General features: G+C 42.6%; 199 protein-coding genes, 4 tRNA genes, 1 other RNA gene, 1 pseudogene and 4 riboswitches (2 of these 209 only partly in view). Of the genes and pseudogenes, 162 read left to right on the top strand and 43 right to left on the bottom strand.

Features of this window, described 5'->3' with window-relative positions:
• From AC0MXB_RS12590 to AC0MXB_RS12560, 7 genes are all read left to right on the top strand, one after another.
• On the top strand, positions 1 to 249 hold the final stretch of the coding sequence (locus AC0MXB_RS12590) for an LrgB family protein (protein WP_474040033.1). It extends 447 nt beyond the left edge of the window; the window shows 249 of its 696 coding nt (coding positions 448-696); its start codon lies beyond the left edge, outside the window; the stop codon is at positions 247 to 249.
• 157 nt (positions 250 to 406) lie between these two features.
• Positions 407 to 904: a peptide-methionine (S)-S-oxide reductase MsrA gene (gene msrA, locus AC0MXB_RS12585; RefSeq protein WP_474040032.1), complete on the top strand. Its 498-nt coding sequence runs from the start codon at positions 407 to 409 to the stop codon at positions 902 to 904.
• Between the two features lie 127 nt (positions 905 to 1031).
• Complete coding sequence (locus AC0MXB_RS12580) at positions 1032 to 2267, top strand: molybdopterin molybdotransferase MoeA (protein ID WP_474040031.1); 1236 nt, start codon at positions 1032 to 1034, stop codon at positions 2265 to 2267.
• Positions 2268 to 2356: 89 nt separating this feature from the next.
• On the top strand, positions 2357 to 3586 hold the full coding sequence (locus AC0MXB_RS12575; protein ID WP_474040030.1) for an aminopeptidase: 1230 nt from the start codon (positions 2357 to 2359) through the stop codon (positions 3584 to 3586).
• Positions 3587 to 3607: 21 nt separating this feature from the next.
• Positions 3608 to 4468, top strand: a complete 861-nt coding sequence (locus AC0MXB_RS12570) for an arginase family protein (RefSeq protein ID WP_474040029.1) — start codon at positions 3608 to 3610, stop codon at positions 4466 to 4468.
• 12 nt (positions 4469 to 4480) lie between these two features.
• Positions 4481 to 5590, top strand: coding sequence for a GNAT family N-acetyltransferase (locus tag AC0MXB_RS12565; protein WP_474040028.1), 1110 nt, complete (start codon positions 4481 to 4483; stop codon positions 5588 to 5590).
• Positions 5591 to 5595: 5 nt separating this feature from the next.
• A complete protein-coding gene (locus tag AC0MXB_RS12560) occupies positions 5596 to 5958 on the top strand; it encodes an EamA family transporter (protein ID WP_474040027.1) in 363 nt (120 codons plus the stop codon).
• Positions 5959 to 5961: 3 nt separating this feature from the next.
• Here AC0MXB_RS12560 and AC0MXB_RS12555 read toward each other — a convergent pair whose 3' ends face one another.
• Together AC0MXB_RS12555 and AC0MXB_RS12550 are read right to left on the bottom strand one after the other, a co-directional pair.
• On the bottom strand, positions 5962 to 7401 hold the full coding sequence (locus AC0MXB_RS12555) for an FAD-dependent oxidoreductase (RefSeq protein WP_474040026.1): 1440 nt from the start codon (positions 7399 to 7401) through the stop codon (positions 5962 to 5964).
• Positions 7402 to 7667: 266 nt separating this feature from the next.
• Positions 7668 to 7814, bottom strand: coding sequence for a hypothetical protein (locus tag AC0MXB_RS12550; protein ID WP_474040025.1), 147 nt, complete (start codon positions 7812 to 7814; stop codon positions 7668 to 7670).
• Positions 7815 to 8040: 226 nt separating this feature from the next.
• Here AC0MXB_RS12550 and AC0MXB_RS12545 point away from each other — a divergent pair, with 226 nt between their 5' ends.
• The 3 genes from AC0MXB_RS12545 to AC0MXB_RS12535 all read left to right on the top strand — a co-directional run bounded on the left by AC0MXB_RS12545 (position 8041) and on the right by AC0MXB_RS12535 (position 13283).
• Positions 8041 to 8877: a hypothetical protein gene (locus AC0MXB_RS12545; protein WP_474040024.1), complete on the top strand. Its 837-nt coding sequence runs from the start codon at positions 8041 to 8043 to the stop codon at positions 8875 to 8877.
• Positions 8878 to 8920: 43 nt separating this feature from the next.
• A complete protein-coding gene (gene tkt / locus AC0MXB_RS12540; RefSeq protein WP_474040023.1) occupies positions 8921 to 10921 on the top strand; it encodes a transketolase in 2001 nt (666 codons plus the stop codon).
• A gap of 163 nt (positions 10922 to 11084) precedes the next feature.
• Positions 11085 to 13283 carry a DNA topoisomerase III gene (locus tag AC0MXB_RS12535; protein ID WP_474040022.1) on the top strand — a complete coding sequence of 733 codons (2199 nt, stop codon included), beginning with the start codon at positions 11085 to 11087 and terminating at the stop codon, positions 13281 to 13283.
• A 66-nt stretch (positions 13284 to 13349) separates the two neighbouring features.
• On the opposite strand, the gene larAH10 is transcribed toward AC0MXB_RS12535, so the two are convergent.
• Positions 13350 to 14657: an NPN-dependent 2-hydroxyacid racemase, LarAH10 family gene (gene larAH10, locus AC0MXB_RS12530; protein ID WP_474040021.1), complete on the bottom strand. Its 1308-nt coding sequence runs from the start codon at positions 14655 to 14657 to the stop codon at positions 13350 to 13352.
• A 164-nt stretch (positions 14658 to 14821) separates the two neighbouring features.
• On the opposite strand from larAH10, the gene AC0MXB_RS12525 reads away from it, so the two are divergent.
• The 4 genes from AC0MXB_RS12525 to AC0MXB_RS12510 all read left to right on the top strand — a co-directional run bounded on the left by AC0MXB_RS12525 (position 14822) and on the right by AC0MXB_RS12510 (position 18672).
• Positions 14822 to 15379, top strand: coding sequence for a lytic transglycosylase domain-containing protein (locus tag AC0MXB_RS12525; RefSeq protein WP_474040020.1), 558 nt, complete (start codon positions 14822 to 14824; stop codon positions 15377 to 15379).
• Between the two features lie 84 nt (positions 15380 to 15463).
• On the top strand, positions 15464 to 16159 hold the full coding sequence (locus tag AC0MXB_RS12520; protein ID WP_474040019.1) for a TVP38/TMEM64 family protein: 696 nt from the start codon (positions 15464 to 15466) through the stop codon (positions 16157 to 16159).
• A 128-nt stretch (positions 16160 to 16287) separates the two neighbouring features.
• Positions 16288 to 17007: an aldo/keto reductase gene (locus AC0MXB_RS12515; protein WP_474040018.1), complete on the top strand. Its 720-nt coding sequence runs from the start codon at positions 16288 to 16290 to the stop codon at positions 17005 to 17007.
• Positions 17008 to 17070: 63 nt separating this feature from the next.
• Entirely contained in the window at positions 17071 to 18672 is a 1602-nt protein-coding gene (locus AC0MXB_RS12510) for a DUF4127 family protein (RefSeq protein WP_474040017.1), read from the top strand.
• A 19-nt stretch (positions 18673 to 18691) separates the two neighbouring features.
• Here the strand turns inward: AC0MXB_RS12510 and AC0MXB_RS12505 are convergent, their stop codons facing one another.
• Positions 18692 to 19885 carry a pyridoxal phosphate-dependent aminotransferase gene (locus tag AC0MXB_RS12505; RefSeq protein WP_474040016.1) on the bottom strand — a complete coding sequence of 398 codons (1194 nt, stop codon included), beginning with the start codon at positions 19883 to 19885 and terminating at the stop codon, positions 18692 to 18694.
• A gap of 157 nt (positions 19886 to 20042) precedes the next feature.
• Here AC0MXB_RS12505 and AC0MXB_RS12500 point away from each other — a divergent pair, with 157 nt between their 5' ends.
• From AC0MXB_RS12500 to AC0MXB_RS12460, 9 genes and pseudogenes are all read left to right on the top strand, one after another.
• Positions 20043 to 21938 (top strand): sigma 54-interacting transcriptional regulator, encoded by a 1896-nt coding sequence (locus AC0MXB_RS12500; RefSeq protein WP_474040015.1) that lies wholly within the window; start codon positions 20043 to 20045, stop codon positions 21936 to 21938.
• Positions 21939 to 22045: 107 nt separating this feature from the next.
• Positions 22046 to 23314: pseudogene (locus AC0MXB_RS12495) on the top strand (four-carbon acid sugar kinase family protein); the annotation flags it as partial.
• A 63-nt stretch (positions 23315 to 23377) separates the two neighbouring features.
• Positions 23378 to 24385, top strand: a complete 1008-nt coding sequence (gene pdxA, locus AC0MXB_RS12490; protein WP_474040075.1) for a 4-hydroxythreonine-4-phosphate dehydrogenase PdxA — start codon at positions 23378 to 23380, stop codon at positions 24383 to 24385.
• 22 nt (positions 24386 to 24407) lie between these two features.
• Positions 24408 to 25283, top strand: a complete 876-nt coding sequence (gene dapA, locus AC0MXB_RS12485; protein WP_474040014.1) for a 4-hydroxy-tetrahydrodipicolinate synthase — start codon at positions 24408 to 24410, stop codon at positions 25281 to 25283.
• 17 nt (positions 25284 to 25300) lie between these two features.
• Positions 25301 to 26464, top strand: a complete 1164-nt coding sequence (locus AC0MXB_RS12480; RefSeq protein WP_474040012.1) for an iron-containing alcohol dehydrogenase — start codon at positions 25301 to 25303, stop codon at positions 26462 to 26464.
• Positions 26465 to 26600: 136 nt separating this feature from the next.
• Positions 26601 to 27998 (top strand): sodium:solute symporter family protein, encoded by a 1398-nt coding sequence (locus tag AC0MXB_RS12475; protein ID WP_474040011.1) that lies wholly within the window; start codon positions 26601 to 26603, stop codon positions 27996 to 27998.
• A gap of 23 nt (positions 27999 to 28021) precedes the next feature.
• Entirely contained in the window at positions 28022 to 29206 is a 1185-nt protein-coding gene (locus AC0MXB_RS12470) for a sialidase family protein (RefSeq protein ID WP_474040010.1), read from the top strand.
• 87 nt (positions 29207 to 29293) lie between these two features.
• Complete coding sequence (locus tag AC0MXB_RS12465; RefSeq protein WP_474040009.1) at positions 29294 to 30040, top strand: SDR family NAD(P)-dependent oxidoreductase; 747 nt, start codon at positions 29294 to 29296, stop codon at positions 30038 to 30040.
• 20 nt (positions 30041 to 30060) lie between these two features.
• Positions 30061 to 30540, top strand: coding sequence for a NanQ anomerase/TabA/YiaL family protein (locus AC0MXB_RS12460; RefSeq protein ID WP_474040008.1), 480 nt, complete (start codon positions 30061 to 30063; stop codon positions 30538 to 30540).
• Between the two features lie 99 nt (positions 30541 to 30639).
• Here the strand turns inward: AC0MXB_RS12460 and AC0MXB_RS12455 are convergent, their stop codons facing one another.
• The gene (locus tag AC0MXB_RS12455) at positions 30640 to 31809 is read right to left on the bottom strand and encodes an iron-containing alcohol dehydrogenase (protein ID WP_474040007.1); all 1170 of its coding nucleotides are present in this window, start codon (positions 31807 to 31809) and stop codon (positions 30640 to 30642) included.
• A 205-nt stretch (positions 31810 to 32014) separates the two neighbouring features.
• On the opposite strand from AC0MXB_RS12455, the gene AC0MXB_RS12450 reads away from it, so the two are divergent.
• A complete protein-coding gene (locus AC0MXB_RS12450) occupies positions 32015 to 32716 on the top strand; it encodes a flagellar brake protein (protein ID WP_474040006.1) in 702 nt (233 codons plus the stop codon).
• Here AC0MXB_RS12450 and AC0MXB_RS12445 read toward each other — a convergent pair.
• Positions 32708 to 33103 carry a thioesterase family protein gene (locus tag AC0MXB_RS12445; protein WP_474040005.1) on the bottom strand — a complete coding sequence of 132 codons (396 nt, stop codon included), beginning with the start codon at positions 33101 to 33103 and terminating at the stop codon, positions 32708 to 32710. The genes AC0MXB_RS12450 and AC0MXB_RS12445 overlap by 9 nt on opposite strands.
• A 176-nt stretch (positions 33104 to 33279) precedes the next feature.
• Between AC0MXB_RS12445 and AC0MXB_RS12440 the strand changes: the two genes are divergently transcribed.
• From AC0MXB_RS12440 to AC0MXB_RS12420, 5 genes are all read left to right on the top strand, one after another.
• The gene (locus AC0MXB_RS12440; protein ID WP_474040004.1) at positions 33280 to 33990 is read left to right on the top strand and encodes an MBL fold metallo-hydrolase; all 711 of its coding nucleotides are present in this window, start codon (positions 33280 to 33282) and stop codon (positions 33988 to 33990) included.
• Positions 33991 to 34022: 32 nt separating this feature from the next.
• Positions 34023 to 34652: a PAQR family membrane homeostasis protein TrhA gene (gene trhA / locus AC0MXB_RS12435; RefSeq protein ID WP_474040003.1), complete on the top strand. Its 630-nt coding sequence runs from the start codon at positions 34023 to 34025 to the stop codon at positions 34650 to 34652.
• A 127-nt stretch (positions 34653 to 34779) separates the two neighbouring features.
• On the top strand, positions 34780 to 36159 hold the full coding sequence (gene bioA / locus AC0MXB_RS12430) for an adenosylmethionine--8-amino-7-oxononanoate transaminase (protein ID WP_474040002.1): 1380 nt from the start codon (positions 34780 to 34782) through the stop codon (positions 36157 to 36159).
• 97 nt (positions 36160 to 36256) lie between these two features.
• Positions 36257 to 36805, top strand: coding sequence for a gamma carbonic anhydrase family protein (locus AC0MXB_RS12425; RefSeq protein ID WP_474040001.1), 549 nt, complete (start codon positions 36257 to 36259; stop codon positions 36803 to 36805).
• A gap of 14 nt (positions 36806 to 36819) precedes the next feature.
• The gene (locus tag AC0MXB_RS12420) at positions 36820 to 37260 is read left to right on the top strand and encodes a universal stress protein (RefSeq protein ID WP_474040000.1); all 441 of its coding nucleotides are present in this window, start codon (positions 36820 to 36822) and stop codon (positions 37258 to 37260) included.
• A 56-nt stretch (positions 37261 to 37316) separates the two neighbouring features.
• On the opposite strand, the gene mgsA is transcribed toward AC0MXB_RS12420, so the two are convergent.
• Positions 37317 to 37691, bottom strand: a complete 375-nt coding sequence (gene mgsA / locus AC0MXB_RS12415) for a methylglyoxal synthase (RefSeq protein WP_474039999.1) — start codon at positions 37689 to 37691, stop codon at positions 37317 to 37319.
• Between the two features lie 85 nt (positions 37692 to 37776).
• Here mgsA and AC0MXB_RS12410 point away from each other — a divergent pair, with 85 nt between their 5' ends.
• A complete protein-coding gene (locus tag AC0MXB_RS12410; RefSeq protein WP_474039998.1) occupies positions 37777 to 38523 on the top strand; it encodes an HD domain-containing protein in 747 nt (248 codons plus the stop codon).
• Between the two features lie 136 nt (positions 38524 to 38659).
• On the opposite strand, the gene AC0MXB_RS12405 is transcribed toward AC0MXB_RS12410, so the two are convergent.
• From AC0MXB_RS12405 to AC0MXB_RS12385, 5 genes are all read right to left on the bottom strand, one after another.
• Positions 38660 to 39892 carry an LL-diaminopimelate aminotransferase gene (locus AC0MXB_RS12405; protein WP_474039997.1) on the bottom strand — a complete coding sequence of 411 codons (1233 nt, stop codon included), beginning with the start codon at positions 39890 to 39892 and terminating at the stop codon, positions 38660 to 38662.
• A 96-nt stretch (positions 39893 to 39988) separates the two neighbouring features.
• The gene (locus AC0MXB_RS12400) at positions 39989 to 41050 is read right to left on the bottom strand and encodes an HD-GYP domain-containing protein (RefSeq protein WP_474039996.1); all 1062 of its coding nucleotides are present in this window, start codon (positions 41048 to 41050) and stop codon (positions 39989 to 39991) included.
• Between the two features lie 201 nt (positions 41051 to 41251).
• On the bottom strand, positions 41252 to 41674 hold the full coding sequence (locus AC0MXB_RS12395) for a HutP family protein (RefSeq protein WP_474039995.1): 423 nt from the start codon (positions 41672 to 41674) through the stop codon (positions 41252 to 41254).
• Positions 41671 to 43104, bottom strand: a complete 1434-nt coding sequence (locus tag AC0MXB_RS12390) for a sodium:solute symporter family protein (RefSeq protein ID WP_474039994.1) — start codon at positions 43102 to 43104, stop codon at positions 41671 to 41673. The genes AC0MXB_RS12395 and AC0MXB_RS12390 overlap by 4 nt, the downstream gene beginning before the upstream one ends.
• Before the next feature lie 102 nt (positions 43105 to 43206).
• A complete protein-coding gene (locus tag AC0MXB_RS12385) occupies positions 43207 to 44760 on the bottom strand; it encodes a glycoside hydrolase family 26 protein (protein ID WP_474039993.1) in 1554 nt (517 codons plus the stop codon).
• Between the two features lie 122 nt (positions 44761 to 44882).
• Between AC0MXB_RS12385 and AC0MXB_RS12380 the strand changes: the two genes are divergently transcribed.
• On the top strand, positions 44883 to 46097 hold the full coding sequence (locus tag AC0MXB_RS12380; RefSeq protein ID WP_474039992.1) for an SGNH/GDSL hydrolase family protein: 1215 nt from the start codon (positions 44883 to 44885) through the stop codon (positions 46095 to 46097).
• 65 nt (positions 46098 to 46162) lie between these two features.
• On the opposite strand, the gene AC0MXB_RS12375 is transcribed toward AC0MXB_RS12380, so the two are convergent.
• Positions 46163 to 47779, bottom strand: coding sequence for a glycoside hydrolase family 26 protein (locus AC0MXB_RS12375; protein ID WP_474039991.1), 1617 nt, complete (start codon positions 47777 to 47779; stop codon positions 46163 to 46165).
• Between the two features lie 196 nt (positions 47780 to 47975).
• Here AC0MXB_RS12375 and AC0MXB_RS12370 point away from each other — a divergent pair, with 196 nt between their 5' ends.
• The 4 genes from AC0MXB_RS12370 to AC0MXB_RS12355 all read left to right on the top strand — a co-directional run bounded on the left by AC0MXB_RS12370 (position 47976) and on the right by AC0MXB_RS12355 (position 52673).
• Entirely contained in the window at positions 47976 to 48809 is an 834-nt protein-coding gene (locus tag AC0MXB_RS12370) for a methyl-accepting chemotaxis protein (protein ID WP_474039990.1), read from the top strand.
• A gap of 33 nt (positions 48810 to 48842) precedes the next feature.
• Positions 48843 to 49979: a M20/M25/M40 family metallo-hydrolase gene (locus tag AC0MXB_RS12365; RefSeq protein WP_474039989.1), complete on the top strand. Its 1137-nt coding sequence runs from the start codon at positions 48843 to 48845 to the stop codon at positions 49977 to 49979.
• Positions 49964 to 50944 (top strand): tRNA glutamyl-Q(34) synthetase GluQRS, encoded by a 981-nt coding sequence (gene gluQRS, locus AC0MXB_RS12360; protein WP_474039988.1) that lies wholly within the window; start codon positions 49964 to 49966, stop codon positions 50942 to 50944. The genes AC0MXB_RS12365 and gluQRS overlap by 16 nt, the downstream gene beginning before the upstream one ends.
• A gap of 85 nt (positions 50945 to 51029) precedes the next feature.
• Positions 51030 to 52673: a putative polysaccharide biosynthesis protein gene (locus tag AC0MXB_RS12355; protein ID WP_474039987.1), complete on the top strand. Its 1644-nt coding sequence runs from the start codon at positions 51030 to 51032 to the stop codon at positions 52671 to 52673.
• Positions 52674 to 52776: 103 nt separating this feature from the next.
• Here AC0MXB_RS12355 and AC0MXB_RS12350 read toward each other — a convergent pair whose 3' ends face one another.
• Entirely contained in the window at positions 52777 to 53409 is a 633-nt protein-coding gene (locus AC0MXB_RS12350; protein WP_474039986.1) for a YigZ family protein, read from the bottom strand.
• A gap of 90 nt (positions 53410 to 53499) precedes the next feature.
• On the opposite strand from AC0MXB_RS12350, the gene AC0MXB_RS12345 reads away from it, so the two are divergent.
• The 13 genes from AC0MXB_RS12345 (at position 53500) to AC0MXB_RS12285 (ending at position 69539) form a co-directional block, all read left to right on the top strand.
• Positions 53500 to 54252 carry a YdcF family protein gene (locus AC0MXB_RS12345; protein WP_474039985.1) on the top strand — a complete coding sequence of 251 codons (753 nt, stop codon included), beginning with the start codon at positions 53500 to 53502 and terminating at the stop codon, positions 54250 to 54252.
• 16 nt (positions 54253 to 54268) lie between these two features.
• On the top strand, positions 54269 to 54916 hold the full coding sequence (locus AC0MXB_RS12340) for an HAD family hydrolase (protein WP_474039984.1): 648 nt from the start codon (positions 54269 to 54271) through the stop codon (positions 54914 to 54916).
• A 179-nt stretch (positions 54917 to 55095) separates the two neighbouring features.
• On the top strand, positions 55096 to 56499 hold the full coding sequence (locus AC0MXB_RS12335) for a DASS family sodium-coupled anion symporter (RefSeq protein WP_474039983.1): 1404 nt from the start codon (positions 55096 to 55098) through the stop codon (positions 56497 to 56499).
• A gap of 69 nt (positions 56500 to 56568) precedes the next feature.
• Complete coding sequence (locus tag AC0MXB_RS12330; protein ID WP_474039982.1) at positions 56569 to 58149, top strand: ATP-binding protein; 1581 nt, start codon at positions 56569 to 56571, stop codon at positions 58147 to 58149.
• Between the two features lie 6 nt (positions 58150 to 58155).
• Complete coding sequence (locus AC0MXB_RS12325; protein ID WP_474039981.1) at positions 58156 to 58833, top strand: response regulator; 678 nt, start codon at positions 58156 to 58158, stop codon at positions 58831 to 58833.
• Complete coding sequence (citG, locus tag AC0MXB_RS12320; RefSeq protein WP_474039980.1) at positions 58830 to 60215, top strand: triphosphoribosyl-dephospho-CoA synthase CitG; 1386 nt, start codon at positions 58830 to 58832, stop codon at positions 60213 to 60215. The genes AC0MXB_RS12325 and citG overlap by 4 nt, the downstream gene beginning before the upstream one ends.
• Before the next feature lie 189 nt (positions 60216 to 60404).
• The gene (gene citD, locus AC0MXB_RS12315; RefSeq protein ID WP_474039806.1) at positions 60405 to 60677 is read left to right on the top strand and encodes a citrate lyase acyl carrier protein; all 273 of its coding nucleotides are present in this window, start codon (positions 60405 to 60407) and stop codon (positions 60675 to 60677) included.
• Between the two features lie 10 nt (positions 60678 to 60687).
• Positions 60688 to 61572 (top strand): aldolase/citrate lyase family protein, encoded by an 885-nt coding sequence (locus AC0MXB_RS12310; protein WP_474039979.1) that lies wholly within the window; start codon positions 60688 to 60690, stop codon positions 61570 to 61572.
• The gene (citF, locus tag AC0MXB_RS12305; protein WP_474039978.1) at positions 61572 to 63122 is read left to right on the top strand and encodes a citrate lyase subunit alpha; all 1551 of its coding nucleotides are present in this window, start codon (positions 61572 to 61574) and stop codon (positions 63120 to 63122) included. The genes AC0MXB_RS12310 and citF overlap by 1 nt, the downstream gene beginning before the upstream one ends.
• Before the next feature lie 290 nt (positions 63123 to 63412).
• Positions 63413 to 64117, top strand: coding sequence for a GntR family transcriptional regulator (locus tag AC0MXB_RS12300; protein WP_474039977.1), 705 nt, complete (start codon positions 63413 to 63415; stop codon positions 64115 to 64117).
• Positions 64118 to 64268: 151 nt separating this feature from the next.
• Entirely contained in the window at positions 64269 to 65540 is a 1272-nt protein-coding gene (gene dcuC / locus AC0MXB_RS12295) for a C4-dicarboxylate transporter DcuC (RefSeq protein ID WP_474039976.1), read from the top strand.
• Between the two features lie 35 nt (positions 65541 to 65575).
• Positions 65576 to 67882: a hydratase gene (locus AC0MXB_RS12290; RefSeq protein WP_474039975.1), complete on the top strand. Its 2307-nt coding sequence runs from the start codon at positions 65576 to 65578 to the stop codon at positions 67880 to 67882.
• Between the two features lie 301 nt (positions 67883 to 68183).
• Positions 68184 to 69539 (top strand): pyruvate carboxylase subunit B, encoded by a 1356-nt coding sequence (locus AC0MXB_RS12285; RefSeq protein ID WP_474039974.1) that lies wholly within the window; start codon positions 68184 to 68186, stop codon positions 69537 to 69539.
• Positions 69540 to 69601: 62 nt separating this feature from the next.
• Here the strand turns inward: AC0MXB_RS12285 and AC0MXB_RS12280 are convergent, their stop codons facing one another.
• Positions 69602 to 70024, bottom strand: coding sequence for an EVE domain-containing protein (locus AC0MXB_RS12280; RefSeq protein ID WP_474039973.1), 423 nt, complete (start codon positions 70022 to 70024; stop codon positions 69602 to 69604).
• A gap of 164 nt (positions 70025 to 70188) precedes the next feature.
• Between AC0MXB_RS12280 and speE the strand changes: the two genes are divergently transcribed.
• The gene (speE, locus tag AC0MXB_RS12275; protein WP_474039972.1) at positions 70189 to 71022 is read left to right on the top strand and encodes a polyamine aminopropyltransferase; all 834 of its coding nucleotides are present in this window, start codon (positions 70189 to 70191) and stop codon (positions 71020 to 71022) included.
• 143 nt (positions 71023 to 71165) lie between these two features.
• Here the strand turns inward: speE and AC0MXB_RS12270 are convergent, their stop codons facing one another.
• A complete protein-coding gene (locus AC0MXB_RS12270; RefSeq protein WP_474039971.1) occupies positions 71166 to 72278 on the bottom strand; it encodes an aminopeptidase in 1113 nt (370 codons plus the stop codon).
• Positions 72279 to 72519: 241 nt separating this feature from the next.
• Here AC0MXB_RS12270 and AC0MXB_RS12265 point away from each other — a divergent pair.
• The 3 genes from AC0MXB_RS12265 (at position 72520) to AC0MXB_RS12255 (ending at position 72753) form a co-directional block, all read left to right on the top strand.
• A tRNA-Asn gene (locus AC0MXB_RS12265) sits at positions 72520 to 72595 on the top strand.
• Between the two features lie 6 nt (positions 72596 to 72601).
• Positions 72602 to 72676, top strand: a tRNA-Glu gene (locus AC0MXB_RS12260).
• A 1-nt stretch (position 72677) separates the two neighbouring features.
• Positions 72678 to 72753: transfer RNA gene (locus AC0MXB_RS12255), tRNA-Val, on the top strand.
• A gap of 125 nt (positions 72754 to 72878) precedes the next feature.
• On the opposite strand, the gene AC0MXB_RS12250 is transcribed toward AC0MXB_RS12255, so the two are convergent.
• On the bottom strand, positions 72879 to 73523 hold the full coding sequence (locus AC0MXB_RS12250; RefSeq protein ID WP_474039970.1) for a lactate utilization protein: 645 nt from the start codon (positions 73521 to 73523) through the stop codon (positions 72879 to 72881).
• 154 nt (positions 73524 to 73677) lie between these two features.
• Here AC0MXB_RS12250 and AC0MXB_RS12245 point away from each other — a divergent pair, with 154 nt between their 5' ends.
• The gene (locus AC0MXB_RS12245) at positions 73678 to 74667 is read left to right on the top strand and encodes a potassium channel family protein (protein ID WP_474039969.1); all 990 of its coding nucleotides are present in this window, start codon (positions 73678 to 73680) and stop codon (positions 74665 to 74667) included.
• 12 nt (positions 74668 to 74679) lie between these two features.
• Positions 74680 to 75192, top strand: a complete 513-nt coding sequence (locus tag AC0MXB_RS12240; RefSeq protein WP_474039968.1) for a 3H domain-containing protein — start codon at positions 74680 to 74682, stop codon at positions 75190 to 75192.
• Positions 75193 to 75219: 27 nt separating this feature from the next.
• Here the strand turns inward: AC0MXB_RS12240 and AC0MXB_RS12235 are convergent, their stop codons facing one another.
• Positions 75220 to 76413 carry an MFS transporter gene (locus AC0MXB_RS12235; protein WP_474039967.1) on the bottom strand — a complete coding sequence of 398 codons (1194 nt, stop codon included), beginning with the start codon at positions 76411 to 76413 and terminating at the stop codon, positions 75220 to 75222.
• Between the two features lie 138 nt (positions 76414 to 76551).
• On the opposite strand from AC0MXB_RS12235, the gene AC0MXB_RS12230 reads away from it, so the two are divergent.
• From AC0MXB_RS12230 to AC0MXB_RS12215, 4 genes are all read left to right on the top strand, one after another.
• Positions 76552 to 77904, top strand: a complete 1353-nt coding sequence (locus AC0MXB_RS12230; protein WP_474039965.1) for an MFS transporter — start codon at positions 76552 to 76554, stop codon at positions 77902 to 77904.
• Positions 77905 to 77981: 77 nt separating this feature from the next.
• On the top strand, positions 77982 to 78371 hold the full coding sequence (locus AC0MXB_RS12225; RefSeq protein WP_474039964.1) for a zinc ribbon domain-containing protein: 390 nt from the start codon (positions 77982 to 77984) through the stop codon (positions 78369 to 78371).
• A 118-nt stretch (positions 78372 to 78489) separates the two neighbouring features.
• Positions 78490 to 78564: transfer RNA gene (locus AC0MXB_RS12220), tRNA-Arg, on the top strand.
• Positions 78565 to 78900: 336 nt separating this feature from the next.
• The gene (locus AC0MXB_RS12215; RefSeq protein ID WP_474039963.1) at positions 78901 to 84252 is read left to right on the top strand and encodes an AAA domain-containing protein; all 5352 of its coding nucleotides are present in this window, start codon (positions 78901 to 78903) and stop codon (positions 84250 to 84252) included.
• A gap of 372 nt (positions 84253 to 84624) precedes the next feature.
• On the opposite strand, the gene AC0MXB_RS12210 is transcribed toward AC0MXB_RS12215, so the two are convergent.
• The 5 genes from AC0MXB_RS12210 to dmpI all read right to left on the bottom strand — a co-directional run bounded on the left by AC0MXB_RS12210 (position 84625) and on the right by dmpI (position 86036).
• Positions 84625 to 85005, bottom strand: a complete 381-nt coding sequence (locus tag AC0MXB_RS12210; RefSeq protein WP_474040074.1) for a nitroreductase family protein — start codon at positions 85003 to 85005, stop codon at positions 84625 to 84627.
• 51 nt (positions 85006 to 85056) lie between these two features.
• The gene (locus tag AC0MXB_RS12205; RefSeq protein WP_474039962.1) at positions 85057 to 85272 is read right to left on the bottom strand and encodes a hypothetical protein; all 216 of its coding nucleotides are present in this window, start codon (positions 85270 to 85272) and stop codon (positions 85057 to 85059) included.
• Positions 85250 to 85327, bottom strand: coding sequence for a 4Fe-4S binding protein (locus AC0MXB_RS12200; protein ID WP_474040073.1), 78 nt, complete (start codon positions 85325 to 85327; stop codon positions 85250 to 85252). Before AC0MXB_RS12200 ends, AC0MXB_RS12205 begins: the two co-directional genes overlap by 23 nt.
• A 59-nt stretch (positions 85328 to 85386) precedes the next feature.
• Positions 85387 to 85740, bottom strand: coding sequence for a winged helix-turn-helix transcriptional regulator (locus AC0MXB_RS12195; RefSeq protein WP_474039961.1), 354 nt, complete (start codon positions 85738 to 85740; stop codon positions 85387 to 85389).
• A gap of 95 nt (positions 85741 to 85835) precedes the next feature.
• Complete coding sequence (dmpI, locus tag AC0MXB_RS12190) at positions 85836 to 86036, bottom strand: 4-oxalocrotonate tautomerase DmpI (protein ID WP_474039960.1); 201 nt, start codon at positions 86034 to 86036, stop codon at positions 85836 to 85838.
• A 600-nt stretch (positions 86037 to 86636) separates the two neighbouring features.
• Between dmpI and AC0MXB_RS12185 the strand changes: the two genes are divergently transcribed.
• Positions 86637 to 87152 carry a GNAT family N-acetyltransferase gene (locus AC0MXB_RS12185; protein WP_474039959.1) on the top strand — a complete coding sequence of 172 codons (516 nt, stop codon included), beginning with the start codon at positions 86637 to 86639 and terminating at the stop codon, positions 87150 to 87152.
• Positions 87153 to 87156: 4 nt separating this feature from the next.
• Here the strand turns inward: AC0MXB_RS12185 and AC0MXB_RS12180 are convergent, their stop codons facing one another.
• Both AC0MXB_RS12180 and AC0MXB_RS12175 read right to left on the bottom strand, forming a co-directional pair.
• Positions 87157 to 87534: a carboxymuconolactone decarboxylase family protein gene (locus AC0MXB_RS12180; protein WP_474039958.1), complete on the bottom strand. Its 378-nt coding sequence runs from the start codon at positions 87532 to 87534 to the stop codon at positions 87157 to 87159.
• Positions 87535 to 87604: 70 nt separating this feature from the next.
• Complete coding sequence (locus tag AC0MXB_RS12175) at positions 87605 to 88192, bottom strand: Crp/Fnr family transcriptional regulator (RefSeq protein ID WP_474039957.1); 588 nt, start codon at positions 88190 to 88192, stop codon at positions 87605 to 87607.
• A 336-nt stretch (positions 88193 to 88528) separates the two neighbouring features.
• On the opposite strand from AC0MXB_RS12175, the gene AC0MXB_RS12170 reads away from it, so the two are divergent.
• Positions 88529 to 88948, top strand: a complete 420-nt coding sequence (locus AC0MXB_RS12170) for a hypothetical protein (RefSeq protein WP_474039956.1) — start codon at positions 88529 to 88531, stop codon at positions 88946 to 88948.
• A 293-nt stretch (positions 88949 to 89241) separates the two neighbouring features.
• Here AC0MXB_RS12170 and AC0MXB_RS12165 read toward each other — a convergent pair whose 3' ends face one another.
• On the bottom strand, positions 89242 to 89613 hold the full coding sequence (locus AC0MXB_RS12165) for an ArsR/SmtB family transcription factor (protein WP_474039955.1): 372 nt from the start codon (positions 89611 to 89613) through the stop codon (positions 89242 to 89244).
• 192 nt (positions 89614 to 89805) lie between these two features.
• On the opposite strand from AC0MXB_RS12165, the gene AC0MXB_RS12160 reads away from it, so the two are divergent.
• The 11 genes from AC0MXB_RS12160 to AC0MXB_RS12110 all read left to right on the top strand — a co-directional run bounded on the left by AC0MXB_RS12160 (position 89806) and on the right by AC0MXB_RS12110 (position 106706).
• On the top strand, positions 89806 to 90027 hold the full coding sequence (locus AC0MXB_RS12160; RefSeq protein WP_474039954.1) for a cation transporter: 222 nt from the start codon (positions 89806 to 89808) through the stop codon (positions 90025 to 90027).
• 13 nt (positions 90028 to 90040) lie between these two features.
• Positions 90041 to 91909: a heavy metal translocating P-type ATPase gene (locus AC0MXB_RS12155; protein ID WP_474039953.1), complete on the top strand. Its 1869-nt coding sequence runs from the start codon at positions 90041 to 90043 to the stop codon at positions 91907 to 91909.
• A 279-nt stretch (positions 91910 to 92188) separates the two neighbouring features.
• Positions 92189 to 93862: a sensor histidine kinase gene (locus AC0MXB_RS12150; protein ID WP_474039952.1), complete on the top strand. Its 1674-nt coding sequence runs from the start codon at positions 92189 to 92191 to the stop codon at positions 93860 to 93862.
• 25 nt (positions 93863 to 93887) lie between these two features.
• On the top strand, positions 93888 to 95342 hold the full coding sequence (locus tag AC0MXB_RS12145; protein WP_474039951.1) for a DEAD/DEAH box helicase: 1455 nt from the start codon (positions 93888 to 93890) through the stop codon (positions 95340 to 95342).
• A gap of 61 nt (positions 95343 to 95403) precedes the next feature.
• Positions 95404 to 96561: a CCA tRNA nucleotidyltransferase gene (locus AC0MXB_RS12140; RefSeq protein WP_474039950.1), complete on the top strand. Its 1158-nt coding sequence runs from the start codon at positions 95404 to 95406 to the stop codon at positions 96559 to 96561.
• A gap of 13 nt (positions 96562 to 96574) precedes the next feature.
• Positions 96575 to 97234: a hypothetical protein gene (locus AC0MXB_RS12135; RefSeq protein WP_474039949.1), complete on the top strand. Its 660-nt coding sequence runs from the start codon at positions 96575 to 96577 to the stop codon at positions 97232 to 97234.
• 120 nt (positions 97235 to 97354) lie between these two features.
• Entirely contained in the window at positions 97355 to 99391 is a 2037-nt protein-coding gene (locus AC0MXB_RS12130) for a PAS domain-containing sensor histidine kinase (RefSeq protein ID WP_474039948.1), read from the top strand.
• Between the two features lie 183 nt (positions 99392 to 99574).
• Positions 99575 to 99946, top strand: coding sequence for a hypothetical protein (locus AC0MXB_RS12125; protein WP_474039947.1), 372 nt, complete (start codon positions 99575 to 99577; stop codon positions 99944 to 99946).
• A 247-nt stretch (positions 99947 to 100193) separates the two neighbouring features.
• Complete coding sequence (locus AC0MXB_RS12120) at positions 100194 to 102962, top strand: beta strand repeat-containing protein (RefSeq protein ID WP_474039946.1); 2769 nt, start codon at positions 100194 to 100196, stop codon at positions 102960 to 102962.
• A 470-nt stretch (positions 102963 to 103432) separates the two neighbouring features.
• Complete coding sequence (locus AC0MXB_RS12115) at positions 103433 to 105901, top strand: HD domain-containing phosphohydrolase (RefSeq protein WP_474039945.1); 2469 nt, start codon at positions 103433 to 103435, stop codon at positions 105899 to 105901.
• A complete protein-coding gene (locus AC0MXB_RS12110) occupies positions 105873 to 106706 on the top strand; it encodes a nitroreductase family protein (RefSeq protein WP_474039944.1) in 834 nt (277 codons plus the stop codon). The genes AC0MXB_RS12115 and AC0MXB_RS12110 overlap by 29 nt, the downstream gene beginning before the upstream one ends.
• Positions 106707 to 106836: 130 nt before the next feature.
• Here AC0MXB_RS12110 and AC0MXB_RS12105 read toward each other — a convergent pair whose 3' ends face one another.
• On the bottom strand, positions 106837 to 107601 hold the full coding sequence (locus AC0MXB_RS12105) for a GntR family transcriptional regulator (protein WP_474039943.1): 765 nt from the start codon (positions 107599 to 107601) through the stop codon (positions 106837 to 106839).
• Positions 107602 to 108199: 598 nt separating this feature from the next.
• On the opposite strand from AC0MXB_RS12105, the gene AC0MXB_RS12100 reads away from it, so the two are divergent.
• From AC0MXB_RS12100 to AC0MXB_RS12005, 20 genes are all read left to right on the top strand, one after another.
• Positions 108200 to 109597, top strand: a complete 1398-nt coding sequence (locus AC0MXB_RS12100) for an amino acid permease (protein WP_474039942.1) — start codon at positions 108200 to 108202, stop codon at positions 109595 to 109597.
• 256 nt (positions 109598 to 109853) lie between these two features.
• Positions 109854 to 110540, top strand: coding sequence for a helix-turn-helix transcriptional regulator (locus AC0MXB_RS12095; protein ID WP_474039941.1), 687 nt, complete (start codon positions 109854 to 109856; stop codon positions 110538 to 110540).
• A 166-nt stretch (positions 110541 to 110706) separates the two neighbouring features.
• Positions 110707 to 111093 (top strand): RidA family protein, encoded by a 387-nt coding sequence (locus AC0MXB_RS12090; RefSeq protein WP_474039940.1) that lies wholly within the window; start codon positions 110707 to 110709, stop codon positions 111091 to 111093.
• A gap of 12 nt (positions 111094 to 111105) precedes the next feature.
• The gene (gene ilvA, locus AC0MXB_RS12085) at positions 111106 to 112314 is read left to right on the top strand and encodes a threonine ammonia-lyase (RefSeq protein ID WP_474039939.1); all 1209 of its coding nucleotides are present in this window, start codon (positions 111106 to 111108) and stop codon (positions 112312 to 112314) included.
• A gap of 31 nt (positions 112315 to 112345) precedes the next feature.
• Positions 112346 to 115852 carry a pyruvate:ferredoxin (flavodoxin) oxidoreductase gene (nifJ, locus tag AC0MXB_RS12080; RefSeq protein ID WP_474039938.1) on the top strand — a complete coding sequence of 1169 codons (3507 nt, stop codon included), beginning with the start codon at positions 112346 to 112348 and terminating at the stop codon, positions 115850 to 115852.
• 273 nt (positions 115853 to 116125) lie between these two features.
• Positions 116126 to 117334: a sensor histidine kinase gene (locus AC0MXB_RS12075; protein ID WP_474039937.1), complete on the top strand. Its 1209-nt coding sequence runs from the start codon at positions 116126 to 116128 to the stop codon at positions 117332 to 117334.
• Between the two features lie 13 nt (positions 117335 to 117347).
• On the top strand, positions 117348 to 118085 hold the full coding sequence (locus tag AC0MXB_RS12070) for a response regulator transcription factor (protein WP_474040072.1): 738 nt from the start codon (positions 117348 to 117350) through the stop codon (positions 118083 to 118085).
• Between the two features lie 269 nt (positions 118086 to 118354).
• Complete coding sequence (gene eutM / locus AC0MXB_RS12065; RefSeq protein WP_474039936.1) at positions 118355 to 118639, top strand: ethanolamine utilization microcompartment protein EutM; 285 nt, start codon at positions 118355 to 118357, stop codon at positions 118637 to 118639.
• A gap of 18 nt (positions 118640 to 118657) precedes the next feature.
• The gene (gene pduB / locus AC0MXB_RS12060; protein ID WP_474039935.1) at positions 118658 to 119449 is read left to right on the top strand and encodes a propanediol utilization microcompartment protein PduB; all 792 of its coding nucleotides are present in this window, start codon (positions 118658 to 118660) and stop codon (positions 119447 to 119449) included.
• Between the two features lie 30 nt (positions 119450 to 119479).
• Positions 119480 to 120076, top strand: a complete 597-nt coding sequence (locus AC0MXB_RS12055; protein WP_474039934.1) for a BMC domain-containing protein — start codon at positions 119480 to 119482, stop codon at positions 120074 to 120076.
• Positions 120077 to 120112: 36 nt separating this feature from the next.
• Positions 120113 to 120742 carry a phosphate propanoyltransferase gene (locus AC0MXB_RS12050; protein ID WP_474039933.1) on the top strand — a complete coding sequence of 210 codons (630 nt, stop codon included), beginning with the start codon at positions 120113 to 120115 and terminating at the stop codon, positions 120740 to 120742.
• A 79-nt stretch (positions 120743 to 120821) separates the two neighbouring features.
• Positions 120822 to 121589: a hypothetical protein gene (locus AC0MXB_RS12045; protein ID WP_474039932.1), complete on the top strand. Its 768-nt coding sequence runs from the start codon at positions 120822 to 120824 to the stop codon at positions 121587 to 121589.
• 33 nt (positions 121590 to 121622) lie between these two features.
• The gene (locus tag AC0MXB_RS12040; protein WP_474039931.1) at positions 121623 to 123077 is read left to right on the top strand and encodes an acetaldehyde dehydrogenase (acetylating); all 1455 of its coding nucleotides are present in this window, start codon (positions 121623 to 121625) and stop codon (positions 123075 to 123077) included.
• A 14-nt stretch (positions 123078 to 123091) separates the two neighbouring features.
• Positions 123092 to 123355, top strand: a complete 264-nt coding sequence (locus AC0MXB_RS12035; protein WP_474039930.1) for a EutN/CcmL family microcompartment protein — start codon at positions 123092 to 123094, stop codon at positions 123353 to 123355.
• 12 nt (positions 123356 to 123367) lie between these two features.
• Positions 123368 to 124489: a 1-propanol dehydrogenase PduQ gene (locus AC0MXB_RS12030; protein WP_474039929.1), complete on the top strand. Its 1122-nt coding sequence runs from the start codon at positions 123368 to 123370 to the stop codon at positions 124487 to 124489.
• Between the two features lie 20 nt (positions 124490 to 124509).
• Positions 124510 to 127044 (top strand): glycyl radical protein, encoded by a 2535-nt coding sequence (locus tag AC0MXB_RS12025; RefSeq protein WP_474039928.1) that lies wholly within the window; start codon positions 124510 to 124512, stop codon positions 127042 to 127044.
• Positions 127045 to 127087: 43 nt separating this feature from the next.
• Positions 127088 to 127876, top strand: coding sequence for a glycyl-radical enzyme activating protein (locus AC0MXB_RS12020; RefSeq protein WP_474039927.1), 789 nt, complete (start codon positions 127088 to 127090; stop codon positions 127874 to 127876).
• A gap of 22 nt (positions 127877 to 127898) precedes the next feature.
• Positions 127899 to 128204 (top strand): BMC domain-containing protein, encoded by a 306-nt coding sequence (locus AC0MXB_RS12015; protein ID WP_474040071.1) that lies wholly within the window; start codon positions 127899 to 127901, stop codon positions 128202 to 128204.
• A gap of 125 nt (positions 128205 to 128329) precedes the next feature.
• Positions 128330 to 129487, top strand: coding sequence for a helix-turn-helix domain-containing protein (locus tag AC0MXB_RS12010; protein WP_474039926.1), 1158 nt, complete (start codon positions 128330 to 128332; stop codon positions 129485 to 129487).
• Positions 129488 to 129750: 263 nt separating this feature from the next.
• The gene (locus AC0MXB_RS12005) at positions 129751 to 130980 is read left to right on the top strand and encodes a pyridoxal-phosphate-dependent aminotransferase family protein (RefSeq protein ID WP_474039925.1); all 1230 of its coding nucleotides are present in this window, start codon (positions 129751 to 129753) and stop codon (positions 130978 to 130980) included.
• Between the two features lie 124 nt (positions 130981 to 131104).
• Here the strand turns inward: AC0MXB_RS12005 and AC0MXB_RS12000 are convergent, their stop codons facing one another.
• Positions 131105 to 132784: a PucR family transcriptional regulator gene (locus tag AC0MXB_RS12000; RefSeq protein WP_474039924.1), complete on the bottom strand. Its 1680-nt coding sequence runs from the start codon at positions 132782 to 132784 to the stop codon at positions 131105 to 131107.
• Positions 132785 to 133186: 402 nt separating this feature from the next.
• Between AC0MXB_RS12000 and allC the strand changes: the two genes are divergently transcribed.
• From allC to allD, 7 genes are all read left to right on the top strand, one after another.
• Positions 133187 to 134425 carry an allantoate deiminase gene (gene allC, locus AC0MXB_RS11995; RefSeq protein WP_474039923.1) on the top strand — a complete coding sequence of 413 codons (1239 nt, stop codon included), beginning with the start codon at positions 133187 to 133189 and terminating at the stop codon, positions 134423 to 134425.
• Positions 134426 to 134704: 279 nt separating this feature from the next.
• The gene (locus AC0MXB_RS11990; protein WP_474039922.1) at positions 134705 to 136300 is read left to right on the top strand and encodes an L-lactate permease; all 1596 of its coding nucleotides are present in this window, start codon (positions 134705 to 134707) and stop codon (positions 136298 to 136300) included.
• 5 nt (positions 136301 to 136305) lie between these two features.
• Positions 136306 to 136464: a hypothetical protein gene (locus AC0MXB_RS11985; protein WP_474039921.1), complete on the top strand. Its 159-nt coding sequence runs from the start codon at positions 136306 to 136308 to the stop codon at positions 136462 to 136464.
• Between the two features lie 412 nt (positions 136465 to 136876).
• Positions 136877 to 138253: an allantoinase AllB gene (allB, locus tag AC0MXB_RS11980; RefSeq protein ID WP_474039920.1), complete on the top strand. Its 1377-nt coding sequence runs from the start codon at positions 136877 to 136879 to the stop codon at positions 138251 to 138253.
• Positions 138254 to 138328: 75 nt separating this feature from the next.
• Positions 138329 to 139681, top strand: coding sequence for an allantoinase AllB (gene allB, locus AC0MXB_RS11975; RefSeq protein ID WP_474039918.1), 1353 nt, complete (start codon positions 138329 to 138331; stop codon positions 139679 to 139681).
• A 52-nt stretch (positions 139682 to 139733) separates the two neighbouring features.
• Entirely contained in the window at positions 139734 to 141131 is a 1398-nt protein-coding gene (locus AC0MXB_RS11970) for an NCS1 family transporter (protein ID WP_474039917.1), read from the top strand.
• Positions 141132 to 141377: 246 nt separating this feature from the next.
• Positions 141378 to 142457 (top strand): ureidoglycolate dehydrogenase, encoded by a 1080-nt coding sequence (gene allD, locus AC0MXB_RS11965; RefSeq protein ID WP_474039916.1) that lies wholly within the window; start codon positions 141378 to 141380, stop codon positions 142455 to 142457.
• 50 nt (positions 142458 to 142507) lie between these two features.
• On the opposite strand, the gene AC0MXB_RS11960 is transcribed toward allD, so the two are convergent.
• Together AC0MXB_RS11960 and AC0MXB_RS11955 are read right to left on the bottom strand one after the other, a co-directional pair.
• The gene (locus AC0MXB_RS11960; RefSeq protein WP_474039915.1) at positions 142508 to 143371 is read right to left on the bottom strand and encodes an alpha/beta hydrolase; all 864 of its coding nucleotides are present in this window, start codon (positions 143369 to 143371) and stop codon (positions 142508 to 142510) included.
• The gene (locus AC0MXB_RS11955; RefSeq protein ID WP_474039914.1) at positions 143364 to 144992 is read right to left on the bottom strand and encodes a PucR family transcriptional regulator; all 1629 of its coding nucleotides are present in this window, start codon (positions 144990 to 144992) and stop codon (positions 143364 to 143366) included. Before AC0MXB_RS11955 ends, AC0MXB_RS11960 begins: the two co-directional genes overlap by 8 nt.
• Before the next feature lie 148 nt (positions 144993 to 145140).
• On the opposite strand from AC0MXB_RS11955, the gene AC0MXB_RS11950 reads away from it, so the two are divergent.
• From AC0MXB_RS11950 to AC0MXB_RS11925, 6 genes are all read left to right on the top strand, one after another.
• Positions 145141 to 148140: a bifunctional FdrA/YlbE family protein gene (locus AC0MXB_RS11950; protein ID WP_474039913.1), complete on the top strand. Its 3000-nt coding sequence runs from the start codon at positions 145141 to 145143 to the stop codon at positions 148138 to 148140.
• Entirely contained in the window at positions 148133 to 149005 is an 873-nt protein-coding gene (locus tag AC0MXB_RS11945) for an oxamate carbamoyltransferase subunit AllH family protein (RefSeq protein WP_474039912.1), read from the top strand. The genes AC0MXB_RS11950 and AC0MXB_RS11945 overlap by 8 nt, the downstream gene beginning before the upstream one ends.
• Positions 149006 to 149028: 23 nt before the next feature.
• On the top strand, positions 149029 to 149814 hold the full coding sequence (gene allE, locus AC0MXB_RS11940; RefSeq protein WP_474039911.1) for a (S)-ureidoglycine aminohydrolase: 786 nt from the start codon (positions 149029 to 149031) through the stop codon (positions 149812 to 149814).
• A 14-nt stretch (positions 149815 to 149828) separates the two neighbouring features.
• Complete coding sequence (arcC, locus tag AC0MXB_RS11935) at positions 149829 to 150767, top strand: carbamate kinase (RefSeq protein WP_474039910.1); 939 nt, start codon at positions 149829 to 149831, stop codon at positions 150765 to 150767.
• A 144-nt stretch (positions 150768 to 150911) separates the two neighbouring features.
• A complete protein-coding gene (locus tag AC0MXB_RS11930) occupies positions 150912 to 151334 on the top strand; it encodes a MarR family winged helix-turn-helix transcriptional regulator (RefSeq protein WP_474039909.1) in 423 nt (140 codons plus the stop codon).
• Between the two features lie 188 nt (positions 151335 to 151522).
• Positions 151523 to 151924 carry a pyridoxamine 5'-phosphate oxidase family protein gene (locus AC0MXB_RS11925; RefSeq protein WP_474039908.1) on the top strand — a complete coding sequence of 134 codons (402 nt, stop codon included), beginning with the start codon at positions 151523 to 151525 and terminating at the stop codon, positions 151922 to 151924.
• Between the two features lie 90 nt (positions 151925 to 152014).
• On the opposite strand, the gene AC0MXB_RS11920 is transcribed toward AC0MXB_RS11925, so the two are convergent.
• On the bottom strand, positions 152015 to 153409 hold the full coding sequence (locus AC0MXB_RS11920) for an aminotransferase-like domain-containing protein (protein ID WP_474039907.1): 1395 nt from the start codon (positions 153407 to 153409) through the stop codon (positions 152015 to 152017).
• Positions 153410 to 153515: 106 nt separating this feature from the next.
• Between AC0MXB_RS11920 and AC0MXB_RS11915 the strand changes: the two genes are divergently transcribed.
• The 8 genes from AC0MXB_RS11915 to AC0MXB_RS11880 all read left to right on the top strand — a co-directional run bounded on the left by AC0MXB_RS11915 (position 153516) and on the right by AC0MXB_RS11880 (position 162253).
• On the top strand, positions 153516 to 154247 hold the full coding sequence (locus tag AC0MXB_RS11915) for an AzlC family ABC transporter permease (RefSeq protein WP_474039906.1): 732 nt from the start codon (positions 153516 to 153518) through the stop codon (positions 154245 to 154247).
• Positions 154237 to 154554 carry an AzlD domain-containing protein gene (locus tag AC0MXB_RS11910; protein WP_474039905.1) on the top strand — a complete coding sequence of 106 codons (318 nt, stop codon included), beginning with the start codon at positions 154237 to 154239 and terminating at the stop codon, positions 154552 to 154554. Before AC0MXB_RS11915 ends, AC0MXB_RS11910 begins: the two co-directional genes overlap by 11 nt.
• A gap of 225 nt (positions 154555 to 154779) precedes the next feature.
• Positions 154780 to 156456 (top strand): methyl-accepting chemotaxis protein, encoded by a 1677-nt coding sequence (locus tag AC0MXB_RS11905; protein ID WP_474039904.1) that lies wholly within the window; start codon positions 154780 to 154782, stop codon positions 156454 to 156456.
• A gap of 62 nt (positions 156457 to 156518) precedes the next feature.
• Positions 156519 to 157235: an L-2-amino-thiazoline-4-carboxylic acid hydrolase gene (locus AC0MXB_RS11900; RefSeq protein WP_474039903.1), complete on the top strand. Its 717-nt coding sequence runs from the start codon at positions 156519 to 156521 to the stop codon at positions 157233 to 157235.
• A gap of 83 nt (positions 157236 to 157318) precedes the next feature.
• Entirely contained in the window at positions 157319 to 159175 is a 1857-nt protein-coding gene (locus AC0MXB_RS11895) for a sigma 54-interacting transcriptional regulator (RefSeq protein WP_474039902.1), read from the top strand.
• Between the two features lie 171 nt (positions 159176 to 159346).
• Entirely contained in the window at positions 159347 to 160195 is an 849-nt protein-coding gene (locus AC0MXB_RS11890) for a fumarate hydratase (RefSeq protein WP_474039901.1), read from the top strand.
• Between the two features lie 28 nt (positions 160196 to 160223).
• Positions 160224 to 160766, top strand: coding sequence for a FumA C-terminus/TtdB family hydratase beta subunit (locus tag AC0MXB_RS11885; RefSeq protein WP_474039900.1), 543 nt, complete (start codon positions 160224 to 160226; stop codon positions 160764 to 160766).
• A gap of 83 nt (positions 160767 to 160849) precedes the next feature.
• Positions 160850 to 162253 (top strand): anion permease, encoded by a 1404-nt coding sequence (locus tag AC0MXB_RS11880; RefSeq protein ID WP_474039899.1) that lies wholly within the window; start codon positions 160850 to 160852, stop codon positions 162251 to 162253.
• 399 nt (positions 162254 to 162652) lie between these two features.
• Here AC0MXB_RS11880 and AC0MXB_RS11875 read toward each other — a convergent pair whose 3' ends face one another.
• Complete coding sequence (locus AC0MXB_RS11875; protein WP_474039898.1) at positions 162653 to 164521, bottom strand: sigma 54-interacting transcriptional regulator; 1869 nt, start codon at positions 164519 to 164521, stop codon at positions 162653 to 162655.
• A 238-nt stretch (positions 164522 to 164759) separates the two neighbouring features.
• On the opposite strand from AC0MXB_RS11875, the gene AC0MXB_RS11870 reads away from it, so the two are divergent.
• From AC0MXB_RS11870 to AC0MXB_RS11860, 3 genes are read left to right on the top strand one after another with little or no spacing between them, the layout of a single operon-like run.
• Complete coding sequence (locus AC0MXB_RS11870) at positions 164760 to 166163, top strand: anion permease (protein WP_474039897.1); 1404 nt, start codon at positions 164760 to 164762, stop codon at positions 166161 to 166163.
• Between the two features lie 33 nt (positions 166164 to 166196).
• Positions 166197 to 167450, top strand: a complete 1254-nt coding sequence (locus AC0MXB_RS11865) for a 3-isopropylmalate dehydratase large subunit (RefSeq protein ID WP_474039896.1) — start codon at positions 166197 to 166199, stop codon at positions 167448 to 167450.
• An 11-nt stretch (positions 167451 to 167461) separates the two neighbouring features.
• Positions 167462 to 167965: a 3-isopropylmalate dehydratase small subunit gene (locus tag AC0MXB_RS11860; protein ID WP_474039895.1), complete on the top strand. Its 504-nt coding sequence runs from the start codon at positions 167462 to 167464 to the stop codon at positions 167963 to 167965.
• A 137-nt stretch (positions 167966 to 168102) separates the two neighbouring features.
• Here the strand turns inward: AC0MXB_RS11860 and AC0MXB_RS11855 are convergent, their stop codons facing one another.
• Entirely contained in the window at positions 168103 to 169008 is a 906-nt protein-coding gene (locus tag AC0MXB_RS11855; protein WP_474039894.1) for an alpha/beta fold hydrolase, read from the bottom strand.
• A 143-nt stretch (positions 169009 to 169151) separates the two neighbouring features.
• On the opposite strand from AC0MXB_RS11855, the gene AC0MXB_RS11850 reads away from it, so the two are divergent.
• From AC0MXB_RS11850 to AC0MXB_RS11835, 4 genes are all read left to right on the top strand, one after another.
• Positions 169152 to 170024 (top strand): LysR family transcriptional regulator, encoded by an 873-nt coding sequence (locus tag AC0MXB_RS11850; RefSeq protein WP_474039893.1) that lies wholly within the window; start codon positions 169152 to 169154, stop codon positions 170022 to 170024.
• A gap of 90 nt (positions 170025 to 170114) precedes the next feature.
• Positions 170115 to 170921: a MerR family DNA-binding transcriptional regulator gene (locus AC0MXB_RS11845; protein ID WP_474039892.1), complete on the top strand. Its 807-nt coding sequence runs from the start codon at positions 170115 to 170117 to the stop codon at positions 170919 to 170921.
• Positions 170922 to 170966: 45 nt separating this feature from the next.
• A complete protein-coding gene (locus AC0MXB_RS11840) occupies positions 170967 to 172298 on the top strand; it encodes an MATE family efflux transporter (RefSeq protein WP_474039891.1) in 1332 nt (443 codons plus the stop codon).
• A 330-nt stretch (positions 172299 to 172628) separates the two neighbouring features.
• Positions 172629 to 174656, top strand: a complete 2028-nt coding sequence (locus AC0MXB_RS11835; protein WP_474039890.1) for a methyl-accepting chemotaxis protein — start codon at positions 172629 to 172631, stop codon at positions 174654 to 174656.
• Positions 174657 to 174743: 87 nt separating this feature from the next.
• Here the strand turns inward: AC0MXB_RS11835 and AC0MXB_RS11830 are convergent, their stop codons facing one another.
• From AC0MXB_RS11830 to AC0MXB_RS11820, 3 genes are all read right to left on the bottom strand, one after another.
• Entirely contained in the window at positions 174744 to 177203 is a 2460-nt protein-coding gene (locus AC0MXB_RS11830) for a CoA-disulfide reductase (protein ID WP_474039889.1), read from the bottom strand.
• Positions 177204 to 177228: 25 nt separating this feature from the next.
• On the bottom strand, positions 177229 to 177510 hold the full coding sequence (locus AC0MXB_RS11825) for an ArsR/SmtB family transcription factor (RefSeq protein WP_474039888.1): 282 nt from the start codon (positions 177508 to 177510) through the stop codon (positions 177229 to 177231).
• A gap of 105 nt (positions 177511 to 177615) precedes the next feature.
• The gene (locus AC0MXB_RS11820; RefSeq protein WP_474039887.1) at positions 177616 to 178497 is read right to left on the bottom strand and encodes a LysR family transcriptional regulator; all 882 of its coding nucleotides are present in this window, start codon (positions 178495 to 178497) and stop codon (positions 177616 to 177618) included.
• A 126-nt stretch (positions 178498 to 178623) separates the two neighbouring features.
• On the opposite strand from AC0MXB_RS11820, the gene AC0MXB_RS11815 reads away from it, so the two are divergent.
• From AC0MXB_RS11815 to AC0MXB_RS11800, 4 genes are all read left to right on the top strand, one after another.
• Entirely contained in the window at positions 178624 to 179961 is a 1338-nt protein-coding gene (locus tag AC0MXB_RS11815) for an aspartate aminotransferase family protein (protein ID WP_474040070.1), read from the top strand.
• Between the two features lie 81 nt (positions 179962 to 180042).
• Positions 180043 to 180279, top strand: a complete 237-nt coding sequence (locus AC0MXB_RS11810) for a hypothetical protein (RefSeq protein WP_474039886.1) — start codon at positions 180043 to 180045, stop codon at positions 180277 to 180279.
• A 117-nt stretch (positions 180280 to 180396) separates the two neighbouring features.
• Entirely contained in the window at positions 180397 to 180906 is a 510-nt protein-coding gene (locus tag AC0MXB_RS11805) for an HD domain-containing protein (RefSeq protein ID WP_474039885.1), read from the top strand.
• Positions 180907 to 180929: 23 nt separating this feature from the next.
• A complete protein-coding gene (locus tag AC0MXB_RS11800; protein WP_474039884.1) occupies positions 180930 to 181265 on the top strand; it encodes a nitrous oxide-stimulated promoter family protein in 336 nt (111 codons plus the stop codon).
• A 110-nt stretch (positions 181266 to 181375) separates the two neighbouring features.
• Positions 181376 to 181461: riboswitch (cyclic di-GMP riboswitch) on the top strand.
• Between the two features lie 310 nt (positions 181462 to 181771).
• Here AC0MXB_RS11800 and ygiD read toward each other — a convergent pair.
• Both ygiD and AC0MXB_RS11790 read right to left on the bottom strand, forming a co-directional pair.
• Positions 181772 to 182557, bottom strand: coding sequence for a 4,5-DOPA-extradiol-dioxygenase (gene ygiD / locus AC0MXB_RS11795; RefSeq protein WP_474039883.1), 786 nt, complete (start codon positions 182555 to 182557; stop codon positions 181772 to 181774).
• 70 nt (positions 182558 to 182627) lie between these two features.
• Positions 182628 to 183515, bottom strand: a complete 888-nt coding sequence (locus AC0MXB_RS11790; RefSeq protein WP_474039882.1) for a LysR family transcriptional regulator — start codon at positions 183513 to 183515, stop codon at positions 182628 to 182630.
• Positions 183516 to 183624: 109 nt separating this feature from the next.
• On the opposite strand from AC0MXB_RS11790, the gene AC0MXB_RS11785 reads away from it, so the two are divergent.
• The gene (locus AC0MXB_RS11785; protein ID WP_474039881.1) at positions 183625 to 184605 is read left to right on the top strand and encodes a YeiH family protein; all 981 of its coding nucleotides are present in this window, start codon (positions 183625 to 183627) and stop codon (positions 184603 to 184605) included.
• 8 nt (positions 184606 to 184613) lie between these two features.
• On the opposite strand, the gene AC0MXB_RS11780 is transcribed toward AC0MXB_RS11785, so the two are convergent.
• Entirely contained in the window at positions 184614 to 186107 is a 1494-nt protein-coding gene (locus AC0MXB_RS11780; RefSeq protein ID WP_474039880.1) for a sensor domain-containing diguanylate cyclase, read from the bottom strand.
• A gap of 411 nt (positions 186108 to 186518) precedes the next feature.
• Between AC0MXB_RS11780 and AC0MXB_RS11775 the strand changes: the two genes are divergently transcribed.
• The 9 genes from AC0MXB_RS11775 (at position 186519) to lpdA (ending at position 196861) form a co-directional block, all read left to right on the top strand.
• Entirely contained in the window at positions 186519 to 188162 is a 1644-nt protein-coding gene (locus AC0MXB_RS11775; protein ID WP_474039879.1) for an amidohydrolase, read from the top strand.
• A 120-nt stretch (positions 188163 to 188282) separates the two neighbouring features.
• Positions 188283 to 188370: riboswitch (glycine riboswitch) on the top strand.
• A 171-nt stretch (positions 188371 to 188541) separates the two neighbouring features.
• The gene (gene gcvT / locus AC0MXB_RS11770; RefSeq protein ID WP_474039878.1) at positions 188542 to 189642 is read left to right on the top strand and encodes a glycine cleavage system aminomethyltransferase GcvT; all 1101 of its coding nucleotides are present in this window, start codon (positions 188542 to 188544) and stop codon (positions 189640 to 189642) included.
• 2 nt (positions 189643 to 189644) lie between these two features.
• A complete protein-coding gene (gcvH, locus tag AC0MXB_RS11765; RefSeq protein ID WP_474040069.1) occupies positions 189645 to 190034 on the top strand; it encodes a glycine cleavage system protein GcvH in 390 nt (129 codons plus the stop codon).
• A 1-nt stretch (position 190035) separates the two neighbouring features.
• Positions 190036 to 191382, top strand: coding sequence for an aminomethyl-transferring glycine dehydrogenase subunit GcvPA (gene gcvPA / locus AC0MXB_RS11760; protein ID WP_474039876.1), 1347 nt, complete (start codon positions 190036 to 190038; stop codon positions 191380 to 191382).
• Entirely contained in the window at positions 191379 to 192830 is a 1452-nt protein-coding gene (gene gcvPB, locus AC0MXB_RS11755; RefSeq protein WP_474039875.1) for an aminomethyl-transferring glycine dehydrogenase subunit GcvPB, read from the top strand. The genes gcvPA and gcvPB overlap by 4 nt, the downstream gene beginning before the upstream one ends.
• Positions 192818 to 193636, top strand: coding sequence for a radical SAM protein (locus AC0MXB_RS11750; RefSeq protein WP_474039874.1), 819 nt, complete (start codon positions 192818 to 192820; stop codon positions 193634 to 193636). The genes gcvPB and AC0MXB_RS11750 overlap by 13 nt, the downstream gene beginning before the upstream one ends.
• Positions 193633 to 194622: a radical SAM protein gene (locus AC0MXB_RS11745; RefSeq protein WP_474039873.1), complete on the top strand. Its 990-nt coding sequence runs from the start codon at positions 193633 to 193635 to the stop codon at positions 194620 to 194622. The genes AC0MXB_RS11750 and AC0MXB_RS11745 overlap by 4 nt, the downstream gene beginning before the upstream one ends.
• On the top strand, positions 194603 to 195427 hold the full coding sequence (locus AC0MXB_RS11740; RefSeq protein WP_474039872.1) for a lipoate--protein ligase family protein: 825 nt from the start codon (positions 194603 to 194605) through the stop codon (positions 195425 to 195427). The genes AC0MXB_RS11745 and AC0MXB_RS11740 overlap by 20 nt, the downstream gene beginning before the upstream one ends.
• Before the next feature lie 15 nt (positions 195428 to 195442).
• Positions 195443 to 196861 carry a dihydrolipoyl dehydrogenase gene (gene lpdA / locus AC0MXB_RS11735; protein WP_474039871.1) on the top strand — a complete coding sequence of 473 codons (1419 nt, stop codon included), beginning with the start codon at positions 195443 to 195445 and terminating at the stop codon, positions 196859 to 196861.
• An 84-nt stretch (positions 196862 to 196945) separates the two neighbouring features.
• On the opposite strand, the gene AC0MXB_RS11730 is transcribed toward lpdA, so the two are convergent.
• Positions 196946 to 197884, bottom strand: a complete 939-nt coding sequence (locus tag AC0MXB_RS11730; protein ID WP_474039870.1) for an AEC family transporter — start codon at positions 197882 to 197884, stop codon at positions 196946 to 196948.
• A 144-nt stretch (positions 197885 to 198028) separates the two neighbouring features.
• Here AC0MXB_RS11730 and AC0MXB_RS11725 point away from each other — a divergent pair, with 144 nt between their 5' ends.
• The 8 genes from AC0MXB_RS11725 (at position 198029) to AC0MXB_RS11690 (ending at position 207491) form a co-directional block, all read left to right on the top strand.
• Positions 198029 to 198928: a LysR family transcriptional regulator gene (locus AC0MXB_RS11725; protein ID WP_474039869.1), complete on the top strand. Its 900-nt coding sequence runs from the start codon at positions 198029 to 198031 to the stop codon at positions 198926 to 198928.
• Between the two features lie 100 nt (positions 198929 to 199028).
• Positions 199029 to 199190 carry a hypothetical protein gene (locus AC0MXB_RS11720; RefSeq protein ID WP_474039868.1) on the top strand — a complete coding sequence of 54 codons (162 nt, stop codon included), beginning with the start codon at positions 199029 to 199031 and terminating at the stop codon, positions 199188 to 199190.
• 129 nt (positions 199191 to 199319) lie between these two features.
• Positions 199320 to 200477 carry an iron-containing alcohol dehydrogenase gene (locus tag AC0MXB_RS11715; RefSeq protein WP_474039867.1) on the top strand — a complete coding sequence of 386 codons (1158 nt, stop codon included), beginning with the start codon at positions 199320 to 199322 and terminating at the stop codon, positions 200475 to 200477.
• 393 nt (positions 200478 to 200870) lie between these two features.
• Positions 200871 to 201854 carry a 2-keto-3-deoxygluconate transporter gene (gene kdgT, locus AC0MXB_RS11710; protein ID WP_474039866.1) on the top strand — a complete coding sequence of 328 codons (984 nt, stop codon included), beginning with the start codon at positions 200871 to 200873 and terminating at the stop codon, positions 201852 to 201854.
• 118 nt (positions 201855 to 201972) lie between these two features.
• Positions 201973 to 202058, top strand: a riboswitch (cyclic di-GMP riboswitch).
• A 102-nt stretch (positions 202059 to 202160) separates the two neighbouring features.
• Positions 202161 to 203906, top strand: coding sequence for a methyl-accepting chemotaxis protein (locus AC0MXB_RS11705; protein ID WP_474040068.1), 1746 nt, complete (start codon positions 202161 to 202163; stop codon positions 203904 to 203906).
• Positions 203907 to 203965: 59 nt separating this feature from the next.
• Entirely contained in the window at positions 203966 to 204361 is a 396-nt protein-coding gene (locus AC0MXB_RS11700) for a hypothetical protein (RefSeq protein ID WP_474039865.1), read from the top strand.
• Between the two features lie 105 nt (positions 204362 to 204466).
• The gene (locus AC0MXB_RS11695) at positions 204467 to 206485 is read left to right on the top strand and encodes a SpoIIE family protein phosphatase (RefSeq protein ID WP_474039864.1); all 2019 of its coding nucleotides are present in this window, start codon (positions 204467 to 204469) and stop codon (positions 206483 to 206485) included.
• Positions 206486 to 206561: 76 nt separating this feature from the next.
• The gene (locus AC0MXB_RS11690) at positions 206562 to 207491 is read left to right on the top strand and encodes a methylenetetrahydrofolate reductase (RefSeq protein ID WP_474039863.1); all 930 of its coding nucleotides are present in this window, start codon (positions 206562 to 206564) and stop codon (positions 207489 to 207491) included.
• A 51-nt stretch (positions 207492 to 207542) separates the two neighbouring features.
• Here AC0MXB_RS11690 and AC0MXB_RS11685 read toward each other — a convergent pair whose 3' ends face one another.
• Positions 207543 to 208391, bottom strand: coding sequence for a methyl-accepting chemotaxis protein (locus AC0MXB_RS11685; RefSeq protein ID WP_474039862.1), 849 nt, complete (start codon positions 208389 to 208391; stop codon positions 207543 to 207545).
• A 166-nt stretch (positions 208392 to 208557) separates the two neighbouring features.
• Between AC0MXB_RS11685 and AC0MXB_RS11680 the strand changes: the two genes are divergently transcribed.
• The 11 genes from AC0MXB_RS11680 (at position 208558) to AC0MXB_RS11630 (ending at position 217281) form a co-directional block, all read left to right on the top strand.
• A complete protein-coding gene (locus AC0MXB_RS11680) occupies positions 208558 to 209112 on the top strand; it encodes an HPP family protein (protein WP_474039861.1) in 555 nt (184 codons plus the stop codon).
• Positions 209113 to 209190: 78 nt separating this feature from the next.
• Positions 209191 to 209601 carry a DUF3842 family protein gene (locus tag AC0MXB_RS11675; RefSeq protein ID WP_474039860.1) on the top strand — a complete coding sequence of 137 codons (411 nt, stop codon included), beginning with the start codon at positions 209191 to 209193 and terminating at the stop codon, positions 209599 to 209601.
• A gap of 12 nt (positions 209602 to 209613) precedes the next feature.
• On the top strand, positions 209614 to 210027 hold the full coding sequence (locus tag AC0MXB_RS11670) for an acyl-CoA thioesterase (protein ID WP_474039859.1): 414 nt from the start codon (positions 209614 to 209616) through the stop codon (positions 210025 to 210027).
• A gap of 45 nt (positions 210028 to 210072) precedes the next feature.
• Positions 210073 to 210618, top strand: coding sequence for a hypothetical protein (locus AC0MXB_RS11665; RefSeq protein WP_474039858.1), 546 nt, complete (start codon positions 210073 to 210075; stop codon positions 210616 to 210618).
• A 21-nt stretch (positions 210619 to 210639) separates the two neighbouring features.
• On the top strand, positions 210640 to 211296 hold the full coding sequence (locus tag AC0MXB_RS11660; protein ID WP_474039857.1) for a coenzyme F420-0:L-glutamate ligase: 657 nt from the start codon (positions 210640 to 210642) through the stop codon (positions 211294 to 211296).
• Positions 211297 to 211415: 119 nt separating this feature from the next.
• On the top strand, positions 211416 to 212393 hold the full coding sequence (locus tag AC0MXB_RS11655) for a 2-hydroxyacyl-CoA dehydratase family protein (protein ID WP_474039856.1): 978 nt from the start codon (positions 211416 to 211418) through the stop codon (positions 212391 to 212393).
• A 9-nt stretch (positions 212394 to 212402) separates the two neighbouring features.
• Positions 212403 to 213161, top strand: coding sequence for an acyl-CoA dehydratase activase (locus tag AC0MXB_RS11650; RefSeq protein WP_474039855.1), 759 nt, complete (start codon positions 212403 to 212405; stop codon positions 213159 to 213161).
• Positions 213162 to 213179: 18 nt separating this feature from the next.
• Positions 213180 to 214850, top strand: a complete 1671-nt coding sequence (locus tag AC0MXB_RS11645; RefSeq protein ID WP_474039854.1) for a hydantoinase/oxoprolinase family protein — start codon at positions 213180 to 213182, stop codon at positions 214848 to 214850.
• Positions 214843 to 216150, top strand: a complete 1308-nt coding sequence (locus tag AC0MXB_RS11640; RefSeq protein ID WP_474039853.1) for a histone deacetylase family protein — start codon at positions 214843 to 214845, stop codon at positions 216148 to 216150. The genes AC0MXB_RS11645 and AC0MXB_RS11640 overlap by 8 nt, the downstream gene beginning before the upstream one ends.
• A 46-nt stretch (positions 216151 to 216196) precedes the next feature.
• The gene (locus tag AC0MXB_RS11635) at positions 216197 to 216802 is read left to right on the top strand and encodes an XTP/dITP diphosphatase (RefSeq protein ID WP_474039852.1); all 606 of its coding nucleotides are present in this window, start codon (positions 216197 to 216199) and stop codon (positions 216800 to 216802) included.
• Between the two features lie 11 nt (positions 216803 to 216813).
• Complete coding sequence (locus tag AC0MXB_RS11630; protein ID WP_474039851.1) at positions 216814 to 217281, top strand: metallophosphoesterase family protein; 468 nt, start codon at positions 216814 to 216816, stop codon at positions 217279 to 217281.
• A gap of 92 nt (positions 217282 to 217373) precedes the next feature.
• Here AC0MXB_RS11630 and hsp18 read toward each other — a convergent pair whose 3' ends face one another.
• Positions 217374 to 217817 (bottom strand): heat shock protein Hsp18, encoded by a 444-nt coding sequence (hsp18, locus tag AC0MXB_RS11625; protein ID WP_474039850.1) that lies wholly within the window; start codon positions 217815 to 217817, stop codon positions 217374 to 217376.
• Between the two features lie 276 nt (positions 217818 to 218093).
• Here hsp18 and AC0MXB_RS11620 point away from each other — a divergent pair, with 276 nt between their 5' ends.
• The 6 genes from AC0MXB_RS11620 (at position 218094) to ssrS (ending at position 224041) form a co-directional block, all read left to right on the top strand.
• Complete coding sequence (locus tag AC0MXB_RS11620) at positions 218094 to 218537, top strand: metal-dependent transcriptional regulator (protein WP_474039849.1); 444 nt, start codon at positions 218094 to 218096, stop codon at positions 218535 to 218537.
• An 89-nt stretch (positions 218538 to 218626) separates the two neighbouring features.
• A riboswitch (Lysine riboswitch) is annotated at positions 218627 to 218797 on the top strand.
• A gap of 84 nt (positions 218798 to 218881) precedes the next feature.
• On the top strand, positions 218882 to 220171 hold the full coding sequence (locus AC0MXB_RS11615) for a diaminopimelate decarboxylase family protein (protein WP_474039848.1): 1290 nt from the start codon (positions 218882 to 218884) through the stop codon (positions 220169 to 220171).
• A gap of 307 nt (positions 220172 to 220478) precedes the next feature.
• Entirely contained in the window at positions 220479 to 221999 is a 1521-nt protein-coding gene (gene pap, locus AC0MXB_RS11610) for a polyphosphate:AMP phosphotransferase (protein ID WP_474039847.1), read from the top strand.
• 144 nt (positions 222000 to 222143) lie between these two features.
• On the top strand, positions 222144 to 222773 hold the full coding sequence (locus AC0MXB_RS11605) for a DUF47 domain-containing protein (protein ID WP_474039846.1): 630 nt from the start codon (positions 222144 to 222146) through the stop codon (positions 222771 to 222773).
• Positions 222766 to 223761, top strand: a complete 996-nt coding sequence (locus AC0MXB_RS11600; protein ID WP_474039845.1) for an anion permease — start codon at positions 222766 to 222768, stop codon at positions 223759 to 223761. The genes AC0MXB_RS11605 and AC0MXB_RS11600 overlap by 8 nt, the downstream gene beginning before the upstream one ends.
• A gap of 103 nt (positions 223762 to 223864) precedes the next feature.
• Positions 223865 to 224041: non-coding RNA, 6S RNA (ssrS, locus tag AC0MXB_RS11595), on the top strand.
• Between the two features lie 126 nt (positions 224042 to 224167).
• Here ssrS and AC0MXB_RS11590 read toward each other — a convergent pair.
• Positions 224168 to 224722 carry a rubrerythrin family protein gene (locus AC0MXB_RS11590; RefSeq protein WP_474039844.1) on the bottom strand — a complete coding sequence of 185 codons (555 nt, stop codon included), beginning with the start codon at positions 224720 to 224722 and terminating at the stop codon, positions 224168 to 224170.
• Positions 224723 to 224961: 239 nt separating this feature from the next.
• Between AC0MXB_RS11590 and AC0MXB_RS11585 the strand changes: the two genes are divergently transcribed.
• From AC0MXB_RS11585 to glmS, 4 genes are all read left to right on the top strand, one after another.
• The gene (locus AC0MXB_RS11585; RefSeq protein ID WP_474040067.1) at positions 224962 to 226092 is read left to right on the top strand and encodes an efflux RND transporter periplasmic adaptor subunit; all 1131 of its coding nucleotides are present in this window, start codon (positions 224962 to 224964) and stop codon (positions 226090 to 226092) included.
• Positions 226089 to 229184, top strand: a complete 3096-nt coding sequence (locus AC0MXB_RS11580; RefSeq protein ID WP_474039843.1) for an efflux RND transporter permease subunit — start codon at positions 226089 to 226091, stop codon at positions 229182 to 229184. Before AC0MXB_RS11585 ends, AC0MXB_RS11580 begins: the two co-directional genes overlap by 4 nt.
• 204 nt (positions 229185 to 229388) lie before the next feature.
• The gene (locus tag AC0MXB_RS11575; protein WP_474039842.1) at positions 229389 to 230348 is read left to right on the top strand and encodes a GntR family transcriptional regulator; all 960 of its coding nucleotides are present in this window, start codon (positions 229389 to 229391) and stop codon (positions 230346 to 230348) included.
• A 46-nt stretch (positions 230349 to 230394) separates the two neighbouring features.
• Positions 230395 to 230686: the 5' portion of a methylaspartate mutase subunit S gene (gene glmS / locus AC0MXB_RS11570; RefSeq protein WP_474039841.1), read on the top strand. Its footprint extends 122 nt past the window's final position; only the first 292 of its 414 coding nucleotides appear in the window; it begins with the start codon at positions 230395 to 230397; the stop codon falls past the right edge of the window.

Below are 230686 nucleotides of genomic sequence, written 5' to 3'. Positions count from 1 at the left end.
ATTCTTACGGGGATTATTGGGATCCTTCTTGCACCGCCCTTATTTAAGCTAGCCCGGATTGAAAATCCCGTAACGAAGGGGATGATGCTTGGCGCTGCTGCTCACGGCACAGGTACTTCAAAAGCCCATGAAGGCGGTTCGCTACAAGGCGCTATGGCTAGTCTTACCATGATTTTCATGGGATTAATTACGACGCTTTTAGCACCGTATCTTGTTCCGCTTTGTTTGGGGTCCTTAACGTTGTTTTAAGTTTCATTATTTTAGCTTGTATAGTTCCTCCAGTTTGACGCCAGAAATATTTCGTGTTATATTTACAGAAAAAGATAATTTGTATTTGTAGATAGTTAATATTAATTTATAAACGCAATTTGTTTAGCTGGTAAGTTTAGGCGAGGAGGGAACTCATATGAAGAAAATTTGGCTTGCTGGTGGTTGCTTTTGGGGCGTGGAAGCCTATTTTCAACAGTTTGCCAAAGTAGTTGATACTACTGTCGGCTATGGTCAAGGGGGAATACCAAATCCTAGCTATGAGGCTGTTTGTACGGGAACTACAGGCCATGCTGAAATCTGCGAAGTTGTCTATGATGAAAAAAAGCTGCCTTTGGATCAACTGCTGGAAGCTTTTTTTCGCATTATTGATCCGACAGTAAAAAACCGTCAAGGCAATGATGTGGGAACTCAGTATCGGACGGGGATTTATTATAATGATCCTGATGAACAAGCTGTGATTGAACAGTTCTTGCAGAAGAAGCAGATTGAGTATGCAAGACCCATCGTGGTCGAAGTAAAGCCGCTACGCTCTTTTTATCCAGCCGAAGAGTATCATCAAGACTATTTGAAGAAAAATCCTAGCGGTTATTGTCATATTGACTTGGATCAAGTTACAGAACAAGAAAAAAACTGATTTGTTATGCTGCCGGAGCTTTATGGAGAAAGCGCGGCGGCTTCTTTTTTTCGCAGGAAATAGACTGACTGATGTTGAATTGATCTTTATAAGACAAGTAGCTAGAAGACGGTAAAGGAGGAGTAGCATGAAGCCTGATCATGGAGTGGCTTTAGAGGAAGCTCTCAAAGTGATATTGCAATCACTGGCCCATTTGGAGCCTGAAGTAGAAGAAGTGGCTTTAGCAACAGTACTAGGACGGATTGCCGCTGTTGATATGGTTGCTAAAGAAGACTTGCCGCCCTTTGACCGTGCTGCCATTGACGGTTTTGCCATACATAGTTCTGATGTAAAAGATGCATCTTTGGAACAGCCTGTTTCCTTAAGAATTAGCGGGGCGGTTCGAATGGGAGAGGCAGCAGGTTTTGTTTTGCAGCCAGGCGAAGCAGCCCTTATTCCGACTGGCGGCATGTTGCCGCCAGGAGCTGATGCGGTACTGATGCTACCTACAAGCAGTAGCGTGGTAGAGGATCGATTGTTAGTACCATATCCGGTAACCGCGCAGGAAAATGTGATTTTGCGCGGCGAGGATTTTAAGCAGGATGTTCTTGTGGCCAAGCGAGGCGAGGTTCTATCACCCCAGCTTATTGGCGCTTTGGCCGCTTGCGGCTATAGTTCAGTGAAGGTCAATAAAAGAACGCGGGCAGCTATTTTATCAACAGGGGATGAAGTCGTCGATGTGGGTGGAACTGTCGGTGAGGGACAGATTCGCGATGTCAATTCCTATGCATTAGGAGCTGTGTTGGAGCAGGTCGGCTGTCAGGTTGAGCGGTGCGGCATTGTACCAGATGAATCTGAAACCCTCTATGGAGCTATGGAAAAAGCGCTTGTAAGTAGTGACCTGATTCTAATTTCCGGTGGAAGTTCTGCTGGCGCGCGGGAGAAGACGCTAGAAGTTTTGCAACGTTTTGATACGCAGGGCGTTTTGCTTAAGGAAATTGCCGTAAATCCTGGTAAGCTTACTATTTTTGCCATGATTGGCCGTACTCCCGTATTTGCTCTGCCGGGTCAGCCTGTAGCAGCTATGACGGTTTGTAATGCTTTAGTCAAGCCAGCCGCAGCTTTGTTACTCGGACAAAAGCCACCAGAAGCGGTACATCGTATTTTAGCGCGTCTGACACGCAGTGTTGCTTCGGTCATGGGACGTGATGATTTTATTCGTGTTCGCCTTGTGCGGCGCGGCGGTGATTATTGGGCAGAGCCAATTGATGGCAAGCCGGGATTAATTAGTACTTTATTAAAAGCGGACGGAATTGTGCATATTAGTGAAGTGAAGAGCGGCTTATATGGTCAAGAATGGGTAGAAATTGAACTATTGAATTAAAAAGTCGCTTGCTTCAAATTTGACAAGACAGTTTCTGGATCGCCGGAATCTGTCTTACTTTTTTACCGGTAGAACAAGGAGGGGTATACATGAACGAAATTTATTTACAGCGCTACGCCCAGTTGATTGTACAAGCTGGAGTGAATTTGCAAAAGAATCAAACCGTCGTTATTACCACACCCATTGAATGTGCGTCTTTTGCTAGGCTGATTGCTCAGGAAGCTTTTGCGATTGGGGCCAGAGATGTGGTAATGAACTGGAAAGATGAATTGTTTGCCAAAATCCGTTACGAACAAGGGCCGGAAGTCATTTTTTCTGAGTTTCCCCAGTGGCAGCAGGATTTTTATCTGTCATATATGAAGCAGGGGGCCGCTTTTATCAGCATTGCCGCCAATGATCCAACTTTATTAAAAGATGTGGAGCCGAAGCGGCTCGCTTTGGTCCAAAAAACAAGCAGTGAGGCGCTCAGAGAATATCGGGAAAATATGATGAATAATCGCAATACCTGGACTGTCGTATCAGTGCCTACGGTTAGTTGGGCTCGAAAGGTTTTTCCAGAGGATACGGAAGCGACAGCGGTAGAAAAGCTGTGGCAAGCGATTGCCAAAAGTGTACGAATTGATTGCGCTGACCCTGTAGCCGCCTGGGATCACCATAAGAAACAGCTGAAAAAACGTCTTTCCTTTTTAAATGAGCACCAATTTCAGTTTTTGCACTACACAAATTCATTAGGAACTGATGTAACGATTGAACTTCCCGCACATCATTTGTGGCTTGGCGGTTCCGAACTGACGCCTTCCGGGCTTGAATTTATGGCGAATATGCCGACGGAAGAAGTTTTTACTTTGCCAAAGCGAGACAGTGTGAACGGTAAAGTTGTCAGTTCCCGCCCACTTAACTATAATGGAAATTTAATTGAGGACTTTTATTTCGTCTTTAAAAACGGTAAAATTGTAGAAGCTGCAGCACGCGTCGGTGAAAAAGTTTTGCAAAATTTGATAGCTACCGATGACGGGGCTTCTTATTTAGGCGAAGTTGCTTTGGTACCTTATGATTCGCCGATTTCTAATATGAATCTCTTATTTTATAATACACTCTTTGATGAAAATGCATCCTGTCATTTGGCCATCGGCAAAGCCTATCCTGTTTGTCTGTCTGAAGGCGAAACGAAGAGCAGAGCAGAGCTTGCTGCTGCTGGGGTAAATGATTCTTTGATTCATGAGGATTTTATGATTGGTACGGCTGATCTGACGATTACAGGAATTCAAGCCGACGGGACAGAGATTCCTGTATTTAAAGCCGGAAACTTTGCTTTTTAGCTGTAGCGAAGGAGGCGCCTTGTGCTTGAACCGATTATTCTTGACACGGACGGAAGCCTAGATTTTTTCCGTCGTGATATAAAACGGATTTATTTGCGGGACCTGCAGGCAAGCTTACAGTATTGGGCTGACCAGGAAGCGATTCGTCGTTTTCAGGCTAAACTTTTACAAGAGGCTTCACCGGCAGGATTCTGCCGTTTTTTAGGGTCTGGTGATTTTCATCATTTAACATTAGCTACGCTGGAGAAACTAACAGATCCTTTTGCTTTACTTGTATTTGACAATCATCCAGACTGTTCCTATGCTTTGCCGCGTTATGCTTGCGGTAATTGGCTGTATCATGCCGTGAAGCTGCCTTTATGTCGGCAGGTGGTCCACGTAGGAGCGACCGAAACATATGGTTGGTTGCGTCGTGCGCTAAGTTTGCATAGCTTACAACAATCTGGTAAGTTATTGTTTATTCCAGCTGAGATCGGCAAGGGAAAAAAATATTATTGCCAGGAAATTATGACCTTGTTGGAGCCGAGCCTTAAGGAAGAAATGCCTTTATATCTCAGTCTTGATAAGGATGTCATAAACGCGCAGGAGTCGCCAGGAGATTGGGATAATGGTATTTTGACACTGACTGATGTAGTCTATCTTATCGAAGCAGTCGGTTCGTCTTTTTCTTATATTGGAGCTGATATAACCGGCGAGGCCAGTTTTCCTTGCAATTATCAGGGATATTTTTTAAAACACTTGTTGGCCGATTGGGATCATCCTAATCCCTGCGACAAGCTTTCCTTGACAGCTAGTTGGCAAAAGCAGGAGAAGGTCAATACAATCCTTTTGTCTCTGTTAGCGAAAGGAGCCGACGGTGATACAGCCGGTGGGAATGAATGAGGAGATAGTAGGATGGATGATAAAAATTTTTTATTTCAAATGGAACCGAGCTCGCTAATTACTGCTTTTCAAGATAATCCGCCAGAGGGCTTTACTCCAGAAGCGATTTCTCTGGGGGAGCGGAAGCTGCCTGCTTTTACAACTCGATTTGACTTACTGCTTACGGCTGATGAAAGCCTACAGCAAAAAGTTCAGGCTGTAAGCTTTCTCTTGCCACAGCGGCTGCGTCAATCACTGTTGCAGCCAAAGACTTTGTTTATTGGTACAACTGTCTCGGAATTTTGTCTGTTTCCGGCGGGGTTTGCGCTGGAGGAACTTGCCGGTGTTTTGCAGCAAACTATGGATCGGACTGGCGCCAGTTATTTAATTGCTAAAGATTTAGCTGCCGATGCCCCTTTTTTTAATGACGCGGAAAGAAAAGCGGCACAGGCCATCTGTGATACTTTGGTAAAGGCTGGTTTTGTTTTGCTAGAAGGGCAGGCTGCTGCCTATGTTCCCATAGATTTTGCTTCCGAAGCGGAGTTTTTAGAGCGATTTTCGAAAAATCGTCGCAAAAATTTTCGCCGAAAATTAAAAAGTCGCAGTGAAGTTACATTGCGGCTGTTCCGGACAGGTGATTCATTTTTTCAAGATAAACAAAATCTAGACCTCTTATATCTTCTTTATAAAACAGTCTATGATGCTAGTGAAATTCATTTTGATTTATTGTCACGCGAGTTTTTTACCGCGGCATTTCAGGACAGTCGGTCAGGTGGAGTTGTTTTTACGTACTGGCAAAAGGAGCAACTCGTTGGCTATTTTCTTGCTTATGAGCAGGGCGATTGTCTCGTTGATAAATATATGGGCGCCCTTTATCCAGCTTATCGTGACTGCAATCTCTATTTTGTTAGCTGGTTCGATTTTCTTGAATATGCTAGGCAGACAGGTAAGAAATATGTGGTTTTTGGCTGGACAAGTCCTGAAATTAAAGCAGAACTTGGCGCCGAGTTTACCTTTACGAAGCATGCCGTATATCCGAAAAACAAGTGGATGCGTAAGCTGCTTGGGTTTGTGGCCGATTCTTTTGAATCAGATCGCAAAGTTTTGGAAGAATGGCAAAAAAAACATCAAGAAAAGCGGTGAGCATTATGAAGCGACTACTAACTCTTATTTTACTATGGTGTGGTGTTAATACGGCAGGCGAGATTCTTATTAAGTTTGGATCGAAGAATCTGATCGATCCTCATTCGCCTTATGAAATATGGCTTTTGATTTTGCAAGTAATTCAAAACCCTTTAATTATGTTCGGTGTGATTATTAGTGCCTGTGATTTGTTGTTGTGGATTTACATATTAAAAAGCGGCGACCTCGGTGTCGTGGTGCCGCTTACATCTTTAAATTATATTTTTGCTTTAGCTGTAGGCTGTTTGATTTTTCAGGAGCCTTTTACGTTACATCGGTTTATTGGCATTACCCTTATTTGCAGCGGTACATATTTTTTAAGTCGATAATTTTTATAATTTAAGTAAAGCAAGACGCTTGGCCCGTACTTCCGGCGGAGTTGAAGAAAGATTTTCCGGTACGTTTTCTAGCGGAATACCTAGCTCTCTAGCAAGCAGGGCTTTCACGCGAGGACGGCAAAACGCTCCTTGACATTGCCCCATACCAGCTCGGGTCCGGCGTTTTACGGCATCGACCGCTGTGACAGGAATCCCGCGGTGGAGGCTGTCAATAATTTCTGCCTCAGTAATCGTTTCGCAACGGCAGATAATATTTAATTCTGGCGAGTCGCCATCAATTTTACCAGCAAAATCGGCTGGTTTTTTATGAATAATTGCTTCGCGATAAGGATTAAAATCCGGATTTTCCTTGAGGACAAGACCAATAGAGGCTAAAATGCCGCGTACCTTCAGGGCAATCGCTGGTGAAGCTGTAAGTCCCGGCGAATCGATGCCGATTAAATGAATATAGCCGGGGATTTCTGTCGCTTCAATGGTCCAGCCGCCGTCATTACAGACAGGACGATTACCAGCGAAAGAAGTAAGTGATTGTTTGAAGTCTAGTGTGGGCAAGGATTTTCTCGCCGTTGCTGCAATAAAAGCTAAGGTAGCTTCATCAGTGCTTACATCATCTTTGTCGTCAATTTCTTCCGCGTTAGGGCCGACCATGATATTGCCATGGTAAGTGGGGGTTACGAGAATGCCTTTGCCTAATTTACTGGGAACTTGAAAAATCACTGATGAGACAAGATGATTTTGATTTTTGTTTAAGAGAACATATTGGCCGCGCCGGGGATGAATCTTAAAGCCAGTGATGCCTAGCAGGGCTGAAATGGCGTCGCTGCCAGCGCCTGCTGCGTTTATCACATAACGAGCCCTAAGCTTTTCGGTTTCATTAATCGTTATTTCAAAGCCATCTTGCTGACGTGCTAAGGCGGTAACAAGGGAGCTTAAGCGTAGCTCAACGCCATTGGCGATGGCATTTTCGACTAGGGCAATGACGAATTCATAAGGAGAAGTAACACCAGCCTCTGCGCAGTAAAGCGCTCCTTTGATGGCTGGATTTAGATGGGGTTCTCTTTGTAAGACCTCTTCGCCGGAAAGTAGCGCAAGGCCATTGACGCCGTTGGTCAGTCCTGACGCTTCTAGCGCTTTGAGGCGGGGAATGTCTTCCTCTTCTAAAGCAATTACATAGGAGCCTGTTTCGCGATAACCAAAATGCAGTTCTGCTTCCAATTGGGCATACAGACGATTTCCTTTTACGCACAGCTCAGCAGCTAGTGTGCCCGGTTTGTCGGAATAACCGCCGTGAACAATGCCACTATTTGCTTTGGAACAGCCACAACTTACATCAGCGGCTTTTTCAATAAGGCAGATGCGAAGCTGATATTGGGATAATAGTCGGGCAATATTCGCGCCAATCACTCCCGCGCCGATGATACAGACGTCATACATAAAGAAGCCTCCTTATAATTCTTAAAGATTATTTATTAGGAATTTCTTTCTTTTTCCAAACGAATCCTGCTTAGCTTACAGGAAAAATTCTTATTGTTTCAATCTGTTTTTGAATGTTTTTTAAAAGATAAAAATTTTTTCTTAAGGCTCTTGCTTTTTTATAGGAAAGGCTTTATAATTAAATCAAGCACCATCCTTATAGTGACTACAGATTCTCCGATTTGCAAGTGCATGGAATTTCGATTCTTGGTTTTGCAAGAGGTTTGCTAGGTCGAAAAGGGTTGTGTTTTTGTTTTACCCGCTTCAAATGCTTCAAATGCTTCAAATGCTTCAAATGCTTCAAATGCTTCAAATGCTTCAAATGCTTCAAATGCTTCAAATGCTTCAAATGCTTCAAACGTAATATCCTCCATCTGATATAACTCCCGTATGAATTTTTGGTTTTGAAAAGAGGCTGCTTTACCATTTTGTTAGAAAAACAAGTTTTACGAAGCTATAAGGATGGTTGCTTTGCATAGAAAAAGAAGAAGGACTTGCGCCTTCTTCTTTTTTTTGTTTTTGCCCAGGAAAGGTTTTTTGCTTTAAAAGACGAATACTACTATTACATTTTGTTGCTAAAAAGCTGCCGGAGGGGTAATCATGTCAGAGGCTTCTAGTAAACGCGTCCGCTTAGAAGTTGCACAAATTTATTTACAAATGCTTTTCGACGGCAAAGCTGAATTTATGGCTGCTTTCCAACAAGCGCAGGACGGCGAGAATGCAGTGATTTATGATCCTCATTTTGGTGAAATTCGCGGCACGGAGGCTATCAGCCAGTACTATGATCATTGCCGCGCTTGGCTTTTAGGCGAAAATGCTGTTGTCGAGCTGAAACGAGAGTGGGCGCAGACGACCGCTGATAGTACAGTTATGGAGTCAGCTGAATTTATTCTTTACTTAGATCACGGTGGCGATGTTCCTGTTCCTGTTTTATTAATTCGCGAAATGACGCAAACAGAGACGGGTCCCCATGTGAGTCTGCGCATTTATTACAGTCATTGGCCGATGATCGGAAAGCATTGTTGGCGTAAGCCTTTTTTGCCCCAGAAAGAAGTTGTTTTTACAGGGGTGTTGCAGCAGTATACAGAGGCGCTTAGTACGGGGAGTATGGAAAAGCTTTTTGCTTGTTTTGATGAAACGACCTTTACGTTACAACAGGCCACGGGAAATGTAATGACTGACCGAGAAACACTGCAACATTTTTATGGCGATTTTTTACAGCTGGCTCAGGGTGGCGCCTTTGTTCATTATTGCTCAGCTGTTGATGATGGAATTCATTGCGCTTTGGAGTATTACATTGACAGACTTGGCAAAAAAAATTGTCTGCCTCAGGCCGGCGCTGTCGTCTATGAGCGGTCTAGTACGGCCGATAAACTGATTTCAATCCGTCTTTACGATGATTTTGATCCTTTCTTGCAAATTTCAATAGAGTATTAGCGATATAATAGATAGCTGTTTTACATTGGAGGAGGAGAGACTTATGACAAGTAAATTTTCTGTAGAAGAATTGGCGATTCAAACGATACGGACGCTTTCCATTGATGCCATTGAACAGGCAAACTCAGGTCATCCTGGTTTACCACTCGGCGCCGCGGCTTTTGCCTATAAGCTTTGGACAGATCACTTGAATCATAACCCGAAAAACCCGCAGTGGTTTAATCGGGATCGTTTCATTTTGTCGGCGGGGCATGGCTCGATGCTGCTTTATAGTTTGTTACATTTATCAGGTTATGATTTGTCCCTGGAAGAATTAAAGAAATTTCGTCAATGGGGCAGCAAAACGCCAGGACATCCGGAATATGGTCATACGCCAGGCGTAGAAGCGACCACTGGGCCATTAGGACAGGGAATTGCTATGGCTGTAGGCATGGCAATGGCTGAACGTCATCTGGCTGCTACTTATAATCGGGAGAATTACCCTGTTGTTGATCATTTTACTTATGCGCTGTGCGGCGACGGCGATCTGATGGAAGGCGTAGCCGCTGAGGCGATCTCTTTGGCTGGCCATCTTGCCTTGGGGCGATTGATCGTTCTTTATGATTCCAATCAGATTTCCCTTGACGGGAAACTAGACAAGTCCTTTTCTGAAGATAGTCTAAAACGGTTTGATGCTTACGGTTGGCAGGTACTGCGAGTTGGCGATGGCAATGATTTGGCAGCTATCGGTCAGGCTATTGCTACAGCGAAAAAAGATTTGACTCGACCAACTTTAATTGAAATCAATACAGTCATTGGTTTTGGCTCTCCGAATAAGGCCGGATCTTCGGCTGTGCATGGTTCTCCTCTGGGACAAGCTGAAACGACGCTTACTAAAAATGCCTATGGCTGGACTTATGATGAGCCCTTTACTGTACCTAAAAGTGTTTATGAACATTTCGGCGAGAAGGTTTTATTACGGGGTTCGGCCCAGGAAAAAGCTTGGCAAGCTTTATTTGAGGACTATAAAGAAGCTTACCCGGAACTGGCCGAAGAACTTTCTGAACGCATTGAAGGTCGCTTGCCGAAAGACTATGATGAACTCTTACCTCACTATGAAGCAGGCAAGAAGATTGCGACACGTTCTGCTTCAGGGGAAGTGATGCAGGCTTTAGCAAAAAAAATTCCGGCTTTATTCGGCGGGTCAGCTGATTTGGCCAGTTCCAATAAAACTATGATTAAGAACGGCGGCGACTTCCAACCTTTTTCTTATGAAGGGAAAAATATTTGGTTTGGCGTAAGAGAATTTGCCATGGGAGCGGCGCTCAATGGTTTGATGCTTCATGGCGGCGTAAAAAGCTACGGAGCGACCTTCTTTGTCTTTTCCGATTATTTGCGTCCCGCTGTTCGTCTCGCTGCTTTAATGGGGTTGCCGACTACCTATGTATTTACTCATGACAGTATCGCTGTCGGGGAAGACGGTCCCACCCATGAGCCAGTGGAACAGCTTGCCGCTTTTCGGGCGATGCCCAATCTGAATGTCATTCGTCCGGCTGATGGGAATGAAACAAGGATTGCTTGGCAGATTGCGCTAGAATCAGAGAAAACGCCAACAGCGCTAGTGTTATCGCGGCAGGATCTTTTAGTTCAGCCTGCCGATTCGACAGCGCAGGAAGCGGGCGTACGATCTGGCGCTTACGTTTTGGCGGGATGCGACAACCCGGCCGCGTTGATTTTGGCTTCCGGTTCTGAAGTAGAACTGGCTATGGCCGCGCGCGACGCACTGATAGCAGAGAATATCTCTGTAAATGTTATTAGTTTTCCCTCCTGGCATCTTTTTGCCAAGCAGCCGAAGGAATATAAAGAAAAAGTTTTACCGCCTAATGTAAAAGCCCGTGTTGCTGTAGAAATGGGGTCTTCCTTAGGATGGGAACGCTATACTGGCGACGCAGGGTCGATTATTGCGATTGATTCATTTGGCGCCTCGGCTCCGGCTGAGACGGTGTTAGCAGAGTATGGTTTTACAGTCGAACGAGTAGTGGCTGCTGTCAAGGCTTTGCTATAGAGAGTATCTTCAAAATGGAGTAGCGGGTTTTGCCTAACAAGCAAAAGCCGCTCTTTCCTTTTTATGCTTTTTGCTGCACTTATTCCCTGCTGCATATTTTCATTTGCAGGCGAACAGTCTATAATAAAAAAGTTAAGAGTTTAAGTAAACGTGAGGAATGAATATGAGTAAAATCGTCGTATTAGCTGAAAAACCTTCAGTAGGTCGTGATATAGCCAGAGTATTGCAATGCCATAAAAAAGGCAACGGTTACTTAGAGGGAGACCGTTACATTGTGACTTGGGCTTTAGGCCATCTTGTGACTTTAGCTGATCCAGAAGTCTATAATGATCAATATAAATCGTGGCGACTAGAAGATCTCCCCATGCTGCCGCCGCAAATGAAGCTCACTGTAATCCGCCAAAGCGCTCGTCAGTTTCAATCGGTAAAGGAACAACTGTTACGCAAGGATGTGACAGAAGTTATTATTGCTACGGATGCTGGCAGGGAAGGGGAACTGGTAGCACGCTGGATATTGGCCAAAGCTTCTGTGCATAAACCGCTAAAGCGGTTATGGATTTCCTCGGTAACTGATAAGGCGATCCGTGAGGGATTTTTGAAACTCCGCCCTGGCAAAGACTATGAAAATCTCTATGCTTCAGCCGTAGCTCGGTCGGAGGCCGATTGGCTTGTGGGCATCAATGCGACCCGGGCGTTAACTTGCAAGTTCAATGCGCAGCTTTCTTGCGGGCGCGTACAAACACCTACGTTGGCAATGATTGCCCGGCGAGAAGCGGAAATTACAGCATTTCAGCCGCAAACTTATTATGGCATACAGGCTAGAACTGGCCAAATTTCGTGGCAATGGCACGAAAAAACGCAGAAAAACAGTCGCATTTTTGATGAAGCAAAATGTAAAAATATTTTTACTGGATTGCGCGGCCAAACTCTAAAAGTTCTAAAAATCGAGAAGAAAGAAAAGCAAATGCCAGCGCCGCAGTTGTATGACTTAACAGAACTGCAGCGTGATGCGAATCGCCTGTTTGACTTTTCGGCTAAAGAGACGCTCAGTCTTATGCAGAGTCTCTATGAAAGTCATAAGCTATTAACCTATCCCCGTACGGATTCGCGGTATTTATCAGCGGATATCGTGGAAACTTTACCAGAACGCATGAAAGCTGCCGGTGTAGGGCCTTATACGAAATTTGCGTTTCAATTGTTAAAACAGCCACTTAAGATCCATAAGAATGTTGTTGATGATAGTAAAGTATCTGATCATCATGCGATTATTCCTACGGAACAGTATGTAAATCTCAGCAACTTGTCAGATAAAGAAAGAAAAATTTATGATCTGGTAGTAAAACGGTTTTTTGCCGTGTTTTATCGGCCTTACCGCTACGAACAGACCACGCTAAATGGACAGATTGGGCAGGAAGCTTTTAGCGCTAAGGGGAAACGTGTGACAGATTTGGGCTGGAAGGAAATTTACGGTTCTAGCTTAGTGCATGAGCAGATGGAGGAAAGTGATGATGAACGTAGCGATCAAGAACTTCCTAGTGTGACAGAAGGCGCTTCGTTTTCTGTAGATCATTTGGCGGTTACGACAGGCAAGACGAAACCGCCAGCTCGATTTACTGAGGCTGCGCTGCTTTCCGCCATGGAAAATCCTGTTCGCTTCATGGAAGGCGAGGCCGAAGCGTTGAAACAAACAATTGGTGCAACGGGCGGCTTGGGAACCGTGGCGACACGAGCTGATATTATTGAAAAATTGTTTAATAGTTTCCTGCTTGAGCAAAAAGGTAAAGAGATTTTGTTGACGGAAAAGGGACGTCAGCTACTGTCGCTTGTGCCAGAAAAATTACGTTCGCCAGCCCTTACGGCCGAGTGGGAATTGCGGCTTGCCGCTATTGCTAAAGGCGCTCTTTCAGAGCGGCAATTTGTTGCTGAGATGCGCCAATATGCCATGGAAGTGGTTACGGAAATAAAAAACAGCCAGTCTCGGTTTCATCATGATAATATGACGCGGACAAAATGTCCTGAATGCGGCAAGTATTTGCTGGAAGTAAAAGGGAAAAAAGGCAAGATGCTGGTCTGTCAGGATCGAGAATGCGGCTATCGCAAAGGGCTTGCCAAAGTGACGAATGCTCGTTGTCCTACCTGTCATAAAAAACTAGAGCTTCGCGGCGAAGGGGAGGGGCAGCTATTTGTTTGCTCTTGCGGTTATCGCGAAAAATTGTCAGCCTTTAAAAAACGGCGGGAAGAAACTGGCGGTAAAGTCGATAAAAAGGCAGTGCATCAATTTTTAAAGGCGCAAGATAAACAAGAAGCACCGGTGAATACCGCTTTGGCTGATGCCTTAGCCAAGCTGAAACTGTCTAAGTAGCGAGGCAATAAATAAGAGAGAGCTTTCGCTCTCTCTGCTTTTATTCGCATTATTATTGCCGAATTTTTAGTTGTTTTTACTCGTGAGCATCGGTGCTGTATTCGCGCCGTGGGTCATGCAGGTAATCGTATAGTCGTCGCGACCTAGTTTCTCTTTGGCAAGGCGGAGTGCTTCATCGCCTGTAGCTGCAAAGATCATGCCTGTTTTCTTAATAAAGGCTTCATTTTCTGGTTTGGTTACGAGAATCACGGTATTCTTTTTGGCAATATCGGCAAGCTTAAAGGCGATAAAGCCAGGAATGGTGAAATGATCGCGCACAGCTTTTTCGAAAGTCAGCGTATCATCAAAGCGGAACCAGCCGCTGAACTCTTCCGGCTCATAAATATCACGGCATTCTAAGAAGCAAATGATTACACCGCCTGGTTTTGTGGCCATAAAGGCGTTATCAATGGTTTTAGATCCTTGATAAAGATTAATATCTTTGGGGAAGCCGCCAGCTGAAGCAATGACTAGATCGGCCTGCTCTTCGATGGGGATGCCGTAAATTTGGTTTACTGTTTGGCAACCTTCTTGCCAGGCTTTTAGCCAGTGACCTGCTAAAAAGCGAGCAAATTTGCCTTCTGGTGTAAATACGGCATTGAGTAGAAACGCCGGATTTAACATAGAAGTAACCTCAGCCATGTCTTCATGTACGGGATTTTCAACGAGCTTGCCTGAGAGACATTCTGGGTTGGAGCCGAAGCCGATTTCGGGATGCAAGGCGAGGCAGTGGTTAGCTTGAATCGTTTTATCACCGCTGATGCCAGGCATAACGCTCTTGCGGCCACCGCCGAATCCGCCCATTAGATGGAAGACAATACCGCCTGTAAGAATGACCTTATCAGCTTCGGCAACGCGTTTATTGAAGTAAACGGGAGTGCCCCGTTTGGTAGTTCCTTTGTAAACGAGTTCTGCCTCGTTGCGGCAGTCATGCTGATAAATTTTGATACGGTTGCATACTTCTTGGCCGCAGACGGCCAGATCTTCCTCTGGCGTATGAGGACGATGGGTTCCTTGGGCAATGACAATAGAAATTTGGCTGTCAGGGACACCGGCGCCATTCAGTTCATTGAGAAGTGTTGGCAAAAATTCATAAGATTTAATCCAGCCGCGTGTAATATCGCTGACAATGATAACGACCGAATCAGTTTCCGTTACAATTTCTTTTAAGGGAGCTGTGCCGACTGGATTGCGAAGGGCTTCTAAAACGGCGGCGGGAATATCAGTAATAGCTGACGCCGGAGCTCCTTCAATTTCATAAATGATTTTTTCTTGCGGCAGTGAAAGTGAGATCGTGCTGTCGCCAAAACCAAAAGCAACTTTTTTTTCTGTCATGGAATATCCTCCTGCTGCTAGGGGCTGTTTGTATTTAGAATACGTATCCCTATCTTTTTTACATTATTACAAAGAATTAGGGAAGAGTCAATGCGAGAGTGCAAATCCTTGTACGCAATTTTACTTGATTTGAGGACTTTTGTGGTAACTTATCGGGAAAGGCTGTGGTTTTTATTATTTTTCGTAAATTTACGTTTATCCTTTGTTGCTTACTAATTTTTTCTGGGGCCGTAGAAGCGGCGCCGAACCAAAGTGATTCGGATTATGTGAAATCGATTACTCGTTATATCGGCATAGTGAATAGAACGAGTGATGGAGCGGCCGATTATATTGCCCGCTGCATCGTCCGCTCTGCAAGAAATCATCAAGTGGATCCACTCCTGTTAACGTCTTTGATTGCCAAAGAATCTTCCTTTCGACCTGATGCGGTATCCCGATCCGGGGCTATGGGGCTAGGGCAGCTTATGCCAGCAACAGCTGCCTCAGTTGGGGTCGCAGATCCTTTTGATATAGCGGAGAATGTCGAGGGATCTGCCCGGTATTTTTCGCAAATGCTGCAACAATTTGCTTGGACCAACCAGCCAGTTTCGTTCGCTTTAGCGGCTTACAATGCTGGTCCGACGACGGTACGAAGATATGGGGCGATTCCGCCTTTTCCTGAGACGCAAAATTATGTAAGACAGATTTCGCGAAACTATGAAATCCTTTTACAGATGCGATAGGCAAGCGAATTGATATGAAGTATAATAAGAACAACCCTGTTAGCGGGCCATTTCGATCAAACGAAGGAGAAAGAAGAATATTCTATGAAAACGATCAATCAGACAGCACTGCGTTTTATAGTTGTGTTAGTGGTTATTCTGCTGGGAGTTATGAGTTATCAGCTTAACCCTGATTTTTTTACTACGGCTGGAAATTTGCTTGTCAGCGGCGATATTGTAGGGTTGATTGATTTTATCCGCTCTTACGGCCCCTATGCCATGGTGATTAGTTTTTTCCTTGTTGTATTTATTAACATAGTTGCTGTATTGCCCAATATTTTTATTTTAGCAGCAAATGGTATTCTGTTTGGCGTGGTAGAAGGCACGATTTTATCTTGGCTGGCCGAATCAGTGGGGGTTATTATTAGCTTCGCTGTGATGCGCTATCTATTTCATGATTATGCCCATAACCTCATCGTACGCAGCAATGCCTTGAAAAAAGTGGATGAATTTAGCGGGAAAAAGGGCTTTCGTATTATGCTCATTGCGCGGAGTATTCCCTACATTCCCTCAGGGCTGATTACAGCTCTTGGCGCTGTCAGCAGCATTACTTTTTGGGATTACGCCGCTGCTACGCTGATTGGCAAACTGCCATCGGCTTGGATTGAAGTTACACTAGGTCATGATCTTATGGCTTATCGAGAACATAGTTTTCGCTTGCTTGTGCTTGTTGTTATTTCTTGTCTGGCTTACTATTTTTTTCTACGTTATAAAAAAACTGTTTCTGAGAAAAATAGCTAAGGTGCCATCTTGTGTAAAGTATGCTATAATGAATCTGAGTATTTAAGCGATTTCTTTGTCACTTTACTGCTAGCTTAAATTCGGCTGTTTGCGCTTTGCTGAGCTTGTTAGTTTAGGGGGGGAATCTGGTGAGATACTATCCATTAGGCAGAACTGGCTTATTTGTTTCTGAATTGAGCTATAGTCTGGAATCAGGTCAGGTAGAAGAAGGCGATTTTTCTGTTGCGTTGATTCGTCATGGTTTGGCTCAGGGGATGAATTTTATCGATATGGCGGAAACAAGCTATTATTTGATTTCCGAGGCCTTGCAGGGTTATCCTCACCCGACGATTCTTGCTGGGAAAGCGGCAGTAAAGACTTATACAGAGATGAAACTTGCTGTGGAAAAGGCGCGTCAAACCTTACATCGCGACTGCATAGAAGTTTTTTCGCTTGCAATTACTGAGGACAATCTAGCCGCTTTACAAGAACGGCGCGGTGCGCTGGATTACTTGTGTGATGCTAAGGCGAAGGGCTTGATTGAGGCGGTTGGGCTTTGCTCCAATAGTTTGTCAGTCTTACGTGAGGCGGCTGAATTTGCGGAAGTTGATCTTATCATTCCGCTGATTGATGTAGCTGGAAGTCAGCGAGAAGATTCGGCCATGGCAGAGATGCTTGGCTATGTGAATAGCGCTGGTAAAGGCGTTTATTTGCTTGCGTTACCCCATGAAGGAAACAGCTCGCTACAGACTGCTATCGATTTTTCCCGAACGCTTCCAGGCGTTGCTTCTGTAGCGATTGCTACGCATAGTGAAGCGCAACTGAGTGAAGCTACAGCGTATATACAAGAAAAGGCAAAACCTGTTTGATGAGCGGCCTGGAGGTTCTTTATGAGAATCGTCCAGGCTTTACTGTAATAAGGAGAGTAAGTAATGAAAAATTCGGCGATTTTTATCTCGATCTTATTTATGTTCTTATGGGTTATCCCTCCGGCTGCTGCGCATGCGGCAGCTTTACTGTTTATTCCACTTGATGATCGTCCTGTTTGTCGCGATTATGTAATTGATACTGCCGAGAAGGCTGGTTTTACCGTGTTAACCCCGCCAGCTGAATGGTTAGCTAGTAGAGGAAGGCTTGGTCAAGCCGATAAATTATGGCAGTGGTTAGAAGAGAATTGGTCGCAGGCTGATTATGCCGTCATTGCCGCTGATTCATTGATTTATGGCGGCTTAGTTGATTCGAGAGTACACCATTTAGATTACTCGCTGCTGGCCAGCAGGGTCGAGCGTTTCGCAAAACTGAAAGAGCAGAATCCTGCCATACGAGTGTACGTATTTAGTACGATAATGCGTTCGCCAAAAGTGAGCCTTGGCGGTGTCGAACCCTCTTATTACGAAACGTATGGGAGACAAATTTTTAAGCTGACTGCTTTATCAGATAAAGAAGTTGTCAGAGGTCTATCAGGGCCAGAGCGACAAACCCTGCAAGAACTTGTTCGGTCAGTTCCGGCAGAATATCTGAGAGACTGGCTAGATCGCCGTACAAAAAATATGATGGTCAATGAAGATTTAGTTGATTTATTGCGAGATGGCACGATCGATTACTTAATCGTTGGTCGTGATGACAGCGCCACTTTTTCGCAATCGCATCGGGAATGGCGTTTATTAAAACAAAAAACGACAGATCTTTCGATCAGTCAGTTTCAATCTTTTCCAGGAGCCGATCAATTGGCTATGGTGCTGGTAGCGCGTTCTTACAATGATCGCGAAGGAAAGCTGCCTATTGTACAAACGATTTATACGCCAGGCGTAGGCGGAAATACGATTCCGGCTTATGAAGATCAGCCAGCCAGAGCTACGATTGACGGACATGTTGTTGCTGCTGGCGGGATTGTGCTGCCGCAGCCGCAAAATCCTGACTTAGCACTCTTAGTAAACACGCCGGAAGACGGACATACAAGAGAGGCTTCTGATGGGGAAAACGGTCTGGCTTTATCGGAAGAAAAGGGCGCATTTGTTGACGAAGTGAAGCAGCGAGTTGCACAAAAGGAACCGGTAGCTTTAGCCGATATTGCCTTTGCCAATGGTTCTGATAATGCTCTGATGCTTTCTTTGGAGAAGAATCAGTTGCTACCTGCTTTAACTGCTTATGCAGGTTGGAATACGGCGAGCAATACTGTTGGTTATGCTATAGGGCAGGGAATGATGGCTCCGTCAATGACGTCAGCGGCGCGGCGAGATTTGCTAGCTGTGCGCTATCTCGATGAATGGGCCTATCAGGCCAATCTTCGCGATGAGCTTATGGATTATTTCTTTGCTCATGATGAACGGGCGATTCAGTTTTTAGATCGCCATCTTTTGTCTGTAACGAAGGAAGCAGCACAGCAGGAACAAGATTTTGCCAAAGAACATTTTGCTTGGGTAAACCCGCAGCGGGTGCAAGTATCTTTTCCTTGGAATCGGCTGTTTGAAATTGCTGTTTCGCTCGATTCCGATACAAGCCAAATTGGCAAAATAAAACAAGCGGCGCGTTAAACGCCCGCTTGTTTTATTTTTAAACTCTTTCGTGTAAAGCTTTAGACAGTTTTTCAAGTCCTTTGCGAATGGTTGTTTGGGAGGTGGCATAGGAAAACCGGAGATATTCCTCTGTTTCGTTTGAATTCTTTTGTCCAAAAGCGCTTCGTGGCAAAGTAGCTACGCCTGCTTTATGCAAGAGGTATTGCTGCAACTCTTTTGCATCGAAAAATCCTAGATTTTCACAAGCTTTCGTCACATTGGGGAAGGCGTAGAAGGCGCCAGACGGAACTTGACAGGAAACGCCGGGAAGTTGGTTGAGTCCGTTTACGATTAGATCACGGCGGACTTTAAATTCAGCAACCATTTTTTTGACAAAATCCTGTGACCCGGTTAACGCTTCCATACCGGCATGTTGAATAAAGGTATTGGTACAAGATTCGCAGTTCGTAATTAGTTGGGCTACCGCATTGACTAAGTGACGCGGCATGATGCCATAGCCGAGACGCCAGCCAGTCATGGCATAGGTCTTGGAAAAGCCATCTAAAAGAATCGTTTGTTCTTTTAGGCCAGGAAGTGAAATGATACTATGAAAGCTTCCTTCATAGATGATACGGCTGTAGATTTCATCAGATAAGATCCAAAGTTTATGGCGGAGAGCCAGATCGGCAATTGCGGTTAAATCTTCTTTGGTGAGAACACCGCCAGTAGGATTATGGGGGCTGTTAAGAATGATCATTTTAGTGCGAGGCGTAATGAGTTGCGTAAGCTTTGCTAAGTCAGGGGCAAAGTTTTTTTCTTCTAATAGTGGAATGGGAATCGGGACGCCGCCAAGAAAGCGAATGACTGATTCGTAAATGGGAAAACCGGGATTGGGATACAAAACTTCATCGCCGGGATTGATCAAGGCATGGAGAGTATGATAAATAATGGGTTTGCCGCCAGGGGTTACAAGGACTTCTTCTTTATCTACGGTGATTTTTCGGCTCTTAGCAATATGAGCGGCAATTACTTCGCGGAAGACAGGCAGTCCCGCCGACGGACTGTAATGAGTATGGTTTTCCAAAATCGCGCGAATACAGGCGTGTTTTACATTATCAGGTGTATCGAAATCAGGTTCTCCAATGGCAAAGCTGAGAATGGTCTGGCCGGAGGCTTGCAGTCGCTGCACTTCACTTAGAACTTCAAAGGCATTTTCGGTTCCTAGCTGTGTAAGGCGCTGGGCTGTTTTCATAGATCATCCTCCTTGGTATTTTTCTACCTTCTTCTGGCTGCCATGTTCTTTCTCCTCTTTCGCTCGACAGAATAAAAATAGAGATTTTTAGCGTAGTGTGCTATGATCAAAATCAAGAAGAATCAAGTGCGATTTTTAAGATGAAGAGGAAGCGAAAATGAAAGAAAAAATTTTACTGGTAGCTCCATTTGAAGATTTGGCTGAACTAGCGCAAGCTGTAGTCATGGAACAATTTGCCGATTCCGTTCATTTAATCCGCATTATTACCGGCGACTTGCACGAATCCATTTCTCAGGTAAAGGAGGCCGTTGCTGAAGGGGTTGAAGTGGTTGTAAGCCGAGGCGGTACAGCCAAGTTGATCGAAAGTCAGCTGGATATACCAACTGTGTATATCCAAGTTACGATTACCGATGTATTGCGCGCTTTAAAGCGCGCAGGCTCTTATCCGGAGAAAATCGGCATTGCCGGCTTTGAAAATGTAATTTATGGCTGGGAGGATTTGGCTGATTTGCTAGGAAGTACCTTTGTGGAATTTCCTGTGCATAGTCAGGAAGAAGCCAAAGAGAAAATTATTCGTGCTAAAGAGCAAGGGGTCAAGCTGATTATTGGTGATGCGATTTCTACCAAGGTTGCTAGTCGCGAAGGGCTGCAAGGAATTTTAATTCAATCAGGTAAAGAAGCAATTTTTAAAGCGTTGAATGAAGCTAGGATTATGGCGAAAGTCCGCCGGGAGGAACGAGAGAAGGCTGAACTTCTGCGGATTGTCGTAGCGACTTCCGCCGAAGGAATTATTGCGACAAACACAAACGATGAGATTACGATTTTAAATCCGACAGCAGAAAAATTATTGCAAGTTTCCTCACAGGCGCTTACTGGTTTTCCCTTGAAAAACGTGATTCCTCAGTTTGCATCCGTAAAAAAAGATCAGAAGAATGGCGATTTACAGCATATTGGTGATAAAACTTTTATGGTTAAATATCATGCTATTACGGTGGAAGATGAAAAGATCGGCGCTATTTATAGTTTTCAAAATGTGACGCAGTTGCAACAGATTGAGCAGAATCTTCGCAAGCGTCTCCATAAAAAAGGCCTAGTGGCCTATATTCAGATGGAGGACATGATTGGCGGCTCTAGTGTCTTTTCTGAATTAAAGCGCAAGGCTTATAAGTATGCTTTGACTCAGTCCACTTTGCTGATTACTGGTGAATCTGGCACAGGTAAAGAGATGATGGCCCAAGGAATTCACAATATCAGTAGCCGCAAAGAGGGGCCGTTTGTTGCAGTTAATTGTGCCGCTTTGCCGGAAACATTGTTGGAAAGTGAATTGTTTGGCTATGAAGAAGGGGCTTTTACTGGGGCGAAACGCGGTGGGCGCCAAGGTTTGTTTGAATTAGCTCATGGCGGGACGCTCTTTTTGGATGAAATCGGTGAAATGCCCTTGTCATTGCAATCAAGATTGCTCCGAGTACTGCAAGAAAAAGCGGTTATGCGCTTGGGCGGTGAAAGCGTTTGTCCTATTGATGTACGGATCATTGCCGCGACGAATCGTCACATACCGAATTTGATTGAGAAAAAAGAATTTCGGGAAGATCTTTACTACCGTTTGAATATTTTGCGGCTGCGTATGCCAGCATTGCGGGAACGAACGGCTGATATTCCGCTCCTTGCCAAACAAATGCTGCAAAAACTCAAATCAGTGAATCCTACGATTCATGATATCGAAGAAGCAGCATTGGCTTATTTGGTGTCATGTGAGTGGCGTGGCAATATTCGTCAGCTAGCTAATACAATGGAGCGGGCTATGCTCTTAGCAGAAGGTTCGATTATTTTGCAAACTGATGTAGCAGAAGCCTATAAAGATGAACGGGATGATCTTGCGGGAAAACAGCGTGAGAGTTCAGGAATAACTGGCGATAATTTAGCTGTTTTAGAAGAAGATACGTTGCTGCGTGTGCTAATGGAAGAAAACTATAATGTGAAACGGACAGCTGCCAGGTTAGGAATTCATCGGTCAACACTTTGGCGTAAGCTAAAGGCTTTTGAAAATAATTAAGTTGCAAAGAAAGACGTTCTAGTTGCGAAATGCAACCTGAACGTCTTTCTTTGTTGTTAGACATGGCGGAAAATCAATATTGAATTTTGGCATAATTCTTGCAAAAGATGTTAATGAGTGCGGAGAAAGCAGGTGATATTTTGATTAAGATAGGCGTAATTGCCGATGACATAACCGGAGCAAACGATACGGCAGTACAATTTGTTAAGCAAGGAATGAGCAGTTTTGTCAAAATTAATCTCTGTCAAAATGAACTTAACGAAAATGCCGATGTAGTCGTTATTGATACTGACAGCCGTGATATTACGCCACAGGAAGCCTACAATAGAGTGGAAACAGCTTGTCGCGTTTTGCAGCAAGCCCAGGCGCAAACGATCTATAAAAAAGTGGACTCTACTTTGCGAGGCAACCTTGGCGCGGAAATTATGGCAGCCGATGATGTCCTTCAGCCGGAACTTGTGGTGATTGCTCCCGCTTTTCCCGCAAATCATCGTATTACAGTAGGCGGTTATCACTTATTGAATCAACTGCCAATTGAATTAACGGAAATTGCTCATGCGCCTAAAAGTCCGGTGAAAGAATCGCGAATTGTTGAGCTCTTACGATTGCAGGCGGAAAGGTCCATTGGCTTTGTTGCTTTGTCTGACGTCATTAAAGGTGCTAGTGCAATTGGTGAAGCCATAGAAACTTGTCTCGCGGCCGGACAAAAATGGATTGTTTTTGATGCTGTCCAAGATCAGCATTTGCGGTCCATTGCCAGTGTAGCGAGAAAATACCAGCAGGTTTTATGGGTCGGATCTGCAGGACTTGCGGAACAATTGCCTAGTTTTTATGAATGGCATAAAAGTAGCATTATAGCACTTTCAGAGCGATCCGGTCCAGTTTTGACGATTGCTGGTAGTGTAAGTAAAGTGACTCAGACGCAGATTCAAAGTCTATTGAATTCACAGAATACTCATTTGATACAAATAAATGTGATAAATCTTTTGCGCTCTAGAAAAGCAGAAATTGCCGACTGCGCTAAAAAAGTCAAACAGTATTTAGCTGAGAATAAAGACGTCGTTTTGGCTAGCGCCATTACTGATGAAGACGTAAAAGCTGCTGTTGAAGCTGGGCAAGAACGTGCAATGACAGGTTGTCAAGTGAGTGAAGAGATTGCCGCAGCTTTAGGTGAAATTGCTGCCACTTTAGCGCAGGCGCCGCTATCGGGTATGGTGCTTACTGGGGGCGATACGGCGATTCATGTATGTCGGGCCCTACAGGCCGAAGCGATTGAGATACTACAGGAAGTTGCCGTAGGAATTCCTTTAGGAAGACTGGTCGGCGGTCCTTGCAGCGGACTGCCTGTAGTAACGAAAGCGGGAGCCTTTGGTAAACAAGACTCGCTTGTTGCAGCGAAAAAAGCAATTTTACGACAACGTGTACAGGGAGGAAATGCAATGAAACCAATACTTGGAATTACCATGGGGGATGCGGCCGGAATCGGTCCTGAGATTATTGTAAAAGCCTTGGCAGAGAAAAGTCTTTATGACATGGCCAGACCCGTTGTTTTTGGCGATAAAAAAATAATGGAGCGAGCTGTAAAGATTATTGGTTCTGATGTAAAATGTCGCAGCATTACGGCGGCCACAGAAGGCGGCCAGAATTTTGGCGTGATTGACATCGTAGATCTTGATAATTTACCGGCGGATTTGCCTTTTGCTCAGGTAGATGGTCGAGCAGGAAAGGCTGCCTATGAATATATCGAGAAAGCTGTTGCTGCTGCTATGCAGGAGGAAATTCAGGCTATTGTTACAGCCCCTTTAAATAAAGAAGCCTTAAATCTCGGCGGGTATCATTATCCTGGCCATACTGAAATTTTAGGCGCTTTGTCTCATACGAAAAATTATTCCATGATGCTTGTGGGTGGTCCCTTAAAAGTAATTCATGTAACAACTCACGTAGCCTTTTCTAAGGTTCCTGAACTTGTGAAAAAAGGACGAGTCTTACGCGTCATTCAGCTTGCTGATGAAGCTGTAAAAATGCTTGGAATTGAAAAACCGCGGATTGCAGTTGCTGGGCTTAATCCTCATTCTGGCGAAAATGGTCTATTTGGTCGTGAAGAAATCTTAGAGATCACGCCAGCGATTGAAGCGGCGAAAAGTCAGGGGATGGACGTTACGGGACCTGTGCCGCCAGATACTGTGTTCTATCAGGCTGCTATCAAAAAAGACTTCGATATTGTGGTGGTTATGTATCATGATCAAGGTCATATACCCATTAAAGTACTTGGCTTTGAAACAGGCGTGAATGTTACGGTAGGATTGCCTTGTATTAGAACTTCAGTGGATCATGGAACGGCTTTTGCCATTGCCGGTCAGGGGGTAGCTGACAGCCGCAGTATGACCGAAGCACTCGTGTTAGGAGCTCAAATGGCGAAAGTAAAGTTTGCCCATAAACTTGGATAAATAAGAAAGAAGGATGAAATATATGTTGAAACCGCAAGGAATTATTACGCCGATTCTTACACCCTTAACGGAAGATGAAAAATTTAATCCTAAGGAATTAAAAAATCAGATCAATCGTTTAATTGATGCTGGCGTCAGTGGGATTTTTGCTTTGGGAACAAATGGTGAATTCTATGCTTTATCGCAAGAAGAAAAAATCGAGATTATTAAAGTAACTGTAGAAGAAGTCAATGGCCGTGTTCCGGTTTATGCGGGAACAGGCTGCATTACGACGAAAGAAAGTGTGGAGCTCTCTAAGATTGCTAAAGATTTAGGTGTTGATGTTCTTTCGATTATTTCACCTTACTTTACAGCAGCGTCGCAAGAGGATCTATATCGTCACTTTAGTACGGTTGCTGAGGCGGTAGATTTACCGATTTTGCTCTATAATATCCCGGCTCGTACGGGCAATAGCATTGCTCCCGCCACAGTAAAACGTTTGGCCCAGTATCAAAATATTATTGGAATTAAAGATAGCAGCGGTAATTTTGACAACACCTTAAAGTATATTGAGAACACGGATCCACGCCTGAGTGTTTTAGCCGGAAGCGATTCGCTCATTTTATGGACTTTAATGGCTGGTGGTACAGGCGCTATTTCGGGATGCTCTAATGTATTTCCCGAATTGATGGTAAGCATCTATAAATTATGGGCTGAAGGAAAAATTGCCGAAGCCAATGAAGCGCAAAAGAAAATCAGACCTTTCCGCAATGTTATGCAGTTGGGGAATCCCAATTCAGTAGTAAAACGGGCAGTAAATCTGCTTGGTTATCCGGTAGGACCGGCGCGGGAACCGTCGAATTGCTGCAATCCGGAAATTGATGCTGAACTACGCAAAGTTTTTGAACTATATAAATAAACAGGGGAGGTAGAAAAATGGATTTTGAAGGGCAATATACGCTATTTAATGCCGGGAAAATTACAGCAGGACTCAATAGTGTGGAAAGTCTGGCTGAAATCATCAAAGAAGAAACTGTAAAAAAAGTATTGATCATTACGGATCAGGGCGTGTTTCATGCTGGCTTAATTGATAAACCGAAAGCAGTGATGGAAGCGGCTGGCGCTGTAGTAGCCATGATTAATACGACACCGCCAGAGCCAACGGTGCAGCAGGTTGAGGAAATTGTTGCTGAAGCCAAGGCGTCTGATTGTGAAATGATTGTTGGTATTGGCGGCGGTAGTTCCATGGATGTGGCAAAACTAGTGGCTGTACTGTTAACCAATGACGTGACTTTGCCGGAATTAGTAAGAGGCGCTGTTATTACGAAACAAGGAATCCCTACAGTGATGATTCCTACCACCGCTGGAACTGGATCAGAAGTGACGTATAATGCCATTGTGCTTGTACCGGAAGAAGAGCTGAAAGTAGGCATTGTCAGTCCTAAAATGATGGCGGCTTATGTGATTCTTGATCCGACTTTGACGCTGAAATTGCCAAAAGCGATCACCGCGGCAACGGGAATGGACGCACTAGCTCATGCTATGGAATGTTATATTTCTAAGAAAGCGAATCCCTTCAGTGATACCTATGCCCTAAAAGCGATTCAGTTGATTTCACGGAGTCTGCGCACCGCTTATCGCGATGGCGACAATGTATCAGCCCGTCATGATATGCTGCTAGGAGCTATGCTTGCCGGAATTTGTATTGCTACATCGAGCACAACGGCTGTTCATGCTTTGGCTTATCCTTTAGGCGGAAAATATCGGATTCCCCATGGTCTTTCTAACGCGGTATTGTTGCCGCATGTAATGAACGTGACAATTGATGCAGCGGAAGAAAAGTTCAAAGATATTGCACAGGCCATGGAACTTCCTGTAGCCGGTCTGTCCAGTCGGGAAGCCGCGGAAAAAATGATTGAGAACTTGTACTCACTAAATCATGATCTAGAGCTTTCGGTGAACTGGGACGAAAAAGGCATTACGGCTAAGGATATTGATTTTATGGCTGAAGCCGCGCTCAAAGTGACCCGTCTTCTCAACAATCATCCTAAAGTTCTTGGTAAAGAAGCGATCAAGGAAATCTATCAAAAACTCTTTTAGTGAAGGATCAGACAAACGCCGCATGGTTTGTCTGACCCTATGAAGTGAAAAAACTGACTATTCCAAAATGAACGAAATAATTGATAGCTCAAAGAAAATTAAGTAGTAAAAATTTATAGAGAAATGAGTGGTGTTCATGAAAGAATTTAGTTATGCCGATACAGCGATTATCGTAGCCATGATTATTGCCTATATCTTGTTTACATCATGGTTGACAGTGAAACTTCGTAGTAAAGACAGTGACCAGTTTATGACGGCAGCTCGGTCTATGCCGGCAATTGTTGTAGGTATTTTGCTCATGTCCGAATTTATTGGCGCCAAATCTACGGTAGGAACGGCGGAGTCGGCTTTCAAATATGGTATGGCTGCTTCTTGGTCGGTTATTGGCGCGGCCATTGGTTATTTCCTCTATGCTTTCTTTATGGCAAAGCGGCTCTACGGCTCGGGAGAAATTACTATTTCCGGCGCTATTGCGCAAAAGTACGGGAAATCTACGAAATATATGGTTTCCTTAATCATGATGTACGCTTTGCTCCTTGTGAATGTTGGGAACTATATCAGTGGCGCTGCAGCTTTATCGACGGTGCTGAAGGTTCACTTGCCGACAGCTATGCTGATTATTGCAGTAGTGAGTACGTTCTACTTTGTCTTTGGCGGGATGAAAGGCGTTGCCTGGGTTACGATTCTACACAGCTTCCTTAAATATGTCGGTATTATCATTATTCTTGGTGTGGCTTTAACTATGACTGGCGGGATTAGCCCGATGATGGAGAAAATGCCGAGTTATTACTTCACCTGGGATGGGAAAATCGGCGCCACAACTATATTTGCCTGGATTATTGGTACTGTGGGCGCGATTTTTTCCACACAATTTGTTATTCAAGCTACTTCATCAAGTAAAAATGCCAATGAAGCGAGAAAATCAGCTCTCTATGCGGCTGCTTTCTCTTTGCCCCTCGGTATTTTACTGGCTTTGATTGGTGTTTCTGCTAAGTTTTTATTCCCTGATATGAAAGCTCTCTATGCTCTGCCTATTTTCATGCAGTATATGAGTCCTTATCTAGCCGGTCTTGTAGCAACTTCGCTGGTGGCGTCTGTTTTCGTTTCCGTAAGTACAGTTGCTTTGGCGATTGCCTCTTTGGCCGTAAAAGACTTTTATGTACCCATTTACAAACCAAGTCCGGAAAAAGAATTTAAAGTTACCAAAATTATCTCTGTTATTATCGGTTTTATTCCGCTCATTTTCGTATTCTTTGTGCCCGAAATTTTAAAACTGTCCTTCTTTACCAGAGCAATTCGTCTTTCCATTTCCGTAGTGGCTATGCTCGCCTTCTATCTGCCCTTCTTTAATAGCACGCGCGGCGCTAACCTGGGGATGGGAATCGCAGCAGTCGCTACAAGTGGCTGGTACATGATGGGCGATCCTTATGGGGTTGATAATATGTACATCGCTTTGATTACGCCAGCCATTGTTATGGTGCTTGATAAGCTGTTTGGCGGCGGCAAGAATGAATCCAAGGAAGTTCAAGCATAATTTAGAAGTTAGGAGTGATTTCTTTGAATACAGTAGAAGATAAAGACGGGAAACTTTATCCCGATCAAACAAGTGATCGGATTGACGCTTATATACCATCGAATTGTCCGCAAAATCATGCGTCAAATATTATGCCTTTGCCAAATGGCGACTTACTTTGCGTCTGGTTTGGCGGAACGCAGGAAGGCATTGCCGATATTTCAATTTATATGTCGCGACTGAATCAAGGCGAGTCAGTATGGACGGAGCCTGTAAAACTTTCTGACGATGCTGGGCGGTCAGAACAGAACCCTGTTTTGTTTACGGCTCCTAATGGTGACTTGTGGCTGTTATATACGGCGCAGAAGTCAGGTAACCAAGATACGGCGATTGTTCGCTGCCGTATCTCGCAAGATCACGGCTATACTTGGGGACCCATTGAAACCTTATTTGGTACGCCGGGGACCTTTATCCGCCAGCCCATCGTAGTATTGGAAAATGGCGAATGGCTCATTCCCGTTTTCTACTGCCACGTACAACCTGGGGTAAAATGGGTTGGCGATTACGATACGAGTGCGGTGAAAATCTCGGCGGATCAAGGGAAAACCTGGACCGAGTATGAGGTTCCAAGCAGCACTGGCTGTGTCCACATGAATGTGGAGAAACTTCAGGACGGTACGCTGCTTGCTTTATTTAGAAGCCGCTGGGCTGACTTCATTTATGCCAGTCGTTCGACTGATCATGGCCGAACCTGGAGTGAACCAGTCGCTACAGAATTGCCCAATAATAATTCTTCGATTCAGTTTACTGTTTTGGCGAACGGTCATCTTGCTCTCGTATATAATCATATCAGTGCCGAGGCTTCGACGGAAAGACGCGCTTCTTTATATGATGAGATTGAAGATGACGAGGAAGCCGTAGCAACAGAACCGGCAGCGGCAGCTGCTCCGGTAGAAAACCCCAATGAAAAGAAAGCGTTTTGGGGAACGCCGCGCGCGCCTATGACAATTGCTATCTCAGAAGATCATGGCAAAACCTGGCCTTATCAGAAAAATATTGAAGTGGGCGATGGCTATTGCATGACGAATAATTCACGGGAAAAGCTGAATCGCGAGTATTCTTATCCCTCTATAAAACAGACACCGGATCAAAGAATTCACGTGACTTTTACCTATTTCCGTCAAGCCATTAAATATGTTTCTGTCACGGAAGCATGGGTCAAAGAATAAAAAGCTGGAAAAAGAAACTAGGTAGGTTAGTAAAATCTCCTAGTTTCTTCCTTTCTGGATAGCTTTAGAAAAGGCGGTAGGTAAATTATGCTTTTACAAGGAAAAGCGGCTATTGTAACAGGAGCTACACGGGGAATTGGTCGAGCGATCGCCCTTACTTTAGCAAGGGAAGGCGCTTCACTCGTTATCAATGGCAATCAGACGGCTATGCTGCAGGAGCTGGCACAGGAAATCGAAAGACAGGGGCAAAAGTGTATCGTTGTCGTAGGCGATGTGTCCGAATATGTTGTAGCAGAACGAATTGCCAGCATAGCGCAAATACAGTTTGGACGCATCGATATTTTAGTGAATAATGCCGGGATTAATCGGCGGGTTCCTACACTCGAAATGGATATTGCTGAATGGCAGCAAGTCATGGATGTGAATTTAAACGGGACTTTATATTGCTGTAAAACGGTCCTGCCAGCTATGATTGCGCAGCAAAGCGGTAAAATTATCAATATATCATCAACAACGGCGAAAACGCCGCATCGCAATGCGTCGCCTTCTTACGGTGCTTCTAAAGCTGGTGTAAATTATTTGACACAGCATTTAGCCTTAGAGATGGCTAAGCATAATATTTATGTTAATGGAGTTTGCCCTGGGCCGATTGAAACTGATATGAGTCAGCAATGGACGGAGGAATATCGCGGTCAGGTGCTTGCCAGAATTCCGCTAGGAAAATTGGGAACGCCGCAAAATGTGGCCGATACAGTACTCTTTTTAGCATCGTCCATGTCGGATTTCATTACTGGGGAAACAATTAATATTAATGGCGGCACCTTTATGAATTGAATAAACAAGGAGTGGGGACTATGATTACTGGTGTTTTAGCGAATGTAGCGCAGGAAATTCAATTTTATCCGAAAGCTTTGCAAAAAGGGTTGCAGTACTTATTGGATACCGATTTTTCCCAAGTTATTTTAGGTCGTCAGGAAATTGACGGTGACAAAATCTATGCCATGGTCTCGGAATACGAAACAGAAGCAAAAACGGTTAGAAGACCAGAAGCTCATCAAAAATATATTGACATTCAGTATATTTTTACTGGGCAGGAGGTAATTGGTACGGCGCCGCTTACTGCAGCTGGTGAAGTAACAGAAGACCTTTTGGCGCAGCGTGATGCGATTTTTTATAAGACACTAGACAATGAAGTGTATCATACGCTTACGGCGGGGATGTTTGCCATTTATTTTCCCTGGGATGTCCATCGGCCAAACTGTTTTGTAAACATGCCGGAAAAAGTAAAGAAAGTGGTTGTCAAAATTTTACTTGATGAATTAACTGTAAAGTAGCAGAATACAACCTTTTTCAAAGAAGCAGATAAAAGCAGAAATCTCGTACCAGTCAGTACGAGATTTCTGCTTTTTATGAGAACTGAAAATTTATTTTGCTTAGAAAGTTACTTCTTTTCCCGTATAGGCGCAAGTCAGAAGTTCTTTCATTTCTTCTACCGAAATGGATCTAGGATTTGAGCCTGTGCAAGGATCTTCTAGCGCGTGTGTGGCAATCCCGTCGACACTTGTGTCAAAGAGTTCTTGGGTTACGCCAGCTTCTTTTAACGTAGCGGGGATTTCTAGTTTTTTATTGAGATTACGGATAAACTGTACGAGACTTGCTGTAAGCTCTTCCGTAGAAGCGCCAGGGAGATCAAGCTGTTTTGCCACTTTCGCATAATCCTTGCCAACGGTTTTTTGATTAAACTCAATAACGAAGGGCAGTAAAATTGCATTGGCGCAACCATGAGGAATATGGAAAAGAGCGCCAATTTTATGGGCAATACTGTGAGTAATGCCTAACAACGCATTCGTAAAGGCCATACCAGCCAGGCACTGGGCATTATGCATTTGTTCGCGGGCTTCGTGATCGCCCTCGTAAGATTTCAAAATATATTCTTTAACCATAATAATGGATTGCAATGCTAACGGATCTGTATAAGGAGAGCGAGCGCTAGCCACGTAAGCTTCCAAGGCGTGAGTTAAGGCGTCCATGCCGGTATGAGCGACAAGTTTCGGTGGCATTGTTTCAGCAAGTTCTGGATCGACAATCGCAATATCAGGCGTTAAATTATAGTCGGCTAAAGGATATTTAATTTTGGTGGAATAATCCGTAATTACTGAGAAGGCCGTTACTTCTGTTGCCGTACCGCTAGTAGAGGCAATCGCGATAAATTTTGCTTTATTGCGCAGAAGAGGGACTGTAAAGGGGTCTTTGACATCGTCGAAGGTCGTTTCTGGATGTTCATAGAAAATCCACATCGCTTTAGCCGCATCAATAGGGCTACCGCCGCCGAGGGCTACGATCCAGTCAGGCTCAAATTCACGCATTAAAGCGGCGCCTTTAAAGACTGTTTCGACAGAGGGATCTGGTTCAACGCCTTCAATGAGTTTTACTTCCAAACCAGCTTTTTTCAAAGCGTCAGTCACTTTATCGAGAAAACCAAATTTTTGCATCGAGCTGCCGCCTGTTACAATAACAGCGCGTTTGCCTGTTAAGTTTTCTAGTACTTCCGCCATGCAACCGCGGCCAAAATAAACATCTCTTGGAATTGTAAATCTACTCATTTAAGTCACCTCATCAAAAGTGTTATTTTTTTCACAAAATTGTCACAACTTCATTTTACAGCACCTTGTTTTTGCCGTCAATATGGAAAAGAAAAATATACCATTCCATTTTTTTTAGCAGGACTTTGTCAAAGAAAAAAAGAAAAATAGCAACAGATTACCTAGAAAAACGCTTTGTTTATTCCTGTTTGAAGGGGGAAAAGCTATGGATATAAAAAAATTTATTACACCCTTAAGAAAGTTAGAGTTTGTTGAATTTGACCCCTTGAATCAGTCGGTTCATATGTATCACAGCCGTATTGAGGAAATTGGTGACAAAGAAAAAACGCTGCTAGTATCAGAACCTTATGGCAAGGGGCAGCTTTTACCGCGACGCTACCAAGAACCTTATACGGTAAGAATTGTGGCTGATGACTGCGCCTATGTGTTTCAAGCTTCATTACTGCGCTACACAAGAGAACCTTTTGCTTTGTGGACCATTACTTATCCGACAACAGCCAGACGAGACCAATTGCGCGATTTTGTCCGATTTAACATTAATCTTGATGTTGTTTTGACAGCAAAGGAAGTGGCGGCAAAAGATGGGGAGACACCTGCTTTGCCAGTGGTCATCAAAACTCTTACGCGTGATATTAGCGGCAATGGCATGTGTATTCTTTGCCCAGAGGATAGCAAACTAGCTATAGGGTCTTGTTGGAATATTGTTTTGCCTTTATCGCCTTTTTTCTCGTTAGAAGTGGAAGGTGAAATTTTGCGAACTGTCATTACGGAAAATGAAAAAGTTTTTTGCGGTTTACGCTTTACTAAGATTGAAGAAGTTGAGCGGCAAAAGCTGATTCAATTTATTTATAAAAAACAGATCGAGCGCCGGAAAAAGGAAGATGCTTTGTTTAATGACTCAATTTAATTTTGACTGAGATTTTTTTAAAAAGCTTTCTAATTCAATAATGTAGCGTTCGTGGGTGCCTTCGCCAACTTTTTCTTTTTCATCAAAGGCTTCTACGGAGAAAATCAAACGTTTTCCTTTTATTTCAGTAAGCTTTGCCGTGCAGCGGACTGTCATACCGATTGGCGTCGCAGCTAGATGGCGAACATTTAGCTGAATTCCTACCGTAGCGAGACCTGCCGGTAGTCGTGGGTCGACAATAGATAGAGCCGTTGCTTCCATAAGACCAATCATGGCTGGCGTAGCATAGACTGCTGCTCCGCCGCTGCCATAACGGATGGCTGTGTTATCAGTCGTAACCTTTTCTTGTTTTTCGTTGCTTAAACCTAGCGATAAATTATATTCCATGGTACTCAGTCCTTTCTTTTCGTTTCTGGTTTATTATTTTCTGCATGGAAGCGATGATTCCTACTTGGAACTAAAAAAACTTTTCATTAAGATATGATGTTAAATGATAATTTATAGTATAATAAAGTAAAAATTACTTTCCTTTTTATTGAAGGAGCTGAAATGGAGGGATTAGCGTGGAGCTAACCTTTTTAGAACATAGTGGGTTTATGGTGGAAACCGATCACCATATATTGATTTTTGATTACTATCGTGATCCGGCGGGTAAAGTAGCCGCTAAGCGGGGGAATGGGAAAAAATGGTTTGTTTTTTCTTCCCATAACCATGGTGATCATTTTAATCCGGCAATTGCCCAGTGGCAGAATGATTCTTATTACTTCCTATCACATGATATTGCAGCAGAAAGTGGTACTGCAGCTTTTATGTCTGATAAAGTTAGTGTAATGGCGCCTTATGAAACTTGCCGCCAAGCTACAGTGACAGTAAAGAGCTTTGGTTCGACTGATGCGGGAATTTCTTTTTTGGTTGAAGTAGAAGGACATAAGATTTTTCATGCTGGTGATTTGAACTGGTGGCATTGGAATGGTGATACGCCCGAAAATATTAAGCAAGCCGCTGCTGATTTTGCGAGAGAAATGGAAAAATTAAAGGGCGAGTCTTTTGATGTTGCCTTTTTCCCGGTGGACAGCCGCTTGGAAGAATATCGCACGCTTGGCGTTGAGACTTTTTGCCGCGATACGGATACGAAGCTGGTCGTAGCGATGCATGCTTTTGGTCCTGTATGGGAACCACCGACGCCATTTTGTGTTGAAAATCGGGAAATTCCGCTGTGGATTCCTAAGGCTGCGGGAGAAACTTTTATTTATGAGGCGAAAGCGGTTAAATAAATGAATTTTTATTAGGCGATAAGGAGGTTTGCATGGAGGAAAAATTAAACGCGATTACTCACGGTGTCGGAACGGCTTTTGCTCTTGTTGCTTTAGCTGTTCTCGTTTTTGCCGCTTATACGAGCGGCAGTACTTGGCATATTGTCAGTTCTTTCATCTATGGGATTTCTATGGTGCTACTATACTTAGCTTCCACGTTGTATCATAGTTTTTCCAATGAACGAATTAAGGCGATTTTCCAAATTATTGATCATTCGGCGATTTATTTATTGATTGCGGGAACCTATACGCCCTTTGTACTAGTGCCGTTGCATGGGACTTTGGGTTGGACCGTTTTTGCAGTGATTTGGTCTGTGGCGCTTGTCGGGATTGTTTTTCAAATCTTTTTCGTCAGACGCTTTAAGATCTTTTCTACTTGTTGCTATCTGCTGATGGGGTGGTTTGCCGTAGTCGTGATCAAGCCGCTTATGGAAACCTTGCCCCATGAAGGCCTATTGTGGCTGATGATAGGCGGAATTCTCTACTCTGTGGGAGCGATTTTTTACTTATGGCGCCGCATGCCTTATAATCATGCCGTATGGCATTTGTTTGTTCTGGCTGGCAGTGCAGCGCATTTTATCGCTGTTTTCTTCTATGTACTGCCGCTGCCTGTTGTGAGTTAGGGTTTACAAGTATTATAAATGAGTGTATAGTAGAAATGTTAACATTGGCTTTTTGGCCGGTTAACATTTCTTTTGTTTATTTGGTAAACTTAAAATTCAAATAAGGTTAACGAAAGCGGGGATTGAAATGAATCAGATTGAACAGCAAGATAAAGAGTATTTATGGCATCCTTTTACGCAAATGAAAGGCTGGCTAGAAGAACCGCAGACCGTCATTGCTTCGGCGAAAGGGATTATGTTGACAGATACAGAGGGGCGAAGCTACTATGATGCCGTGTCCTCTTTATGGGTTAATATTCATGGTCATGGTCGTGCGGAAATTGATGAAGCCATTCAAGCTCAGCTTAGCAAGGTAGCTCATAGTACGGCACTAGGCTTGGCAAATATTCCAGCGTCGCAATTTGCCGCTGAACTCATCGCTATAGCGCCTAAGGGGCTTTGTAAAGTCTTTTATTCTGACGATGGGTCAACAGCCATTGAAGTGGCCATTAAGATGGCTTTTCAGTATTGGCAGCATCAAGGGCGACCTAATAAGAAGCGCTTTATTTCTTTGGAACAAGCATACCATGGTGACACAGTGGGAACAGTCAGTGTAGGGGGCATTGATTTATTTCACCGGGTGTTTCAGCCGCTTTTATTTAAACCCTTTTCGATTCCTTCGCCATCGTGCTATCACTGTAAGTTGGCTAAATCGCCGGAAACATGTCAGTGGGAGTGTGTGAAAGCCTTGGAAAAGCTGTTGTCGGAGCATCATGAAGAAATTGCCGCTCTGGTTATGGAACCGCTTGTTCAAGCGGCAGCTGGCATGCTTATGGCGCGCCCTGGCTATTTGGCGAAAGTACGAGAGGTGACAAAGCGCTATGAAGTTTTGTTAATTGCTGATGAAGTAGCTACAGGCTTTGGACGCACCGGAACGCTGTTTGCTTGTGAGCAGGAAGGGGTAACACCTGATTTCATGGCTTTATCAAAAGGGATTACGGGCGGCTATATGCCGCTAGCGGCAACTGTTACGACTCAGGCTGTTTTTGATGCTTTTTTGGGTGATATGGCGGCAAAGAAAACTTTTTATCATGGTCATTCCTATACAGCAAATCAACTAGCTTGCGCCGCTGCATTAGCGAGTCTTAGAATCTTTAAAAAGGATCAAGTGATTGAAAATTTGACGCCGAAGCTTGCGGCTATTGCTGAAGAATTAACTAAGATTGCAGCTCTTGAGCATGTCGGTGATGCTAGACAATGCGGTATGATTGCGGGCATTGAGCTTATGGCTGATTCAGCAACAAAGACTCCTTATGCCTGGGATCAGACGATGGGGGCCAAAGTATGCATGAAAGCAAGAGAACATGGAATTTTTATCCGTCCTGTTGGCGATGTGATCGTCTTTATGCCGCCGCTTGTCAGTACGGTGACAGAGATTCGCCATATGTTGTCGCAGGTAGCTGCCGCGATTGACGAAGTAACGAATCAAGGACAATTTTCTACCTGTGGCGGGGGAGCTCATTTTTAGAAGCAGCAGGAAGTTGTGAATTTTTCCAGAATACAAAAGATAAGAACCATTATAAACTAATGAAAGAAAAATAGCGTAAGGAAAGAAGGGCGAGCCTATGGTAAAAGATTTTGAAGGACACAGTCCGGCTCTAGATAAGAAATCATTCATTGCTGATGGAGCCCAGATTATCGGAGCTGTAACCATGAAAGAATTTAGCAGTGTATGGTTCAATACCGTTGTACGCGGTGATGTCAATCGTATTGAAATTGGCCGCTATAGCAACGTGCAGGATAATAGTGTTGTCCATGTAACTGATAATTTTCCCACTCTCATCGGCGACTTTGTGACTGTCGGTCATAATGCTATTTTGCATGGCTGCATCATTGAAGATCATTGTCTTATTGGCATGGGGGCTATTGTTTTAAGTGGCGCGGTCATTGGAACGGGCAGTATTATTGCTGCTGGCGCTCTTGTTAAGGAAAAGCAGGTTATTCCGCCGCATTCTCTAGTAATGGGTCTGCCTGGTAAGGTTATAAAATCGACGGAAGCCGATTGGCCGAGTATTCATGCTCAAGCGCTCAAATATAAAACCTTATGGACCGAACGGTATGGACTGTTGCCTGATGCCGATGGCGAACGCTATCACGGCGAAAAGATCGTTTAAAGGAGGGAAATCCCATGATTGAACTCAAAAAAATTGTAGTGGCCTATGATGGATCAGAGCATAGTAAACGGGCTTTGGATTGGGCTGTGAAATTTGCTGGCGCTTCTAAAGCGGTGATTGATGTTGTCATGGTGCTAGTACCATCATCTTTACTTGTCGGTGTAGATTATGCCGGCGTTTGCTTTTCGGAAGAGTTAAAAGAAATGGCCGAAAAAGAGATTGAGGAACAGCTGGAGGCGGCAAAATCTTTTTGCGAAGCGCAGAATGTAGTTGTTCACACGGCAACTCTGTTTGGCAATGTTGTTGACGAGATACAGCATTATGTAACAGACGTAAAGGCCGATATGGTCATTTGCGGCACCCGTGGTCTTGGTGGTTTTGAAGGACTGCTTGTGGGCAGTGTGGCTCATAAACTCGTAACGTATTTGCCTGTACCAGTATTGGCCGTTAAATAAAAATAAGCGAATCTATCAAACGTGATAGATTCGCTTATTTTGTCAAAAGTCATAAATTAATGAGCTTCATCAAAAGCCGTCAGTAATAGATGAGCACTAGTCTGGTTTGTTGCAAGGGGAATATTATGAACATCGCAAACGCGAAGCAGCGCTGTAATGTCAGGTTCATGGGGCTGCGCTGTAAGCGGATCGCGGAGGAAAATAACGAGAGCTACTTCGCCGTCAGCAATACGAGCGCCAATTTGCTGATCACCGCCTAAAGGGCCTGATAAAAAGGTGAGAACAGGGAGCGATGTTTCTTCGGAGATTAGGCGACCGGTGGTAGCCGTGGCAATCAGATGATAATGCGAAAGAATGTTTTTATGTTCTTTTACAAAGGCGAGCATTTCTTGTTTCTTCTTGTCATGGGCAATTAGTGCTATTGTTTTCAACTGGCCTCACTCCTTTTGTTTCCTAATGTAATCTTAGCAAAGATTGAGGGCTTCGTAAAGTTTTTTACCGTAGGGAGGCGTTTGCATGGATCAAGCTTTTTTAGCAGAAAGAACAAAGGCTTTTCATGACTATGTGGCTGAGTTTCGTTCTGATGATGTTGATATTCAGCAGCATATGGATATGAAGGAATTTCATACTGATAAAGTAGCAGCTCACTGTCGGTCGTTAGCTCAAGTCTTGCAGCTTGGCGCGGCGGATCAAGCTTTAAGCGAGCTCATTGGATTGTGGCATGATGTGGGGCGCTTTTCCCAATATAGTCGTTATAAGACTTTTAATGATAAACTTTCCGTTAATCACGCTGAATTAGGTCTAGTCGAACTGGAACGGCTGGGCTGGTTGGCGCTGATTAGTGAAGTCGATGCTGATATTGTGCGGTTTGCGATCGGGGCCCATAATGCTGTCAAAATACCAGCAGCGCCGACAGAGCGGCACTTGCTTTTTGCGAAAATTATTCGCGATGGTGATAAACTTGATATTTTTCGCGTTCTGGAACCGTTTCTGGCGCCACCAACGGAACAAGGCTGCAGTCCTCAGATTCTGCAGGATTTAGCTGTTGGCAAACAAACTTTTTTTGAAAATATGAAAACGCCTGATGATCGAAAACTTGTCCGTCTCTCTTGGGTGTATGATTTAAATTTTGACTGGACGGTGCAGAAAGTTAGGGAGAAAAACTATGTCGATCATATTCTTGCCTATTTACCTGGTACGCCCGAACTAAAAGCGATTCGTGAAGCCATGCATGCTTATATGGCAAAACGTGCTCAAAACTAGGTATAAAATAGCTGCTAGCCCGATCCGTGTACAAATCATTTTTTGCAGCAATGCGACTTGTAATTTTTGAACGAAAGGCCCTATCACGTAACTGTGATAGGGCCTTTCGTATCTTAGTCCGGATAAAAGATGCTTTTTACAGCTTTAATCTTGTTTTGATGCGTTCTACTGCTTCTTTGGTACTTTCCTGATTGCCGAAAGCGGTTAAACGGAAATAGCCTTCGCCGGCTGGGCCAAAGCCGCTGCCAGGCGTACCGACAATGTTCGCTTCCGATAAAAGTTTATCAAAGAATTGCCAGGAGTCGAGGCCTTCGGGAACTTTCAGCCAGATATAAGGGGCGTTCACGCCGCCGAATACAGTGAGGCCAAGGCTAGCGAGACCGTCACGAATGATTTTGGCATTGGCCATGTAATAAGCGACAAGGGCTTTTACCTGTTTTTGGCCTGCTTCGGAGTAAACAGCTTCAGCGCCTTTTTGAATAATATAAGGAACACCATTAAATTTCGTTGTCTGACGACGATTCCAGAGGCTGTTTAAGGGATGCATCGTTCCGTCAGCAGCAGCAGCCATAACTGTTTTCGGTACTACTGTATAAGCGCAACGAGTACCAGTAAATCCTGCTGTTTTGGAGAAGGATCTAAATTCAATAGCTACATCTTTCGCGCCTTCAATTTCATAAATGCTGTGAGGAATATTATCTTCCTGGATATAGGCTTCATAAGCGGAGTCATAAAGGAGGATCGAGCCATTCGCTTTGGCGTAATCGACCCAAACTTTTAGCTGCTCTCTCGTCAGCGTAGTTCCTGTGGGATTATTAGGCATGCACAAATAAATTAAATCTGCTTTTTCCTGGGGAAGTTCTGGCACAAAGTTATTGGCCTGATTGCAAGTAAGGTAGAGAACTTTGCCAAATTTTCCATTTACGAGTTCGCCAGTACGACCAGCCATGACATTGGTGTCAAGATAAACCGGATATACAGGATCCGTAATGGCAACGGTATTTTCCAAACCGAAGATTTCCTGAATATTACCTACATCACTTTTCGAACCATCACTGACAAAGATTTCATCAACCGCTAAATCAATACCGCGTGGAACATAATCAGTATCAATAATTTTTTGAATTAAAAAGGCATAGCCTTGTTCTGGACCGTAGCCGCGGAAGGTTTTTTCATCAGCCATTTCATCAACTGCTGCATGTAAGCTGTCGATTACTGCAGGCGGCAAGGGGCGTGTTACATCGCCAATCCCTAAACGAATAATGTCCGCATCGGGATGTTCATCTTTAAAGTGCGCCACTCTGCGGGCAATTTCAGCAAACAAATAGCTGCCTGGTAGCTTCAAATAATTTTCATTAATAGTAGCCATGTAATAAACTCCTTTCAAACTGTAAACAATACTTAAATTATACAACAATCAAAGCTTTTACGCATTTTTTTCCTGCAAATTTCTTCAAAATCCTGTTTAGGTCTTGCAATACATGATTTTTAGCAGGGGAGTATCTTTTAATGAGATCTCATGGGGCGAACAAACCTTGCCTTCTTGATCGGTTATAATGCGAATCACCGGCTTAGACGGAGCGTCAAAGGGAACCGATACAACGAGGGCGGACTGGCCTGTATTTAATACAACCATGGTTCCCGGCGCATAGAGAGCCACGCGAGATAGAAAACGTTGTCCTAAAGCTTGGTCAAAATGCACTCCGAGACCTTTATAAATAATATCATAAGCCTGTTTGGGCGGCATTGCCCGGCGATAAGGGCGATTCGCCGTAATGGCGTCATAAACATCAGCAATAGCTAAAATACGAGCATATTGCAAAATTTCGTCGCCTTTGAGGCCGCGAGGATAGCCTGTTCCATCAATTCGTTCGTGGTGTTGCCAGGCCATATGGGCCGATAAACTAGAGAGCTCCCACCGCATTTTTCTTAAGGAATTAAATCCCCACTGGGCATGATTTTTTAATAGCTCAAATTCTTCTTCAGTTAGCTTCTCTGGTTTATTCAATAAATCTAGGCTGATTTCGTTTTTCCCCACGTCGTGAAGTAAGGCGCCGCAGGCAAGTTCTTTGAGTTGCGGTACGGTCAAATCGCTGAATCTTCCTAGTAAGATCGCGTAAATTGCACAATTGAGAGAATGGGAAAAGGTCGTATCGTCATGGGAGAAAATTCCTGTCAGACAAATGGAAATGTCTGCCTGACTAAGAAGTTCTTCGACTAAGTCGGAGGCCATATTGGATAACAGTTTTACCGAAAAAGTCCCCTTGTTTTTTAAGTCAGACATGGTTTGATGAAGGATAGACAGCGCCTGTTGTTGCATTTCAATGCTTATATATTCTGTTTCTTCAATCCCCTCATAAAGGGGGTCAATGACACATAAAGTGCTTACCTGCATGGCCTCAAGCTTGGCAATATAGCTTTGAGTTAGCACCACGTTGCGTGATAATAGAATCATCCCTGTATAAGTCATAATATCACGGGCTAAAACCATCCCTGGTTTTGCCTCTTGGATATCAATTCGTCGCAAAGACTCACTTCCTCAAAATAAAAGTCTAGTATAAAAATAAGAGTATCTCTATCAATTGTATGTCACAATAAGAGTCTTTGACTAGTAAAAAATAGCGAAATAGGAAAAAAGTTTGGCGTTTTCTAGTAAGAATAAAACCGCAGATATAAAATATCTGCGGTTTTGGCAAAAATTTGGCAATATTACTTACGCGTAAGTGTGCTATGAAATGTCCGCTAAGGACCGATGCGCCAACCCTACAGCGACCTCATTCAAATTTAATACACCGACAGCGAGAAAGAGGGCCACACACAAATGCTCGCCGTAGCGGGCCAGACCAATTTTACCGCCGACACTCATGCCTAAAGCTTTTGCTGAAACTTGTTCCAACGCGGCTTTAGTAGCACCAGCGACAGCGCCTTCCCCGACGTGGTTAGCCGGTACAAGCCCTTGACGCTGAGCGGCTACGGCAGCTCGCTCAATAATTTTTTTCATGAGGGGAACAAAATCGCCGCCAAAATCGACTGCAGTGACAAGGATCTGTTCTTTGCCGTACATCGCGCGAAGCTGCTGTTCTTCTTCGCGGCTCTGACTAAGCGCCAGACGCAGCGCTGCTCTAGCAACATGAGTGCTTGATTCTGTCATGATTTAATCATATCTCCAATCAAAACGTTTTTTTGCGGGGAATCACTGAGAATCGAACGTTTATCGACAATTGCTGTGAGAGTAAAGGCGGCAAGGCAGACAGCCCATTCTAGATAAATTGGGTGAGAGAAAATACGGACGGCTGGAATGAATTGCCACGCGGCTAGCGCTAAGATCCCGGCAATAGTCGTATAAAAAGCCGAGCTGCGGCGGCAAAGTCCTGGGAAAAAGAGCGTGGCCAAAAAGACAAGTGTAAAAGCTGTTGTCAGACTTAGGCCAATTAATAATGTTTTTAAAATGCCGACGGCATGGAAAGCAAAGTAGAGAGTCATCAGACCTAACACTAGCACGGAGAGGCGATTTACCAAGAGATAGGTTTTTTCGTTCACTGTGGGGTGTATAAAGCGTTTGTAAATATCTTGGCAAAAGAGCGCGCCAGCACCAAGGAGCAAATGGCAGGCCGTTGAGACGTCAACAGCCCAGAGGGCTGATAAGGTAATGCCTGACAAAACAGGGTTCAAACTCATAATGATTTGCGGCAGAGCCATAGTAGACTGAATGCCGGGATAATTTACTTTAGCGGCAAGTCCTAAGATTGCGCAGAGAAAACCAATTGGTAGAATCAGGAGCGCCCCCCAGAGAAAACCGCGGCGAGCTGTTGTGGTATTTTTAGCCGCACAGGCAACCTGGACCGGACCTTGTGCTGACAGCGTTTGAGTAATCATAACAACAAACCAGCCAGTAATTGTTGCAAGGCCTAAACCGCCGACAGGACCAAACCAATCTGTCGTAGGCGGCAGTTTAGCAGCGAGCGTGGCTAGACCGCCTTGGTTGGTGACTGCTTCAAAAGTGCTGATGAAAATACCGAAATAGATGAGTGTAATGCTTATAATATTCGCAAGGCCGGAAGACCAAAGACCGCCGATGAGCGTAACGCCGATAAAGACGACAGCGCTTGTATACATACCTGTCTCCATTGTAAATACTTCCGGCAGCAGTGATGATAAGATGGCGCCGCCTGCCAAGTATTGCAGGGAGGTAATAACAAGCTGAATAATAATTAGACCAAATACGCAGGCAGTCCGACCTTTCGTATCATAGTAATGTTCAAAGAATTGCGGTAACGTAGTGCACTCCACGGCACGATAGCGTTTTGCGCCGATTACGCCCATGGCAATAGCGCCTGCGGCCCAAGCTGCTGTATACCATCCGGCGGAAATACCAACCTGAAAGGCATTTTCGGCTACGCCGATCGTGGAGGCGGCGCCGACGGCCACACCGGAAATATTGACAGCCACCATGGCTGTGTTGAGCTGGCGTCCTGCTAGTAAAAAACCAGCACTATTTTTGGAAGCCACATGACGAGCATAGAGGCTGATCGCAAAGAGCAGCACGACATAAAGTGAGACAATAATCAAGGGAATTGACATAAATACCATCCTACCTTTCTACAAAGAAACAGTTTAGTTTTTACTTGCTTCATCCTACCAAATCCTACAATCCTACAGTGGTGCATACAATGTTACACAGGTTTATTTTACCGGGTTAGAGCCGTCCTGTAAAGAGGCCCCTTTCGTTAACCCCTCACGAAAGGCTTCAATGACGGCTGCATTTTCATCAAGATTGTAAATACGAGCAGGCTGACCTTTGGCATCATAATCAGTGGAACTCCACCATACGGCCAGTTTAATGCGGTCATAGCGAGGCAGAGAAGCGAACATATCTCTTACCCAGGCCGCTTTATCACCGCCGACGGAATTAGAACCAAACTCAGCAATCATAAAGGGTTGTACAAAGAGGGCGGCATATTCTTTATAGAGATTGCCATAAATCTGATCAAAAGACCGCCAGGTTTCGCCAGGGTAATACGTGCCGTTATTGTAACCAGTTAAACCGATAATATCGACATATTCATCGCCGGGATAATACATCATATAATGGTTCCAGGCGAAAGTTGGTTTTGATGGGCTATGGGGATTCCAGACCCACAACACATTGTTGACACCGTTGGCTTGGAAAATTTGATAAATATAACGCCACACGCCTGTATAAATATCAGTGTCTTTGCTAGTGTTAAAGGCAGAATACCAGCACCAGTCGCCGTTCATTTCATTATTGAGACGAAACAGAACGGGGTGCCCGAATTCTTTGAGCTTTTTCGCATAGGAATTGAGATAGGCATCATAGCGTCCGTCGAGGACATCATACATAATACTACGGTTTACCTCATCTTTGGCGCCCCAGAGAAAGGTTTGCATCGTCAGTTCGACGAGACGTCCATTCGCGTAAGCGTTTTTTAAATCTTCCATCGGAAAGTACTGGCCGGTGAGTGATTGATAGCGGGTAACAACTGGAAACTGATAATCTAATTTTTGTTCCAGGGATTTTAAGTAGGTAAAGTTTTTTGGCGAGGTTTTTTCAAAGATACCCCAACGCAGCGGGGCTGTAGCGGCAAAATAATGCTGATAGAGAGCTTTCGTTTCGTCATTCCAATTGGGCGTAATCGCAACAGCCGGACGAATGAGATTGGCTGCACCAGAGCGTGCGGTCACTTTAAAACTTTGGACAACTTCTTTATCAATCGTAATCGGTTCGCTCGATTTGAAAAAGAGCGTGTAAACCTCATTCTTATTTTTAACAATCTCATAGGACGCGTAATAATTCTTGTCATCGTCAGCATGAATGAGTTTAGCTCGCATCCATTTTAAGCCATGGACGGGAAGTCGATGGATCGTTTGATTCGTTTCTTCCTGAATGACGTGATCCTTGGTGTTTTTCGTAAAGCTATTACCATAGGTAATATATACATCAGAATTTGTCACTGTGCCCGTGAAATCATCACGGTAGATTTCAATTTTGGTCGTTTGGTCACTAATGATCGTTCTTAGCGCCGATTCATGATCATCAACAGTCATGGTGTCAGGATAGGAGAGACTATAACCGTTGGCCTGATCCTGATAGACTGTATACTTTATTGGCGCGGGCGGAGCTGCATTTGACGCAGGCGCTGTCTTTGGACTAGCCAAGGCCATAGAAAAAGAGGTAAAATGGAACAGCAGCAAACTTAACAGAAGCAATTTTTTCATACACATCAGTCCTTTGTTCTTGAATCAATTTCATAAATTTATAATGAACGAACAAGTTGATAACTATTTTACTATAGCAAAGGGAATCTAGCTTGGCAAATTTTTCGGAAGAAGGAGAAAGAATGACAAGAAAATTGGTAAAAACTATTTGGAGTATGGCAATCGGTTTGTTTTTTTGTTTTGGTTTGATTACACCAAGCATGGCGGCAGCGGAAAGTGTTCGTGTTTTATGGGATAGTATGGCTGATGCCGCTATGTATGAAGTGGAAATTCGTGACGGGGCTTCGGTCGTTACTACTATTACGACAAGTGTGCCCGGCAAGGAAATAGATCTCACGGCTTTACCTAAATCACCCAAACTCTCTTGGCGCGTACGGCCGTTGAATGGCGCTAAGGAGCCATTAGGCGAGTATAGTGAAATGAAATCTTTGGCAAGGGGAGAAAAAAATCCGACAGCGCCGTTACCTTTAACAGATTTTTCCGATCCGCAATCGACGCTGTTATATCCTGCCTATTATTGGGTGCCTGTTTTAGGGGCTGACAGTTATCGTGTTTCTGTTTATGCTGGACAGCCTGATAGTGGCAATAATCCACTAGTCGTGTCTTATCAAATTGATGGCGGTAATTCTTTTGATTGTTATGATTGGCATAGTTATAATTGCGCAGGTACCTATTATTGGCAGGTACAGGCTCTTGATAAAACAGGCCGGCCTGTTAGTGATTGGTCTAAGCCTAGTACGTTTACGGTGAGACAGACGGGATATACTGTGGCTGCTTTAGGTGATAGCATTACTCATGGCGGCGGCGCTCTCTCATCGCCGCCAGGTATCGCCATTTACGACTGGACGCAGTCGGTCTCTTATCCGATAAAAAACCTTGGTAAAAGCGGCGATACGACTGAGGCGTTGTTAGAGCGATTTGACCAGGATGTACTGCCTTTTTCTCCCAAGGTACTCGTTATTTTTGCTGGAATTAACGATATTCGTGATGGCGCTAGCGCCGCCGATATTATTGCTAATTTGAAACAATTAAAGAAAAAGGCCCTTGAACATCATATGCGGCCTGTATTTGTGACAATTTGCCCAGTCAATCCAGCGAAGGTAGCTGTGCAGATTGGCCGACCACTGCCGCCTGATTGGCAGTCGGTGCGTCGCACGGTAAATCGCTGGGTTCTAAGTCAAAATGATGCTGTCGATGCGGCAGCGTTGTTACGCGACCGTAATGATATCCTGCCTGATCGCTTGTCAGCTGATGGACTTCATCCCGATAGTGAAGGGAAACGATTGATTGCCCAAGCCATCAGTGGCAAACTTTATGAGATTTTATCACAAAAGTAGTGAATTAACGAAAAAGCTGCCTTGCTTCCCTTCTAATATCAAGAAGGGATAGCAAGACAGCTTTTTTAATTTTGATTGCTTTTAAAGAGTTCCAGACCTTGGCGGAAGGTTTCTTTCAAAGCTAAGGAATCATCCATACGATAATTGCGCAAAATAGCGCCAGAACTGTTATAGTCATTGTAATTCCACCAAATAGCTAATTTGATTCGATCATACTGACCGATTTGATCAAACATTTTTTGAATCCAGGCAACTTTGTTGCCGCCAGCCGAGGCTGAAGCAAATTCGCCGATGATCAAAGGCTGATCAAAGAGTCGACTGTATTCGCCATACAAGGGACGATAAATTGTATTAAACTCGCGCCATTTTTCGCCAGGCAGGGACGTTCCTGTATTGTAGCCTGTTAAACCTACCACGTCGACATAAGCGTCGCCGGGATAATAATTTAAATAGTTGTTCCAGTTTGCTTTGGGGAAGGATTCGTCATTAGGATTCCAGACCCACAAGACATTATTTACGCCATTTTTGGTAAAAATATCGTGAATATGACGCCAGACGAGTTTAAATAACTCAGGATCCTTACTGAAGAAAAAGCTTGAGTAAGGGCACCAACGGCCATTCATTTCATTGTCGAGGCGTAACAGGATCGGATGGCCGAATTTTTTTACAGATTGGGCGTAAGTATTAAAATAATCATCATAGCGGCCGTCTAAAATTTCATAGAGCACGCTTGAGTTGTCATCGTTATAATGAAAGGTCTGCAATGATAGCTCAATGATCTTTTTGTGATCATAGGCGTTTTGCAGAGATTTTACGGGAAAGGTTTCATCGAAAGTTTGATAGCGGATTAATACTGGAAAGGAGTAGCGCAGTTCTTCCTCTAAGCCTGTTAAATAGCCAAATTCTTCGGGCGCATTGGCCTCATACATGCCCCAACGCTGCGGGCTGCTATCGGCCAGATACTTTTTGGCAAATTGCTTTGTTTCTTCATTAACTGGTGTTTTTGGTGTCGGTTTATAGTGTTGATATACTCCGGCGATTCCCTTTTTAGCAACGGTTTGAAAGCTATTTAAAATCTGCATTTCATTTACAATAGGCTCGCTTGATTTTATAAGTACGGTAAAGGCGTCGCGGTTGTTTTTGACGAGCTCGATGCTTACATAGTTGTTTTTATCTTCCGTGACGGTTTTTAAGCGGTGGCGCGTCCATTTTAGCAAGCGGACTTGAAAACCGTTTAAAGCAAAGCGGCTGTCAGCTAAAATACCATGATCATTTTGATTTTCCGCAAATTTATTGCTGTCGGTCAAGTAGGCGGCGCCAGATTGCGGATCTCCGTCTAATTTATCGGCGTAAACTTCAATTTGCGTCGTCGCATTGGAAAAGGTGGTTCGCACCGCAGATAGACTGGCATCAATTTGCATGTCGCGGGGAAAACAGATTATGTAGCCGCCAGTATAATCGGTATAGCGATTGTACCAAGGACTGTAGGATTCAATCTTTTTTAGATCTTCGTAGGGAAGCTGGGGATCGGCGTCAGCCTTTTCGCCATTGACGATATAAGTTGGTGCTGTTGTCGAACTTGATGAAGTAGTTGATTCCGCAGCTTCAGCCGACGGCAGCCAAGCACTCAGGAAGGCCAAGCTAGCCAAGCAAAAAGCAATCGTTTGTAACCTGATTTTCACTGTGATTCACTATCCTTGCATTTTATTTCAGAAGAAAAGTCGTATTGGTTAACACTATAGCAAAGATAAAAGAAGAATACAATGTAATAAGGCCGATTTTGTCGGAAACTCTTTCGGCTTTATGGGCTTTAGAGAAGGGAAATCTTTACGTGAAGTCGAAAACTTTTAAGTCAAGAGAAAAGGAGGACGGTATTTTATGGCAAGCAACGAAGATATTTTTGAACATTTTCGATATGTGCTTAACCTCTTTAGCGATTTATCCTTAGATGACGTGAGTGTAAGTCTTACAGACAAAGAAAAATATGTTTTTTATAAAGCGGGCAAGGCTTTGAATCATGGCGTGAAACCAGGTGATGCAGTGCGTCCGGGAAGCTGTGTTGATGTGGCTATGAAAGAAAGAAAACAGATCGTCAGACGCTTTGGACCAGAACTTTTTGGCGTACCTTATATTGCTGTGGCGATTCCTCTTTATAATGAAGCGCAGCAACTCATCGGTGCAGTAAGTACGCAGCATTGCGTTGATAAGCAGGAAAGTTTGCAGAAAATAGCTGACTCTTTAAATGCTAGCATGTTAAAATTAGCAAGTACGACGCAGGAAATTTCAGCGCAATCGGAAGAAATTGCGGCTGTAAGTCATAATTTAGTCAGTGCTTCGGAGTCTTCTGCCGCGAGGGTTAAGGAAACGGACCATGTTATCAGCGTAATTCGTAATTTAGCGGGCCAGACAAATTTGCTGGGATTGAACGCTGCCATAGAAGCCGCGCGAGTCGGCGAGCAAGGCCGCGGTTTTGGCGTTGTGGCAGAAGAAATTCGCAAATTGGCGCAAGGAAGCGCCGATTCCACGAAAAAAATTAATGAAATTATTGCAGCCATTCAAAATGATAGCGCGCAGATGCAAGGTCAGATTCACAATATTGAACAAGTGATTAGCCAGGTCGCTGAAGCAATTACGAATACAGCCACGGCGATTGAACAAGCGAGCGCCATGTCGAAGGAATTAGATGCTTTGGCGAAAAATCTAAATAATTAATTGGGGTTTGGCTAGGACAAAGGAGACGATTTTATGAATAAAGACAGAATGTTGCAGGAGTTTTTTGATTTAGTCAAACTCCCCTGTTCGACAGGGAAGGAACGTCAGGCGGCTGACTTTGTAACAGAAAAGTTAAAAGCTTTAGGCTGTACGGTGACGGAAGATCAAGCAGGCGAACAGTTTGGCGGCAATACAGGCAATGTGATTGCTTTGCTTCCCGGTACGAAACAAGGTGCTCCAACAGTGATGCTCACTGCTCACCTTGATTGTGTAGAGCCTTGTAGCGGCATTGAACCAGTCTTAGCTGACGGCGTAATTCGTTCGGCAGGCAATACCATTTTAGGTTCTGATGATAAAGCTGGCGTAGCGGCGATCTTAGAGGGGCTACGTTCGTTACAAGAAGCAAAGCTTGACCATGGCGATGTTTTGATTGTTTTCACTGTCGCCGAAGAAGGCGGACTGAAAGGCGCGCGCCATATTGACAAAACGCTGTTAGCGAAAGCTGATTTTGGCTATGCTCTAGATGGCGGCGGCCCTGTAGGCGAAATTATTACGGCAGCTCCAGGGCAGGATCAGATTGATGTTACTATCTATGGTAAGACGGCCCATGCTGGTTTGGCGCCAGAATCCGGTCTTAATGCCATTGTTTTGGCAGGAAAAGCTCTTGCCGCCATCGAACAAGGCCGGATTGACGCGGAGACAACCGCCAATATTGGTAAAATCAGCGGTGGCGTAGCAACAAATATTGTTCCTGATCAAGTGGAAATCAAATGTGAGGCCCGCAGCCGCAACAGCGAAAAATTGGCTAAACAAGTAGCTCATATGAAAGAAACTTTTATAACTGTAGCACAAGCCGGCGGCGGTCGGGCTGAGGTCAAAGTGGAACGCGCTTATGACGCTTTCGTGTTGGCTGACGATGCTCCCGTAGTGGCAATTGCCGTGACCGCGGCAAAAGCGCTTGCCTTAGAGCCGAAACTAGGCGCGACAGGCGGCGGCAGTGATGCCAATTATTTTAATGTTTATGGCGTACCTTGTGTTGTTCTCGGTGTGGGCATGTCTAAGGTTCACACGACCGAAGAATTTATTGAAACCACAGAGTTATTTTTAGCGGCCGACTATGTCAAGGCCTTAATTGAGGCAGCGGCAACTACTCCATGGAACGGAAAATAACACCTTGCGGTCGTTTTGCTCCCAGCCCGACAGGATCGATGCATCTCGGCAATGTGTGGACAGCGCTGCTTTCCTGGCTATATATTCGCAGCCAGTCAGGCCGGATGATTTTGCGGATCGAGGATTTAGATCCTGACCGTTCCAAGGAAGAGTATACGAAACAGCTGATCGCTGATTTGGCTTGGCTTGGTCTTGATTACGACGAAGGCCCGGGAAAAGAAAAACCTCAGCATACTTACAGACAAAGTGAACGTCAGGCGATTTATCAGTTTTATTTGCAAAAATTACAGGAACGAGGGCTGCTTTACCCCTGCTTTTGTTCGCGCCAGGAACTCCATTCTTTGGCAGGGGCGCCCCATGTTGGCGAAGCCTATAGTATTTACCGCGGCACCTGCCGCCAATTGAGTGAACAAGAGCGGCAGGCGCGGTTAGCTAGTGGTCGGAGACCGGCGCTGCGACTGCAAGTGTCTGATGAGACCATTCGTTTTACTGATGGCCTTTACGGCGCTATCGCCGAAAATGTAGCGCTTTCTGTGGGGGATTTTATTTTACGTCGCTCTGATGGTGTGTTTGCCTATCAGCTTGCTGTCGTTATTGACGATGCACTTATGGGGATCAGTCATATCGTTAGAGGCGCTGATTTACTTGATTCTACAGCAAGGCAAATTTATTTGTATCGTTTGCTCGGGTTTAAGACGCCAGAATTTATTCATGTACCGCTGCTTTGCGGCGATGACGGCGCGCGTTTATCAAAACGGCACAACGATTTATCGTTGGCTGAACTGAAGCAGCGCGGCGTCACAAGCGAAGCAATTATTGGCTATTTAGCCTATTTGGCAGGCTGGCGCGAACGGGCAGAGCCGATCAGTGCTGTGAAACTTTTGCCATATTTTCGATTAGGAACTTTACCAAAGGGAAATATTATAATTCAAGAGGCAGAGATTACTGCTTTTTTGTCGGCATGATTTGCTAAGAAGCAGGATTGCCTACGGCAAAGGGCGAATACAATCGAGTCTTATTAAGAAAATGTACCATGGGATAGGGAAGATAATGACAACAAATCAGCATGAAAAACCGGCCGCTAAAAAAGATACTTTTTTGCAAGGGGCCTTAATTTTAACCATTGCCGGGATCGTCGTTAAGATTATTGGATCCATTAACTGGTTTATTTTATCACGGGTTATTGGCGGCGAAGGCATTGGACTTTATATGATGGCATTTCCTCTGTATTTATTGGCGCTCAGTGTTTCGTCAGCTGGCGTACCAACAGCGATTTCCATTATGACAGCCGAAAGGCTCGCCTTGTATGATTATCGAGGTGCTAAAAAAGTCTTTCACACATCCTTAAAACTCATGGTGGTGACAGGCGTCTGTTTTAGTCTCCTGTTATATTTTGGCGCTCGTTGGCTTATTGATTTTCATATAGTCCGTGATGCGAGAGCTTACTATGCAATTTTGGCCTTGGCGCCGGCCGTTTTTTTTGTTACGATTTTGGCTAGTTACCGCGGTCATTTTCAAGGGTTGCAGCAAATGACGCCACCGGCCGTTTCCCAGATCATCGAGCAACTTGTCCGGGTAGCGACCATGATCATTTTCGCCTCTTTGCTGTTGCCACGGGGCATTGAATTTGGCGCGGCTGGCGCTAGTTTTGGGGCGGCGCCTGCTGCTTTTTCCGCTTTGATTGTTTTATTAGTCTATTCTTGGCGCATGAATCGAAAAACGTCACAGCAACAAGGCCAGGAACGGCAAGCCGATGTACCGGTTCAGTCAAGTATGCAAATTATGAAACGGCTTATCACTTTGGCATTGCCTGTGTCTTTTGCCAGTATCATGCTGCCGATTGTTTCCAATCTTGATTTGATGATTGTGCCAATGCGGCTAGAGGTTGCTGGCTATACGGTAGAGCAGGCAACCGAATTGTTCGGGTACTTAACAGGTATGGCGGTTCCCCTGATTAATTTATTGACGATCTTGACGGCTTCGCTAGCCATTAGCCTTGTACCAGCTATTTCTGAAGCGTATACCCTAAAAGATACAGCCAAGATTCAACAACGAATTCGCTCAGCCATGCGACTGTCCAACTTAATTACGATTCCTGGCTTTATTGGATTAGCCCTGTTGGCTTATCCCTTATCGACGATGCTTTATGGTACGGAAAAAGTGGGCGGTCCCTTAGAAGTTTTGGCTGTTTCTGTGTTCCTGTTAGGAATTCATCAAGTGACCACTGGGGTATTGCAAGGACTTGGTCACACTTATATTCCCGTAATCAACATGATTATTGCCGCAGCCATTAAAGTTTTATTAAACTGGGTGCTGACGGCTATTCCTTCTTTAGGAATTTTAGGCGCATCTTGGGCTACAGTGGCTGATGTGGGGATTGCTGCTTCCCTAAATTTAGCCTATGTGCAGCACTATACAGGCTGTAGTTTGAATTTAAAAGATACGAAACGGATCACGCTATCCGCTCTCTTTATGGGAGGCATGATTTACTTATCTTACGGCTTTTTGTGGCATGAGTTAGGTAATAATGTTATCGCTACGCTGCTGTCTTCGGCAGTGGGAGCCCTCGTCTATGGTCTGTTTATTATTTGGTTTCGCTGTGTGGAAGAAACGGAAATTCAACGAATTCCTCTATGTGGCCGATCTCTTGCTGGCATATTACGCCGAGCTGGTTTTTTGAAAAATCATGACTAACTGTAAAAGATCGGTGTATACAGAAAAAGCTGTTTTGTTAAGAAATTTCTTAGCAAAACAGCTTTTAATTTTTATTAGCTTTTCAGCCGGTTTAACAACTAGTTTAACAGCTTTTTTCCACATAACCGCTGCCGCAAGCTTCCAAAACGGCTGTACCGCGTGTGCTTTCATTGACAAGCTGCAGCAGTCGATCTTTTTGTTCCGGCAAAATATTTACGAAAAAGCAGGCTTGTTCTTGAAAGGTTTTATCGGTAATGGGAAACGCGGCATGAAACAACTGATTTTCCAACGGGCCTTGATACAGGTAATCTACGTAAATTTTATAGGTTTCACTTAAAATATAGGTCGTGATTGGGGCTGACTGCAGGGCAAGAGCGGCACTTTTGCTGTAAGCCCGGACCAAGCCACCGGCGCCAAGTTTAATGCCGCCGAAATAGCGGGTTACGACAACAACAATATTTTTCATGTTATTTTTCTTAATTACCTCGAGAATCGGTCGTCCCGCTGTGCCTGACGGTTCACCGTCATCATCTGCTTTTTGCTGTTCGTCATCAAGTCCGATGGAATAGGCCGAGCAGTTATGAGTAGCGTCATAATAGCGTTTTTTCAGACTGTGAATGTATTCTTGAGCTGCCGCCTCGCTAGGAGCCGGGGCGGCATGGGCAATGAACAATGATTTTTGAATTTCATACTGCGCTTCGCAGACTGTTAAAATTGTTTGATAAGACGTAAGCATAGAATCCCTTCTTATTGCACAAAGTTTAGTAAATAGCGCCAATTAATGATATGATAGATGACAAGAGACGTTCATAAAGCAGGTGAAGCTATGTTCTATTTTATCAAATTTTTCTATACTACAGTACTGCTACCGCCGGGGATTTTTGTTTTGGCGCTACTGTTTCTGACACTGCGGCTTTATCGGCGGCAAGCTCCTTATCGCCATTATATTGCTATCTTAACCTGCTGTTTTTATTTTGCTACGACTCCGTTAGTTTCCGGTTCTGTTATCAGGGGGCTAGAATCGCAGTATATACCGCCTGATAATCCCCGCGGCGATGTAATTATTATACTGGGCGGCGGGGCTACCTTTGATACGCCTAATTTTACCACACAAGGTCACTTATCCGGGTATGCAGCCAATCGTCTGCTCACGGCAGTTCAGCTTTATGAACAGCTTCATGTACCGATTATTGTGTCAGGCGGGCGCGTATTTGCTACGACTGGGCGCGAAGCGGAAATAGCTCGTGATATTTTGCTACGGCTTGGTGTGCCTCAGAATCAGATTATTTTAGAAAATGCCAGTATCAATACAACAGAAAATGCTTTATTTACGAAAGACGTATTAGCGTCAAGAGGTTTTTCGGCGCCGATTCTTGTTACTTCGGCCTTTCATATGCCACGGTCTGTCAGCCAGTTTACGAAGCAGGGGATTACGGTAACGCCTTTTCCGACGGATTACCTGACAAACCGCCAGCTTCATTTCGACTTTCGTAGTCTATGGCCTGACGCCGATGCACTCAGTAACTTATCGTTAGCTTTAAAAGAATACTTGGGCCTATTAGCGGTGCGCTGGTATTAAAGAAAGGGTGCTTTTTATGTATGATTATATTTTCTTTGATTTAGATGGAACATTGACCGACTCCAAAGAAGGCATAACGAAGTCGGTGGCTTATGCTTTAGAAAAATTTCAAATTTCTGTAGCCGACCTAGATGATTTAATTCCCTTTGTGGGGCCGCCGCTAGTAGAGTCTTTTTGTACTTACTATCAGTTTAGCGAGGCGAAAGCTGAGCAAGCTGTCGCCTACTACCGCGAGTATTTTTCTCAGCAAGGAATGTATGAAAATGCTGTTTATCCCGGCATTCCGGCCTTATTAGAAGCATTGCAAGCTAAGGGGAAAAAACTATATGTAGCTACATCCAAGCCAACGTACTTTGCCAAGCAGATTATTGACTATTTTTCTTTAACTTCCTATTTTACTGCCGTTGTCGGCAGTGAGCTTGACGGCAGTCGGATCCATAAGGCCGATGTAATTGCCGCTGTTTTGGAAACGTTACCGCCTGAAGCGAAAGCACAGGCCGTGATGGTGGGCGACCGTCGCTATGACATTGCTGGTGCGCAGAAAATGGGGATTGCTGCGATCGGTGTGCTCTATGGTTTTGGCGACAGAGCTGAGTTAGAAGCGGCAGGAGCCAAAACACTGGCAACATCTGTAGGCGATCTAGGCTCTCTATTGTTGCGCTAAAGGCAATTGCTACGCAAATGTGACTAGACAAGTTTTATTTAAGCTTTGGACCAGTCCTGTATATTGGGACTGTTTTTTTATGAACAATATGACCAAAACCTTTTCGAATCTCAGAAAAAATGATATTTTTCTAATAGGCGAAATAGGCAGAATACTTAGTTAAGTAAAAGGAGGTTCTTATGAACAAAAAAATTAGAAATTCAATTATTACGTTGCTTCCCCTTGTTCTGATCTGGCTCACCCCGACGCCAGAAGGATTGAAGCCGCAAGCCTGGCATTTATTTGCTATCTTTATGTCCACTGTAGTTGGTTTTATCCTGCAGCCAATTGCCAATGGCGCAATTGCTTTGATCAGTTTGATGGTTGCCGTACTTTCAGGAGTATTAACTTTAAATCAGGCATTATCCGTTTTCTCTAATAGTACTGTATGGCTCATTGTATCAGCTTTCTTATTTGCTCGCGGCTTTATTTTAACAGGTCTTGGCCAAAGAATTGCTTTTGTCATTACTCGTTCTTTTGGTGACAGTACCTTGAAATTAGCCTATTCGTTGACGTTAAGTGATGTAATTATTGGACCAGCTACGCCATCCAATACGGCCCGCGCCGGCGGCGTGCTATTTCCAATTGTATCAAGTCTCTGTGCATCCTTTAACTCGCAGCCGGGACCAACGTCAAAACGGCTTGGTAACTTTTTGATGCTGGCTATGTTCCATGTTGATATTGTTGTATCAGCCATGTTCCTTACGGCAATGGCTGCAAATCCCTTGGCGATGGAACTGGCCAAAAAGACAGTCGGCGTCAACGTAACCTGGGGAACCTGGTTCTTGGCTGCTGTTGTTCCTGGCGTTGTCGGTCTTATTGTAGTACCGTTAGTCATTTATAAAATGTGTCCGCCTGAACTGAAAAAGACGCCGGAAGCAAAAGAGTTTGCTCGTCAGGAACTGATTAACATGGGTCCTATGACGATTCAGGAAAAAATTATGCTTGGCGTATTCATTATGGCGCTGGTATTGTGGGCAACTTCCAGCTTTACGCACATGGAAGCCACGACAGTTGCGCTCTTAGGAATTTGTATTTTGCTTGCTACCGAAGTATTGAAATGGAAACAGGTTATTGAAGAAAGTAAAGCTTGGGATTCGCTCGTTTGGGTTGGCGCTGTTGTTGGTTTGGCTGGCTTCTTGAATTCAGGCGGATTTATTGCTTGGTTTGCTAAAGGTGTAGCCCACGGCTTAGCCGGAACGAACTGGATCGTTGCCCTTGTGGTAGCTGCCTTGACTTATCTCTATTCTCATTATGCCTTTGCAAGTATGACGGCGCACGTAACAGCTATGTATGCGGCTCTTGTTGCTGTAGCTGTGGCGGCAGGCGCTCCCGTTATGGTTACTGTATTGGCAATTGCGTTCATGGCCAATGTCTGCGGTTGTCTGACCCATTTTGGTACAGGTCCGGCGCCGATTTACTTTGGTGCTGGCTATGTTGATCAAAAAGAATGGTGGAAAATGGGCTTTATAATGTCTGTTGTCCATATTGTTGTTTGGCTTGGCGTTGGCGGTATTTGGTGGAAGGTTCTTGGTTTCTGGTAAAATAGGATTTTTCATGGTGAGTAGCGAACAATAGGTAGGGAAATGATAGCGAGGAAGTGGAATGTTATTTTGCGTTTTTTACATCGCTTGCCGATTCAATACCATATTATGCTACTCACCATTTCGCTTGTCTGCTTGGTGCTATTAATGGCTGGATATTTTACGGTCTCCAGTATTCAGCAGCAGGTGCAGCAAGAAAGAGTAGAGCAAGCCCTGGACCTAGGCCATTTATTGGCGCAGGATAGCAGGGTGATTCAAGGGATGGAATCAGAGAATCCATCGGCGTATTTACAGCCTTTTGTCGAGCGGTGGCGCACGACTACCGGCGCAGCTTTTATTGTAATTGGCAATATGGATCAGATTCGTATTACTCATCCGATTCCTGAGCTAGTTGGAACGCCGCTCACTGATTTATATCGTGAACCGGTTCTTCATGGCGAGGATTATGTGTATTTGGGAAAAGGCACACTCGAATCATCTCTGCGGGCCAATGTGCCAATTTTTAATCAACAGGGACGACAAATCGGTTTTATTTCTATCGGGTTTGCCTTATCGGATATTCATGAAGAAATCGCCCAAGATATTGATAAACTGTTGCCAGGCATTATTGCCGCTTTGCTTTTAAGTGTGATTGGATCCATCTGGCTTTCCAAAAAGATCAAACAGACGATTTATGGCTTAGAGCCTTATCAGATTGCCGGGCTTATGCAAGAACGCGAAGCCACATTGTCGGCTGTTCATGAAGGGCTTATATCGGTAAATCGTCATTTGGAAATTACACTTATGAATGAAGAAGCAGCTGTGACCTTTGCTGTTTCACGCGAACAAAGCCAGGGAATGGCTTTCGATAGACTCCTATCGCGCCATCATTTACAAGACGTGATCCAAACCGGTCAGGCTATGTACAATGAAGAGTATCGCGTTAATGATAGCATCATTGTCGGCAATAGTGTGCCGATTTGGGTAGAAGGACAAGTTGTCGGCGCTGTATTTACCTTTCGCGATCGTACCGAAATGTCGCGCTTAGCCGAAGAGATGACTGGGATTCATCGTCTTGTTGACGTACTGAGAGCGCAAAACCATGAGTTTAAAAATAAAATGCATACTGTAGCTGGCTTAGTTCAACTTGGTTTCTACGATCAAGCCGTTGACTTTATCGTAGAAAATACGTCCAATCAAGAGGGCGATTTTGAAAAACTACGTGGTCAAATCAAAGACTCTGTAACTTTTGGTTTGCTTTTAGGTAAGTGCAGCAGAGCACAAGAACTAGGAATTTCGCTAGTTATTGATGACGCAACGTTATTAGGCAATCTGCCCGGTAATTTGACCAGTGGCGATCTTGTTATTATTCTAGGCAATCTCATTGAAAATGCCTTTGAAGCTGTCAGTGAAACAATAGAAAAAAGGGTACGCGTGAAGATTTTTGAAGTACCAGCAGGACTTATTATTGAAGTGGAAAATAGTGGTCCGGCCATAGCCGCAGAATTAGGCGACAGTATTTTTGCGCGAGGTATTTCGACAAAAGGGAAAGGTCGCGGCTTAGGTCTAGCCTTAGTACAGGAAAAGGTCTTGATTCATGGCGGCCGAATTTCTTATTGCAATCTCCCGCAAGGTGGGGTATTATTTGCTTTGAATATTCCGGCGGGATAGGGTGAAATGATGAATGCATTAAAAGTTCTTATAGTAGAAGATGATCCGCTTGTTGCCGATATTAATCGACGTTTTACCGAAGCGGTAGAGGGGTTTGCCATTGTCGGGATTGCCAGCGACGGGAAGCAGGCTTTAGACATGATTGCCGCAGAAAAACCGGATTTGATTCTGCTTGATGTATATATGCCTCATATTGATGGCATAGAAGTATTGACCTTGATTCGCAAACAGGAGGTTCCTGTTGATGTAATCTTAATTACCGCTGCTAGTGATGGTGATACCATTAGCAAAATTATTCGCTCTGGTGTTGTCGATTATTTAATCAAACCTTTCAAATTTGAACGCTTTCGAACGGCCTTGGAATCTTATCGCGATTTTCAGATATCTGTACAGGGCAAACAGGCTTTTAGTCAAAAAGAACTGGACAAATTTTTAGTGCCGAAAGTGATCGGGAAAGATGTGTTGCTGCCGAAAAATTTGCAGCAACAGACATTAAAATCTATTGAAGAATTTTTGATCAGTCAGCATGAACCCCAATCAGCCGAAGATGTGGCTGAAAAAGTAGGGATTTCCCGTGTTACAGCACGGCGCTATCTTGAATATTTTGTGCAGGAAGGAAGGGTTAGCATGATATTGGACTATTTGCCATTAGGTCGTCCGATTCATCGCTATCAGATTCGATGACATTGAGTACAGGAACAACAACTAATCTAGAGGCCATGCTTCTGGCCAAAGAAAATCGTTATAATCGCCAGCTTTTCTGGATTGATCGTTGGCAGAAAACACTTGTGAGCATTACGATCAATATGCCTGGTTCAATAAAAGATAGCTGGTATAGTAAAGAGCTTCTGGACTTTGCTGTAGCGAAGGTCACCGAACAAGCGCCAGTACTTGCGGCTGAGACGGTCTATTTAACAACAGGACCTGAAGCCTTACTCTCTGTTGATGCGCCAGGGGCTAGCGTGAAAGAAATTTGCACTGCCATTGAAGGGGCGAGTTCTTTTGGACGGTTGCTCGATATTGACGTTTTTACAGCCGAGGGAGAATTGCTGTCAGCGCGGGAACAACGTGGTCTTAGACGCTGCTTTGTTTGCGACGAACCGGCTCTTTTCTGTATGCGCGAGGCCAGGCATAGTCAAGCTGAAATTCAACAAGGTGTGGAAAAACTTCTCTATGCTTTTCTAGCGGAGCGTTCGAAGCAATATCGCGCTCAAACTGCTGGAATTGGCGCCTTAGCAGTAGAAGCAATGTTGTATGAGGTATCATGCACTCCATCGCCAGGTTTGGTGAATCGTTATCATAGCGGTGCACACCAAGATATGGATTTTTATACCTTTATGGCCAGTAGTGCGGCCTTAGCTCCGCATATGACTCGTTTCGCCGAAGCCGGCTGGCAATTCCCCGGTGAACTTTCGCAGTTGTTACCGGTATTGCGTATTATTGGTATTGAGGCGGAACAAGCCATGTTTCAAGCTACTCAGGGTGTAAATACGCAAAAAGGTTTGATTTTTTCATTGGGGATTGTTGCCGCCGCCGCCGGTTATCTGCAGCGACAAGGCAAAAACTGTAAGGAGTTCCTTTATGACGCTGTTGCCGCTATGACCCAAGGGCTCGTGGCGAAGGAACTGGCTGGAAGAACTACGCGGCCTGATGAACAGCTTACAGCTGGCGAACGGCTCTATAAAGAGTATCAGGTGGCGGGAATTCGCGGTGAAATGGAGGCCGGATTACCGGCGATCAAGTATCATGCGATGCCGCAACTAGAGCAGTCTTTGGACAAGGGGTTATCGCTCAATGACGCCCTAGGCGAAACGTTGCTTTGCTTGATGACTTGTGTCGATGACACGACGGTGATGAACCGTCATTCACCGGAGGTTATGCGCTGTTGGGTGAAAGAGCAGGTTGAACCGATTTTTACAGCGGGCGGTCTGGCAACCGAAGCGGGAAAAGTGCAATACCAAGCAATGGAAGATCTGTTTGTGAATAAAAATATTAGCCCAGGCGGAGCCGCTGATTTACTGGCTGTAACCTGGTTTTTATATCAGTTATTTCAAAAAAAATCATAAATATTATGTAAAATCTACGAAAAATAGTAAAAATTTAATTGAGAATTTGGTATACTGTATACTGATGTGAATTTATTTTGCTGTTTAGCTGACTAGAACAACAAAGTTTTCGAAGTTTTTAGGGAATGTTTTTGTCAGGCTAAAAATAAGTTACCAAGTTAAGCAAAAGAAATATGTGGAGGGATCGAAGTGAGTCAAATTGTACAAATGGCAGTTGCCGGCACAATGGAGTCCAATGATATTTATATCACGGTAGCTCCGGCGACGGCAGGAGCAGGTCTCGCAATTGAACTGACCAGTCCGGTATTGAAACAGTATGGTAAACAGATCAAAGCGGTTATTGAAGCCGTACTTGCCGAAAATGGTGTTACAGAAGCAATCATTAAAGCCAGTGATAAAGGCGCTTTGGATTGCACAATACGGGCACGACTGAAAACAGCTCTTAATAGAGCAATGAAGTGAGGTGCGAATAGTGGAAAAACTGAGAAGAACAATGATGTTTGTCCCTGGCAATAATCCAGGAATGCTGCAAAATGCTGATATTTATGGCGCCGATACGATTATTCTTGATTGTGAAGACGCAGTCTCCATTGCGGAAAAAGATTCGGCACGTAATTTAGTGTACCATGCCATTAAAGAAATGAATTATCAAACGGAAGTCGCTGTCCGTATTAATCATATTTCGACGCCTTACGGCTGGGATGACCTGGAACTGATTTTGGGAGCAAAACCTGATTTGATTCGTCTGCCTATGGCGCAAGACGCTGACGAAATTAAGCAAATTGATGCATTTATTACGAAAGCCGAAGAAAAACATGGCTTTAAACCTGGCTCAATTCGGATGATGGCAGCGATTGAAACGCCGCGCGGTTTGCGCAATGCCTATGATATTGCTTCGGCTAGCCCGCGTATGGTGGCCATTGCCATTGGCGCGGAAGACTTTATTGCCAATTTAAAAACATCCCGCAGCGCTTCCGGTCGAGAACTGGTAGTGGCTCGCGGCCAACTGATTCTTGCCGCGCGTGAAGCTGGGATTCAGTGCATTGATACCGTGTACTCTGATGTGAATAATGAAGAAGGCTTTAAAAATGAGCTGCAGCTCATTAAAGAATTGGGTTTTGACGGCAAATCGGTCATCAATCCGCGTCAAGTTCCGATTGTGCATCAATTCTTTACGCCGACAGAAAAAGAAATTGATTATGCAGAGCGGGTTCTTGCCGCTTATGAAGAAGCGCTCGCCAAGAATTCCGGCGTAATTTCGCTCAATGGTAAAATGATTGACTTACCGATTGTAGCCAGAGCCGAGCGGACGCTCGCTTATGCCCAGGCTGCGGCCGGACAAGGAGGCAAAGCGTAATGAAAAATGCAATAGGCAGAGAAATTCCCAGTGTAATTGCTGGATTTGATACATTTGAACTTTATGCAGGACCGTTTGCCAGACAACTTTCCGGTTCTGTACGCGGTCCGAAGCTGAGAAGCGTGACGCCGCGCAGTAATAAAATTTTAGCGTCCATTGAAGCCGCGATTGATGCAGTAGGCTTAAAAGACGGTATGACGATTTCTTTCCATCATCATTTCCGTAACGGCGATAAGATTTTAAATCGCGTAGTGGAAGCCATTGCTAAAAAAGGCATCAAAGATATTACTTTGTCGCCCAGCTCTTTGAGTACGGTCAATGACGCCATTATTCCATTCATTGAACAAGGTGTTATTACGGCCATTGAAACAAGCGGCGCCCGCGGCAAGCTGGGAAGATTCTTAACAGCAGGCCACAAAAACCTGAAAAAACCGCTCCATATTCGTTCTCATGGCGGTCGCGCCAGAGCGATTGAAAGCGGCGATATTCATATTGATGTAGCGTTCCTTGGCGCACCAGCCTGTGACCGTTTTGGCAACATTAACGGTACACAGGGCCAGTCAGCCTGCGGTTCTTTAGGCTATGCCATTCAAGATGCTGCTTTTGCCGATCAAGTTGTAGCGATTACAGATCATCTAGTGGATCATCCATTGTTCCCGATCAGCATTCCCCAAACGCAGATTGATTACATCGTAGAAGTAGACAGCATCGGTGATGCTGCGGGAATCGCTTCCGGCGCGCTTCGTTATACGAAAGATCCGAAAGAACTGTTGATTGCGCAGTATGCAGCAGGCATTATTGAACACTCCGGCTATCTGAAAAATGATTTTTCCGTACAGCTGGGCAGTGGCGGTGCGTCCATGGCTGTAGGCCGCTTCATCAAGAGCAAAATGCAAGAGCAAGGGATTGTCGGCAGCTTTGGCGTTGGCGGTATGACTGGCGTATTTGCGGAAATGATGGAAGAAGGCCTCTTTAAAATGATGTTCGATGTGCAGAGCTTTGATATTCCGGCTATCGAATCGATTAAGAAAAACCTGAACCATGTAGAAATGTCGGCGTCGTACTATGCGAATCCGCATAATGGCGGCCCGATTGTGAATAATCTTGATGTAGTCATTTTAAGCGCCACGGAAGTAGACGTGGACTTTAACGTCAATGTAATTACTGACTCGAATGGTGTTATTATGGGCGCCTCAGGCGGTCATAGCGATACAGCGGCTGGCGCTAAAATGTCAATCGTTGTAGCACCGCTGTTGCGTGGCCGTCTGCCGATGGTTAAAGAATCCGTGCAGACCGTCGTAACGCCCGGGGAAACGGTAGACGTAATCGTCACGGAACGAGGGATTGCTGTAAATCCGAAACGCCCAGATCTAGTGGATCAGCTGAAACATGCGCCGCTGCCGATTGTTTCCATTGAGGAATTGCAGGCGAAAGCTTATGAATTGGCAGGCAAACCGGAAGAAATTGAAGTCACTGATGATGTTGTCGGTGTGGTAGAATATCGCGATGGTACGATTATCGATGTCATCCGTCGTCCTGTAGAAAAATAAGTTTTTGTACGAAATGGTTGAAATAGGAGAAGCTATTGCATTAAGCAATAGCTCCTTCTTTTCATTACAAAAAACTGAAAATACTGTGAACACTGAATAAAGATAATTCTTTAGAATGAAATATATAGTTGAAAATTTCTATTCTTTCAAGCAGGATTTTTCATAAATGCGGATAATATATAATTACTGGAATACAGAATACCATAAGATGTTTTTTCTGAATAAAGCGAAAATACAAGTAGGAGTGAAGCGAGTTACTCTTACTGTTTGCACTATAAGGAGACTACAAGTTGAAACCACTAGACAATCAAGGTATTTCCCATGAAATAGCCAATGTTCGACCAATCCGCGATATTGTTTACGAATATTTGCGCAATGCCATTCTTGATGGCGACCTTTTACCAGGAGAACGCATTGTCGAGAGGACCTTTGCGGAGCAATTCGGCGCAAGTCGGACGCCGGTTCGTGAGGCAATTCGAAAACTGGAAATGGAAAATTTGTTGGAATATATTCCCCGTAAAGGTGTTGTAATTAAGGGAATTGATTTAAAAGATATTGTAGAAATTTACTCAATTCGCCAAGCCTTAGAAACCCTTGCCTTTAAAACAGCGATTCCCAATCTTTCTGAAGAGGATCTTTCGAATTTGCAAAAAATAGTGAAAGAAACCGAGGAAAGTTCTTTAGCTGATGATGTTGCTTCGGTCATAAAATCCTTGGAGAAGTTTGATGAGATCATGATGAAGGCAGGCAAAATGCCTAGACTCCAGGGGTTTATCGTAACACTGCAGGAATCAATTCGGCGTTTTCGTAAAATGAATCTTGTGGACGAAAGTCGGCGTAAAGAGGCGATTGAGGAGCACAAGGAAATCCTGGAAGCCGTAAAAAATCGCGACATCGAGAAGACGGAACAACTGGTTAAAGCCCATATTGAGCGAGCTTGCCGTCAATTAATTCATACGTACGGTAAAATGCAAAAATCTCTGCCAAGAGAATAAAGGCAGAATTTTTTTGCTAGTTTATATAAAAAAAGATTGATTTTTTATGGTATACCGTATACCTTAATAGAGGGGGCTGAAAATAGTTACCAAACAAAGACCAGGTTAAGCCAGTGAAAAAATGAGTTTACAAGTAGAAGGAGGAAATTTTGTGTTAGTAGCGATTGGGGCTATTATTGTTATTGTTACGATTTATTTGTTAATTAAACAAGTAGAAACGAGAATGGTTTTGTTTTGTGCTGGTCTTCTTATGGCGATTATTGCGGGGACTCCCTTTGCCGCATTTGAAGCTTTTTCCCATGCAATGAAGGAAAATAAGTTGTTTGAATCTATTATTGCGGTCATGGGCTTTGCCATGGTCATGAAAGTAACAGGGTGTGATAAACATCTGATTTATTTATTAGCTAAAGGCTTAAAGCGAGTTGGCCCCTTTTTAATTCCGGGTGCAACACTTGTAACTTTCTTTATTAATATTTCGATTACCAGTTCCGCGGGCTGCTCGGCTGCCGTTGGCTCGATTTTAATCCCGCTGATGATTGCCGCAGGAATTCATCCAGCGATTGCTGGGGCGGCGATTTACGCGGGAACTTATGGCGCAATTTTTAATCCAGGTTATGCTCAGGTCGCGATTGTGGCTGATGTGGCGAAAGCTACGAATATGGAAGTGGTAGCAAATCATTTTATGCCATTGCTCATCTGCGGTGTGATTGGCGCCTTTAGTTTACTTGCCTACGCTTTATTATTTAAGGAAGCGAAAGGCCATGAAAATGAAGCAGCTGTAGCTGCGATGACGGCTAATGCAGATTTTAAAGTGAGCTTTTTAAGAGCGATCGTTCCTGTCGTTCCCTTAGCAATTCTATTATTAGGAAATATGGGAATTGTAGCAGCCTTTAAACCACTAGGTATTTCCCATGCGATGATTATCGGCGTATTTTGCGCTTTCTTCGTAACACGCGTTAGTCCGGCAAAAATTTCGAAAGAATTTTGGCACGGTGTGGGCGATTCCTTTGGTCATGTATTTGGCATTATTATCTGCTCGCTCGTGTTTGTTGGCGGGATGCAGGCAATTGGGCTGATTAAGGCTTTAACAAATGCAATGATTTCTAATCCAGCCATTGCCAAAATTTGCTCCGCGTTAGGACCCTTCTTGCTTGGTATTATGTGTGGTTCTGGCGATGCATCAGCCGTTGCCTTCAATAAAGCAGTTACTGTTCACGCCGCTCAGTTTGGTCTGTCACCGCTCGATATGGGCAGTATGGCAGCGATTGGCGGCGCCTTGGGGCGGACTATGTCGCCGATTGCCGGCGGACTGATCATCTGTGCTACTTTAGCAGGCGTATCACCAATGGAAGTAGCCAAGCGAAACGCACCAGGTATGATTATAGCTTGCATTACTTGTTTAGTTTTACTTTTATATAAATAATACTTTTGATTTTACAGTAGAGGATGGTTATGGTTATGGTTAAACTTATTGAAAACGGCGTATATGTAGCTGCTGGAAAGGTTTTGCAAGATAGTCCGGAGCTGGCAGCATCAGGTTGCGGTCATTTGCCGAAAGAAGCGTTTGCGAAGGAAACAGCTCGTCAGCAGACTATGGCTTATCAGATCTTGAGCAAGCATAATACTAGCGGTACTATGGATAATTTGAAAGTCCGCTTTGATGCCTTAACTTCGCATGATATTACTTATGTTGGTATTATTCAAACAGCAGTTGCTAGCGGCTTGCAGGAGTTTCCTGTTCCTTATGCTCTGACAAATTGCCACAACAGCTTGAGCGCTGTCGGCGGTACCATTAATGAAGATGACCATGCTTATGGTTATTCAGCAGCTCGCAAATTCGGCGGGATTTATGTTCCGGCGCATCAGGCAGTCATTCATCAATATGCCCGCGAAATGCTCACAGGCGGCGGTAAGATGATTCTTGGTTCTGACAGTCATACCCGCTATGGCGCGCTGGGAACGATGGCAATTGGCGAAGGCGGCCCAGAACTTGTGAAACAACTGTTAAAACGAACTTATGATGTAGCATATCCTGGTGTGATTGCTATCTACCTAGAAGGTACGCCAAAACGCGGCGTAGGACCGCAGGACGTAGCTTTGGCGATTATCGGCGCTGTCTTTAAAAATGCTTTTGTGAAAAATAAAGTCATGGAATTTGTCGGACCTGGCATTGAACAATTGAGCATTGATTTTAGAAATGGCATTGACGTTATGACGACAGAAACAACTTGTTTGACGACCATCTGGAAAACCGATGACAAGGTTAAAGATTTCTACACGACTCATGGCCGTCCGTCTGATTATGTAAAAGTTGAGCCAGGTGAAGTAAGCTACTACGATGGTGCGGTTATCGTGGATCTGAGCAAAGTGGAACCAATGATTGCGGTGCCGTTCCATCCAAGCAATACCTATACGATTGCTGAATTCAATGCCAACGCGGTCGATATTTTGCGTAAAGTAGAACAAGACGCTAAAGAAATCTTTGAAAATCCGAACTTGAATTTCAAGTTGACGGATAAGCTAGTAAATGGCCGCTTGAAAGTTGATCAAGGGGTTGTTGCCGGTTGCGCTGGCGGTACTTTTGAAAATGTGGCTAATGTAGCGGCGATTCTGCAAGATAAAGCCGTTGGCGACTTCTCGCTTAGCGTATATCCTTCGAGCCAGCCCGTATTCTTAGAATTGATGCAGCGTCGTGATATTGAAGCGATTTCCATTGCGGGCGCCAGCATTCGCAGCGCTTTCTGCGGTCCTTGTTTTGGTGCCGGTGATGTTCCTGTCAATAACGGACTTAGCATTCGTCATACCACGCGGAATTTCCCGAATCGGGAAGGATCGAAACCGGCGGAAGGGCAAATCGCTTCAGTGGCGCTCATGGACGCACGTTCGATTGCCGCTACGGCAGCAAATGGCGGGTTCCTGACTGCCGCAACGGATGTGGAATATACTGAACCGAATGCAACGTACCATTTCAATGGTAAAGTCTATGAAAACCGTGTATATCAAGGTTTTGGTAAGGCCGAACCGCAGGAAGAACTGGTATTTGGACCAAACATCAAACCTTGGCCGACCATTCTACCGTTGGCTGATCAAATGATCTTAAAAATGGCTGCTGTCATTCATGACCCGGTTACGACAACCGATGAATTGATTCCTTCCGGCGAAACCTCTTCATTCCGTTCCAATCCGTTGCGTTTAGCTGAATTTACGCTTTCTCGCAAAGATCCTCAGTATGTAGGTAGAGCGAAAGCGGTGCAGGGGCTGGAAGCAAATCGTGAGGCCATGCAAGCAGGCGAAAGCGCTAGCGAAGAATTAAAAGCTCTCATGGCTAAAGTAACAGGCGCTCAGCCTGAAGAGCAGGCTCTTAAAGATTGGGCGGCTAAAACGACAATCGGCAGTGTTATTTTTGCCGTAAAACCTGGCGATGGTTCTGCCAGAGAACAAGCTGCTTCGTCGCAGCGCGTCCTTGGCGCCAGCGCCAATATTGCCATTGAATACGCTACGAAACGCTATCGCAGCAACCTGATCAACTGGGGTATGGTTCCCTTTACGGTCGATAAAGCCGATGAAGGCAAGTTTGCGATTGATGACTATATCTTTATTCCTAATATGAAAGAAGCCATTGCTAGCGGCGCTGATTCGGTAGCTGCGACGATTTTACGCGGCGATGAAAAAATTGCTATTACGCTTAAATTGGAAAACCTGTCACAAGATGACCGCAAGATCATCCTTACAGGCTGCCTGATGAACTACTACGCGCAAGAATAGTTTTTCACTAGATCTTTTACTCGTTTCCGATAAGGCCCGTGCAGTTTTTTTTGCAGCTAAAAAGATATTGTTTTACTGTTTTTGGCTAGTAAAAAAGCTCTGTGCGGGCTCTTTGAATATATAAAAAATTGGCCTAAGCCTTTTGATAAAAATTTGTACTTTTGTACATAAAATAAAGTTGTTTTTTTTGTGTAAATTTAGTATATTGTATACAAGTATATAAGATATTGTGTTTATCATTAGCAATGAAATTGAAACTTTTGATTCGTACATCCTATAATTAGGTTAGGAGGACATAACCATGAATACAAAACCTTTAAAAATTACCGAAACAGTCTTGCGTGACGGTCACCAGTCGCTGCTTGCCACTCGTATGCGGATTGAGCAAATGATACCGATGTTAGAACAGCTTGATGAAGTAGGATACTTCTCGTTAGAAGCTTGGGGCGGCGCTACTTTTGATAGCTGCTTACGTTACCTTGATGAAGATCCTTGGGAAAGACTGAGAATCTTAAAACAGCATTTAAAGAAAACTCCCATCCAGATGCTGCTGCGCGGCCAGAATATTCTTGGCTACAATCATTACGCTGACGATGTGGTAAGAGAATTTGTCAACCGTTCGGTCGATAATGGCGTTGGCATTATCCGTGTATTTGATGCACTCAATGACTTGGCAAATGTGGAAGTTGCGGTAGATGCTGCGAAAAAAGCTGGCGCTCATGTACAAGGTGCGCTCGTATATACGACAAGCCCTTATCATAATGTAGACAGCTTCGTGAAATTGGCGCAAGACTTAGCGAGTATGGGTGCTGATTCCATTTGCCTGAAAGATATGGCTGGTTTGTTGAAACCTTATGACGCGGAAGTTCTTGTGAAGAAAATTAAAGAAGTTGTTGCGATTCCTTTGTCACTGCATACTCACTATACTAGCGGCTTGGCTTCTATGACTTACTTGAAAGCGATTGAAGCTGGCGTTGATGTAGTAGACTGTGCGCTATCGCCTTTCTCCATGGCTTCTTCACAGCCAGCTACAGAAGCCATTGTGGCTACCTTAGAAGGTCAGGCGCGCGATACGGGTATTAAGAAAGAAACTTTATATCCGATTGCTGACTACTTCAGAAAAGTAAAAACAGAGATTAAAGAAGAATTCCACCTGAATCCGAATATTGAAGTGGACACCAAAGTTCTCTCCTTCCAGATTCCTGGCGGTATGCTTTCCAATCTGCTGAATCAGTTGAAAGAACAGGGGATGGCTGATAAGTTCCCTGATTTGATCGAAGAAATGCCGCGTGTTCGTGCTGAGCTGGGGTATCCGCCGCTCGTTACGCCTACGAGTCAGATTGTTGGCTCCATGTCGGCTTTCAATGTTCTGTTAGGACGTTATAAAATGGTTCCGAAAGAAGTGCGCGATTTAGCCCGCGGCAAATATGGCCGTACGCCAGCGCCTGTATCGGAAGAATTGCTCCCAGTATTAACTGGCGGTGAACCTTTGATTACGCATCGTCCAGCTGATGATATTGCGCCGCAAATGGAAAGCCTGACAGCAGATCTGATTAGTAAAGGTTTTGCGAATCCTTCGGTTGAAGACGTGCTTTCTTACGCTTTATTCCCCGAAGTTGCGCTTAAATATTTCGAAACACAAGGTAAGTTACAATAAAACATTGCATGGTGTTGTTTAACAAAAAAAGCAGAGCGAAAGCTCTGCTTTTTTTACTAGCTTTATTGCTTTTCTGGCGGCGTTTGAGCCATTTGATGCACGACGCGCCAATACTCTTCTTTGACAGGCATAACCGATAAACGGGAGCTTGTTACAAGCAGCCAATCAGAAAATATCGGGGATGCTTTAATTGCTTTTAACGAAACAGGCTCTGCCAGCTTATAGCAAGGTCTGGTGTCGACAACAATCCAGCGAGGATCTTCTTCGTTCGGATCGGCATAAGGCTCAGAGGTGATTTCAATTACGCCGATAATTGCCTTTTCTTTTCCGGTATGATATAAAAAGGCTTTATCGCCAGGTTTCATTAGCTTCATATATTTAAGCGCCGTAAAATTTCTTACGCCATCCCAACGATCTTGGCCGAGACGTTCTAAATCATCATAGGAGAAAACGGTTGGTTCCGTTTTTACTAGATAATAATTCATATACATCGCTCGCTTTCTTTCTCGTAAAATATCTCTATATTATTATAACATGGTTTGAAATTTAAATATGTTGTATTAAGAAATAAAAATTATTTATTTTAAAGTGCATATTTATGAGATTTTATTGGCTTTTCGTATTATAATAATAGCAGGAGGCGATTTAGATGGAGCTATGGTGTACAGAACAACAGACTGATAATTTGCGCCTGAATGCCAGGATTCGCGAGACTCTTTTTACGGGAAAATCACAGTTTCAGGAAGTTTTAGTGCTGGATTCTTTTGAGTTTGGCCGTATGCTTGTACTTGACGGAGTTTTCCAAACAAGCATATTTGATGAATATATTTATCATGAAATGATAGCCCATGTGCCGCTAGCCCTTCATCCGAATCCAGAGAAGGTCCTCGTTATTGGTGGCGGCGATGGCGGATGCGTGCGGGAAGTTGTAAAACAGCCGCAGGTAAAACAAGTCAAAATGGTGGAAATTGATGGTTTGGTAGTCGAAGTAGCGAAAAAATACTTGCCAGAAATCAGTTCGGCTATGATCGAGAACCATCCGAAATTAGATTTGACCATTGGTGACGGAATCGAACATATGAAGCATGCCCAAAATGAGTATGATGTGATCATTGTCGATTGTTCTGATCCTATTGGACCAGGGGAAGGCTTGTTTACGCACGAATTTTATCAAGATGTTTATCAGGCATTGAAAGAAGACGGTTTGTTTGTGCAGCAAACTGAATCGCCTTTTTATCATCAGGCTTTGATTCGGCGGCTAACCCAAGATATCCGTTCGCTTTTTCCCATTACGGAAATGTATTTGGCGCAAATTCCTCTTTATCCCGGCGGCATGCATTCCTTTACAATCGGGTCAAAGCGTTATGCGTCTACAGCCGTTGACTTTGCCAAGATTCCTGATCTGCCATATCGTTACTACAATAAAGAAATTCAGCAGAGTGCTTTTGTCTTGCCAAACTTTATTAGAGAACTGTTAAAATAGTTCAGAAGAACTGTTGAACTATTTTAGCGGCGTAGAAAGGTAGTCTAGAATAGTTTTACAACAGGTTAAGAGTAGAGAAAAAGCTGAAGCCGTCTGTTATAGACGAGACTTCAGCTTTTTCTTTCTAGCTCTTATTCGTTTCGTTATTTTAACTGATCAGGATTCAGTGATGCTAAGTCTTTCGTGACGAACAGGCCGTCTTTGCGGATCAGCTCACCATCAAAGTATATTTCGCCGCCGCCATAATCGCTACGTTGAATGCAGACGAGATCCCAATGAATAGCGGAACGATTGCCGTTAAACGCGACATCATAGGCATTGCCTGGGGTAAAGTGGAAGCTGCCGTTAATTTTTTCATCAAAAAGCGTATCTTTCATAGGCGTATTAATATAAGGATTTACGCCAAGGGCGAATTCGCCGATATAACGAGCGCCTTCATCGGTGTCGAAAACGTGATTGATTTTTTCGGTATTATTGGCAGTAGCTTCGATAATTTTGCCGTCGCGGAAGGTCAGACTAATATTTTCATAGGTGAAGCCTTGGTAAACAGCTGGCGTATTATAGGTTAGCGTGCCGTTCACGCTGGTTTTAACAGGAGCTGTATACACTTCACCGTCAGGAATATTGCGGAGGCCGGAGCATTTTACTGCAGGAATTCCTTGAATGGAAAAATGTAAATCCGTTCCGGGGCCAACAATGTGTACCTTATCCGTTTTTTCCATTCGCTCGATTAGCGGCGTCATGGCTTTCGCCATTTTAGCATAGTCCAAATTGCAGACCTTAAAGTAGAAATCTTCAAAAGCCTCGCTGCTCATATTGGCAAGCTGCGCCATTGAGCCATTGGGATAACGCAGAACGCACCATTTCGTGTGCGGCACGCGAATGTCAGAATGAACTGGTTTAGACCAGTATTGCTGATAGTTTTGCAAATTTTCGGCGGCTACATCAGATAGTTCACTTACATTAAAGCTGGCGCGAATGCCAATATAAGCCTGCATTTCTTTCATACGCGCCGCTTCCCAGCGAGCGTTGTTTTCCATTTGTTCTTTGCTTGCCTTAAGCAGTAGTGACCGCTGAATACGGCTGTTGTACAATGCGACAAAGGGTAGGGCGCCTACGGCATAGGCTTCGGCTATAAGCGCTTGGGCGAGTGGCAACGAATCATCAAAAGCTTCAATGAGAATTTTTTCCCCTTGCTGCAAATTCGTTGAGTAATGAATTAAATTATGAGCTAGGGTTTCAATGCGTGTATCCAAGATAATCCCTCCTATAGATAAGCAGTTGTTGTAAAGTATGACCCAAAAAACGATCTTTTAAAAAAGTTCCCTTAAAATAAAAAAAATCCTGTTTTTTCTCTTTACAAATAATAATAAATTTGTTATTATATCTAAGCAGGTTGTTTTTAGAACTTCTTTCTTCGCAGCAATGAATTACGAAAAAAGAAATAAAAAAAGTACTTGCAAAAAGTAAAGAAATGAAGTATAATAAGATTGTTGTTCCTCGATAGCTCAGTTGGTAGAGCAATCGGCTGTTAACCGATCGGTCGTAGGTTCGAGTCCTACTCGAGGAGCCAAAAAAAGGCCCGTTGGTCAAGCGGTTAAGACACCGCCCTTTCACGGCGGCTTCAGGGGTTCGAATCCCCTACGGGTCACCATGGGTGATTAGCTCAGCTGGGAGAGCGCCTGCCTTACAAGCAGGATGTCGGCGGTTCGATCCCGTCATCGCCCACCAGGAAAAAACCTGCAGTATATTACTGCAGGTTTTTTATTTTACATTACCAGTCAGTAATGAAACATACTGGCTAACAATATATCGCATAATGAAAAAAGCAACCGAAATTTCGGTTGCTTTTTTCATTAATAACCTAAGGTTTCACCAATGATGATTACATGGCAAGGCGTGGCTGGCAAGGCTTTTTCGATAATCGTTGTTACATTGCAGATTCTCGTAGGGCCTTGACAGTTCATACAGACGCCGCCCACCGTACAGGGATTGGGACGATTGAGCCGTTTATTATTGATTGGCGCTGCTTCGTGTTGAATCCGGCGAAAGCCTTCATGAATATCACCAACGATTTTATTGAGGCCAACGACGACAACCACTTTTTTAGGTCCAAAAATCATGGCGGCGACACGATTGCCAGAGCCATCGACGTTCACAAGCTGTCCGTCAAGAGTTACGGCGTTGGTGCTAGTAAGAAATACATCTGATGTAAGCTGTTTGCGACGGATCTCTAAAGATTCTTCCGGGCTCAAACCGGCTTTACCATGGTCTAAGAGCAGATTGCCTCGTTTGGCTAGATCTTCTAACAGTCCGATTTCTTTAACAGTAGCGGAACCGCCGATGCCTACCGATTCTTCTGGAGCAATTAATGTGAAAATATGCTGTTTGGCTTCTTCAGCCGAAGCAAAATACTCAGCGCTAAAACGATTTTTTCTCAAAGCTTCTACGGTTTTTTTGCCGATTGTTTCATTGTGCCATTGACGATTTGCGTCAGTCATCTTACGAAAGCCTCCTTAAAATACTTGTTTTTCTTTCATTTCTTTATTGAGTAGTATATTCCTCTTTATGGGAGCAGGAAAAGTATCGAAAAGCGGGAATAAAAGAAAATTGGGCATTCTATATTTTAGCTTTGGCTGTTGGGGGATATTTATCTTGAGCCGTTTAAAAATATCTTTAGCACTCTTTTTTTCTATTCAAATTATGGGCATTATTGGTTTTATGGCCTTAGAACAGCTGTCTTTCTTAGATGCTGTGTATATGACCGTAACGACGATGACGACAGTGGGCTACGGCGATATTACGCCCAAGACTACGGCAGGAAAGATTTTTGATATTGGCTTGATTATTACTGGAGTTGGCGTGGCCTATTATACGTTTTCGCTGATTATTGGCATGTCAGTCGAAGGTCAATTGAAGAATTTGTTGGGGAGGAAAGGCATGAATCGAAAGATAGCTGCATTGAAAGATCATGTTATTGTTTGCGGCACCGGGAAAGTGGGAATTAATGCCATAGAGCAGCTGGAACGGGAAGGAAAGGCTTTTGTTATCATTGATTCTGACTATGAGACCTATGAAAAAATGTTAGAAGGAAAAAAACTGGCCGTTCACGGTGATGCTACGTTAGATGAAGTTTTGCTAAATGCCGGGTTGTTGACAGCTAGCGGCGTCATTACGGCTTTACCAAACGATGCAGAGAATGTGTATGTGACCTTAACAGCGAAGAGTTTAAATCCTTCAATTATTGTCGTAGCCCGGGCCGATCGGCAGGAGGCTGAAGAAAAACTAAGGCGGGCCGGCGCTGATACTGTTATTTTTCCTTCCGTTATGGGAGGGCGACAGATGGTTACCGCCATGTTAAAACCTGATATTTTGCACCTGATGGAAAATATGTTTTATAATGAAGAACTGCATATGGATATTACGCAAATGACGATTCAAGATGATTCATCGTTTGTAGGGAAAAATTTGATTGAAAATGCCATAAAAAACCGCTTTCATGCTTTAATTGTAGCGATTAAACGTAAAGGCGGCTTGATTACTACGCCAGGAGCAGCGGAAGTACTGCAGGCGGAAGATATTTTGATTGTAATTGGCGAGCGTGATGCGCTGCAGGAAATGGGTGCATTGGCTCGAGGCGAGTAAGGAGAGAATCAAATGGATGGTTTGCAAAGACGAGAATGTATTTTAGAAAGACTCCGTACAAGCAGTGTTCCTGTAAGAGGAGCCCTACTAGCAGAAGAGTTTGCTGTAAGTCGTCAGGTCATTGTCAATGATATTGCATTGCTTAGGGCGCAAGGCAGCAATATTTATGCTACGCCGCAAGGATACTTAATGCCAACGGAAACCCTGCAAAACCGCAAAGTGACAATCGCTTGTCGTCACGGCGCTGCTGAGCTAGAACAGGAACTTGTAGCGATGGTCGAAGAAGGCGCACAAGTTTTGGATGTTATTGTAGAGCATCCTGTATACGGAGAGATCAAGGCCAATCTTATGGTAAATAATCTTTATGACGTTCGTAAACTGACGGAAAAACTAGCCCAAACAAAAGCCGAGCCCTTGGCCAGCGTAACTGGCGGAGTTCATTTACATACGCTGATCGTTAGTTCTGATGAGCAGTTAGAGAGAATAAAAAACAAGCTGCGCGAGAGCAGCTTGCTTGTCGAATAGCATTTAAGAATCGAATTTAGGAAATCGTTACGCCGGTGATTTTGCCTGAGATCGTTTTGTTCCCGGCAGAAAGCTGGCAAAGAGAAAACCAGCAAGGGGCAAAACCGATAAAACCGTAAATACACTGGGCACGCCGAAATGGTCAGCCACATAGCCCATGATCGTTGTACCGAAGCCGCCAAGACCAATGCTGAAACCAATCGTTAGACCTGCTGCCATACCAGCTCGACCTGGCATCATTTCTTGAGCGAGGACGATGGTTGTAGCAAAAGAAGAAATCAGGACGGCGCCAGCGACACCTACGAGTAGAATGGTTATAATTCCTGAAGTATAAGGAATCGCTGCAATGAGCGGCAGTGAGGCAATCATCGAAAAGAGAATGATTTTTTTGCGACCATATTTGTCGCTCATCAGACCGCCGAAGTACGTACCGGCTACGCCTGCCATGAGAAAAATAGAGACAAGATAACTGGCGTAGATGGGATCACCAGCTAAGTAATTTACATAGTAGAGCGGAATATAGGTGGTGAGACCGGTATGAATGCTAGAACGGATAAAAATGAATATGAGAAGAATCGTAAGCAGCCCATAGTTTAAGGGCTGTTTTTCAATTTTATCGGCTTTGCTTCCGGCAGTAACTTTAGGAAGCGCTGCTGATAGTCGCGGCATCATATAGAGAAAGAAAGGAAACAGTAATCCTGCTGGTATGAGGAAATAGGCTGTATTTTGTAAAGAGCCTTGCGTTGCCAGTAGAAATGTCATAAACAGTGAACCTAAGGCCATGCCAAAGTTACCGCCAACCGAGAAAATTCCTTGGTTACGGCCTTTCGTTGCGGGTGAACTGATAAAATGAACCGTTTTAGAGGCCTGAGGATGAAAACTAGCGACGCCAAGTCCGGTAATTGTGACGACAAGAAGCAAGATAGTATAAGAGGGGGTATAACCGGTAAGCGACATGCCAATCCCTGAAAGTAATACGCCACAGGGGATTAGCCACGGCATTGAAATTTTATCGGTAAGGTAGCCGAAAATTGGCTGAATGACGGAGGAGGTTATATTTTGCGTCAATACGATGTAACCTACTTGGGCATAAGTCAGAGAGAATGCATCTTTTAAAAATGGCAGGAGAACAGGGAGTGCTCCTTGGCTAAGATCGGTTGTTAGATGGCCTAAAGCGAGGAGAAGCAAGGGAAGCTGTAAGGAAAATTTTTTTGTAGTCATAAAAAGACCTCCGCTTGATACAGAATTACCTTTATCATACAACAAGTTGGGAAGGATTGTCATCCAATCCTTTTTGCTGTATAATGTAAATGCTTGTGTAATGAATAGTGTAAAGACACTCAGGAAGAGGTGGAAAATATGACAATTCTAGAACGGTTAGAAGCGATTCCAGTTCACTCGTTTCATTATCGCTTGCTTGTTGTTATTGGACTGGGGTGGATGTTTGACGCCGCTGACACCGGACTCGTATCTTTTGTACTACCAGCTTTGGCCAAAGAATGGGGGCTAACAGCGCAAGAGATTGGTTATATTGGCAGCGTGGGGCTTATTGGCATGGCTCTTGGGGCTGTAATTGCGGGAAGTATTGCGGAACGTTGGGGGCGGCGACGTACCTTTGCTGCTACTTTGCTTTTATACGGTATTGCTACAGGGCTTTGCGGTTTTGCTTGGAATTTTACTTCCCTATTAATTTTTCGTTTCTTTGTCGGTTTTGGCTTGGGCGGACAGTTGCCTGTCGCTGTTACATTAATGAGCGAATATTCGCCAGCGAAAGAGCGGGGGCGGTTTATTGTTTTGCTAGAAAGTTTTTGGGGGGCAGGCTGGCTGGTAGCGGCGCTGATTGCCTATATTTTAATTCCTAAATTTGGTTGGCAGGCAGCTTTTTTTGTCGGGGCTTTGCCAGCTCTCTATATTTTCTGTATTTGGCGCTCTGTACCAGAATCGGTTCGATTTTTACTGCAGCAAGGAAACTATCAAGCGGCTCACGCGATTGTCAGTAAGCTGGAACGACAAGCAGGAATTACGCCGCCGATTCTTTCGCAAGCGAAACTAATTAGTCAAAATCAGGTTGCCAGAGATTTTTCCGGTGGCGGTCTGCGCTTTGCGGCCTTGTGGGACAGTCGGCTACGTCGTCGTACCTTACTGCTATGGCTGCTATGGTTTGGGATTGTTTACTCTTATTATGGAATTTTCACATGGCTGCCTTCTCTCTTAGCTGCACAGGGGCTTGCCATTGTGAAGACCTTTGAGTATGTTCTCTTGATGACCTTGGCACAGCTTCCTGGTTATTTTGCGGCAGCTTTGTTAGTCGATCGGTGGGGACGGAAAAATACACTGGCCGCTTTTTTACTTATGAGCGGAATTGCAGCCTATGGTTTTGGTCATAGCACTGAGGTCTTTTGGGTGGTCGCTTGGGGTTGCACCATGTCGTTCTTCAATTTAGGCGCTTGGGGCGTTGTCTATACGTATACGCCGGAACTCTATCCTACGAGTGTTCGGGCTCTTGGTGTTGGCTGGGCCGCAGGCATTGGGCGAATTGGCGGCATGGTTGCTCCGGCCATTGTGGGATCAATGCTACCGCTGTTTGGCATCGGATCTATCTTTACCATGTTTATGGCTGTGCTTGCTGTGACAGGTCTGATTGTATTAGCCTTAGGCAAGGAAACCAAGCAGGAACAGCTTAGTGAACAACTTGCCGATACGAAAGCGTAAGCCTTTTATTTGCCTCGTTTCTTCCTGTCATGTATAATAAAGCCGTGTATAATGTTTTGTTTTAGGGAGGGAAAAACGTGGTTTCTATCGGTTTTTTAATTGGCTTGCTTTGCGCTTATTGGATTTGGTCTGACTCGCGTTCGCGCGGCAGTGATTTTGGAAATTCCCTAGTATGGACATTAGGAACTTTTTTTGCATGGTATTTGTTTGTTCCCATGTATTTTCTCTTTGGCCGTAAAAAGAAAAAAGCTCCGGTCAAGGCAGCTGATGATGTGATTGATGTGGATGCGACTGTAGTGGAAGAAGACTTTCATTGCAATATGTGCGGCAAAGACGTGAAAACGAGTGGGACTAAATGCCCGAATTGTGGACATACTTTACGGCCTACGTGTGAACATTGCGGTAGGGAAGTCGATCGTTACTGGAAAAACTGCCCTTACTGCCACAAACCAATTCAGCCTATGTAGTTAGAGTAAGGTAGGTTTCAACTTCAAACTGAAAGTGAATAGGCTGGTTGTGCTGGTTGATACGGGAAGTTTGACAGCTTTTTAAATCTCTGTTATAATATTATTCGTGCCACAAAGTGCGCCCGTAGCTCAGGGGATAGAGCACCGGCCTCCGGAGCCGGGTGCGCAGGTTCGATTCCTGCCGGGCGCACCAACTAAAAAGTCAAGAACCATGCGGTTTCGCATGGTTCTTTTATTTTGCCTATTTTGAAATAACTGGGAAAGGGGGGCAATACACAAAAAAAGCGTTGCTTTTGGGTGGCGAGGTTGGAATTTTGGGAAGAAAAAGACGAGAAAAAACACTGAGATGATTTACCTGAAATAGTAGATCGTAGTGGATACTTTTTAAATTAAATTATGCGCAGTGCCAAAAATAGTGTGAACCTAATTATGTTTAATAATGGTACAGATTATTAATAAACATAGGAAGGGAAAAGACAGTAAACTAATGAACCTTAATAAAGATATGCAGTTTTACTCGGAGGGGCTTATGAATGAAGAATTAGCAAGAGACCGAGCAATTAGGCTATTTACTTTTCTGCAGCAATTGTCTGAATTACGTACAAGGACAGTGCGTACATTGGATAGCTATGATCAAGTGATGTGGCTTTCAGAGATTCCCAAGGTCAAAGGGTGCTTCTTTTATGCTTGGACAAGTGAAATAGAATCAAATAAAGAGGCGTGGATTGAAATCGATAAACCTAATATGCAGCCTATTCCACCTGTTCCTCGCCAAGTTCAGCCATGGGTTATCAATAAACAGCTTTTGGATTCTTCACTGGATTGTCCAGCTTTAGCAACAACTAGAATTGTTGAAGTGGAGAAAGAAGAGCAAGCGACAAAGGAAGAAGATCCCGATAAGGAATCAGTAGTGCTTTTATTAGAGGAAAATCCCGAGGTTCAGAAGGAATGGGAGATATATCTAAAAGATCAATGGTTACCGTGGGCAAGAGAGGACAGAGTCCTAAGGCAAGTTCAGAAGGTCTATAGTGAACTCTATGCTATGTATCAGTATCAACAAAGAATGGGTGAAAGCTACGAGGTAGTCTTATGTTTGGGATATTTGACGTGGAAAACTCATAACGGACAAATTATCCGTCGTCATATCTTGACATCACAGTCTATGATCAGTTTTGATCCGGAGAGAGGGCGAATTTCAATTGGTGCAAGCGCTGAAGGTGCTAAGACGGCACTAGAACAAGATATGCTTGAACCAGATGAAAGGCCTGATTCAAACGAAATTCAAGTTATTGAAAAGCTTATTGATGATCTTAATGATGATATTACTAATAAGTCGGCAATTGATAATATATTAAGATCATGGATTAATACCATTCCCAATAGTTTAGGGTATAGCGATGATATTTTAGTCAGTAAAAATATAGAAGATACTGCTAAAGTAACTTTTTCGCCAGCAATAATTTTGCGGCGCAGAACGGAACGCAGCTTAGTAAGAGCTTTTAAAGAAATCACTGAACAGATTAAATCAACCAATAATATTCCAAACGGGATACATAATCTCATTGACGATCCAGATAAAGAGCAAGTGAAAAGCAACGAAGACGAATATGATACATTAAAACAGGACATGAGCATAGGCAAGAAGATCGATAATGAAGTTTATTTTCCCTTGCCTGCTAACGATGAGCAAATAGAAATTGCAAAGCAACTGAAGTATCGACATGGTGTACTAGTTCAAGGACCGCCAGGAACGGGTAAGTCTCATACTATTGCGAATTTGATATGCCACTTACTCGCGAGCGGGCAAAGAGTACTTATTACTAGTCAGACATCCCGAGCGCTAAAAGTTTTGCGCGATAAAATTCCAGGGGAGATTGCTCCACTTTGTGTTGTTGCTTTAAGTGATGATATAAAATCATCTAAGGCTTTAGAAGCATCAGTAAATGGAATAACTGAAAAACATAATAACTGGAATCCCTCGTTAAATCAAAAAAGGATTGAACGTTTGTATCAGGAACTTGACGCTTGCCGCCTTGATGAGACTAAAGCATTAGCTGAACTCCGCACGATTAGGGAATCTGAGACTCTAAAACATATATCAAAATTCGGTTGTTATAATGGCAGCCTAAAGGAAATAGCGCAACAAATTAGAGCGACAGATAACTTATATTCCTGGCTAGCGGATTTAGTAGAGACTGATAGCGAACCACCCCTCAGTGATACAGAAATGAGCGAGCTTCTTGGACTTGTTAGAAGTATTACTACTGAACAGGCGACTGAGGCAGACCAATATATACCTGAGATATCGATGCTGCCGTCCGAACAGGAAGTTAATGTGCTATTTGATAATGAGGAGCTGGGCAAGAAGCGATTTTTGAGCTTTCATGATGTAACACATTCAGTTGAGTACGAACAAATTTCTAAAGCTGATAATGATAAGAGGGCTCAGCTTCAAAAAGTAGTGTTGGCACTGAGTTGTAAAATTGCAGCTTTGTCGGAAGAGATATATCCATGGGCTAAAGAGGTGGTCCAACAGGTTTTAGCCAGCTGCGCTTTGCCGTCTCAAGAATTGCAGCGTATAAGCGCAATTCACTTAAAAGGGATAGATGAGGTTATCTGTCAAGTCGGTTCTCTTACCATAAGTGGTATTGATGGCCACGACAAAAATATCGTGAAAGCACATTCAATGGCGTTATTAAAGCATATTGAAAATGGCGGAAAGTTAGGATTTTGGAAATTTCGACCTCAGGTAGTTTCGGATGCTATGTATATAATTGAAGGTATTCGTGTTGACGGACAGCCTTGTTCTACGCCAAGTGCTCTAAAGAAGCTTATTGATTGGTTGATAATGGATGATCATTTTGCTGCCCTTGAACAGGCTTGGGAAGGTAAATGCGATAATAGTATTAGAAGTGGAATTCTTTCAGTACGAAAGGCTGATTTCGAAAGTAAACTATCTTCACTTGAAAGATATTTGAGCCTAGAGAAAGAATTATTAGCCTCAAGAGAAGCTGTGCTATCTATTCCTGGATTGGCTCAACCAGTGTGGCATAGTCGTAGTCAGGTTGAAAGGTTAGCCAATATATTGGAAGCAGCTGATGCTTATGATGAGCTATATGAAAAAGGCAAAAAGATAGAGGAAATACTGCAAGCTTTCCAAAAACAAATTGATAATAATGCCGATATTCACCCAATGTTTGCTAAGTTGCGTGATACCGTGAAAGAACGTGATAGTGAGGCATATGGCTTGCTTTTTTACCAATATCAAGAGGTATCATCATTAAAAAATAGCGTAAGTCGTTATCGTCAGCTACTTTCACGTTTACAGGAAAAAGCTTCTCATTTTGCTGAGGCGTTACAGAATGAACCTTTCAATAGCGAATGGGATACCAAATTGATAAATTTTACGAATGCCTGGAACTGGGTCAGAGCGGATAGGTGGTTAAAACGAGTTTCAGATCCTACGCAGCACGAACAGCTAGAACTTCAAGTTAGCCAGTTGCGGAAAAAATATCAGAATATTATTGCCGAGCTTGCGGCAGCTAAGGCTTGGCACAGTTGCCTAAACAAGTTGACTGATTACGAAAACGGTCACCTAAGGGCGTGGCAGCTCGCCATGAGTCGGTTAGGAAAGGGCAAAAGCGTGCGAGCTAATGAATATAGACGTGAAGCCAGAAAGCACATGGAAGAATGTCGTTCGGCTATTCCGGCCTGGATTATGCCGATTTACCGTGTAGCAGAAACTATTGCAATGAAGCCTAATATTTTTGACGTTGTAATAGTCGACGAAGCCAGTCAATCTGGATCAGAAGCTATTTTCTTGCAGTATATTGCAAGAAAAATCGTTGTGGTGGGCGACAACAAGCAGATTAGTCCGCAATTTGTTGGATTGAATAAAGAAGATGTTGCTCTATTGCGCCAAAGACTCATTACAGATATCCCTTTTAGTGATGCTTTAGGCATAGAACATAGCTTCTTTGATCAGGCTTTTATACGCTATAAAGGACAAATTTGTCTTAGGGAACATTTCCGTTGTATGCCTGAAATCATTCAATTTTCGAATAATTTAAGCTATAGTTCTACACCGTTAATTCCCTTAAAGCAATTCGGAGGAAATAGGCTTTCCCCAACAGTTGGTACGCGTTATGTTTCGGAAGGCTATCAGAAGGGGCGATCGCCTAAAATCACTAATCCTCCTGAAGCTCAGGCAATAGCAGAATTTTTGGTTGAGTGTTGTTCTAAGCAAGAGTATGCTGGCAAAACTTTTGGGGTAATTAGCTTACTTGGAGAGGAACAAGCAAAACTCATTTATTCTTTGTTAATTCAGTCAATCGGCCCCGCAGAAATGGAAAAAAGGCAGCTCGTTTGTGGTGACGCTTATACTTTTCAAGGTGATGAACGGGATATAATTATACTAAGTATGGTTTCTGCACCAGGGGAAGATCATCGAATAGGAACTCTAACTAAATCCGATGATGAAAAAAGGTTTAATGTTGCAGCAAGTCGGGCTAAAGAACAGATGATACTATTTCACTCAGCTACTCTTGATGATCTTAGTCCGCAATGCCTACGAAGCAGGCTACTGAAGTATTGTCTGAATCCTAAAATTGATCCAGTTGGTGTTGAAGGTTATGATATCAATAGTCTTAGAAGGTTGGCAGATTCAGTAAAGCGCAGTCAGGTAAGCCCACCATCTCCTTTTGACAGTTGGTTTGAATTAGATGTCTTTTTGGAGATAGTATCAAGGAGCTATCGCGTTATTCCTCAACATGAAGTTGCAGGCTACCGTATTGATTTGATAGTCGAGGGAATGAGAGGAAGATTAGCAGTTGAGTGTGACGGTGACTATTGGCATGGCCCTGAGCAATATGAACAAGATATGGCCAGACAGCGCCAGCTTGAACGAAGTGGATATGTTTTCTGGCGTATTCGAGAAAGTACTTATTATCGTAATCCTAAAGCAGCTATGAAATCACTATGGGATACTTTAGATAGTCTAGATATTTATCCGGTTGGACAATGTAATACCGATAATATCGAAAAAGGTGGTAATAATTGCTTCGAAATCATGGATAAGGAAGAATATAGTTTGTGCGATGATTTGTACGCTAATGTAGAGACTGAAGCTTGCGCGACAATTAAATCGTGTTCGGCGGATATTCATATATCAACAACTTCAAATCAATATATTGAAATAGGTAAATTTGATGATAATCTAGTGAAAGAAGAAGAACCAGAGGTCATGGGGACAGTTGACCAGTCAACAGTTAAAGTCACAAATATACTTTGCGAAGAGTCGGAAGAATTAATATGCGAGCCAATTACTCATGATAAATATTTATTACAGGACAATGCTTCAGGGGCATCTACCTTTGGAATACCCTACAGAAATTGGATTTCTCATAGCGTTCCTGACCCTAAAACGGCACAGATTGATGAAATAATAAACATACTAGTTGAAATTATTCAAGCGGAAGGACCGATAATCGGTCATAGATTATATAAAATATATTTAAATGCGTGTGGTATACATCGGACTGGTAGACAACTTCGTTCCTTACTCAATAAAATTGTTAGTAAAGCCGTGAGGGAAAAACGCATATTAGAATCTAACGAATATGATTTGCAGGATCAAATTCATAAAATTTTACGCGTTCCTAGCTGCCCAGCTGTTATAGTTCGTACCAGAGGTGATCGAACTTTGGAAGAAATTCCTCCAGCTGAAATTTCTGAGCTAATCAGATTGATGATAGCTAATCAATCCGAGCTAAAACATGATAAGGAGAAGCTATTTAGAACGGTATTAAATAACTATAATCTTGTCCGTATGACAACGAATGCTAAGGAAATTTTAGAAAAGGCGTTAACTATTAGTGAGTGATAAAGGCTAAAAAAACATAGCATTTATTAACCTATAATAATTAACTTGGCTGGAGTAGACAGAGCGCAATAAGAAATAACTATTAGCACACAAAAAAAGAGCGAGTCATTAAACCCGACTCTCTCTTTTTTTGTGGCAGCTTACTTTGTGTAGAAATATGGTTGATAATGCCTTGATTCGGGATTTTTCAGATACCATCAAGATTAATGTGCAAATTGGTTTGTAGATAAGTGAAACTGAAATCAGTTTGCTATAAAATCTGACGAGAATGCCAAGTTACTCGTAATGGAGAGCGATCTACCAGTCGTTTATAATTGTATTTGGGATAGCCAACCATAATTGCACCAGTGACTATAAAATCTTCATGAAGGTTCAATATTTTAAGCAGAGCTGGATAGCCAGATCTGGCACATGCCTCAAAGAGACCTTCCCAACAAGTTCCCAATGAAAGACTTGTTGCAAATAACTCAGCGTATGAAAGAGAAAAATGAGTATTATCACATCCACGCATAAAACTTTTTTTGCCATTGCTATGATAAAGCAAGGAGCATTTCGTAAGATAACATCTTCTCCGGTTTTACGGTGGTGTTCTACTAAGTCGGTAAAATAAACTGCAGATGATTCATTATGAATGATAGCTTCGTTCATCCAGGCTAGTGTGGCTTTGGTAATATGCTGTAGAGTGTCTTTATTATCTACAACTAAATATTCAACATTTTGAGTATTATTTCCAGTTGGAGCTAGTCTGGCAATGTCTAGTAGCTTTAGAATTTTATTTTTAGGGACAGGTTCCTCTTTATATACTCAGATAGAACGTCTGGCGCGAAGAAATTTTTCTGCTATTTCAGCGTTCAAAACAGGAGTCTTATCTAATGGCGACTGACGATTGAGTGGCGCATATGTATGATCTAATGCCGCTTGTGGGCAGATTGCGACACAATGACCGCAGGCAATGCAGGTCATTCCGCTGGCAGAGGGAATTCCTTCGCTAGTCATTTCAATAATTTTTGGGGCAAACATTGGCACAAGCCCCGCAGTTAATACATTTTTCCCGATCTACAGTAAGTAAACTCATAATAAAACTCCATTTCTATTTTTTTCGAATTAGTAGCTTTACAATAGTAATTTACTATTTTATGAGTCATCACGTTCTTTGGTAAACTGGAAAACTTCTTTTGACCAAGCCCGTGACCACGCGCCAAATGGGCGCAACAATTCCATGAGCTCTTTTCCTCTTGGGGTCAATTGGTATCCATCAGTGTTGCGTTCTATAATATCGACTTCTCTAAGTTCCTTAATACGGTTGTTTAGTATTGTAGGAGAAATCGATTCGCACCGTTCCTGAAGTTCTCTGAATGTAGAAGATCCATCCTGTAGATTCCAGATGATCCCCATTGCCCAATTTCTACCTAAAAGATCGAAAAGAGCCATGATAGGCACCCCTGATTTAGAACCTCTAACTGGTTTACCAGGATGTGGAACTGACATGTTAATGCCTCCTTCTATGAATGTCTCTTAAAATAAGTTGTCAATATTGTGAAAAGCCCCTCTCTCTTGTCGAATGCGTGAGGGGCTTGGGCATTTTACATATTATTTTTTGATGCTTTTTCAAGCAAGGTTTGTCCGCCGATACCGATACTATCTGGCTCATACTCTTCAATAAAGACAGTGAAAGCGCTTGCAGGGGAATTGGTAACTTCAACTGCTGCAGCAGTTAATTTTTCAATCAACGCTTTTTTCTTTTCTGGTTGAGTTTTTTTCATTTTCATCGTAATTACTGGCATAATAGCACCTCTTTTTAAAATGTATATTTTAGCATTTCTGCTACTGATATTGTAGCATGCTACTTTTAATGTAGCAATACTTATTTTGATATTTATTAGAAGTAGAATGGGTTAAACTTTTAATAAAGCGATTAGTTAGTTGGAAAATGCATCATTTTAAATAAACATGTGAAGCAAAAAACGGCACACTATAAATAAATTAGTAAAATAAAATTAATGCTAAAATAGTTGGTTTTTCGTCCTCTGTCCTCTGTATTTTTAAAAACAACTAGGTATATCAAGGCTTAGATATAGATTTTATTTTAGAGGACAGACAGGACAAAGCGGACGAGGCCGTATTTTCTAAAATCGCAAAGTGCAGCACTTTTTTATATCACTGATTATTTTTTGCAGCAGAATATAGGGCTTAGCCAAGTCGCTAAGCCCTATATTTATGCCTGCTTCCCTTTTTTGTATAATCGGTAAATTTACTGCATTTCTATTGTACTTTTTATAAAAGTTGATAACGTTTATATTAGACGAAGATCCGATGCGAGAGGGGAAGGTTTACGGATTCAGACTATAGCTTGTGATATAATGTTCAATATGGGAGGAATGAATATGTTTATTAGACCGATAAGGGATCAGGATATACAAGAAATTGCTAAAATATATACAGATAATTGGAAGACTACATATCAAGGAATTTTACCAGAGGCTTTTTTGGAAAGCCTGACTTATGAGCATTCAGAAGAAAAGTGGTCTTCGTATATTCATGCAGAGCACCAAGGCGTTTTTGTGGCAATAGAAGAAAATAATAAGATTATTGGTTTTTCAGCATATAAGCCATATGACGATATAAATAAATGTTTACTACTTGATTCATTACATATTTTACAAACAGTACAAGGTCATGGAATCGGGAAAAAAATGATTTTTGCAACTGGTGAATATGCCTATAATAGCGGATATGAAAAAATGTCTATTTGCATTGTAAAAGGAAATGACCGGGCTGAAGGGATATATACTCATTTAGGAGCAAAGCATTACAAAGATTTTATAGACGATTTTGAAGGAACACCGTCTAATTCAGCAGTTTTACTATGGAATGACTTAAAAATATTTGGCTGTAAATAAAATACTACTGAATCCCTCGCTCAGCAAATGCTAGTTTGGCAACCTTCAGGGCGTTTAATACACGCGGCAGGCCTGCTGGCAAAGAGGTATGAACAATCGTTTCTACTATCTCTGCTGGCGTAATTCCGGCATCTAGCCCTGCTCTGATATGAGCCCCGAGCCAATCTTCAGTACCAAGTGTTGTCAAAGCCGTAATTAATATCATTTCTCTTTGTTTTAAGCTGAGAACTCCTCTTTGAAAAATATCTCCAAAGGCAAATTCTACAATGTGTCTACCAAAATCGGGCGCAATAGCCTCAATTTCTTTAAGTGATGCATTGGCCTGATCTTCACCAAAAATACTTTTAAACTTTTTCAAACCCTGCTCATAACGTGGATTCATTTCCAGCACCTCTTTTGTATAATTTTATTTACACTATACAAAAAAGTGCTGTTACTTGCATTAACATAGGTTAACGATTCTTAATTCTGCTAAGTGAAACTGGTGAAATTCCTACATAGGATGCAATATATGTTTGTTTAATCCGTTTATCAAGGCAGGGAAAGTCCCGTAAAAAATCATAATAGCGCGCCTCGGCATCATCTAGCATGAGTTGCCGAATCCGGCGTTCTTCAATGGAATGCACTCGCTCAATTTCTTTGCTAAACACGGTTTGCCAGCAAGCATGTGTTAGTCGCTGCTTTTCGTGCTGTTCAATAGATAAGACATTTGCATCCTCTAAAGCCTCAAAATAGTAATCCGATTCTTTTTGAACAAATTCATTATCAATCAACGAGCGACTATTTGCCGTCATAAAATCATTTTCCATAAAAAAATGTTTCGTGTACTCAGCGCCGTTTTGACCAATATGATAGCAACGAAAGACTCCAGAAAGAACAAAACCAAGCCAAGGCGTTTTTTCCCCCGCCCGAATAAAATATTGGTTCTTTTTTAGCGCAACTGGCTGGGCAATGGCCCCAAATTTTAATAGCTCATCTTCAGGAACAGCAGCATATTTGACTAAAGCTTTAGCGAGTTGATCCTTGTACATTTCATTCACAATATGCATCCCCGATCGGTAAAATTGATTGCAGTATATTTAGCTTAATTTTTGCATTTTGTTACATTTTACTAGACTCTATTGACAGTTGTTTGGGTTTGGTGTAAAGTTATTGATAACATTATAACATTTTATTACTAGATACATAGGGGTATCAATGAACCCGTCTACGGTTCATTGATACCCCTATGTGTTTTATGGATAGACTCTTAAATGAATGGTACCGTATTGGTCAATTGCTTAATTTAAGTTTGGCGTAGCTTCATGATTAAGAGAACACGTTTTCGTTCGTTTATTAGAACTGACGAAAACGTGTTCAAAATGAGGAGGAATATAATGATTATTGACATGGAATCCTTTGAGGATAAGTATCATAGTGCGAAAATGTATCATTATCGGGCAAACCAGTTTTTGGAGAAAAAAAGTTCAGCCAGTGTGGTCTTCAATATTGCTTCGATGGCGCTCGAAAACTATCTGATTGCTTTATGCGAACTATATGGTGTCGCCCCAGGTAATCACAATTTTGAGTGCCTTATGGATGCGGTCGAGACAGTGGTGACAATATCGCCAGAAATGGAAAAAGAAATACGATCACTAGATTTGCTTTATGGAATTTGTTCATTGGAAAATTTTCATATCGGGATTCCAGAAGAACAGGATGCCAATCGGGTGCTGATGATGTGTCGTTACGTGGAAACGGTGTTTGATTCTGAGCGCGTTGATCTAGTGCGTAGTGGGGTATTGTCAAAAGCATAAAGTGTGAGCAGATAATATGCGAGTTTATTATTTGCAGCATATACCATTCGAAACAGCTGATGAATACGCTTTGGCCTCTGTATTTGCAAGGTATCAAGAGTTAGACAGAAAACAGGCGATATAAGTTTGCAACATAAAGATAAGGCATGTACTTCCTCATAATTTTATCATAGCTGAGAAGTGATTAGTCTTTTGGTCTACAGTCTGAAAGCTGCATCAACGTGAGTTGGTGCAGCTTTTATTGGTTGAGTTTCATTTCTGCGGAGAGTAAGTGCGGTTTAAATACGATAAGCCTAACACGTATGATTATTGTTCTTCTCAATAATATGTTCAAATGCTTTTTCAAAAATATCTCTGACGTGATTATCATCTAGCATATAAAATACGTTTTTCCCTTCACGGTGAGAGCGAACTAATTTTGCTTCGCGGAGGAGTCTGAGTTGATGAGAAATTGCTGATTTTGTCATGTTGAGTAATGCTGCTAAATCGCAAACACACATTTCATTTTGATCTAATGCCCAAAGGATATGGCTTCTTGTTTTGTCACCCATAATTTTAAATAAGGTAGATACTTCGTTTAATATTGGCTCATTAGGCATTTTGGCGCGGACCCGATCAACCACTTCAACATGGATAATTTCACAGTCGGTATCTTTGTGTTCCATATAACATCACCTTCTTTTAGGCATTATTTTATTTGTATTATAGTTGTCTAAAAAAGTTTTGTCAAAATACAAGAAATACTTGACGGTTGAGTATTTGTTCAACTATACTAAGAATAACAGTTGAATGTTTATTCAACTGTTATAAAAAATAAAAGGTTGAACGAACATTCAACTGAATAGGGGGATTTAATCATGAAAAAAACATTTAAACTAATCGGTCTTGATTGTGCCAATTGCGCTGCCAAAATTGAAAATGCTATTAGTAATTTATCAGATGTAACATCTGTTTCAGTAAACTTTATGACAATGAAAATGAATATAGAATCTGAACGGGAAAATATGGACTATGTAGTTGAAGCAGCAAAAAGAGTTATTCATAATATTGAACCAGATGTTAAAGTCGAAAAGGCTTAGTGAGGTGAAGGCGATGAACAACAAAAAGCGGCTTGTTAGAGTGCTTGGCGGTGCCGTGGTCTATGCTGTTTCTTTCTTTGGTGAGTGGGACAATATAGCACTTAATCTTGCTATGTTTCTGCTGGCATATCTCATTATTGGCGGCGATGTAGTTTTAAAGGCCTTAAAAAATATAAAGCGCGGGGATATTTTTGATGAAAACTTTTTAATGTTTATTGCCACTGTAGGCGCTTTTGCCATCGGCGATTTTGAGGAAGCTGTAGGAGTTATGCTGTTTTATCAGGTGGGCGAGTTGTTCCAGAGCTATGCAGTCAATCAATCAAGAAAGTCGATAGCTGGCCTGATGGATATTCGTCCAGACTATGCAAACCTGCGTCGTGGCGAGGAAATTGTCAGAGTTGATCCTGATGAAGTGCTAGTTGGTGATGCCATCATAATCAAGCCAGGCGAGAAAATACCGCTGGATTCGATAGTAGTTGAAGGAAACTCAATGGTTGATACGTCTTCCCTAACCGGCGAATCGATTCCCAGAGAAGTTACTGTGGGCTCTGAGCTGCTGAGTGGCTGTATTAATGTTAATGGGGTGCTTACGGCACGGGTTACGAAAGAATTTGGTGATTCTACCGTTAACAAGATTCTCGATTTGGTGGAAAATGCTAGCAGTAAGAAATCAAATTCAGAGAATTTTATTACAAAATTTGCAAGGTATTATACGCCTAGCGTAGTTGTTTTAGCAATTTTGTTGGCTCTTATTCCTCCGTTGCTTTACAGTGATGAGGCGTTTACAAAATGGTTTGTCCGAGCGCTTACTTTTCTAGTTATTTCTTGCCCCTGCGCTTTAGTCATTTCTATTCCACTTAGTTTCTTTGGGGGGATTGGCGGAGCATCTAAGCTAGGTATTCTGGTAAAAGGAAGCAATTATCTAGAAGCTTTGGCGCAGACAGAGATTGTTGTTTTTGATAAAACAGGAACCTTAACAAAAGGTGTCTTTAATGTTCAGGAAGTTCAATCGAAAGTAATGAGTCGAGAAGAGCTGTTGGAAGTAACCGCCTATGCGGAAAATTACTCTAACCATCCGATCTCTCTTTCGCTGAAGCGAGCTTATGGTAAAGCAATTGATCATTCTGTAATCGCTGATGTCAAAGAGATTCCAGGCCAGGGAGTTCAAGCCCGCGTACGAGGCCAAGAAGTTTTAGCTGGTAATGATAAGCTGATGAAAAAAATGCAGATTAACTATTTCCAAGGAGAAATGATCGGCACAGTCGTTCACGTTGCCGTTGATGGGAAATATATGGGTTATATCGTAATTGCCGATGAAATTAAAAATGATGCAGCAGAAGCGATTCAAGCTTTAAAAGCTGCCAAGGTTAAGCAAACCGTGATGTTGACAGGCGACTCAAAATCAATTGGCGAGCATGTTGCGAAAAAACTAGGACTTGATAAGGTCTACACAGAACTGTTACCAGTTGATAAGGTAACAAAATTAGAGGAAGTATTTGCACAGAAATCAGAAAAGGGAAAGTTGGTTTTTGTGGGGGATGGGGTAAATGATGCTCCGGTTCTAGCCAGAGCCGATATTGGTATTGCCATGGGGGGAGTGGGGTCTGATGCAGCGATTGAGGCTGCTGATGTAGTCATTATGACCGATGAACCTTCAAAAATTGCCACAGCCATAAAAGTATCAAAGAAAACTCTGTCTATCGTGAAGCAAAATATTGTTTTCGCCCTTAGTGTGAAAGGGATTGTTCTAGTACTGGGAGCCATAGGCTTAGCCAGTATGTGGACTGCCGTTTTTGCCGATGTGGGAGTTTCGGTTATTGCCATTCTTAATGCCATTCGGGTACTAAATATCAGGAGTTTATCACAAAATCATGCTATATAAAACATGAAAAGTTAAGCACCATGCGAAGCCGCATGGTGCTTTTGGGCGCAATTTATTTGCTCATTATAGAAGCGTATTAAGGTGTTTCAGAGGATCCCAGATTATCAGCGAATATGATACGATTAATATGTCTCTACTTACCGAAAATATGACGGCCTTGTATTACTTAAGCAGGTTTTTTTCTTATTTCTTAGAAATAAGTAGAACAGCTAGATGAATTTACCACTCAGCCGAAGTATTGCGTGCTTTTATTTAGGTGGAGGAAGGAAAAGTCTTGTTGTGTTAATTCAAACCTATTATCCTATTGAAAATATAAAATTCTATTTACTCGTTATTGTGCTACTAGAAGCTATGGCAGTGTATACTTGGCAATTTCGCAAACTTCCGGGGGCCATGATGGCGTCTATTTCACAGGGATGCAAAGTTGTTTGGCTCTTGGGAATCATATTTTATAGTACTAGTGCGAATCTTGAAGATAAGCTGTTTTGGGTTATTACTTTGAAACTGGCAGGTGTTTTGTTAGCTTGTTGTTGGCCTATCTTTGTCTGGCAGATCAGTAATCAGAAGAAAGAGGTAGATACTGTTACCAAGTTTTGTGGCGGCAGTTTTCTTTGCATTGTGCTGTTGCTACTATCAAATTGGCAGGAGCTGATTTGGCAAAAAGCTTGGCTGGAAGGGCAGGCAGTTGTACTTGGTTGGGGCGTAGGACATATGGTTTTGATGGGATATGCTTTCATGCTGGGGATTTTTGCCACGATCCTTTCGGTGCGTTGGATAGCTACTTCCGTTGGCTTACGGCGACGGCAGGCTTTATGGTATTCTCTTGCGGTAGTATTTTCTTGGTGCAGCTTTATTTTATGGCGCCTTGAGGTGAAAGCAGATATTATTCTGCCTCTTGGTTTTTTACTTAATGGTGCTGTAGTAACTTGGATTTATTATCGCCTACACTTGTATAATAGTTTGCCTATGGCGCAAGCTGTTGCGATGGAACATGTTGTGGAGGGAATTTTCTTTGTTGATAAAGAGGATTATATTGTCGATATTAATGCGAGTGCCAAGCAGATGCTGCGTGATCTTCAAATAACGATCGGTACGGATTTTAAAGAACTTGCCGTTACTTGGCCGCCTTTGGCCGAGGTTGACAGCAAAGCCGGTATATACATGTTGGAAGCGCAACGACAGCAGTCGCAGAAGTGTTCCTTTTATCAATTAACGAAAATTCCTTTACAAACTTTGGGGAAGAAGTCCTTTGGCCGTATTATTTTAGTGAAGGATATTACCAGACAGAAACAGGATCAGGCTCAACTGATTGAGCAGCAAAAAGCATTCGCTATTGTGGCGGAACGCAATCGACTCGGACGGGAATTTCACGATGGATCAGGGCAGATATGGAGTTATTTGTTACTTGAGCTGGAATCTCTTAGTTTATTCATGGAAAATAGGCAGATTGAAAATGCGAAAAAACTAGTTGAGAAGCTTAAAGAAACACTCCATGTTGCGCATGATGATGTACGGGAATCTATAGTCAGTCTAAACAGTGGTAAAGCAGAGAACAATGATTTTATGGCAACGCTGCAAAAGTATTTTCATTGGTACGAACAGGCCTATGGTATTACCCTTGTTCTCAATTTACCGGACAAGCCGCTGTCTAATTTTATTAGTAAGAATGTAGAAGTCCAGTTGATGCGGATTATTCAAGAGGCTTTGACTAATATCCGAAAACACGCCAAAGCGAGTCAGGTACAAATATGTATGCAGATTGAGGCGGGGAATTTTGTCGTAATTATTAGTGATAATGGCTGTGGGTTTGAACCTGTGGCGAACTGTTCGATTGTTCATCGGGGCTTGCATATTATGAAGGAACGGGCGGAAGAGGTAGGCGGACAGCTTACCATCGACAGTGTTTTATCGCAAGGCACCAAAGTTCAAATTATATTTAAGGCGAAGGGATAATTCGGAAAATGAGGTTTATCGTGTAATGGATGATCAATATATGGCAAGTTGTGTTTTTAGTAAAGAAATAGCAAAGGCTTTAAATATGTTGGGGTATCAGACCCTTACTATGGTTCAGGAAAAGGTAATACCTTTAGTTTTAGCGCAACAAGATATCATCGTGAGATCCCAAACGGGGAGTGGTAAGACAGCGGCTTTTGCCATTCCGGTTTGTGAAAAACTTGAAATAGAGCAGAAAAATCCCCAAGTACTAGTTCTTACGCCGACTAGAGAATTGGCGGTACAATTAAAGCAGGAGATTTCCAATATCGGGAGATTTAGAGGCGTGAGATGTGCTGCCGTTTTTGGCAGACAAGCTATGGAAATGCAAAGACGAGAATTAAGGCAAAGAGTCCATGTTATTGTCGGTACGCCAGGGAGAACCTTAGATCATATTGAAAGAAAGCATATGAATTTGGCAGAAGTACGGTATCTAATTATTGATGAAGCAGATAAAATGCTCGATATGGGGTTTATCGAACAGGTGGAAGCGATTATCAAAGTATTACCTGCCAATAGGCTCACGCTGGTGTTTTCTGCTACAATGTCAGATCGGATTCAGGAAATTTGCCAGCAATATATGAAAGATCCGATCACAATAGAAGTTGCTTCAACAAGTCCGAGTGTGGAAAATATTCGGCAAGTTTATTATGAAGTAGAAGAAGCGGACAAGTTACAGTTGATTTCTGAAATCACCTACATGGAAAGACCTGCTAGTTGCATCCTTTTCTGTAATACCAGAGACAAAGTAGAAGCTGTTATTCAGCATATGAAGCAGGCGGGGTACTCTTGTCAAAGCTTGCACGGAGGAATGGAACAAAAGGATCGGCTCAAAGCTATTCAGAATTTTAAACGGGGAGAATTCCAATTTCTTGTTGCGACAGATGTGGCAGCAAGGGGAATTCATGTCGACGATATATCGCTAGTAATCAATTATGATATGCCCTTCGATACGGAAAGCTATGTTCATCGAATTGGCAGGACAGGACGAGCGGGCAAGACAGGGGCGGCTATTACTTTTGTAACTAATAATGAATATAAGCTTTTACACGAACTAGAGGAGTATATTCATTATAAGATTCCGCAGCAAGAAATCCCGACAGCCGAGAAAGTAGCAGAGGGAAAAGTGATTTTTCATAAGTGTGAGAAAAGGGAACCTGTACTAAAAATTGATAAGAGCGAAAAACTAAATCGACACATTACTAGAATTCGCATCAATGCAGGCAAGAAGACGAAGCTAAGGCCAGGCGATATATTGGGAGCCATTACCGCCATTGATGGTATTAGCGGAAGCGATATTGGTATTATCGATATTCAAGATACTTGTTCTTATGTAGAGATTCTTGGGGATAAGGGGGAGCTTGTCTTGAAGGCGCTTTTGGTAACCAAGATAAAAGGCAAGTTACATAAGATCAAGGAAGTTGGATTTTCAAAGTGGTAATGGTTTTTAAAAAGAGTGTGTAAAGTCGGAAGAGATGAAATGTAGAGAGGAAACGTAAAGTATGAGCGCCAATGGGTTAACAGAAAGAGAGTTTGCCGAGATTGTTGCAAAAAATGGTGGACGTGTTTTTAGAGTGGGTGGTTCAGTTCGCGATCAGTTTATGGGAAGGCCGTCGAAGGATATTGACTATAGTGTTGTTGGCATGGTGAGGAAGAACTTTCAAATGTTGTTTCCCGAAGCGGAAGATATTGGCAAGGCTTTTCCCGTGTTTCACTTAGTGATCGGCGGTGTAAAACGTGAAGTTGCTTTTGCACGCACCGAGCAGAAAGTAGGCAGCGGCTACAAAGGTTTTAAAATATCAGCGAAGCCCAAGATTACGATTGAAGAAGATCTCTTTAGACGTGATACTACGGTAAATTCTATGGCCTTGGATATTTTAACAGGAGAAATTATCGATCCTTTCCAGGGGAGAAAGGACATAGACGCCAAGGTTCTTAGAGCGACAGGACAGCATTTTTCTGATGATCCAATGCGCGCTTTGCGATTGGCCGCACAATCTGCCCGTTTGGGTTTCGCCATCGACGGTGATACACTTTTGTTTGCCAGAGCGGCGCAAGCAGAGCTTGCTCATGAGCCTGTAGAGCGGGTGGTTCATGAATTGAAAGTCGTTTTGGCGGAAGCGCCGGAGCCAGGTCAATTTTTTCGGGTTCTGGCAAAAACTGATTTATTGCAGAGCATATTTAATGAGGTCGCAGCTTTGTCTTCTGGCGAATTTGAAAAAATAATGGCTATGCTAGATTCTGTAGCAAAAGCTACACAAAATTCAAAGGTGAGGTTTGCAACGCTAGGCTTAGTGCTAGATAAAGAGCGTTTAGAAGTATGGAATGATAGAATGACACTGCCTGGCGGCTGGCTGGAGGCGGCCGTTACGGTCAGCCAGATGATTGGCATTTTAAAACATCCCACGCCAGAGAAGATCGTAGATACCATTAATAAATTAAGGCGTGGTTCTCTTACCATCGAAGAGTTTGATCTTATTACTAGATCAGCAAAGTTACAGATTCCTCAATTAGAACCACTAAAATCTGTAATGGTCTTACCTAAAGGTGTAGTTGCTCCTGCGACTTTACAAGGGAAAGAAATTGGTGCATGGTGGCGAGAGCAGTATGTGGCGGTAATCGCTAAACAATTACATTCAGGTGATTCATGTACACTTTAAGGAGATGCGATATATGGCTCTAGTCTATTTTCCTAGCTGTAAATTTACTGCCGGATATCCGGAAACTGCAAAACAGGTAGCGGAATATATTCGTAATCGCTATGATATGGCCATAACTGGGTGCTGTCGAGGCAATCTGCAATTATTAACAAAAGAAGATACTGCAGTATGTATATGTAATACTTGTTCTGCCTTTTGTGATGAATCTTCCAAAGCACGTAAAGTGGTTTCAATTTGGGAACTGATTGCACAAGATGCACAATTCTCTTTTCCTAACTATCATGGCGAAGCGATAACGCTACAAGATTGTTGGCGTGCTTATGACAAACGGTCCGAGCAAGAGGCTGTTCGTGAGCTTATGGGTAAAATGAATATTCAGATCGTGGAACTTCCAGAAAACTATGATGAAACTCGTTTTTGTGGCACTAGTATTTTGCAGATACCGCCTACTTACTATAACGAGTTTGCTCCTAAGCGGTTTGGTGAGAATCTTCCCCCAAAACTCTTTCAACCGTACACTGATGAAGCAAAGATTGCGAGTATGAAAAGCCACTTTAACGCTATTACGACAGAGAAGGTGGCCTGTTACTGCGTAGCTTGCGCCAATGGAATCAATCTTGGCGGGAAAAAGTCAGTCCATGTAATGAAACTTTTATTTTCTACCATAAGATAAATTCCCAAAAAGTGGAGAACCATGAGTGATACATGGTTCTTTTTTTTTATGTTTTATAGGACTTAGATAAGCAAGAGTAGAATTTATACAATGAATTCAAATCATGAGGAGTGAGCGGCAGTGGAATTAGATCTGAGGTCCATAAAAATCAATGAATTGATTGCTTGTAAAGATTTAGATTTTTGGATCATGTTTGATTTAGTTCCTATACCGATTTTTGTAAAAGATTATAGTGGAACTTATCTGGGCTGTAATAAAGCATATGAAAAATTTATGGGTTTAAGTAAAGAAGCTATTATTGGAAAATCGGCCTACGATCTAGTTCCCAAGGAATATGCTGATTTATATCAATTTAAAGACGAAGAACTCTTTGAAAAAGAAGAAGTGCAAGTCTATGAGAATTCTTTCATTGTTGCTGGAAAGGTTCGGCATGTTGTGTTTCATAAAATGCTATATCGAGATATGTTTGGTGTAGTGCAGGGATTAGTTGGCGCTGTGATTGATGTGACTGAGAAAAAAGAAGCAGAAGAAGCTTTAAAAATTAGCGAAGAAAAAAATAAAGTGCTTGTTCAAACGATACCAGACATTATGTTGGTAGTAACGCCTGAACTCACTATAGTTGAGTTTAAACAAGCTTCAGAGTTTAGCCATATTGGCGATAAAACCATTCTTGGCAAGCGGATAGGAGATGTTTTGCCGGCGCCAGTAGCCAGTGTTTTTAAAGAAAATGTTGAACTTTCCTTTCAGCAAAAGAAAGTCCGGCCTTTTGAATATCAAATTAAATATGAAGATGGTATCAAATATCGCGATGCACGTGCGGTGGTTATTTCCGGAGAACAGGCGCTTATTATGATTCGTGATATTACGGAACAGAAGTTAGCTCAAGAAGAAATTCTTAAATTGTCACAGGCCGTAGAAGAAAGTCCTGGGTCCATTATTATTATCGATAAAGCAGAAACGATTATTTATGTAAATGCAGAGTACAGCAGAATATCTGGTTACTCTAAAGCGGAAATTGTAGGACAAAATATTAGTTTTTTTAGATCAGAAGCGCACCCTGAAAGTTTCTATGAAGAAATTAAAGAAACTGTAACTAACGGGCATCAGTGGCAAGGAGAAATCTGCAATAAAAGAAAAAACGGAGATTTATATTGGGTCTTAGTATCCATATCACCGGTGAAAAACGCTGATGGTGAAATTGGTTACTATTTAAGTATGGAGCTTGATTTAACGGAATATAAAGTTATGGAAGATTCCTTATATAGACATAATGAAGAATTAGCGGCGGCTTACAAAGCGTTAGAAAGTACACATCTGCAAATGGTTCAACAGGAAAAGTTAGCAAGTATTGGCCAGTTGGCTGCTGGCGTTGGTCATGAAATTAATAATCCCGTTGGGTTTGTTTCTAGCAATTTTGATACATTGCAGAAGTATTTTTCTGGGATTACAGAAGTTATGTATAAGTATAAAGAATTAAAATTAATGCAGGGGATGGAAAATTACCCCGGGGTATCCGACTTTATCACCCAAATAAATCAGTTGGAAAAGCGAAAGAAAGTAGACTTTGTCTTGGAAGATATTCCGACTCTATTTAAAGAGTGTGAAGAAGGACTGCAGAGAATTCAAGACATTGCTAAGGCGTTGAAGTTGTTTGTACGCAGTGACAGGCAGAATGAATTTGACGCTTATGATTTAAACGAAGGCATCAAAAATACTCTGATCATCGCGAAGAATGAAGTGAAATATGTTGCTGAAGTAGAGACTGATTTACGAGAAATTCCTGCATTTTCTGCATCCTCAGGGCAAATCAATCAAGTTTTACTGAATATTATTGTAAATGCCGCTCATGCCATTGCAGCAAAGCAGAACGAGGGGATGGGAAAAATCAAAATCGCGACACATCATGACGAAAGCTTCGCTTATTGTATTATTAAAGATAGTGGAATTGGTATGAGTAAAGACGTGAAAGAGAAAATTTTTAACGCTTTTTTCACGACGAAACCACTCGGTAAGGGAACGGGTTTAGGTCTTAGTATTTCCTATGATATTATTGTGAATAAACATGAAGGAACGCTGAATGTGGAAAGTCAGGAAGGCGTAGGAACAACCTTTATCATTAAATTGCCCTTAAAGGAAGGTTTGCAGAAAAGCGTATAGAAAGACTGGATGTTTTTACTAATGACGAATTGTTTTGATTTTATTGACATTTTATAGTATTGGTTTTAAGATATCTTTAAGTGATAAGCTAAATAAATTTAAACGAAATAAATTAACCATGATGGCTCTTGCAATGATAATTTATTGTAACTGCCATCATGGTTTTTGGTTAAAGGAAGGTATATGAGAGAAAACACATTTGTAGACTTTGGGCAAATAGCAAAGAAAAAGTTTGAATCCACGTGCGATGATTTTAAGGAGGATCCTAATAGTTCTTATGTTGACTTGGCTTTTGAAGAGTTATTGGAACCGGATGAGCGAGTGAATATTCATTTAGATAAAATAGAAAAAATGATTGAGAAAGCTGCACTTTCTCTTGAATCTATAAATACCTCATGTGCTATTATTTGTGATAATCACGAATGTGTAAAAAAAGAAGAGTGTTTTCGTTATGCTATATTCTCATACTTGATGCAAAAAGGAATTTATGAGTATATCTATCCATTATTAAGACATCAGATTTGCACTTGTTTTCACACAGCAAATAAAGGCTGAAACTAAATGGAGTAAATCTTTATTTCGATTAACTTCGGGTATGTTTTTCAGTGAGTAGTTAATATGGTTTTTGTGAAATCTTAGTGTAATGAACACATCATAATAAAGCGAGTGTTTATGGACTGGCCGAAGCGGGTAATGCCTGGAATGAAATGGTGCTATAGCCTAATATCAATAACAAAAAGAGCAACTATTATGGGGAGCTCCCCTTAATAGTTGCTCTTTTCTCACATAAGGTGGTACATATTTGGCAAAAGTGATTATACAAAACACCGTTGGCTTGTTGTTTACATATTATATGGTGCAAGTATTTTTTGAAAGGCAGTTGATAAATATCATGCATAATAAACATCATGATTCATGGTGTGATTCCGCTGATTCGTGTGACTGCTGTAATTTGCATAATCAGTTGTCGTGCCATATATGTCCATCCGCATGCTGTGTTGGAGTTACCGGAGCTACTGGAGCTACTGGAGCTACTGGAGCTACTGGAGCCACTGGAGCTACTGGAGCCACTGGAACTACCGGAGCTACTGGAACTACCGGAGCTACTGGAGCTACTGGAAATACCGGAGCTACTGGTCCCGGCGGTGGTCTGCCAGGTCCAACAGGTCCAACAGGCCCCACAGGAGCAACAGGCCCCACAGGAGCAACTGGGCCAACGGGAGATCCGGGAGCCACGGGTCCAACCGGTTCGACTGGGTCAACAGGTCCAACAGGAGCCACGGGTCCAACAGGAGCGACCGGACCAACAGGCGATACCGGAGATACGGGAGCGACAGGTCCAACCGGTTCGACTGGGTCAACAGGTCCGACTGGTGCCACAGGCCCAACTGGTGCGACCGGACCAACCGGCGATACAGGTGACACAGGAGCGACAGGTCCAACCGGTTCGACAGGAGCCACCGGACCGACTGGTGCAACGGGGCCAACTGGTGCCACAGGACCAACGGGAGATACAGGGGATACGGGCCCAACAGGTTCGACCGGAGCGACCGGACCGACCGGTGCCACAGGCCCAACTGGTGCCACAGGACCAACAGGGGATACAGGAGATACGGGAGCCACAGGCCCAACAGGTTCGACAGGAGCCACCGGACCGACAGGAGCAACTGGCCCCACGGGAGCGACCGGACCAACCGGCGATACAGGAGACACAGGAGCCACAGGTCCAACCGGTTCCACAGGAGCCACCGGCCCTACCGGTGCAACTGGCCCCACGGGAGCGACCGGACCAACCGGAGATACAGGGGACACAGGAGGAACAGGTCCAACCGGTTCGACTGGGGCCACAGGTCCGACAGGTGCAACAGGCCCAACAGGTGCAACAGGACCAACAGGAGATACAGGGGATACTGGAGCAACTGGCCCAACGGGTTCGACTGGGGCAACGGGACCGACAGGAGCCACGGGACCAACGGGGGCCACAGGACCGACAGGCGATACAGGGGATACTGGAGCTACTGGCCCCACAGGTTCGACCGGAGCAACAGGTCCAACAGGAGCCACGGGACCAACGGGAGCGACAGGCCCAACCGGAGATACAGGAGATACGGGAGCGACAGGTCCAACCGGTTCGACTGGGTCAACAGGTCCGACAGGAGCCACGGGGCCAACAGGAGCGACAGGCCCAACCGGAGATACCGGAGATACGGGAGCGACAGGTCCAACCGGTTCGACTGGGTCAACAGGTCCGACAGGAGCCACGGGGCCAACAGGAGCGACAGGCCCAACCGGAGATACAGGAGATACGGGAGCGACAGGTCCAACCGGTTCGACTGGGTCAACAGGTCCGACAGGAGCCACAGGCCCAACTGGTGCGACCGGACCAACCGGAGATACAGGGGATACTGGAGCTACTGGCCCAACGGGTTCGACTGGGTCAACAGGTCCGACAGGAGCGACTGGGCCAACTGGCGCAACAGGACCAACCGGAGATACAGGTGACACAGGAGCTACAGGCCCCACAGGTTCGACTGGGGCCACAGGTCCGACAGGAGCAACAGGCCCAACTGGTGCCACTGGCCCAACAGGAGATACAGGAGATACAGGCGGAACAGGCCCAACCGGTTCGACAGGAGCCACCGGCCCTACCGGTGCAACTGGGCAAACAGGAGCAACAGGAGCGACGGGCCCAACAGGTTCCACCGGAGCAACCGGACCCACTGGAGCCATTGGACCTACAGGAGCTACTGGACCAACAGGAGATACGGGAGACACGGGAGCCACAGGCCCAACGGGTCCGACAGGGGCCGCAGGACCGACAGGAGCCACTGGGCCAACGGGAGCCACAGGACCAACGGGAGATACAGGCGATACAGGAGCTACCGGAGCAACAGGTTCCACCGGAGCCACTGGAGCAACAGGTGCGACAGGCCCAACGGGAGCGACCGGTCCAACGGGAGATATAGGAGACACCGGTGCTACCGGCCCAACTGGTTCAACAGGAGCCACGGGTTCAACGGGAGCCACAGGAGCAACGGGAGCAACAGGGCCAACAGGTCCAACCGGACCTACCGGAGCAACAGGTTCCACCGGAGCAACAGGTTCCACCGGAGCCACGGGTCCAACTGGTGCCACAGGGCCAACAGGTGCAACAGGAGCAACTGGTGTCACCGGGCCGGGCGGAAGCACAATTTATTTAGGTACTGATCAATCACTTAGTAATAATGATTTTTTGGGATTAGGTACTTCATCGTCAAGCTTTGTCAGAAATAGTCTGGTTATACCGCAGACTACAACGCTGGCGGGGTTAACTTTTAATATTCGCAATAATGCTTTAGCTGCAGGTGTTTCAGCGACAGCTACTATATTTCTTAGTTCAGATGGCGGCGCTACTTTTTCGGCAACTAGTATTGTGGCTACAATAACTGGGCCTAACCCCCCTAATTTTTCCGCATCGGTAGCTTCAAGTCTCGTTGTCAACCAGGGTAATCTAATTTCAGTACAGATTAATACTGGCGGTGGAGCATTTGCATCGGGCGTAGCAGCGACAATTTTGTTCTCTATTCCATAACTCGATATGAGATATGGTGCAAGGTTCAGTCGGGGCGTTCAGGATGGACTATTGATTTGTGAGCTTGGTGTGTCGAGAGTATTTAAATAATAAATAGGAATAATCCCAGTTTTAAGTTTCTTTAGAACTGGGATTATTGTTTGTGTATTAGAAAATTGCCAATTTATAGCATCACTTCTAAAGGTTGGATACATTTACGTTCAGAATCTATTTTGATATAATGATGGCAGTTCTTAGTGATTCGCGTAGCTTTGCTTATGGTTTTTGGAAAATCCATTTTGCATATACAGAAAAGTCACTACGAATTTTTTTGTATTTAACTTTATTTTAGAATCGACCAAAACAAAAAAAGTTTGCGATCTGTGATTTTTATTGAAAATCTTGTTTATGGGCTGGTTCTATTCAGTAACGACTTTATTCTTACTTTAAGCGCCATTTAGTAAGTAATAATCTGCTGGGGGAAAGAGTCCATGAAATTTATCAGTATTAATCATAAAATGCTTGCTATTTCAATTATTGGCTGCTTACTTGTTAGTATTTTGACTGCAGGGATAATGCGCTTTATTGTGCAGGATTATGTGAAAGATATGGAGTCGCAGCACATAGATGTTACTTATAAGAATCTTGAATTAATTTTGAATCATGAGGAATCAGATCTAAAGCGAACCAATTTAGACTGGGCTCAATGGGATGATACCTATGCTTATCTAGACGGTAAAGGCGTAGCAGAGTATGAAAAAGCGAATTTACAGGCAGAGACAATGCAGCACTTACATTTGAATTTTATGATTTTCATTGATGCACAGGGGAAAATTAGAAAGAATCTTAATAGAAACATGACAGCTGAATTAGAAGATTTAATCATAAGTAAAATTCTTTTTCAGAGAAATGTTTTGTTTATTCCTGTAAATAATTCTGATGTGCGTTCAGGCATCTTGAGCGCAGGCGGACAAATTTTTCTAGTTTCCTTTTCGCCAATTACTACAACAGATGAGAAAAGCTTAAGTAATGGAATGTTAATTGTCGGGCGAGTGCTCGACAATGCACTTTTTTATTATATTAATTCAGTTAGTCAAGCGAAAATAGAAATGTATGATTATACGGGAAAATATAAAGAGAAAGACCACATTGATCGAGATGAGGATTTTATTACTGCTTATCGGCAGATAACAGATCTTTTAGGAAAGCCGGATATTTTAGTAAAAGTCATTATGCCGCGGTATGACTATCATTTAGGAAAGCATTACATATTAATCTTCACCGCTATTGTATTTGCATTGGTAAGTTTGGTCTTTTTAGTTTTGATTTTGGTGATACATAAGTATTTTTTGAAAAGATTAAATCAAATTCACCAATTTATTGATGGGGTGACAAAGAAACAAGAATATAAGTCGCGCTTAGCTATTTCTGGAAAAGATGAAATTGCTAAAATTGCTTGGGCGATCAATCATATGTTGGCTGAAATTGCAGTGGCAAATGCGATGAAAAATAAAATAAATGAAAGGATTCGATCAATTTTTGAGGCAACAAATGAAGGATATTTTGAATATAATTTGCAGACTAAAGAGTACTATATAAGTCCGAAATGGAGTCACTTTATTTGTGCAAATGAACACAATATGGGAGATCCCCTTGGGCAATACATGAAGTCGGTTCATCCTGCTTTTAAGCAAACTGTGAAGCGGTTATTTGTAAAATTAATTCGTAGAAAGCAAAACTATGCTGAGGCTTTATATAAACTTATTAATGCTGAAAAAAGGGAGTTTTGGGTACTTCATAAAAGTCGGGTAATAGAGCGAGACCGAAATGGACAGGCTATTCGAATTGTCAGTATGTTTTTTGATGTGACAAAAAGAATGGAATACGAAGAAAAGATACTTCATTTAAGTTACTATGATAAATTGACAAATCTTCGTAATCGAGCTTATATCGAGGAAAAGTTTGATGCGATTAAAACTAATAATAGGTTAAAATATCATATTATTATGGGTGACGTAAATGGCTTGAAGCTTGTCAATGATACCTTTGGTCATCAAGCAGGAGATCAATTGATTCAACAGATTGCAGCGCTTTTAGTAAGTGTATGTAATCATGATGATAGTATAGCTAGATGGGGTGGCGACGAATTTATTATCTTGATTTGCAATAAAGATGATTTTTATGTAGATGCGATCATTGCTAAATTTCAAGCGGAATGCTCATTAATAAGAAATTTCGGTTTTAAAATTACGATGGCTTTAGGCTATGCATCCAGTCAAGAGCTAGATGATGTAGAAGCTGTCATGAATTTAGCAGAAGAAAGAATGTATCGTAATAAATTACTGGAAGAAAAAAGTGTGCGTAATGCGACGATTGTATCGCTAGAACAAACTCTCTATGAGAAAAATGCAGAAACGGAAGCTCATACACGGAGAATTAAAGAATTAGCAACTCAATTAGGGAAAAAATTAAATTTATCGCAGAATCAATTAAATGAGTTGGAATTACTGAGCTTACTTCATGATATTGGGAAAATAGGAATCCCAGAGAATATTTTGTTAAAACCAGGACCGTTGACCGAGGACGAATGGAAAATTATGAAACAGCACACTGAAATCGGTTATCGGATTGCTATGGCCACGCCTGGTTTGTCCCATGTTGCTAAAGAAATACTATGTCATCATGAAAGATTCGATGGAACGGGCTATCCCCAAGGCGTTAAGGGAGAAGAGATTCCTATTTTATCACGAATCATTAGCATAGTTGATTCGTTTGATGTTATTATTCATAAACGCAATTATAAAGAAGCGCATTCCATTGAATATGCAATAAAAGAATTGGAGCGTTGCGCTGGTACTCAATTCGATCTAAAGTTAGTCAAACTATTTATAGCGATGATAGAGGAAGAACGATTTAAGGCGAAAGAAGGGGATGATAAGCTTGGAACTAATCAAAGTTGATCTGGAAAAATGCGTGAGATGTGGCATGTGCAGGGAGATCTGTCCGCGGCGTGTCATCGAAATGAATCCACAATGGCCTGAAGCAGTTCACCCTGAATACTGTATGAACTGTGGTCAGTGTGTCGCTATTTGCCCCACGGTAGCACTTGAACATGCCACGAAGCCGCTATCCGGCCAGATTTCGTTACAGGAGCTTCCGGTAATTAATAGGGAAACGGCCTATCAATTTCTTAGGTCAAGACGTTCCATCCGCAGTTATAAACAAGAACCGATACCCAGAGATCTCTTACTAAACCTTATGGATATTGCCAGGTTTGCACCAACAGCAAGTAATTCTCAAGGGGTTTCTTATATTGTCATTGAAGATAAGGAAACACTGCAACAAATTAGTGCTCTTACCATTGACTGGATGGAAGAACGGATTCAGCAGGACTATGAAGGAGCGAAACGTTTCCAGGGTTATGTGAGGAGCTACCGTGATACCGGGATAGATGTTATCTTGCGAGAAGCGCCCTGTCTTATCATTGCAGTCGCTGATCAGGGTTTCGCAAATGGACGAGACAATACGCACTTCTCCTTTGCTTATACGGAATTATATGCACCCACTCTTGGGTTGGGAAGCTGTTATGCCGGATTAGTTGAACTATGTGCACTATCAGGCTATCCTGCCTTGTTAAGGTTGCTAAATTTGCCCGAAAGTAAAACATTCACTGGGGCCATTATGGTCGGATATCCTAAATATCGCTATGCTCGACTCGTAGATCGAAATCCGCTGGACATCCGTTTTGTTTCACAAAAATCTTAAGGGAAGCAAGGCTGATAGGGAGATCGAACTTATCCATACAATACGCGCTTATTGAATAGATTTTTTAGTAAAATTAGGCCTCACAGCAATTTGCGGTGAGGCCTAACTTTTTGTCTGTATAGCCAAGGCTTTAAGAGATAAAGCCATTGATGAACCGATAAGATAAACTACCAAATTCGCCAAAATCTATTCCGAGGAGAGCGGACTCTTCGGTTACTAATAAAGCTGTGCTAAGAACAGAAAATGCTTTTTTCAAGTAAGTTTGTTTCGGCTTAGGCGGTGGGGAAATAAAAGCAGAAATCACTTCTTTTAAATTTCCGGGGCCAATAGCGACGATGCTATCGCCTGCATTTAAGATCAAATCAGGATCAGGCGAAGTCGTGGCGATATTGTTTTGTACAATAGCTACAATAGTTCCTTTGGTGTGTTTCCAAAAATTTAAATCTTGAATTGTCTTGCCAATGACAGGGGAGCGAAACGGAATCGTGACTTCAACTGGATTTAACAGATCTGAGTATTTCATGTACTTCAAGTACGTTGCTATTTGATCTAAGGTATCTTTTAATTCCTGATCAATCAGTTGTTTTTTCTTGAAAGTTGTATCAAGTTTTTGATACAACGAAACCGTGGACGTTTGGGTGTGATGTTGCTCAATGAAGGAAGAACAATTATCTGATGAGATAACAATAATTTCTTTACCACGCGACACATCTACGATTTTTTCTGTTTTTAATAGAATAATTGCCCGGCGAATTGTTTCAGGTGAAACGTTATATTGGCTAGACAGGATAGAACGCCCAGAGATTTTAGTTCCGATAGGATATTCGCCGGTCATGATCTTTTTAGCAATATCCAGAGCAATGACTTTATAGGTTGCTTCATTTGACCTTTTCATGATGTATCATCCTCTGCAAAAATAAAATTTTAAACAAACAACAATAAATTTAAAAGAGTTGTTTGTTTTACGGAGAAGTGTAGTATTGGAAATTCAAACTAACACGGAAAAGATTTATTAGTTTGCTAGTTCAATAGGATCGGAAAATTATCCTGCATTAAGGACTAGCATTTTTAATTTTTTCCTACATAGAGAGTTGACAAGGAACTGGATTATTAGGAAAAGTGGAGATTCCCCTTACTATTATCTCGTTAGGCGTGCTTGTTTTGGTTATCTTTACTTATTGGCATTGGTTGGGATTAGTTTAACAAAACCTTGTAAACATGGTGCGTTTAGTAAAATAAATCCTCTCAGCAATTTTGAGAGGATTTTTCTTATCTTCTATTGTAATTAAAGATAATAAAAAATTTTTATTATAGGAAGAGGTATTTTATCATACTAATAGAATAATTTTAAATATAAAAGATATTCTGAAAATAGTTTACAGAGTAACACATAAAAAAGCTGTTTTTAAGCGATATTTCGCGATACTACCATATCGCAAATATAAAAGCCTAAAGGGAATTTTAGGTTAACTAATTGTATGGGAGGAAAAGCAATGGAAGAAAAAGAGCTAACCAGGGGGCTAAAGGCGCGCCACATTGAATTAATCGCACTAGGGGGAACAATCGGAGTCGGTTTGTTCATGGGGTCTGCTAGCACGATTAAATGGGCCGGTCCATCAGTACTATTGGCCTATGCATTAGCTGGTCTTGCTATGTTTGTGGTTATGCGGATCATGGGAGAAATGCTGTACTTAGAACCTGTTACCGGATCCTTTGCGACGTATGGTCATAAGTATATTGGTCCCTGGGCTGGCTATATTACGGCTTGGTGTTACTGGTTTCTCTGGGTTACAGTCGGGATGTCTGAGGTAACAGCTTTTGGTATTTATATGAATTATTGGTTTCCTGACTTGCCACAGTGGATACCTGCTTTAGTCGGTGTCGCTATTGTAGCTGGAGCAAATCTGGCGGCTGTTAAGTTTTATGGTGAGTTTGAATTTTGGTTTGCTATTATCAAAGTAGTAACGATTGTTGTTATGTTAGTCATTGGTTTTGGTATGATCTTCTTTGGCTTTGGCAATGCCGGGCAAGCAATTGGGATTAGTAATTTATTTGATAATGGTGGATTCTTCCCAGGTGGTTTGGAAGGATTTTTATTTGCTTTATGTTTAGTAACTGCAGCTTATCAGGGTGTAGAACTTGTTGGCATTACGGCTGGCGAAGCCGAAAATCCGCAAAAAACGTTACGAAGTGCCATAAAAAATATTATTTGGCGAATTTTAATTTTCTACGTAGGTGCAATTTTTGTTATTGTCTGCATCTATCCTTGGAATCAGATTGGAACAATCGGTAGTCCCTTTGTTGTTACCTTTGCTAAAATTGGTATTACAGCTGCCGCCGGTCTTATTAATTTTGTTGTACTCACAGCTGCTGCATCTGGCTGTAATAGTGGTATTTACAGTGCGAGCCGTATGTTATATGTCTTGGCGGAAAATGGCCAAGCGCCACAATTTTTGAAAAAGGTGTCGCCAAGCGGTGTACCTGCTAATAGTATCAAAATTACGATTGCTTGTTTATTACTTGGTGTATTGTTTAACTATGTTTATCCTAACTCTAAATTGTTTGTCTATATTTACAGTGCCAGTATTCTGCCAGGTATGGCTCCATGGATTGTTCTTTGTATCAGTCAGTTGAAGTTTAGAAAAAAATGGGCGAAAGAAATGGGGTCGCATCCTTTTAAATCGCCATTATTTCCTATCAGTAATTATGTGACTATTGCCTTCTTATGCTTAGTTCTTGTGGGCATGTGGATCAATAATGATACGCGAGGCGGCTTAATTGCTGGTCTGGTGTTCTGTACAATCATGACTGCTTTCTATTTTGGCCTGGGAATTGGCAAGCGCCAAGTTCCTGAACGAGGCGAAATCAAAGTACAAACTGTTGAAAAATAAGTAGCAATATACAGCGATTTCTTGATTTTGGCAGAGTTGCAGCTTTGATTTTAGTAAAACGGGGCTCGTGACTTGATTTTGCAGTTAGGCTGCAACTCTGCTTTCTTCTATTATAAGCATTTGTGAAAATATTTGTTTTTTTGCACAACACATTTTCGTTGCAAGGAGGGTTATTTCATCTTAGAATAGAATAATGTTCTCTTAGAATAGAATTCTATGAAATGAAATTCTAAAATGTGGTTAAATTGGAGCGAATATGATGCAATCAAATAAACAAATTGATATGTATATTCCATTGGTGAATTTTATAGCTGATATTATCGGTCCTCACTGTGAAGTGTTGCTTCACGATACGGGAGACGTACAAAATTCAGTAGTTGCCGTTCGCAATGGATATATAAGTGGTCGTTATTTGGGGTGTCCACTGACAGATTTTGGTCTGGAAATGCTGGAAAGCAAGGCGTATCTGAAGCAAAATGCTGTTGTGAATTATCTGAGTTGTACTGATAGTGGCGAAAAGCTACGCTCGTCTACCTATTTTTTAAAAGATATCAATGGCGCATTGATTGGTATGTTATGTGTCAATATTTTAATTTCTTCCGATCAACCCAGTGTAAAAGATATGACAGATCGTGTGATTAAAACGCTACTGGGAAATCAAGGCAGTGAGACGATGGTACAAGAGCACAACTTTGTTCACGAAAATGAAAAAATTGTAGAGTCGCTGCATTCTTCTATAGAAAATGTAGTAGAATCTGCTGTCGATAAAATTATTAATACTTATGATATTCCTATGGATCGGATGTCTATAGAAGAAAAAGTTACTATTGTGCAAAAATTGAATATGAATGGTATTTTTAAAATAAAAGGTGCTATTAGTAAAGTGGCTGGCAGGCTGCAAGTGTCGGAAAGCACGATTTATCGGTATTTGGCAGCAAAATAGTGTTAGAAGTCAAATCATGCTAGAAGTGCTTTGGTTCCGGCGTAGCGTATTTTTTTTATAAAATAGTAGTAAAAATTTTTTATTATAATAATTTTTTATTGGATAGAAGTTATAAGATGCTTTCATCTTATAAAATAAAATTACTTATGATTATAGGGAGGATAAAATGGAAGAAATTATTGCAACAGAAAAAGCACCACAGGCGATTGGCCCTTACTCACAAGCTAGACGGTTTGGCGATTTTTTGTTTACTTCAGGACAGATTGCGATTCAGCCTGAAACAGGTGAGGTTGTTAGTGGCGATGTTGAGGCGCAAGCAGTTCAGGTGCTAGAAAATCTAAAACAGGTACTGGCAGCCGCTGAAATGAACTTTGATGATGTGTTGAAAACGACTGTTTTTCTTACGAATATGAGCGATTTTGCTGCTGTGAATGCTGTGTATGGCCGCTATTTTAACGCAAAATTGCCAGCTCGTTCTTGTGTTGGTGTCGCTACTTTACCTAAAGGCGTCTTGGTTGAAATAGAATTAATAGCCGGAAGTCATAAAAAATAGGGAGAGGGTACAATGACTGTTTCATTAGAAGCGATTCAAAGGGCTAAGGAAACGCTGCAGGGAATTGCCGTACGGACTGAGTTAGCTTATACGAATACACTAAGTGATTTGATAGGCAATCGTGTTTATTTAAAAATGGAAAACCAACAGCGCACAGGTTCCTTTAAACTGAGAGGCGCTTATAATAAAATTGCAAATTTGAGCGCGGAAGAACGCAGCCATGGCATTATTGCCTCTTCGGCAGGAAATCATGCGCAAGGAACCGCCTTGGCCGGCACTCTTTTAGGGATTCCTTCAACGGTAGTTATGCCGAAAACAGCTCCTTTATCTAAGGTGAATGCTACACGGGGATATGGAGCCAAAGTGGTACTGGAAGGAACTGTTTATGATGAAGCTTTTGCGGCAGCGCAGCGTATTCAAGCGGAGAATCAGTTGACCTTTATTCATCCTTTTAATGATCCACAAGTAATTGCCGGTCAGGGAACGATTGGTTTGGAAATCTTAGAAGATATGCCTGACGTAGAAGCGATCGTTGTTCCTGTGGGGGGCGGCGGCTTAATTGCCGGGGTTGCTTCAGCCGTAAAACAAGTGAATCCGAAGATCAAAATTATTGGCGTGCAGACTCAAAATATGCCTTCTATGGTAGAATCAATCGCTCAAAAGAAAATTATTACTTATAATGGGAAGCCGACGATTGCTGATGGGATTGCTGTAAAAACGCCTGGTGATGTAACTTTTTCGCTTATCCAGCAGTATGTAGATGAACTTGTGACAGTGGATGAAGAAGAAATTGCCAGCACGATCTTGTTGCTGTTAGAACGTGTTAAAACGATTACGGAGGGAGCGGGAGCTGCTGCTGCCACTGCTGTAATTCATCGATTGAGCCACTATAAAGATCGTAAAATTGCTGCGATTGTGAGCGGCGGCAATATTGATGTAACGATGATGTCACGCATCATTAATAAAGGAATGGCAAAATCAGGTCGTAAGGTTGTCTTTAATATTATTATTCCTGATAAACCCGGGGAATTGTGGCAGTTGTTAAAATTGATTGCCGAAACAGGCGCTAATGTTTTAAATGTGACCCATCAAAGAGAAAATCGCCACGTGCCGTTAGGTCACGCGAATGTGGACTTAGAATTAGAAACAGCGGATCACGAGCAAATTCAGTTTATTGAACAACTGATGGAACAACATCAGTACTATGCAAAAATCGTATGATCCTTAGAGTGAAAATGGGGAGGCGAAAACTATGACGCGAAAAATGAAAACCATGGACGGCAATACAGCAGCAGCTTATATTTCCTATGCCTTTACCGACGTAGCGGCAATTTTTCCGATTACGCCGTCATCGAATATGGCGGAAAGTGTTGACGAATGGGCGGCGCAAGGGAAAACTAACTTGTTCGGCCAAACGGTTGAAGTTGTGGAAATGCAGTCAGAAGGCGGTGCTGCTGGTGCGGTGCACGGCTCGCTGCAATCTGGGGCTTTGACGACAACTTATACAGCCTCACAAGGCTTGTTGTTGATGATCCCGAATATGTATAAAATTGCTGGTGAACTGTTACCAGGCGTTTTTCATGTGAGCGCTCGCGTAATTGGCGCTAATGCGATCAGTATTTTTGGCGATCATTCTGACGTTATGGCTACAAGGCAAACTGGTTTTGCCCTGCTAGCGGAAAGCAGCGTGCAGCAGGTTATGGATTTGGCGGCCGTAGCTCATTTATCAGCCATTAAAGGGCGTGTACCATTTCTCAATTTCTTTGATGGGTTTCGGACATCTCATGAAATCCAGAAAATCGAAGTGCTTGAATATGAAGAACTGGCCGAGCTCCTCGACCAGGATGCGATTCAGGCCTTTCGTCGTCGCGGCCTAAATCCTGACCATCCAGTACTGCGTGGTACGGTGCAAAACTCTGATATTCACTTCCAGCAGCGCGAAGTGACAAACCGCTACTATGAAGCTTTGCCTGATATCGTGGAAGAATATATGCAGGAAATTACCAAACTGACAGGCCGTGAATATCACCTGTTCAACTATCATGGCGCACCTGATGCAGAGCGTTTGATTATTGCCATGGGTTCTATGTGCGAAGCTATTGAAGAAGTAGTCGATTATTTAAACAGCCAAGGCGAAAAAGTGGGCCTGTTGGCAGTGCATTTATATCGGCCTTTCTCCATTAAACATTTCTTTAAATATATTCCGAAAACAGTCCAGAAGATTGCCGTACTGGATCGAACCAAGGAAATGGGTTCTTTAGCGGAACCGCTTTATCTTGATGTAAAATCGGCCTTTTATAACAGCGACTGGCATCCCGTCATTGTCGGCGGTCGCTGCGGCGTAGGCGGCAAAGATGTTATTCCTAGCCATATTGAAGGTGTCTTTGAAAACTTGAAGGCTGATTCGCCGCAAGACGGATTTACTGTAGGGATTATTGATGATGTAAATCACACCTCGCTTCCTATTGGCAAAGATATTGATACGACGCCAGCCGGAACGAAAGCCTGCAAATTCTGGGGGCTTGGTTCTGACGGAACGGTCGGCGCCAATAAAAGCGCTATTAAGATTATTGGGGATCATACTGACTTGTACGCGCAGGCTTATTTTGCCTATGATTCGAAAAAGTCAGGCGGTGTTACCATTTCGCATCTGCGTTTTGGCAAGCAGCCGATTAAAGCGCCGTACCTGATTAATAAGGCTGATTTTATTGCCTGTCATAATCAATCTTATGTAGATAAATACAATGTGTTGGAAGGCTTGAAACGAGGCGGCAGTTTCTTATTGAACTGTGCTTGGAATGAAGCGGAGCTTGAGGCGTATCTTCCGGCGGCGATGAAACGGTATATTGCTGAAAAAAATATTGAATTCTATACGATTGATGCTGTCAAAATCGCGCAAGAAATTGGTCTTGGCGGTCGGATTAATATGATCATGCAGGCCGCTTTCTTTAAAATTGCTGATGTAATACCAGTCGATGCCGCTGCCGCCTATCTTAAAGAAGCTGTAGTGAAATCCTATGGGAAAAAAGGCGAAAAGATTGTGGCTATGAATCAGGCGGCGATTGATCGCGGTGTAGATTCTTGTGTCAAAGTCACAGTTCCGGCTGCTTGGAGTCAATCAACAGCGCAAGATGCAGCCAAGCAAGACGTTCCCGATTTTATTAAAAATATTCTTATTCCAGTAAATCGTCAAGATGGCGATAAGGTACCTGTCAGTGCTTTCCTTGCTGTAGAAGATGGAACTTATCCTGTTGGTACTTCAGCATATGAAAAGCGCGGGATTGCCATTAATGTGCCGCAATGGCAGGCTGATTCTTGTATTCAGTGCAACCAGTGTTCTTATGTTTGTCCGCATGGAGCCATTCGTCCGGTGCTTGTCAGTGAAGCAGAAGCCAAAGCGGCGCCGGAGGGCTTTGGCGTGAAACCGGCGACCGGGGCAAAAGAGCTATTCTTCCGAATGGCTTTGTCACCGCTTGATTGTACGGGTTGCGGCAACTGTGCGCAAGTATGCCCGGCAAAAGAAAAAGCTTTAATCATGCAGCCACTTGCTACACAGACACAGCAGGAACCTTTATGGGATTATGCTATGGGGTTAACGCCGAAAGCCAATCCGATGAAGAAGGAAACGGTTAAAGGTAGTCAATTTGAACAACCGTTGCTGGAATTTTCCGGCGCATGTGCTGGCTGTGGCGAAAGTCCTTATGCTAAACTAGTTACACAGCTCTATGGCGATCGGATGATGGTAGCGAATGCGACGGGCTGCTCCTCCGTATGGGCAGGCAGTACGCCAGCGGTTCCTTATACTACGAATCACCGCGGGCATGGCCCGGCTTGGGGCAATTCGCTTTTTGAAGATAATGCCGAATTTGGTCTTGGTATGTTCCTGGGAGCGAAGCAGCTTCGCAATAAAGTCGCCGCTGACGTGGCGCAAGCGCTGCAAGGATCGCTGAGCTCTGAACTGAAAGGCGCTTTGCAAAAGTGGCTAGAGGAAAAGGACATCAGTGAAGGAACACGTGAACGAGCTGACAGAGTCATTACTGCTTTGGAAAAGGAAAACGACAAAGATTCACTCCTTGCCTCGATTTATGAAAATAGAGATTTTCTTGTAAAACGCTCTCAATGGCTATTTGGTGGTGATGGCTGGGCCTATGACATTGGTTTTGGCGGTCTTGATCATGTGCTGGCCTCAGGACAAGACGTGAACGTACTAGTCTTTGATACGGAAGTGTATTCTAATACGGGTGGTCAGTCTTCAAAAGCGACGCCGACAGCGGCTATTGCCAAATTTGCCGCCGCTGGCAAACGGACGAAAAAGAAAGATCTCGGCATGATTGCTATGAGCTATGGTTATATTTATGTAGCGCAAATTGCCATGGGCGCTGATAAAAATCAGACGCTAAAAGCAATTGCCGAAGCGGAAGCCTATCCGGGACCGTCGCTCATTATTGCTTATGCTCCTTGTATTAATCATGGTCTCAAAGCAGGCATGGGTTGCAGCCAGGAAGAAGCGAAACAAGCTGTTGCCAGCGGCTATTGGTCTTTATATCGCTTTAATCCGCAGAAGCAGGAAGCGGGCGAAAATCCGTTTGTACTTGATTCGAAAGAACCGACAGCAGATTTTAGAGGGTTTTTACTGGGAGAAGTTCGTTATTCAGCGCTGCAAAAACAATTCCCGGAAGCGGCCGAGGCTCTATTTGCCAAGACGGAAAAAGATGCTAAGGAAAGATTAGAAAATTATAAGCAGTTGCATAATAGATAATTTATAAAGAGAAAGTGTAAAGATTGAGTCTGGGAGATATTTTTAATATCTTCCGGACTTCTTTTTATTTTGATTAAAAGGCAACTCTGCGGTTATAATATGAAATTTTTTAGCACAATTTGATTGATTTTGTTTATGAATTAAAAATAATTTATATTCTGAAAATATAGTATAATGTTTTTGTAATCCTAGAAAGAACTGTTAGCTTATGCAATACATTGACGATTTTATTGCGACGATTATAAGAATGTCGTTTGAGGAGGGCTGTAACGGATGGATCATTTAATGGATGTAACATTAGAGAATGTAATTGATATTAATGAATTTAATACGATTCACAATGAATTGGCGAAACTCGTGGACTTTTCTGTTGTAACTGTTGATATCCATGGTGTTCCATTAGGCGGTTTAAGCAATTTTACATCATTTTGCGAACTCATACGTTCATCACCCAAAGGCTATCAGGGGTGTATAGAATGTGACAGAAAAGCCAGTATTCAATCGCTTAAGGTCGGACGACCTTTACTGTATACATGCCATTGCGGCCTCAAGGACTGCACCGCTCCAATTATTGTAAATGGTGTTCATGTAGGGAGCGTATTGGGCGGTCAAGTACTCATTAAAGAAGAAGATCGACTCAAAGTGAATGTAGCGGAGTTATCAGAAAAATTTCAGCTTTCCCAACAGGAATTGTCACAAACTTTACTCGAAGTTAAAGTTGAAACAGAGGAATATTTGCATCGTTGCTTGCAATTTTATAGTTTTATGGCTAATTATTTTGCGGAAACAGGTATAAAAAAAATCATCCAGGAAAAATTGGCGAATGAAACAAAAGAAAGATTGCATTTGCAAAGAATTGCTAAAGAACAGGAATTGCAGCGAATGAAAGCACAGATGAATCCTCATTTTCTGTTTAATGCGTTAAATTCGATTGCTCGTATTGCCATTCAGGAAGAGGCTGCTCGTACAGAACATTTGATTTATGATTTATCGAAGTATTTGCGATATAGTATTAAGCATAATGATCAAAATCCCAAGTTGTGTTTGGAGTTGGAAAATCTTCACCATTATTTATCAATCCAGAAAACACGCTATGGTGACCGGATGGATTTTTTAATTGATATAGAACCAGATTTACTTGACTGGCATATTCCATCAATGACATTACAGCCGATTGTGGAAAATGCGATTATTCATGGGATTGAAGATCGTGAAAAAGGTGGAGTTGTTGAAATTCGTGGTATGAAAATTTCTGATGGTCAAGAGATGCTGCTTACTGTTACCGATAATGGGGTTGGATTTCCAAGAGAAATTTTAGCTTTATTTAAAGAACAGGGGGTTATGAGCTCATCGCGTCTTGGGTTAGGATTGATGAATACGCATGATCAGATTCGACGTTTATATGGCAATCATTATGGATTGTTTATTGAAAGTGAACCAAACTGCTATTCTTGTGTAAGTATTAAAATTCCTAAGCAGTAAGGAGGAGATTGTGATGCATACCGTACTAATCTGTGAAGATGAAGAATTGGAAAGACTTGCTCTTCGCAAGATGTTAGAGCGGAATTATCCTACTATGCAGGTTTTGGAGGAAGCAAAAACCGGAACGGAAGCGATTCGTAAAGCAAAACTCTATATGCCCACGCTTATTTTAATGGACATAAAAATGCCGGAAATGAGTGGTTTATTAGCTCAAAAAGAAATATTGAAATTTCATCCTCAGATTAAAACGATTATTATTACGGCCCATGATAACTTTTCCTATGCCCATGAAGCAATAAAATATAAAATCTATGATTATTTATTAAAACCTTTTTCCCCAGCTATGTTGTATTCCTGTATTGATAAAGTACTTCTTGAAACTACTTCAGGCAAACGTTCTTTTGAGGAACAGAGCTTAGAAGAGAAGTCGCGAATTAAGGAAGCATTGAGTTATATTGACGAACATTATCTTGATACCATGCAATTATCAGATGTGGCGGAAAGAGTTGGCTTAAGTGAGAAATACTTTAGTCGCTATTTTAAAATGCAGACAGGTTATTCGTTTACAGACTATTTAAACCTGCAGCGTATCAACCGGGCAAAAAGCCTTTTGCTTTATACAACTGTACCGATTTATAAAATCGCGATTGCTTTGAATTTTTCAGATTCCTCATATTTTATTAAGGTTTTTCAGAAACATGAAAAGATCACTCCTAGTCAGTTCCGTCAAAAACACAAACTACATAAGTGAGATTCTTTTATATTTAAAGCAGTTGCCAAATTGGCAGCTGCTTTTTTGCGCTTTAAAGTAAATTGCCAATGTATTATGGTGAATTTTCGCTTTCGCAATCTTACCAAACTACTATTTTCTATGTGGGAAATTTACTTTTATTGGTTTTCTAAATCCCATGCATCAAGACTGATTTTTCGTATAATTTAAATAACTTAATCTACTTAAGCCGATGGATATATGCAGATTGTTCTGTATATTGAAATAAAAAAACACCTGGAGGTAAGAACATGGGACAAGAAGCGTTGGGAATGATTGAAACAAAAGGATTGGTGGGCGCTATTGAAGCAGCTGACGCAATGGTAAAGGCTGCGAATGTTTCTTTAATCGGCTATGAGAAAATCGGATCCGGGTTGGTAACGGTTATGGTGCGTGGCGATGTTGGTGCTGTTAAGGCTGCAACTGATGCCGGTGCGTCGGCGGCAAAACGAGTAGGAGAGGTTGTTTCGATCCACGTGATTCCTCGTCCTCACACCGATGTGGAAAAAATGCTGCCTAAATTTGTTAATGCATAATAAAAGGAGGACCCAATAATGGATACGGAACTTTTAAAACAGATTATGGAGAAAATGGGGAGTTCGGACAGTACTAAAAGTGCGAATCCCACAGAAAAAAAGTGTTCTGTAAATCTTGAAAGCATTAATATTACAGAGTTTGTTGGGACTGGAATGGGAGATACAGTTGGTCTGGTTATTGCTAATTTAGATAGCCATCTTCTTGCGAGCATAAAGCTTGATCCCAAATATCGTTCCATTGGAATTGTAAGTTCCCGTACGGGTGGGGCTCCTCATGTAATGGCAGCTGATGAAGCAGTGAAAGCGACGAACACTGAGGTTGTGTCAGTAGAATTTTGTCGTGATACGAAAGGCGGCGCAGGCCACGGCAGTACGATTATTTTTGCGGCTGAAGATGTTTCTGATGCCAGAAGAGCGGTAGAAATCCTACTTGCCGGTTTGGAAAGAGGCTTTGGCGATGTCTATGGCTGTGATGCAGGTCATATTGAGTTGCATTATACCGCCAGAGCGAGCCATGCTTTGGCAAAAGCCTTTTCTGCGCCTGTAGGTAAAGCGTTTGGAATTACTGTTGGAGCGCCAGCTGCTGTTGGATTGCTTATGGCTGATATTGCTTTAAAAACAGCAAATGTCGATGTGGTGACTTACGCTAGTCCTTCAGTGGGGACCTGTTATTCCAATGAAATTATTGTAACTTTCAGCGGTGATTCAGGAGCTGTTCGTCAGTCCGTTCTTGCCGCCCGTGATGTAGGTCTTGGTGTTTTGCGCGGGATGGGACAAAATCCTGTATCGCTATCAAAACCTGTGCTGTAATTCGATTGTACAGGAAGAGGGTAATGGATTATGGATGGAAATGCAATTGGTTTACTGGAAGTAGTAGGCAGAGTCGCTTCAATTGAAGCGGCTGATGCCGGTATGAAAGCGGCAAATGTTCAATTGCTTGGAAGTGAAAATGCGACTGGCGCCCTCATCACCGTAAAGTTTTGTGGTGATGTCGGCGCCGTCAAAGCGGCCATAGAAGCTGCAAAGGCACGGGTTATTCAAATCGGAGGCACGATTGTTGCAACTCTTGTTTTGCCGCGACCTGCTTTGGGCATCGCTCCTATGTTGAGCTGCGGCGTCAAGGGAACTGATTCTTCATCGGAAGGTGCGGTGGGAGAATCGGAGCAAATCACAGAGAAGCCCATAATCGCACTAGGCAATGAAACGGTTATTGAAACAGGGAGTGAGTCGGCAATAGCGATGATTCCAGAGGCTGCTCCGGAAACTGCTATAGAGACAGTTACAGAGACTGTTTCTGAGATTTCTCCAGAGGTATTTTCCCAAAGAGCGGAAACAGCGGAACGGGAAACTGCTGAACAGCCTATTTCAGTGACGGAACCAGAAGTATCAAAAAAAAATTCTAGCAGAAGAAAAAATACAAAAGCGACAGGCGCTTGATTTTTGCATCCATAGGAACAGAAAGTGAGGTTCGTCATGAGCTTTCATAACGAGCAAATGATTTCAGATATTTTATTCTGTCTGACAAATGTTGAACAGGATAAGGGGGTTCCTATCGGTGTTTCGAATCGGCATATTCATTTAAGTGCTCAGGACCTTGCTGTTCTCTTTGGCAGTAACTATGCTTTGTCACTGCTCAAACCGTTAAGTCAAACAGGGCAGTTTGCCGCTAAGGAAACGGTTTGCATTGCCGGGCCTAAGGGGTGCTTGACTAATGTGCGTATTCTCGGACCGGTACGGACTGAAAGCCAAGTAGAGATTAGTCGCACTGATGCGTTTACTTTAGGCATAAAAGCGCCTGTTCGAATTTCAGGCGCTTTAAAGGGAGCTGCGTCAATCTGTGTGATTGGACCAGTGGGAACGCTCATTTTAAAAGAAAATGTGATTATTGCTAAACGTCATATTCATATGTCGCCAAGTGATGCCAAGCGCCTTAATTTATCGGATGGTCAGTGCGTTTCTGTAATTAGCAGCGGAGAACAACAATGTTCTTTTCACAATGTAGCGGTACGAGTAAGCCCGACTGCTGTATTAGAAATGCATATAGATACCGATGAAGCGAATGCTGCCGACCTGAAAAATGGAATGAAGGTACAGATTTTATAAACAGGGGAAAGCGATTTGTGGTTTTATCTGAACCGAGAGTATCAGCTACGCCGATCTTGGTTACGGAGGATGTGAAATCTTGGATGACAAAGTAATGGATGGCGAATTAGTAAGACAAATTATGCAAAGCCTTTTGCCTGTTCTCAATAAGAAAACACTGATTTTATTTACAGGCGGAGCAGCAGATGGGGAAGCTTTATTGAAGCTGGTTGATCAAGTATTGGCCACTGAAGCAAAAATTGCTTTTTCAACTGCTTTTCAAAGAATCGCCAATGATGAGTTTCTGCAGAAAATTCAAGCTCGAACTTTGTTTCATGACGAGGCTATGCGAGCTTTTTTAACCAATGCGGATCTCGTGGTAGTACCTGTTTTGACACGAAATACAATGATCAAAGCTTCTTTAGGTATTCAAGATAGTCTTGTGACAAATGGAATTGCCATGGCGCTTATGCGCTGTATTCCCATTGTTGGAGTGCGGGAAAACTATCATCCCGATAGTGAACATACACGAAACAAGGGATATGCCGCCAACAGTCGCTATAATAAAATGCTGTTGCAGTATGAACAGAACTTAATTGAATTAGGCGCAATACTTGTTGATAGCGCAGAGTTTTCGGATACAATGAAACGGACTTTATATCCCGGTGTATTTGGAGATTCTTTACTTTCAAAAGCAGAAAGTTGTCAGACTGGAGACGTATATTTCGGCAATGGTACAGTGATTACCTGTCGGGAATTGCAGCATCTTCCGAAAGGTACAGGTATTACGATCAGCGGCAGAGTTGTGATTACACCTTTGGCTCAGGAGTATATTACTAAGCAGCATATGATACTACGCTATGAGTAGCGGTAGTAAAATCCAGATAGTGAGGTCAGGACAATGAATCAGTTTGATAAAGATCTTCAGAGTATACAAGAAGTGAGAAATAAGGTAAGTCTAGCAAAACGAGCGCAGGAACAATTCCGGGAATTTTCCCAGGAGCGGATCGATGCAGTCGTTGCCGCTATGTGTCAGACAGCTTTGGAGAATGCTGTTCCATTGGCTAAAATGGCAAAAGAAGAAACTGGTTTTGGTAAGTGGCAGGATAAAGTCATTAAGAATACTTTTGCCGCAAAAACGGTTTATGAATCCATTAAAAACATGAAAACCGTTGGTATTCTTTGCGATGACCCGATCAGAAAGATTATGGAAGTCGGAGTTCCTGTTGGAGTTATTGCGGGATTAATTCCATCGACGAATCCTACGTCTACTGTTATTTTCAAAGCTTTAATCGCTATTAAAGCAGGAAACTCTATTATTTTTTCACCTCATCCTAGCGCAGTAGCGTGTATTCGTGAAACTGTCCGGATTTTACAGGCGGCGGCGATGCGAACTGGTGCGCCTGATGGGCTTATAAATTGTCTTGATGTTCCTACGATGGAAGGGACGCACGAATTAATGACCCACAAGGACGTGGATCTTATCTTAGCTACAGGCGGCGAAGCGATGGTACGTGCAGCCTATAGCTCAGGAACACCAGCGATTGGCGTTGGACCTGGTAATGGCCCGGCATTTATCGAACGTTCTGCTGATGTACCAAAAGCTGTTAGACAGATTCTGGAAAGTAAAACGTTTGATAATGGCGTTATTTGTGCGTCGGAGCAGTCTGTTGTAGTTGAAGAGTGTATGAAAGAGACTGTTGTGGCTGAAATGCAGCGCCAAGGATTCTATTTTCTGAATGAAGCTGATTCAGAAAAATTAGGAAGGCTATTATTGCGACCGAATAAGACGATGAATCCGGTAATCGTTGGGAAAAACGCCCAGGAGTTGGCAATTCTTGCGGGTATTTCAGTTCCTGCTGATGCGAAAGTTTTAGTTTCTTATCAAAATACGGTTTCCCATAATAACCCTTATAGCCGTGAAAAATTGACAACTGTACTGGCTTTTTATACAGAGGCTGATTGGGAACAAGCTTGCTTGCGTTGTCTTGAAATTTTGAATAATGAAGGCAAAGGGCATACGATGACAATTCATTCACAAAACGAAGCAATTATTCGTGAGTTTGCTCTTAAGAAAAATGTATCTCGTTTACTTGTGAATACTGCTGCCGCCTTGGGCGGTATCGGTGCAACGACGCAGTTGTCGCCAGCCTTAACCTTAGGGTGTGGCGCTGTAGGCGGAAGTTCAACCTCTGATAATGTCAATCCGATGAATCTCATCAATATTCGCCGAGTGGCTTATGGAAGTTGCGAACTGGCTGATCTGACAACAGATGTACCCGCTCCACAAGAACCTATAGCGGATCCTTTTGATATTGAAGCAATTGTAAGAAATATTTTAAATGGCACGCGATAAAGGATGTGTAAGGTGTGCATTTAGCTAAAGTGATTGCGAAGGTTGTTGCGACACAAAAGATTGATAAATTAGTAGGCGGCAAATTATTGGTTATTAGAGCCATAGATACAGACCAGAATACTGTTGACAATGAACCATTATACGTTGCGGTAGATAGTGTAGGCGCTGGTGTAGGGGATTGTGTTCTGGTGGACTGGGGCGGAAGTGTTGATAATGATTGCCGTATGGTAGGCGACATGTCTATTGTTGGCATTGTTGACCGCATTGAGTTCGAATGAGGTGCGAATTTTATGAAGCAGAGTACTTTTCAGTTAAAACCAGCTATTCATTATGGGATCAATGCTGCGAATGTGATTAGCACGATTTCCTACGAGCGGGCTCTGATTATTACAGATCCTTTCATGAAATCAAGTGCTATGCTACAGCAGCTTCTCGGGCAATTGCGAGACCAAGAATCCTATCATATCTTTTCTGATATTTATCCCGATCCCGATACCGCCTTGGTTTCAGCAGGCGTAAAAGCTTTTTTGTCATGGATGCCTGATTTGGTTATTGCCTTTGGGGGCGGATCAACGATTGATGCTGCTAAAAGTATTTTATATTGCACAGGATCGATGAAGCATGAACAGAAAAAAATGACCTTTATTGCGATTCCGACAACAAGTGGGACTGGTTCGGAAGTGACAAATTTCTCGGTTATTACTATGGATGGGAAAAAGATTCCCATTGTAGATGACACGCTATTACCCGATATTGCTATTATTGACGCTGCTTTTACCGAATCGGTTCCGTCGATAGTTACCGCTGATACCGGTGTTGATGTTTTGACTCATGCCATTGAAGCCTATGTATCAACAAGGGCGTCAAATTATTCCGATGCCCTAGCTGAAAAAGCAGTTTCTTTGGTTTTCTCCTATCTGCCTCGTGCGGTAAAGGACGGAAAAGATAAAGAAGCAAGGATGAGTATGCATGATGCCTCCTGTATAGCTGGTATTGCCTTTACTAATGCTTCTTTAGGAATTAACCATTCTATGGCGCATACCTTGGGCGGAGCTTTCCATATTCCCCATGGACGAGCTAATGCAATGTTATTGCCTTTGATTCTCGAGTATAATTCCTCAGATCAGGAAACGGCTAAGCGATACAGCCGTTTGGCCCGCCTGATTGGATTTTCTCCGGCCACTGTAGAGGAAGGCGTACAGATTTTACTGTTAGCAGTTCATACCCTTCTTAAAAACACGGGTATTCCAGGTACGTTAAGCGAGCTGAAAGTAGATCATGGTGCATTTAAGGAAAAAATGGCAGTGTTGTGTCAAACTGCACTTGCTGATAAATGTACAGCAACGAATCCAGTTCAGCCGACAATCGGTGATTTGGAACAGTTGTTTTATCGTGTATATGGCAACCACTAAAATAATAGGAGGTTTTTAGCATGAGTAAAGTATTCGATATTTCTACGGTACCAACAAGCCCCAGGATTCAAAAGCTTATTGACGCATTGTATGCCAATCCGCCGGCCGTAGAGGCAGAGCGGGCCAGTCTTATTACCGAGTCTTATGAAAAAACTAAGGCTTTACCGATTGTATTACGTCGCGCTAAAGCCGTAGAACATATTTTAGATAACATGACAATTGTGATCCGTAATGATGAACTCGTCGTAGGCAATTTGACGACGGCGCCACGTTCCACGCAGATCTTTCCAGAGTTTTCCTATAAATGGATCATGGGCGAGTTTGAAACTTTGGCGAAACGGACTGGCGATGTTTTTACAATTAGTGATGAGGTGAAACAAAAGCTCTCACAAGTGCTTCCTTATTGGGATGGAAAAACGGTTAACGAATTAGCTACTGAATATATGTATCCGGAAACAAAGGAAGCTATGGGGCGCGGCGTTTTTACTGTTGGTAACTACTATTTTAATGGCGTAGGTCATATTAGTGTTGATTACAAAAAAGTATTGGAAAAAGGCTTTAATGGAATTCTGCAGGAAGCAGAAGCGGCTCTAGCCAGTGCGGATCAGACTTGCCCTGATTTTATTAAGAAAAGACAGTTTTTAGAAAGCGTAATGATTACATCAAAGGCAACGATTCGTTTTGCTAATCGTTTTGCTCAATTGGCGGAACAACTTGCTGCCAATGAACCGAAAAATAGTAAACGAGAATTGGAATTACGCGCCATTGCAGCGAATTGTCGCAAAGTCCCAGCTAATCCCGCTAGTAATTTTTATGAAGCGGTACAAGCGTTTTGGTTTGTGCAGGCTATTATTCAAATTGAATCCAATGGCCATTCGATTTCGCCGATGCGTTTTGACCAATATATGTATCCTTATTATCAAACCGATATTTTAAGTGGACGTTTGACACGCGAAAGCGCCCAGGAAATACTTGATTGCCTGTGGGTTAAATTTAATGATGTAAATAAAGTCAGAGATGCTGATTCGACCAAGGCTTTCGGCGGGTACCCCATGTTCCAGAATTTGATTGTAGGCGGACAAAATTCCGAAGGAATCGATGTTACGAATGAACTTACGATTGCTTGCCTAGAAGCTAGCGCTCATACGAAATTGCCGCAGCCTTCTATTTCGATTCGCGTCTGGAATAAATCACCTAATGAATTTTTAATTAAAGCAGCAGAAGTATCGCGTCTTGGCTTAGGTATGCCTGCTTACTATAATGATGAAGTAATTATTCCTGCATTAGTAAATCGTGGCTTAACGCTGGAAGATGCTCGTGATTATGGGATTATCGGTTGTGTTGAGCCGCAAAAAGGCGGTAAGACAGAAGGCTGGCATGATGCAGCATTTTTCAACATTGCCAAAGTTTTGGAATTGGTTATTTATAATGGTATGCTTGACGGTGTTCAAGTTGGACCGAAAACGGGTGAGTTTACGTCCTTTGCTTCTTTTGAAGAATTGAAAACTGCTTATAGCAAGCAAATGGCCTATTGCGTTAGTCTTTTAATAAATGCCGATAACTCTGTTGATATTGCTCATGCGGAAAGAGCACCATTACCTTTTGTTTCATCTATGGTCGATGACTGCATTCAACGCGGTAAATCCATTCAGGAGGGAGGAGCTCATTATAACTTTACTGGCCCGCAAGGTGTTGGTGTAGCAAATGTGGGTGATTCACTCAAAACAATTGAAGAATTGGTATTTGATCGTAAAACCTTTACTTTGGCTCAAATCAAAGAAGCAGTTGAACATAATTTTGGCGGAAGTGTTACTACTGCAATTCCCAATGAGGTTATTGAAGAAGTGGTACGGCGGATGTTGACTGAAGGCAAAACCATTACAGTCGAACAACTTAATAAGCTGCAGGCTTTAATGAAAAATGGCGTAATAGCAACTAGTACTGCTGTTGGCGGCTATGACAGTTTATTACAGGCTATTGAATCGGTTCCTAAATTCGGTAATGATATAGCAGAAGCCGATGAAATGGCGCGGTATGCCGCCAGCGTATATTGCCGTGAAGTCGAAAAATATAAAAATCCTCGTGGCGGTCTTTTCCAACCGGGGCTGTATCCTGTATCGGCCAATGTTCCGATGGGATCACAGACAGGCGCTACGCCTGATGGCAGAAAAAAAGGGGAAGCTCTAGCCGATGGTGTTTCCCCTGTGTCTGGCCGTGATACGAATGGTCCGACTGCTGCGGCAAACTCGGTTGCGGCTCTTGATCACGCTATTGCCTCAAATGGTACGTTGTTTAACCAAAAATTCCATCCATCAGCTCTTAGTGGACGAGAAGGTTTAGAAAAACTCGCCGCTCTTGTTCGAGGCTATTTTGACCAAAAAGGAATGCATGTTCAATACAATGTTGTTGGTCGGGAAACTTTGCTTGATGCCCAAAAGAACCCGGATCAGTATAAGAATCTCGTAGTACGCGTTGCTGGCTATAGCGCACACTTTGTGTCACTTGATAAAAGTCTGCAAGATGATATTATCAGTCGTACCGAGCAGATGTTTTAATAGCTGTAATTTTTCTGTTAAAGGCAATTGAGCGGAGGCTTTTATGGAGACAATATATAGTGGAAAAGGAATTATTTCTGATATTCAGAGATTTTCTGTCCATGATGGTCCAGGAATCAGAACACTGGTATTTTTCAAAGGATGTCCTCTTTCCTGCCAATGGTGTTGTAACCCCGAAAATATTCAACGAGAGCCTCAGACTATGATGGTTCAGGGTGTGGAGAAAGTAATTGGCCGAGAATATACGGTGGAAGAGCTCATGCAAGTGATTCGCAAGGATATGATTTATTATCGCCGTTCCGGCGGTGGTGTGACACTTTCTGGTGGCGAAGTTTTGTTTCAGCCACAGTTTGCTAAGCAATTTTTGCAGGCCTGTAAAGCCGAAAGTATCCACACGGCGATAGAAACAACTGCATTTGCCTCATTTGAGGTGATTCGCGAGTTGCTGCCATGGATTGACTTGGCTATGTGTGATTTGAAGCATGTTGATGGCTTAAAACATCTCCAATATACCGGGCGGCCTAATGATATGATACTGGAAAATCTTCGTAAGATTGGTCTTTCTGGAACGAGTATCGTGATTCGTGTTCCCGTTGTGCCGGGCTTTAACAGTACAAAAGATGAAATTTCAAGAATCGCTTTGTATGCTGCCACGATTCCAGGGGTTAAGCAGTTACATCTGCTTCCGTATCATCGTTTAGGGGAAAGCAAATATAATGGTCTAGGAAAAAACTATGCCTTTTCTGGTATAGAGCCCCTGCAACCAGTCATGATGGAGGAACTGTTGGAGGTTGCCAAATATTCGGGATTGAATTGTCAAATTGGCGGATGAAACCCACAGGGAGTGAACGCTTCTGTTAACCTATGAGCTAATCAGTCGTCCTTCAAAGAGCGCTCTCGCTATTTTACAGCGAAAAGCCTGCGATAAGATAGCTGCTAATTTACTGGCCGACAAACCGGCAGAGGCAGTTGGCCTTATTCAAGGCCCTGTTGCACCAATTATTGCAGCTGCTGATATTGCCGAAAAAGCTGCTAATGTGATTGTTTCAGAGATTGCAGGATCTTGTCCGCAGCATATTACCTTGATTGCCGTTTTAGGTGAACTATCAGCTGTAAAAATAGCATTGGAGGCTGTAAAAAGTAAAAAGTCCCCTCTTTGAACAACGGGGTTATTCAGATAATTGGAAATCGCTTTTTATTCTAAGCCCAACGTATAGTAATAATGCTACGTTGGGCTTTTTTCAGATCGTTGAGTACTTACATGATAAGCTTAGGAGAGTATACAATGGAAACCTTGCTGCTTATTGCTGATGAAAAAATCGAAAAAGAATTTATGAAACAAATGATTGAAATGTATAATCCCCATATAGAAGTTATAGCGGAAGTTGGTGATGAAGTTTTAGCCTGTGAGCTTGTTTTAAAGTACAGACCTGATATTGTTCTGCTTGACATACAAACCTTAACTTTAGAAGCGAATCAGACTGTGAAAAAGATCATTTCGCTTTGTCCGGAGCTCTGGTTCGTTATTTTTGCGGCCTGCGATACTTTTTTTACTAAAAGTCTAGTCAGGAAAAGAAATTTTCTAAGGCATGTGCCAAAACCAGGATGTGCTGCCGATGTTCTTCCACTGATTAAAGAGGCTCGCGAACAAGTAAAGCAAAGAAAAAAACGAATTTATGGGTATGAATGGCTTCATGCTAGTTTAACCAGACAAGTAGCATCTATTAAAACAACAAAAACTTTGTCACTTTCAGAAAATGCAATTCAGTATCCTTTTCGCTATGAAAGTATGCTTTTGGAACACATTCGTTGCGGTGAATGGGAAAAAGGGCAGGAAATCCTCGCGATATTACTGAAAGAAATCCTTTCTCAACCTATCCATTTAGAGCTTATAAAAATGTGTCTGCTTGAGCTAGTTATTGTTGCATCGCGCGCGGCTATTGAAGGGGGAGCAGAGTTTGAACAGATCACTCTTCTTGATTGTGCCTGTTTGGAAGATCTGCAGGCCTGTTATGATGAAAAAATGATTATATCCTGGATAAGCCGTGTTTTTTATCGGATTATGAGTCGTATGAAAGAGTATAAAGGGACGATGAATCGGTATGCCATTGAGCAGGCTTGCCAATATATCATTAAGAATTATTCTAAAAATATTTCACTGGAAGAAGTATCACAAGTAGTTCATTTAAGTCCTTCTTATTTTTGCCGCTTATTTAAACAAGAACGAGGCTATAATTTTGTTGATTTTTTGACAAAAGTAAGAATCGAAACAGCTAAGAAGATGTTGCGAAATTCTAATGATACGACTGTGCGAATTGCTACAGCTATTGGCTACAAAGATGCGAGTTATTTTATTCGGATCTTTAAGCAGACGGTTGAAATGACGCCGAATCAGTATCGCAATGCCAATCGAGTGCATGGTGCATTTTGCGTGAAGTTATAATAAGAGGATAAACTCTAACAACTGTATTTACATCAGTCTACAATTTATTAATCATTGAGAAAAGGTAGGATTTTGCTTTTATAAAAGGAATATATAAGTCAGGAAGTTCATTTTGCACAGAAAACGGCAGTTAAAATGTTCAAAATAACCAATGATTCTATTGGGAAAATTTATTATAATGATAACAGCAAGTTCTTTTATGGAGGAATAAATAGAAGATTATAAATTCAATTTGACGGATTCGTAAAGGAGAAACTGATACTATGTACAAAGAACTGAATACTTCATTGCGTACAATTATGACGCCAGGACCAGTTGAAGCAGAGCCTAGAGTGCTCAGAGCAATGGGAACGCCCATACTGGGACAATTTGATCCGGAATTCACTCAGATCATGAATGAGACTATGGAAATGCTAAGAGAACTTTTTCAAACAAAAAACAAATGGGCATTTCCAATAGACGGAACTTCACGAGCCGGGATTGAAGCAGTACTAAGCAGTCTAATTGAAACAGGTGACTCTGTCCTAATTCCCATCTATGGTAGATTTGGTCACTTGTTAACAGAAATCGCCGAGCGCTATGGTGCTGAAGTTGTCAATTTAGAAACTGAGTGGGGTACTGTTTTTGACCCTGAAACAGTGATTGCAGAAATTCGCCGAGTGAAGCCTAAGATTGTAGCGATGGTTCACGGCGAAACTTCCACTGGTTGTATGCAACCGTTGAAAGAAATTGGCGAAGCTTGTCGTGAGCTTGATATACTGTTTGTTGTGGATGTTGTAGCAACAATTGGCGGTGTCGATGTAAAAGTTGATGAGTGGAAAATTGATGCAGCGATTGGCGGTACGCAAAAATGTTTGTCAGTTCCATCGGGAATGGCGCCTATTACTTTCAACTCTCGTGTTGAAGCGGTATTGCTAGAACGCAAGAGGATTGAACGTGGGCTGGCTGATTCCAGTATGTACAAAGCCAATCAGTCACGTATGATTCGCAGTAATTATTTCGATTTGAGCCAGTTAATGGATTATTGGGGTCCGGCACGATTGAATCATCATACGGAAGCAACTACCATGGTCTATGCATTGCGGGAAGGCTTACGGATTGTTTTAGAAGAAGGGCTTGAAGCTCGCTTTGCACGGCATAAACTGCATGAAGCAGCTTTAACAGAAGGGCTTAGTGCTATGGGACTTCAGTTATATGGCGATCCAAGCTGTAAAGTACCAGTTGTTACTTCTGTTTCGATTCCTGCGGGAATTGATGGGGAAGTCGTTCGGTCCATGCTTTTAGAAGAGTTCCAAATAGAAATTGCTAGCTCCTTTGGTCCGTTAAAAGGAAAGATCTGGCGCATTGGAACGATGGGATATAGTTGTCGTAAGAAAAATATTTTACATGTTCTGGGGGCTTTAGAAGCCACTTTAATTTGGCATGGAGCCAAGATTCAGGTAGGCAGTGCCGTCCAAGCTGCTTTGAAAGTGTATAAACAGGCTGGAAAGTAAGTTCGGTCTATGTATAGCTGCTAGAGCAATAAAATATGTATAGTGTTACAGTAAACAAGGGTACACAAAAATAATCGTTATTTTTGTGTACCCTTTGATTTTTGCATTATTTAATGATAGATTTTTATTCGGAGGCTTTAAAGAAATTATTTTTGGCATTCAAGATTTTTTTCTGGCGGAAAGATAGGCGTAAATTGAATAGTAGCTCCTTGTTACCGAAATCTAAGCCGGTGATGTCAGTGATTTTTTCGAGGCGATTGGTCAGCGTGTTTCTGTGAATGTATAATTCCTTTGCTGTATCGGTTAGGACTTTATCACATTCAAGATATTTTTCTAAGGTTGTTAATAGTTCCGTTTTATGATGAGTATCAGCATTTTCTAATTTGGAAAGTATGGAATTACAAACATAAGTAAGCATGGAAGAAGTGTCAGAATTCGCTAACAAGGCATAGCTGGCCACTTCGTGGGGAGAAGTAACATGGCCATTTCCTTTTAAAGTCCGGCCGAATTGTAGACACGATAGGGCATTATAATAGCTCTGACGAACGGAATTGATATCCGAAGCGAGTGTGCCAATGCCAATGGAAATTTTTAAGGTTGGGAACATGTAGGTAAAAGCCGTTTGTAGTTTGTTATATAGATCTGATTCCTGTGTACTTAATGGTCTGGTCGATGCGACAAGGGCTATTACTTTGCCCGCTTGTTCCGAGATGAGTGATAAGGGATATTTTTCTGTAACAACTTGTTGGGTTGTTTTATAGAGGCGAGCCGAGATAGCAGCAATATTTGTTTCTTGATCGTTTTCATCCAATTCGATAATTGAGCACTCAAAGAAATTTCCCTGCATTAGTTCAAATTTAGAGATGATTTCAGTTGTGTTTTGGTTGCTTAGGTCGCCAAAGAGAATATGTTCTAGCATATCTCGCGAATAAAGTCGGTGACTTTCAGCGATTGCTTTTTGTTTCAAGAAATCGAGTGTTGCTACTGTACAGGTATGTTCTAAGGCCATCTGATTTATGTCTAGGAAGGTTGTAGTAGATTGGAATATAGAGATATGACCAAAGTACTCATTGTTAGACATGATGGCCAGAGAAATTACGAGAAATTTATGATCTTCAATAAGTAACCATTTAGTGTGGGGAACTTTAGGTTGTGCTAAAATTTCTTGCGAGTAGTCATTTAAAATCGTCTTTTTGGTGATAAGAAGGTTTAGTTGAAGGTTCGCTTTGGCGCTTACTCCGGGCATTGTTTCTGGAAACCAATAACTAAGAAGCAAGCCGTTATTACTATAGCAGCCAACTGGGCAGTTGGTAAGCTCACCTAAACAGGTAATGATAGAATGTAAGCCGCCACCTTTAATAGCCACCGTTGTTAATGTCTTATGAATTTCATTGGAACGATGTAATAAATAGGATTGTCGTGCTGCGATGCTATTAATAATCGGATTGCTAATTTCTGCGAGTGATAGCTGCAGGGGAAGTTCAATAATGGGGAAATTCAGCTTTTTTGCTAATTCGATCATTAAAGGGGGAATTTCGGGCAGAAATCGCTTTGTTTTGATTCCGAGACCAGCACAGCCAGAGGCAGAAAGTTCTTTGATGAGACGTTCCTGTAAAACTAGATCGTCTTTGATGGTGTAGGCAGTGGTTAGTATTAAATCACTTGGTTTTACCCAATTCCAGATATCAGGAGCATCCATTATATTTACAGATAGAATAATATTGTCTAGGCCGGCAGAACCAGTCACCAAAGATAAGGTTTTATCTGGGAAAAATTGAAAAATATCTTTAATTGTGAGGTGCATAGTCATTCTCCTCAAATTTGCATAAATTTCATGATTTAACTATTATTGAAGAGTAAATTCGCTAAACAGTTATAACTTCCTTGTTAATTGTAGTTTTATTTCTGAAGTAATAGATAAATGTGCATATTGCACATTTATCCGTTGCTTCTTTACGATTGCTGCACTGGATGAAAGATCAAATATTCAGTATAATTGGGACGTAGTATTTAGATGAAAATGAGTAAAAAATACTTGATAGTACCATGTGAACTTGAAGCTGTCTTCTGAAAAAAATTAGATGTTCTTGTAAATGTTTTAAATAGAACATTCTAATAGAAGTGAAAGATGGTCAATTTTGAGACGTATATAGCCAAGCTATTCAGTAAAATGAAGAAAAATAGAGTGTATTGAGGGAGGTAAAACATGAAGGGGTTTGATTTTGGTAAAGAAACAGAGAAACTATTGCAATGGCTAGGAGAATTCGGCAAAGACCCAAATGGCGGAGTGTCTCGTTTCCTTTATAAACCCGAGTGGGTAGATGCACAGAATGCATTGGCAAAGCTTATGAACGAGGAAGGTTTGATTGCCAAATATGATGAGGTAGGTAATTTATTTGGCAGATTGGAAGGTACTTTATATAAAGATGAAACGATTTTAACCGGTTCCCATGTTGACACTGTAAAAAATGGCGGTCTCTATGACGGGCAATTCGGCATCATCGCTGGCATCATTGCTCTTAAATATTTAAAGGAAACTTATGGCGCTCCCTTGCGTAATATCGAAGTGGTATCAATGGCTGAAGAAGAAGGTAGTCGCTTTCCTTATGTGTTTTGGGGAGTGAAAAACATATTTGGTCTTGGTAAACGAGAAGATGTAGAAGCTATGGTGGATTTTGAAGGGATTCCTTTTACTGAGGCTATGAGAAAAGCCGGTTTTGCTTTTAGAGAAGCAACTACGCCAGTTCGTAATGATTTAAAGGCCTTTTTAGAAGTCCATGTGGAACAAGGCGGCGTACTGGAGCGCGAACAAAAATCCGTAGGTATTGTCGAGCATATTGTTGGGCAACGCCGTTTTACCATTGAAGTTACCGGTGAAGCAAATCATGCCGGAACAACGCCAATGGGCTATCGACGCGATGCTGGGTATGCAGCAAGTAGCATGATTTGTTCGATTATTGATACGGCCAATCAATATGGAGATCCTTTAGTAGCTACTGTTGGGAAAGTAGAAATAACCCCTAATATTGTAAACGTTGTGCCAGGTAAAGCTTTATTTACATTAGATACTCGTCATACCCATAAAGACGTACTAGTTGCTTTTACGGAAGAAATAACTACTAAGATAAAAGAAATTGCTCAAAAAACGGGCGTTGGTATCCATATTGATATGTGGATGGATGCTGCTCCTGTTCCTATGGATGTAAAAATCGTAAAAGTCTTAAAAGAACACTGTGAAAATGCGGGGCTTAACTATAAAATGATGCATAGCGGGGCAGGGCATGATTCACAGATTATCGCAACTTTTGTACCTACGGCAATGTTGTTTGTGCCAAGCCATAAAGGGATTAGTCATTCTCCATTAGAATATACTGATCCGCGAGATTTGGGAGAAGGCGTTAAGGCGTTAGTGGGAGCTTTGTATGAGTTAGCTTATAAGAAATAAGGTTCAAATTCATAAGTTATGAAAGTGAATCATACATAATAAATGCCACCGCTCCAATATCGAGATGGTGGCACTTATTATGCATAGTGCATAGGAGCGGTTTATTTATTTGGTACCGATGCACTATACGTGAAGTTCGAAAATTCTATATAATTGAACTAAGGCAGGTGATATATTATACGATATAATATATATGTGAACATGAAATGTTGTTCTTCATTTTGGAATTGAATCAAGTGTTCATAGCGTTTGCTAAAAACTAAGTAGAGTAGGTCATGTATGATGTCAAATAGTGCGATACAATGGTTTGCCGCTGCTTTGCCGATTGCATTTTTGCTATTTCTGTTATTGAAATGTAAATGGGGTGGCGATGAGGCAGCATCAGGTGGATTAATTATTTCCATACTGATTGGTTTTTTTGTATTTGGTGGTGGAATGGATATGCTTGCCCTGGCTGTTGCCAAGGGAATGTGGTATTCCATTGCGATCATTATGGTGGTATTTCCCGCATTGCTTATTTATGAGGTTTCTCGCGAGTCGGGAGCTTTTATTGTTATTCGGGAAGGAATGCAAACTTTTACGCCCGACAAAGTTTTGCAAGTTCTCGCTGTAGGCTGGATTTTTGTTGGGTTTTTGCAAGGTATTACAGGTTTTGGTGTTCCTGTTGTAGTGTGTGCTCCGCTGCTGATTGGTATGGGTGTAAGGCCGATCACCGCAGTACTCATTACCCTACTAGGACAGGCTTGGGGGAATACCTTTGGTACACTGGGAATTGCTTGGGATGGTCTTGTCAGTCAAGTGGATTTAAGCGACCCAGTGACTCTGAAACATACTATTCTCTGGACTACAGGGATGCTTGGCGTTGTTAACGTTATATCAGGGCTGGTTATTGCTGGTTTAGCAGGTGGATATAAAGGCGTTAAACGAAATGCTGTCATGGTAATTCTCTTAGCACTTTTCCAAAGTGGCGGGCAAATGTGGTTGGCTCTCTTAAATCCAATGCTTTCTAATTTTGTTGTAGCATCTGTTTCGTTAGGGTTAATTTTTTTCATTGGAAAAATCCCTTATTATCGTCAGGCTGTAGAACTTCATGATCCGATTGAGCAACGGCGCGAAGATAGTTTGTCTACTCATGCTATGAGCATTAAACAAGCTTTTATTCCGTATGTTTTTTTAGTAGTTATAGCTGTTGTGGTACTACTAAATAGTTCGATTAAGAGTTTGTTTGGACAGTGGCAGCTATCGTTGCCTTTCGTTGGCAAAACAACGATGCTTGGCTTTGCAACGCATGATTATGCAGCCTATGCACCACTGGTGCCCTTGTTGAATTCGGGATTCTTTTTATTACTAGCTGCTGTCGTTGGCTACGGCACCTATCAAAGTGTCGGATATATAAAAAGTGGCGGATTACAACGGATTACGACGAATGCTTTAAAGAAAACGATACCTTCTGCCATTGCCGTCATTGGTCTGATTGCTATGTCGAAAGTCATGGATGAGACAGGACAGACAACCGTATTGGCGCAAGGGGTTGCTGCCGTAACTGGCGGAGCATATCCAATTCTTTCGCCGTTTATTGGATTGCTTGGTACCTTTATGACCAGTAGTAATTTGTCATCGAATATTCTTTTCGGTAGTTTTCAGGAGCAAGTGGGAAGAATGTTACATGTAGATAAGGCCCAACTGTTGGCAGTGCAAACGGTTGGTGGTTCGATTGGTAGCATTATTGCTCCGAGTAAGGTCCTGCTTGGTACAACGGCAGCTGGTATTCTTGGTAAAGAGGGCGATGTTATTAATGCGTTTTTACTAAGAGCCATGTTGTTATGTGGGATCTTTGGCGTGATTATTTTTGTATCTTATCAATTGGGGTGGTGATAGCAGTGCAGCAGTTGGTAGTGTATTTACCGATCCTTCTTGTTATAGCCTTTCCTATGTTGTATTACGGTGGTCAGTCTAGTAATAGTTTGTGTTCTATAGCTGGAATCCTCGTATTGCTTTTAGGTATGGCGGGGCCATTGATAAAACGAGCATTAAAGTAATAGGTGGCTTATGTAATAATTAAATAAAGAGTTCTATGAGAGGAACTGCCAGAAAGGGAAACTGATCTGCAGTTCCTTTTTTGTGTACCTTTTACATACCGTGTAGTTTTAGTGTGCACAATTGCGATTCCGACGAAAATAGTAATTCGCAATTGTGCAATAAATGGTCGTCAGAGTGTGCAATACGCATAGTTGTTTTGTGTTTATTTGCAAATTATGCACTGGTGGAAAAATCGAAAAAATCAGTATAATTAACATGTAAAGGTAACAAATATAGATGCGGAAAAATCGGCATAAGGAAAATCCGATAAACATGTAGAAAGGAGTAAGGGGAATCAAAGTGCTTTACTAGAGAAAGCGCAGTGATCAAAACGGTTTAAGATTGAGCATGTTAATAAGAGGGGGGCTTATAATGTTTAATCTAGTTATTAAAAACGGCAAGGTGGTAACATCAGAGCGAATTTTTGCGGCAAGTATATGTATTAATGACGGCAAAATAGCCGCAATCGTTGAACCAAGTGTTGCTGTCGAAGCAACTGAGGTAATTGACGCTAAGGGGAATTATGTATTCCCTGGCGCCATCGACAGTCATGCACATCTGAACGATCCAGGGTACAACTGGCGGGAAGATTATGCCCATGGTACAGCCGCTGCGGGAGTGGGCGGGTTTACTACCATTGTAGATATGCCGCTGCAGAATGAACCTGCACTTACTGATGAAAAGATTCTAGCAAAGAAGCTTGCCCATGTTTCTTCCAATGCTTATGTGGACTATTGCTTTTGGGGCGGACTTGTAGATTATAATTTTGCAAGCTTAAAAGAACTTGATGCTAAAGGCTGTGTTGCTTTCAAGTCATTCATTGGTCCAGTTTCGCCTGATTATGTATCTCTTTCTATTGGACAAGCAAAAGAAGCTTTGGAGATTTTAAAAAGCGTTGATGCTCGTGCTGGTTTTCATTGTGAAGATTACTCAATTATTAAATGGGAAGAGGAAAGAGCAAAGCGGAAGGCGAAAAATGACTGGAGAGATTTTTTGAATTCAAGACCCGTTATAGCGGAGCTCATTGCAACTCAAAATATTATCAGTCTTGCTAAGGAAATTGGCGCTAAGGTTCATATTTGTCATGTAAGTCATCCGCAAGTGGCGAAGATTATCAGAGATGCCCAACTTGACGGTGTTGACGTTACTGGTGAAACTTGTGGTCATTATCTTACTTTTTCGGAAGACGATGTGATTAAAAATGGCAGCTTATTTAAATGCGCACCGCCACTGAGAGAAACTGCAGCGATAGAAAAAATGTGGGAATATGTAGATAATGGCACATTGAGTTGTATTGGTTCGGATCATTCGCCTTGCGAACTCAGTGAAAAAAGCGAAGAAAAGCATGGTGTATTTGGTGCCTGGGGCGGAATTAGCGGCATTCAAAATACCATGCAGGTCGTATTTAGTGAAGGTGTCGCCAAGCGCGGCTATAGTCCGACCATACTTGCCAGAGCGCTAAGTGAAGGACCGGCAAAGGCATTCGGAATATATGGTAAGAAGGGCGCAATTGAAGTTGGCTTTGATGCGGATTTAGTAATTCTCGACCCGAAAAAGGAATGGGAAATTACACCCGAATCACTTTATTATGTGAATCAAATTTCTGCATTTGTCGGCTTGAAAGGGGTCGGACTTCCTGTATGCACGTTGGTTAGAGGACAGGTTGTGGCCGAAAATGGCAAAGTCGTTGGTCAGAAAGGCTTTGGAAGTTTCGTGAAAAAATTACAGAAAAGTACGCGTTCTAGCTAAGAAGCAGCTTATTTATCATAAGTGATAAGTTTATGATTAAGAATGCAAATATTAGTAGATGAGGAGAGGATTCTCTTGAGTAAGCGTTATGATGTAATCATTCGAAATGGAAATATTGTTTGTCCTGATCAGGTAAAAAAAGCCGATATTGCTGTTTGTGATGAGAAGATTGTAGAAATTGCCGAAGAGATCGCTGGCGATGCAACAGAAATTATTGATGCAGCCGGAAAATATGTATTCCCTGGAACGACTGATGGACATGTACATTTTAATGATCCCGGCAGAACAGAGTGGGAAACAATCGCAACAGGCAGTAGTGCTCTTGCAGCAGGCGGCGGTGTTGCCTATTTTGATATGCCGCTTAATTGTAGTCCCTGTACACTTGACGCGAAAAACTTTAATGCAAAGCTTGCTGTGGCGCAAAGAGACTCGTTAGTTGACTATGGTTTTTGGGGTGGCTTTACTCCTAAAAATTTAAATAAATTTGAAGAGCTTGCCGAGTGCGGCGTAATTGGATTTAAAGCATTCTCTTGCTTTAGCGGTATTGATGAATTTGAGAGAGCCGATGATTATACGGCCCTTGTCGGCATGGAAAAATTAGCGAAGCTAGGGCTACCGCTGATGGTGCATTGTGAGAATGCTGAAATTACGAGAGATTTAACAGCCCTGGCGCTTGCAAATGATCAGACGACCGTGAGAGATTATTTTGCCGCTCGTCCGCCAATTACGGAAATTGAAAATGTTTCGCGTATGATTTCTTTTGCCGAAGAGACCGGTTGTAAACTCATTATTGCCCATATTAGCACAGCAAAAGCTGTTGAGCTTGTTACTCAGGCAAGAAATAGAGGGGTTGACGTATACTGCGAAACAATTGGCCATTATTTAATTCTTACCGATGATGATGTAGAACGGATGGGAACCGTGGCAAAATGTTCGCCGCCGATTCGTGATGCTAAAAATCAAGCGAAAATGTGGGCAAAACTGTTAAATAGCGAAATTGATTTTGTCTCTTCTGACCATTCTCCCTGTGATCCTAAGTTAAAGGATGGAGAATTTTTAAAAGTTTGGGGCGGCATCTCAGCTTGTCAGACGACTCTTTCCGCAATGCTTACGCATGCTTATTATGGTAGAAAAGTTTCGCTTGACGCTATTGCCAAATTGACTTCGCAAAATGTCAATGAGATCTTTAAAATTTCCGGGAAAGGCAAAATTGCAGTCGGCTACGATGCAGATTTTGCCTTAGTAGACTTGAATAAACAAGTGACATTAAAGGCAGAGGATCTTTTCTATAAACACAAGGTAAGTCCGTATGTTGGCGATACCTTCTTGGCTACAGTGACACAAACCATTCTTAGAGGGACAACAATCTTTAAAGATGGAAAAATTGTAGCAAAACCGATGGGTAAACATTTAAGACCTAACTTATAACCCAATATATTATTAGAAATAGGGCAAACATTAAAAAGGAGTTGGGGTGCGTATGTCTACTATATTAGAAAAAAGTGGCACGGAAACGACGCCGGTTCAAGCCAATATGGGCGTGGATGAGTCACTAAATCCGAAAGCGGATGCAAATAGGACAGTAGGTCCCATAGACTATATGTTTATGTGGCTTGGTGACGGCGTCAATTTAGGCAATATGACGCTTGGATCTAGTTTGGTTGTAGCAGGCGTAGCAACATTAAATATTTTTCAAACCTTTGCGGCAGCCATTATAGCAATTGGCATTATTTCTACGGTGTTTACCTTAAACGATCGGCTGGGTTACAAAACCGGCATACCTTATGTTGTACAGCTTAGAATGTCTTTTGGGATTAAAGGCTGCATTGTATCATCACTTTTACGTGGTATTCCTGCTATTATTTGGTATGGATTTCAGAGCTGGATTGGTGGTACGGCCTTAAATGAAATTGCCAAAATTGTTACAGGCGGTAGCTTTGACAATATAGCGATTTGTTTTATCGTGCTGCAATTGGTGCAGATCGTGCTTTCTATGTATGGCTTCCATGCGATTAAATGGGTAGAGTCTATTATATCTACCGTTATTATGCTGGCGCTGCTCTATGTATTTAGCATCTTGATTACCTCTCATAGTGATGTGATTGCAGAAAAGTGGGTTCATGCAAGTGGCACGTGGGGCTTACCGTTCTTTGCTTTTATTATGATGTTTATGGGAAATTATGCAGCTATTTTTTTAAGCGCTGCAGATTACTCAAGAGAACTAAAGACCGGAATTTCAAGTACCAAACGTGGCTTTTTGTACTTCTTACCAATTGTATTAGCCTACGGCTTTGTACTGTGCATTGGTGCAATGCTTGCTGCAACAACAGGAATTTCTAATCCTGTAAAAGCCTTTGCCATCGTGATAAATAACTCGTATATTACATTCTTTGTATCGTCCTTTATAGTTATGGGCGCTGTTGCTGTAAATATGGTTGCTAATATTATTCCGCCAACCTATGTCATTACATTGATTACAAAATTAAAATATAAAGCTGCAGTTACCATAACGGGACTACTTGCTTTAGCTACATGCCCGTGGATTCTTGTAAAGGATTCTTCGGCAGAAGGGCTTGGCATGTTTATCCTTATCTATTCAGCTTTTTTAGGGCCGATTGTGTCTATTTTATTAGTTGAATACTATATTTTGAGAAAGCAAAAAATCGACATTATCGATTTGTATAAGGAAGAAGGCTCTTTTGCCGGCTATAATCCTTGTGCGATCATTGCCATGCTTATTGGCGCCGGTGCTGCTTTCATGAAAGTGGAGCTAGCCTGGATCATTGGTTTTGTTGTGGCAGGCATTTCTTATTACATTCTAATGAAGACTGCCTTTAAAGATTCGAAATTCAAACATGGTACAATCTTTGAAAAATAATTATTAGGTTTCAATAAAACAGCAAAAAACAGAAGTTAACTGATTCAGTTTACAGTTACTTCTGTTTTTGTTTGGCCCTTTTAGGGGAGTATTGTATGATGTTTACTACTTATTTGCTAAAAAATGATAAAATTTACTGGACAATTTATCCTGTATGGATGATGAAAAAGGAAAGAAAGAAAAGTACAATGAATGTAAAGGATCCTGAAAATTCTGACGTAATCAGACTAAAAGGAGTGTTTTATTGTGAGTGATCAAGAAATGGTATTAGTAAGTAAAACGGAATTGCACCAGTTGATCAAGAATAAAGTGATGAAAGCTGGTTTGCCTGAAGACCATGCTCAGGAGTTAGCGAATCATTTGACCTATGCCGATAGCCGCGGGGTACATTCTCATGGCGCTGTGCGCGTTGAATACTATTCAGAGCGAATCGCCAAAGGCGGTAGCAATACAAATCCTAAATTTTCCTTCCGAAAAACCGGTCCTTGCACTGGGATCTATGAAGGGGATAATGCCATAGGAATGGTTGTGGCCAGAAATGGTATGCTTGAAGCCATAAAAATGGCTAAAGAAAATGGTATTGGTTTTGTCGGCATGCGTGAACTCGGACATTGTGGTACTCTTTCTTATTTTCTGAGAATGGCAACTGATGAAAATATGATTGCCCTATCGATGTGTCAGTCCGACCCGATGGTAGTGCCCTATGGCTCGGCCGATCCATACTTTGGGACAAACCCTATTGGCTTTGCCGCTCCTTGTGCGGGCCGTCCTCCGATTGTATTTGATATGGCTACTACTGTAGGCGCTTGGGGCAAAATATTAGATGCTAGGGCCAAAAACAATCCGATCCCTAATACGTGGGCGGTAGATACGAAAGGACATCCTACGACAGATCCTTTTGCTGTTGGCGGTCTTTTAGCTATTGCTGGTTCTAAAGGCTATGGCTTGATGATGATGGTTGATATTTTGTGCGGTTCCTTACTGGGCGTTCCCTTCGGACAGCATGTAAGCTCTATGTATGCTGATCTTTCTGCCGGTCGGGAATTGGGACAAATCCATTTGGTAATCAATCCGGACTACTTTTCGTCCATTGATACCTTTAAAAATAATGTAAGTAAAATGGTAGATGAGCTTCATGTGCTTCGTCCAGCTGCTGGTTTTGATCAAGTGCTGGTTCCTGGCGAGTCTTCAGAAAAGAAGGCCCAGAACTATGAACGCAATGGAATTCCTATAGTAAAGGAAATTTACGATTATCTTGTCAGTGATGATATTCATTACAACCGTTATGAAGGAAAAAGCGCTTTTGCTTCTGACACGTTAGACTAAACAGGAATGAAGGGTCTGCCGCGCTATGTAGTGTGACAGACCCTTTTGGGTTATCCGATTTGATTATGTAACCATTCAAGGATTGAGTCATAAGTTGTTTTTCCTGATGGGTCACTTATATCTCGATCGAAATCGTGAGCTTCTTGGTAGACGGTTATGAGCTGGGACTGGGGAATTTGCCTGCTTAATGTCTTTGTCATTCGATAGGGAACGTCAGGGTCTAGGGTTGCTGCCGCCAAGATTGTCGGTGGGAATTCTTGCAGAATTTCTTCAGTTAAAGAATAGGCAGCTGGATTTTCTTCGCCGCAAAGAGATTTTATCCACGTTCCATCTTGTCTTGCTTTTATATAAAGAGAAAATCTTACATTCATAGGTCCATAGACCACCGGGGTGTCCGAAATGATTTTTTCGATGCTTTCGTCTGAGATGGCTGCCAGTTTATTGTAATATTTGCTGGGGGTGGCGAAAGCGGCTTCGTCAAGGCGGGCATAACCGTATAGGCTGATAAGAGCGCAGGGACGTAAGACGTTAGTTTTTATTAAACGATCACACATCATAAAAGCGAGATATGCTCCGGCAGATCGACCAAATAGCACGTATTGATTATTTTTCAAATCGAATACTTCATCACGGTTATTTAGATAAAAGTAGAGCAGTTCGAAAGTGGAATTTAAAATGATATCTAATTTTGATTCTGGGGCTAAGGGATAATCAAAGGTTAACAAATCATAGCCTGAATTTAGAAATTTATCGATATATATTTGCGGTAGATCATCTCTTACACCGTAAAGCAGGCCGCCACCATGAAAATATAATATGGTTATGTTTTTTCTATCGTTTTTGGCTCGATAGAGATTTATCGCTAATTTAATATTTTGCTTGGTTGTAAAGTTAAATATTTCTGGTTTACTCATCCGTTTTTCTCCCATCAATCAGTTTAAATAATCTTGAAGCGATTTGAATTTGCAGTAGTTCCTCTGGATTTGCAAAGTCGATTCCCAACACATTTTTTATTTTGTCAATTCGATACCGCACTGTTTTGGGATGAAGAAACAGCTTTTCAGCAGTGAGGTTATAGCTTTGGTTAGTGTCCAGAAAGGTCTTTAAAGTCTCGAACAGCAGGGGGGATTCAGATCTGAAATTAGCGATTCGAGGAGAAATAAACTTTTTCAGATCGCCTAAATTATTAGAGTCCAAAAATAACTTGTAAATTCCCAGTTCTTCATAGGGGAGTATTTTATTGGAATTATGGAATAGGCGCAGCACCTTTTGGGTATCGACAACCTCTCTATTGGCCTTGGGAATTCCGGATTTTTCTACTTTAGAGCTGATACTTGCGTAGTAATGAAATTCTTTAAATAGATTATTTTCAACGAAAGAATCCATAATCTTTTCGATGACAGCCGCAGTAAGACCAGAATGCGAACTACTAAAATTGAGAATAAAAACGACTCGATCTTGCTTTTCTAGAAAAACAATATCTTTAAAACTGGCTTTGAATTTGAGGCGGATCTTTCGTAAGGTTTGCGCCATGAGCGGCTTGTTTATATTTTTGGTTTCATCTTGCTGATAGAGTTTTATGAGAATTACTTGATAGTATGGGTGTTTATGTATATTAAGGGACTCTAATACCTCATCAATTGCTTTTTCTTCATAGAGTCTATCATTGAGTAAGTCGCTTAGGATATTGTTTTTTTGCTGAAAGAGATTTTGTGAGATTACATAATTCTTTAGTAATTCCATTTGTAGAAACTTTACGCCATTTTCGATGATCATAAAATCTTCTGAACTGATTTGATCGAGTAGCTCGTGAATCACTAGTTCGTAGTCATCATAGCCGAGATAGGGTATACGGACACGAATTTGTTTACCTACTAACTTAGGCTCCAAGTTATTATAGACTACTTCTTTGCGCTCATATTTAAAATGGACGTATTTTTCTGTGGAAACCTCACTTGTGCCAATAACTGTTACATTGCAAAGTTTGGGATTTGTACTGATTTCAGTTCCCTTGGTAGAATCAATGAGACTCACATCGCGTAAGATCATTTTTTTAAATTCACAGAGAATCTTATCCATGGAAGGCATTTTCAGCGCAAGACTAGTGAGCTCGCTATGTACCTCATAATACTTATTTAACAAATTTAAGTTCTTGTTTACAATGGGACCTAATATCTCAAGGATGATAGTGTCATACTTCACATTTTTGCCAATTTGGATTAAGGGGATTAAATGTTTGTCGCAAAGTTCAATGATTTTATTGGGGATTTGCGGAACGAGTCGATCAATTTTCATGATGATTGCGCTGATGCCGATATTATGGAGTTTTTCAAAGAATACGTCTAATTCACTATCGTTCAAATTTTGCAGGGCAAAAAAACTAGTAAGAATTACCTCACCGGCACGTCCCCAATTGGCGATGTCGGTTGCCTCTAAGATATTGACGCCATTTATTTCGTTGGAAATTCCGTTTTTGCCAGCTATTAATTGTGCGCCACAAAGCGATTTTACTCTTAATATGTCTTTGATATTCAATTTGCTACTCCTTTATCCTCCAAGTATAAAAAAAACGTGATTTTTACGATTTTATACCAATGATAATCCAAAAAAATAATGATATAATAACGGTAATTCATTTGACAAAATATTAACACAATATTAACACAGTAAAGGAGAATTGGAAATGCTATATACAGTAATTAAGAAAAATAGTTATCAAGATTCTATCAATCTTATGTTACTCACGAATTCGATAAATACTCTTGATGGTATCACAAAATGCTCAATTATGATGGGGACTGATGCCAATAAAGATATCCTTAGAAATAGTGGACTTCTTACCGTTGAAGCGGAAAGTGCAGCTCCCAGTGATATGATTATTGCCGTCGAGACAGAAGACGAAACGATTGTTGATCGTGTTCTGAGTGAAACCGATAAATTTTTAAATGATCTTGCTGTTAAACGCAAAGCCAATACGGCTGTAAGCGTAACAAGCATTGATGCAGCACTAGAAGAAATGCCTGACGCAAACTTAGCTCTCTTTTCTATTCCAGGGGAATATGCGGCTGATGAAATCGAAAAAGCACTTGATAAGGGGCTGAATGTTTTTTCGTTCACTGATAATATTTCATTAGAAGATGAAGTGCGACTTAAAAATAAAGCTCATGAAAAAGGCCTTTTATTGATGGGGCCTGACTGCGGTACCGGAATTATTTCTAGTATTCCTATCGCTTTTACGAATGTGGTAAGACCTGGAAATATTGGTATAGTAGGAGCTTCTGGAACGGGGATACAGGAAGTGACGACTATTATTGACCGTCTTGGCGGTGGTGTCGTACATGCTATTGGCACAGGTGGACGAGATTTGAGTGAAGAGGTTAATGCGGTAACTGTTCGCGATGCAATACTTGGACTGGAACTTCATGATCCTACCGATGTTATTGTGGTTATTTCCAAACCGCCAGCGCCGAAAGTTAGAGATGAGATTGTAGAATTGCTACATAGTCTTACAAAACCTGTAGTCGCTATTTTCTTAGGCGAAAAACCAGACCACTATGAGGGCAATGTATATTTGGCTCATACGCTGGAAGAAACGGCGATGATTGCTGTAGATCTTGCTAAGAACAGACCGGTGAAGCCGAATTATATGGAAGACATAAAATATGAAGTGAAAACGCCGCTGGCAAATGATAAGACAGTAAAAGGTTTATATTCCGGCGGCACACTGGCGGCTGAAGCAGCAATGCTGATTACTGAGGCTTTAGGACTTGGTAAATTGATCAAAAAAGAGGGATATATCCTTAATGCTAATGGCTACGAAGTGATGGATTTGGGCGATGATATCTACACACAAGGGAAACCGCATCCGATGATCGACCCAGAGGTTAGAATTAATAAAATCAGAGAATATGCAGCCGGTAAAAATACTGGGATTATACTGCTTGACTGCGTGTTAGGGTATGGTTCACATCCTGATATGGCTGGAGCGTTATCAGAGGCGATCAAAGCAGCCATTGCAACAGCAAAAGCAGATGGTCGGGAGCTCTACTTCGTCGGTTCTGTCTGCGGCACACAGCAGGATCCTCAAAGCTATCAGGACGCTATCGATACTTTGAAGGGCTGCGGTGTACTAGTAGAAGAGAGCAATGCCAAGGCCATAAGACTTGCGCTTAAATTAAAAGGAATTGATTTGAAAGAAGCGGATAAGCACGTAGTAGCAAGTACCGTTGCCAAAAAAGCACTACCTGAAATCAGCGATAGTATTATCGATCTTTTAAATTCTAAACCGCGGATTATCAATATCGGCCTTGCCAGCTTTACCGAATCAATTATGGCCTATGGCGGCAGTTCCGTGCAGTATGATTGGAGACCGGCGGCAGGCGGTAATAAAAAGTTGATCAAAATATTAAATCAGCTTGCCAAAATTGAGGAAATTGAAACAGCCAATCAGGAAGTCATTGGCAAGATGAAAAACTCACAGCCCTTTTTGGTAGATGTAGTGCCAGCAAAATCAGTGATTGAAATCTTAAACGATAAAGTATTACTGCATGCAGGGCCGCCGATTGAATATAAAAACATGACAGGTCCAATGCAGGGGTCTTGTATTGGGGCGGTATTATTCGAAGGCTGGGCAGCTGACGAAACGAGCGCCAGAGAGCTACTAGAACAGGGTGGCGTGAAATTCACACCTTGTCATCATGTAAATGCAGTCGGTCCTATGGGCGGAATTACATCAGGCAACATGCCTGTATTGGTCGTCAAAAATAAACTGGATGGATCGATTGGTTACTGCATTATGAATGAAGGCATCGGAAAAGTACTTCGTTTTGGCGCTTATTCCGAAGAAGTTTTAACAAGATTAAGATGGATGCGTGATTCTTTAGGACCTGTATTATCGAAAGCTTTGCGGCAAAAAGAAGAAGGCTTAAACCTAAATGTACTTATTGCGAAGGCTATTACTATGGGAGATGAGTTCCACCAAAGAAATATTGCGGCTTCTCTGATCTTCCAAAAAGAACTAGCACCGCTGATTACGGAGCTTGACATTGACCAAAAAGAAAAATATACCGTAATTAAGTTTTTAGCAGATACGGATCAGTTTTTCTTAAACATCATGATGGCAGCAAGTAAATCCATTGTAGATTGTGCTAGAAAAACTACGAGTGGAACAGTCGTTACCACAATGGCTAGAAACGGTCAGGATTTCGGCGTAAAAATAAGTGGTATGGGTGACGAATGGTTTACTGCACCAGTAAATACACCAAATGGGCTGTACTTTACCGGCTATTCAGAAGCTGACGCAAATCCCGATATTGGCGACAGTGCCATCACTGAAACAGTGGGGGTTGGCGGCATGGCTATGATTGCTGCTCCTGGCGTTACTAGATTTGTCGGAGCAGGCGGTTTCCATGATGCACTTAAAGTTTCCAATGAAATGGAAAAAATCTGCATTTCCCATAACTCCAACTGGAGTATTCCTACTTGGGATTTCAAGGGGGCGTGTCTGGGAATTGATGCTAGAAAAGTAGTGGAAACCAATATTACGCCGCTAATCAATACGGGCATCGCTCATAAAAACGCAGGAGTCGGTCAGATTGGAGCTGGAACAGTGCGTGCGCCGCTGGCCTGCTTTGAAAAAGCGATCGTTGCTTATGCGAAAAAACTAGGGATAGAAATTGAGTAAAGAACAATGTAAAAAAGATAGAGCGGCGAGGAGCAATCTTTTGCCACTCTATCTGAAAACACATAGAGTGGGTAAGGTGCATAGCAAATTTAATCAGGGTCTCAACGTACAATTTGATGACTTTTTACTATATGTTGGCTGCACTGGCACCCCTCTATCTGTTCTTGGGCTGAATGTAGATGAGGGGCAGCTTAAAAATATACTCAACTCTGTAAAAAGTGATGATATGGTCGTAAACAAAGGGAATCGATTACTTTTTTATAGCGTTGATGGCGTAATCGTGATTGATTATAAAGATCTAGAAGAAATAGATCTAAGGCTTCCAAAAGTAAAATGTACGATAAAAGAACTTGTTGATACTAAGCTGTATAAGTATTTGACAAATATGGATTTAGAGAAAAATATAGGGCTCTATTTAGATGAAAGAACTCGCAAGCAAGTAGAATTGTTGTTATATTCCGATAAAACTGATATGAAATTAAATTCTACAATTATAAAATTTTTTGTTGGCAGGGGGAAAGGATTGACGCCAAGCGGTGATGATATCCTTCTCGGTTTTACATTGGCGCTTCTAAACTTTGATCATTACCAGGAATGGCAACAAGTTCTTGCAGCAGAGGTTACTAAGGAAAGAACAACGCTGGTCAGCGTGGCTTATCTTAACGCGTTACTGCAAGGGTATGTAAGCGAGTACTTTATAAAACTGGTAGAAATGCTTGATGATGCAGCGTCTGCTGAGATAGAAAAAGCAGTCAAAGCAGTACAGTCATTTGGTCATACTTCAGGCAATGATACATTGTTTGGCTTCTTCGTAGGACTGAAATTTTTAATTCATCAGTTGCCAGTACTACCGTGTAAAAAGTAAAAAAATAGATAAGGAGATTCGTTATGAGCTATCTTAATAATGTTACAGGATACAGAAAAGACCTTTTAATAAATCGATCAGTGATCAAGAAAGACAACTATGCACTGATTGAACCGGATGGTTTAGTTAAAAATACTCTTCCAGGTTTTGAAAATTGCGATATCACGATTCTTAGCTCTCCCAAGCTAGGTGCTAGTTTTGTTGACTATCTTGTTACGATTTGCGCTGATGGCAAAAATGAACTCGGTTTTGGCGAAGCGGGAATTGAAACTTTATTTTATGTGTTAGAAGGCAGCCTAGCTGTTAAAGCTGGAGAAGAAGCTTATTCTTTAACAAAGGGTGGATTTGTTTATTGTCCTCCCGGAACGAAACTCTATTTTCAGAACAAAAGCGGTGAAGTAGTAAAAGCATTCATGTATAAACGTGTTTATACGCCACTAGATGGTTATGAGCCTTATATCGTTACAGGCAATACGGAATCTATGGAATGGGTTAATTATGAAGGCATGGAAGATGTTTTAGTGAAAGACTTCTTGCCAAAAGATTTGGCCTTTGATTGTAATTTCCATATTCTTAGTTTCAAACCTGGCGCTTCCCATGGCTATGTGGAAACACATGTGCAGGAACATGGTGCCTATTGTTTGAGCGGACAGGGAATGTATAATCTGAATAATGACTGGATTCCTGTTCAAAAAGGAGATTATATTTTTATGGGCGCCTATTGTTTGCAAGCCTGCTATGCTGTGGGGCGCGACGAGAACTTTGCCTATGTTTATTCCAAAGATTGCAATCGTGATGTGATACTGTAAAGAGGAGAATAAAAATGGACAAACAATTAGTTATCGCTTTAGGCGGGAATGCTCTAGGCAATACTCCTGAAGAACAGAAACAAGCCGTTCTGGTTGCCGCCAGTCACATTGTGAACCTCGTCAAGGATGGCTATAAAATCGTTATTGTTCATGGGAATGGGCCGCAAGTCGGTATGATTAATTTGGCTTTTGAACTGGCCTATACGCAAAATTCCAATGTTTCCGCCATGCCTTTTGCTGAATGTAATGCTATGAGTCAGGGATATATTGGATTTCATTTGCAAAATGCTTTGCAGAATACCTTTGTGCAGCAGGGCATGGCAACACACGTATCTACAGCGATTACCCAGGTTATTGTCGATCCCAAAGATTCAGCGTTTCAGTGCCCAACTAAGCCCGTTGGACTGTTTTACTCAGAAGAGGCAGCAAAAGAGATCGGCGAAGAACGTGGTTACACCTTTGTTGAAGATTCAGGCAGAGGTTTTCGGCGCGTTGTTCCTTCACCTGATCCTGTTGATATTAAAGAAAAGGGAACGATTCGTTGTCTCATGGAAAATGGCGATGTTGTGATTGCCTGTGGTGGCGGCGGTATCCCTGTATATCGGGAAAATGGCCTGCTTCATAGTGTTGATGCAGTGATTGACAAAGATAAAGCGGCAGCAAAGTTGGCAGATGTTATTTATGCCGATACACTCATTATTCTAACGGCAGTGCCCCGTGTTGCTGTTAACTTTGGCAAGCCTGATCAAAAGTGGCTAGAACGTATTACTGTGGAAGAAGCCGAAAAATATATGGGAGAAGGACACTTTGCTCCTGGGTCTATGTTGCCTAAAGTTGAGGCGGCTATTAAATTTGTTAAATCTGGATCAGGCAGGGAAGCTATTATCACATCGTTAGAGAATGCCTACCAGGCAGTCACTGAAAATAATGGTACAATTATCTGCCGGAAATGAGCTAAGTAAATATTACTAGAGAAGGCCATCGCATCAAGAAATTAGTGCGATGGCTTTTTGGTGTAAGATTTGTATGTGAGAGAAAATTTACTATTGACGAAAGTTAGATATCTAACTATAATAAAAACCATGAGAAGAAATAATATGATTGCCTTATCAAGCAGATTAGCAGAAGAAGCCCACAAATTAATTGTTAGTGAATTAAGAGCGCGTGGAATCGAGGGAATTGTTCCGTCGCATGGCGGGATTCTCATGCAGCTTTGTCATGGAAATACATTTACAATGAAGGAATTAGCCGAAAGAATTCATCGTACGAAACCAACCGTAACGGTCTTGGTAGATAAGCTGATTAGCTTGGGTTATGTGACAAAAGAAAAATGCAGTAAAGATAGTCGGGTTACTTGGATTCGACTTACCCAGAAAGGCGAAGACTTAAAGCCGAGTTTAGCTGAAATTTCAGCTTACGTTAATTCAATTGTTTATAAAGATCTGGCGGAAGAGGAAGCTGAGAATGTTGAAAGGCTATTAGCCAAAGTGATTGGCAATCTTAGAGATTATACGCCATAAACATGTTGTGGTCGATTGGAAGTTAAAAATTTTTAAAAAATAATAGTTAGATGTCTAATTTCAATGGGGTTCTTGGGGTAGAATTATATTGAAGCGCTAAAACCAATATAATTGTATTTGCATAGGGCCTAGTCATTGCATGTAGTGTGCTGAAGCACTATAAATAAAATCTGGAGGGATCATGAAAAATGAAAGAGGTTATTGAATTTTTACAAGAGAATGTTACAGGGGTATTAGCCACTGTAGCAGAAGGAAAGCCAAAGGCTAGACCTTTTCAATTTATGTATGAAGCAGATGGCAAGTTTTTCTTTTGCACCAATAATACTAAAGACGTGTACAAGCAATTACAAGCAAATCCATATATAGAGTTCTCTAGTACCTCGCCGAAATTTGCTTGGGTTCGTTTGGCTGGTCAAGTTAAATTTAGCAGCAGCTTGTCTGATAAAGAGAAAGTATTATCTACTAGTGGCTTGGTAAAATCAATTTATCAAAGTGCCGATAATCCCATTTTTGAAGTATTTTATGTCGAACATGGAACAGCCATTCTTGCTGATTTTTCAGGAGAGCCGCCTAAAACATTTACTTTTTAATGGATAAGCTTGATTGTATCGTAACCGCATCGTAGTAATCTTATCGTAAAATAGCAGCTGCTGATTTGTTATTCAGACTTTGAATATAGATTAGTGACTGCTTTTTTGTTCTAATAAACTTTTAATGATTTTTATGGCCTTTTCTAGTTGAGCATCATTTTCTGGCGCGGCAATGGCAAGTCTCACCGCATTTACGGCTTTTGGATTTCCTACGGCAAAGCGCTCAGCGCCGTAGACTCGGACTCCTAACTGATAGGCATTGGCAGCAAATTCTTCGCCAGTCATCTTTTTCGGCAAAAGAAGCCAGCGCATAATGCCCTCGGGACTTCCCCAAACTTTATGATTTTTTAAATAGGTATCAACAATTTCATTTCTTTGCTTATTTACTAAGCGATGTTTTTCGATGATTTTTTCTAAATCGCCGGAAATGATCATGCGACATACGAGTTCGGCCATCATGGGAGCTACAGAGATATTCATATTATAGAGCGCTTCGGTTAGTTTTTGCTTATACACTTCTGGTACAGCAAGAAACGCGATTCTGAGTCCTGGTGAAACGACTTTGGCAAGACTGGAAATATAAATGACGTGTTCAGGAGCATAAGCGGCAATGGGGGGACAAGGCTTTTCTGTTAGGAGACTATGAATGGCATCTTCAATGATAATGAGGTCCTCTTGTTTGGCGAGGGCGGCAATAGTTTTTCGATCTGTGTCTGACAAGGTATGAGTTGTTGGGTTATGAAAATCAGGTATGATATAGAGACCTTTAATATTTTCATTTTTGCAAGCATATAAAATTCCGTCAGCTGTCATTTCATTATTGTTTTGTTGAATGGGGATTAAGCGGATCCCCAGCATATTGGCAGCTGTTTTAATGCCGGGATAGGTAAATTCATTTGTGCCAATGCGATCTCCTGGTTGAAAGAGACCTGCTAATACGGCAGTGATTGCATTTTGCCCGCCATTCGATAATAGTAGTTGTTCAGAAGGTACCTTATAGCCTGCTTTTCCTATCAGTTTGGCTGCTGTTTCTTTTTGCCAGAGTGTTCCGCCTGATTTACCATATTGAAACAGTTCGCCAAAATCCGGTTCTGTAATCATTTTTTTCAGCTGGGTTACAATCGTTCGGTTGGCACTTTTCGCAGGGAAGACAGGACCCATTTCAATAACCTCTAAAGAGTCCTCGTCGTGTAGCAAAAAAGGATTCGCCGCAGCATCAGAAGAAACAAAGGTTCCGTTACCAATAGTAGAACAAATGATTCCCTTTTGTTCGCAAAGTTTGAAGGCGCGCGAAATGGTGCTTACATTAATATCGAGAAAATCAGCTAGTTCACGTTGCGGCGGCAATTTTGTTCCCGGCGTCAATAACCCGCTTCTAATATCAGTTTCTAATTTTTCGGCAATTGCTTTATAGAGTGGGCCTATTTTTTCATTGAATTCCGGCTTCCAGCTCATGGGATAATTATCAAAAGAATTCACTGGCATATTATTCACTCGCTTTTAAATTGTTTTGCATACAATTATAACATTGTATGTATTGTCTTACAATGTTACAATGCTGTAAAAGAAAGCAAAAAGCGAGGGTGAACGAATGAATAGTAAAAATGCCGTATTGCCATCTAACTATCTAATCCTTGATCCTGATTTTCGTCGCGGCGTTATTGCTAGTGGCCCTATTTTACTTGGCGTAATTCCTTTTGGTATTACCTGCGGAATTATGGGACTCACAGCAGGGCTTACGCCACTAGAAACGGTTCTGATGTCGCTCTTGGTATTTGCCGGAGCTAGTCAGTTTATTGCAATCACCATGCTAGGAGCTGGATTATCCAGTTGGAGCGTGATTACTTTAACAACACTACTAGTCAATTTGCGCCATATGTTAATGGGAGCTTCTTTGGCAAAATATCTGGTGAAACAGCCGCTTTCACGGCAGCTTATATTATCTTTTTTGCTGACCGATGAAGCCTATGCAGTAACGATCAGCCGTATCTATCAAAGCGGCTATAGCTCGGCGTATCATCTGGGCGCCAGCCTTAGTATGTATGTGACTTGGGGCTTGTCTACCTTGACTGGGGTCTTAGTCGGAGGATATATTCCTGATCCGCTAGTGTGGGGTCTTGATTTTGCCATGCCAGCTACTTTTTTGGTATTGCTTTTCCCGCGGCTAACAGATCGAATCAGCATTATTGTATGTGTTGTATCAGCTATAATTGCCGTGCTTGGCGCTGTCTATCTTCCAGGAAAGTGGTATATGATTGCCGCTTGCTTTGGCGCAGTACTTATTGGTGGTTTATTGGAAGGGGCGAAGAAACGTGCGCAGTGAAATTCTTTTTATTATTTTCTGTATGATGGCCGTAACATTTGCCACGCGGTTTAGTTGTGCGGCTCTATTTCGTCAAACCGGAATGCCGACTTGGCTAGAACGCTGGCTAAAACATATTCCTACTGCTATTCTTACTGCTTTGATTGTTCCAGCTTTAATTTTGCCAAAAGGCGAGATCGATATTTCATTGCAAAATCATTATTTATTAGCAGGAATTGTAGCTGCCGCAGTTGCCTATAAAAGTCGTAATATTGTTGCCACCTTGGTGCTAGGGATGGGAACTATGCTAAGCTTACGATTGCTGTAAGATCCTAAAGCCTCTAAAACGTAAATAAGAACAAGCCAATTAAGGTTATAGAATGAGCCTTAATTGGCTTGTTCTTATTTACGTTATTTCTATTTTAATGCCTCAGATCTTTTATCTTGACGCAGAATCACCAATTTTATAAGATGATAGTAAAATATAAACATTTACGAAAATTGGAATTAAATGTAAAAATGCCCATTTAATTGTAAAGGGAGAGCGGTAAGCATGAACTATTTATATTCTTCTCGCGGCAAAATAGTTTTATTAGGCATGATAATAGGTATTACGGTAATTATTAATTTACTTATTATTTTTCAAGCTGTTCAGTTTAATTCACGCGTAAATAATGTTACATATCCTGTAACATCGTTGGCGAATCAGATGGAACTATCTATTGTTCAAGTTCAGCAATATTTAAGTGACATAAGTGCAACGCGGGCGCAAGATGGCAAAGATGACGGTTTTAAAAATGCTGAAGAGAGCGCTGTAAAGTTCAAAGAAGCTTTAACGAAGTATAAACTACTTAAACCGGAGAAGGAACAGGAACTTCGTGAGTATGAGCGAGCTTTTGATGAATACTATCAATTGGGCAAAAAAATGGCCGAACAATATGTAATTTATGGACCTACTGGCGGCAATAAATTAATGACGGACTTTGATGACAAGGCGGACAAGCTTGCTGATTTTACGGAAGAAATAAAAAAGGCCAGCGAAAATGATATTGCTTTTGATTTAGGAAAAGTAGATTCTTTAATTAAGCTGATTTTTGTTATAAGTTTGGTTAGCGGTATAGTCAGTATACTAGTGTGTGCTTTTGTTGCTAAAAAAATCATTACTTCTCTTAATATGATTACAAAGGGAATTCAAAAAGATAAGGACGGGTATATTACTATTCAAGAAATTCCGCTATATTCGAAAGATGAGTTCGGAACAATTGCAGATTCTATTAATACACTTGTTTATCAAGTGAAAGAATTTATTCAGCAGGTAACAAGCTTTGCGAGTGATCTTTCTGCTTCTTCGGAAGAGCTTACTGCTGGCGCAGCACAGTCCGCGCAAGCAGCGAATCAAGTGGCGCAAACTGTTGCTGGTATGGCTGGCGGTACGGAAAAACAAATGATAGCCATTGAAAATACAGTTGCTGTTATTACTCAGATGTCAGCGGGAATACAAAATATTGCAACTAACGCTAAAGATGCTTCAGATGCTTCAGATCAATCGTCGGCGACGGCCCAAAAAGGAAGCCAAGCCATAGCGAAAGCAATTGCGCAAATGGAAAGTGCTCAAAGTGCCGTAGCGCGATCGGCACAGGTGATGACAACCTTGGAGGAACGATCAAAGGCGATTGGCTATATTGTTGGCGACATATCCGGTATTGCCAGTCAGACAAACTTATTAGCATTGAATGCGGCGATTGAGGCGGCTCGATCTGGTGAGCATGGACGTGGTTTTGCTGTAGTTGCCGAGGAAGTGCGTAAATTAGCGGAACAAGCGCAAGAGTCGGCTAAGAGAATTACGGGTCTGATTTCAGAAGTGCAGTATGATACAGGCGCTGCAATGACGGCAATCGTTGAAGGTTCAAAAGAAGTTCTTGCTGGGGTTGAAGCAGTAGATGCTGCGGGGCAGTCATTTGCAGATATTCATAGGACTGTTAATGATGCGGCTTCGCGAATGCGTGAAATTACAGCAGCTATTGAGCAGACGGCAAAAGGAAGTCAGCAAGTCGTGGCGTCAGTGGACGCAATTAATGGGATCAGCAAAGAAGCGGCAAGCCAGGCTCAAACTGTATCTGCTGCTACAGAGGAACATTCTGCAACGAATGAAGAAATTGCCGCGTCCAGTCAGAAGCTTGCTGATATGGCAATGGATTTAACCGAGGCGGTCAGCGCTTTTAAAATGTAACGAGTTAAAATATAAATATTATTCTATCTGAGGCGATCATGATATCGTAAGGGAGTGAAACAATGATTGAAGAGCAGAAGTTAGATGCGCGCAGTCATGCCTATTTATTTGGCGCTATTGCCAAGAATGTGATTGACACGTTTGGTGAGGCGGGAATTGAAGCAGTCGGCAATGGCGTTGTTCATTATGGCAGACAGCGAGGCAAACGGATGGCTTTACGAGCCCAGGCCGATGGTGTTGAACTTACCGCTTTAAACTATATTGCCTATGGGGAATGGAGCGCTAGAGAAGGAGAGATGGACTTTTCTGTTCCAACTAAGGACCCCGATATTCAGTTTTTTATTAAGAAATGTCCTTGGCACGATCTATGGCAAGAAGAAGGCTGGCTAGAAGCATACGGCTATTTATATTGTAAGTATGTAGATGTAGCCATTGCGGCAGGCTATAATTCAGCGCTGGTTTTTGATATTGTAGAATGTCGTGGCTTGGGTGATAAGGCCTGTGATATGCGGCTGTTGCAGGCCAACGTATCGAGTATGGAGGAAGAGCAATTTGCTGAACGAGTGCAGCTTTTAGGCAATAAAGCTAAGATGCCCTGGAATTATCACTGCGCTCACTTATTTAAAGCCTTATGGGAGGTCATTGTTGCCAGATTTGGCTATAGGGGTATTCCGATAATGCAGGAGTCACTAGATCTGTTCGCCAAAAGGTATGGAAAAGAAGCAGTAAATCGGATACTAGAATTCATGAATCAAGATTTTAATACGGTGCCCCATTAACAGTGGGCATTCTATGCAGCCGTGTTCAGATGTGCTAAGATGGCAGTAGCTTATTTTGATACATCCGTACAAGGAGAGAGAAAATGGCTAAAATTAGTTTAATTGCACCAAATCAAGAAATAGCGGAGTTTGCTGTCCAAGCAAAAGAGCGATATCACTGGGATATTGATATTTGCGTTGAATTAATGGAGGCAGCCGTTCAAAAGGCGCTTACTTTAAAACATAAGGGAACTAAAATTATTATTTCTCGCGGTGGAACTGCTTTATGCTTAAAGAAACATGCCGACATTCCTGTCGTGGAAATCAAGATGACTTTGGGCGATGCGGCCTTGGCTCTGCAAGAAGCGCAAAAATATGGTAACCGGTTTTTATTTGTTGGATTCTCAAATCACTTGCAGGAATTAGATTCATTAGGTCCGCTTATGGGAATAGATATTGCGCAAGTTATAATTCAAAACTATGCTGAGGCCGAAGCTGTGATTGCACAGGCAAAAGAAGATGAGGTGCATGCCATTATCGGCGGAGCTGTGCAATGTGAGGCCGCCAAAAAATTGCAGATGCCTTCTGTATTTTTACATTCGGGCGTGCAATCTATTTATAATGCTTATAATGAAGCTAAGGCGATGCTAGATATTCTATCCATGGAAGAGCGTAAAACAGAAGAGTTGAAAACGCTGTTAGATAATACGGGAGAAGGCTTTGTCGCCATTGATAAGCACGGTAAAATCACCTTAATCAATCAGTCCGCCTTACGAATGCTCGATTGCAAAAATAAATCCTTAATTGGTCAAAGGCTAGCTGAAGCGTTACCCTTTATTGCGAATTTGAGCGAATCGTTAAATCGAGAAAACAGTGCTAAAGATGAAATTATTGCAATTGGCAAAAAGGTTTTTCTATATAATAAGATTTCGCTTTATGATCGCGGTGAGATCATTGGCGCTATGGCAACTCTAAAAGACGCCCAAAAGCTGTCGGAAGAAGAAGGGAAAATTCGTTTAAACCAGCATACCAGTGGATTATATGCGCGATATCATTTTCAAGATATCCAAGGGAAAAGCAGTTCGCTGGAAGCCGTAAAGCGGATTGCGCAAAATTATGCGAAAGTACATTCTACAGTTCTTATTACGAGCGAGTCAGGAACCGGCAAAGAAATGTTTACCCAATCGATTCATAATGCCAGTACGAGGAAGCATGGGCCTTTTGTAGCTATAAACTGCGCCGCTCTTGCGCCAACTATTTTAGAAAGCGAATTGTTCGGTTACGTGGAAGGCGCTTTCAGTGGTGCTAGAAAAGGCGGCAAAGCCGGTGTTTTTGAGCTGGCCCATGGCGGCACGATTTTTTTAGACGAGGTCGGTGAAATTTCGGTTTCTTTACAGGAAAAACTGTTGCGCGTTTTGCAGGAACGATCGGTAATGCGTTTGGGTGATGATAAAATGATTCCCGTTGATGTAAGAATCATTGCTGCTACCAATAAAGACTTAGTTCAGGAGGTAAAGGAAGGGCGTTTTCGAAAAGATTTATTTTTCCGGTTAAATGTTTTGCGACTTACGATTCCGCCGCTGCGGGAGCGAAAAAACGATATTGTTCTTTTGGCCAAGGTCTTTTTAAAAAAATATGTCTTAGGTGATCCCTTAATACTTCCGGCGGCGGCAGAAGTATTACTAAAACAGTACTCATGGCCAGGCAATGTAAGAGAACTGGAAAATCTCATGGAAAGACTAAGTATTATAGCTTTATCAGGAAAAGTGACTGAACGAGATTTACAGGAATACTTTCTCGAAATGGAAGGGCTGCAAGAAGAAAGCAGGAATCAGTCAAGTTTGGACCAGGCTAAGGTCGAGCAAATCCTTGCTTTAGTTCAAGGGAATAAAAGCAAAGCAGCTAAACTTCTTGGTGTTCATCGCAGTACCTTATGGCGCTTTTTAAATGAAAGCAAATAAATAAAAAAAGTGTTGCAAGAGACGATAAAAATGTTTCTTGCAACACTTTTTTGTTGTTCTTCCAATTAGGAAAACAGAAAAAAGTCCGAAAAGACAAGGCGTTTTATGATTTTAGGAAATTGGCATGTAAATTGCAAATATTCTATTATGTATAAAATTTAAGGAGGTTCGATGATGAGTAGAGTGTTAAACACGGACGTCGTTGTACCAGTTATTGAAAGACTTGTAAAAAAGGCTTGTTATGAATTAAGTGATAATGTCATGGAGGCATTTCGTAGCGCTTATGAACAAGAGGAATCTGCTCTAGGAAAAGAAACGATTCAGATCTTAATTGAAAATGGTGAATATGCCAAAAAGGAACAAATGGCTTGTTGCCATGACACGGGCGCTGCTGTTGTTGTTATGGAAATCGGCCAAAATGTCGCTTGGGAGGGAAACCCGCTTAAAGATCAAGTCAACGAAGGGGTCCGTCAAGGTTATGAAAAAGGGTATTTGCGTAAATCCATGGTAGCTGATCCATTAGAGCGCGTGAATACAAATGATAATACTCCGGCCATTCTTCATACAGAAATCGTTGCAGGCGACGCTGTTACGATTACGGTCATGCCAAAAGGCGGTGGCAGTGAAAATATGGGCGCTTTTAAAACTCTCTTACCCGGTGAAGGCGTAGAAGGTGTAAAAAATTTTGTTTTAGAAGTCGTCAAGCGGGCTGGCGGCAATCCCTGTCCTCCCTATACTATTGGTGTTGGTGTTGGCGGAACTATGGACAAATGCGCTTTAATGGCTAAAAAAGCTTTGCTTCGTCCGATTGGTAAGCGCCATGAAAAGCCCTTATATGCAGAATTGGAAAAAAATATTCTAGCTGCTGTAAACGAAACAGGCATTGGGCCTTTGGGAATGGGAGGACGAGTTACGGCTCTTGATGTCCATATTGATTATTATCCCTGTCACATTACGGCATTGCCTGTTGCTGTAAATTTCCAATGTAACGCAGTTCGTCAGGCGACAGAAACAATTTAAAACGAAAACAGATAAGGGGTGGAGCTTTATGGAATTAAAATTACCATTAACGAAGGAACGAGTAAAAACGCTGAAAGCCGGCGATGTAGCCTATTTAACAGGATGTGTTTACACCTGTCGTGACGCCGCGCACAAAAAAATTCAGGAAGCTCTTGCCAGAGGTGAGAAATCTCCGGTAGATTGGCAGAATCAATTAGTGTATTATGCCGGGCCTTGTCCGGCCAAACCAGGTAAGGTCTTTGGCTCTAATGGGCCGACAACGGCAGCCCGTATGGACCCCTTTGTTGAAATGATGTTTCAGCAAGGCGTGGTCGCTATGCTGGGAAAAGGAGATCGAGCCGATTATGTTGCTGATCTGTGTAAGCAGTATGGGGGCGTAACCTTCTTAGGAATTGGTGGAGCTTCAGCAATCAATGCAGATCGTATTAAATCGGCCGAAATTGTTGCCTATGAAGAGTTGGGAACGGAATCAATCAAAAAATTATATTTTGATCGTTATCGAGTGATTGTAGGAATTGATACCGAGGGCAATGTACTGCAAAAACAAGAAGTGCCCAAATACAAGCGCTAACATGGCGTAAAAGTGCAGGACCGCTTTTTGTTGCAGCAGTTCTGCACTTTTTCTTTGCCAGGTTATGAAAAGGAGTGCTAAATATGAATAAAAGTTTACTAAAAGGAATGGGAATCGTAGCTGCGGGAGTTGTAATTTGGTGTCTTCCCGTTCCTTTCGGTCTCAATCCGGCGGCCTGGAAGTTATTTGCCATTTTCGTAGCGACGATTTTGGGATTTATTATTCAGCCTCTGCCAATTGGTTCGCTTGCTTTCATGAGTGTAACGTTTACGTCACTTGCAGGCATATTAAAGCCGGCAGAAGCCTTATCTGGTTTTGGCAATACTACAATTTGGCTTATCGTGTCGGCTTTTCTTTTTGCCAAAGGATTTATAAAAACAGGGCTTGGCAAGCGAATTGCCTATATTCTTATCAAAAAAATGGGTGACAGCACGCTGAAACTCGGCTATACAATTGTTCTTAGCGATCTCATCATAAGTCCGGCTACGCCATCGAATGCGGCGCGAGCCGGGGGAATTATTTTTCCAATTGTACGTAGTCTAGCATCGGCTTTTCAATCAGAGCCGGGATCATCAGCGCGGCGCGTTGGTGCTTTTCTTATGCAAACAGGATATCAAGGCAATACTGTTACCTCGGCAATGTTTATGACGGCAATGGCAGGAAATCCGTTAATTGCTCTATTAGCCGCCCAGGCGCTTCATATTCAGATTACTTGGGGGCAATGGGCTATAGCGGCAATTGTTCCTGGTCTGCTGTCACTGCTGGTCATTCCTTATGTTTTATATAAAATTTATCCTCCCGAGTTAAAAGAGACACCGGAGGCGAAAGAGTTTGCGGCCAAAGAGCTAACGGTCATGGGCTCTATGTCAATGGGAGAAAAAATTGTTGCTGGAATTTTTGCGGGAGCTTTAATTTTATGGAGTACTTCTCAATATACAAATCTTGATGCAACAGTTGTCGCTATGCTCGCAGTTTCGGTGATGTTGGCAACCAAAGTTTTAGAGTGGAAGGACGTTTTAGAAGAAAAGGGAGCTTGGGATACGTTAATTTGGATGGGAGTATTAGTTGGACTAGCAGATTATCTGGCAAAACTCGGATTTATTCCTTGGTTTTCTAAAATAATCAGCGCAAGTATCATGGGAATTCCCTGGCTTCAGGCTTTTCTTGTGTTATTAATCGTGTATTTGTACGCTCATTATGGTTTTGCCAGTCTTACGGCTCATATTACTGCAATGTATTCGGCTTTTGTAACTGTAGTTGTTGCTGCTGGCGCTCCCGTATATTTAGCCGCCCTTGCCTTGGCGTTTATGTCTAATCTTTGCATGTCGTTAACTCACTATGCGGCCGCTCCGGCGCCGATCTACTTTGGTGCAAACTATGTAAGTCAGGGAGAATGGTGGAAATTAGGGTTTATTGTTTCTTTGATTAACATTATTATCTGGGTAGGAATCGGATCTTTATGGTGGAAACTACTTGGACTTTGGTAAGCAGCGAAGTGTTAAATGGCAAATTTGATAAGGGGGATTTTTCAAGCTGGAAAAGTCTTCGATAAAGCAATTAAGTTAGGTTATGGTAGGCAAATAATGAATCTTGTCAGTAAAATCAGGAATGTTATGTACGGTTTTTGGTATATTGGTGCAACTTCTAGCATTGATTCATTTTTTTTGATACAATGGATATAATGGTAGTAATTATTTTGGTCTGCAGGAAGGGGGAGACATTGTTTAAATGTTTCTTGGGAGTCTGAGAGCACGAGCCATGTCAGCTTCCTGTACACCAATAAGACTTATAGCAATAAGAGCTTTTATACAGGATAAAGCTCTATCATAATATGCTTGCGCAAAACGCTTTCTTTATCTTAGGGATAAAGAAAGCGTTTTTTTAGGTTAATCGATTTGTAGTTGTTTAATTTTACGCCATAAGGTGGAGCGGCTAATTCCGAGAAGTTTAGCAGCCGCGCCTTGTTTTCCCTTGCTTAAGAGTAAGGCTTGGCGGATTTGTTCGACTTCGTTGGATTTGATAAGACTTTCAGTTTTTGCCGCTTCCTCATGGTCAAGAAAACGATGAATTGTAGCGGCATCGATGGTTTCCTGTTTATGGACGGCAATAATGCGTTGCATAACATTTTGCAATTCCCGAATATTGCCGGGCCAGCTATAAGTGGCTAACGCCTGCAGTGCCGATGGCAGCAATTTAAGGCGATGCTTGTACAACTGATTGGGCTGATTCGTAAGAAAAAATTCAGCTAGGAGTGCAATGTCTTTTTCTCGCTGTCTTAGCGGCGGTAAATAAAGTTGTAAAACATTCAAGCGGTAATATAAATCGGCGCGAAATTGTTTTTGTTCGACAAGATCCCAAAGGTTTTTATTAGAGGCTGCAATAATTCGAACATCGATAGGAATTACATTGCTGCTGCCGACGCGTCGTATCTTTTTTTCCTGCAATACCCGCAGGAGTTTTCCCTGGGTAATATAATCCATCTCACTGATTTCATCTAAAAAAATAGTTCCTTTGTGAGCCACTTCAAATAGTCCCGGTTTTCCTTGCGCGTTTGCGCCGGTAAAGGCGCCGCCTACATAGCCGAATAATTCGCTTTCGAGAATTTGGCTTGGCAGCGCGGCGCAATTAATAGCGATAAACGGTTCGCTGCGGCGGTAGCTATAATTATGGATGCTTTGAGCAAATACCTCTTTACCTGTACCTGTTTCGCCTAAAATAAGAATAGAAAAATCGGTGATGGCAAAGTCTTTAGCCGTAAGAATCGCCTGCTGAATAGATGGACTACGGCCAATAATCGTTTCAAAATGAGATGTGGCCTCGTGAGTTTCTACATAGAGTCGTTTTCTGACTTTGGCTTCCATTTGTTGAATTTGTGTTACATCCTGAAAGGTAACGACAGCGCCGACAGCTTTGTGATTTACTAAAATTGATACTTTATTGCATAAGACATCGCGCCCGTTTATTGTAGTAATGTGGCTTAGATCGTCATTTTTTTGACGAATCATTTTGCCTAGATTTAAACTTGGCCATAGGTCATTAATTTTTTTACCAAGCGCATTTGCAGCTTTGACGCCTGTTAGCTGCTCGGCAAAAGGATTAAAGAAGGTAATTGTTTCTGCAGCATCTACGGCAAGAATGCCTTCATAAGCGTAAGTTAGCAGAGCTCGTAATATGTTTGATTTTTCTTTTTCTGAATTTTTGGCTGCAGCAATGCGTTTGGCTTCTAAGCATGACTGAATGATACTTTCTCTGCCGCTTTCAATCAGAATGGCCGGTTTCTGCTGCTTTTTTGCTGCCAGAATCGTAATGAAACCGCCGATCACTACCTTGGCACCAACGGCAAAAGCCTGCCTGACGCGATCGTCTGCTTCTGTTTCATTGTTGAGTTGGTAGCAGCGCAGATCGATTCCTAAACTATCCCCTAAGAGGTTAGCTCCATGGAGCAGTGAAGGAAAAGAAACTATAGCAATTTCTTTGCCATAGTTTTTAGCTTTTTCCAAGGCGCGAACAAGATCAAAAGCGGTAATGGGAATTTCAACAAGTGTAACAGGCAGTTTGGCCTCCATGATAGCGGCCGCGGTACCGCCGCGGGTAATGAGGATCTCACAGCCGTTTTCAATCAGTTCAGATGTTGTTTTGACGCCTTTACTCAGTAAGCCTTCCGCAACTTCCATATCAAAGTTTTGTTCATCACGAATCTGCAATGCTGTGTGAAACATTGTTTGATCAAGGGCTAAAAAGGCGATTTGTTTCATTCAAATCCTCCGTAAGACAAAATAGAACATTTTGTTTTAATTATAAAACAAATAAATGCTGTAATCAATGGAACGATTCGATAGAGCCTGATTTTATCAGGCTTTTTGTTTTGGCATACTTTGTGCTTTATATAAATAATGTTGCCTTAGAAAAGATAGGATATAGAGAAAAAAAGGAGGGATGACAAAAGTCTATCTACGAGATAAGGAACGGGCTTTACATGTTAGGAGGAGTAAAATGAAGACCAAAGCAGGTCGCGGACTACTTGTATTACTAATTGGCGCAATGATCTGGTTTTTACCTGTTCCGGCAGGTTTAAAAGCGGAAGCTTGGCATTTGTTCGCTATTTTTGTAACGACAATTCTCGGTTTTATTGCTCAGCCTTTGCCCATTGGGTCTATTGCTTTTTTGAGTATTACTATTTCAGCCTTATCGGGAATTTTAAAGCCAGCGGAAGCGTTGTCCGGATTTGGTAATGGTACGATTTGGCTGATTGTATCGGCCTTTTTGTTTGCAAAAGGGATTATTAAGACAGGGCTTGGTAAGCGAATTGCTTATGTACTGATTCGCTGGCTGGGGGATAGTACGCTGAAACTTGGCTACACAATTGCTTTGAGCGATTTTATTATGAGTCCGGCGACGCCTTCCAATACAGCACGGACAGGCGGAATCTTATTTCCAATTGTAAAAAGTCTGTCAAGCGCCTTTGGATCAGAACCAGGCGAGTCATCGCGGCGTGTCGGTGCTTATCTGATGCAAACGGCCTATCAAGCCAATACGATTACTTCCGCTATGTTTATGACAGCGATGGCCGGGAATCCCTTGATTGCCTTGTTGGCGGTAAAAACGTTGCAAATTAATCTAAGTTGGAGTATGTGGGCTTTGGCTGCTATTGTTCCTGGGCTGCTGTCATTGCTCATTGTGCCTTATTTTCTTTATAAAGTTTTCCCGCCAGAAATAACGAAAACGCCAGAAGCAAAAGAAATCGCTAAACAAGAATTAATGAATATGGGTCCTATGTCGCTTGGCGAAAAAATTGTCGCCGCTGTCTTTTTGCTTTCTTTGGTGCTATGGAGTACATCGCAATATAATCATATCGATGCAACGATAGTGGCGATGCTGGCCGTATCTATTATGCTTGTGACAAAAGTGCTTGAGTGGAAAGACGTGTTAGAAGAAAAAGGCGCTTGGGACACCTTAGTTTGGATGGGGGCGCTCATTGGGCTGGCGGACGCCTTAACAAAACTCGGATTTATTCCTTGGTTTGCCAAAGCAGTCAGTGCCAGTTTAAATGGCGTTTCCTGGGAATTGGCATTGGTAGTGCTGCTGGTTGCCTACACCTATGCTCATTATGGGTTTGCCAGCTTGGTTGCTCATATAACGGCGATGTACGCAGCTTTTGCATCAGTTGCTGTTGCTGCCGGTGCGCCAGTTTATCTCGTGGCTTTAGCGCTGGCTTTCATGTCTAATTTGTGTATGTCTTTAACTCATTATGCCGCAGGACCTGCACCGATTTACTTTGGCTCAGGCTATGTAGATCAAGGTACTTGGTGGAAGCTTGGTTTTATGGTTTCGGTTGTCAATCTGGTGTTATGGCTTGGCGTCGGCGGGATGTGGTGGAAAGTTTTGGGGCTCTGGTAAGATCTGGTTATATTTATTTTAAGGAGGATTATTATGCACGCAATTGAAAAACTATTGGCGAAAAAAGCAGGAAAGGATTCGGTCGTTACTGGAGAGATCGTAAATTGTACGGTTGATATTGCTGGAATTAATGATTTATATTTGCAGACAGTAAGATCTTTTTATGAAATGGGCGGCGAACAAGTCAAGGCGCCGGAAAATGTCGTTATGTTCCTGGATCATTATGCACCGCCGTCCACAATTATTCAGGCTGATAATCAAAAGCAGTTCCGCGAGTTTTGCCGTAAACAGGGCATTGAAATGCTAATGGACATTAATGAAGGCGTCTGTCATCAGGTTTTAGCTGATAAGGGTTTATCTCATCCCGGCGAAATCGTAGTTGTAACAGATTCCCATACGACTACGCACGGAGCTTTTGGCGCCTTTGGTACTGGAGTTGGCGCTACTGATTTGGCAACCATTTTAGTTACAGGGAAACTGTGGTTTCGCGTACCGGAAATTATTCGCATTCACCTAACTGGTGAGATTGCTAGTGGCGTGTATGCAAAAGACATTATTCTTCATGTTATCGGTTCGTTGGGAGCAGATTATGGTGTTTACAAAGCCGTTGAATTTACTGGGCCTGTCATCGCAAAACTTAGTATTTCAGAGCGGATGGCCTTATGTAATATGACTACAGAAATGGGAGCAAAAGCATGCTACATCCAGCCTGATGCAGTTACTAAGGCATTCTTGGAGGAAAAGGTTACTAGACCTTATGAGATTTATTATACAGATCCAGATTATCAGTATGCCGAAGAACTTGAATTTGATGTTTCTGCCATTGGTCCCAAATTGGCAGCGCCAGCAAGTGTTGATAATGTAGATGATTTGAAGAAGTTTATTGGAACGCCGGTTGACCAGGCTTATCTGGGATCGTGCACAGGCGGACGGGTGGAAGATTTAGCTGTAGCCGCCAAGATTCTTAAGGGCAAGCATATCCATCTGCAAACACGTTTTGTTGTTGTTCCAGCTTCGAAAGCTGTTCTTTTGGAAGCAATGGAAAAAGGCTATGTGCAGACTCTGATTGAAGCAGGCGCAACGTTTGTGACTCCTGGTTGTGCTGCTTGCTTGGGAACGCATGAAGGAATGCTTACAGCTAGCGAAACTTGCATTACTTCAACCAATCGGAACTTTCCCGGCCGAATGGGTCATACTAAAGCCTCGATTTATTTAGGATCTCCCGCGGCTGTTGCTGCTGCTGCCTTAGAAGGGAAAATTGCTGATCCAGTTCCATATCTTGCGTAGGGGTGAAAACAATGAAAAGAGAATTGAATGGTAAAGCGTTTGTATTTGGTAAAAATATTGATACAGATCAGATCTATCCAGGCCGGTTTGTTGAATTGACTGATGTAGAGGACGTCGCGAAACACGCTATGGAAGGGGCTGATCCCAATTTAGTCCATGAATTTTCCGTTGGCGATTTTATTGTAGCTGGTACGAATTTTGGCTGCGGTTCGAGTCGGGAACATGCGGCGATTACGCTTAAAGCAATAGGTGTGGGAGCGATCATTGCAGAATCTTTTGGCCGGATTTTTTATCGCAACGCGATTAACTTAGGCGTTCCTGCGCTGATTTGTCCTGAAATTGGCCAACTAGTCAAAAACGGCGATGAGCTGGCTGTAAATATTGAGTCAGGTGAGATCGTCAATCAATCAACAGGGAAAACCTTGCAGGCGCAGCCCATGTCGGAATATGTAATGCATATCTTGTTAAGCGGGGGAATTAAGCCGCTGATTCAAAAGCAACTAGGAAAAATATAAAATAATACTTGAAATGGGGCTGTCACATTAAGGAAATGTTTCTAACATATGTTGTGGGTTTTGAGTAAAGAAATCACAATATATGTTGGAATTTTCGCTTAGTGCGGCAGCCCCATTTAGTTAATATATGATTACACTTAGTACTTAGCTAAGAAATTTTCCATAGCTTTTAAAACAATTTCCGGTTGTTCTTCTGGCACAAAATGGCCGCATTCAGGAACGCCAAAACCGCTTACCGTTTCTGCTCGTTCCTTCCAACCAGCCAATACATCCCAGAGCCCTCCGACTACGCCATTGGCGCCCCAGAGAACCAATAAAGGGGTTTTAATGGTTTTATCTCGGTCGGCTAAGTCATACTCCATATCAATGGTAGCAGAAGCCCGATAATCTTCACTAATGCCATGGATTGTTGCCGGATCGGAAAAACACTGTGTGTATTCTTGTAAGACTTCTTCGGGGAATTTTTCTCTGGCTTTTGGACCAATTTTGAGTTGTAAGTTAAAATGAATAAAGAAATCCGGATCAGCGCTTAACAATTTTTCCGGAAGACCATTTGTTTGAATATAGAAAAACCAATGCCAATATTTCGTGGCGAACTCTTGATTTGTGTCTCGGTACATATCATAAGTGGGCAAAATATCCATTAAAGTGCAAGTTGTTACTTTTTCTGGATGATCTAGGATTAAACGGTGGCAAACGCGGGCTCCCCGGTCGTGGCCGACTAAATGAAATTTTTTGAAACCTAGCTGCTCCATGACTTGTACTTGGTCATTGGCCATGACTCGTTTGGAGTAATTAGAATGGTCAGGCAGTCCTTGCGGTTTGCTACTGAAGCCATAACCGCGCAGGTCTGTCAATATTACAGTATATTTTTCCGCGAGTTTTGGGGCGATAAATCGCCAGATTAAATAGTTTTCGGGATGACCATGGAGTAATAAAATAGCTTCATTGCCGTGGCCGCCGATAAAAGTATTAATTTTAATGTTTTCTTCAACTTCAATAAACCGATTTGTGAAACCCGGGAAGTATTTTTCTGCTAACATGGAAACTCCTCCTCTAGATTGGATCTATTGTTATTATCACGGTTGAATGTCAAATAATAAAATATCCTTTTCTTATTTGTAAATAAGTTTTTACTATATAAGCTAAAGCGTTTGATCTGTTTTTATAAAAGGAGGCGCTGTTAGTGACGCTGATTCAAATGAAATATTTTATGGAAGTATGTAAGTGGAAAAACATTACGAAGGCCTCGCAACATCTGCATGTATCGCAGCCTACAATCACTGTTTCGATGAAAGATTTAGAAGTCGAAACCGGTTTGAATTTATTTAAGCGGGAAGGAAAGCGGATCCTTATTACGAAAGAAGGGGAGTTTCTTTTAGGGAAGATTCAAGGAATTATAAGCGGTATGGAACAATTAGAAAGCGATATCCTCGACTTCGTAAATACTAAAAATCATATTAGAGTAGCGATACCGCTGCAAGTTGGATCCTATTTAATACCTGTTATTCTTGGAGAATTTAAGCAGCGCTATCCGGAAATGAATCTAGAGATCGTTGAACTTGGCGGCATGGATTCATTGCGGCTGGTCGGTACGGAAGAGCTGGATCTTGCTATTACAATCTACGAAATAGATTATTGTAGCGGTTTGCACTATACGAAGTTGTTTGACAGTGAGTGTTGTTTTTGCACCAATGAGAAGCATTTGCTAGCAGCCAAAAAGCATATTCAAGTACGAGATTTAGTCGACGAAAAATTGGTTATGTTACAAGGCGGTTTTTTCGTTAATAGACTGGTATCTCAAGTTTTTGCCGATGCCGAGATAAAGCCTAATATTATTTTGCGGTCGGCGCAATTACATACGGTGAAGAATTTGGTGAATAAAAATTTGGCTTCGACTTTTCTGATGCGTGAAGCTGTTCTAGATGATCGAAATATTGTGGCCATTCCCTTTGCAACTCCCTTAAGGATTCGGGCTGGCATTGTTACGAAACAAGGTCGCCAGATATATTCTGATGTGAAAAAACTCATCGACTTTATGAAAGCGAAGTTTCGGTAAGAATATTTTGTTTTAGATAGGAAAGCTTACAGCAGGAATCATGGTAATGGTAAAATAGAAGGAAATAACAATTATATTAGGATGGAGAATATGAAAGAGAAATGGACGATTGGTGAAGTGGCAAATTTGTTTGAGGTATCAACAGACACACTTCGCCATTATGAGAAGATGGGCTTGTTTTCCTCACAGAAAAATGAGGCAAACGGCTATCGTTATTATTCTTATGATGAAATTATTGTATTAATGGATATTTTGTTTTTTAGAAATCTGGAATTGCCCGTGAAAGAAGTTAAACGTATTCTCACAGAATTAGATATTAGTGACATTACAAGTATTCTCTACCAAAGTCAAACTAGAGTGGAAAAGAGAATCAGAGAGCTGACTCATTTGAAACAGCAAATTGAACAAGCGGCTTGCCAATATCAGTTATGCAAGAAGCTTATCGGAAAGTTTCAATATGTTTCTGCGCCAGAATTTAAATATAAGCTTGTTAGCAATCAGTCGGAAGATTTGGTTGCAATGATTCGTAAGTATAAAAAAGAAGATTGGCTGAGTGAGCGCATTCAATATACTCTAATGGTTCTTCGTGAGACGCTTGTAACTAATCCAAGTTTTATTGCGGCTCAAATTGGCTTGAGTGCGGAAGAGGAGCACGCTGGTTTGATAAATCAATCAGAGCGACAAGAACTTTCTTCGTTTGCGGGAACGGAATATCTTTATACCGTCATCGGAACAACCTACATAGAACCGAAAAATAGCATGCTTGATCGAGCCTTGCAGTATATCAATGCAACAGGGAGAAATATCGTCGGACCGCTGATTGGACGATACATAGCAAGCGAGCATAAAAACAGTCTTGATTATTATGAAATTTGGATAGAAACCCAAAAAACTTGACCTTTGAGTTGCTCCAAGGTTTATCATCAACATGAGGTGATAAACGTGTCTGAAAATATATTAGGCAGGGAAAATGTGACTGCCTTGTTTTTTAAGTATGCAATTCCTTCGATTATGGGCATGGTGTTTTTAGGCGTTAATACAGTGGTGGATGGTTTTTTTGTGGGTCAATATATTGGTCTGAATGCTTTAGCCAGTGTAAATATAGCAATGCCGTTTTTTAGTTTGATGATTGCCATTGGCGTTGTAGTTGGAATTGGTATGCAAAGCCTTGTCGGCCGCTTGCTCGGGGCCGGTGAAAAGAGCAAAGCCGATGATGCTTTTAAGACAGCGCTGTATTTGATCAGCGGTATATCTTTTTTGCTTGCTTTATTTTCTACTATATTTACTAAAGAAATTGCTGTTTTTTTAGGTGCGAATGAACAACTGATCGATCTTGTCATGATTTATCTGAAATATGAAGGAATATTTTTACCACTCTTAGGAATTATGTTTGTACTGGATTATGTACTAAAAATTATGGGAAAACCTATATATTCCATGCAAATTCTGATTGTTGCTGTTATCAGTCATATGATACTGAATTACTGTCTGATCGTCCAGGGCGATTTAGGCGTAAAAGGAGCGGCTATTGCCACAGGGATCAGTTATAGTATTGCTTTTATTATGGCCGTACTGCCTTTTATCACGGGACAAACGACTTTGAAATTGCTTCAGGGGAATTTTGATAAACGTTTTGCTTACCAAATTATTTGCAATGGAACTTCAGAGGGAATTACCGAAATCTGTACAGGCGTTACGACCTTTTTATTTAATATTACATTGATGCGTTATGTCGGCGAAGTTGGCGTAGCAGCATTTACGGCAATTGGTTATTTTTCCTTTGTAGGCAATAATATTTTGTTAGGAATAGCCGATGGGGTTGGTTCGATTATTAGTTATAATTATGGCAAAGGGAGTATGGCTCGAGTAAAAAAGACCCTTAAGCTAGCCGCTATGGCGGCGCTATTTATTGGGCTAGGACTCTTTGCTGTGATTTTCAACTTTGCCAGAAATATTATTCTTCTTTTTCTTGATGGCGCCAATGAGCTTGTGATTCAGTTTGCTGTGCAAGGGGCCGAAGTGTATGCTTTTGCCTTTTTGATAAATGGTCTCAATGTTATCGTGTCAGGTTATTTCACGGCTATTTGTTATCCTAAAAATGCGGCATTCATCGCTTTAAGTAAGGGGCTGGTTTGGGTTGGAATCGGTATTGTTATATTGCCGAAGCTGCTAGGCATACAAGGAATTTGGCTCACTGTGCCGATTGCCGAGCTTATAACCTTTATTCTATCGATTCTATTGATTCGCAGTCATTTTAGACAAGTTTTTCAATAAACAGCAAGGGCAAGACTGGCGCGTTTGTCAGTCTTGCTTAAATGAGAACAGAAAAGTCATTATAGCTATTAAAATGTAACAGGAACTATATTGAAATTGTTATTTCAATATAGTTCCTGTTTTTTTGCTGAGTAAATTGATAGATGAATTGTCGATAAATGCTGTTTTTTAACTTCAAATTAATCACGTTAAAAATAATACACTTAGAAAAAATATCATTTTTTATCAATTATTGTCTTTTTTTAAAATAAGAAATGAAGGTTTTTTGGGGGGCTCAGAGAATTATTATTACATTAAAATTTCTATGTAACGTCAATTTGAAGGAGGGATATGATGTTTAAAAATATGTCTTATCGGAATCAACTTTTAATTATGATCATACCGGTCATTGTAATCGGTTTAGGGATTGTTGGCGCTATTTCTTATTGGGGGATTAATAGCCTTGTGGAAGAAGAGTTAAGTAAAAGTATGTTATCTGTCACTAAACATACGGCCAGTGAAATTAATACTTGGGTCGATGGACAATTAATCGAACCAGAATTAATTGCGTCTACGCCGGAAGCGAAAGAACAGGTCGCGGAAAGAGGGCCAATGATTGATAAGCTCCAACTTAATTTAAGCAAGGAAATTATCGGAAACCATCCAGATAAATATTTTAGTCTATTTATTGCCGAGAGAAATGGGAAATCTACAGCTATCAATAAAAAAGGCAATGACTATGTTACTGCTGTTAATGATATAACATCGCGTCAATATTATAAAGATGTATTAAATAGCGGAAAAATTACCATTTCAACTCCTTTGCTCTCTACGAGTGGAACGTTAGGCGTATTTTTAGTAGCGCCAATCAAAAATGAACAGAATTCCATCCTGGGAATGGTCGGGATTGGCTTGAAACTGGAAGCGATTCAAAATATGGCCGAACAGTTAAAGTGGGGAAAGACCGGCTATGGACTCGTTATTGCTGCTGATGGGACAATCATTCATCATCCTGATAGTAATTTAGTTATGAAGAAAAAAATTACCGATATGGAGGATGTATCGGTAAAGAAATTAGGAGAAAAAATGGTCGCTGGTGAGAGCGGACTTTATCGTTACGAATATAACGGCAAGAAAAAGATTGCATTTTTTGAGTCTGTGCCACTTACAGGATGGTCAGTGGCAACGGTGGTTGATGAACGGGAGTTTTTTGCTCCTGTCAGTGATTTGAGTAAAAAAATAGCCGCCATTATGTTGTTGGTTATATTAATTGCGATTGCTGCGATTTGGATTGTTGCGAAACATTTAACGGAACCAATCAAGTATTTATTGCAATATGCCAAGGAGATCACTGGCGGTAATTTGGCAGTAGAACCATTGGTCTTTACATCAAAAGATGAAATGGGGCAGTTAGCTTCAGCCTATAATGCAATGACTGATAATTTGCGGCGCTTGGTTGTAGCCATAGCCCAGACAACAGATCAGGTAGCTGCTTCATCAGAAGAGCTCAGTGCTAGCGCGGAGCAATCGGCGAAAGCGTCTGAACAGGTTGCTAAGTCAATCATGGAAGTCGCTGAAGGATCAGTAGCCCAGAATTCTATTGTTGATTTGACTGCCCAAGCGATTGATACAATGGCGGAAAACATTGAAGAGGCAGTGAAAAATACGGAACAAATATCTACTCGATCCCAAAATGCTTCGAGAGAAGCGGGAATTGGTAATCAAGGAATGGAAAGTGCTATGCAGCAAATGCAGCATATTCAGACGGTAGTTGAAGAATCGGCAGGGATTGTTACCAAGTTAGGAGATCGCTCTAAAGAAATCGGGCAGATTATTGATACTATTTCTAGCATTTCATCTCAGACTAATTTATTAGCGCTGAATGCGGCAATTGAAGCAGCTCGAGCTGGGGAGCAAGGCAGAGGGTTTGCCGTAGTTGCGGAAGAAGTTAGGAAGCTAGCAGAACAATCACAGCAAGCGGCACAACAGATTGCCAAGCTCATTGGGGAAATACAAGGCGATACAGATCAAGCTGTAATTGCAATGAAAAATGGTGTGAGTGAAGTGCGAAGTGGCACCGAAATTGTAAGTCATGCCAATCAATCATTTATCAAAATTGTAAGTTTGGTAGACTTGGTATCGGAAGACGGGGTTATTATTGCTGAACTGATGCAAAAAATGAATCAAGGAAGTCAAAAAGTAGTAGCTTATACGGAAAAGTTAAACAATGTGGCAAGAAAGAATGAGACACAAACCCAAACAGTATCAGCCGCTACCGAAGAGCAGTCTGCTTCCATGAAAGAAATCGCGCTGGCTAGTCACGCTTTAACTGGAATGGCGGAAGAATTGCAAAACGCTGTACACAGATTCCGGGTATAAACGCTAGAGATACTTGCGGTTAGACAAAGCGTTATAATAAAACAGGAGCTATGTTGAAATGGATCTTTCAACATAGCTCCTGTTATTTTAAATAAATAAATTGGTGTTAGCATTGTCTGTTTCACCAAGATAATACCCGACACCGCCGAACTTTACGCCGTCGAGCAATTCCTCTGGTTTAAGGCCCATTACGTCAAGCGACATTTGACAGGCGACAATTTCAATGCCTGAGTCCAGAGCAGCCTGAATTAGCTCTTCTAGGGACGTAACATTTTTATTTTTCATGACTAGGCGCATTAATTTTGTTCCAATGCCTAGCATATTCATTTTTGATAAGGTTAAATTTTGACTGCCTTGAGGCATCATCATTCCAAACATCTTATCAAGAAAGCCTTTTTTGACGGGAATATGTTCTGGCTTGCGGAGAATGTTCAGTCCCCAGAAGGTGAAGAACATTGTTACCTTTTTTCCCATAGCTGCGGCGCCATTGGCAATGATAAAGGCGGCAATGGCTTTATCTAAGTCGCCACTAAAAACGACAATGGTTTTATTGTCTTTTCCCTGATGCGTAGGCGGAAGCGTTAAGGCAGAATTATTTTTTTTTTTAATAAAGGCTGTAATTTGGCCTTGGGTTTTGTCAAGCTGTAAGAGTTCATTCTGCGTATTTTTGCACCAAGCTTTAATGTCTTCTAAAAAGCCGGGATCCGATGAAAGTACTTTGAGTGTTTGGCCTTCTTGTAGTTCGTCGATAGAAGCTTTAACTCGCATTAAGGGGCCAGGGCAGGATAGACCGGAAGCATCGACTAATTTGTCAAAAGAGATATCTGGGGTATTTTCTTCTAACGAATGTTGTGTGGCTTTTTGTAAGGATAAATTATTGTTGTTTTGAGCGGTCATGCTAGGCTTAAAGTCGAGGGCTGATGAGGATTTATAGCCGCCTGTCATGTTTTTAACTTGAAAGCCATTTTGCGATAAAATTCTTGAGGCGATATAGCCTCTAAGACCGACTTGACAGTATTCAAGAATTAACTTGTTTTTGTCTAATTCATTCATTCTAGTTCTTAGGCTGTCTACGGGGATATTGATGGAGCCAGGCAAATGGCCGTTTTCAAATTCGAGTTCAGTCCGAACATCAAGGACAGTGACGTTTTCTAGATCATAGTCCGCAAGATCTTGTGCTGTAAAGGTATCCATTCGGCCTGTTATGATATTTTCAGCAACATAGCCAAGCATGTTGACAGGGTCTTTTGCTGAGGAAAAAGGCGGTGCGTAAGAAAGTTCTAATTCTGTCAAATCGGTCACAGTTCCATTTAAACGAATGACTGTAGCAATGACGTCAATTCGCTTATCTACGCCATCAAATCCTACTCCTTGAGCGCCTAAGATGCGGCCTTCCATAGTAAATAGAAGTTTTAAGGTTAAAGGAGTGGCGCCGGGATAGTAAGAGGCATGCGACACTGGATGAATGTAAATGGCTTTATAGGAAATGCCGAGTCGTTGTAAAGTTCTTTCATTATTGCCAGTAGCAGCGGCGGTCAGCCCAAATGTTTTAAGAATGGATGTTCCCAAGGTTCCTTTGTAGGTGCTGCTTAGACCGGCAATATTGTCAGCGGCGATTCTGCCTTGTTTATTGGCAGGGCCGGCTAGCGGGACTGCTGTGGCTTGTTTATTGACAAAGTCGCTTGTTTCGATGGCATCACCGACGGCATATACGCCAGGCAAAGAAGTTTCTAATTTGTCATTTACGATGATGTGACCTTTGGCTCCCAGTTTAATACCGCTTGCTTTAAGAAAACTGGTATCAGGCGCTACGCCGATTGCCAGAATCACAACATCTGCTGTAAGACGTTCCCCGCTGCTTAGAAGGACTTCGATTGATTCATTATGGTCCGTAAAAGCTTTGACACCATCATTTAATTTAAGCTGAATACCCTGATCGTCTAATTCTTTTTCCACAAGGAGAGCCATCTCCGTATCAAAGGGAGCCAGAATATGTGGCGCCGCTTCCACAAGAGTAACAGCGAGATTACGATCTTTAAGGTTTTCTGCCATTTCTACGCCGATAAAACCGCCGCCAATAATAATGGCGCTTTGGATGTCCTGACGATCAACAAATTCTTTAATGGAGTCTGTGTCAGGAATATTTCTTAAAGTGAAAATCCGGCTACTATCGATACCGGGAATCGGCGGACGAATTGCCTTTGCTCCCGGTGACAAGATGAGAGAGTCATAACTTTCTTCATACATGCCCTTTTCCTTACTATTGACCGTGACTGTTTTTTTCTCTGGGTTGATTGCAGTTACTTCACTATTGACTCTGACATCAATATTAAACCGAGAATTGAAGCTTTCTGGGGTTTGCACTAATAAATTGCCGCGCTCCATAATGGTTTCGCCAATATAATAGGGCAAGCCGCAATTGGCGAAAGAAATATATTCATCGCGTTCAAACATAATAATTTCAGCTGTTTCATCAAGCCGTCTCAATCGTGCCGCTGCCGATGCGCCGCCGGCTACTCCACCGATAATCAATACTTTTTTACTCATAAGCAACCTCCTTAATGGATGTGGTTTAATCAGGGAATAATACTTTGATAAGCTGAATCACTGTTTCGTTGCAAACCTGATAGTTTACTTCCAGACCATTTCTGCTTCCCGTAATAATTCCGGCAGACCGTAGTTTTTGTAGATGCTGCGATACTGTGGATTGCGGCAAATCTAAACAAGATTGCATATGAGAGACATTGCAGGAACCCTTACTGATCAATCCCCTGACGATACATAACCTGACAGGATGGGCCATTACTTTTAATAGCTCGGCATACTGGGTAAATTTTGCATAGTCTTTTTCCATGGGTTTATCCATCCTTTTAAATCATTATATTTATATAATACGATATATAGATATTTAAAGTCAACTTGTCAAAGAAATTTAATTTGGATTTCATCGTGATGATTCTTACTTTGCACAGGATTGACATAGAGCTAAAAAAGCTCTGAGCGCAGGCGTTAGCCATTTTTCCTGATGATATAGTAAGATCGTGTTTACGTTAAAAGCAGGACCGTTCCAAGGCAGTGCGACTAATTTTTTGTCGACGATTTCTTGTTTGACCGAAACTTCAGGTAGAAAGGCGATGCCTAAACCGCAGATAGTACATTCTTTAATGGCGCCCATGCTAGAAAGCTCCATAAGAGAACTGGGCTTCACTTGCTGCTCTTGCAGCATAGCCAGAATGAGCGGGCGATAACCGCAGCCAGCCATGGTTAAAATGAGACATTCTGTTGTGAAGTCGGCGGGGGTAATACTTTGTTTTGCTGCCAAGTGATGCTGGGGACTTGCAACAAGGAGCATGGATTCTTGTTGCAGAAGATTTGCCGCAATATTAGGGATGGTGATTTTATCTGTCAGCACAAGCGCGATGTCAATATCATTGCTTTTTAAAAGTGGGGGCATCTTTTCGCAGGGTTCTGTTCGTACGCGAAGTTCTACTTGGGGATACTTACTACGATATTCCTGAAGAATTGCGGGAAGACGATATACACATAGCGTTTCGGCTGCACCAATCGTGAGACTGCCGCGGTAAACTTGCGGTGAAAACTCAGCTTTCGCTTTGGCGCAAAGCGCTAAAATAGTTTGGGCATTTTGCAAAAAGGCTTTTCCTTCGCTAGTAAGTTGAATATTTCGTCCCAAACGTTCGAATAACTTGACTTGAAGTTCTGTTTCAAGCTGGTGGATTTGGCCAGTAATATTAGATTGAGCATAACCTAACTTTTCTCCCGCTTTAGTAAAATTTAGCGTTTGCGCGGCGGTGCAAAATATTTGTAATTGGCGAAATTCCATGGAAATCTCCTCTCAATCTATCAGTTTAAGTGATAGAAATGATATAAAACACTTATTTTTTCTGTTGATATTTGCATGATATACTGGGACAGAAAAAAAGTCTATAGTTTGGGAGAGTGAAATGTGATGAGTAATGTATTTTACCGCAGCTTAAATAAACACTATCTGGAAGTGGACTATGGCGAAGGCATTTATTTATATGACAAGGCTGGGAATAAATATATTGATGCTTGTTCGGGAGCAGCAGTAGCCAATTTAGGTCATGGCCATCCTAAAATATTGGCGGCTATGCTCAAACAGGCGGGCAAGGTCGCTTTTAGCCATTTGTCGCGCTGGACGTCAGAGCCGATTCAGGAATTGGCTGATTTAGTGGCTGATTTGGCGCCTGGATCCTTAAATAAATTATATTTGGTTTCCGGTGGTTCGGAAGCCACTGAGGCGGCGCTGAAAATGGCGCGACAGTATTATGTGGAAAGAGATGGACAAAGTTCAAAATATCGTGTGATTTCTCGTTGGAAAAGCTTTCATGGTAATACGATCGGCGCATTATCGATGACTGGCGATAAACGGCGTAAAATCTATACACCGTTGCTGTTGAATTTACCTCATATTGTTCCCGCATACTGTTATCGTTGCCCTTTTGGCAAAAGTGAAGCAACTTGCGAAGTTGACTGTGCCTTAGATTTAGAGCGCGCCATAAAAATGGAAGGCGCTGAATATGTAGCGGCATTTATTGCGGAAACTGTTGGCGGCGCTGCTTGTGGGGCAATCGTTCCCCATAAGGATTATTTTAAAATTATTCGCGAGATTTGCGACCATTATGATATTTTATTTATTGCTGATGAAGTGATGGCTGGCTTTGGCCGTACTGGATCGATATTTAGTATTGCTGACTGGGGCGTAGAACCTGATATGATTTGCGCCGCGAAAGGCATGAGCGCTGGATATTCGCCGTTAGGGGCTGTAATTGCCCAAAAAAAAATTTATGATACTTTTAAAGCGGGGTCAGGTGTATTTGTCCATGGTCATACTTATGGCGGTAATCCCTTGTCAGCGGCGGTTTCTGTAGCTGTTATCAAAACATTGCTTGAAGAAAACATTGTAGAAAATGTCCAGACCGTAGGAGCGTATCTGCTTAATTTACTTAAAGAAAAGCTGCTTCCCTTTTCTTTCGTTGGTGATGTCAGAGGCAAAGGGTTGCTACTTGGCGTGGAACTTGTCAAAGATAAAATAACAAAAGAACCTTACCCGGCTAACCTGGCGATTGCTGACAAACTGACAATGACGCTACTTAAGCATGGCGTTATTGTTTATCCCGGGAACGGCAATGCTGATGGAATAAACGGCGATCAGTTTTTATTGGCGCCGCCGCTAATTATTACGAAAGATCAAGTAGATGAACTTGTTGATAGTCTTGTGGCAGGATTTCATGAATTTGCTCATGAATTAGCTTCTTACTATTGAAGGAAAAAAACAATAAGCTGGTGAATAAGAGTTTATTACAGTATAAAATCATGAAGTTTATTTTAATGAGGTGGTCAATTTATGGAGAATCCTTTTGTAATATACTCTTTTCACCGTGATGAGGCTGGAGCTATGGACGATTTTTATCGTGCTGATGGTTTTGCTACGCAGGAATCTGCTGAAGCAACAGCTCGTGAACTGCTTGCAGAATATGTAAAATCTGATTATGACGGTTGGGTGGAGATTTATGAGCTGCAAAAGGACGGTATTTTGCAGCATATTTCAACACTAAATAAAGAAAGTCTGACAGTATCATAAATAGTGCTGAGAAAGAAGATGCCGCAAGGCGTCTTTTTTTGTAGGTGTGATAAAAGTAACAGCAATAAGCCCATAAAGTTTTTATAATGAAACTAATATATTTTGCGGGGTGATCAAGTGGATAGAACAAGTGCAGGAGAGTACATTGTAGTGTTAAAAGAGTATTTTGCCGCTGACAGCAGGCGAATTAATCACGCACTGAAAGTACTGGGCGCAGCGGAAGCGATTATGGCTGGCGAACAGGTATCAGAACAAATTCTTCAAACTGTCATTCCAGCAGCGGTTTTTCATGACGTCGGAATTAAATTGGCAGAGCAAAAATATCATTCTGCCGCGGGACCTTATCAGGAGCTAGAAGGACCGCCTGTCGTGCGTCAGCTTATGGAGCAGCTTGGTAAACCAAAAGATCTGATTGAGCGCGTGGCTTATATTGTTGGTCATCATCATACGGCTGATAAAAATGACGGACTTGATTTTCAGATTATTTGGGAAGCTGATTTGATCGTAAATATTGAAGAGGAAGAAATTTATCGACACAGTGAAAAGATGCCAGGAATTATTGAAAAAAACTTCAGAACAGCTACAGGTAAAAGGCTGGCTCAGGAACGGTACGGATGGAATCGTTAAATGGCTGGGGGCGATTTTGGTAAATGGACAGAATGGATCGCGAGAAAAAAAGTGTAGAAAAACTGATTTCTATCTACTGTCAAGGCGTTCATCAACAGCGTTCGGAGCTTTGTCAGGAATGCAGCGAACTATTGCATTATGCCCGGCTAAGATTGGAGAAATGCCCGTTTCAGGCGAAAAAGCCTGTCTGTGAGAAGTGCTTGATTCATTGCTATCAACCAGAGAAACGGCAGCAGATTATTTCAGTCATGCGTTATGCTGGACCTAAAATGATTTATAAAGATCCCTTACTAGCCTTGCAGCATCTATTTGGTGTTTTAAAGTGTCACCTTCGATCAGTAACAAAAAATTTACAATAAGTTAGGACTTTTTTCATATTTGCCGGGACAAAAGACCTTGACTTCCTTGCTGCTGAGATGTAATATTATACCAACAAGTTGTGTTAGCAATTTTTCGTATCACAAGACAACATGAATATGGGCAAACCTATCGAAAGGTAGGGACGCAAAGCCATGGGTCTAAAGACAGAATGTCGATGATTGCCAGGTTGCCGATTGATATAATTGTATTTAAACCAGTCATTCGGCTGGTTTCTTTATTTTTAGTGGCAGGAGGAGATTGTAATTATTTATGATATGTTAAAAGAATTGCAAGAAGAAATCGAGAAGCATCGTTTAGCTTTAATTGATGTTCTTGCGCACAAAGGTTCTTTATCCACTGAAGCAATTAAGTTAAATAAAATTTTAGATGAAAAAGTGAAAGAATATCAGCTATTGCGAAGAAGATTAGCGTAAGTAAAATGCGGCTGTTTTGACAAGATTTTGTCAGAACAGCCGCATTTTTATTTTTTTTGATACCTTTAGGATTAAACCTCATCAAAGCGATAGCTTGTCATTGATAAAGAACCTAGTGTACAAGAATCATTAAAAATGGAAAGTTGGTCGTTAGAACCTGCCGCACCAAGGGCGTAAAGCAGGGGATAAAAGTGATCCGGCTCAGGGAAGGCAAGGTTTGCCGCTGGGCCAGCTTGAGAATAATCAATAACTGCCTGATAATTTTTAGCGATGATGCTTGTTTTAATATAGTGATCGAAGGATTCGGCCCAATCATAGCCTGTTTCTAAGTCCCAGGCGATACGGGAAAGGTTATGGACTACATTGCCGCTAGCGAAAATAAGAACCCCTTGTTCTCTTAATTGGCGGATTTCCTGACCAATTTGAAAATGTTTGGCGGCAGAGGCATTTCTGTCAACGCTTAGCTGATATACCGGAATATCAGCTTGCGGATAGAGGCGATGTAGAACGGACCAAGATCCGTGATCGAGTCCCCAGCTATTATCAATAGCTACAGGACTGCTAATTAAATTTTTTGTAATCTGGGCGAAATGGGGTGAACCTGGTGCAGGATACTGGACTTGATACAATTCTTTGGGAAAACCATACATGTCATAAACTGTTTTAGGTTCTTTGGCGTCGGTGATTCTAGTACCTGCCGTATACCAATGGGCGGAAATTGCCAGAATCGCTTCTGGCCGCGGTAAGCTTTGACCGATTTCGCTCCAAGTTTTTGCGTATTTGTTATTATCTATGGCATTCATGGGAGAACCGTGTCCGATAAAGAGGACAGGCATTTTGGATTTTTGTTGTGTCATGACAAAAGCCTCCTTACTAAGATCTTCTATTTATCTTATTAGTCAGCGTAAAGTTCTTATTAGATATGGCCTACTTCGATTTTGTTTCAAGTGTTAGACAGTAGTTGATAAATTGTTGTAACGACGGTGAAAGATATTTATTTTTATGATAGACAAGCGAAAAATTTCGTTGCAAGGAGAGTTCTTTTATCGTCAAAGCGATTAAAGTGCCATCAGCTAATTCGTGGCGGACAGCTTGACGTGAAATGACACTAATACCTAAATTGGCCATAACGGCTTTTTTTATGGTTTCTGCGTTATTATAGACGCCAATCACTGTATAGGTATAGCCTTGTTCTTTCATAGCTTTTTCAAAGAGTTCCCTTGTTCCGCTGCCGCTTTCACGTACGAAAAAACCGAGTGAGGCAATCTCTTTTGCTTTTAAGTGATTTTTCGTTGCTAGACTATTTTGGGGCGAAACAATACAAATCAATTCATCCTGGAGAAAAGGCTGACTGTGTAAATATTCCGAGTGAATTTCGCCTTCTACTAAGGCCAGGTCGAGTTCATCTTTTAAAAGCATCGCTTCTAGTTCGGCTGTGTTGTGAATTTCTGAGAAAATTTCCTGCTGGGGATTTGTCTGCTGGTTATAAATTAGAAGATCTATAAGCAGAGCTTCACCAATTGTTACACTAGATCCAAGGCGCAGCCGACTCGTTTTCCCGAAAGAGTGCATTTCGTCTTCGGCTTGTTTATTTAAATGAATGATGTGACGGGCATATACAAGAAGGCGACGGCCAGCTTCAGTTAGAAAAAGTTTGCGTCCCAATCGTTCAAACAAAAGCGCTTCATAATGTTCTTCCAGTTCTTGTACCGCTAAACTGACGGAAGGTTGTGTCATATGCAGGCTTCGGGCCGCTCGGGTCATATTATTCTCATCGCATACGGCAAGGAAAATTCGCAGATGGCGTAATGTCATAAAAATCCCCTTATATAGTTTTACCTATTGTTTTTATCAAATTATACTATTTTACTTATTTTACCGCAAGTGATAGACTACAAACCAAGACAGGAAAGGGGATTTATCGATGAAACAAGAAAAGCTGTATGGGATAGGACTTTCTTTTTTATTTGCGGCGGTTGCTTATACTTTAGGACTATATTATCCGATTATTGGCGGACCTGTTTTTGGTATTGTGTTGGGGATGATTTTTGCAAGCGTGAAACGCCCGCAAATTTTAGAAGCTGGCATTTCGTTTACTGGCAAGAAGATTTTGCAGTATGCAGTTATTCTTTTAGGATTTGAGATGAATCTCTTTGAAGTAGCAGCTATAGGCGCGAAATCTTTTTCTGTAATGATTTTTACTTTGCTTACCGCTTTTGGCGTAGCTTACTTAGTGGGGAAACTATTAAAGCTTGATCGTAAGACAACGCTGCTGATTGGCGCTGGTACCGCAATTTGCGGCGGATCAGCTATTGCTGCTGTAGCTCCGGTGATTGCAGCAAAAGATAAAGAAATTGCTTTTTCTATTTCTACTATTTTCTTATTCAATGTAGCTGCTGTATTTTTGTTTCCCTTTTTAGGACACTTTTGGCAGTTATCTGATACTGGTTTTGGTATGTGGGCTGGTACGGCTATCAATGATACTTCTTCGGTTGTTGCTGCGGCTTACTCTTACAGTGATGCGGCAGGCAGTTATGCTACGATAGTCAAATTGACGCGGGCCTTGATGATTGTTCCCATCTGCCTCTTATTGGCTGGTGTCATGGCTTATCGCAATAAACAGAAAAACTCTTTTTCGTTTCAGAGAATATTTCCTTGGTTTATTTTATGGTTTGTTGTTGCCTCGCTGATTCATACAGCGGGAGTTTTGCCGGAAAGTCTTGCTGGATTATTAGGATCTTGCGGCAAATTTGCAATTGTGATGGCCATGAGCGCCATTGGCCTCAATACTCGATTGGTTGAACTTGTGAAAAATGGCGTACGGCCCATTCTATTAGGTTCAGTATGCTGGGCGGCAGTCGCTTTTGCTTCTTTATTTGTGCAGCATCTGAGTGGCCTGTTATGAGGAACTCATTAAGGCGAATATAGTGTCACTTTGTTTTTGCTTCGTTTGCTAAGGTAGAGTGCTTTATCAGCACAGGCGACTAACTCGTCAAGCGAAGTTATGTCATCAGGAAATTTTGCTAGGCCAATACTTACGGTACAGCCGTTTAGTGATGTTTGGCTGCTTAAACGAATGGTTTCCGCTAAGGAAAATAACTCCTCTTTGGAAAAGTTGCGTAAAATAATGGCAAACTCATCACCGCCAAAGCGAAATACGGCTTGGTTTCCGGCAATGTCTTGCATGATTTTCGTGAATTTTTTTAGAATATCGTCCCCAACTAAGTGTCCGTCAGTATCATTGAGACGTTTAAAATAATCAATATCTAAGAGCAGCAGTCCGATCGATTCAGCCCAGAGATTTGTTTGGCAGCGGCTTAATTCTTGGTCAAAAGCACGGCGGTTGTAAGCGCCTGTTAAAGAATCCTTATCGGCGGCTTCTTCCAAATTTGTATGGATTTCTGCTAACGTTTCAATCGTGTTATTGTAGACAAGCGCCATTTGGCGAAACTCTTTGGCATAATCAAGGGGATTTAGTTTTTTATAGTTGCCTTTTTTTAGACTACTGAAAGATTGAATGAGTTGTTCTAGTGCTGCGGTATAACCTTTAGCGATGTAAAGTCCAATAACAATGATTGCGATAATACCAAGAAGCGATAAGAAGAGATTTTCGTAAACAAGCATATTGCGGCTACGTACAATATCTTCTGTTGGGGTGCTGACAGTTACAATCCAGCCGAGATCGGGTACTTTGCTGTAGCCCACATATTGCATCGTTTCCGAAGGCGCTGTTAACATTTTAGCGCCTTCTTCGTGGTCTAGTTGATCAAAATACGCTGTGTTTTGACCAATTCGTTCTTTATTGGGGTGGTAGACGATCGTGCCTTGCCGATCCAACAGGGCAATATAACCGTTACGGCCAAAGCGTTTATTATCAAATAGAGAAGCAAAGGTACTTCTGTCTAGTTTTATCGAGCCAATTACGGCTCCTGTAACCTGGCCGTTGTTCATGATGGGGACAGCAATTGTAATCACTTTAAAATTCATGACTGATTTTAAGACATCACTGATATAGGTCCGCCCAGTAATGACTTGTTTAAAATAATATCTGTCCGATACATTGAAAAAGACGGGACGATATTCATTGCCTGATAGGCGTACCATATCGCCCTTTTGATCGGTAATAATAATCATATCTACTTCCGGCATTAAGGCATTTGCTTTATCAAGCAAATCTTGGTTTCCTCGGATGCTCTCATCTTCGGCAATAATTCGCAGGTTTTTCTCCACTTTAGCGAAATAATCGGAAAGCTGGCTGCTCATATTATTGGCGGCTTGCTCATTAATATCTAAGAGGAGTGAATCTGTGTCAGAAATAAATACTTTATCAAAAACGATAAATTGCATGAAACTTGTTAAGATGATTGACAAGCTCAATAAAAGGGTAATTTTATGAAAAAGCCGCATGGAATCATCCTACCCATCATGATTATTTTGATATAAATTTTACGGTATTTTGTTCATTATAACAATACATAGATTTTATAAATTGGAACCTTTGTACATTAAATCTTTTTGTCTTTTTGTTGCTTTTAGCTAAAAAGGAGCAAAATCTTTGTTCATTATAACTATAGATTTTTAATGCAAAGATTGATATAGTAAGACAAAGTTACATGTATGGTAATGATTTAAAACTGAAAAATGATTGCGATGGCGCAAGACAGGATATATTGCTGTCTTGCGTTTTTGTTTTTTAGACTCATCTGTTTAAAAGGTAGAAGGATGTCGCAGGATTTGCTGGAATGACTCAGGAATTATGATTAGTAGAGAAGCATTTTACAGCGGAAAAAACATAGACTGAAAAGAGGAGTTGATTCTATGGCTTTGAATCAATTTTTTGCAGACACTGTTTTTTTAGGCGGAAAAGTAATTACGATAAATAATCAAAATGAAATTTGCGAGGCTGTTGCTGTACGGGGAAATCGGATTATTTACGTCGGCAGTCGCTTGGGAGCAAAGGAGTATATAGGAACAAAGACAACTGTTATCGATCTTAAGGGGCGAGTGGTGACGCCGGGGTTTATTGACTGTCATTTTCATCCGATTTTATATGGCTTTTTTGATGGAGCGATTATTGATATAACCTATGAAAAAGCGAAATCGATTGCGGCGATTCAGGCCATTATTGTGCAGGAGGCAACGAAGCGGCGCCCTGGTGAATGGATCAAGCTGTGGGGCTATGATCAAAATAAATTGCAAGAGCAGCGTCATGTGACTATTGAGGATCTTGATGCGGCGGCGCCAGAAAATCCCGTGCAGTGTATGCGAGTCTGCGGTCATATGGGCGTGTATAATACGTTGGCACTAGCAGCTGGCGGAATTCATAGCCCGGCCGATGCGGCTAAGTTTGCGAAAAATGAAGTTGTTGTTGAAAATGGTCGCCTTACAGGCATGACGAAAGAAACGACAAATTTTTATCTTTGGTCTAAGGTTGTCTATAGTGATGCAGAAATGCGGGCGGCTCTAAAAAAATCCAATGATTTACTCTTGAAAACAGGCATTACATCGATTCATGATCCCGGTGAATTTGGCGCACAATCATTTCAGTTGATGCAGCAAGCTTGCTATAATGGGGAGTTCAAGCCTAGGGTCTATGCGATGCTGCACAGTGTTTTTGGTAAGCCTTTTTCTAAAAAACTCTGCGATGATTTTTTGGCGCTGGGACTGCAAAGCGGGATTGGCGACGAAAGATTTAAACTAGGTACGTTGAAAATTATGATTGACGGCGGTACTAGCGGCCCGTCCTGTGCGACCCGCCAGCCTTACAGTCATAATGAGAAGCTGCCAGGAATTTTGACCTGGACCCAGGATGAGGTTAACGCTATGATTGCGACGGTACATACGGCGAATTGTCAAATGACAGCCCATGCTGTAGGCGATTTGGCAGTAGAAATGATGCTTACAGGCTATGAGCAGGCAGCGGCGAAGTATCCCCGTGAGGATTGTCGCCACCGTATTGAGCATTGCGCTTTAACTGATGAAGCGCTGATTGCTCGTATGGCTTCCCTTGCAATTATTCCTGTCTCAAATCCGGCATTTATGACGATTAACGGTAGTGACTATCGCCGTTACTATGGCGATAGAGCCGATTATATGTTTGCGGCGAGAAGCTATATTGACGCGGGGCTGCGACCGGTAATCGGTAGTGATGCGCCAACTTGCGAAGAGAGTGTGATGCGCGGCATTGACGGCTCTGTCAATCGCCGGGATCGACGAACCGGGGAAGTGATTGGCGCTAACCAAAAGATTACTGTGGCAGAAGCGTTGCGGCTGTACACGATTAACGGCGCCTATGCGAGCTTTGAAGAAAACATCAAGGGAAGTATTGAAGTGGGAAAACTGGCTGATCTTGTTGTTCTCTCCGAAGACATTCTAGCTTATCCCGAGGAACAGTTGATGGATATTCAAGTGGACCTTACCATGATTGATGGCGAGGTAGTTTATGAACGGCTGGAAGGCTAGAATATTCTCAATTTGATAAGAAATCTTTTAACGAAGTGAATTGACAGAAAATATTTCCTCTCATATACTTAAAAAAAGACGGTTTTACAGCTTTACTATTTTAAAACTTTATAACTAGGAATGATGACTGCGGGAGAGACGCCTTCGAGGCGCACCGAAGGAGCAAAGCTTTGTTCAAACTCTCAGGTAAACAAACTGCAGCCGGACCAGACTCTGGAGAGCACACAACGATGTGTCACCGATGGGGACTCCGTCAGGAGTAAATCTCTCAGGTAAAAGGACAGAGAACAAGAGTGAAACTACACTGTTGTTCTCTGTCCTTTTTGTGTGCTCTAAAATCAATGGTATTTTCTTCATTAAAATGATAGGAGTGATGTAAGTGACGGCAAAACGAACCCCTCTCTACGAAACCCATTTGCGTTATGGTGGTCGAATCGTGGAATTTGGCGGCTGGTCGCTGCCAGTTCAGTACAGCGGGATTAAAGAAGAGCATCTGGCAGTGCGGACGAAGGCGGGACTGTTTGATGTGTCCCATATGGGAGAATTTCTGGTCACAGGGAAAGATGCTCTAGATTTTTTGCAAAAAGTAGTGACAAATGACGTAGCGAGATTACAAGAGAACCAGATTCTTTATTCACCCATGTGTTATAACGACGGCGGCACTGTTGATGATTTGCTTATTTATAAATATTCGGCTGAGCAGTATCTGGCGGTAGTGAACGCGGCGAATATTGACAAGGATTGGGCCTGGATGGAAGAAAATAAGGCTGGTTTTGCTGTTACGCTAGAAAACCTGTCAGATCAGACAGCCCAACTGGCGCTGCAAGGGCCTGTGGCTAAAAAGATTCTTGCCAACCTGACGGATGCTCCCTTAGCGGATCTCACCTATTACTGGTTTTGGCCGGAAGTGATTGTTGCAGGCAAGAAGGTACTATTGTCTCGCACTGGTTATACCGGCGAAGATGGATTTGAATTATACTGCGCACCTGAGGATGCTGCCGATCTATGGGAAGCGATCATGGAAGTTGGTAAGCCTATGGGGCTTTTGCCAGCAGGTCTTGGTTGTCGCGATACACTGCGCTTTGAAGTCTGCTTTCCTTTATATGGTCATGAATTGACCGCAGAAATTACGCCGATCGAGGCGGGAATTGGCTTTTTTGTAAAAGTTGATAAAGAAAATTTTAATGGGAAAGAAGTGTTGGCAAAGCAAAAACAAACGGGGCCGCAGCGCAAACTGGTGGGGATTGAAATGGTCGGCCGCGGTGTGGCTAGAGCGGAATATCCCGTCTTTTGCGGCGAAGAAAGAATTGGCCAGATTACAACAGGCTCTTATGGACCGTCCCTAGATAAAAATCTCGGACTGGCTTTAATCAACAGTGAGTATGCCCAAATCGGTCAGGAGCTTTTTGTGGAGATTCGTGGTAAAAAAATTGCTGCCCAAGTGATTTCAAAACCATTTTATAAACGGGAGGAGAAATAATGATGAACATTCTAGCAGAATTAAAGTATTCGAAAGATCATGAGTGGGTTCGGGTTGAAGGCGATATGGCTTATATTGGTGTAACCGATTTCGCACAAGCACAGTTAGGTGATGTTGTGTTTGTCGAGCTGCCAGAAGAAGGTCGCGAACTAACAGCTGGTGACAGTTTCTCTGTCATTGAATCAGTAAAGGCTGTTTCGGATATTTATGCGCCAGTTAGCGGGAAAATCGTAAAGGTCAATATGGGGCTAGAAGATGCGCCAGAATTGATCAATCAAGATCCTTACGGTGAAGGCTGGATTGTTGCTGTAGAAATTTCCAACTTGGCTGAACTTGACGCTCTGTTAGACAGTACAGCCTACGAAGAACTTGCGGCCGAAGGGGGCCACTAATATGGCCTGGAGCTATTTGCCTCATACGGAAGAAGACCGTCAGGCGATGCTTCAGGCGATTGGCGCTTCTAAGATCGCTGATTTGTTTGAAGATGTGCCAGAGCGTGTTAGGTTGCAAGGTGATTTGCCCCTGCCAGCGCCCTTGTCGGAGCACGAGCTTGCCAGTCATTTACGGCAGCTTGCGCAAAAAAATGATAATCTACAGGATTTTACTTGCTTTTTAGGCGCAGGCGCCTATGATCGCTATATTCCCAGCGTGGTAGCTCATGTACTGGGGCGATCGGAATTTTATACGGCTTATACGCAGTACCAGCCAGAAATTTCGCAAGGGTATTTGCAGGCTCTCTGGGAGTATCAATCCATGATCTGCGAGCTTACGGGCATGGCTGTGGCCAATGCATCTATGTATGACGGCGGCACGGCGTTAGCGGAAGCGGCCATGATGGCGGCCTCTGCTAAGGGAAGAACTAAAATTCTCTTAGCGCAGACGGTTCACCCTCATTATCGGGAAGTTTTCGCTACGTATGGCCGTGATAAGGAACTGGTGACAGTAGCAGCGCCTTATGCTGACGGAGTGACTGACTTAGTCAAGCTAGAAGAACTTTTCGATCAGGACACGGCGGCGCTCATTGTTCAATATCCTAACTTTCTGGGGTCGATTGAAGATATAAAAACATTAGGGGATTTAGCTCATAGATACGGCGCCTATTTGATTGTAGCAGCAGACCCGATTGCGCTCGGAATACTGGAAGCGCCAGGTCATCTAGGTGCTGATATTGTTGTCGGCGAAGGACAGGGATTGGGATTGCCGCTTTCCTTTGGCGGACCCTATCTTGGTTTTTTTGCCACAACGGAGAAGTTAATGCGCAAAATGCCTGGTCGCATTGTCGGACAGACGACAGATACCCGGGGAAATCGCGGTTTTGTGTTGACGCTGCAGGCGAGAGAACAGCATATTAGAAGAGAAAAGGCTACGTCGAATATTTGCTCGAATGAGGCGCTTTGCGCTCTAGGGGCGGCTGTTTATTTAAGCGCTCTCGGCAGAGCAGGATTGCAGCAGACAGCCGATTTGTGTTTGCAAAAATCTCACTATGCCTACACGGAACTGCTAAAGTTAGATGGCTGTGAACCAGTTTTTTCGCAACCCTTCTTTGCGGAATTTGTGATCAAGGTAAAAACACCGCCAGCTCTGTTAAATCAAAAACTGCGAGAGAAAAAGATTCTAGGCGGTCTCGATCTGGGAAAATATTATCCAGAACTTACGGGGTGTCTATTGCTTGCCGTAACCGAAAAGCGAACGAAGGCAGAAATTGATTCTCTTGTTCAGGAAATGGGGGCGTTATTGTGAAAGAGAGCCAAAAACTCATTTTTGAAATGACGAAGCGTGGTCGCTGTGCCGTAGATTTACCAAAACTGGATGTACCAAGCCAAGCAGTGACTGCTTTTATTCCCCCAGATTTGCTGCGGCAGGAACCGGCGGCATTGCCGGAAGTGAGTCAGCCTGATTTGATTCGACATTACACGGGACTTTCCAATCGGAATTTTGGTGTTGATTCTGGTTTTTATCCGCTGGGATCTTGTACGATGAAATACAATCCGAAAATTAACGAAGATGTCTGCCGTTATGACGGCTTTGCTGCGATCCACCCACTTGAGGACAGTGCTTCCGTGCAAGGCGCTTTAGCGCTTTTGTATGAAACAGAGCGATATCTAGCGGCGATTGCTGGCATGGAAGCCGTTACCATGCAGCCTGTGGCTGGGGCTCACGGCGAACTGACTGGGCTAAAACTGATTCGCGCCTATCATCGGTCGCGCGGTGAAGTGCGCACAAAAGTGATTGTACCTGATTCGGCCCATGGGACGAATCCCGCTACTGCTGCCGTCTGCGCCCTAACTATTATTGAAATTAAATCAAATCCCGACGGCTCGGTCAATCTGGCAGCTTTGCGCGAAGCAGTTGGGCCTGATACAGCAGCTTTGATGTTGACAAATCCTAGTACATTAGGTCTGTTTGAACGCCAGATTGAGGAAATTGCCGCGATTGTTCATGCTGCTGGGGGACTCTTGTATTATGACGGAGCAAATATGAACGCCATTATGGGAATTGCCCGTCCTGGTGATATGGGTTTTGATGTAGTCCATTTTAATCTGCATAAAACTTTTTCCACACCGCACGGCGGCGGTGGTCCTGGTTCCGGTCCTGTAGGCGTTAAAAAAGAACTTGTACCGTTTTTACCTGTCCCGGTGATTACGCTTACAGGTGGTCAGTATAATTTTGATTTTGATCGACCGTTATCGATCGGCAAAATGCATTCTTTTTACGGGAATTTTGGCATTATTGTCAGGGCTTATGCTTATATGCGCACTCTTGGTGCGCAAGGACTTCGGCAGGTCAGCGAGGATGCTGTATTAAACGCCAATTACTGTCTGAGTCAGCTAAAGAGCGATTATGATTCTCCCTTTGACCGTCATTGCATGCATGAATGTGTTCTTACTTCTAAAAAACAACGTGAATTTGGCGTGAAAACTCTCGATATTGCCAAACGACTCCTTGATTACGGCTATCATCCGCCAACCATCTATTTTCCGCTCATTGTGGAAGAGGCGCTTATGATTGAGCCGACAGAAACAGAAAGCAAAGAGACGTTAGATGGTTTTATTGCTGCTATGCAGGCCATTGCGGCAGAAGCTCAGGAGTGTCCCGAAAAAGTTATAGGGGCGCCGCATGATACGATAGTTGGCCGTCTCGACGAAACAACAGCGGCGCGAAAACCGGTGGTACGATGGCAGAGTTAAATAGAAAAGTCATTTTTGCGTATCCGAATCAGACAAAAGCGATTACTTTGACAGGCAGTCGCTGTGACTTAAAATGTTCTCATTGCGGCGGGCATTATCTCCAAGGCATGAAACCAGTCACCGCGATTGCGGCAGAGAAACAGCGCGGCGCCCGCAGTTTTTTAGTGAGTGGCGGCTGCCTCGCTGACGGTCGGGTTCCTTTTGGTGATTCGCTAGAGCTTTTGGCAGAGTTAAAGCAGGACGTCCGCTATAACCTCCATGTAGGACTGATCGCCGACGATGAGATTGAGAAAGTAGCTGCTCTAGCTGATACGGTTTCCTTTGATTTTGTGGGGGATGATCAGACGATTCAGGAGGTTTTACATCTCAACCGCACGGTGGCCGATTATGCCGCTTGCTACGAGAGCCTTAAACAGCACTGCAGCGTTATTCCTCATATTTGTATTGGTCTCTATGGCGGCGAAATTCGCGGTGAGTACCGAGCCTTAGAAGAATTACAGCGACTAGGAGCTGACAAAATTACTTTTATAGTGTTTACGCCGACGAAGGGAACCTCTTTCGCCGATAAAAATCCACCGGCTTTGACAGAAGTAGAAAAAATTTTTGCTGAGGCAAGACGCTTATTTCCTCATATACCGCTGCAGCTTGGCTGTATGCGTCCTGGCGGCGCTTATCGGCGGGAACTTGATTGTATGGCGATTCAAATGGGATTAAATGGAATCGTAAATCCAGCTAAAGATGCTGTCAAACTAGCTGAGGAACTTGGGTTACAGCCTGAGCGGCGAGAGGAGTGCTGTGTGCTATGACAATGTGGAAAGTATCAGCAGGGACAGCTGCCGTGATGGGGAAAAAACGCTTAAAAAGTGATGCTATGCCGACTACGGCCTATGTCATGCTTGGCGAAGATTGTCAGGGAAACTGTTCGTTTTGCGCGCAGTCGCGACAGAGTAGCGGCAATAAAAATTATTTATCGCGGATTACCTGGCCGAAAATAGCCGAAACAGAGGCTGCGTCAGGCATTGCTGCCGCTTGTGCAGGTGGCCCCTTTAAACGCATTTGTCTTCAAGTTGTGAATAGTCAGGGCAGTATGGCCGCGACGCTGCAAGCTCTTTCAGTTTTGACTGCTGAGGGCAAGGGTAAGCTGATGGCGCCTATTTGCGCATCTAATTATATTGTGAATTGCGATCAGGCAGGGGAACTACTGGCTGCTGGTGCTGAAAAGGTTTGCTTAGCTCTAGACGCCGCATCGCCTGCGGTTTTTGCAACAATGAAAGGCGGTGATTTTTCACTGCGCCGTAACCTTCTCTCAGATTGCGCTGCCGCTTTTCCTGGTCGGATGGCCACGCATCTTATTATCGGCCTGGGCGAAACTGAAAAAGAGGCGGTACGTTTTCTAGCTGATTGCTTAAAGGAAGCGATTACCGTAGGGCTCTTCGCCTTTACGCCTGTAGCGGGAACACCGCTGGCCAATCGAAAGCCGCCGGAGATTGGCGTGTATCGCCGGATTCAAATGGCTTATTATTTGCTGCAGCAAGGCTTTGGTTATGAAACAATTTTATTTGATGGCGATCGAATCAGAGGTTTTAATCAAGTGGATATTTTATCAGTTTTTGCTAGCGGAAAAGCCTTTGAGACGTCAGGTTGCAAGGATTGTAATCGGCCTTATTATAATGAACGGCCAGGCGGTACGATTTATAATTATCCCCGTCCGCTGAGTGACGGAGAAATTTTGCAGGCGATTCGCGAGAGCGGTATAGGCGGTGAAGGGCAAGATGTTTTGGCGTGCTGTTGATACAGGCGAAAACTCAGGCGCGGTAAATATGGCGATCGACGAGGCCATTATGGCTGCTGTGAAAGCGGGAAAAGCGCCGCCAACGTTGCGGTTTTATGGCTGGAAGCCAGCTACTTTAACACTGGGTTATTTTCAAAAGGCTGCAGCAGAGATTGATCTTGCGCGCTGTCAGGAGAAGGGGATTGCTGTGGTGCGTCGCATGACTGGCGGCAGAGCGGTGCTGCATGACCAAGAAGTGACCTATAGTATGATTGTCGGCGAAACGGAACCGAATATTCCCCGGACGATTACGGCCTCCTATCATTATTTTAGTCAGGGACTGCTTAGGGGATTAAAAAATTTAGGCATTGATGCGCAGCTAACCATGCCAAGAGCTGCCTACAGTCAACGGCGAAAAGAACATTCGTCAGCTGCTTGTTTTGACGCACCGGCTCAGTACGAGATTACGGTTGCTGGCGCGAAGCTTGTAGGCAGCGCACAAGTGCGAAAACACGGTGTTATTTTACAGCACGGCTCTATTTTGCTTGATTTTTCGCCAGAAGACCTGGGGGCTCTGTTACGCGTTGATTCCGAAGAAATGCGGCAGCGTCTTACCAAGCTTCTAGGTGACTCGGTTACAGCGTTGCATAAACTGCAACGAAGGCAAACAACTTATGAAGAAGTATGTGAAGCTCTGTGCGGCGGATTTTCACAGGCTTTAGATTTTCAGTTAGTGCCAGGAGCTTTGACAACTGAAGAAACTACAGCAAGTAAGCACTTGGTTCAAGAGAAGTATAGTCAGGCGGCGTGGAATTTGCGGCGCTAATAAGGAGAGAATACGATGGATTATGATATGGCCGTTATTGGCGGCGGCCCCGGAGGTTATGTAGCGGCGATTCGTGCGGCACAACTGGGAGCGAAGGTTCTGCTCCTGGAAAGAGCAGCACTTGGCGGCGTTTGCTTAAACCGCGGCTGTATTCCCACTAAAACGCTGCTAAAAAGCGCTGAAAAATGGCGCGATCTAAGTCATTTGAATGAATTTGGCATACAGGTTGATGGAGCTTCGTTTCAGTACAGCAGTGCGCGCGAACGTATGCTGAAAGTCACTGCGACGATGCGTCAAGGCATAGAACAGCTCATGGGGAGTAATCACATTACCGTGAAACGAGGTATAGCCAGTTTGTGCGGTATACAGCAAATTAAGCTTCAAACAGAACAAGGCGATGAACTGTATACTGCGGAAAAAATTATTATAGCTACAGGCTCTGAAACGGTAAAACTGCCGGTGGCTGGCGGTGACTTGCCTGGCGTGATTGATAGCGACGCCTTGCTAAACTTGCCAGAACTGCCAAAGCGGCTTGCCATTGTCGGAGCAGGTGCTGTGGGCGTAGAATTCGCTGCCATTTTACAGACCTTTGGCTGTGAAGTGACACTGATTGAAATGGCGCCGACGATTTTGCCAGACGTAGATAGCGACATCGTAAAGCGCATGGCTGTGATGCTGCGAAAACAGGGAATTAAGCTGTTGACAAAGCGGACAGTCACGAATGTTGCGGCAGGGACACCCACTAATGGTAATACTTCAGAGCTAGTAGTTACCCTGGCTAACGGCGATCTAATGGAAACCATTACGGTGGATAAAGTTCTCGTTTCTATTGGTCGTAAGCCTCTTGCTCATGATTTGGCCTTAGAGACTGCCGGCGTTGCTTATTCAACTAAGGGGATTGTAGTTAATGAGAAACTTGAGACGAATATAGCGGGGATTTACGCTATTGGTGATGTTACCGGAAAGTATATGTGGGCTCATGCGGCTTCCGCGGCAGGAATGATCGCTGCCGAAAACGCCTGCGGACAAAATCATACTGTAGACTATGCGGCTGTACCTAGCTGTATTTATACCACGCCGGAAGCGGCGATGGTTGGTATTACTGAAGAGACGCTAAAAGCAGGCGGCAAAGAATATAATGTAGGTAAATTCAATTTTGCTGCCAATGGGAAAGCGGTTTCTATGGGTGAAACAGATGGTTTTGTCAAGATGCTATCGGACAAGAAAACTGATAAGCTACTTGGCATGCACATCTTAGGTCCTCATGCGAGTGACCTCATTATGGAAGGCGTTCTAGCTATGCAAAATGGCTTAACTGTGCAAGCTGTTGCACAAACGATTCACCCACACCCTGGGTTAGCTGAGGCGATCATGGAATGCGCTCATGGCATTGGCGGTGTGATGATTCATCAGGCGCCGATTCAGAGAAAATAAGGAAACGAAAATAATAATAAAAAAATAAAAGAAGCGCTTTGTCAAACCTGAAAATCAAAGTACAGGTTTTGGCAAAGCGCTTCTTTATTGTAGAATCGTCATATAAACGGGAATGGCAAAGACGGCTAACAGCGTAGTTAATGTAATAAGAATAGACGCATACTCACTATCGGCTTCATAGACCTTGGCAAGAACTGCGGTTTGGGTCATAGCAGGTAAGGCCGATTGAATGACAAATACCTTTTTCATGAGTTCAGGAATCGGGAAGAATGAAGCTACAAATAAAACAAGAAATGGTGAAATTAGAAAACGCCCAGTTAATACAAAGAAAATATCTTTGCTCAGCTTCAGTTGACTTCGCTTTACGCCATACATAGAGATCCCAATAAATAACATAGATAAAGGGGTTGTCATACCACCAAGATATTTGCAGGTATTCATTAGAAAATCAGGCAGGTGAACATCTAAGAGAATTAGTAGTACCGCTAGGGAAAATCCCATAAACGGTGGAGAACAAACTCGCTTTAAGCTAGCAAGGCTAATGAGTTTTGCTGGAGCTTGTTTGCCATCTAAGCTAATCGAGTAGTTGCCAATGGTCCAAAAAAGAAAAGCATTGGCCAGAAAATAAACAAGAACATAAGGCAGGCTTTTTTCTCCAAAGAGCGCTAAATTGACTGGTACGCCGACGAATACAGAGCTAGAACAAAAGAAAGCGGAACGAAATGTACCTTGGTGGTTTTTTGGTACTTTGATGATTTTAGAAATGAGAATACTGATCAAAAATCCTAGCAACATTGATAGAATCGGTACGATAATTCCCGAAAAGAGCGGAATAAAATGATCTTTATCAAAGGTACTGAGCAGGTTCCACAGCATGTATGTCGGCAAGGCAACATAATTAACTAGGCGGGGAACTAGGGGGACGCTTTCCCCTCTAAACCAGCCGCCTTTTGTCAGAAAATACCCAAGTGAGACCATAATTACTATGGTCATTAAACTAGTAATTGCTTGAAAAAAGGCCATGAAATTTCCTCCTGCGAGCGAAACAAGACTATTCGTTGTTCTTGTTGGCTAAATTATGTATTATTATAACAAAGATGATATTTTATGAATAATAGGTAAAAACTGTTTGTTCTATAGGAAAAAACAATAAAAGAGGCTAACGAAGTGGATATAAAACAATTAACATACTTTCGGACTATTGTGGAAGAAGGTAATGTAACTGGAGCTGCGAAGCGGTTATTTATGGCTCAGCCTTCTCTCAGTCAGCAGCTAAAGCTGTTAGAAAGCGAGCTTGGCGTTCATTTGATTGAGCGGGGAAATCGACGAATTCGATTGACTGAAGCTGGTCGGATTCTTTATGAAAGAACAGGTATGATTCTTGATTTAATTCAAACCACAGTTCAAGAAGTGCAGGAAGCTCAGGCGGGCCAGCGCGGTACGTTAGCGATTGGTACCATCGCTTCTTCTGGTGTAACGTTGTTGCCAGGCATAATCCGCGATTTCCATGAACAATATCCGGAAATCCAATTTCAATTACGCGAGGGCGATACGCAGGAAATTTTAGAACTCTTACAAAATAAACGGATTGAAATCGGGATTGTGCGCTCTGGCTTTGATCCGGCTTTTTATCATTTTCTCGATCTGCCCTCTGAACCAATGCTTGTTGCCATGAGCGAAAGGTGGCAAGGAGAGAGGGGGAGGGGGTCGATCGCATTAGCGGATTTGAAAAATAAGCCGCTTTTATTACATAAAAGCAATGAAATGATGATTAAAAAATGTTGCAAAATGGTTGGGTTTGATCCTTTTATTTGCTGTAGTGGCGACGATATACGGACACTTCTCGTATTAGCAAATGAGGGGATTGGTTTAGCCGTTGTGCCGCGTTCGGTGCTTGGACTGATTCCTAGTCAACATTTGCTTTATCGTGAGCTAGAAAATTCTCCATTAGAAATTAAAAAAGCCGTTGTTTGGCTTAGGCATAGACGATTATCGACGGCAGCGACACGGTTTCTACAAATTTTGCTTAGTAAAGGTAATGATTTGCCGAAAAATAGCGACAATTAAAGCCGGGAGAGGCATTGCTATTTAATAAGGGAGTGTGTTATACTACAACCAAATATTTTAGATATGGTAAATTTTGTGAAGTGACAGGGGGATTTTTAGCATGTGCCCATTTAAAAGCAACTGCCAAACGTGCGCTGTAAATACGAAGGATTTTAATATTTGCGCTCGTTTTAAAGTAGCTTTTTTAGTCGGTGTTGACAAAGTGCCTGGTGACATGAAGTCCATCGATTATCATCTAGTTGCTAGTCTTTTGGCAAAATAAATAGTGATCGTTTTAGCCGCCGAAATATGATTTTGGCGGTTTTTTCTTTGAAAAAGTCATTAAATTAAGCAGGTAATTTTTGATTTTTGTGGAAAATTTAGAAAATAGAATGGATAAGGAGCTGGTTAGATGAATAATTTTCAGTTTCAAAACCCAACTAAGATTCTTTTTGGCAAAAATCAGGTGAAACGTCTGCCGAAAGAAATACCGGCAGGATCAAAAGTCCTTTTAATTTATGGCGGCGGCAGTGTAAAAAAGACGGGGGTTCTTGATGCGGTAAAATCTGCATTGAAAGAGTTCGAGACTGGTGAATTTGGCGGTATTGAACCGAATCCGGCCTATGAAACACTGATTCAGGCAGTAGAAAAGATTAGAAAAGAAAAGTATGATTTTTTACTGGCAATTGGCGGCGGTTCGGTTATGGACGGTACGAAATTTATTGCAGCAGCTGTTCCTTTTACACAAGAGGATCCGTGGAATATTGTAGCGAAAGGGTTGGCCATTCACGAGGCTGTTCCGTTTGGAACGATTGTTACCTTGCCTGCTACAGGATCAGAAATGAATCCGACAGGTGTTATCAGTCGAAAAGAATGGAAAGATAAACTGGCGTTTTCTAATCCACTGTTGTTTCCGAAATTTTCAATTCTTGATCCCGAGTACACTTATACACTGCCAATGAAACAGGTTGGCAACGGTGTTGTTGATGCCTTCATTCATGTGATGGAACAATATATGACCTATCCTGTACAAGCCAAGGTGCAGGATCGTTTTTCGGAAGGTTTGCTGCTTACCCTAATCGAAGAAGGGCCAAAAGCTATTGCGAAGACGGACGATTATGATGTACGAGCAAACTGGATGTTTAGTGCTACCTTGGCGCTAAATGGATTGATCGGTCAAGGCGTTCCGCAGGATTGGGCCACCCACATGATCGGCCACGAAATTACAGCGCTTTACGGATTGGATCATGCCCAAACGTTGGCGATCGTATTACCAGCGCTGCTGACTGTCCGAAAAGAGCAGAAGCGTGATAAGCTGCTTCAATATGCAGACCGAATTTGGTCATTAGGGAATTTGCCGGAAGAGGAACGGATTGAGCAAGCGATTGCAAAAACGCGTGAATTCTTTGTTGCGATGGGCGTGCCAACACATCTTTCTGAATATCACTTAGGCGCTGATGCTGTTGAAGAAGTGGTTAAGAGTTTAGAAAAACACGGCATGGTAAAATTAGGGGAAAATGCTGATATTACACCAGCGGAAGTTAGAAAAATCTTGCTGGCTGCTTTATAAAGTATAAGGGATCTAGCTGCAAATCAGCAGCTTAGATCCCTTTTTAATAAATGAAAATGAATTAGTATTCCACATTGTGAAATTTATTGTTAGAACTGTGGAAATATTCTTGTAAAAACAAAAAATGAAATATATAATAAAATTATAAAATTCGTGAAATAAAGTTTTATAATATGGAATTTTAAAAAGGGGGTTGTAATAGACGAATAAGAAGTTTCAGCAAAATAAATGTGGGATTGCTGCAAAAACAGTCTTTTTGTGTAATGTAAACCGGTACACTAATGAATTTTAAGTTATTAAATAGCGAGAAAGAGATTTTGGCGATGAATTTTTATATTATTAATAGATTCATGAATTAATACGCAATTTAATGACAGAAGGGAAGGCTAGAATATGCAAATTAAACAGAAAATTGATAAAATTCCTGGCGGTCTCATGTTAGTTCCATTGTTTTTAGGAGCTCTGTGTCACACTTTTGCTCCTTGGTCAGGCAAGTATTTCGGATCGTTTACCAATGGCTTGATTACAGGAACTGTACCAATTTTAGCTGTTTGGTTTTTCTGTATGGGGGCAGCGATTGATGTTCGCGCTACTGGAATTGTACTGAAAAAATCAGGTACTTTAGTGATAACAAAAATTGCTGTTGCTTGGGTTGTCGCTTTAGTAGCGGCGAGTATTCTTCCTGGTAATGGGATTCAAAATGGTTTTTTTGCCGGACTTTCTACGATAGCTATTATTGCAGCTATGGATATGACGAATGGCGGTCTTTACGCTTCGATTATGCAGCAATATGGTACTCAGGAAGAAGCGGGAGCTTTTGTATTGATGTCCATTGAATCAGGTCCGCTCGTTACCATGTTGATCTTAGGTGGAGCCGGTATTGCCTCCTTTGAACCACACTTGTTTGTCGGTGCGGTTTTACCCTTCCTCGTTGGTTTTGTTTTAGGGAATCTCGACCATGAACTGCGTGAATTTTTTGGCAAGGCGACACATACAATGATTCCCTTTTTTGCCTTTGCGCTAGGAAATACAATTGATTTAAGTGTGATTCTAAAAACAGGTTTACTGGGTATTTTACTTGGTGTTGGTGTTATTATTATTACAGGAATTCCGCTTATGCTTGCTGATAAATTTATTGGCGGCGGCAATGGAACGGCAGGGATTGCTGCTTCTAGTACGGCTGGCGCCGCTGTAACGAATCCTATTATTATTGCTGGCATGAATCCGGCGTTTGAACCTGTTGCCCAGGCAGCAACGGCGCTTGTCGCCACATCTGTTATTGTAACATCTGTTTTAGTGCCGATCATTACTGCTTGGTGGAGTAATTATGCCAAACGCAGAAAAGGCGATACTTTAGTAGAAAAAACCAGCTATTAACGAGGCCCTCTTTGCATTATTGAAGCAAGTTTTTCTGCTTCGATAATGCTCTTTTTCATTTATTGACAAATTTCCAAATATACTGTAATCTTTTAACTATTATAGGAAAAGATATTGATTCACCATTGGGCAAACTTGTTGAAAAACAAGGACGCAAAGCCACTGGGTCTAAAGACGAAGGTCCATGATCGCCAGGTTGCTAGTTGGTTATTTTGTATCTCCATCGTCAGATTCGCAGCAGGCAGTCTGACGTTTTTTATTGTTTTTTTACATTTTATAATATAGAGGGGGATGAATTTTTTGGCAGTGATACAAGCGGGAAAGCAGAATATTGGCATGAAAATTGGAATTGGTTTTTTGGTTATGATCGTATTGATTCTGGTTTTGGGAATTGGTTTTTATCATGAATCAGGTAAGAATGCTAGCGCGATTAGTACTATTGGCAGCTCTAATACAAGAGCTTTAACAGCTGCTAAGGCCGAGAATGTTTATACAGGTGCTGTTTTGGAAATTCGCCGATTTATTGCTGACGGTGATGATAAATACCGTCAGGGGTTTATTGGGAAAATGGATACAGTGGTTGAATTAGAACAACAACTATTAGCGAAAGCGAGTTCGTCTGATAAAGCAGAGGTTGAAAAGCTAGTTAACAATACGAACACCTACTATTCTGGGGTTAAAGAGCGATTGATTCCTCGCTTAGTGGAGGCGCAGCAAGCCAAAAAAGCGGGAAACGGCGCCCTCCAGGCTAAAGCTGAAGCCGAAGCGGCGGCAGTAACCAAAGAATTAACGCCCTTTGCGCAGCAATTACAGGCCGCGTTGGCAGCGATTGAAGCCAATGAAGCAAAAGTGGTAACTGATATCGTAGCAGACTCTGCTCAAAATGCGGCCCGCGTTCAGTTCTTTTCTCTGGCTGTTATGGTACTGATTCTTGCTGTCAGTGTTTTGCTTAGTTTTGTGTTAACTCGGATGGTTGTGAAGCCTTTGCAGGTAATGACACAAGCGCTTGATCAAATGGCTAGTGGTGATTATTCGGTGCAATTGCCGCCTGCCTTTGTCAATCGCGGCGATGAATTTGGTCAAGTTGCGATGTCACTGGCGCATCTCAGGGAGAGTATGCGTGAACTCATTGGTTCGGTAGCCAAACAGTCAGAGCAAGTGGCGGCGTCATCAGAAGAGTTAACGGCAAGTGCTGATCAGTCAGCGCGGGCCTCAACGCAGGTTGCAACTGTGGTTACGGAGATTGCCGAGGGCGCTTTAGCGCAGGCGAAAGCCGTTGATGCAGCTGCCGCAACGGTAGAAGAAATGTCCCAGGGAATGGGTAAGATATCGGCTAACGCACTGGCTGTTAGCCAGGTGGCGGAAGCCGCGGCGAAAGCTTCTTTTTCTGGTACGGCCCGTGTGCAAAAAGCAAATGAGCAGATGGCTCATATTGAAAAAACTGTCGTGGAATCGGCCCAAGTAGTTGCTAATTTAGGGGCAAGATCCAAAGAAATCGGGCAAATTGTAGAAACTATTTCCGGCATTTCCGGGCAAACTAACTTGCTAGCCCTCAATGCTGCTATTGAAGCGGCTCGCGCAGGAGAACAAGGCAAAGGTTTTGCTGTCGTAGCGGAAGAAGTGCGAAAATTAGCGGAACAGTCCCAAGATGCGGCTAAACAGATCGAAGTTTTGATTCGTGACATTCAAGTCGATACGGATGCCGCTGTAGCTGCAATGGAAACAGGCACAAAGGAAGTGAAAACCGGTACTGCTGTTGTCGAAGAAGCAGGTGGTGTTTTTGGGGAAATCAAGGAACTGGTTAGTGATGTGACAGAAAAAGTGCAAGGTATTTCCCAGGCAATTGATTTAATGGCAGGCAATGGCAAAACTGTTGCTGCCTCTGTACAGCAAATTGATCAGGTAAGTCGCGAAACAGCTGGTAGAACTCAGACTGTTTCAGCTGCTACAGAAGAACAATCGGCTTCGATGGAAGAGATTGCTGCCTCAAGTCAGGAACTGGCGCGCATGGCGGAAGTACTTCAATCAGCGATTCGCAAATTCAAGCTATAAGGGTATTGTTAACAAAAAACAGGGTACTCTAGTATATTATGATACTAGGAGGTTGTACCATGGGTGATGAATTAGATCAATTGATTCGCGACCAAATTGTTCCCTTTCATTTGCGCAATGTTGAAGCGCTTGGTGCAAAACATCCTCATATTATGGGGATGGTCAATTCTGTGATGGCGAACCAAGAAAATCGGGCGGCGATCCGTATTCAAGAGCAAGGCAAGATAGTTGGTGAGTATACATTTTTACTGAAAGGCCTTAAAATTGAGACGGTCGAATCAAACACGCTTGATCCTCAGTTCCAGCATCCCTTTTTAGGAAAAATAAAACCTTTTGTGACGTTAGAACGTACCGTTTTAGAAAAGGTTTTGGCTGATGATAAAAATTATCTAGAGGAGCCGTTTTCCGCGGTAGTGCCTTATTTGAGCGAAATTACAATTCAATTTCTGCCATGAAAAGAGCCTAATGGCTCTTTTCTTTTTGGAGCTTACGGCAGGGTTTGGCGTGGTTTTGTCAAAATGTTATTATGAAATAACAGCGTCGGTAGAGGGGGAGCGTAAATGAAACAGAAAAAAGTGAGGAAAATTACTGCAATTGGCGACTCTACCGCCAATACAGATCGCCTTGAGGCGATTAAACAATTGATTTATAGCTGTAGCGCTGTTGCATCAAAGGAAGAATTTCTTACATCGCTTGTTCAGTTCATGCAAAAGGAGTTTCAATGTCAATGTGTAGGAATCCGCGTTCTTGATGAGCAGGGGGGGATTCCTTATCAAGCTTATACTGGCTTTAGTCAAGAGTTTTGGGAACAAGAAAATTTTGTGCAAATTTCCAACGGGGATTGTATTTGCACGCGTCTAGCCGCCGGAAAGCTGTTGCCGTGCGATTTGCATTTGATAAATGAACAAGGCTCGTATATTTTACCTGCTTTTTCTCAATTAGATGGTCTACTTAGTGAAGCGGATCTTGGCAATTATCGGGGAATTTGCGTTGCTACAGGATTTCAAAGTGCGGCCATGATTCCGATTGTTTATCAAGGAGAAATAATGGGGCTGATTCATCTTGCTGATATGCGACCCAATCAGATTCAAGCGGATATTGTCGCTTTGATTGAGGGAATGGTTCCCTTAGTAGCAGAAGTCTTAAGCCGCAATATAATCGAAAAGGCGTTGCTAGAAAATCAGGAACGACAGCAAATCTTAAATAATATTGTGCAAGTATTGCCTGGCTTGGCTTATGTGATTGATGCTGCAACGTGGCAGCTGCTATATATAAGTGTTTCGATGGAACAACTTTATGGCAAACGCGTGATTGGACAAAGCTGTTTTAGCTTTTTTGGAAAATCTGCCCCTTGTCATTATTGTCCTCTATTGGAAAATGGATCAAAAGAATACTTTGATAAAACAACAGGCGTGTATTATAAAGCGGAGTCGAGGCAGATTGAGTGGCCTGGTAGGGACTTGATGCAGCTTTTATTTGTCATGGATATTACGGAGCAAAAACTGGCCGAGGCAGCGCTAGAAGAAGAGAAGGAGCGTTATCGCGTTCTGCTTAAGCAGTCGGCTGAGGCTATTGTTGTCAGTGATTTTGCTACAAAGGCTGTTACCGAAGTAAATTACGCTTTTTCCCGACTCTTTGGTTATACGAACGAGGAAGCGTTGCAAGAAACACTGTTTTCGCTGGGGATTCTTTCGGAAAAAGAAGCGAAAAAAATGGATGTAAGCCTTCGGTTACAAGGGGTTTGGTCAAGACAAAATCGACGGTATTATCGACGGGACGGACAGCTCTTTTATGGTGAAATGCGCAGCTCTTTGATTACTTATTTAGGGAAAGAATTTGTTTTGTTTTCTTTTCGTGATTTAACGGAACGGCAAAGATTGCAGACAGAATTACAAGAACAGGTTTATTTGGCTCGACTGGTACAAACGTCATTATTGCCGCCGCCATTTCAAGATAGAAGGGTTGCGATTCGTACTATTTTTCAGCCTCTTTCACTCGTAAGTGGCGACTTTTATGGCTATCGTTGGTTTCATAATCAGCAAATTTTACATGGCTATTTAATGGATGTAACGGGCCATGGCATTGCTGCAGCGTTGCACACTTCTGCTATTAATAGTTTACTTAATGAAATTATGGATCAGGAAGAAGCTTGGACGAAAGCATCTATGCATCGATTAAACAATCAATTAAGTACTTATTTTCGTGATGGAAATTTTGCGGCTTTAATGGTCTTTACTTTTGATTTTACAAAGCGCAAGCTGTCTTACATTTCTGGCGGTATTAATTACTTGCTCTTGTCGCAGCGTGGTCAAGCAGAGTTAAAGAAAGTTCCTGGTATTTATTTTGGTTTAACTGATAAGGCAGAGTTTGAACTTCACAGTATGAATTTTGCCTCTGGTGATAGCTTTTATTTCATGACTGATGGCATTTATGAGCATTTACCGTCTGAGGTAATTGAAGGCGCCGCTGATTTTGCGGCAACGACAACATTACTCGAAAAAATTTCCTCTGGCGTTATCGAAGATGATTGTTCCGCTCTGGCAATTCATATTAAAGATTCCTTTTTGCAGAAGCAGTAGCTTTAAGTAAGAAAATATAGTAGACTAGCAAAGAAAGGTTTTACAAAGTTACTACTTTTATGAAAGAGGAGAGTCTATGCTGCGAGAAAAAATTATAAATTGTGAAGCTGGTATTTTAACTTACGGCCTTACGCCGCCTAAATACAACAATAGTCAGGAAAAGATCGCTGAAATCGCGCAAAAGCAACTAGAAAGAATTAAGAAGTTGCCGTTGGATGGGCTGATTTTATATGATATTCAAGATGAAGCCGATAGAGTTGCCGCAGATCGTCCCTTTCCTTTTATGAAAACCGTTGATCCTGATGTATATGCTAGTGAGTATTTGCAAGAACTCGATATTCCTAAGATTATTTATCGTTGTGTAGGAAAATATGGCAAAGTGGAATTGGCGAATTGGCTGAAAGAAGATAATGGTGAAGATCGTTTTTCCGTGTTTGTCGGAGCCTCGTCACGCGAACAAAAAGTTTCACTGACTTTACCAGAGGCCTATCATCTCCGTCAAGACGTAGCTTCTAAAGTGATGCTTGGCGGTGTCGTGATTCCGGAGCGTCATAGTAAGTACGGCGATGAACACAAGCGGATTTTGCATAAAAGCGAACAGGGGTGTCAGTTTTTTGTTTCTCAAGCTGTTTATAATATTGAAGCGGCGAAAAATTTTCTTTCCGAATACTACTATTTCTGTCAACAGGAAGAACGGGTGATGGCGCCTATATTGATGAATCTGACTCCTTGCGGTTCCATAAAAACATTGGAATTTATGAAGTGGTTAGGCATTAATATTCCTAAATGGTTAGAAAATGATTTAATGCATTCTGAAGATATTTTGGACAAGTCCGTGGAACTGTCTAAAAAGATTTTTGCAGAGCTCTATGAATTTGCTCTAGCGAAAAATATTCCCCTAGGCTGTAGTATTGAAAGTGTTTCGACACGCAAGGTTGAAATCGAAGCTTCCGTGGAATTAGCAAGATCAGTAAGCTCTCTCTTTGCAAGTAAACAAAAAAAGTAGGCGCCATACCAGGCTCCTACTTTTTTTATATGAATCTCATTCATTTTTCAGTTAGTTATAACGAGCCACATAATCTTCTAAGTGCTTTGCATTCGTGTTGATTTGTTCTAAGGTCGAGGCGATTTCTTCGGTGGTAGCAGCCTGTTCCTCACTAATACTGCCAGTTACTTCAATCGATTTATTAATTTGCGCTACCGCTTCTTGAATTTCTTTCAAGGTTACTTGAATCTTTTTTACAGCTTCTTGTGATTGATCGGCTAGCTTACGGACTTCTTCGGCTACTACGGCAAAGCCGCGGCCTTGCTCGCCAGCGCGGGCTGCTTCGATCGCCGCATTTAGACCAAGTAAATTCGTTTGCGCCGCAATATTTTTAATGAATTCGAGAATGTTAGCTGTGTCGCGATTTTTTTCTAGCAGTGTTTGGGCCAGCTTAATGGCTTGTTGTCCAGCCGCGGCCAGTTCGGTAGCGCTTTGTGCTACTTGCGTTACACTTTGCGTCGCTTGCGCTGTTGATTCGGCGAGCTCTGATACACTTTGGACTAAAACAACGCTGTCATTTAAGTCAATGCCTGAACTGAGGGTTCCGATAATTTCTTTATTGACACCATAGATGGGCGTAAAAATCGTTTTGATGGTTCGACCATATACTTCCGGTGGAATATCGGCAAAAGTAGTTTTTCCTGTTTTGATACATTCGACAATCGTCGGAATGTCAGCAATCGTTTTGCCGTTCGGCAGATCAAGTTCAAACTGTTTGGCACGGTGATAGCTAATATATTCGGTTAAGTCTGTTAGGCCTGTTGCCATATCTTCCCGAACAATCTGGTTTAGATAAGGAAGAACTAATTTAAAGGCAGCTAAAATTTCCTCGTTCGTCTCCGGAGTGTGGTCTTTGGTCATCCTAGGCATCCCCCTCAAAAGATATTTGTTACAAAAAGATTCGACCTTTTTTGTGATTTCCCTCTTTATTTTGTCATATTAATAATAAGAAGGTCGCTTTCTGTCAGTAGAGAAGGAACTCCCTACTTTAGAGGGTTTGTTTTATTTTTAGCGAAAGAATATAGTCATGATGAGTATGGAAAAACAAGCGGCTAAACGTCACTATTTGCTGCGAAAATTAAAGTATGAAAAAATTATTGCTACCAGCCTAGGTGGAGCTTTGGCGATTGCCTTGCTCGCCTTTTTGTCACATGATCAGTCCTTTTTAATCCCTCCTTTTGGCGCTTCCTGTGTGATTGCTCTGGTAATTCCTGATAGCGCCTATGCCAAAGCACGCAGTATTGTGGGCGGCCATTTTTTAGCGAGTTTAGTAGGGCTTATGGTGTTTTCTCTGGGGGGAGGGGCTTGGTGGTGCTACGGTTTAGCAGTGGGGCTTGCTATGTTGGTGATGCAGCTTACGCGTACATTGCATCCGCCAGCAGCGGCTGATCCTGTATTGATCTTGGAGCAAGGTCCGCTCGATTGGTCTTTTTTAATATTCCCTATTTTGGTAGGAACAATGATCCTCGTTTTGTTTGCTGCTAGCTACCGACGCTATTTCTTACCGCAGCGTACGAAGGAGCGGAATAAGCAAGTTTTTTTGACAAATGAGGGGAATAAAAGTAAAATAAATAAAGTATGATATTTCTTATCAGGCATGCTATGAGCGTGCTTTTTTTATAGTCCTGTCGTTTGGGATTTATTGTAAAGGGGGCTTCTAATGGTTATTGCAATTATTGACGGCATGGGCGGCGGCTTGGGAGTGCAGCTTGTGACACAATTGAAAAATCATAAACTTTCTGATGTAGAAATCATTGCCCTAGGAACAAATGCTTTAGCTACTAATAATATGGTGAAGGCTGGGGCTCATCGCGGCGCAACTGGAGAAAATGCTATAGCTGTATCAGTCAAAAGAGCTGATATTGTAGCTGGGCCGATTGGCATCGTCATCGCTGATGCCCTTATGGGTGAAATTACACCGCGGATTGCTGCGGCTGTTGCTGCAGTTGATGCCAGAAAAATTCTTGTTCCGGTTAATCAAAATCATTTTGAAATTGCTGGTTTAGAAACGCGGCCGATGACCTATTGGATTAAAGAGGCTGCGAATCGAATTGTGGCGCTTTGCCAGTAAAGGAGCTTGTTCATGGTATCACTTGAGAATAAAGTGCGTTTTGTTGAGACGGATCTTATGGGTGTTGTTCATCATTCCTATTACTTTAACTGGTTTGAGATGGGACGAGTCGAATATTTGCGGCAAGCTGGAATTTTGCTCAATGATCTTCTCGCGCAGGGGATCGTGTTTCCGATTACGAATGTGTCTTGTAAGTATCGTGCTTCCGCTCGGTTTGATGATGTAGTTTTGATTCAAACTACATTGAAGGAAGTTTCGAAAGTAAAGATGATTTTTACTTACGAAATTATTAAGGAAGCAGGCCACATTTTACTTGCCACTGGGGAAACGGAGAATGTGTTTACGAACGAAGCGGGAAAAATTATTCGACTGCCAGTCCTTTATTATGAGCGCTTAGTAGCAAGCCGTTTAGAAAAAAATGAATAAGAAAAGCTAATTTACCGAAAACAATAGTAAAATGGAGGCTTTATTGTGGATGCTTTGATGATCATTTTGCTGCTTATTATTCTATTTATTGCGGCAGTTTGGCTCTATATCGCCCGACAGGGAGATGCCGAATTTGTTTTTTTAGTGGAAGAACATACTCCTTGGATCGTAGAAGAACTTGATGATAGATCTGTTACCTTTACGGCCAAAGTTCCCTTTATCAATAAAGGGCGGCAGGGTGGTACAATTATGGATGCTTATACGCGCCATTTGCTGCCTTGTGAACAATATGATGCTGTTACTGTGCAGTCTCAACTTACGAATGAAGCCATGTTCCGAACTGACGGCTATTGGGAGTCGGTCATTGTTACGCCCAATGAGGGCGGTCGGGCCATTGTTACTGTGAAGCTTACGGCGAAAGAAGGAACGATTCAGACGGCTATGACCGATATGGTGAATATGCCTGTAGAAATTGTATATCAAATTGTAGCCCGCAGTGATTGGTATATTACCAAGAACCGGCTATTGTTTGTAGCGGAAGAAGCCCGCGAGGCGCTGAAAAATAAACTTGCTGCAGTGCAAGGCGAGTAAGGCCGAAAGGGGAGAAGAATCATGGAAGAGTTAGAATTAATACCAGTTCGGACGAGAATCTTAACCGATAGCGATGATATTGTTGATGTGATGGAACGTTACGCGAAAGAGCAAATTGGTCCTAATGATGTAATTACGGTGGCGGAAAGTGTTGTAGCAATTACACAAGGGCGTATGACGCGGCCGGAAGAGCTAAAACCTTGTTTTTTAGCTCGTGTGTTATGTCGGTTTATTCCGCAAGAAGGCAGTATGTCCAGTGTATATGGCATGCAGGCAGTTATGGATGTAGAAGGCAAGTATCGCGTATTGTTTGCGATGATTATAGGAATTTTAGGCAAAATGATTGGCAAGAGCGGTGTCTTTTATAATATGGCAGGACGTCAGGCTGCTTTGGTTGATGATGTAACAGGGACGATGCCGCCTTTTGACAAGAGTATTGTTTATGGTCCGGCTGATGCAGATCAGGTGGCTCAAAAGATTAAAGACCGACTTGGCTGTTATGGCGCTGCCGTAGCCGATGTCAATGATTTGAAACGATCGCTGATTGTAGGCACAAGCCAAGGACTGACAGCTGACAAGCTGGCAAAAATTTTAATTGATAATCCTTTTGGCAATGCCAGCCAGAAGACGCCGATTGTAATTATAAAAAATTACGCGCAAGCTGCCGACAAAATTTGAGTAGCAAGTAGATTTGTTTGAGAGACAAATTAGGTAGTGCAAAAGGGGAGGCTTAGGCTATCCTCTTTTTGTCATTTTAGGTTATACTAAAAAGATAAAGTAAGATGTAGGAGGTCGTTATGTCACCAATCGGTATGACCACAACAGTGCCTGTGGAAATTATCCTAGCTTCCGGTCGGAAGCCAGTTGATTTAAATAATATTTTTATTACCCATGATAATCCCAATTCTTATTTGGAGACTGCGGAAGAAGCTGGGTTTCCCCGCAATTGCTGTGGCTGGATTAAGGGCCTTTATTCGGTTGCTTTAGAGCAGGACGCGATTCAAGAAGTGATAGCCGTTACTCAAGGAGATTGCAGCAATACGCAGGCGCTCATGGAGACATATCAGCTAGAGGGAATTAAGACAATTCCTTTTGCCTATCCTGAAGATCGTGATTATGATATGCTGAAACTGCAAATGGAAAAGCTAATCAGCGCCTTAGGCACGACTTGGGATGCAACGTATGAAGTGAAAGAACGCCTAAAGTCAGTACGGGAAAAACTCGTTGAACTAGATCGTCTTACCTGGGAAACGAATCAAGTAAATGGTTTTTATAATCATCTCTATCTTGTTTCCAGCAGTGATTTTAACGGCGATGTAGGGGCGTTTGAGGCAGAGCTTGATACCTTTTTAGCGGAAGCGAGGAGCAAAAATCCTTATGAACAAAAGCTTCGCTTAGGTTTTATTGGCGTGCCGCCGATTATGCCCGAAATTTATGATTATGTCGAAACGCAAGGCGCCCGTGTTGTATTTAATGAAGTGCAGCGGCAATTTTCTATGCCGAATCAAGAAAATGATCTTGTCGAACAGTATCGTCGTTATACCTATCCCTATGGTGTTTTTCCCCGCTTAGCCGATATCGAAGAGCAGATTGAGCTAAGGCATCTCGATGGTTTGATTCATTATGTGCAGAGCTTTTGTTTTCGGCAGATTGAAGATATTATTTTTCGAAAAAAATTGGAGATTCCCATGCTGACCATTGAGGGAGATCGGCCGGGAAAGCTGGATGCGCGGACTAAATTACGCCTAGATAGTTTTTTAGAGATGCTGAAGTGAGGTGAAAAAATGATTTGTGGAATTGATTTAGGCAGTCGTTCTGTCAAAGTTGTGATTATGGATCAAAAACAAATTGTTCATAAAGCCCTTTATGAAACAGTTGCTTTCTATCGTCAATACGGCAAGCAAGTAGATGGTGAGCTTGTTGTTGATTTTGCTGCGCTAGGATTTGCCGATGTAACCAAGGTTGTAGCCACAGGTTACGGTCGAAATACGTTAGCGATTGCCAAAGCTACGGTGATTCCCGAATTGAAGGCCCATATGCTTGGCGCTATTGAACAAACGGGACTCCAAGATTTTACGTTACTCGATCTTGGCGGTCAAGACAGTAAGGTGATTAAGGTCCGTAAGGGAAAAATGCTTGATTTTGAGACAAATGATAAATGCGCTGCTAGTACGGGGCGTTATTTGGAAAATATGGCGACGGTTTTACAAATTTCCTTGGAAGAACTGGGGGATTATGATGAGAACCCTGTAGAGCTTAGTTCAACTTGCGCTATCTTTGGGGAATCGGAACTCATTGGCCGCATAGTCGAAGGTCACAGCACGGCTTCTTTGGCGGCAGGGGTGAATGCTTCCATTGTAAAACGAATTCGCCCGTTGCTTATCACTTTAAAAAGCCCCGTTTTAGTTTTTACTGGGGGAGTCGCTTGGGGTAAAGCTCTTGCTCGTATGTTAGAAAAGGATTTGGACGTTTCTGTTGTGATTCCGGCTGAGCCGCAGTTAAACGGTGCTATTGGCTGCTGCGTGTATGGCCGAGAGCAGTAAAGAAGGAAGGGAATAACCGTGTGGTTAGGCATTGATGTTGGCGGAACCTTTACAGATGCAGTTTTAGTTTCAGACCGAAAAATTGTTGCAAAGAGTAAGGCAGCGACGACGCATCAAGACTTATTACAAGGGGTGTTAACGGCTCTAGATGCAGCTATTGCCCATATCGCTCCAGAGGAAATTTCCCGTGTCGCCCTCTCAACAACGGTTGTCACCAATGCAATTGTTGAAAATCGGCTTGATCCGGTACAACTTGTCTTGATGCCTGGTCCGGGCATGAATACAGAAGGACTGTTTCCGGTAAAGCCATATGTAGCTGCTGGCTATGTGGACCATCGCGGACGCGTAGCTATGAAGCCGGAGCAAACGGCCTTGCTCGCTGATCTTGGTCCGATCACCGGTAAATCATTTGCCGTAGCCGGTAAATTTGCCGTGCGTAATCCAATGAATGAGGAATGTGTCGTCCAGTGGCTGCGAGAAAAACAGGCCAAACATGTTACCGCCGCCTCTACGGTCAGCGGTTCTTTAAATTTTGTCCGTCGTGCCAATGCGGCTTACTATAATGCCGCCTGCTATGATCTGTTTAATGCTTTTGCCGATTCGGTGGAAGCAGCCCTTGGCAAGCGTTCGATTGCGGCGCCTGTTCATATTTTAAAGGCCGACGGTGGAACGCTGCCGCTGGCTGTTGCTAGAAAGTCGCCAGTCGAGGCTGTGTTTACAGGTCCCTCTGCCAGCGTACTTGGTATTATGGCTTTGGCGCCAGAAGGCGAAGACGCTATTTCGTTAGATATTGGCGGAACCACAACGGATATTGCTTTATGGCGCAAGGGGCAGGCGCTTTTTGCCCAGCGTGGGGCCAAGATAGCAGGTTATGCTACGTCAGTGCGCGCTTTCCGGCTCCGTTCAGTCGGCATCGGCGGCGATAGTTACGTGCGCCGTGAAGCTGGTGAAATGAAAGTCGGCCCTGTGCGTAAGGGACCGCCTATTGCCGTAGGGGGGCATGAGCCAACCTTATCTGATGCCATGATTGCAGCGCAACAGATGGTTTTTGGGAATGAAGCGGCTGCTTGTCAGGCGATTATGAATCTGGCCATTCCCGGTCAGAGTCTTTCGGAAGTGGCTGCTGAGATTATGACTGTTGCCGCTGCGACGATTCAGGAAGCTATCGCGGCAACGATTGCCGAAGAAGAACTGCAGCCTGTTTATACAGTCAATGACTTGATTCATCCTGATCCGTTTACACCGAAGACAATTTTGGGCGTTGGCGGGGCGGCGGCTGGTCTGATTCCTACAGTGGCGCAACAGTTTGATTTACCTTACCTTGTGCCGGAATATGCTGAAATTGCCAATGCCGTTGGAGCCGCTGTTTCTCGGCCGACAATGGCGTTAACGCTTCGCGCCGATACTGCGGCTTCCTATTATACGATTCCTGAACTTATGCGGAAAGAAAAAATTGACAAAAAGAATTTTTCTCTTGCCGATGCGCAAAAAATAGCGAGAGAAGAATTAGCGCGCCAAGCTGCAGCGGCAGGTATGGACGCATCCAACATAGAGGAAGTGTATCAAGAAGAATTCAATATGATTCGAGGCTTTCAGACTGTGGGAAAAATGATTTCCTGCCGAGAACAGATCAAACCGGGCGTTTTGCTTTCTTTGCAACGTCACAAGGAGGCTGGCAGTCATGAATAAACTAGGACTTGTTTTTTTCCCAGCTTTTGATTGGGCCATTACGCCGACTCATCCCGAACGGGAAGAGCGTCTGTTATATACGCGTGATCAAATTGAGGAAGAAGGGCTGCTTGATCTGCCCAATATTATCGAATATCGGCCGGAGCTTGCTACGCTGCGCGATTTAGAGCGCGTTCATATTGGTGTTCCTTCTGTAGCCGCTCATATTAAAGAAGCTCATCTGGTAGCGGCAGGCGGCGCAATTACAGCAGCAAAAGCCGTTTATCAGGGAAAAGTGGATCGCTCCTTTGCTTTGGTACGACCGCCAGGACATCATGCTATGAAAGTGGTTCATGGTACGCGAGGGTTTTGTACTGTTAATATGGAGGCAATTATGATTGCCCATATGCGGCGGCATTTTGGCATTAAACGTGTGGCGATTGTCGATACGGATGTACACCATGGCGACGGAACGCAAGATATTTTTTATCATGATCCTGATACGCTTTTTATTTCATTTCATCAAGACGGTCGCACTCTCTATCCAGGAACAGGCTTCGCAAATGAACTAGGTAGTCCGAGGGCTTTTGGCACGACCATTAATTTACCTTTGCCGCCGGGAACGGATGATGTGGGGCTGCATTATGTGATTGATCAGCTTGTTTTGCCAATGCTGGAGGATTTTCAGCCGGAGCTGATTATCAATTCCGCCGGGCAGGATAATCATTATAGCGATCCTTTGGCAAATATGGCGATTACCGCCCAAGGTTATGCGCGACTGGCTGAAAAGTTAAATGCTCATATTGCGGTACTAGAAGGCGGGTATTCCATTGAAGATGCCCTTCCCTATGTGAATGTTGGGATCATTTTGGCTATGGCCGGTCTTGACTATAGCCGGGTCATCGAACCAGATATTGCTGCCAAACGAGGGCGCTCGGATATGGCTTACCTCAAGAAGTTAGTAGCTGATCAGACGGCGATTTGGCGAGCCAGAGACGAATTAAGAACGGCTGAAATGAATAAATGGGGCGATTTTTTTTCACGGCGTAAAAATATTTATTATGATGACAGCGGCATTCGCGAGCAACAACTAGAAAAGGTACGGCTTTGCCGTCATTGCCGCTCGTTTATGACAATTGCTACAGAAGCTGAGACGAGTTATTATGACAGCCAGAGCGCTTTTGTTGCTGTAGTTGAGGAAGACGCTTGTCCGGCTTGCCGACAAGAAGCCCGTGAAGCCGTTTACAAGGCCAAGCAGGAAGAGCGCTATGAGCATTATTTTATTCAGGATAAGCGCGATGATATATTAGAAGAATTATAGAATTAAAGATGGATGAGACAATAGATACAAAGCGAGGGCGGTTAGTGTGGCAAAACAAGAAATTGTAGTAGCAAGTAAAAATAAGGGAAAGATCAAGGAAATTGCCGAATATTTTTCGCATCTTCCCGTAACAGTCCTCGCACTAGATCAGTGCGGTGATTTTGGCGAAGTAGCAGAAGATGGCGCAACTTTTTTAGCCAATGCCACTAAGAAAGCCGTCGAATATGCCAAACAGACGAAGAAATTCTGTTTGGCTGATGACTCCGGCTTAGAAGTGGATGCGCTGCAATTAGCGCCGGGAGTTTATTCCGCTCGCTATGCCGGCGAGCAGGCCACGGACGCACAAAACAATGAAAAGCTACTTCATGCTTTGAAAGGTGTGCCAGAGGAGGCGAGAACGGGACGGTTTCGCTGCAGCTTGGTACTGGCAGGTCCTGACGGAGAGGTTCTGTTGACAGCAGACGGCGTTTGTGAAGGTCTTATTTTGCAGGCGCCGCAAGGGAGTGGCGGTTTTGGCTACGACCCTCTCTTCTTTGTACCAGAGCTGGGAAAGACGCTTAGTGAAGTGTCCATCGAAGAAAAAAATCAGTTAAGCCATCGCGGTCTGGCTCTTAAAGAAATGGCGCATAAATTGGCGGCGATGTTTCCGTGAAAATAGGAGTCATGAGTGATAGCCACGGCAATCGTCTGGCTATAGAAAAAGCGCTGCAGTATAGCGGCCCTGTTGATATGTGGCTTCATTGCGGCGATTACAGTCAGGATATAGATTTCTTGTTGCAGTGGACTTCTGTGCCGACTGTAGCCGTAGCAGGCAATACCGATGGTTGGACGCAAGCGAAATATGATGAGTTTCTCGAAGTCATGGGCAAGCAGATTTGGTTAACCCATGGTCACCGCTATCATGTGAAGCAGGATTTAACAGAACTTTTTTACTGGGGCACACATTATGAGGCGGATCTTATTTTATTTGGGCATACTCATAGCGCTTTTATGGAAAAAAATGCCGGACGTCTCTATTTGAATCCAGGTAGTGTCGGCTATCCTCATCGCGGCGAGAAAGCTTCTATTGCCGTTGTTGAGATTGCCGGGAATGAGTTGACTGGAAAAATCATAACCTTTGATATGCCGTAAGAAAATAAAGGGCTGGAGAAAACTTAAAGTCAAGTTTTCTCCAGCCCGCTTTTATGAATTGTTGGGACTCGATTGGTTTGAGAGGGACCGCTTTATTTAATGGGAATTTGATGAGACGGAGCTGTAACTTTTTCTTTTTTCGGTAAAATTACGAAGAGAACGCCATTTTTAAATTCGGCGCTAATCTCATTCTCTACCACATTATCAATATAGAAACTTCGTTGAAATTGACCAAACTTTCTTTCGCGACGGACATAGCCATCGTGGTTTTCTTCGACTTTTTCAGCCCGGTTGGCAGCGATTGTCAGATAATGATCTTTGTATTCAAGCTGGATTGCTTCTTTGTCGATACCGGGAAGATCGGCTTCGATCTGATAAGCTTCTGGCGTTTCCTTTAAGTCAACTCGGAAGGAAGTGCCAAATTGATTGAAGGGAGCAAAGAAATCTTCATCAAAGAAGTTGTCAAGGAAATTGCTGAAATAGTCGCCGCGTTTTGTTGGCATTGCTGTTTTTTTGAAAGGAACCATGTCAAACATAAGATCAACCTCCTTAATTGATTGCTTTTTCTTTATGGCTTTAGTATAAACTAAAGGTCAGTAAAAGTCTAATTAGCCAAAAGGTCAAATTTGTTTTTCTCGGATTATTAATGGGAAATATACGAAAATATTTTCTTTTTTCTTGTTTTTTTGCAAGCTATCAACTTCATTTGATTTTACCTTTTCCTTTGACAGTGGTACTATTTCTGCCTATAATAAAGAAATATGTTTAAAGAGAGAATGATTATCAGCTATATAAAGATGGGAGAGAGCTCTGTGAAATTGGCACTGACTCCTAGTATGGAGAATTATTTGGAAACCATTTACGGGCTAGGCCTAGATGGCCAAGAGGTTCGTGTTAAAGATATTGCTGTAAAGATGAAAGTTCGAATGGCCAGCGTAACAGGTGCGTTGCAAAATTTAGCCAAGCACGGCTTGATTTTCTATTTGCCTTATAAGCCGATTCGTCTTACCGAACGTGGCGCCGAGCTGGCATTATGTATTGCCAATCGCCATAAGATTCTTACCAGCTTTTTAAAAGATACGCTGGGCGTGGCTCCCGCTGTTGCCGAAGAAGACGCCTGTCGTCTAGAGCATGTTTTAAGCCGCGAAACCATGGCTGGTTTACTAAATTTTATGGTAGAGCATCATTTTATTAGTGATGGCGAAAAGACATCCATTGACTATTGGGAAGACAAAAAAGGCTCGGATAGCAAATAAATGTAACCTTTCGATGAAAAAATACGGAAAAAGAGTTGACAGTATGAGGTAAAAGAACTTATACTAGGGCCAAAACAATTCAATAATGATGCTATGATAGAGGAGCGGAAAATGAAGAGTATGCTTTTGAGCGGGCCGGCGATGACGGAGCAGAAAGGCATTTCCGCCGAAGTGAAAATCCCTGGCTGGGGTTTTTGCTGGTTTGGCTTTGAAGAGGAGTCAAACTGTCATCCAAGACCGGATGGAGTGCTATCTTGCAAAGCTTAAGTTTATACTAGGCGGTTGCGGGGAGTTCTCAGCGACCGCTATATTATTTTGGGTATATCCCGCTAGGAGGATCATTCATGTCAGAAAAAACACTGCCCTTTTCTCGCGAACAACTAGAAGCGATTGTAAATCAGTATCCTACGCCTTTTCACATTTATGATGAAGCGGCGATTCGCGCCAATGTACGTCGATTTTTACAGGCCTTTTCCTGGGCCCCAGCTTTTAAAGAATACTTTGCCGTCAAAGCGGCGCCGAATCCCCATATTATGGCTCTTTTAAAAGAAGAAGGCGTTGGCGCCGACTGCAGCTCTATGGCTGAGCTTGTTTTATCAGAACGCGTTGGTTTATCAGGCGAAGACATTATTTTCACCTCTAATGATACGCCGCCGGCGGAATTTCGCAAAGCTCGTGAACTTGGCGCTATTATTAATCTTGATGATATTACTCATATTGACTTTTTAGAAAAAGTAGCATCAATTCCTGAAATCATTTGTTTTCGTTACAATCCGGGACCGCTTATGGAAAGCGGCGGTAATACCATTATCGGTTATCCCGAAGAAGCGAAATATGGCTTGACGAAAGAACAGCTGTTTACAGCCTATAAACGCATGCAGGAAAAAGGCGTAAAACGGTTTGGCCTTCATACGATGGTTTGCTCAAATGAATTAGATCCGTCTGGCTTGATTGGTACAGCGAATATGATGTTTGACTTAGCTGTCGAACTAAAAGAAAAATTGGGCATTTCCCTTGAGTTTGTTAATTTAGGCGGCGGTGTCGGGATTCCTTATAAACCGGAACAGCAGGCGATCGATTTAGAATATTTAGGCCAGGAAGTGAAAAAGGCTTATGAAGCTAAAATCGTAGCGAACGGCTTAGCACCATTAAAGATTGCTATGGAGTGCGGTCGTATGATCACAGGTCCTTATGGCTACTTAGTGACAACAGCGATTCATAAAAAGGAAATTTACAAAAATTATATTGGCTTAGATGCTTGCATGGCCAACTTGATGCGTCCGGCTCTGTACGGTTCTTACCATCATATTACTGTCGTTGGCAAAGAAACAGCTCCGCTTGACCACATCTATGACGTAACAGGCTCATTATGTGAGAATAATGATAAATTTGCTATTGACCGAGCTTTACCCAAAATTGATATTGGCGATTTACTCGTTCTTCATGATGCTGGTGCACATGGCCATGCTATGGGCTTCAATTATAATGGAAAACTTCGTTCCGCTGAGCTTTTGTTACAGCCAAATGGCGCAGTCAAAATGATTCGCCGAGCAGAAACACTTGATGATTATTTTGCAACACTTGATTTAGAGGCTCCTTCTGTGCAGCAGACAGCTGCTGCAACGGTAAAATAAATTTTTTAACAGACAAAATGAAAGAACAAGCAAAAAGAAGGATTCTTTTTAGCTTGTTCTTTTTTCTTTACCAATATTCGCTAGAATGTTACAGTATAAGTAGTGGACTTTGGCAGAGCAAGAAAATAACCGCTCATTGAGCGGTTAGATCGCTGTACCTGCATAAAGTCAAGTCAGCTTTGTTTAAAATTCAATAGCACTTACATTTGTAGTATATGCGAAAATAAGCATTATGATGTTGCCAAATGATTAAATTTTTGTTAATTTGCGGACTAGACCCAAAACAGAAATAAGGCGGTGTAACTTCGTGCTGGAAAAAGTAGACTTGAAAAAAAAGCTAGACAAAGATACGTATCGTAAGGTTGTTTCTGAACTAAGAAAAAAAGTCGGTCTGCTGCAACGGCAGGCTCGAGATTTACAGATTCCGGTTATTCTCGTTTTTGAGGGCTGGAAAGCCGCAGGCAAAGGAACCTTAGTTAACGAATTGCTGCAAGCGCTTGATCCCCGGGGCTTTCAAGTTTTTGCAATTCATGAGCCAAGCGCCGAAGAGGCGGCGCGATCTTATTTCTGGCGGTTTTGGACGAAAATTCCGCCGAAAGGACGCATTGCGATCTTTGACCGCAGTTGGTACCGCCGTGTTTTAGTAGAAAAAGTTACGCAAACAGCAACAGCAGAGCAAGTAGCGAATGCCTATCAAGAGATACCTTCTTTTGAACGGCAGCTTGTAGCTGAGGGCGCTGTTATGATCAAACTTTTTTTGCATATAAGTCGTAAAGAGCAAAAAGAAAGGCTCGAAAAGCTAGCGAGCGATCCTGCTTCAGCCTGGCGGGTTACCGCAGAAGATTGGGAGCATCATAATGCTTATGAAAACTACTTGCAAGCTGTGGAAGTCATGCTGGAAAAAACGGATACAGATGCGGCGCCTTGGCTGATTGTCGAGGCAACTGACAAGCGGTTTGCTACTGTGAAAATTTTGACAGCTTTTGCGCAAGCGTTGGAAGAAAAAATTGACTTGATTCGACGCGAGCAGGAACAGAAAGCGAGTGTTTTGTCGGATACTCTACCTACTGTTGATCCCTTATTTACGGCAGCACAGTTTGATCAAAAACTGTTGAAAAGCTCTATGTTGAACGAAGTGGATCTGTCTTTAACGATCGATGAGGCGACGTATCAGGAAAAACTTAAGAAGTATCAGGAAAGAATTCGTGAAATTGAATATACTATCTATACGAAAAAAATGCCGGTACTTATTGTTTTTGAAGGCTGGGATGCCGCCGGTAAAGGCGGGGCGATTCGCCGCTTGACGCAACATATGGACCCGCGGGGCTATACGGTTGTGCCGATTGCCGCCCCAAATGATGAAGAAAAAAGCCATCATTATTTGTGGCGATTTTGGCGAAGCATGCCCAAGCAGGGGCATATTGCCATTTTTGATCGTAGCTGGTACGGTCGGGTCATGGTTGAACGTGTGGAAGGGTTTTGCCGTGAGGAAGAGTGGCGCCGGGCCTATCGGGAAATCAATGAAATGGAAGAGCAATGGGCTCATTTTGGCGCTCCCATCATTAAATTTTGGCTTCATATCAGTAAGGAAGAACAAAAGCGCCGCTTTGAAGAACGGCAGTCGACGCCAGAGAAGGAATGGAAGATTACTGGTGAGGATTGGCGTAATCGTGAAAAGTGGGAACAGTATGAAACGGCAGTTGATGAAATGTTTTTCCGTACAAGCACTTCCTATGCTCCCTGGACCATTGTTGAAGCCGAATCAAAGCCTTATGCTAGGATTAAAGTCTTAAAAACTGTTTTAGAGACAATTGAAAACAAATTATGACATGGGAAAACAAAATAAGCTATTTTTAAAATTTACAGAATAATTTTTCTTTAAAAAAGAGCGTTGATAAGGTAAAAAACCTATTCGACAAGAGGAAAAAGCTAAGCTATAATCAAAGAGGTTGTACGATTAGGAGGGACAAGTATGGGATTTCGACTGAAGCCGAGAGACGGGAATTTTTATGAATATATTGCCGAGTTAACTGTGCTTGTGCGGCAAAGCGCCGATATGTTGCTTGAGGCAATGAGTCATCCGGAACAATTAGCTGATTTATTCAGTAAAGTGGATGATTTGGAAAAACAGGCCGATAAAGTGACGGATAAAATTGTCGGACGTCTAAATGATACGTTTATTACACCGCTTGACCGAGAAGATATTTATGCCTTGGCGCAAAAAATCGACGATGTCATTGATGGTGTCCAAGGAATTGCCGAACGAATGACTCTTTATAATGTAAACAGTGCTTCCGAAGGTGCGTTGCTTTTAGCGGCTCTCGTAGCGAAAAGCGCGAAGCAAATGGAGCGGGCCTGCTCTTATCTGCCGGATCTAAAGGAAAAGCGGCTAAAAATTGAAGCGCGCTGCGGTCGCATTATTGAACATGAATCCGAAGGCGATCGATTATATCGACAGGAAATGGCCAAACTATTCCGCGAATGTAAGGACCCTATCGAAATCATCAAGTGGAAAGAGATACTCATGCTTATGGAAGACGCTCTTGATGATTGTGAAGATGTAGCCGCCTTACTTAAGGGAGTTTTGTTGAAATATGCCTGATTTATCGATTGTTTATGTAGTTGTCTTTTTCGCATTAGCCTTTGATTATATTAATGGGTTTCATGATACGGCGAATGCGATCGCGACGTCCGTTTCGACGCGAGCCTTGAAACCCAATCATGCCATTATTATGGCAACGATTTTAAATTTTTCCGGAGCGCTGTTTAGTACTGGCGTAGCCAAGACTATTGGCGGCGACCTTGTTCGTTCAGCTGACCTAATCAATCAACCTATGATTGTGGCGGCCCTAATTGGCGCCATTGGCTGGAATTTAATTACATGGTGGTACGGTATACCTAGCAGCTCTTCTCATGCTTTAATTGGCGGTGTCATTGGCACTGTCGCTTTAAATAGCGGTTGGGATGCTTTGAATGCTGTAGGGATTTTCAAAATTGTTTTATCTTTAATTTTATCGCCAGTGATAGCTCTTATTTTTGGTTATTTTATTATGATTATCCTGTTGTGGCTTTTTGGCCGCTTTGCTCCATCAGAACTGAATCATCGCTTTAAAAAGATGCAGTTACTATCGGCTGCTTTAATGGCTTTTTCTCATGGTTCCAATGATGCGCAAAAATCCATGGGGATTATTACACTAGCCTTACTTAGTGCCGGATATATTCCAACCCTGGATGTACCGACATGGGTTAAGTTTTCTTGTGCCGCAGCCATGGGGATGGGAACAGCGGTTGGCGGCTGGAAAATTATTAAAACCATGGGCGGGCGTATTTTCAAACTGGAACCGATTAACGGTTTTGCTGCTGATTTGAACTCGGCTATTGTAATCTTCTCTGCTACATTGCTTCATTTGCCTGTAAGTACGACCCATGTAGTAGCTGGTTCAATTATGGGGGTTGGCAGCGCGAAACGAGTGAGCGCTGTTCGTTGGGGCGTTGCCAGACAAATGCTTACAGCTTGGGTTCTTACGATTCCGTTGAGTGCTGTAACGAGTGCCTTGATTTACCAAGTTGTAATGATTATGTGGCCTTAATCTATTCGATTTTCTTATTTTGTTTAAAATGCAGAAAAATTCTGTTTATGGGTTTATATACCTATTGCAATTCTTTTCTGATCATGATACTATATCATCAATAGATCTCCTGTGATGTGCGTTAACTTCCTATATGTTCAACCTATGCAATATGTTCGGGATTCCGGTGTTAAAGAAAATGTTAAGCCCTCGTGGAAGGGACAACAAACACTTTAGTCAGGATGCCCACCTGCGAAGAGCGGGCTTTGAACATATGGAAGGACGGTATTACGGGTTCTTATTAAAGAAAGAGCAGAGACGAAAGTCTCTGCTTTTTCCTTTTCTCATTTTATATAAGGTTCAAAGCCAAACAGGTCGTCTCATTCAATTAGAACGAGGCGGCCTGTTTTTTTCTATTTATTCGCTGCTAGAAACTCTTATAAACTTTTTTAGCAGCGCCGCACACGGGACAGTGATCAGGAACTTCATCTAGGATGGTGTGGCCGCAGATCGGACAAACATAGACAGCGTCAAATTTCATATCTTTGCCTTTTTCAGCCAGTGTTTGAGCATCTTGGAATAATTTAGCATGAATTTTTTCTGCTTCTAGGGCATAATGAAAGGATTTTTCAGCGCCGCTTTCGCTTTGAAAGTGAGCTGCTTCTAAGTAAACCGGATACATTTGTTCGACTTCATGGAGTTCGCCGGCAATTGCGCCTTTGAGATTTTCGCTTGTTTTGCCTACGCCGAAAGCTGCACCTGCTGTTACTGCGGCATCGCCTGTTAAGTTACCCATTTCATGAAAATGATTGCTGGCATGTACTTGTTCCGCATAGGCAATGCCTTCGAATAAGCGGGCAATGTGGGGAAGCTTTTCTTTTTTAGCAATCTCGCCCCAAATGAGATACCTCATATGGGCCATACTTTCGCCGCCATAAGCAGAGTGGAGAAAATCAGCAGTCATTGCATTTTTTACAGCCATTTATAAATCCCCTTTACTAAATATTTTCTTCCTCTTCATTATATACGAAAGTTTTTTCTATTATCCTGCTGCACGAACGTTCTTGTCATAAAAAGAAGATATTATCCTGAAAAAGAAATCACAGGAAAAGTTGCCAAAACATACTGATATAAAAAAAGATGAAAAAGTATATAACTTTTTCAATTAAATTGATATAATACAAGCTGACTGTATAGTCAATTTAAGGAGGGTGCGCTGTGATGCCAGGAAAAAATAAAAAGAGTATGTACATCGTACTCGTTATTGCATTCGTGTGTATAGTGCTTGCTAGCTACCGTGTTTATGCGAATGTGGCGGCAAGTAAGAGTAAAGAAACGATGAATAATGCATCTAAAGCTGTTACCGTTGTGGTGGCAGATGTATCGCGGCGCGATATGGCGCCGCAAGTGGAATTTTCCGCTTCGCTAGAGCCAGTCTGGTTAGCTGATATTGCCGCCAAAGTGGATGGCCGGTTAGATAACTTGAAGGTCAATGAAGGGGATATCGTTGCTGCTGGTGACTTATTGGGGTCTTTGGAAACAAGTGAGCTTTCCGCGCAGATATTTCAGGCCCAAGGGAATCTGGCAGCGGCGGAAGCGGCGTTAGATCAAGCTGATGCTGATTATAATCGCTACAGCACGTTAGCGGCTCAAGGCGCTATTTCAGCTCAGACTATGGATAGTGTAAGAACGAAGAAAAATGCTTCTTTGGGGCAGGTACAAGCGGCGCAGGGAGCTTTGGCGTTGCTGCAGGAGAAAGTAAAGGAAGCATCGATTCTCGCGCCTAGTCAGGGCGTGATTACGAAACGGTATTTACAGGCAGGGACTTTTGTTCGCTCTGGTACGCCCATTGTGGCTATTGCCGATGTATCAAGCCTTGTAGCTAAAACGACGATCGGTGAGGGGCAAATTGACGGAATTATGGTAGGAACGCAAGTGAAAGTCAAAGTGGATGCTTTGGGCGGACAAGAATTTATGGGCGCAATCACTCGAGTTTCCCCTGTAGCTCAGCTCCCGTCCCGTACTTTTTCCGCTGAAGTTACGATACCGAATCCAGCGGGAGCATTAAAAGCCGGCATGTTTGCTAAGGCTACGCTTCCTACTAAGATTCATCAGGCGGCGCTTGTTGTACCAGAAAGTGCTCTCGTTATGAAAGAAGATCAAAAAACAGTTTTTGTAATTGATGGTGAAAATCGTGCGCGCCAAAAGACGATTACTGTAGGATATGTTGGCGATGGTTGGGCGGAAGTGCTTTCCGGTCTTGCTGAAGGTGATCAAGTCGTAAATGGGGGCCAGAATAAAATTAAGGATGGTGCGCTAGTTACTCCATCCAAGGAGGCGGCTGGTCAGTGAAAGGGATTGCCGTTTTTATTAAGCGACCAGTTTTCACGGTAATGCTAGTCGCTTTGCTTGTTGTCTTTGGGGTGCAAGCTTATCCGAAACTAGGCATTGATTTAAACCCTGATGTGGACTTTCCTCTGGTGAGTGTGAATGTAAGCTATAGCGGCGCATCGCCGGAAGAAATGGAAAGTCTAGTTACAAAACCAATTGAAGATGCCGTAAGCTCTGTGGCTGGGATTAAAAACCTATCTTCAGTGACCAAAGAAGGCCAATCACAAACAACCATTGAGTTTGTCTTTGGAACCGATGCGAAACTGGCGGCCAATGAAATTCGCGAAAAAGTTGCAGCGGTGCGTAAACGTTTGCCTAGTGATGCTGACGAGCCTGTTGTACAGCGATTTGATATGAATGCGGCGCCGATACTGTACTTTAGTTTATCTTCTGACAGCCGCAGTCCTGGTGAGATCCGGAAACTTGCTGTTGATGTAGTCAAAGATGCTTTGGCCCGGCAAGATGGCGTTGGCGATGTAACTGTTTCGGGGGCCTCCGATCGAGAAATTTCGGTACAAGTTGATAGTAAACGGTTGGCTAGCTATGGAATTTCGCTGAATCAGATCATTACGGCCATTGATAATCAAAATCTAAACGCTCCTGGCGGTCATGTTGTTGATAAAGGGACACAACTTACTGTCCGGACGGTAGGCAAATATAAGAGTGTGGCCGATATTCAAAATGTAATTGTAGCAAATTCGGACGGTCATCCGGTCCGCCTAAGCGATGTGGCGTCAGTGAGCGACAGTTGGCAGGAAGAAACGGTTATGGCCCGTACGAATGGTAAACCAAGCGTGATGATTTCTGTGCAGAAGCAATCAGGAACGAATACAGTAGATGTAGCGGATCGGGTGAAGGCCGCTGTGGAAACCCTTAAACCGCTTTTGCCTAGTGATGTGACCATAACGGCAACCAGGGACAGCTCTACCTATATTCGCAATAGTGTGGATGATGTTATGGTTTCCATTGTTTTTGGCGGACTGTTGGCTATTTTCATTACCTATTTATTTTTACAAAATAGCCGGGCCACGCTAATTGCTGCTATTGCCATCCCTACTTCTGTTATATCTACCTTTTTCTTAATGCGCTTGATGCATTTTACTTTGAATAACATGTCTCTTATGGGGCTAAGCCTTGCTGTAGGGATTTTGATTGATGATGCGATTGTTGTTATTGAAAATATATATCGTCATCGCGAGCAAGGCAAATCGCCGCTGGATGCAGCGAGAGAAGGAACCGGTGAAATTGCCTTAGCGGTTATGGCTACGACTTTTTCGATTTTAGCTGTTTTTGTGCCGGTTGGTTCTATGGGAGAAATTGTTGGGCAATATTTTAAACAATTTGGCCTTACTGTAGCCTTTGCTGTGGCTTTTTCACTGTTTGTGGCTTTTACTTTGACGCCGACGCTTTCAGCTTATTGGCTGAAAATAGAGTCAAATGATAGAGCTTCTTTGCAGGGTGTGAGACGGTTGGTGCAGCGGGGACTTGACTGGTGGGAGCAAGGATTTTTAGCGTTGCAACAGTCATATCGCCAGGTTTTAGCATGGGCCTTGGATCAGCCGAAAAAGGTTGTTGCTATCGCCGTAGTATCGCTTGTGGCAAGCGGCATGCTGTTACCCTTCATCGGTACAGAGTTTCAGCCTACCTATGATTCTGGTGAATTTAATGTTGTTATGACGGCGCCGGCAGGTACTTCTTTGGTAAAAATGAATGAACTCGTTAAGCCCATTGAAGAAGCTGTACTAGCGATTCCGGAACGAGAAGTTTCTTTTATCACGATTGGCGCCGGTAGTCAGGCGAATCGCGCGACCATTGGCGTAAAGCTGACTGATGCCAGCGCCCGCTCACGAAGTTTGACACAGATTATGGATGGTTTGCGGCGGAACTTTGCGGGGAATGGACAATTGAAGATCGTTGTTCAGACAAGCCAGGGAGTTGGCAGAGGCGATTCTAGACCGGTGCAAATTGGACTTCGCGGCGGTGATTTGGATGCTCTGCTTAAAATGGCCCAAGATATTTCAGAGAAGATTAAAGCAATACCTGGTACGGCTGACGTGGATATTTCGAGTGAACAGGCTGAACCAGAAGTAGTGGTTTCGCTCGACCCTTCCCGCATGAGTGCAGCCGGCCTTGATGCAGCTACAGCGGCGCAAACCGTTCAGTATGCTTTTTTAGGGGCGACTACGCGCAATCGGTATAATGTGGGCGATACAGACTATAATATTCGCTTGCAGCTACAGCAAGCAAATCGTGCTAGCTTAGAAGACGTAAAAAACCTTCTTGTAGCGACGAAAGCTGGTTCTTTTGTACGACTTGGCGATGTGGCTGCCGTGAACTTGTCGTCAGGACCGACAGAAATTGACCGCGAAGGACGCCAGCGAGAAGTGATCGTCTATGCCAATGCGGTAGGTGTGTCCTCTGGTGAGATCATTAATAAAGTAAAAGCGTTGTTACAAGAGGTAAATTTCCCTACGGGCTATTCCTATAAATTTGTCGGCCAAGCGCAAACCATGCAGGACTCTTTCCGAGAAATTGCCATAGCTCTGTTAATGGCTGTGATCTTAATCTATATGGTGCTTGCCGCTCAATTTGAAAGCTTTATTCATCCTTTGACAATTATGCTGTCCTTACCCTTTTCTTTGACTGGGGCGATTTGGGCTTTGCTGCTGTCAGGAAAAACGCTCAATATTATGTCCCTGATCGGCGTAATCATGCTTATGGGGCTTGTAACGAAAAATGCGATTTTACTTGTTGACTATACAAATCAGCTTGTAAAACAAGGTGTTTCCCTAAAAGATTCACTATTAGAAGCAGGAACCGTGCGATTGCGGCCGATTTTGATGACAACGGCGGCTATGGTATTTGGCATGGCTCCAGTGGCGCTAGGAATTGGCGCTGGTGCGGAACTTCGCCAATCCATGGGGGTTGTCCTCGTAGGTGGGTTGCTGACTTCAACACTGCTGACGCTGTTGGTGATTCCTGTTGCTTATTTGACGGTGGATAATTTGGCAAAAAGAGCCATAGTAAAATATCAGGCAAAATGGAAAGTTTAATCATTTAGAAGTTTATTGCGAGGTTGTCTCATTGATTTTTAGTGAGACAACCTCATTTTTTGTACTAAATATAAAATATTCTAATTATTTTAGGGGGTTTTTGTCCATTCGTGATTGACAGGCAAAGCGTTTTATAAGATAATAGAAGTAGATAAATGAATTGGATTAATCCAATGGTCCAATATGAATTGGCAAGGTGGTAAAATGATTGTTCAGCGTTTAGGACTGCCTATTTACTTGCAAGTAAAGGGGTATGTTTTAGATAAAATAAAATCGGGCGAATTGCAGCCGGGTGATCGTTTGCCGACAGAACGCGATTTGGCGAAAACCTTAGAAATCAGCCGTAATACAGTAAGTGCTGCTTATAAGGAACTGCTGTTAGAAGGCATACTAGAAGCACGGCAAGGCAAAGGAACCTTTGTAAAAAAAGAAGACCAGAGTTATGAAAGTGCTACTCTTCCCGGCAGTCGCTTGGAAAGAATGATGAAAATTATTGATGAAGCCATGCAAAAAGGCTTAGAACTTGGTTTTACTGTGGATCAGTTTACGGCGATTGCTAATGTCAGAGCTAGAGAGAAAGAAGTGGCTGTGCGTCATTTGCGGATTGCTGTTGTTGATGAAACGCCAGAATATTTAAGACGATTTTTGCAGCAACTATCCTCTTTAGCTGTTGCTTCATTAGAAGGCGTTGTTTTAGCTGATTTGCTTTCTGGTAAGACGAGTTTGGAACTGTTAAAGTCTTGTGATTATGTCGTAACAACAACGGCGCATTTAGCGGAAGTAGCTAAGTTGTGGGGAAGTTCTGATAAATTGATTACGCTTTCCGTTACGCCGAAGTTAGAGGCAGTTATTAAGCTAGCTCGTATTCCGGTTTATAGTAAAGTCGGTATTGTCGCTGAGAGCGAAGGATTTGCTAAATCAGTCCGAGAGCTCCTAGGTACAGTGACCGTAGGCGATATTTCGGTGTCTACTGCTCTGAATTATTCGAAAGAAGAACTAAAAGCTTTTTGTCAAGAGCAGACTATATTGATTGTGCCAGAAGAAGAGCAAGGGAAAGTTGCCGCGCTTACGACGCCAGAGCAGCAAGTTGTTGCGTTTTATTATGAGATTGACCAAGGGTCGCTGCATCAGCTTATGTCGCGTATCGTCAGTCAATCCCATTAATTTATATAACACCCATAGTTTATAAAAAAAAGAGTGAGGTAGAATCATGCAGACAGAAAAAACAAAAATTGTACTTGGTGTAATCGGTGCAGACTGCCACGCTGTTGGCAACAAAATTTTAGACTATGCCATAACAGCAGCAGGCTATGAAGTGATTAACCTAGGTGTTCTAGTGCGGCAGGAGGAATTTGTCAATGCTGCAATAGAAACAGATGCAAAGGCGATTTTAGTAGCTTCTTTATACGGACATGGTGAGATTGATTGTCGTGGTCTCAGAGAGCGTTGTGAAGAAGCCGGTTTGGACGATATCCTCATTTATGTCGGCGGGAATCTTGTAG

The sequence above is a fragment of the Pelorhabdus sp. sgz311001 genome (assembly GCF_055901755.1).
Note: the sequence above shows the minus strand (reverse complement) of the source record. Positions and strands in the feature narration are given on the sequence as shown.

Bases quoted from the DNA above. Each gene is read 5' to 3' on its own strand.
- AC0MXB_RS11880 (WP_474039899.1), top strand. From the start codon at position 160,850: ATGAATAAAAGTTTACTAAAAGGAATGGGAATCGTAGCTGCGGGAGTT.
- AC0MXB_RS12535 (WP_474040022.1), top strand. From the start codon at position 11,085: ATGAGTAAAATCGTCGTATTAGCTGAAAAACCTTCAGTAGGTCGTGAT.
- AC0MXB_RS11670 (WP_474039859.1), top strand. From the start codon at position 209,614: ATGGTATCACTTGAGAATAAAGTGCGTTTTGTTGAGACGGATCTTATG.
- AC0MXB_RS11615 (WP_474039848.1), top strand. From the start codon at position 218,882: ATGTCAGAAAAAACACTGCCCTTTTCTCGCGAACAACTAGAAGCGATT.
- AC0MXB_RS12510 (WP_474040017.1), top strand. From the start codon at position 17,071: ATGAAAAATTCGGCGATTTTTATCTCGATCTTATTTATGTTCTTATGG.
- AC0MXB_RS12335 (WP_474039983.1), top strand. From the start codon at position 55,096: ATGAACAAAAAAATTAGAAATTCAATTATTACGTTGCTTCCCCTTGTT.
- AC0MXB_RS12165 (WP_474039955.1), bottom strand. From the start codon at position 89,613: ATGGAACACAAAGATACCGACTGTGAAATTATCCATGTTGAAGTGGTT.
- AC0MXB_RS12090 (WP_474039940.1), top strand. From the start codon at position 110,707: ATGGAAGAAATTATTGCAACAGAAAAAGCACCACAGGCGATTGGCCCT.
- AC0MXB_RS12030 (WP_474039929.1), top strand. From the start codon at position 123,368: ATGAAGCAGAGTACTTTTCAGTTAAAACCAGCTATTCATTATGGGATC.
- AC0MXB_RS11640 (WP_474039853.1), top strand. From the start codon at position 214,843: ATGAATAAACTAGGACTTGTTTTTTTCCCAGCTTTTGATTGGGCCATT.
- AC0MXB_RS12055 (WP_474039934.1), top strand. From the start codon at position 119,480: ATGGATGGAAATGCAATTGGTTTACTGGAAGTAGTAGGCAGAGTCGCT.
- AC0MXB_RS12475 (WP_474040011.1), top strand. From the start codon at position 26,601: ATGAAAGAATTTAGTTATGCCGATACAGCGATTATCGTAGCCATGATT.
- AC0MXB_RS12000 (WP_474039924.1), bottom strand. From the start codon at position 132,784: ATGCACCTCACAATTAAAGATATTTTTCAATTTTTCCCAGATAAAACC.
- AC0MXB_RS12425 (WP_474040001.1), top strand. From the start codon at position 36,257: ATGGTAAAAGATTTTGAAGGACACAGTCCGGCTCTAGATAAGAAATCA.
- lpdA (WP_474039871.1), top strand. From the start codon at position 195,443: ATGGATTATGATATGGCCGTTATTGGCGGCGGCCCCGGAGGTTATGTA.
- AC0MXB_RS12480 (WP_474040012.1), top strand. From the start codon at position 25,301: ATGGATTTTGAAGGGCAATATACGCTATTTAATGCCGGGAAAATTACA.
- AC0MXB_RS11845 (WP_474039892.1), top strand. From the start codon at position 170,115: ATGAAAGAGAAATGGACGATTGGTGAAGTGGCAAATTTGTTTGAGGTA.
- AC0MXB_RS12575 (WP_474040030.1), top strand. From the start codon at position 2,357: ATGAACGAAATTTATTTACAGCGCTACGCCCAGTTGATTGTACAAGCT.
- AC0MXB_RS12370 (WP_474039990.1), top strand. From the start codon at position 47,976: ATGGCAAGCAACGAAGATATTTTTGAACATTTTCGATATGTGCTTAAC.
- AC0MXB_RS12355 (WP_474039987.1), top strand. From the start codon at position 51,030: ATGACAACAAATCAGCATGAAAAACCGGCCGCTAAAAAAGATACTTTT.
- ilvA (WP_474039939.1), top strand. From the start codon at position 111,106: ATGACTGTTTCATTAGAAGCGATTCAAAGGGCTAAGGAAACGCTGCAG.
- AC0MXB_RS12160 (WP_474039954.1), top strand. From the start codon at position 89,806: ATGAAAAAAACATTTAAACTAATCGGTCTTGATTGTGCCAATTGCGCT.
- AC0MXB_RS11590 (WP_474039844.1), bottom strand. From the start codon at position 224,722: ATGGCTGTAAAAAATGCAATGACTGCTGATTTTCTCCACTCTGCTTAT.
- AC0MXB_RS12240 (WP_474039968.1), top strand. From the start codon at position 74,680: ATGGATGGTTTGCAAAGACGAGAATGTATTTTAGAAAGACTCCGTACA.
- AC0MXB_RS12560 (WP_474040027.1), top strand. From the start codon at position 5,596: ATGAAGCGACTACTAACTCTTATTTTACTATGGTGTGGTGTTAATACG.
- AC0MXB_RS11825 (WP_474039888.1), bottom strand. From the start codon at position 177,510: ATGGAAAAAGACTATGCAAAATTTACCCAGTATGCCGAGCTATTAAAA.
- AC0MXB_RS11720 (WP_474039868.1), top strand. From the start codon at position 199,029: ATGTGCCCATTTAAAAGCAACTGCCAAACGTGCGCTGTAAATACGAAG.
- AC0MXB_RS11855 (WP_474039894.1), bottom strand. From the start codon at position 169,008: ATGTTAGCAGAAAAATACTTCCCGGGTTTCACAAATCGGTTTATTGAA.
- AC0MXB_RS12170 (WP_474039956.1), top strand. From the start codon at position 88,529: ATGATTATTGACATGGAATCCTTTGAGGATAAGTATCATAGTGCGAAA.
- AC0MXB_RS12465 (WP_474040009.1), top strand. From the start codon at position 29,294: ATGCTTTTACAAGGAAAAGCGGCTATTGTAACAGGAGCTACACGGGGA.
- AC0MXB_RS11900 (WP_474039903.1), top strand. From the start codon at position 156,519: ATGATTGAAGAGCAGAAGTTAGATGCGCGCAGTCATGCCTATTTATTT.
- pduB (WP_474039935.1), top strand. From the start codon at position 118,658: ATGGATACGGAACTTTTAAAACAGATTATGGAGAAAATGGGGAGTTCG.
- AC0MXB_RS11810 (WP_474039886.1), top strand. From the start codon at position 180,043: ATGGAGAATCCTTTTGTAATATACTCTTTTCACCGTGATGAGGCTGGA.
- AC0MXB_RS11920 (WP_474039907.1), bottom strand. From the start codon at position 153,409: ATGCCAGTGAATTCTTTTGATAATTATCCCATGAGCTGGAAGCCGGAA.
- AC0MXB_RS11915 (WP_474039906.1), top strand. From the start codon at position 153,516: ATGAATAGTAAAAATGCCGTATTGCCATCTAACTATCTAATCCTTGAT.
- AC0MXB_RS11745 (WP_474039873.1), top strand. From the start codon at position 193,633: ATGACAATGTGGAAAGTATCAGCAGGGACAGCTGCCGTGATGGGGAAA.
- AC0MXB_RS11925 (WP_474039908.1), top strand. From the start codon at position 151,523: ATGAAAGAGGTTATTGAATTTTTACAAGAGAATGTTACAGGGGTATTA.
- AC0MXB_RS12325 (WP_474039981.1), top strand. From the start codon at position 58,156: ATGATGAATGCATTAAAAGTTCTTATAGTAGAAGATGATCCGCTTGTT.
- AC0MXB_RS12455 (WP_474040007.1), bottom strand. From the start codon at position 31,809: ATGAGTAGATTTACAATTCCAAGAGATGTTTATTTTGGCCGCGGTTGC.
- AC0MXB_RS12070 (WP_474040072.1), top strand. From the start codon at position 117,348: ATGCATACCGTACTAATCTGTGAAGATGAAGAATTGGAAAGACTTGCT.
- AC0MXB_RS11700 (WP_474039865.1), top strand. From the start codon at position 203,966: ATGGGTGATGAATTAGATCAATTGATTCGCGACCAAATTGTTCCCTTT.
- AC0MXB_RS12365 (WP_474039989.1), top strand. From the start codon at position 48,843: ATGAATAAAGACAGAATGTTGCAGGAGTTTTTTGATTTAGTCAAACTC.
- AC0MXB_RS11775 (WP_474039879.1), top strand. From the start codon at position 186,519: ATGGCTTTGAATCAATTTTTTGCAGACACTGTTTTTTTAGGCGGAAAA.
- ygiD (WP_474039883.1), bottom strand. From the start codon at position 182,557: ATGACACAACAAAAATCCAAAATGCCTGTCCTCTTTATCGGACACGGT.
- AC0MXB_RS12285 (WP_474039974.1), top strand. From the start codon at position 68,184: ATGAATACAAAACCTTTAAAAATTACCGAAACAGTCTTGCGTGACGGT.
- AC0MXB_RS12110 (WP_474039944.1), top strand. From the start codon at position 105,873: ATGATAAGCTTGGAACTAATCAAAGTTGATCTGGAAAAATGCGTGAGA.
- AC0MXB_RS12185 (WP_474039959.1), top strand. From the start codon at position 86,637: ATGTTTATTAGACCGATAAGGGATCAGGATATACAAGAAATTGCTAAA.
- AC0MXB_RS11750 (WP_474039874.1), top strand. From the start codon at position 192,818: ATGGCAGAGTTAAATAGAAAAGTCATTTTTGCGTATCCGAATCAGACA.
- AC0MXB_RS11860 (WP_474039895.1), top strand. From the start codon at position 167,462: ATGAAAAGAGAATTGAATGGTAAAGCGTTTGTATTTGGTAAAAATATT.
- AC0MXB_RS12250 (WP_474039970.1), bottom strand. From the start codon at position 73,523: ATGACTGACGCAAATCGTCAATGGCACAATGAAACAATCGGCAAAAAA.
- AC0MXB_RS12155 (WP_474039953.1), top strand. From the start codon at position 90,041: ATGAACAACAAAAAGCGGCTTGTTAGAGTGCTTGGCGGTGCCGTGGTC.
- AC0MXB_RS12445 (WP_474040005.1), bottom strand. From the start codon at position 33,103: ATGGAATATAATTTATCGCTAGGTTTAAGCAACGAAAAACAAGAAAAG.
- msrA (WP_474040032.1), top strand. From the start codon at position 407: ATGAAGAAAATTTGGCTTGCTGGTGGTTGCTTTTGGGGCGTGGAAGCC.
- AC0MXB_RS12050 (WP_474039933.1), top strand. From the start codon at position 120,113: ATGAGCTTTCATAACGAGCAAATGATTTCAGATATTTTATTCTGTCTG.
- AC0MXB_RS11575 (WP_474039842.1), top strand. From the start codon at position 229,389: ATGATTGTTCAGCGTTTAGGACTGCCTATTTACTTGCAAGTAAAGGGG.
- AC0MXB_RS11820 (WP_474039887.1), bottom strand. From the start codon at position 178,497: ATGGAATTTCGCCAATTACAAATATTTTGCACCGCCGCGCAAACGCTA.
- AC0MXB_RS11950 (WP_474039913.1), top strand. From the start codon at position 145,141: ATGCTATATACAGTAATTAAGAAAAATAGTTATCAAGATTCTATCAAT.
- AC0MXB_RS12145 (WP_474039951.1), top strand. From the start codon at position 93,888: ATGGATGATCAATATATGGCAAGTTGTGTTTTTAGTAAAGAAATAGCA.
- AC0MXB_RS12200 (WP_474040073.1), bottom strand. From the start codon at position 85,327: ATGAGTTTACTTACTGTAGATCGGGAAAAATGTATTAACTGCGGGGCT.
- nifJ (WP_474039938.1), top strand. From the start codon at position 112,346: ATGACGCGAAAAATGAAAACCATGGACGGCAATACAGCAGCAGCTTAT.
- AC0MXB_RS11835 (WP_474039890.1), top strand. From the start codon at position 172,629: ATGATGTTTAAAAATATGTCTTATCGGAATCAACTTTTAATTATGATC.
- AC0MXB_RS11960 (WP_474039915.1), bottom strand. From the start codon at position 143,371: ATGAGTAAACCAGAAATATTTAACTTTACAACCAAGCAAAATATTAAA.
- AC0MXB_RS12390 (WP_474039994.1), bottom strand. From the start codon at position 43,104: ATGTCAATTCCCTTGATTATTGTCTCACTTTATGTCGTGCTGCTCTTT.
- AC0MXB_RS12565 (WP_474040028.1), top strand. From the start codon at position 4,481: ATGGATGATAAAAATTTTTTATTTCAAATGGAACCGAGCTCGCTAATT.
- AC0MXB_RS11695 (WP_474039864.1), top strand. From the start codon at position 204,467: ATGAAACAGAAAAAAGTGAGGAAAATTACTGCAATTGGCGACTCTACC.
- AC0MXB_RS12140 (WP_474039950.1), top strand. From the start codon at position 95,404: ATGAGCGCCAATGGGTTAACAGAAAGAGAGTTTGCCGAGATTGTTGCA.
- AC0MXB_RS11875 (WP_474039898.1), bottom strand. From the start codon at position 164,521: ATGAAACAAATCGCCTTTTTAGCCCTTGATCAAACAATGTTTCACACA.
- AC0MXB_RS11785 (WP_474039881.1), top strand. From the start codon at position 183,625: ATGAAACAAGAAAAGCTGTATGGGATAGGACTTTCTTTTTTATTTGCG.
- AC0MXB_RS11690 (WP_474039863.1), top strand. From the start codon at position 206,562: ATGCTGCGAGAAAAAATTATAAATTGTGAAGCTGGTATTTTAACTTAC.
- AC0MXB_RS11740 (WP_474039872.1), top strand. From the start codon at position 194,603: ATGTTTTGGCGTGCTGTTGATACAGGCGAAAACTCAGGCGCGGTAAAT.
- AC0MXB_RS12505 (WP_474040016.1), bottom strand. From the start codon at position 19,885: ATGAAAACAGCCCAGCGCCTTACACAGCTAGGAACCGAAAATGCCTTT.
- trhA (WP_474040003.1), top strand. From the start codon at position 34,023: ATGGAGGAAAAATTAAACGCGATTACTCACGGTGTCGGAACGGCTTTT.
- AC0MXB_RS12460 (WP_474040008.1), top strand. From the start codon at position 30,061: ATGATTACTGGTGTTTTAGCGAATGTAGCGCAGGAAATTCAATTTTAT.
- AC0MXB_RS11865 (WP_474039896.1), top strand. From the start codon at position 166,197: ATGCACGCAATTGAAAAACTATTGGCGAAAAAAGCAGGAAAGGATTCG.
- allE (WP_474039911.1), top strand. From the start codon at position 149,029: ATGAGCTATCTTAATAATGTTACAGGATACAGAAAAGACCTTTTAATA.
- AC0MXB_RS12135 (WP_474039949.1), top strand. From the start codon at position 96,575: ATGGCTCTAGTCTATTTTCCTAGCTGTAAATTTACTGCCGGATATCCG.
- AC0MXB_RS12555 (WP_474040026.1), bottom strand. From the start codon at position 7,401: ATGTATGACGTCTGTATCATCGGCGCGGGAGTGATTGGCGCGAATATT.
- AC0MXB_RS12545 (WP_474040024.1), top strand. From the start codon at position 8,041: ATGTCAGAGGCTTCTAGTAAACGCGTCCGCTTAGAAGTTGCACAAATT.
- kdgT (WP_474039866.1), top strand. From the start codon at position 200,871: ATGCAAATTAAACAGAAAATTGATAAAATTCCTGGCGGTCTCATGTTA.
- AC0MXB_RS11930 (WP_474039909.1), top strand. From the start codon at position 150,912: ATGATTGCCTTATCAAGCAGATTAGCAGAAGAAGCCCACAAATTAATT.
- AC0MXB_RS12040 (WP_474039931.1), top strand. From the start codon at position 121,623: ATGAATCAGTTTGATAAAGATCTTCAGAGTATACAAGAAGTGAGAAAT.
- citG (WP_474039980.1), top strand. From the start codon at position 58,830: ATGACATTGAGTACAGGAACAACAACTAATCTAGAGGCCATGCTTCTG.
- gluQRS (WP_474039988.1), top strand. From the start codon at position 49,964: ATGGAACGGAAAATAACACCTTGCGGTCGTTTTGCTCCCAGCCCGACA.
- AC0MXB_RS12020 (WP_474039927.1), top strand. From the start codon at position 127,088: ATGGAGACAATATATAGTGGAAAAGGAATTATTTCTGATATTCAGAGA.
- AC0MXB_RS12380 (WP_474039992.1), top strand. From the start codon at position 44,883: ATGACAAGAAAATTGGTAAAAACTATTTGGAGTATGGCAATCGGTTTG.
- dapA (WP_474040014.1), top strand. From the start codon at position 24,408: ATGTTGAAACCGCAAGGAATTATTACGCCGATTCTTACACCCTTAACG.
- AC0MXB_RS11660 (WP_474039857.1), top strand. From the start codon at position 210,640: ATGGAAGAGTTAGAATTAATACCAGTTCGGACGAGAATCTTAACCGAT.
- AC0MXB_RS12115 (WP_474039945.1), top strand. From the start codon at position 103,433: ATGAAATTTATCAGTATTAATCATAAAATGCTTGCTATTTCAATTATT.
- AC0MXB_RS12500 (WP_474040015.1), top strand. From the start codon at position 20,043: ATGAAAGAAAAAATTTTACTGGTAGCTCCATTTGAAGATTTGGCTGAA.
- tkt (WP_474040023.1), top strand. From the start codon at position 8,921: ATGACAAGTAAATTTTCTGTAGAAGAATTGGCGATTCAAACGATACGG.
- AC0MXB_RS11650 (WP_474039855.1), top strand. From the start codon at position 212,403: ATGATTTGTGGAATTGATTTAGGCAGTCGTTCTGTCAAAGTTGTGATT.
- larAH10 (WP_474040021.1), bottom strand. From the start codon at position 14,657: ATGACAGAAAAAAAAGTTGCTTTTGGTTTTGGCGACAGCACGATCTCA.
- AC0MXB_RS11830 (WP_474039889.1), bottom strand. From the start codon at position 177,203: ATGAGTAAAAAAGTATTGATTATCGGTGGAGTAGCCGGCGGCGCATCG.
- AC0MXB_RS12125 (WP_474039947.1), top strand. From the start codon at position 99,575: ATGAGAGAAAACACATTTGTAGACTTTGGGCAAATAGCAAAGAAAAAG.
- AC0MXB_RS12385 (WP_474039993.1), bottom strand. From the start codon at position 44,760: ATGAAAAAATTGCTTCTGTTAAGTTTGCTGCTGTTCCATTTTACCTCT.
- AC0MXB_RS11780 (WP_474039880.1), bottom strand. From the start codon at position 186,107: ATGCGGCTTTTTCATAAAATTACCCTTTTATTGAGCTTGTCAATCATC.
- AC0MXB_RS11675 (WP_474039860.1), top strand. From the start codon at position 209,191: ATGGTTATTGCAATTATTGACGGCATGGGCGGCGGCTTGGGAGTGCAG.
- AC0MXB_RS12215 (WP_474039963.1), top strand. From the start codon at position 78,901: ATGAATGAAGAATTAGCAAGAGACCGAGCAATTAGGCTATTTACTTTT.
- AC0MXB_RS11630 (WP_474039851.1), top strand. From the start codon at position 216,814: ATGAGTGATAGCCACGGCAATCGTCTGGCTATAGAAAAAGCGCTGCAG.
- AC0MXB_RS12195 (WP_474039961.1), bottom strand. From the start codon at position 85,740: ATGTCAGTTCCACATCCTGGTAAACCAGTTAGAGGTTCTAAATCAGGG.
- AC0MXB_RS12005 (WP_474039925.1), top strand. From the start codon at position 129,751: ATGTACAAAGAACTGAATACTTCATTGCGTACAATTATGACGCCAGGA.
- AC0MXB_RS11800 (WP_474039884.1), top strand. From the start codon at position 180,930: ATGGACAGAATGGATCGCGAGAAAAAAAGTGTAGAAAAACTGATTTCT.
- AC0MXB_RS11905 (WP_474039904.1), top strand. From the start codon at position 154,780: ATGAACTATTTATATTCTTCTCGCGGCAAAATAGTTTTATTAGGCATG.
- AC0MXB_RS12095 (WP_474039941.1), top strand. From the start codon at position 109,854: ATGATGCAATCAAATAAACAAATTGATATGTATATTCCATTGGTGAAT.
- arcC (WP_474039910.1), top strand. From the start codon at position 149,829: ATGGACAAACAATTAGTTATCGCTTTAGGCGGGAATGCTCTAGGCAAT.
- citF (WP_474039978.1), top strand. From the start codon at position 61,572: ATGAAAAATGCAATAGGCAGAGAAATTCCCAGTGTAATTGCTGGATTT.
- speE (WP_474039972.1), top strand. From the start codon at position 70,189: ATGGAGCTATGGTGTACAGAACAACAGACTGATAATTTGCGCCTGAAT.
- AC0MXB_RS11730 (WP_474039870.1), bottom strand. From the start codon at position 197,884: ATGGCCTTTTTTCAAGCAATTACTAGTTTAATGACCATAGTAATTATG.
- AC0MXB_RS12550 (WP_474040025.1), bottom strand. From the start codon at position 7,814: ATGGAGGATATTACGTTTGAAGCATTTGAAGCATTTGAAGCATTTGAA.
- AC0MXB_RS11600 (WP_474039845.1), top strand. From the start codon at position 222,766: ATGCCTGATTTATCGATTGTTTATGTAGTTGTCTTTTTCGCATTAGCC.
- AC0MXB_RS12520 (WP_474040019.1), top strand. From the start codon at position 15,464: ATGAAAACGATCAATCAGACAGCACTGCGTTTTATAGTTGTGTTAGTG.
- AC0MXB_RS12235 (WP_474039967.1), bottom strand. From the start codon at position 76,413: ATGACTACAAAAAAATTTTCCTTACAGCTTCCCTTGCTTCTCCTCGCT.
- AC0MXB_RS11585 (WP_474040067.1), top strand. From the start codon at position 224,962: ATGCCAGGAAAAAATAAAAAGAGTATGTACATCGTACTCGTTATTGCA.
- AC0MXB_RS11970 (WP_474039917.1), top strand. From the start codon at position 139,734: ATGTCTACTATATTAGAAAAAAGTGGCACGGAAACGACGCCGGTTCAA.
- AC0MXB_RS11870 (WP_474039897.1), top strand. From the start codon at position 164,760: ATGAAGACCAAAGCAGGTCGCGGACTACTTGTATTACTAATTGGCGCA.
- AC0MXB_RS12010 (WP_474039926.1), top strand. From the start codon at position 128,330: ATGGAAACCTTGCTGCTTATTGCTGATGAAAAAATCGAAAAAGAATTT.
- AC0MXB_RS12025 (WP_474039928.1), top strand. From the start codon at position 124,510: ATGAGTAAAGTATTCGATATTTCTACGGTACCAACAAGCCCCAGGATT.
- bioA (WP_474040002.1), top strand. From the start codon at position 34,780: ATGAATCAGATTGAACAGCAAGATAAAGAGTATTTATGGCATCCTTTT.
- AC0MXB_RS12100 (WP_474039942.1), top strand. From the start codon at position 108,200: ATGGAAGAAAAAGAGCTAACCAGGGGGCTAAAGGCGCGCCACATTGAA.
- dmpI (WP_474039960.1), bottom strand. From the start codon at position 86,036: ATGCCAGTAATTACGATGAAAATGAAAAAAACTCAACCAGAAAAGAAA.
- eutM (WP_474039936.1), top strand. From the start codon at position 118,355: ATGGGACAAGAAGCGTTGGGAATGATTGAAACAAAAGGATTGGTGGGC.
- hsp18 (WP_474039850.1), bottom strand. From the start codon at position 217,817: ATGTTTGACATGGTTCCTTTCAAAAAAACAGCAATGCCAACAAAACGC.
- AC0MXB_RS11990 (WP_474039922.1), top strand. From the start codon at position 134,705: ATGATGTCAAATAGTGCGATACAATGGTTTGCCGCTGCTTTGCCGATT.
- gcvH (WP_474040069.1), top strand. From the start codon at position 189,645: ATGAACATTCTAGCAGAATTAAAGTATTCGAAAGATCATGAGTGGGTT.
- AC0MXB_RS12180 (WP_474039958.1), bottom strand. From the start codon at position 87,534: ATGAATCCACGTTATGAGCAGGGTTTGAAAAAGTTTAAAAGTATTTTT.
- AC0MXB_RS12410 (WP_474039998.1), top strand. From the start codon at position 37,777: ATGGATCAAGCTTTTTTAGCAGAAAGAACAAAGGCTTTTCATGACTAT.
- AC0MXB_RS12230 (WP_474039965.1), top strand. From the start codon at position 76,552: ATGACAATTCTAGAACGGTTAGAAGCGATTCCAGTTCACTCGTTTCAT.
- AC0MXB_RS11885 (WP_474039900.1), top strand. From the start codon at position 160,224: ATGGAATTAAAATTACCATTAACGAAGGAACGAGTAAAAACGCTGAAA.
- gcvPA (WP_474039876.1), top strand. From the start codon at position 190,036: ATGGCCTGGAGCTATTTGCCTCATACGGAAGAAGACCGTCAGGCGATG.
- AC0MXB_RS11685 (WP_474039862.1), bottom strand. From the start codon at position 208,391: ATGACCAAAGACCACACTCCGGAGACGAACGAGGAAATTTTAGCTGCC.
- AC0MXB_RS12340 (WP_474039984.1), top strand. From the start codon at position 54,269: ATGTATGATTATATTTTCTTTGATTTAGATGGAACATTGACCGACTCC.
- AC0MXB_RS12450 (WP_474040006.1), top strand. From the start codon at position 32,015: ATGGATATAAAAAAATTTATTACACCCTTAAGAAAGTTAGAGTTTGTT.
- AC0MXB_RS12205 (WP_474039962.1), bottom strand. From the start codon at position 85,272: ATGTTTGCCCCAAAAATTATTGAAATGACTAGCGAAGGAATTCCCTCT.
- AC0MXB_RS11605 (WP_474039846.1), top strand. From the start codon at position 222,144: ATGGGATTTCGACTGAAGCCGAGAGACGGGAATTTTTATGAATATATT.
- allB (WP_474039920.1), top strand. From the start codon at position 136,877: ATGTTTAATCTAGTTATTAAAAACGGCAAGGTGGTAACATCAGAGCGA.
- AC0MXB_RS11790 (WP_474039882.1), bottom strand. From the start codon at position 183,515: ATGACATTACGCCATCTGCGAATTTTCCTTGCCGTATGCGATGAGAAT.
- pdxA (WP_474040075.1), top strand. From the start codon at position 23,378: ATGAAACCAATACTTGGAATTACCATGGGGGATGCGGCCGGAATCGGT.
- AC0MXB_RS12345 (WP_474039985.1), top strand. From the start codon at position 53,500: ATGTTCTATTTTATCAAATTTTTCTATACTACAGTACTGCTACCGCCG.
- AC0MXB_RS11895 (WP_474039902.1), top strand. From the start codon at position 157,319: ATGGCTAAAATTAGTTTAATTGCACCAAATCAAGAAATAGCGGAGTTT.
- AC0MXB_RS12290 (WP_474039975.1), top strand. From the start codon at position 65,576: ATGGTTAAACTTATTGAAAACGGCGTATATGTAGCTGCTGGAAAGGTT.
- AC0MXB_RS12420 (WP_474040000.1), top strand. From the start codon at position 36,820: ATGATTGAACTCAAAAAAATTGTAGTGGCCTATGATGGATCAGAGCAT.
- AC0MXB_RS11890 (WP_474039901.1), top strand. From the start codon at position 159,347: ATGATGAGTAGAGTGTTAAACACGGACGTCGTTGTACCAGTTATTGAA.
- AC0MXB_RS12580 (WP_474040031.1), top strand. From the start codon at position 1,032: ATGAAGCCTGATCATGGAGTGGCTTTAGAGGAAGCTCTCAAAGTGATA.
- AC0MXB_RS12405 (WP_474039997.1), bottom strand. From the start codon at position 39,892: ATGGCTACTATTAATGAAAATTATTTGAAGCTACCAGGCAGCTATTTG.
- AC0MXB_RS11680 (WP_474039861.1), top strand. From the start codon at position 208,558: ATGATGAGTATGGAAAAACAAGCGGCTAAACGTCACTATTTGCTGCGA.
- AC0MXB_RS11815 (WP_474040070.1), top strand. From the start codon at position 178,624: ATGAGTAATGTATTTTACCGCAGCTTAAATAAACACTATCTGGAAGTG.
- AC0MXB_RS12280 (WP_474039973.1), bottom strand. From the start codon at position 70,024: ATGAATTATTATCTAGTAAAAACGGAACCAACCGTTTTCTCCTATGAT.
- allC (WP_474039923.1), top strand. From the start codon at position 133,187: ATGAAGGGGTTTGATTTTGGTAAAGAAACAGAGAAACTATTGCAATGG.
- AC0MXB_RS11655 (WP_474039856.1), top strand. From the start codon at position 211,416: ATGTCACCAATCGGTATGACCACAACAGTGCCTGTGGAAATTATCCTA.
- AC0MXB_RS12105 (WP_474039943.1), bottom strand. From the start codon at position 107,601: ATGAAAAGGTCAAATGAAGCAACCTATAAAGTCATTGCTCTGGATATT.
- AC0MXB_RS12350 (WP_474039986.1), bottom strand. From the start codon at position 53,409: ATGCTTACGTCTTATCAAACAATTTTAACAGTCTGCGAAGCGCAGTAT.
- AC0MXB_RS12075 (WP_474039937.1), top strand. From the start codon at position 116,126: ATGGATCATTTAATGGATGTAACATTAGAGAATGTAATTGATATTAAT.
- AC0MXB_RS11715 (WP_474039867.1), top strand. From the start codon at position 199,320: ATGAATAATTTTCAGTTTCAAAACCCAACTAAGATTCTTTTTGGCAAA.
- AC0MXB_RS12395 (WP_474039995.1), bottom strand. From the start codon at position 41,674: ATGACAGAATCAAGCACTCATGTTGCTAGAGCAGCGCTGCGTCTGGCG.